General features: G+C 74.7%; 200 protein-coding genes, 1 other RNA gene and 1 pseudogene (1 of these 202 cut by a window edge). 116 read left to right on the top strand and 86 right to left on the bottom strand.

Translation table 11 applies throughout. The annotated features are described in order from the left end of the window. Together MF672_RS46110 and MF672_RS46105 are read right to left on the bottom strand one after the other, a co-directional pair. Positions 1-643: the start of a DUF1996 domain-containing protein gene (locus tag MF672_RS46110; RefSeq protein ID WP_242376838.1), read on the bottom strand. It extends 839 nt beyond the left edge of the window; only the first 643 of its 1,482 coding nucleotides appear in the window; it begins with the start codon at positions 641-643; its stop codon lies beyond the left edge, outside the window. Continuing rightward, a complete protein-coding gene (locus tag MF672_RS46105; protein ID WP_242376840.1) occupies positions 644-1,285 on the bottom strand; it encodes a DUF4142 domain-containing protein in 642 nt (213 codons plus the stop codon). A gap of 108 nt (positions 1,286-1,393) precedes the next feature. Here MF672_RS46105 and MF672_RS46100 point away from each other — a divergent pair, with 108 nt between their 5' ends. The 3 genes from MF672_RS46100 (at position 1,394) to MF672_RS46090 (ending at position 7,424) form a co-directional block, all read left to right on the top strand. After that, positions 1,394-1,948: a sigma-70 family RNA polymerase sigma factor gene (locus tag MF672_RS46100; protein ID WP_242376842.1), complete on the top strand. Its 555-nt coding sequence runs from the start codon at positions 1,394-1,396 to the stop codon at positions 1,946-1,948. After that, positions 1,948-2,145 carry a zf-HC2 domain-containing protein gene (locus tag MF672_RS46095; protein WP_242376844.1) on the top strand — a complete coding sequence of 66 codons (198 nt, stop codon included), beginning with the start codon at positions 1,948-1,950 and terminating at the stop codon, positions 2,143-2,145. The genes MF672_RS46100 and MF672_RS46095 overlap by 1 nt, the downstream gene beginning before the upstream one ends. Positions 2,146-2,549: 404 nt before the next feature. Beyond that, positions 2,550-7,424 carry an NAD-glutamate dehydrogenase gene (locus MF672_RS46090; protein ID WP_242376846.1) on the top strand — a complete coding sequence of 1,625 codons (4,875 nt, stop codon included), beginning with the start codon at positions 2,550-2,552 and terminating at the stop codon, positions 7,422-7,424. A 39-nt stretch (positions 7,425-7,463) separates the two neighbouring features. Here the strand turns inward: MF672_RS46090 and MF672_RS46085 are convergent, their stop codons facing one another. The 5 genes from MF672_RS46085 to MF672_RS46065 form a co-directional block, all read right to left on the bottom strand. Next, positions 7,464-8,300 (bottom strand): ABC transporter permease, encoded by an 837-nt coding sequence (locus MF672_RS46085; protein WP_242376848.1) that lies wholly within the window; start codon positions 8,298-8,300, stop codon positions 7,464-7,466. Further along, the gene (locus MF672_RS46080; RefSeq protein WP_308210669.1) at positions 8,297-8,935 is read right to left on the bottom strand and encodes an ATP-binding cassette domain-containing protein; all 639 of its coding nucleotides are present in this window, start codon (positions 8,933-8,935) and stop codon (positions 8,297-8,299) included. The genes MF672_RS46085 and MF672_RS46080 overlap by 4 nt, the downstream gene beginning before the upstream one ends. Positions 8,936-9,189: 254 nt before the next feature. Beyond that, complete coding sequence (locus MF672_RS46075; RefSeq protein WP_242376850.1) at positions 9,190-9,672, bottom strand: Clp protease N-terminal domain-containing protein; 483 nt, start codon at positions 9,670-9,672, stop codon at positions 9,190-9,192. Further along, the gene (locus tag MF672_RS46070; RefSeq protein WP_242376852.1) at positions 9,669-9,902 is read right to left on the bottom strand and encodes an RNA polymerase subunit sigma-70; all 234 of its coding nucleotides are present in this window, start codon (positions 9,900-9,902) and stop codon (positions 9,669-9,671) included. The genes MF672_RS46075 and MF672_RS46070 overlap by 4 nt, the downstream gene beginning before the upstream one ends. A 55-nt stretch (positions 9,903-9,957) precedes the next feature. Further along, entirely contained in the window at positions 9,958-10,977 is a 1,020-nt protein-coding gene (locus MF672_RS46065; RefSeq protein WP_242376854.1) for a DUF8094 domain-containing protein, read from the bottom strand. 47 nt (positions 10,978-11,024) lie between these two features. On the opposite strand from MF672_RS46065, the gene prfB reads away from it, so the two are divergent. Next, positions 11,025-12,143, top strand: a complete 1,119-nt coding sequence (gene prfB, locus MF672_RS46060) for a peptide chain release factor 2 (RefSeq protein WP_242376856.1) — start codon at positions 11,025-11,027, stop codon at positions 12,141-12,143. Between the two features lie 57 nt (positions 12,144-12,200). On the opposite strand, the gene MF672_RS46055 is transcribed toward prfB, so the two are convergent. Continuing rightward, a complete protein-coding gene (locus MF672_RS46055) occupies positions 12,201-12,392 on the bottom strand; it encodes a hypothetical protein (protein ID WP_242376859.1) in 192 nt (63 codons plus the stop codon). A gap of 202 nt (positions 12,393-12,594) precedes the next feature. Here MF672_RS46055 and ftsE point away from each other — a divergent pair, with 202 nt between their 5' ends. The 7 genes from ftsE (at position 12,595) to MF672_RS46020 (ending at position 18,149) form a co-directional block, all read left to right on the top strand. Next, entirely contained in the window at positions 12,595-13,284 is a 690-nt protein-coding gene (gene ftsE, locus MF672_RS46050) for a cell division ATP-binding protein FtsE (protein WP_091079803.1), read from the top strand. A gap of 20 nt (positions 13,285-13,304) precedes the next feature. Further along, positions 13,305-14,213 carry a permease-like cell division protein FtsX gene (gene ftsX / locus MF672_RS46045; protein ID WP_242376861.1) on the top strand — a complete coding sequence of 303 codons (909 nt, stop codon included), beginning with the start codon at positions 13,305-13,307 and terminating at the stop codon, positions 14,211-14,213. 23 nt (positions 14,214-14,236) lie between these two features. Next, the gene (gene smpB, locus MF672_RS46040) at positions 14,237-14,704 is read left to right on the top strand and encodes an SsrA-binding protein SmpB (RefSeq protein ID WP_242376864.1); all 468 of its coding nucleotides are present in this window, start codon (positions 14,237-14,239) and stop codon (positions 14,702-14,704) included. A 20-nt stretch (positions 14,705-14,724) separates the two neighbouring features. Further along, positions 14,725-16,596 (top strand): penicillin-binding transpeptidase domain-containing protein, encoded by a 1,872-nt coding sequence (locus tag MF672_RS46035; RefSeq protein ID WP_247815788.1) that lies wholly within the window; start codon positions 14,725-14,727, stop codon positions 16,594-16,596. Positions 16,597-16,923: 327 nt separating this feature from the next. Next, positions 16,924-17,307, top strand: a transfer-messenger RNA (tmRNA) gene (gene ssrA, locus MF672_RS46030). A 129-nt stretch (positions 17,308-17,436) separates the two neighbouring features. Next, positions 17,437-17,724 (top strand): hypothetical protein, encoded by a 288-nt coding sequence (locus MF672_RS46025; protein WP_242376868.1) that lies wholly within the window; start codon positions 17,437-17,439, stop codon positions 17,722-17,724. Beyond that, the gene (locus tag MF672_RS46020) at positions 17,721-18,149 is read left to right on the top strand and encodes a type II toxin-antitoxin system VapC family toxin (RefSeq protein ID WP_242376870.1); all 429 of its coding nucleotides are present in this window, start codon (positions 17,721-17,723) and stop codon (positions 18,147-18,149) included. Before MF672_RS46025 ends, MF672_RS46020 begins: the two co-directional genes overlap by 4 nt. 65 nt (positions 18,150-18,214) lie before the next feature. On the opposite strand, the gene MF672_RS46015 is transcribed toward MF672_RS46020, so the two are convergent. The 4 genes from MF672_RS46015 to MF672_RS46000 all read right to left on the bottom strand — a co-directional run bounded on the left by MF672_RS46015 (position 18,215) and on the right by MF672_RS46000 (position 22,279). Continuing rightward, the gene (locus tag MF672_RS46015) at positions 18,215-19,528 is read right to left on the bottom strand and encodes an acyltransferase family protein (protein WP_242376872.1); all 1,314 of its coding nucleotides are present in this window, start codon (positions 19,526-19,528) and stop codon (positions 18,215-18,217) included. Then, a complete protein-coding gene (locus MF672_RS46010) occupies positions 19,525-20,136 on the bottom strand; it encodes a dTDP-4-dehydrorhamnose 3,5-epimerase family protein (RefSeq protein WP_242376874.1) in 612 nt (203 codons plus the stop codon). Before MF672_RS46010 ends, MF672_RS46015 begins: the two co-directional genes overlap by 4 nt. 10 nt (positions 20,137-20,146) lie before the next feature. Continuing rightward, positions 20,147-21,013: a dTDP-4-dehydrorhamnose reductase gene (gene rfbD, locus MF672_RS46005; RefSeq protein WP_242376876.1), complete on the bottom strand. Its 867-nt coding sequence runs from the start codon at positions 21,011-21,013 to the stop codon at positions 20,147-20,149. A gap of 123 nt (positions 21,014-21,136) precedes the next feature. After that, complete coding sequence (locus MF672_RS46000) at positions 21,137-22,279, bottom strand: nucleotide disphospho-sugar-binding domain-containing protein (protein WP_242376878.1); 1,143 nt, start codon at positions 22,277-22,279, stop codon at positions 21,137-21,139. A gap of 133 nt (positions 22,280-22,412) precedes the next feature. On the opposite strand from MF672_RS46000, the gene MF672_RS45995 reads away from it, so the two are divergent. The 4 genes from MF672_RS45995 (at position 22,413) to MF672_RS45980 (ending at position 26,837) form a co-directional block, all read left to right on the top strand. Further along, entirely contained in the window at positions 22,413-23,639 is a 1,227-nt protein-coding gene (locus tag MF672_RS45995; protein WP_242376880.1) for a nucleotide disphospho-sugar-binding domain-containing protein, read from the top strand. A gap of 80 nt (positions 23,640-23,719) precedes the next feature. Beyond that, on the top strand, positions 23,720-24,952 hold the full coding sequence (locus tag MF672_RS45990; RefSeq protein WP_242376882.1) for an acyltransferase family protein: 1,233 nt from the start codon (positions 23,720-23,722) through the stop codon (positions 24,950-24,952). 5 nt (positions 24,953-24,957) lie between these two features. Then, positions 24,958-26,118: a nucleotide disphospho-sugar-binding domain-containing protein gene (locus MF672_RS45985; protein ID WP_242376884.1), complete on the top strand. Its 1,161-nt coding sequence runs from the start codon at positions 24,958-24,960 to the stop codon at positions 26,116-26,118. After that, the gene (locus MF672_RS45980; protein ID WP_242376886.1) at positions 26,115-26,837 is read left to right on the top strand and encodes a TetR/AcrR family transcriptional regulator C-terminal domain-containing protein; all 723 of its coding nucleotides are present in this window, start codon (positions 26,115-26,117) and stop codon (positions 26,835-26,837) included. The genes MF672_RS45985 and MF672_RS45980 overlap by 4 nt, the downstream gene beginning before the upstream one ends. 26 nt (positions 26,838-26,863) lie before the next feature. On the opposite strand, the gene MF672_RS45975 is transcribed toward MF672_RS45980, so the two are convergent. After that, positions 26,864-29,311 carry an excinuclease ABC subunit UvrA gene (locus tag MF672_RS45975; protein WP_242376889.1) on the bottom strand — a complete coding sequence of 816 codons (2,448 nt, stop codon included), beginning with the start codon at positions 29,309-29,311 and terminating at the stop codon, positions 26,864-26,866. 60 nt (positions 29,312-29,371) lie between these two features. On the opposite strand from MF672_RS45975, the gene MF672_RS45970 reads away from it, so the two are divergent. Genes MF672_RS45970 through MF672_RS45960 form a run of 3 tightly spaced genes read left to right on the top strand, consistent with a single transcriptional unit; the run spans position 29,372 to position 31,684 of the window. After that, the gene (locus MF672_RS45970; RefSeq protein WP_242376891.1) at positions 29,372-29,947 is read left to right on the top strand and encodes a PadR family transcriptional regulator; all 576 of its coding nucleotides are present in this window, start codon (positions 29,372-29,374) and stop codon (positions 29,945-29,947) included. Positions 29,948-29,957: 10 nt separating this feature from the next. Next, positions 29,958-30,914: an ATP-binding cassette domain-containing protein gene (locus MF672_RS45965; protein ID WP_242376894.1), complete on the top strand. Its 957-nt coding sequence runs from the start codon at positions 29,958-29,960 to the stop codon at positions 30,912-30,914. Between the two features lie 11 nt (positions 30,915-30,925). Beyond that, complete coding sequence (locus tag MF672_RS45960) at positions 30,926-31,684, top strand: ABC transporter permease (protein ID WP_242376896.1); 759 nt, start codon at positions 30,926-30,928, stop codon at positions 31,682-31,684. 40 nt (positions 31,685-31,724) lie between these two features. Here MF672_RS45960 and MF672_RS45955 read toward each other — a convergent pair whose 3' ends face one another. The 4 genes from MF672_RS45955 to MF672_RS45940 all read right to left on the bottom strand — a co-directional run bounded on the left by MF672_RS45955 (position 31,725) and on the right by MF672_RS45940 (position 37,498). Further along, the gene (locus tag MF672_RS45955; RefSeq protein WP_242376899.1) at positions 31,725-33,101 is read right to left on the bottom strand and encodes an acetyl-CoA carboxylase biotin carboxylase subunit; all 1,377 of its coding nucleotides are present in this window, start codon (positions 33,099-33,101) and stop codon (positions 31,725-31,727) included. Then, entirely contained in the window at positions 33,101-33,610 is a 510-nt protein-coding gene (locus tag MF672_RS45950) for an acetyl-CoA carboxylase biotin carboxyl carrier protein (protein ID WP_242376901.1), read from the bottom strand. The genes MF672_RS45955 and MF672_RS45950 overlap by 1 nt, the downstream gene beginning before the upstream one ends. A gap of 49 nt (positions 33,611-33,659) precedes the next feature. After that, positions 33,660-35,378: an acetyl-CoA carboxylase carboxyl transferase subunit alpha gene (accA, locus tag MF672_RS45945; RefSeq protein ID WP_247815787.1), complete on the bottom strand. Its 1,719-nt coding sequence runs from the start codon at positions 35,376-35,378 to the stop codon at positions 33,660-33,662. 206 nt (positions 35,379-35,584) lie between these two features. After that, positions 35,585-37,498 (bottom strand): AMP-binding protein, encoded by a 1,914-nt coding sequence (locus MF672_RS45940; protein WP_242380812.1) that lies wholly within the window; start codon positions 37,496-37,498, stop codon positions 35,585-35,587. A gap of 160 nt (positions 37,499-37,658) precedes the next feature. Between MF672_RS45940 and rfbB the strand changes: the two genes are divergently transcribed. From rfbB to MF672_RS45900, 8 genes are all read left to right on the top strand, one after another. Beyond that, positions 37,659-38,642, top strand: coding sequence for a dTDP-glucose 4,6-dehydratase (gene rfbB / locus MF672_RS45935; protein ID WP_242380811.1), 984 nt, complete (start codon positions 37,659-37,661; stop codon positions 38,640-38,642). A 55-nt stretch (positions 38,643-38,697) separates the two neighbouring features. Then, positions 38,698-39,597 carry an SRPBCC family protein gene (locus MF672_RS45930; RefSeq protein WP_242380810.1) on the top strand — a complete coding sequence of 300 codons (900 nt, stop codon included), beginning with the start codon at positions 38,698-38,700 and terminating at the stop codon, positions 39,595-39,597. 4 nt (positions 39,598-39,601) lie between these two features. Continuing rightward, the gene (locus tag MF672_RS45925; protein WP_242380809.1) at positions 39,602-40,798 is read left to right on the top strand and encodes an FAD-dependent monooxygenase; all 1,197 of its coding nucleotides are present in this window, start codon (positions 39,602-39,604) and stop codon (positions 40,796-40,798) included. A 10-nt stretch (positions 40,799-40,808) separates the two neighbouring features. Beyond that, the gene (locus tag MF672_RS45920; protein WP_242380808.1) at positions 40,809-41,252 is read left to right on the top strand and encodes a nuclear transport factor 2 family protein; all 444 of its coding nucleotides are present in this window, start codon (positions 40,809-40,811) and stop codon (positions 41,250-41,252) included. A 2-nt stretch (positions 41,253-41,254) separates the two neighbouring features. After that, positions 41,255-42,322 carry a glucose-1-phosphate thymidylyltransferase gene (locus MF672_RS45915; protein ID WP_242380807.1) on the top strand — a complete coding sequence of 356 codons (1,068 nt, stop codon included), beginning with the start codon at positions 41,255-41,257 and terminating at the stop codon, positions 42,320-42,322. Further along, positions 42,319-43,335 (top strand): NAD-dependent epimerase/dehydratase family protein, encoded by a 1,017-nt coding sequence (locus tag MF672_RS45910; protein ID WP_242380806.1) that lies wholly within the window; start codon positions 42,319-42,321, stop codon positions 43,333-43,335. Before MF672_RS45915 ends, MF672_RS45910 begins: the two co-directional genes overlap by 4 nt. A 5-nt stretch (positions 43,336-43,340) precedes the next feature. Beyond that, a complete protein-coding gene (locus MF672_RS45905; protein WP_242380805.1) occupies positions 43,341-44,108 on the top strand; it encodes an SDR family oxidoreductase in 768 nt (255 codons plus the stop codon). 83 nt (positions 44,109-44,191) lie between these two features. After that, complete coding sequence (locus tag MF672_RS45900) at positions 44,192-44,962, top strand: cyclase family protein (RefSeq protein ID WP_242380804.1); 771 nt, start codon at positions 44,192-44,194, stop codon at positions 44,960-44,962. A gap of 708 nt (positions 44,963-45,670) precedes the next feature. On the opposite strand, the pseudogene MF672_RS45895 reads toward MF672_RS45900, so the two are convergent. Next, positions 45,671-46,663: pseudogene (locus MF672_RS45895) on the bottom strand (FAD-dependent monooxygenase); the annotation flags it as partial. Between the two features lie 238 nt (positions 46,664-46,901). Here MF672_RS45895 and MF672_RS45890 point away from each other — a divergent pair. The 4 genes from MF672_RS45890 to asnB are packed head-to-tail and all read left to right on the top strand — an operon-like array spanning position 46,902 to position 51,516. Beyond that, entirely contained in the window at positions 46,902-48,182 is a 1,281-nt protein-coding gene (locus MF672_RS45890; RefSeq protein WP_242380802.1) for a beta-ketoacyl-[acyl-carrier-protein] synthase family protein, read from the top strand. Then, complete coding sequence (locus MF672_RS45885) at positions 48,179-49,411, top strand: ketosynthase chain-length factor (protein ID WP_242380801.1); 1,233 nt, start codon at positions 48,179-48,181, stop codon at positions 49,409-49,411. Before MF672_RS45890 ends, MF672_RS45885 begins: the two co-directional genes overlap by 4 nt. Beyond that, entirely contained in the window at positions 49,408-49,653 is a 246-nt protein-coding gene (locus MF672_RS45880) for a phosphopantetheine-binding protein (protein ID WP_242380800.1), read from the top strand. Before MF672_RS45885 ends, MF672_RS45880 begins: the two co-directional genes overlap by 4 nt. Before the next feature lie 12 nt (positions 49,654-49,665). Then, on the top strand, positions 49,666-51,516 hold the full coding sequence (asnB, locus tag MF672_RS45875) for an asparagine synthase (glutamine-hydrolyzing) (RefSeq protein ID WP_242380799.1): 1,851 nt from the start codon (positions 49,666-49,668) through the stop codon (positions 51,514-51,516). Between the two features lie 9 nt (positions 51,517-51,525). On the opposite strand, the gene MF672_RS45870 is transcribed toward asnB, so the two are convergent. Beyond that, positions 51,526-52,281 (bottom strand): SDR family NAD(P)-dependent oxidoreductase, encoded by a 756-nt coding sequence (locus MF672_RS45870; protein WP_242380798.1) that lies wholly within the window; start codon positions 52,279-52,281, stop codon positions 51,526-51,528. Between the two features lie 594 nt (positions 52,282-52,875). On the opposite strand from MF672_RS45870, the gene MF672_RS45865 reads away from it, so the two are divergent. The 5 genes from MF672_RS45865 to MF672_RS45845 are packed head-to-tail and all read left to right on the top strand — an operon-like array spanning position 52,876 to position 57,623. Next, positions 52,876-53,637, top strand: a complete 762-nt coding sequence (locus MF672_RS45865) for an AfsR/SARP family transcriptional regulator (protein ID WP_242380797.1) — start codon at positions 52,876-52,878, stop codon at positions 53,635-53,637. Continuing rightward, the gene (locus MF672_RS45860) at positions 53,634-55,076 is read left to right on the top strand and encodes an NDP-hexose 2,3-dehydratase family protein (protein WP_242380796.1); all 1,443 of its coding nucleotides are present in this window, start codon (positions 53,634-53,636) and stop codon (positions 55,074-55,076) included. The genes MF672_RS45865 and MF672_RS45860 overlap by 4 nt, the downstream gene beginning before the upstream one ends. Then, positions 55,073-56,053, top strand: a complete 981-nt coding sequence (locus MF672_RS45855; RefSeq protein ID WP_242380795.1) for a Gfo/Idh/MocA family protein — start codon at positions 55,073-55,075, stop codon at positions 56,051-56,053. Before MF672_RS45860 ends, MF672_RS45855 begins: the two co-directional genes overlap by 4 nt. Beyond that, on the top strand, positions 56,050-56,838 hold the full coding sequence (locus tag MF672_RS45850; RefSeq protein WP_242380794.1) for an NAD-dependent epimerase/dehydratase family protein: 789 nt from the start codon (positions 56,050-56,052) through the stop codon (positions 56,836-56,838). The genes MF672_RS45855 and MF672_RS45850 overlap by 4 nt, the downstream gene beginning before the upstream one ends. Before the next feature lie 11 nt (positions 56,839-56,849). Continuing rightward, positions 56,850-57,623 (top strand): TylF/MycF family methyltransferase, encoded by a 774-nt coding sequence (locus tag MF672_RS45845; protein ID WP_242380793.1) that lies wholly within the window; start codon positions 56,850-56,852, stop codon positions 57,621-57,623. Here the strand turns inward: MF672_RS45845 and MF672_RS45840 are convergent. The 4 genes from MF672_RS45840 to MF672_RS45825 all read right to left on the bottom strand — a co-directional run bounded on the left by MF672_RS45840 (position 57,604) and on the right by MF672_RS45825 (position 61,064). Then, positions 57,604-58,419 (bottom strand): M56 family metallopeptidase, encoded by an 816-nt coding sequence (locus MF672_RS45840; RefSeq protein ID WP_242380792.1) that lies wholly within the window; start codon positions 58,417-58,419, stop codon positions 57,604-57,606. The genes MF672_RS45845 and MF672_RS45840 overlap by 20 nt on opposite strands. A 1-nt stretch (position 58,420) precedes the next feature. Further along, a complete protein-coding gene (locus MF672_RS45835) occupies positions 58,421-58,753 on the bottom strand; it encodes a BlaI/MecI/CopY family transcriptional regulator (RefSeq protein ID WP_242380791.1) in 333 nt (110 codons plus the stop codon). Positions 58,754-58,815: 62 nt separating this feature from the next. Then, positions 58,816-60,360, bottom strand: coding sequence for an FAD-dependent monooxygenase (locus MF672_RS45830; protein ID WP_242380790.1), 1,545 nt, complete (start codon positions 60,358-60,360; stop codon positions 58,816-58,818). A gap of 44 nt (positions 60,361-60,404) precedes the next feature. Further along, positions 60,405-61,064 (bottom strand): class I SAM-dependent methyltransferase, encoded by a 660-nt coding sequence (locus tag MF672_RS45825; protein ID WP_242380789.1) that lies wholly within the window; start codon positions 61,062-61,064, stop codon positions 60,405-60,407. 161 nt (positions 61,065-61,225) lie between these two features. Here MF672_RS45825 and MF672_RS45820 point away from each other — a divergent pair, with 161 nt between their 5' ends. Genes MF672_RS45820 through MF672_RS45810 form a run of 3 tightly spaced genes read left to right on the top strand, consistent with a single transcriptional unit; the run spans position 61,226 to position 64,469 of the window. Further along, positions 61,226-62,248 carry a methyltransferase gene (locus MF672_RS45820; protein WP_242380788.1) on the top strand — a complete coding sequence of 341 codons (1,023 nt, stop codon included), beginning with the start codon at positions 61,226-61,228 and terminating at the stop codon, positions 62,246-62,248. A gap of 14 nt (positions 62,249-62,262) precedes the next feature. After that, positions 62,263-63,435 (top strand): nucleotide disphospho-sugar-binding domain-containing protein, encoded by a 1,173-nt coding sequence (locus MF672_RS45815; RefSeq protein ID WP_242380787.1) that lies wholly within the window; start codon positions 62,263-62,265, stop codon positions 63,433-63,435. Next, complete coding sequence (locus MF672_RS45810) at positions 63,432-64,469, top strand: class I SAM-dependent methyltransferase (protein WP_242380786.1); 1,038 nt, start codon at positions 63,432-63,434, stop codon at positions 64,467-64,469. Before MF672_RS45815 ends, MF672_RS45810 begins: the two co-directional genes overlap by 4 nt. A gap of 77 nt (positions 64,470-64,546) precedes the next feature. Here the strand turns inward: MF672_RS45810 and MF672_RS45805 are convergent, their stop codons facing one another. The 3 genes from MF672_RS45805 to MF672_RS45795 all read right to left on the bottom strand — a co-directional run bounded on the left by MF672_RS45805 (position 64,547) and on the right by MF672_RS45795 (position 66,674). After that, positions 64,547-65,719 (bottom strand): serine hydrolase domain-containing protein, encoded by a 1,173-nt coding sequence (locus MF672_RS45805; protein WP_242380785.1) that lies wholly within the window; start codon positions 65,717-65,719, stop codon positions 64,547-64,549. A gap of 57 nt (positions 65,720-65,776) precedes the next feature. Further along, the gene (locus MF672_RS45800; RefSeq protein WP_242380784.1) at positions 65,777-66,151 is read right to left on the bottom strand and encodes a hypothetical protein; all 375 of its coding nucleotides are present in this window, start codon (positions 66,149-66,151) and stop codon (positions 65,777-65,779) included. Between the two features lie 79 nt (positions 66,152-66,230). Beyond that, positions 66,231-66,674, bottom strand: a complete 444-nt coding sequence (locus MF672_RS45795; protein WP_242380783.1) for a hypothetical protein — start codon at positions 66,672-66,674, stop codon at positions 66,231-66,233. 84 nt (positions 66,675-66,758) lie between these two features. Here MF672_RS45795 and MF672_RS45790 point away from each other — a divergent pair, with 84 nt between their 5' ends. Further along, positions 66,759-67,031 carry a hypothetical protein gene (locus tag MF672_RS45790; protein WP_247815786.1) on the top strand — a complete coding sequence of 91 codons (273 nt, stop codon included), beginning with the start codon at positions 66,759-66,761 and terminating at the stop codon, positions 67,029-67,031. Beyond that, complete coding sequence (locus tag MF672_RS45785) at positions 66,998-68,254, top strand: pentapeptide repeat-containing protein (protein WP_247815785.1); 1,257 nt, start codon at positions 66,998-67,000, stop codon at positions 68,252-68,254. Before MF672_RS45790 ends, MF672_RS45785 begins: the two co-directional genes overlap by 34 nt. Before the next feature lie 2 nt (positions 68,255-68,256). On the opposite strand, the gene MF672_RS45780 is transcribed toward MF672_RS45785, so the two are convergent. After that, positions 68,257-69,057 (bottom strand): trypsin-like serine protease, encoded by an 801-nt coding sequence (locus MF672_RS45780; RefSeq protein WP_242383951.1) that lies wholly within the window; start codon positions 69,055-69,057, stop codon positions 68,257-68,259. Positions 69,058-69,188: 131 nt separating this feature from the next. On the opposite strand from MF672_RS45780, the gene MF672_RS45775 reads away from it, so the two are divergent. After that, positions 69,189-70,067 carry a hypothetical protein gene (locus tag MF672_RS45775; RefSeq protein WP_242383950.1) on the top strand — a complete coding sequence of 293 codons (879 nt, stop codon included), beginning with the start codon at positions 69,189-69,191 and terminating at the stop codon, positions 70,065-70,067. After that, positions 70,064-70,690 (top strand): hypothetical protein, encoded by a 627-nt coding sequence (locus MF672_RS45770; protein WP_242383949.1) that lies wholly within the window; start codon positions 70,064-70,066, stop codon positions 70,688-70,690. Before MF672_RS45775 ends, MF672_RS45770 begins: the two co-directional genes overlap by 4 nt. Here the strand turns inward: MF672_RS45770 and MF672_RS45765 are convergent. After that, positions 70,687-71,691, bottom strand: a complete 1,005-nt coding sequence (locus MF672_RS45765) for a hypothetical protein (RefSeq protein WP_247815784.1) — start codon at positions 71,689-71,691, stop codon at positions 70,687-70,689. The genes MF672_RS45770 and MF672_RS45765 overlap by 4 nt on opposite strands. Before the next feature lie 10 nt (positions 71,692-71,701). Between MF672_RS45765 and MF672_RS45760 the strand changes: the two genes are divergently transcribed. Both MF672_RS45760 and MF672_RS45755 read left to right on the top strand, forming a co-directional pair. Beyond that, positions 71,702-72,232, top strand: coding sequence for a hypothetical protein (locus MF672_RS45760; RefSeq protein ID WP_247815783.1), 531 nt, complete (start codon positions 71,702-71,704; stop codon positions 72,230-72,232). Further along, positions 72,229-73,392 (top strand): ARPP-2 domain-containing protein, encoded by a 1,164-nt coding sequence (locus tag MF672_RS45755; protein WP_242383764.1) that lies wholly within the window; start codon positions 72,229-72,231, stop codon positions 73,390-73,392. The genes MF672_RS45760 and MF672_RS45755 overlap by 4 nt, the downstream gene beginning before the upstream one ends. Here MF672_RS45755 and MF672_RS45750 read toward each other — a convergent pair. Further along, positions 73,337-73,744: a hypothetical protein gene (locus MF672_RS45750; protein WP_242383765.1), complete on the bottom strand. Its 408-nt coding sequence runs from the start codon at positions 73,742-73,744 to the stop codon at positions 73,337-73,339. The two genes, MF672_RS45755 and MF672_RS45750, sit on opposite strands and share 56 nt — an antisense overlap. Positions 73,745-73,843: 99 nt before the next feature. On the opposite strand from MF672_RS45750, the gene MF672_RS45745 reads away from it, so the two are divergent. The 5 genes from MF672_RS45745 (at position 73,844) to MF672_RS45720 (ending at position 80,665) form a co-directional block, all read left to right on the top strand. Then, positions 73,844-74,812 (top strand): GlxA family transcriptional regulator, encoded by a 969-nt coding sequence (locus MF672_RS45745; RefSeq protein ID WP_242383766.1) that lies wholly within the window; start codon positions 73,844-73,846, stop codon positions 74,810-74,812. Between the two features lie 20 nt (positions 74,813-74,832). Next, complete coding sequence (locus MF672_RS45740) at positions 74,833-76,521, top strand: serine/threonine-protein kinase (protein ID WP_242383767.1); 1,689 nt, start codon at positions 74,833-74,835, stop codon at positions 76,519-76,521. Beyond that, positions 76,518-79,421 (top strand): AfsR/SARP family transcriptional regulator, encoded by a 2,904-nt coding sequence (locus MF672_RS51675; RefSeq protein ID WP_302893404.1) that lies wholly within the window; start codon positions 76,518-76,520, stop codon positions 79,419-79,421. The genes MF672_RS45740 and MF672_RS51675 overlap by 4 nt, the downstream gene beginning before the upstream one ends. Positions 79,422-79,506: 85 nt before the next feature. Further along, positions 79,507-80,133 (top strand): hypothetical protein, encoded by a 627-nt coding sequence (locus tag MF672_RS45725; protein ID WP_242374698.1) that lies wholly within the window; start codon positions 79,507-79,509, stop codon positions 80,131-80,133. Further along, positions 80,117-80,665 (top strand): OmpA family protein, encoded by a 549-nt coding sequence (locus MF672_RS45720; protein ID WP_242374697.1) that lies wholly within the window; start codon positions 80,117-80,119, stop codon positions 80,663-80,665. Before MF672_RS45725 ends, MF672_RS45720 begins: the two co-directional genes overlap by 17 nt. Before the next feature lie 6 nt (positions 80,666-80,671). Here MF672_RS45720 and MF672_RS45715 read toward each other — a convergent pair whose 3' ends face one another. Both MF672_RS45715 and MF672_RS45710 read right to left on the bottom strand, forming a co-directional pair. Next, entirely contained in the window at positions 80,672-81,769 is a 1,098-nt protein-coding gene (locus MF672_RS45715; protein ID WP_242374696.1) for a S1C family serine protease, read from the bottom strand. A 45-nt stretch (positions 81,770-81,814) separates the two neighbouring features. Beyond that, positions 81,815-83,245, bottom strand: a complete 1,431-nt coding sequence (locus MF672_RS45710; RefSeq protein ID WP_242374695.1) for an AMP-binding protein — start codon at positions 83,243-83,245, stop codon at positions 81,815-81,817. 80 nt (positions 83,246-83,325) lie between these two features. Between MF672_RS45710 and MF672_RS45705 the strand changes: the two genes are divergently transcribed. Beyond that, the gene (locus MF672_RS45705; protein ID WP_242374694.1) at positions 83,326-84,393 is read left to right on the top strand and encodes a hypothetical protein; all 1,068 of its coding nucleotides are present in this window, start codon (positions 83,326-83,328) and stop codon (positions 84,391-84,393) included. A gap of 69 nt (positions 84,394-84,462) precedes the next feature. Next, positions 84,463-86,640 carry an acyl-CoA dehydrogenase family protein gene (locus MF672_RS45700; protein WP_242374693.1) on the top strand — a complete coding sequence of 726 codons (2,178 nt, stop codon included), beginning with the start codon at positions 84,463-84,465 and terminating at the stop codon, positions 86,638-86,640. 4 nt (positions 86,641-86,644) lie between these two features. On the opposite strand, the gene MF672_RS45695 is transcribed toward MF672_RS45700, so the two are convergent. Further along, positions 86,645-88,480: a hypothetical protein gene (locus MF672_RS45695; RefSeq protein WP_242374692.1), complete on the bottom strand. Its 1,836-nt coding sequence runs from the start codon at positions 88,478-88,480 to the stop codon at positions 86,645-86,647. 71 nt (positions 88,481-88,551) lie between these two features. Between MF672_RS45695 and MF672_RS45690 the strand changes: the two genes are divergently transcribed. The 5 genes from MF672_RS45690 (at position 88,552) to MF672_RS45675 (ending at position 96,420) form a co-directional block, all read left to right on the top strand. Beyond that, positions 88,552-90,093 (top strand): MmpA family trehalose lipid delivery protein, encoded by a 1,542-nt coding sequence (locus MF672_RS45690; RefSeq protein ID WP_242374691.1) that lies wholly within the window; start codon positions 88,552-88,554, stop codon positions 90,091-90,093. 104 nt (positions 90,094-90,197) lie between these two features. Beyond that, positions 90,198-90,332, top strand: a complete 135-nt coding sequence (locus tag MF672_RS51670; RefSeq protein WP_302893403.1) for a hypothetical protein — start codon at positions 90,198-90,200, stop codon at positions 90,330-90,332. 12 nt (positions 90,333-90,344) lie between these two features. Next, the gene (locus MF672_RS45685) at positions 90,345-91,154 is read left to right on the top strand and encodes a glycosyltransferase (protein ID WP_242374690.1); all 810 of its coding nucleotides are present in this window, start codon (positions 90,345-90,347) and stop codon (positions 91,152-91,154) included. Beyond that, entirely contained in the window at positions 91,151-92,287 is a 1,137-nt protein-coding gene (locus MF672_RS45680; RefSeq protein ID WP_302893402.1) for a glycosyltransferase family 4 protein, read from the top strand. Before MF672_RS45685 ends, MF672_RS45680 begins: the two co-directional genes overlap by 4 nt. Further along, complete coding sequence (locus MF672_RS45675; protein ID WP_242374689.1) at positions 92,284-96,420, top strand: alpha-(1->3)-arabinofuranosyltransferase domain-containing protein; 4,137 nt, start codon at positions 92,284-92,286, stop codon at positions 96,418-96,420. The genes MF672_RS45680 and MF672_RS45675 overlap by 4 nt, the downstream gene beginning before the upstream one ends. On the opposite strand, the gene MF672_RS45670 is transcribed toward MF672_RS45675, so the two are convergent. Next, positions 96,341-97,489: an acyltransferase family protein gene (locus MF672_RS45670; RefSeq protein WP_242374688.1), complete on the bottom strand. Its 1,149-nt coding sequence runs from the start codon at positions 97,487-97,489 to the stop codon at positions 96,341-96,343. The two genes, MF672_RS45675 and MF672_RS45670, sit on opposite strands and share 80 nt — an antisense overlap. Before the next feature lie 167 nt (positions 97,490-97,656). Here MF672_RS45670 and pgfA point away from each other — a divergent pair, with 167 nt between their 5' ends. Together pgfA and MF672_RS45660 are read left to right on the top strand one after the other, a co-directional pair. Then, entirely contained in the window at positions 97,657-98,577 is a 921-nt protein-coding gene (pgfA, locus tag MF672_RS45665) for a cell envelope lipid trafficking protein PgfA (RefSeq protein ID WP_242374687.1), read from the top strand. A 163-nt stretch (positions 98,578-98,740) separates the two neighbouring features. After that, entirely contained in the window at positions 98,741-99,847 is a 1,107-nt protein-coding gene (locus MF672_RS45660) for an NAD(P)H-dependent flavin oxidoreductase (protein ID WP_242374686.1), read from the top strand. 6 nt (positions 99,848-99,853) lie between these two features. Here MF672_RS45660 and MF672_RS45655 read toward each other — a convergent pair whose 3' ends face one another. The 4 genes from MF672_RS45655 to MF672_RS45640 form a co-directional block, all read right to left on the bottom strand. After that, entirely contained in the window at positions 99,854-100,081 is a 228-nt protein-coding gene (locus MF672_RS45655; RefSeq protein WP_242374685.1) for a PIN domain-containing protein, read from the bottom strand. After that, on the bottom strand, positions 100,074-100,346 hold the full coding sequence (locus tag MF672_RS45650) for a type II toxin-antitoxin system Phd/YefM family antitoxin (protein ID WP_242374684.1): 273 nt from the start codon (positions 100,344-100,346) through the stop codon (positions 100,074-100,076). The genes MF672_RS45655 and MF672_RS45650 overlap by 8 nt, the downstream gene beginning before the upstream one ends. A gap of 70 nt (positions 100,347-100,416) precedes the next feature. After that, positions 100,417-100,623, bottom strand: coding sequence for a tautomerase family protein (locus MF672_RS45645; RefSeq protein WP_242374683.1), 207 nt, complete (start codon positions 100,621-100,623; stop codon positions 100,417-100,419). A gap of 24 nt (positions 100,624-100,647) precedes the next feature. Next, entirely contained in the window at positions 100,648-101,406 is a 759-nt protein-coding gene (locus MF672_RS45640) for an SDR family oxidoreductase (protein WP_242374682.1), read from the bottom strand. Between the two features lie 103 nt (positions 101,407-101,509). Here MF672_RS45640 and MF672_RS45635 point away from each other — a divergent pair, with 103 nt between their 5' ends. After that, positions 101,510-102,361, top strand: coding sequence for a helix-turn-helix transcriptional regulator (locus tag MF672_RS45635; protein WP_242374681.1), 852 nt, complete (start codon positions 101,510-101,512; stop codon positions 102,359-102,361). On the opposite strand, the gene MF672_RS45630 is transcribed toward MF672_RS45635, so the two are convergent. Further along, positions 102,339-103,184: a GntR family transcriptional regulator gene (locus MF672_RS45630; protein WP_242374680.1), complete on the bottom strand. Its 846-nt coding sequence runs from the start codon at positions 103,182-103,184 to the stop codon at positions 102,339-102,341. The two genes, MF672_RS45635 and MF672_RS45630, sit on opposite strands and share 23 nt — an antisense overlap. A gap of 37 nt (positions 103,185-103,221) precedes the next feature. Between MF672_RS45630 and MF672_RS45625 the strand changes: the two genes are divergently transcribed. Next, a complete protein-coding gene (locus tag MF672_RS45625) occupies positions 103,222-103,776 on the top strand; it encodes a hypothetical protein (RefSeq protein WP_242374679.1) in 555 nt (184 codons plus the stop codon). Continuing rightward, on the top strand, positions 103,773-103,943 hold the full coding sequence (locus tag MF672_RS45620) for a hypothetical protein (RefSeq protein ID WP_242374678.1): 171 nt from the start codon (positions 103,773-103,775) through the stop codon (positions 103,941-103,943). Before MF672_RS45625 ends, MF672_RS45620 begins: the two co-directional genes overlap by 4 nt. 3 nt (positions 103,944-103,946) lie before the next feature. Here MF672_RS45620 and MF672_RS45615 read toward each other — a convergent pair whose 3' ends face one another. Continuing rightward, positions 103,947-104,756 (bottom strand): crotonase/enoyl-CoA hydratase family protein, encoded by an 810-nt coding sequence (locus tag MF672_RS45615; RefSeq protein WP_242374677.1) that lies wholly within the window; start codon positions 104,754-104,756, stop codon positions 103,947-103,949. Between the two features lie 113 nt (positions 104,757-104,869). On the opposite strand from MF672_RS45615, the gene MF672_RS45610 reads away from it, so the two are divergent. The 5 genes from MF672_RS45610 to MF672_RS45590 are packed head-to-tail and all read left to right on the top strand — an operon-like array spanning position 104,870 to position 111,040. Then, positions 104,870-106,420 carry an acyl-CoA synthetase gene (locus tag MF672_RS45610; protein ID WP_242374676.1) on the top strand — a complete coding sequence of 517 codons (1,551 nt, stop codon included), beginning with the start codon at positions 104,870-104,872 and terminating at the stop codon, positions 106,418-106,420. Next, on the top strand, positions 106,410-107,309 hold the full coding sequence (locus MF672_RS45605) for a Zn-ribbon domain-containing OB-fold protein (RefSeq protein ID WP_242374675.1): 900 nt from the start codon (positions 106,410-106,412) through the stop codon (positions 107,307-107,309). The genes MF672_RS45610 and MF672_RS45605 overlap by 11 nt, the downstream gene beginning before the upstream one ends. Continuing rightward, entirely contained in the window at positions 107,306-108,304 is a 999-nt protein-coding gene (locus tag MF672_RS45600; protein WP_242374674.1) for a thiolase family protein, read from the top strand. The genes MF672_RS45605 and MF672_RS45600 overlap by 4 nt, the downstream gene beginning before the upstream one ends. A 1-nt stretch (position 108,305) precedes the next feature. Continuing rightward, positions 108,306-109,454, top strand: a complete 1,149-nt coding sequence (locus MF672_RS45595; RefSeq protein WP_242374673.1) for a thiolase family protein — start codon at positions 108,306-108,308, stop codon at positions 109,452-109,454. Continuing rightward, complete coding sequence (locus MF672_RS45590; protein WP_242374672.1) at positions 109,454-111,040, top strand: acyl-CoA synthetase; 1,587 nt, start codon at positions 109,454-109,456, stop codon at positions 111,038-111,040. The genes MF672_RS45595 and MF672_RS45590 overlap by 1 nt, the downstream gene beginning before the upstream one ends. Here the strand turns inward: MF672_RS45590 and MF672_RS45585 are convergent. Beyond that, on the bottom strand, positions 111,037-115,509 hold the full coding sequence (locus MF672_RS45585; RefSeq protein WP_247815782.1) for a tetratricopeptide repeat protein: 4,473 nt from the start codon (positions 115,507-115,509) through the stop codon (positions 111,037-111,039). The two genes, MF672_RS45590 and MF672_RS45585, sit on opposite strands and share 4 nt — an antisense overlap. 1,892 nt (positions 115,510-117,401) lie before the next feature. On the opposite strand from MF672_RS45585, the gene MF672_RS45580 reads away from it, so the two are divergent. Then, the gene (locus MF672_RS45580) at positions 117,402-117,635 is read left to right on the top strand and encodes a hypothetical protein (RefSeq protein WP_247815781.1); all 234 of its coding nucleotides are present in this window, start codon (positions 117,402-117,404) and stop codon (positions 117,633-117,635) included. Positions 117,636-117,783: 148 nt separating this feature from the next. Here the strand turns inward: MF672_RS45580 and MF672_RS45575 are convergent, their stop codons facing one another. Both MF672_RS45575 and MF672_RS45570 read right to left on the bottom strand, forming a co-directional pair. Then, complete coding sequence (locus tag MF672_RS45575; protein WP_242374670.1) at positions 117,784-118,413, bottom strand: LysE family translocator; 630 nt, start codon at positions 118,411-118,413, stop codon at positions 117,784-117,786. Between the two features lie 21 nt (positions 118,414-118,434). Continuing rightward, the gene (locus tag MF672_RS45570) at positions 118,435-119,298 is read right to left on the bottom strand and encodes a LysR family transcriptional regulator (RefSeq protein ID WP_242374669.1); all 864 of its coding nucleotides are present in this window, start codon (positions 119,296-119,298) and stop codon (positions 118,435-118,437) included. Positions 119,299-119,409: 111 nt separating this feature from the next. Here MF672_RS45570 and MF672_RS45565 point away from each other — a divergent pair, with 111 nt between their 5' ends. From MF672_RS45565 to MF672_RS45555, 3 genes are all read left to right on the top strand, one after another. Further along, positions 119,410-119,940: a cysteine dioxygenase family protein gene (locus MF672_RS45565; protein ID WP_242374668.1), complete on the top strand. Its 531-nt coding sequence runs from the start codon at positions 119,410-119,412 to the stop codon at positions 119,938-119,940. A gap of 124 nt (positions 119,941-120,064) precedes the next feature. Continuing rightward, positions 120,065-120,652, top strand: coding sequence for an ArsR/SmtB family transcription factor (locus MF672_RS45560; RefSeq protein WP_242374667.1), 588 nt, complete (start codon positions 120,065-120,067; stop codon positions 120,650-120,652). A gap of 44 nt (positions 120,653-120,696) precedes the next feature. Then, entirely contained in the window at positions 120,697-120,897 is a 201-nt protein-coding gene (locus MF672_RS45555) for a hypothetical protein (protein ID WP_242374666.1), read from the top strand. A gap of 4 nt (positions 120,898-120,901) precedes the next feature. Here the strand turns inward: MF672_RS45555 and MF672_RS45550 are convergent, their stop codons facing one another. Next, positions 120,902-121,309 (bottom strand): ester cyclase, encoded by a 408-nt coding sequence (locus tag MF672_RS45550; RefSeq protein ID WP_242374665.1) that lies wholly within the window; start codon positions 121,307-121,309, stop codon positions 120,902-120,904. Positions 121,310-121,371: 62 nt separating this feature from the next. Here MF672_RS45550 and MF672_RS45545 point away from each other — a divergent pair, with 62 nt between their 5' ends. After that, the gene (locus MF672_RS45545) at positions 121,372-121,914 is read left to right on the top strand and encodes a TetR/AcrR family transcriptional regulator (protein ID WP_242374664.1); all 543 of its coding nucleotides are present in this window, start codon (positions 121,372-121,374) and stop codon (positions 121,912-121,914) included. Positions 121,915-121,929: 15 nt separating this feature from the next. Here the strand turns inward: MF672_RS45545 and MF672_RS45540 are convergent, their stop codons facing one another. Continuing rightward, positions 121,930-122,568 (bottom strand): class I SAM-dependent methyltransferase family protein, encoded by a 639-nt coding sequence (locus MF672_RS45540; protein WP_242374663.1) that lies wholly within the window; start codon positions 122,566-122,568, stop codon positions 121,930-121,932. Between the two features lie 54 nt (positions 122,569-122,622). On the opposite strand from MF672_RS45540, the gene MF672_RS51665 reads away from it, so the two are divergent. Next, entirely contained in the window at positions 122,623-123,087 is a 465-nt protein-coding gene (locus MF672_RS51665) for an NUDIX domain-containing protein (RefSeq protein WP_302893401.1), read from the top strand. A gap of 7 nt (positions 123,088-123,094) precedes the next feature. Here MF672_RS51665 and MF672_RS45530 read toward each other — a convergent pair whose 3' ends face one another. Next, entirely contained in the window at positions 123,095-124,441 is a 1,347-nt protein-coding gene (locus MF672_RS45530; RefSeq protein WP_242374662.1) for a M20/M25/M40 family metallo-hydrolase, read from the bottom strand. Between the two features lie 267 nt (positions 124,442-124,708). Here MF672_RS45530 and MF672_RS45525 point away from each other — a divergent pair, with 267 nt between their 5' ends. Together MF672_RS45525 and ald are read left to right on the top strand one after the other, a co-directional pair. After that, a complete protein-coding gene (locus tag MF672_RS45525; RefSeq protein ID WP_242374661.1) occupies positions 124,709-126,091 on the top strand; it encodes an aspartate aminotransferase family protein in 1,383 nt (460 codons plus the stop codon). Between the two features lie 62 nt (positions 126,092-126,153). Next, a complete protein-coding gene (gene ald, locus MF672_RS45520) occupies positions 126,154-127,263 on the top strand; it encodes an alanine dehydrogenase (RefSeq protein WP_242374660.1) in 1,110 nt (369 codons plus the stop codon). A gap of 1 nt (position 127,264) precedes the next feature. Here ald and MF672_RS45515 read toward each other — a convergent pair whose 3' ends face one another. The 9 genes from MF672_RS45515 to MF672_RS45475 form a co-directional block, all read right to left on the bottom strand. Beyond that, a complete protein-coding gene (locus MF672_RS45515) occupies positions 127,265-128,650 on the bottom strand; it encodes a tetratricopeptide repeat protein (RefSeq protein WP_242374659.1) in 1,386 nt (461 codons plus the stop codon). A gap of 65 nt (positions 128,651-128,715) precedes the next feature. Next, on the bottom strand, positions 128,716-129,558 hold the full coding sequence (locus MF672_RS45510) for a sulfite exporter TauE/SafE family protein (RefSeq protein WP_242374658.1): 843 nt from the start codon (positions 129,556-129,558) through the stop codon (positions 128,716-128,718). A 125-nt stretch (positions 129,559-129,683) separates the two neighbouring features. Continuing rightward, positions 129,684-129,956, bottom strand: a complete 273-nt coding sequence (locus MF672_RS45505; RefSeq protein WP_242374657.1) for an SHOCT domain-containing protein — start codon at positions 129,954-129,956, stop codon at positions 129,684-129,686. A 135-nt stretch (positions 129,957-130,091) separates the two neighbouring features. Next, positions 130,092-130,463 (bottom strand): VOC family protein, encoded by a 372-nt coding sequence (locus tag MF672_RS45500; protein ID WP_242374656.1) that lies wholly within the window; start codon positions 130,461-130,463, stop codon positions 130,092-130,094. Then, entirely contained in the window at positions 130,447-131,211 is a 765-nt protein-coding gene (locus tag MF672_RS45495) for a class I SAM-dependent methyltransferase (RefSeq protein ID WP_242374655.1), read from the bottom strand. Before MF672_RS45495 ends, MF672_RS45500 begins: the two co-directional genes overlap by 17 nt. 46 nt (positions 131,212-131,257) lie before the next feature. Then, positions 131,258-131,713 carry a Clp protease N-terminal domain-containing protein gene (locus MF672_RS45490; protein WP_242374654.1) on the bottom strand — a complete coding sequence of 152 codons (456 nt, stop codon included), beginning with the start codon at positions 131,711-131,713 and terminating at the stop codon, positions 131,258-131,260. A 10-nt stretch (positions 131,714-131,723) separates the two neighbouring features. After that, positions 131,724-131,963, bottom strand: a complete 240-nt coding sequence (locus tag MF672_RS45485; protein ID WP_242374653.1) for a helix-turn-helix domain-containing protein — start codon at positions 131,961-131,963, stop codon at positions 131,724-131,726. Between the two features lie 32 nt (positions 131,964-131,995). Continuing rightward, positions 131,996-132,643, bottom strand: coding sequence for a response regulator (locus MF672_RS45480; protein ID WP_242374652.1), 648 nt, complete (start codon positions 132,641-132,643; stop codon positions 131,996-131,998). Next, complete coding sequence (locus MF672_RS45475; protein WP_242374651.1) at positions 132,640-133,755, bottom strand: sensor histidine kinase; 1,116 nt, start codon at positions 133,753-133,755, stop codon at positions 132,640-132,642. The genes MF672_RS45480 and MF672_RS45475 overlap by 4 nt, the downstream gene beginning before the upstream one ends. Positions 133,756-133,849: 94 nt before the next feature. Here MF672_RS45475 and MF672_RS45470 point away from each other — a divergent pair, with 94 nt between their 5' ends. Next, entirely contained in the window at positions 133,850-135,580 is a 1,731-nt protein-coding gene (locus MF672_RS45470) for a gamma-glutamyltransferase family protein (RefSeq protein WP_242374650.1), read from the top strand. Here MF672_RS45470 and MF672_RS45465 read toward each other — a convergent pair. Further along, positions 135,570-137,027 (bottom strand): flavin-containing monooxygenase, encoded by a 1,458-nt coding sequence (locus MF672_RS45465; protein ID WP_242374649.1) that lies wholly within the window; start codon positions 137,025-137,027, stop codon positions 135,570-135,572. The genes MF672_RS45470 and MF672_RS45465 overlap by 11 nt on opposite strands. Before the next feature lie 111 nt (positions 137,028-137,138). Then, a complete protein-coding gene (locus MF672_RS45460; RefSeq protein ID WP_242374648.1) occupies positions 137,139-137,318 on the bottom strand; it encodes a hypothetical protein in 180 nt (59 codons plus the stop codon). A gap of 105 nt (positions 137,319-137,423) precedes the next feature. Between MF672_RS45460 and MF672_RS45455 the strand changes: the two genes are divergently transcribed. Continuing rightward, entirely contained in the window at positions 137,424-138,206 is a 783-nt protein-coding gene (locus tag MF672_RS45455) for an SURF1 family protein (RefSeq protein ID WP_242374647.1), read from the top strand. 3 nt (positions 138,207-138,209) lie between these two features. After that, complete coding sequence (locus MF672_RS45450) at positions 138,210-138,521, top strand: DUF3817 domain-containing protein (RefSeq protein ID WP_242374646.1); 312 nt, start codon at positions 138,210-138,212, stop codon at positions 138,519-138,521. A 33-nt stretch (positions 138,522-138,554) separates the two neighbouring features. Here the strand turns inward: MF672_RS45450 and MF672_RS45445 are convergent, their stop codons facing one another. The 3 genes from MF672_RS45445 to MF672_RS45435 all read right to left on the bottom strand — a co-directional run bounded on the left by MF672_RS45445 (position 138,555) and on the right by MF672_RS45435 (position 140,836). Continuing rightward, positions 138,555-138,749 (bottom strand): tail-anchor membrane protein, encoded by a 195-nt coding sequence (locus tag MF672_RS45445; protein ID WP_242374645.1) that lies wholly within the window; start codon positions 138,747-138,749, stop codon positions 138,555-138,557. A 119-nt stretch (positions 138,750-138,868) separates the two neighbouring features. Further along, positions 138,869-139,951, bottom strand: coding sequence for a protein kinase (locus MF672_RS45440; RefSeq protein ID WP_242374644.1), 1,083 nt, complete (start codon positions 139,949-139,951; stop codon positions 138,869-138,871). Between the two features lie 30 nt (positions 139,952-139,981). Then, the gene (locus MF672_RS45435) at positions 139,982-140,836 is read right to left on the bottom strand and encodes an arylamine N-acetyltransferase family protein (RefSeq protein ID WP_242374643.1); all 855 of its coding nucleotides are present in this window, start codon (positions 140,834-140,836) and stop codon (positions 139,982-139,984) included. Positions 140,837-140,908: 72 nt separating this feature from the next. Here MF672_RS45435 and MF672_RS45430 point away from each other — a divergent pair, with 72 nt between their 5' ends. The 6 genes from MF672_RS45430 to MF672_RS45405 all read left to right on the top strand — a co-directional run bounded on the left by MF672_RS45430 (position 140,909) and on the right by MF672_RS45405 (position 149,392). Then, on the top strand, positions 140,909-141,592 hold the full coding sequence (locus MF672_RS45430) for a response regulator (RefSeq protein ID WP_302893400.1): 684 nt from the start codon (positions 140,909-140,911) through the stop codon (positions 141,590-141,592). Beyond that, positions 141,589-145,089: a DUF4153 domain-containing protein gene (locus MF672_RS45425; RefSeq protein WP_242374642.1), complete on the top strand. Its 3,501-nt coding sequence runs from the start codon at positions 141,589-141,591 to the stop codon at positions 145,087-145,089. Before MF672_RS45430 ends, MF672_RS45425 begins: the two co-directional genes overlap by 4 nt. An 8-nt stretch (positions 145,090-145,097) precedes the next feature. Further along, on the top strand, positions 145,098-146,648 hold the full coding sequence (locus tag MF672_RS45420; protein WP_242374641.1) for an N-acyl-D-amino-acid deacylase family protein: 1,551 nt from the start codon (positions 145,098-145,100) through the stop codon (positions 146,646-146,648). Positions 146,649-146,731: 83 nt separating this feature from the next. After that, positions 146,732-147,796, top strand: coding sequence for an alanine racemase (locus MF672_RS45415; protein ID WP_242374640.1), 1,065 nt, complete (start codon positions 146,732-146,734; stop codon positions 147,794-147,796). Between the two features lie 9 nt (positions 147,797-147,805). Continuing rightward, on the top strand, positions 147,806-148,186 hold the full coding sequence (locus tag MF672_RS45410; protein ID WP_242374639.1) for a RidA family protein: 381 nt from the start codon (positions 147,806-147,808) through the stop codon (positions 148,184-148,186). A 9-nt stretch (positions 148,187-148,195) separates the two neighbouring features. Then, positions 148,196-149,392 carry a hypothetical protein gene (locus MF672_RS45405; protein WP_242374638.1) on the top strand — a complete coding sequence of 399 codons (1,197 nt, stop codon included), beginning with the start codon at positions 148,196-148,198 and terminating at the stop codon, positions 149,390-149,392. An 8-nt stretch (positions 149,393-149,400) separates the two neighbouring features. On the opposite strand, the gene MF672_RS45400 is transcribed toward MF672_RS45405, so the two are convergent. Both MF672_RS45400 and MF672_RS45395 read right to left on the bottom strand, forming a co-directional pair. Further along, positions 149,401-149,940, bottom strand: a complete 540-nt coding sequence (locus MF672_RS45400; protein ID WP_242374637.1) for a TetR/AcrR family transcriptional regulator — start codon at positions 149,938-149,940, stop codon at positions 149,401-149,403. A gap of 5 nt (positions 149,941-149,945) precedes the next feature. Continuing rightward, entirely contained in the window at positions 149,946-150,563 is a 618-nt protein-coding gene (locus tag MF672_RS45395) for a LysE family translocator (RefSeq protein WP_242374636.1), read from the bottom strand. A 102-nt stretch (positions 150,564-150,665) separates the two neighbouring features. Between MF672_RS45395 and MF672_RS51660 the strand changes: the two genes are divergently transcribed. Further along, entirely contained in the window at positions 150,666-153,428 is a 2,763-nt protein-coding gene (locus MF672_RS51660) for a helix-turn-helix transcriptional regulator (RefSeq protein WP_302893399.1), read from the top strand. A 144-nt stretch (positions 153,429-153,572) separates the two neighbouring features. On the opposite strand, the gene otnK is transcribed toward MF672_RS51660, so the two are convergent. Together otnK and MF672_RS45375 are read right to left on the bottom strand one after the other, a co-directional pair. Next, on the bottom strand, positions 153,573-154,949 hold the full coding sequence (otnK, locus tag MF672_RS45380) for a 3-oxo-tetronate kinase (protein WP_242374635.1): 1,377 nt from the start codon (positions 154,947-154,949) through the stop codon (positions 153,573-153,575). 10 nt (positions 154,950-154,959) lie between these two features. Continuing rightward, the gene (locus MF672_RS45375) at positions 154,960-156,741 is read right to left on the bottom strand and encodes a zinc-binding dehydrogenase (protein WP_242374634.1); all 1,782 of its coding nucleotides are present in this window, start codon (positions 156,739-156,741) and stop codon (positions 154,960-154,962) included. A gap of 97 nt (positions 156,742-156,838) precedes the next feature. On the opposite strand from MF672_RS45375, the gene MF672_RS45370 reads away from it, so the two are divergent. Beyond that, on the top strand, positions 156,839-157,981 hold the full coding sequence (locus MF672_RS45370; RefSeq protein WP_247815780.1) for an AraC family transcriptional regulator: 1,143 nt from the start codon (positions 156,839-156,841) through the stop codon (positions 157,979-157,981). Here MF672_RS45370 and MF672_RS45365 read toward each other — a convergent pair. Then, positions 157,971-158,978, bottom strand: a complete 1,008-nt coding sequence (locus tag MF672_RS45365; RefSeq protein WP_242382084.1) for a hypothetical protein — start codon at positions 158,976-158,978, stop codon at positions 157,971-157,973. The genes MF672_RS45370 and MF672_RS45365 overlap by 11 nt on opposite strands. Before the next feature lie 908 nt (positions 158,979-159,886). Then, positions 159,887-160,852 carry an AraC family transcriptional regulator gene (locus MF672_RS45360; protein WP_242382065.1) on the bottom strand — a complete coding sequence of 322 codons (966 nt, stop codon included), beginning with the start codon at positions 160,850-160,852 and terminating at the stop codon, positions 159,887-159,889. A gap of 127 nt (positions 160,853-160,979) precedes the next feature. On the opposite strand from MF672_RS45360, the gene MF672_RS45355 reads away from it, so the two are divergent. Beyond that, positions 160,980-161,780 (top strand): MerR family transcriptional regulator, encoded by an 801-nt coding sequence (locus MF672_RS45355; protein WP_242382066.1) that lies wholly within the window; start codon positions 160,980-160,982, stop codon positions 161,778-161,780. Continuing rightward, positions 161,777-162,292, top strand: a complete 516-nt coding sequence (locus tag MF672_RS45350) for a hypothetical protein (RefSeq protein WP_242382067.1) — start codon at positions 161,777-161,779, stop codon at positions 162,290-162,292. Before MF672_RS45355 ends, MF672_RS45350 begins: the two co-directional genes overlap by 4 nt. Positions 162,293-162,316: 24 nt before the next feature. Here MF672_RS45350 and MF672_RS45345 read toward each other — a convergent pair whose 3' ends face one another. Continuing rightward, on the bottom strand, positions 162,317-163,258 hold the full coding sequence (locus MF672_RS45345; protein ID WP_242382068.1) for a DUF4097 family beta strand repeat-containing protein: 942 nt from the start codon (positions 163,256-163,258) through the stop codon (positions 162,317-162,319). A gap of 37 nt (positions 163,259-163,295) precedes the next feature. Beyond that, a complete protein-coding gene (locus tag MF672_RS45340; RefSeq protein ID WP_242382069.1) occupies positions 163,296-163,826 on the bottom strand; it encodes a toxin-antitoxin system HicB family antitoxin in 531 nt (176 codons plus the stop codon). A gap of 138 nt (positions 163,827-163,964) precedes the next feature. On the opposite strand from MF672_RS45340, the gene MF672_RS45335 reads away from it, so the two are divergent. The 3 genes from MF672_RS45335 (at position 163,965) to MF672_RS45325 (ending at position 167,722) form a co-directional block, all read left to right on the top strand. Further along, complete coding sequence (locus tag MF672_RS45335; RefSeq protein ID WP_242382070.1) at positions 163,965-164,468, top strand: MarR family winged helix-turn-helix transcriptional regulator; 504 nt, start codon at positions 163,965-163,967, stop codon at positions 164,466-164,468. Positions 164,469-164,584: 116 nt separating this feature from the next. Further along, positions 164,585-165,484: an LLM class flavin-dependent oxidoreductase gene (locus MF672_RS45330; protein WP_242382071.1), complete on the top strand. Its 900-nt coding sequence runs from the start codon at positions 164,585-164,587 to the stop codon at positions 165,482-165,484. Positions 165,485-165,487: 3 nt separating this feature from the next. After that, complete coding sequence (locus MF672_RS45325; protein ID WP_242382072.1) at positions 165,488-167,722, top strand: LLM class flavin-dependent oxidoreductase; 2,235 nt, start codon at positions 165,488-165,490, stop codon at positions 167,720-167,722. Positions 167,723-167,739: 17 nt separating this feature from the next. Here the strand turns inward: MF672_RS45325 and MF672_RS45320 are convergent, their stop codons facing one another. The 4 genes from MF672_RS45320 to MF672_RS45305 all read right to left on the bottom strand — a co-directional run bounded on the left by MF672_RS45320 (position 167,740) and on the right by MF672_RS45305 (position 170,727). After that, complete coding sequence (locus MF672_RS45320; protein WP_242382073.1) at positions 167,740-168,003, bottom strand: SHOCT domain-containing protein; 264 nt, start codon at positions 168,001-168,003, stop codon at positions 167,740-167,742. Between the two features lie 105 nt (positions 168,004-168,108). After that, positions 168,109-169,077, bottom strand: a complete 969-nt coding sequence (locus MF672_RS45315; protein ID WP_242382074.1) for a threo-3-hydroxy-L-aspartate ammonia-lyase — start codon at positions 169,075-169,077, stop codon at positions 168,109-168,111. Then, positions 169,074-169,751, bottom strand: a complete 678-nt coding sequence (locus MF672_RS45310) for a helix-turn-helix transcriptional regulator (protein ID WP_242382075.1) — start codon at positions 169,749-169,751, stop codon at positions 169,074-169,076. The genes MF672_RS45315 and MF672_RS45310 overlap by 4 nt, the downstream gene beginning before the upstream one ends. A 40-nt stretch (positions 169,752-169,791) precedes the next feature. Next, positions 169,792-170,727 (bottom strand): hypothetical protein, encoded by a 936-nt coding sequence (locus MF672_RS45305; RefSeq protein ID WP_247815779.1) that lies wholly within the window; start codon positions 170,725-170,727, stop codon positions 169,792-169,794. Between the two features lie 243 nt (positions 170,728-170,970). Between MF672_RS45305 and MF672_RS45300 the strand changes: the two genes are divergently transcribed. After that, positions 170,971-171,690 (top strand): hotdog fold domain-containing protein, encoded by a 720-nt coding sequence (locus MF672_RS45300; protein ID WP_242382077.1) that lies wholly within the window; start codon positions 170,971-170,973, stop codon positions 171,688-171,690. On the opposite strand, the gene MF672_RS45295 is transcribed toward MF672_RS45300, so the two are convergent. Then, positions 171,671-171,856: a hypothetical protein gene (locus MF672_RS45295; RefSeq protein WP_242382078.1), complete on the bottom strand. Its 186-nt coding sequence runs from the start codon at positions 171,854-171,856 to the stop codon at positions 171,671-171,673. The genes MF672_RS45300 and MF672_RS45295 overlap by 20 nt on opposite strands. Before the next feature lie 196 nt (positions 171,857-172,052). Next, positions 172,053-172,679, bottom strand: a complete 627-nt coding sequence (locus MF672_RS45290) for a GNAT family N-acetyltransferase (RefSeq protein WP_242382079.1) — start codon at positions 172,677-172,679, stop codon at positions 172,053-172,055. Between the two features lie 59 nt (positions 172,680-172,738). On the opposite strand from MF672_RS45290, the gene MF672_RS45285 reads away from it, so the two are divergent. The 6 genes from MF672_RS45285 (at position 172,739) to MF672_RS45250 (ending at position 179,391) form a co-directional block, all read left to right on the top strand. Continuing rightward, positions 172,739-173,719, top strand: coding sequence for a helix-turn-helix transcriptional regulator (locus MF672_RS45285; RefSeq protein WP_242382080.1), 981 nt, complete (start codon positions 172,739-172,741; stop codon positions 173,717-173,719). A 153-nt stretch (positions 173,720-173,872) separates the two neighbouring features. Further along, positions 173,873-174,139: a Sec-independent protein translocase subunit TatA gene (gene tatA / locus MF672_RS45280; RefSeq protein WP_242382081.1), complete on the top strand. Its 267-nt coding sequence runs from the start codon at positions 173,873-173,875 to the stop codon at positions 174,137-174,139. Between the two features lie 70 nt (positions 174,140-174,209). Continuing rightward, positions 174,210-174,560 carry an ArsR/SmtB family transcription factor gene (locus MF672_RS45275; RefSeq protein ID WP_242382082.1) on the top strand — a complete coding sequence of 117 codons (351 nt, stop codon included), beginning with the start codon at positions 174,210-174,212 and terminating at the stop codon, positions 174,558-174,560. Beyond that, a complete protein-coding gene (locus tag MF672_RS51155; protein ID WP_254723828.1) occupies positions 174,544-177,288 on the top strand; it encodes an HAD-IC family P-type ATPase in 2,745 nt (914 codons plus the stop codon). Before MF672_RS45275 ends, MF672_RS51155 begins: the two co-directional genes overlap by 17 nt. 73 nt (positions 177,289-177,361) lie before the next feature. Beyond that, positions 177,362-178,672: an MFS transporter gene (locus MF672_RS45255; RefSeq protein WP_242383674.1), complete on the top strand. Its 1,311-nt coding sequence runs from the start codon at positions 177,362-177,364 to the stop codon at positions 178,670-178,672. Between the two features lie 101 nt (positions 178,673-178,773). Continuing rightward, the gene (locus tag MF672_RS45250; RefSeq protein WP_242383673.1) at positions 178,774-179,391 is read left to right on the top strand and encodes a rhomboid family intramembrane serine protease; all 618 of its coding nucleotides are present in this window, start codon (positions 178,774-178,776) and stop codon (positions 179,389-179,391) included. A gap of 2 nt (positions 179,392-179,393) precedes the next feature. On the opposite strand, the gene MF672_RS45245 is transcribed toward MF672_RS45250, so the two are convergent. Next, positions 179,394-180,416 carry a hypothetical protein gene (locus MF672_RS45245; protein ID WP_242383672.1) on the bottom strand — a complete coding sequence of 341 codons (1,023 nt, stop codon included), beginning with the start codon at positions 180,414-180,416 and terminating at the stop codon, positions 179,394-179,396. A gap of 157 nt (positions 180,417-180,573) precedes the next feature. Here MF672_RS45245 and MF672_RS45240 point away from each other — a divergent pair, with 157 nt between their 5' ends. Beyond that, entirely contained in the window at positions 180,574-181,074 is a 501-nt protein-coding gene (locus MF672_RS45240) for an ATP-binding protein (RefSeq protein WP_242383671.1), read from the top strand. 16 nt (positions 181,075-181,090) lie between these two features. Here MF672_RS45240 and MF672_RS45235 read toward each other — a convergent pair whose 3' ends face one another. Further along, complete coding sequence (locus MF672_RS45235; protein WP_242383670.1) at positions 181,091-181,444, bottom strand: STAS domain-containing protein; 354 nt, start codon at positions 181,442-181,444, stop codon at positions 181,091-181,093. A gap of 280 nt (positions 181,445-181,724) precedes the next feature. Here MF672_RS45235 and MF672_RS45230 point away from each other — a divergent pair, with 280 nt between their 5' ends. From MF672_RS45230 to MF672_RS45205, 6 genes are all read left to right on the top strand, one after another. Next, positions 181,725-182,201, top strand: a complete 477-nt coding sequence (locus tag MF672_RS45230) for a DoxX family protein (RefSeq protein WP_242383669.1) — start codon at positions 181,725-181,727, stop codon at positions 182,199-182,201. 73 nt (positions 182,202-182,274) lie between these two features. Next, positions 182,275-184,605 (top strand): helix-turn-helix domain-containing protein, encoded by a 2,331-nt coding sequence (locus MF672_RS45225; RefSeq protein WP_247815778.1) that lies wholly within the window; start codon positions 182,275-182,277, stop codon positions 184,603-184,605. A 136-nt stretch (positions 184,606-184,741) separates the two neighbouring features. Further along, complete coding sequence (locus MF672_RS45220) at positions 184,742-186,106, top strand: type III PLP-dependent enzyme domain-containing protein (RefSeq protein WP_242381694.1); 1,365 nt, start codon at positions 184,742-184,744, stop codon at positions 186,104-186,106. Continuing rightward, positions 186,103-187,521 carry a Na+/H+ antiporter NhaC family protein gene (locus tag MF672_RS45215; protein ID WP_242381693.1) on the top strand — a complete coding sequence of 473 codons (1,419 nt, stop codon included), beginning with the start codon at positions 186,103-186,105 and terminating at the stop codon, positions 187,519-187,521. The genes MF672_RS45220 and MF672_RS45215 overlap by 4 nt, the downstream gene beginning before the upstream one ends. Before the next feature lie 32 nt (positions 187,522-187,553). Further along, positions 187,554-189,122: an N-acyl-D-amino-acid deacylase family protein gene (locus MF672_RS45210; RefSeq protein ID WP_242381692.1), complete on the top strand. Its 1,569-nt coding sequence runs from the start codon at positions 187,554-187,556 to the stop codon at positions 189,120-189,122. A gap of 5 nt (positions 189,123-189,127) precedes the next feature. Then, complete coding sequence (locus tag MF672_RS45205; RefSeq protein ID WP_242381691.1) at positions 189,128-189,742, top strand: GNAT family N-acetyltransferase; 615 nt, start codon at positions 189,128-189,130, stop codon at positions 189,740-189,742. A 14-nt stretch (positions 189,743-189,756) separates the two neighbouring features. On the opposite strand, the gene MF672_RS45200 is transcribed toward MF672_RS45205, so the two are convergent. Further along, positions 189,757-190,533 carry an SDR family oxidoreductase gene (locus MF672_RS45200; RefSeq protein ID WP_242381690.1) on the bottom strand — a complete coding sequence of 259 codons (777 nt, stop codon included), beginning with the start codon at positions 190,531-190,533 and terminating at the stop codon, positions 189,757-189,759. A gap of 184 nt (positions 190,534-190,717) precedes the next feature. Between MF672_RS45200 and MF672_RS45195 the strand changes: the two genes are divergently transcribed. After that, positions 190,718-191,587 (top strand): helix-turn-helix transcriptional regulator, encoded by an 870-nt coding sequence (locus MF672_RS45195; RefSeq protein WP_242381689.1) that lies wholly within the window; start codon positions 190,718-190,720, stop codon positions 191,585-191,587. Positions 191,588-191,818: 231 nt separating this feature from the next. Here MF672_RS45195 and MF672_RS45190 read toward each other — a convergent pair whose 3' ends face one another. Together MF672_RS45190 and MF672_RS45185 are read right to left on the bottom strand one after the other, a co-directional pair. Further along, entirely contained in the window at positions 191,819-193,573 is a 1,755-nt protein-coding gene (locus MF672_RS45190; protein WP_242381688.1) for a membrane dipeptidase, read from the bottom strand. A 227-nt stretch (positions 193,574-193,800) separates the two neighbouring features. Then, on the bottom strand, positions 193,801-194,733 hold the full coding sequence (locus tag MF672_RS45185; RefSeq protein WP_242381687.1) for an NADP-dependent oxidoreductase: 933 nt from the start codon (positions 194,731-194,733) through the stop codon (positions 193,801-193,803). 133 nt (positions 194,734-194,866) lie between these two features. Between MF672_RS45185 and MF672_RS45180 the strand changes: the two genes are divergently transcribed. Continuing rightward, a complete protein-coding gene (locus MF672_RS45180; protein ID WP_242381686.1) occupies positions 194,867-195,397 on the top strand; it encodes a MarR family winged helix-turn-helix transcriptional regulator in 531 nt (176 codons plus the stop codon). A 328-nt stretch (positions 195,398-195,725) separates the two neighbouring features. Here the strand turns inward: MF672_RS45180 and MF672_RS45175 are convergent, their stop codons facing one another. Together MF672_RS45175 and MF672_RS45170 are read right to left on the bottom strand one after the other, a co-directional pair. Beyond that, positions 195,726-197,666: an ABC transporter ATP-binding protein gene (locus MF672_RS45175; RefSeq protein WP_242381685.1), complete on the bottom strand. Its 1,941-nt coding sequence runs from the start codon at positions 197,664-197,666 to the stop codon at positions 195,726-195,728. Beyond that, complete coding sequence (locus MF672_RS45170) at positions 197,663-199,324, bottom strand: ABC transporter ATP-binding protein (protein ID WP_242381684.1); 1,662 nt, start codon at positions 199,322-199,324, stop codon at positions 197,663-197,665. Before MF672_RS45170 ends, MF672_RS45175 begins: the two co-directional genes overlap by 4 nt. 170 nt (positions 199,325-199,494) lie before the next feature. On the opposite strand from MF672_RS45170, the gene MF672_RS45165 reads away from it, so the two are divergent. The 6 genes from MF672_RS45165 to MF672_RS45140 are packed head-to-tail and all read left to right on the top strand — an operon-like array spanning position 199,495 to position 216,235. Next, on the top strand, positions 199,495-200,073 hold the full coding sequence (locus MF672_RS45165; RefSeq protein ID WP_242381683.1) for a GNAT family N-acetyltransferase: 579 nt from the start codon (positions 199,495-199,497) through the stop codon (positions 200,071-200,073). After that, positions 200,067-201,338, top strand: coding sequence for a lysine N(6)-hydroxylase/L-ornithine N(5)-oxygenase family protein (locus MF672_RS45160; protein ID WP_242381682.1), 1,272 nt, complete (start codon positions 200,067-200,069; stop codon positions 201,336-201,338). Before MF672_RS45165 ends, MF672_RS45160 begins: the two co-directional genes overlap by 7 nt. Beyond that, positions 201,335-204,454 carry a non-ribosomal peptide synthetase gene (locus tag MF672_RS45155; RefSeq protein ID WP_242381681.1) on the top strand — a complete coding sequence of 1,040 codons (3,120 nt, stop codon included), beginning with the start codon at positions 201,335-201,337 and terminating at the stop codon, positions 204,452-204,454. The genes MF672_RS45160 and MF672_RS45155 overlap by 4 nt, the downstream gene beginning before the upstream one ends. Then, the gene (locus MF672_RS45150; RefSeq protein ID WP_247815777.1) at positions 204,451-212,295 is read left to right on the top strand and encodes a non-ribosomal peptide synthetase; all 7,845 of its coding nucleotides are present in this window, start codon (positions 204,451-204,453) and stop codon (positions 212,293-212,295) included. Before MF672_RS45155 ends, MF672_RS45150 begins: the two co-directional genes overlap by 4 nt. Further along, positions 212,181-216,026, top strand: coding sequence for a condensation domain-containing protein (locus MF672_RS45145; protein ID WP_247815828.1), 3,846 nt, complete (start codon positions 212,181-212,183; stop codon positions 216,024-216,026). The genes MF672_RS45150 and MF672_RS45145 overlap by 115 nt, the downstream gene beginning before the upstream one ends. Then, on the top strand, positions 216,023-216,235 hold the full coding sequence (locus MF672_RS45140; protein WP_242380149.1) for an MbtH family protein: 213 nt from the start codon (positions 216,023-216,025) through the stop codon (positions 216,233-216,235). The genes MF672_RS45145 and MF672_RS45140 overlap by 4 nt, the downstream gene beginning before the upstream one ends. Before the next feature lie 22 nt (positions 216,236-216,257). On the opposite strand, the gene MF672_RS45135 is transcribed toward MF672_RS45140, so the two are convergent. Then, positions 216,258-216,749, bottom strand: coding sequence for an Lrp/AsnC family transcriptional regulator (locus MF672_RS45135; RefSeq protein ID WP_242380146.1), 492 nt, complete (start codon positions 216,747-216,749; stop codon positions 216,258-216,260). A gap of 61 nt (positions 216,750-216,810) precedes the next feature. On the opposite strand from MF672_RS45135, the gene MF672_RS45130 reads away from it, so the two are divergent. After that, positions 216,811-217,356: an RBBP9/YdeN family alpha/beta hydrolase gene (locus MF672_RS45130; protein WP_242380144.1), complete on the top strand. Its 546-nt coding sequence runs from the start codon at positions 216,811-216,813 to the stop codon at positions 217,354-217,356. On the opposite strand, the gene MF672_RS45125 is transcribed toward MF672_RS45130, so the two are convergent. Continuing rightward, positions 217,346-217,951, bottom strand: coding sequence for a TetR/AcrR family transcriptional regulator (locus MF672_RS45125; protein WP_242380142.1), 606 nt, complete (start codon positions 217,949-217,951; stop codon positions 217,346-217,348). The genes MF672_RS45130 and MF672_RS45125 overlap by 11 nt on opposite strands. Positions 217,952-218,054: 103 nt before the next feature. On the opposite strand from MF672_RS45125, the gene MF672_RS45120 reads away from it, so the two are divergent. From MF672_RS45120 to MF672_RS45110, 3 genes are all read left to right on the top strand, one after another. After that, positions 218,055-219,491, top strand: coding sequence for an MFS transporter (locus MF672_RS45120; RefSeq protein WP_242380139.1), 1,437 nt, complete (start codon positions 218,055-218,057; stop codon positions 219,489-219,491). Between the two features lie 85 nt (positions 219,492-219,576). Next, positions 219,577-220,407 (top strand): GNAT family N-acetyltransferase, encoded by an 831-nt coding sequence (locus tag MF672_RS45115; protein WP_242380137.1) that lies wholly within the window; start codon positions 219,577-219,579, stop codon positions 220,405-220,407. 106 nt (positions 220,408-220,513) lie between these two features. Further along, positions 220,514-221,215, top strand: a complete 702-nt coding sequence (locus MF672_RS45110) for a hemerythrin domain-containing protein (RefSeq protein WP_242380134.1) — start codon at positions 220,514-220,516, stop codon at positions 221,213-221,215. On the opposite strand, the gene MF672_RS45105 is transcribed toward MF672_RS45110, so the two are convergent. The 4 genes from MF672_RS45105 to MF672_RS45090 form a co-directional block, all read right to left on the bottom strand. Then, positions 221,182-224,472, bottom strand: a complete 3,291-nt coding sequence (locus tag MF672_RS45105; RefSeq protein ID WP_242380132.1) for an ATP-binding protein — start codon at positions 224,470-224,472, stop codon at positions 221,182-221,184. The two genes, MF672_RS45110 and MF672_RS45105, sit on opposite strands and share 34 nt — an antisense overlap. Before the next feature lie 60 nt (positions 224,473-224,532). After that, positions 224,533-225,606, bottom strand: a complete 1,074-nt coding sequence (locus tag MF672_RS45100) for an ABC transporter substrate-binding protein (RefSeq protein WP_242380130.1) — start codon at positions 225,604-225,606, stop codon at positions 224,533-224,535. Further along, positions 225,603-226,136 carry a SigE family RNA polymerase sigma factor gene (locus tag MF672_RS45095; RefSeq protein ID WP_242380128.1) on the bottom strand — a complete coding sequence of 178 codons (534 nt, stop codon included), beginning with the start codon at positions 226,134-226,136 and terminating at the stop codon, positions 225,603-225,605. The genes MF672_RS45100 and MF672_RS45095 overlap by 4 nt, the downstream gene beginning before the upstream one ends. 144 nt (positions 226,137-226,280) lie before the next feature. Next, positions 226,281-227,063, bottom strand: coding sequence for an IclR family transcriptional regulator (locus tag MF672_RS45090; protein ID WP_242380125.1), 783 nt, complete (start codon positions 227,061-227,063; stop codon positions 226,281-226,283). Between the last annotated feature and the right edge of the window lie 47 nt (positions 227,064-227,110).

Raw genomic sequence — 227,110 nt, 5'->3', positions numbered from 1 at the left:
AGTCCTCGACGAACGGGCCGAGGTCGGCGCACTCGGCCTCGTCGGGGTCGTTCGTCGCCGAGCCGGTCGGGGAGGCGGTGGGCGACGCGGTGCCGTTGCCGCCGTTGTTGTTGCCGCCGTTGTTGCCGCCGTTGCCGCGGGTGTTCGTCGGGACCGGGGTGGCCGTCCTGGTGGGGTTGTTGCGGCGGCGCGAGAAGGTCGAGGCGGTCTGCTCGTCCGCGGGGGTGTCCTCAGGGGCGGCCTCGGGGGAGGCGGCCGGGTCGAGCAGCTTGGCGCCGCCCTGGGCGGCCTGCTGGTCGTCGGCCTGCTGCTGGTCCTGGCCCTGCTGCTGGTCGCCGGCCTGCTGGTCGTTCTGGCCGCCGTTCTGCTGCTGGTCGCCGTTCTGCTGCTGGTCTTGACCCTGCTGGTCCTGGCCCTGCTGGTCGTTCTGCTGCTGGTCGCCGGTCTGCTGGTCGTCCTGGCCCTGCTGGTCCGCGTTCCGCTGCCGCTGGTTGTTCTGCTGCTGGCCCTGGGAGGGCTGCTCGGCGGGGTCGCAGTGATCGGCCCGCGCGGGACCGACGCCGATGACGGCCGCGGACACCAGCCCGCTAGCCACCACGGCCAAGGCGGACATGGCCGCGGCCATGCGTCTGGAACTCGTCATTTAGTGTCTCCTCGTGTCGACCGCCAGAGCGACGGGTGGTGCTGGGGAGGGCGTGGGGGCCTCGGGGAGCTGCCCGAAATCGACCAGGCCGGTGGACTCCAGGAGCGTCATGTGGCGCATGACGAAGTTGATGCCTTCCTGGGCGAACTTCCTGATCTCCGCATTCCGGGTCCCGGCCCGTACGCCCGCCACGACGGTGAAGACCTTGCCGTGCGCGGCGCGCAACAGGTTCGCGAAGTCCTTGTCGAAGGCGGGGCCGCTCTCGGCGGCGAGCTGGGCCAGCCAGCGCTGCTGGTCGGCGTTGGGCTCGTCGGGGATGGCGACGCCCAGCTTCTTGGCGGTCTGGACGGTCATGGCGTCCAGCTTCTTGTGGTCCTCCATGATCAACCGGCCGACCTCCTTGACCCGCTGCGCCTCGGCGCGGGTCTGGGCCATGTCGCCCGCGGGCATCTCCCACAGCCCGGCCTGCCGCACCTTGATGAGCAGGTCTCGGTCGGCGGCGGTCAGCGGCCCCGCGGACGTCTGCGTGAACTGGGCGGCCGCCGGGTCGATCGACGGGGGCATGACCAGCACGATCGTCACGGCGGCGGCCAGGATGAAGCCGCCGAGCATGAACAGCTCGCCTCGCAAAAGCCTGTGCATGGTCGGAGGTACGCGGCGCCGGCGGGCCAGGTTCAGCTATGGCCGGGAATAGTTAGAAATGACTGGAGTTATCGGAGTGGCTACCGGACGGATAACAAAGGTGTAAAGATGTGCCCCGTGCTAGGTCACCTCGACGGCAGGTTCGAGAGTGCTGAAGCCGAGGCGGAGCATCGCATCGCGGTGCTTTACCAGGAGTTCGGCGGCCCTCTGCTGCGCCACGTGCGCAAAAGTACAGGTAACGACCTCCAGTGGGCCGAGGACGTCGTACAGGAGACGCTCGTCCGGGCCTGGCGTAACTCGGCAAGACTGCAATGGGAACCAAGCCTCTTATGGGCGTGGCTACTCACGGTAGCCCGCCGGATCGTCATCGACGGACGTCGACGCAAGAGCGTCCGGCCTCACGAGGTCGAGCCGCCGGAAGTCGACATGATGGCGGTGCCGGACGGCTCTGAGCGAGCCCTGTCGGCGATCGTCGTCGCCGACGCGCTGCGCAGTCTGTCCGAAGAACACCGCGAAGTCATTGAGCAGACCTACCTTCGAGACCGTACGATAAGTGAAGCGGCGGAGATTCTGGGGATACCGCCGGGCACGGTGAAGTCCCGGCTCTACTACGGGATCCGGGCTCTCCGCGAACTGCTGCGGGACAAGGGGGTAGCCGGCTGATGCACGACGGGGTGGCCGCCTACGTCCTCGGCGTCCTCGATGACGAGGAGAACGAGGCGTTCGAACGCCACCTCGACACGTGTGAGCAGTGCCAGCGCGAGCTCGTCGAGCTCGTCGAGCTGCCTGACGAGCTCGACGTGCTGAAGAACACCCCCTCCGCGTCCGACGACGACCCCCCGATGTCGATGTCGCGTTGACGTCCATCCCCATTTCGGGTGGTATCGGAAGCGGTAAGGCGGTTCAGGGGGAGGTGTTCGGTGGGCATCGACGGTGATGCGCCCCATCTCCCGCATCGGCCGGCGCCGATGGAGCAGGCCCATGTCCTGGGGACGACGACGCCCCAGGACCGTCCTGCGTTGTGGGATGCTTGCCCTGCCGCCCTCTCCCGGCGAGGTCTTCCGGTCATCGACGACGAGACCGTGAGCCCCGCTGCCGGCCGTGTCCGAAGACCGCCGGTCCCACGACGACCTGTGGCGGACCCGTCATGGGCGCCTTCTGCCTGCGCGGATGCCCGCGCCCGCACTACTTCCCGCCGCGGTGGGAACCAGAAGCCTGGCCGCGACCGGCCACGGCGAACCCTCACAAAGGAGTGAGACCTGACATGCCCCTCGACGAGGCCAAGGACGAGCTGCTCCAGCGAGCGGCCGAGAGCTGCGTGGCGAGCAGCGAGCACGTGACCGCCGAGGAGGCGCTGTCCTTCCTGCGGCTCTACTACCGTCACGTGGCCCCCGAGGACCTGCTCGACCGCGACCCCGTGGACGTGTACGGGCCCGCCATGTCGCAGCGGCAGCTCGCCGAGCAGCGCCCCCAGGGCCGCGCCGTGGTCCGCGCCTTCACCCCCACGCTGGAGGAGAACGGGTGGGACCCGGGGCACTCCGTGGTCGAGGTGGTCACCGACGACATGCCGTTCCTGGTCGACTCGGTGACGATGGAGCTGGACCGGCACGACCTCGGCACCCACCTGGTGGTCCACCCGCAGATGCGGGTGCGCAGGGACATGACCGGCCGCATGCTGGGCCGCGGCCAGGAGGACGTCACCGGCCAGATGCTGGTGGAGTCCTGGATCCACATCGAGATCGACCGGCAGGCCGACCCGGCGGCGCTGCAGGCGCTGGAGACCGACCTGCAGCGGGTGCTCACCGACGTGCGCCACGCGGTCGAGGACTTCAGGAAGATGCGGGCGCTGGCCGTCCAGACGGCCGAGGACCTCAGCATGAACCCGCCGCCGCTGGAGCCGGCCGAGGTCGAGGACAGCATCGACCTGCTGCGCTGGCTCGCCGACGGGCACTTCACCTTCCTCGGCTACCGCGAGTACCGCCTGGAGGACACCGACCAGGGCGCGGCGCTGCTGGCCCAGCCGGGCGCGGCGCTGGGCATCCTGCGCGACGACAAGATCGGCTCGGAGAGCTTCTCCGCGCTGCCCGCCGAGGTGCGGGCCAGGGCGCGGGACAAGCAGCTCATGATCATCACCAAGGCCAACTCGCGGGCCACCGTCCACCGGGCGACCTACCTCGACTACATCGGGGTCAAGCTGTTCTCGCCGGACGGCGAGGTGGTCGGCGAGCGGCGCTTCCTCGGCCTGTTCACGCACGTGGCCTACAACGAGTCGATCTCCCGCATCCCGGTGCTGCGGCGCAAGCTGGCCGACGTCCTCGACCGGGCCGGCCTCGCCCCCGACAGCCACGACGGCAAGGACCTCATCGAGATCCTGGAGTCCTTCCCGCGCGACGAGCTGTTCCAGACCTCGATCGAGCAGCTCCTGCCGATCGCGCTCGGCGTGCTGCGGCTGCGCGAGCGCAAGCAGGTCAAGCTGTTCCTGCGCCGCGACGACTACGGCCGCTACATCTCCTGCCTCATCTACCTGCCGCGCGACCGCTACACCACCAAGGTGCGGCTGAAGATGCAGGAGGTGCTGCTCAAGGCGCTCGGCGGCCGTTCGCTCGACTACAGCGCGATGATCGGCGAGTCGGTGCTGGCCCGCCTGCACGTGGTGGTGCGGGGCGAGCGCGGCCGGCAGCTCCCGCAGCCCGGCGTGGACGTGGAGGAGCTGGAGGCCCGCCTGGCCGCGATCACCCGCTCCTGGGAGGACGACCTGGCCGCCGCGCTCGGCGAGATGACCTCCGAGGAGGAGGCGCCGGCGCTCACCCGCCGCTACTCGGCCGCCTTCCCCGAGGGCTACAAGGCCGACTTCCCGCCCAAGGTGGCCGTGGTCGACCTGCGCCGCCTGGAGGGGCTGGTCGCCGCGGGCGACGACGACGAGGTCGGCATCAACCTCTACGAGCCGTACGACGCGGCCGAGGGGGAGCGGCGGCTCAAGATCTACAAGATCGGCTCGCCCATCTCGCTCTCCCACGCGCTGCCCCTCATCCAGCGGCTCGGCGTCGAGGTGGTGGACGAGCGGCCGTACGAAGTCGACCGCGACAACGACCCGGCCACCAAGAACGCCTGGATCTACGACTTCGGGCTGCGCTACACGCCCTCGGCCGAGGTGGACAGGAACGACTTCAAGCGCCTGTTCCAGGACGGCCTGCGGGCCCTGTGGAAGGGACGGGTGCAGGCCGACGACCTCAACGCGCTCATCCTGCGGGGCGGGCTGACCTGGGAGCAGGTCGAGGTCCTGCGGGTGTACGCCAAGTACCTGCGGCAGGCCGGGGGCACGTTCTCGCAGCCGTACATGGAGAAGGTGCTCACCGGCAACGTGCGGCTGGCGCGGCTGCTGGTCAAGCTGTTCGAGGCCAGGCTCGACCCGCGGCGCGACGAGGACCTGCGCGCCGACCTGGTGGACGCCCTGCGCGAGGAGATCCTGGGGGCGCTGGACGAGGTGGCCTCGCTGGACGAGGACCGCATCCTGCGGGCGTACCTGGAGATGATCCAGGCGACATTGCGCACCAATTACTTCCAAAAGGTGGATGGGCACCGCAAATCGTACATATCTCTCAAATTCGACCCGCAGGCGATCAGCGTGCTGCCGTTGCCGCGGCCGAAGTTCGAGATATTCGTGTACTCGCCGCGGGTGGAGGGCGTGCATCTGCGGTTCGGGAAGGTGGCGCGCGGCGGGCTGCGGTGGTCGGACCGGATGGAGGACTTCCGGACGGAGATCCTGGGCCTGGTGAAGGCGCAAATGGTGAAAAACACCGTTATTGTGCCGACTGGGTCTAAAGGTGGATTTGTCGTTAAGCGTCCCCCGGTGGGCGGCAGCCGCGAGGAGCTGCTGGCCGAGGGCGTGGCCTGCTACCGCACGTTCATCTCCGGCCTGCTCGACGTCACCGACAACCTCGTGGACGGCAAGGTCGTGCCGCCGCCCGACGTGGTCCGCCACGACGGCGACGACCCCTACCTCGTCGTCGCCGCCGACAAGGGCACCGCGACCTTCTCCGACATCGCCAACGCCGTCGCCAAGGACTACGGCTTCTGGCTGGGCGACGCCTTCGCCTCCGGCGGCTCCATCGGCTACGACCACAAGGCCATGGGCATCACCGCCCGCGGCGCCTGGGAGTCGGTCAAGTACCACTTCCGCACGATGGGCGTCGACACCCAGACCACCGACTTCACCGTGGCCGGCATCGGCGACATGTCGGGCGACGTGTTCGGCAACGGCATGCTGCTGTCCCGGCACATCCGCCTCGTGGCCGCCTTCGACCACCGGCACATCTTCGTCGACCCCTCCCCGGACGCCGCCCGCTCCTTCGCCGAGCGGCAGCGCCTGTTCGAGCTGCCGCGCAGCTCCTGGGAGGACTACGACGCCAAGCTGATCTCGCCCGGCGGCGGGGTGTTCGCCCGCTCCGCGAAGTCCATCCAGATCACGCCGCAGATGCGCGAGGCGCTCGGCATCCCGTCCGGCGTCACCTCGCTCGCCCCCCACGACCTGATCAGCGCCATCCTCAAGGCCCCGGTCGACCTGCTGTGGAACGGCGGCATCGGCACCTACGTCAAGGCCACGGCCGAGTCGCACGCCGACGTCGGCGACAAGGCCAACGACGCGCTCCGCGTCAACGCCGCCGACCTGCGCTGCAAGGTCATCGGCGAGGGCGGCAACCTCGGCCTGACCCAGCTCGCCCGCATCGAGTTCGCGCGCGGCGGCGGGCTGGTCAACACCGACTTCATCGACAACTCGGCCGGCGTCGACACCTCCGACCACGAGGTCAACATCAAGATCCTGCTCGACCAGGTCGTGCGCGACGGCGAGCTGACCGACAAGCAGCGCAACCAGGTCTTCACGTCCATGACCGACGAGGTCGCCGACCTCGTGCTGCGCGACAACCACGCCCAGAACGTCGTCCTCGACGCGGCCCGCACCCAGGCCGTCGAGATGCTGCACATCCACTCCCGCTACCTGCGGCGGCTGGAGCGCGAGGGGCTGGTCAACCGGGAGCTGGAGTTCCTGCCCTCGGACAAGACGCTGGCCGAGCGCCGCCAGGCCCGGCTCGGGCTCACCGCGCCCGAGTTCTCGGTCCTGCTGGCCTACACCAAGCTGGTCGTGGACGCCGAGCTGCTGAGCTCCGAGCTGCCCGACGAGCCCTACCTGGAGTCGTGGCTGGTCTCGTACTTCCCGTCGGCCCTCCGGGAGCGGTTCCGCACCTACATGGACGCGCACCCGCTGCGCCGCGAGATCATCACCACCTGCGTGGTGAACGAGCTGGTCAACAGCATGGGCACCACGTTCATGCACCGCTTCGGCGAGGAGACCGGCGCCTCGGCCCCCGACATCGTGCGGGCCTGGCTGGTGGCGCGGGAGGTCTTCGACCTGCCCGGCTTCTACCGGGCCGTGGAGGCCCTGGACAACCAGGTCGACACCGCCACCCAGATCGCGATGCTGCTGGAGGCGCGCAAGCTGGTCGAGCGCGGCACCCGCTGGCTGCTGGCCAACCGCCGGCCGCCGCTCGACCTCGCCGGGTCGGCGAGCTTCTTCGTCAAGGGCGTCAACGGGCTCATGGCCCACGTGCCCAAGCTGCTCACCGGGCCCGACCAGGCCGCCTACGAGGAGCGCCGCGACTCGTTCCTGGCCCGGGGCGTGCCGCAGGAGCTGGCCGAGCGGGTGGCCGCCATGGTGCCCGCGTACTCGACGCTCGACCTGGTAGAGATCGCCTCGCTCACCGAGCGGCCGGTCAGCGAGGTGGCCGAGGTCTACTTCGACCTGGCCGACCGGCTCCAGCTCGCCCGCCTGCGCGAGCGCGTGATCGCGCTGCCCCGCGACAACCGGTGGAACTCCATGGCCCGCTCGGCGCTGCGCGACGACCTCTACGCCGCGCACGCCTCCCTGACCAGGGACGTGCTGGCCCACAGCAAGCCGGGCCTGCCGCCGGAGGAGCGGCTGGCCCGCTGGTCGGAGGCCAACTCGGCGGCCGTCTCGCGGGCCAGGCAGACGTTGTCGGAGATCTGGGAGAGCGACAACTTCGACCTGGCCACGCTGTCGGTCGCGCTGCGGGCCATCCGCACGCTGGTGGCCGCCAGCAACCTGCCGCACACGGAGGCATAGAGCGCGGCGCGCGGGTGCTTCGCGGGTGCTGTGGTGGGGTCAGCCGATCCGCCGCAGCGCCCGCTCGCGGCGGGCCGCGACGCTCGCGCCCGACTCACCGCGCGCCATCCGCCGCAGCACGGCGGGCGCGAGCAGCAGGCCCGCCACCGCCCACGCGGCCAGCACGGCGGCCGTCTCCACCGGCCGCCACGACCCGCCGATCTCGACCGCGGCCGCCGCGTCCGGCAGCAACGCCGCGCGCATCTCGAGCCCCATCCAGTAGACCGGGAACACCTGCGCGACCGCCTGCAGCCAGACCGGCAGCACCACGATCGGGTAGAAGACGCCGGAGATCCCGATCACCGCGAGGAACGGAAGCTGGACCAGCCCCTGCGCCCGCGCGCTGGTGAACGCCGCCCCCAGCACCGCCCCGGCCGGCAGCGTGGCGGCCAGCCCGAGCACCAGCACCCACGCCAGCGCCGGCCAGGACCCCGGCCGCACCGCCAGGCCGTCCCCGACCACCAGCACGGCCGGCACCAGGAAGATCAGCAGGTCGGCGAGCAGCCCGCCGGCGACCGCGATCACCTTGCCCAGCAGGTAGGCGGGCATCCCGTGCGGGGTCGCCTTGGCCCGCAGCAGCGTGCCGTCCTCGCGGTCCGCCGTGAGCTGCTGGGACATGCCGATCATGCCGGTCGCGGCGTTCATGCCGAGGATGCCGGGTAACGCCAGCACGCCCAGCGGCACGCCGCCGAACGACAGGTCGCGCAGGAAGAACAAGGTGGCCACCATCAGCGCCGGCCACAGGACGTGCGAGAACAGCTCGGCCCCGTTCGTGAACAACTGCCGCAGCTCGATCAGGCCGCGGGACCAGCCCGCACGCAACACCGCCGCGTTCACCGGCCCGCCCCTTCCGCTTCCCGCACCAGCGCCAGGTACGACTGCTCCAGCGAGGCCCGCCGGACCTCCAGCTCCTGGACCTCCTCGCCGTGCCGGGCGAACAGCTCCCGCGCCAGCCGGGTCGAGTCCTGGGTCCGCCGCGCGTGCCGCCGGCCGCCGTGCAGCCAGCGCACCTCGTCCTCGCTCGCGATGCTCCGCGCCAGCTCGGCGGCGGTGCCGTCGGCGACGATCCGGCCGCCGGTCAGCACGAGGATGCGGTCGGCCAGCTTCTCGGCCTCGTCCAGGTCGTGCGTGGTGAGCAGGACCGTCGTCGCGCCGTCGGCCACCAGGCCGCGGACCAGCTCGTGGAACTCGTGCCTGGCCCGCGGGTCGAACCCGGCCGTCGGCTCGTCCAGGAACAGCGCCTCGGGACGTCCCACCAGCCCGATCGCCACGTCCAGGCGGCGCCGCTGGCCACCCGACAGCGTCTTGACCTTCTTGCCCGCGTGCCCGGTCAGGCCGACGGCCGCGATCAGCTCGTCGGCGTCCCACGGGCGCGGGATCTCCGGGGTGGCCCAGGCGGCGTAGTAGCCGCCGAGGTGGGCCAGCAGCTCCCGCACCCGCCATTTGCCGTGGTCGCGCCACGACTGCAGCACGATCCCGAGCCGCGCCCGCCACCGCTCGTCCCGCCGCGGCGCGCCTGGAAGGTCACGTCATGCAGGACGTCGGTGTCGCCGTAACGCATGCGCAGGCCGTCCACGTCGAGCACGAGCTTGTCGTCCTGGGTCATAGGGGGCCTCTCGTCGGAGGAGGGAGCTGGGGTCGCCCGCGGCTTCCGGGCGCGCGGGCACGGCGGCGTCGCCCGGCGTCCGGGCGCGTCGCGAGGGAGGGGCTGTGCGGGGCCGGGGGGCTACCAGGCTTCGCGGGCGAGGGTGTCGCGGGTGCGGGCCCGCAGGTCGGTGCGGTCGATGCCGGCCAGGGCGAGGGCGCGCGGGACGGTGCCGACCTCGGCTTCCAGGATGCCGAGCAGCAGGTGGGCGGGGCGCAGGTCGCGCTTGCCGGTGGCGAGGGCGAAGCCGCGTTCGATGGCGAGCCGGCCGGAGGCGCCGAGCTTCGGCTTTCGTTCCGGGTCGGGGGAGGGCCGGGGCAGGCCGTAGGCGGCGGGCTGGACGCCGACGGCGGCCAGGCTGTGCTCGAACTCGCGGTCCAGCGCCCGCCTGACGTCCGCCCGGCCGAGACCGGCGGCGGTCAGGACGCGGTGGGCGGCCGTGCCGTCCGTGGCGGCGATCCCGAGCAGCAGGTGGTGGGCCTCGACGGCGGTGGAGCCGTCCTCGCGTGCCTCGGTGATGCCCCGCTTGATGATCGCGTCGATGTAGTGGTCGATCCGGCTCACTGTCGTCTCCTCAGCGCGACGCCCGCGGCGATCAGCCGCGGGGCGTGCTTCTTGTGGACCGCCTGGCGGGTCACGCCGAGTGCCTCGGCGACCTCCGGCCAGCTCCAGCCCGCGCGCATGGCCTGCTCGACGGCGGCGTCCTCCAGCCGGTCGGCGAGCCGTCGCAGGGCGACGACCGCGGCCAGCGCGTCGGCGGGGTCCTGGGGAACGGTGGGGTCTTCTGCCGGCATACAAGCAACCGTAGTTGACTAAGCGCCGCTTAGTCAACCTGAGTTGCTCAAAGGGTCAGGTGCCCGAGGCGCGCGTCAACCCTCCGTCGTGCGCGATGACGGCCGCCGCGCCGGCCTTGGCGATCGGCGGCACCGCGGTGGCGAACTGATGGGTCTCGACCAGACGCAGCGAGCGGCGCACGGGCGGGTCGACGGCCCAGCGGGCGGTGTCGGGCACCGGGATGCCCCAGTCGTCCTCGGCGGTCTTGGTGGTGGTGGTCGTGGTCCGCGACAGCGAGTACTGGATCAGCGCCCCGCCGTCGGCCGTGCGCAGGGCGTACACGGGGAAGTTGTCGGCGCTGAAGATGGAGTCGTAGCTGTAGCCGTCGGCCTTCGCCTTCTCGCGCAGCTCCGCGATCTGCTCGGCGATCTCCGTGGTGTACGGCCCCGCCGCCACCAGCCCCGCCGTCACCCCCGACTTGCCGGTCTCGGCCACGCTGGCGTGCACCGGCTGCATGAACTGCGGGCTGATCGTGACCGTCCTGTCGTCGGCGGCCAGCGCCGTCGCGTAGCCCTCGGCGTCCAGCGCGATGTCCGGGACCCGCTGCCCCGGCAGCAGCTCGGCCGCCGAGCTGAGCCGCCAGTCGTCGGAACGGGCGAAGGTCAGCAACGCGGGCCGCCCGTCGCGGGTCACCAGCGCGCTGAACCAGGGCGCGGTCTCGCCGGGGGCGAACCTGGGCACGTAGAGCGTGGGCGCGCCCCACCGGTGGCGGGGCGGCGCGTAGCCGGTGGACAGGTACGCGGCCACGCTGAGCGGCGTCTGCCCGCCGGTGGTCAGGTCGGCCGCGAGGCCGAGCCGGCCTTCGAGCGGGCTCTTCACGCGCAGCCGGTCGTCGGTGAGGATGATCCGCCGGAACACCTCGCCCGCCTCGGCCCTGGTGATCGCCACCAGGCTCGGCGAGGGCGTGGGCGTGGCCGACACGGCGGCCGCCGACCTGGTGGGAGGGGGCGGCGCGGCCGCGCCCGAGCAGGCGGTCGCCCCGGCCAGCATGCCGCAGGCGAGCGCCAGGAGCCACCGCCGCCCGTATGCACGCACCTCGCCATGTTATTCGGGCACGCGAGGGTCGCGTACCCTTGGGAGACGTGGCAGGCATCGATCCGGCAGAAGAGATCAACGAGCTCGCGGGCACGCTCCGCAGCATCCAGGACGTGCTCGACCTCGACGCGATGCGCAAGCAGATCGAGGAGCTGGAGCAGCAGGTCGCCGCGCCCGACCTCTGGGACGACCCCGAGCAGGCCCAGAAGGTCACCAGCAAGCTGTCCCACCTCCAGGGCGAGCTCAACCGGGTCGAGGGCGTCGCGCGCCGCCTCGACGACCTCGGCGTGCTCTACGAGCTGGCGGCCGAGGAGGGCGACGCCGACACGCGGGCCGAGGCCGACAAGGAACTGGACTCGCTGAGGTCCGACATCGGCGCGCTCGAGGTCCGCACCCTGCTGTCGGGCGAGTACGACGCCCGCGAGGCCCTGGTCACCATCAACGCGCAGGCCGGCGGCGTCGACGCGGCCGACTGGGCCGAGATGCTGCTGCGCATGTACCTGCGCTGGGCCGAGCGGAAGAACTACGCCACCGAGGTCTACGACACCTCCTACGCGGAGGAGGCCGGCATCAAGTCGGCCACCTTCACCATCAAGGCGCCCTACGCCTACGGCACGCTGCGCGGCGAGCACGGCACGCACCGCCTGGTCCGCATCAGCCCGTTCGACAACCAGGGGCGGCGGCAGACCTCCTTCGCCGGCGTCGACGTCGTGCCGGTCGTGGAGCAGACCGACCACATCGACATCAACGAGGACGAGATCCGCGTCGACGTCTACCGCTCCAGCGGCCCCGGCGGCCAGGGCGTCAACACCACCGACTCCGCCGTGCGCATCACCCACCTGCCGACCAACATCGTGGTCTCCTGCCAGAACGAGCGCTCGCAGCTCCAGAACCGCGCCACCGCCATGGCGGTGCTCCAGGCCAAGCTGCTGGAGCGCAAGCGGCAGGAGGAGGCGGAGAAGATGTCGGAGCTGCGCGGGGCCACCACCACGTCGTGGGGCACCCAGATCCGCAACTACGTGCTGCACCCGTACCAGATCGTGAAGGACCTGCGCACGGGCACCGAGGCGGGCAACCCGTCGGCGGTGCTCGACGGCGACCTCGACGGGTTCATCGAGTCGGAGATCCGCTGGATGCGCCGGCAGGAGTCGGGCGCGGCGGAGTAGCCGACCGGCCGGAATGGGCCGCCCGGTCGCTCCGGCCGGCGGCTCGCGGCCCGGCGGCTACAGGCCGCTCAGGTGCTTGACCGCCAGCGTCGCGAAGAGCAGCACGACGAGGAGCAGGGCGATCAGGGCGGGCGACAGCCCGGCGAAGCCGTGCTGGTGCATCCGCTCGCGAGCGGCGCGGCAGAGCGGGCAGCGGCCCTCGATGACGGGGTGGGCGCACTGCGCGCATACGAGGTGTTCGCAACTCATGTCAGCCCCAAGTCTAGCCGCACAATCGTTTTGTTTCCGTTATGGACGTTCCATGCCAGTCTTCCCCCTAGACTGTCGTCTGGCCAATCGGAACGTCGATCATCGGTAAAGGCGACGGCCGCCGAGTGGCCGGTGGCGGGAAGGGGCATGTGCCACCCTCGCTTCCGTCCTGACCCCTAGACTGGCATGCCGTGATGCTCTCGTGATCCATTTCGATAATGTCACCAAGGTCTACGCGAACCAGAACCGGCCCGCCCTCGACCACGTATCCGTAGACGTGGACAAGGGCGAGTTCGTGTTCCTCGTCGGCCCTTCGGGGTCAGGCAAGTCCACGTTCCTGCGTCTGATCCTCAAGGAGGAGCGGCCCAACTCCGGCGCGATCCACGTCGCCGGCAAGGACCTCGCCCGCCTCTCCAACTTCAAGGTGCCGCACCTGCGCCGCCGCATCGGCTGCGTGTTCCAGGACTTCCGGCTGCTGCCCAACAAGAACGTCTACGAGAACGTGGCGTTCGCGCTCGAGGTCATCGGCAAGCCCCGGCGGTTCATCCGCAAGGTGGTCCCCGAGGTCATCGAGCTGGTCGGCCTGGAGGGCAAGGCGCACCGCATGCCCGACGAGCTGTCCGGTGGCGAGCAGCAGCGCGTCGCCATGGCCCGCGCGTTCGTGAACCGGCCGATGATCCTGCTGGCCGACGAGCCCACGGGCAACATCGACCCCGCGACGAGCATCGGCATCATGAAGGTGCTCGACCGCATCAACAGGACTGGCACCACGGTCGTCATGGCCACGCACGACGCGGCCATCGTCGACTCCATGCGCAAGCGTGTGGTGGAGCTGGAGGACGGCAAGATCGTCCGTGACCAGTCGCGTGGCGTTTACGGCCAGGCGTACTGACAGGGAGCTGTAGACAGAACATGCGGGCGAACTTCATCTTCTCCGAGGTCTGGATCGGCCTCCGTCGCAACCTGACCATGACGATCGCGGTGGTCATCACCGTTGCGGTCGGTATGGCGATGCTGGGCGTCGGCTTGATGATCAACGCCCAGGTCGGCCTGATCCGCGGGTATTGGGACGACAAAGTGGAGATCTCGGTCTTCCTGTGCACCAAGGGGTCGGCCGTCGAGGCGTGCAACGGCAAGGCCATCACCCAGGCCCAGACCAAGACCCTCCAGCAGCACCTCCAGGGCACCCCGGGCGTCAAGGAGGTCTTCTACGAGGACCAGTCCACGGCCTACCAGAACTTCCAGGAGGCCTTCGCCTCCAACAAGGCCCTGCTGAGCGCCACCAAGGTCGAGGACATGCCGACCTCGTTCCGGATCAAGGTGGCCGACCCCAACAACTACCAGTCGGTCATCCAGGCCATCCAGGGCCAGCCGGGCGTGTCCCAGGTGACCGACCAGAAGCAGCTCGTCGGGCCGTTCTTCCAGATGCTCGACAAGCTCGCCTACTACGCGCTCGCGGTCGCGATCATCCTGGTGCTGGCGGCGGCGTTGCTCATCGGCAACACCGTCCGGCTGTCGGCGTTCAACCGGCGGCGGGAGACCGGCATCATGCGCCTGGTCGGCGCCTCCAACCTCTACATCCAGCTGCCCTTCATCATGGAGGGCGTGATCGCGGGCCTCATCGGCGGCGTGTTCGCGGCGGTCATCCTGATCGTCACGAAGGTGATGCTGTTCGAGGAGCTGGGCTCGTTCGTCGGCGGCCCGACCGCCCAGCTCGGCTGGGACGCGGTGGCGCAGACGATCACGTTCACGATGATCATCGGAGTGGTGATCTGTGTGCTCGCGTCCTTCGTCACCCTCCGCCGCTACCTCAGAGTGTGACGGAACGCCGGTAAAGTCGAAGCATGCCACGTGAGACCGGGCGGAAGGTCATCGCCCAGAACAAACGCGCTCGGCACGATTACCACATCGAGGACACCTTCGAGGCGGGGCTCGTGCTGCAGGGCACCGAGGTGAAGTCGCTCCGCGAGGGCCGCGCCTCGCTCGTCGACGGCTACGCCAGCATCGACGGCGACGAGGCGTGGCTGCTCAACGTGCACATCCCCGAGTACGCGCAGGGCACGTGGACCAACCACTCGGCCCGCCGCAAGCGCAAGCTGCTGCTGCACCGCAAGGAGATCGACAAGCTCGCCGTCAAGACGAAGGAGGGCGGGCTGACGATCGTCCCGCTGTCGCTGTACTTCAAGGACGGCCGGGCCAAGGTCGAGATCGGCCTCGCGCGCGGCAAGAAGGACTGGGACAAGCGGCAGTCGCTGGCGGAGCAGCAGGCCAAGCGGGAGATGGCCCGCGCCCTGCGCTACCGCAGCAGATGAGAGACGCGGCACCGCCCACGATGAGACGCGCCCGCCGCACGCTGTCCGCGACCGTCACCCTGGCGGTCGCGTGCACCACCCTGACCGGCTGCTTCGAGGAGCCGTCGCCGCACGACGCGGTGCGCGACTTCCTCGTGGGCTGGCAGACCGAGGACTACGAGCTGGCCGCCGGCCGCACCGACGGCGACCAGGCGACGGTGCGCAAGGCCCTGTCGGACGCCAAGCTGGAGCTCGACGCGGCCTCGTTCCGCTTCAAGATCAAGAGCGTCACGGTGGACGGCGACGCGTCCAAGGCCGACTTCCGCGCCGAGGTCGACCTGGGCGAGAACAACCCGCTCTGGGAGTACGACGGCGTGCTGCCGCTGCACCTGGTCGACGGGTCGTGGAAGGTGCGCTGGTCGCCGTCGGTGCTGCACCCGCAGCTCAAGGACGGCGAGCGCTTCGCGGTCGACATCACGCCCAACCCGCGTCAGCCGGTCGTCGACCGCAGCGGCGAGCCGCTGCAGACCGACACCGTGCTCTACGTCGCCGGCGTCTACCCCGCGCAGCTCGGCGACCGGGCCGAGGAGGTCGTCGCCCGGCTGTCGGAGCTCACCGACTACGCCCAGGACCGGCTGCTGAGCCGCATCAGGTCGTCCCCGCCGGACAAGTTCGTGCCGCTGGTGACCTTCTGGCGGACGCGCTACCAGGCGTTGCAGTCCAAGCTCGGCGCCATCCCCGGCATCAAGGTCGTGCCGCAGGACCAGCCGGTCAACCCCGACGCGCCCCGGCAGATCGTCGGCAGCGTCAGCGCGCTCACCCCCGAGACCGAGCAGAAGCTCGGCGGCCCGCAGCGGGCCGGTGACTCCGTCGGCAAGAGCGGCCTGCAGCAGGCGTACCAGAACTACCTGACCGGCTCCACCGAGACCAAGGTCATCACGCTCGACCTCAAGACCGGCGAGGAGGCCGCGCAGCTCAAGGAGTGGCCCGGCCGGCAGAACGTCTCGGTCAAGACCACCCTCGACCGCGGCATGCAGACGGCGGCCGAGCAGGCCGTGGCCGACTCCGACACCAGCTCGCTGGTCGTCGTCGACAAGAACACCGGCGAGATCCGCGCGGTCGCCACCAAGGGCATGCACCAGGAGAAGGACGCCCTGGCCGGCAAGTTCCCGGCGGGCACGGCGTTCTCCGTCGTGGCGGCCGACGCGCTGCTCAAGGCCGGGGTGAGCCCCAAGCAGCGGCTCGACTGCCCGGCCGAGCGCACGGTCGGCGGGGCCAAGTTCGCGCACGCCGGGCAGACGACGACGGGCACCGGAGGCGTCGGGGGCGCCGCGGGCACCTTCCAGGAGAACTTCGCCAAGGGCTGCGTCACCGCGCTGGCCTCCCTGGCCCGCCGCGTCAAGGCCGACGACCTGAAGAAGAGCGCCGAGGCGTTCGGGGTGGGGCGGCAGTGGCGGCTGCCGCTGAAGTCGTTCAGCGGCTCGTTCCCGTCGCTGGACGGCGACGCCGACAAGGCCAAGGCCATCGCGGGGCAGACCGTGCAGGTCAGCCCGCTCGGCATGGCGCTGGTGGGGGCGGCGGTGGCGTCCGGCACCTGGCGGCCGCCCGTGCTCGTCACCGAGCCCACCTCGCCCGACCCGGCCGCCGAGACCGTGCCGCGGGCCCAGCCCGACCCGGTGCCGATGGACCCGAAGGTCCGCGCCGCCCTGACCAAGATGATGCGGGCCGGCGCCCTCGGCACGCCCGCCCAGGCGGGCCGCGCCCCGGTGTACGGGGTGACGGCCACGGCGGGCAACCAGCTCACCTGGTTCGTCGGCTGGCAGGGCGATCTGGCCGTCGCGGTGCTGTCGAAGAACTACAACGCGGGGGCCGTCGCGGGCGGCTTCTTCTCGGCCCTTCGCACCTCTTCGTGAAATTGTCGTCACGGCGAGCAACCATCGGGAGCCCGCCAGGCGTCTTACATGATGACTGGGCCCGCTCGGGGGGTTGCGGTCCCAGTCGCCGTGATGAGATCAGGGCTTCATCTCGGGGGAAGCCCTGCCGTCCGGACCGGCTCGACCCTGCCGGTCGGCCCCCGGGGGCGCGTGCGTTCACGCCGCGCTCCCGGGGGTTTCGGCATGCCCGCGACCGGGCGCGCCACGGGGAATTAAGTTGGCGTTGGGGGCGTTGTCCCGTGTACATTCATGTTGCTCACCTCGTCCGCCCCATCAGCAGGGCGGGGTGGTGTTGACAACTGCACAGGGGGTGACTGGCTTCGACTTCGACTTTGCAAGCCAGGTGAAGCGGGCCGAGGACTGCGGACATAACCTCGTTAATCCTGTGACCGCAAACAACAAGTGCCAATTCTAAGCGCACTGTGGTCGGCCAGGACTCCCTGGCCCTCGCTGCCTAAGTAGCGAAACCACTGTCAGCCCGGGACTGCCTTCGGCCCGGTGTCTGGCATCGTCAGAAGGCTCAACCGATCGACCCGGCCACGGGGGAGATCGGGAAAACAAACAGTGGCTGAGCCCGTCGGCGACTCGCCTGCGTGATCGCCGGGGCTGAGAAAAACACAGCAGGCTGCGCCCGGAGAAGCCCTGACTTGGGGTTGAAGGACGCGGGTTCGATTCCCGCCACCTCCACTGTTCCGCCTGGACCGCCTCTGACCTGCCGAAATGTCGGCAGGCGGGGGCGGTTTTCGCGTTCTCGGGCAACCCGGGAGCAGGGCAGATTCCCCCGTACCACACCGTGGTACGAGGGGGTACAGTCGGACTATGGACGCTCCGAAGGCTCGTCCGACCGAGGTGAGTGTGCGCCAGTTCGTCAACGACTCCGGCAGCGTCACGCGAGGTCTGCGCGAGGGAAAGCGGTACATACTCACGATCAACGGTGAGCCGCTCGCCGAAGTGAAGCCGATCAAGCGCCGCCGCTTCGTTCCTACGGCTGAGGCGCAGGCCGTCTTCGCCACCTCCCCGGCCATCGACTGGAACGAGGTGCGAGGTGATCTGGATGCGATGATCGATGACGAGCTACGCGATCCGCTCGACGGGACCGGTCTGTGATCCGGCATGAGCGAGGCGTCCTCGACACGAACATCGTGGCCGCCTTCAAGCTCTTCGACGCCGCCGAACTGCCCGCGGAGTCAGCGATCACCGCGATCACGCTCGGCGAACTGTCGCGCGGCCCGTACGCCACCGATGACGCGGTCAAGCGCGCGGGCACAATTGCGGCGCTTCAGCACGCCGAGGCGGCATTCGGTGACCCCCTGCCGTACGACGCCGAGGCGGCCCGCATGTTCGGGCAGATCTGTGCCGTCGTGTACGCACAGGGCCGACAGCCACGAAGCCGGACGGCCGATCTGATGATCGCCGCGACGGCGGCCAGTAACGAGTTGCCGTTGTTCACCGCGAACCCCAAGGACTTCGACGGTCTGGGGCAGCTCGTGAACGTAGTCGCCGTGACACGACCTTTCGGCGCGACGGGTTGAGGCCCGTGTGGTCGGAAGCGCCGCTTCCGCCGCACGGGCCTTCGTCTTGTCCGGGGTGCGACCGGTCAGCCGGTTCCCGCCGGGACCTCGGCGGCGGTGGCCGGCGCGGACGGGGTGCGCGGCCTGGGGCGCAGCAACCGCTGCAGCGGCAGCTCGACCACGCGGTGCAGCAGCCAGGCGACCAGCAGCGCCACCGCCAGTTCGAGCAGCATGAACGGCAGCGCCTGGTACCACTGCCAGGTCACCGTGTTGTCGGGCACCCACCCCCGCCCGTACATCCAGATGCCGATCCGGATCGAGAGCTGTTCCTGCGCCAGCAGGTGGCAGGCGTAGAAGGAGAACGACACCTCGCCCAGCCACACCATGGTCCGCGACCGCAGCGGTGACCAGCGGCCCTCCAGGTCGGCCCGCACCAGGGCCGCGATCAGGAACATCCAGGGGATCACCATGCCCGCCTGGAAGTGCAGGTAGCCGGGCAGGTTGTAGTTGAGCGCCCAGCCCGCGACGCACAGCAGCAGGCTGACCGCGACGTTCGGGCCGCGCCACGAGCCGCGCTTGAGCAGCAGCGCGATCACGACGCCGAGCACGAACTCGGGCAGCCGGGCGGGCGGGAACAGGTAGGCGAACCAGAACACGAACGGCCCCCCGCCGCCGGCCGTCGGCACCATCTCGAACGAGTCGGGGCGGGCGAGGGCGAAAGTGCCGCCGACCAGGGCGGGCAGCCCGAAGATCGACAGCAGGCAGACGCCCAGCACCGCGTACAGGCCCCGGGCGCGGATCCGCGGCAGCAGGGCGAGCAGCAGCGGGAAGCACAGGTAGAAGAACGCCTCGCAGGACAGGGACCAGGACACGACGTTCAGCCCGAAGTAGGCGAACTGGCTGGGGATCCAGGCGTGCAGCATCAGGGCGTGCGAGGCCAGGATCGTCCAGGCCGGCCAGCCGAACGCCGCCACCACGGCCACCAGCGCCGCCACCGTCGTCACCAGGTGGACGGGGTAGATCTTGGCGACGCGCCGCCGGTAGAAGTCGCGCGCCCGGTCGGCGGGCTTGGCGATCCAGGTCAGGACGAACCCGCTGAGCACGAAGAACCCCGACACGGCGACGCTGGGGTAGGAGAACAGGACCTCGAGGGCCCGCTGCAGGAAGGACCTCGCCTCGGTTCCGTGCGGGGCGGTCAGGCCGAGGGCGGTGAAGTGCCCGCCGAACACGACGAACGCCAGCACCGCGCGAAGGCCGGTCAGCGACGGCAGGTAATTCCTCGCCGCCAGGGTTCCCGCGCCGGCCGCGGCCGGCGCGGCCCTGCCGTCGAGGGGAGCGGCCGGCGCGGCCCCGCCGGCGGTGGGGGAGGCGGGGGCCGGGTCCCGGCGGTCGGTGGTCATCGGGTCCGCACCTCCGCCCCGGGCAGCCGGGCGCCCGGCAGCGCGCAGTCGGCGTAGTTCGGCAGGAGCCCGGCCTCCATGGCCTCCCGCAGCGTGGGGGCGGTGACGTCCTTGGGGGAGACGATCCAGTCCAGGTCGGTGGGCCAGGGCAGCGCCGGGTCGGAGCCGAGCGCGTTGATCGTGCGCTCCCGGCTGGCCACGTACGGCTCGGAGCACAGGTAGGCCATGATGGCCTCGTCCGTCAGGGCCATGAACGCGTGGCCGAGCCCCGCTGACAGGTAGACCGCCTTCCACTCGCCGCCGCCCAGCCGTACCGCGTCGAACTGGCCGAACGTGGGGGAGCCGACCCGGACGTCCACCACCATGTCGAGGATCTCGCCGGCCAGGCAGCACACCCACTTGGCCTGCCCGGGCGGCACGTCCACGAAGTGCACGCCCCGGATCACGCCGCGCCGCGACACCGACACGTTCGCCTGAGCCAGGGGCGGCGGCTGGCCGGTGGCCTGCTCGAACGGTTCCTGCTTGAACCATTCGACGAAGGTCCCGCGCTCGTCGAAGTGCGGACGCAGGCTCACCTGCCAGGCGTCGTGGACCCGTAGAGGGCGCATGTGGTCTCCTTCACCGAAGATCGGGCACTGCTGTGCCGGTGGCCAGTTCCGGGTGGGCCGCGGCGAGCGCGGCCCGCCAGTGCGGCAGCGGCGTCAGGCCCAGCCGTTCGCCGTGGTCGTGCAGGACCGAGTACGCGGGGCGCGGCGCGGGCCGCGGCACCGCGGCCGCGCTCACCGGGCGGACCAGGGCCGGGTCGGCGCCCGACTCCTCGTAGATGGCGCGGGCGAACTCGTACCAGGTCGCCTCGCCCGAGGAGACCGCGTGGTAGACCCCCGGGGGCGCGCTCCGGTCGATCAGCTCCACGATCCGGGCCGCCACGTGCCGGGCCCAGGTCGGCTGGCCGCGTACGTCGGCCACGACGTCGCTGGGCCGGCCGTCCCTGGCCCGCCCGAGCATCGTGGGCACGAAACCCGTGGTACGGGCGCCGTACAGCCAGGCGGTGCGGACGATCCACGACCTCTGGGGCGCGGCCGACCGCACCGCCCACTCGCCGGCGGCCTTGGTGCGGCCGTAGGCCGACAGCGGGGCCATCCGGTCCGCGGTCCCGTACGGGACGCGCGCGGTCCCGGCGAAGACGTAGTCCGTCGAGACGTGCACCAGCGCCGCCCCCCGCGCCCCGCACGCCTCGGCCAGGCGCAGCGGGCCCAGCGCGTTGACGGCGAACGCCCCTCGCTCGTCGCGCTCGGCGCCGTCGACGTCGGTCCAGGCCGCGCAGTTGACCACCACGTCGTGCCCGCGTACGGCCCGCTCGGCCACGTCGGCGTCGGTGATGTCCAGCTCGTCGTGTCCGAGGGCGGTCGCGGCGCGGGCGGACAGGGCGGCGGCCATCTCCCGCCCGAGCATCCCGCCCGCACCCGTCACCAGCCATCTGGTCATCGCTGCACGTCCTTTCGCCGGGAGAGGTGCGATCAGCAGCTTGCGCGGCCTCCCTTGAGGGCCACTACAGAACCGCCGGGGCGGCCTCGGGCGGCCGGTCGGGGCCGGGGCGGGCGGGCGTCGTCACCGGGCGGCGCCGGCGAGGGCCGTCAGGGTGGGGACCAGCTCGGACGGGGCGGGCATGGCCGACATCTCGGCGGCCACGGCCGCGGCTGCCCGCCGTGGCGAGTCGTCCCGGAGCAGCGCGCGGCAGGAGGCGGCGAACGCGTCGCACTCCAGGTCGTCCGGCGTGCAGCTCAGCCCGGCGCCGCGCTCGCGCACCAGCCGGGCGTAGGCCGGGGTGTCCGACGCGCCCGGCACGATGAGCTGCGGGAGCCGCGCCGCGAACGAGGCGAGCGTCGAGCCCGGCCCGCCGTGGTGCACGCTCAGGTCGCAGCCGGGCAGCACCGCCGACAGCGGCAGCCAGCCCGCCGACCTGACCGATCGCGGCAGCTCGCCCAGCTCCCGCACGACCTCCGGCGCCGCCGCCAGCAGGATCTCCGCCCCCAGCCGGTCGAGCGCGGTCACCGCCCGCGCGAGAAGCCGGGCCGCGAACGCCGGCATCACGCTGCCGAACGTCACGCTCACCCGGGGCCGGTCCCGTGGCTCGTGCACCCACGCGGGGAGCACGGCGCTGCCGTTGTAGGGGACGTGCCGCATGAGCCGCCGCGGCGGCACCCCCTCGGCCTGCAGGGACGGCGGGAACACGTCGAGCACGAGGTCCGGCGTGGGCAACCCGGGCAGGCCGAGCAGGTCCAGCTCGGGCGCCAGCTCCTCGGCGGCGGCCCGCCGGTAGCCGGGGTCGAGGGCGAGGCCCCACCACTGCTCCACCCACGGCAGCCGGGCCGCGGCCGCCGCGAGCGGCCCGGCGTACTCGGTCGGCTCGCAGACCAGCAGGTCGGGACGCCACGACCGGACCAGCGCGCGCAGGCCGGGCAGGGTGCGGGCGGCCAGGCGGGCGAACCCCCGCCCGCTCCTGGCGATCTTGGCGGCGGGGTCGGCCGGCCACGGGACCGGCACGCCGTCCCGGTCGCGGCCGATCATCTGTTCCATCGACACGGCCGGCGAGACCACGGCCGCCGGCAGGCCCGCCGCGGCCACGGCCGGGTCGAACCCCGCGGGCGCGGCCACCAGGACCTCGTGCCCGGCCGCGCGCAGCGCCCAGGCGGTGGGGACGAGTTGCATCAGATGCCCGTGCATGGGCGCGGTCGTCAGGAGGAAGCGCATGGTTCCGGACGGTAGGCGATCAACCGGGCGGACGGGGGCGGCCTCCGTTCCCCCTCAAGCGACCTTCCGCCGGGCTTCCGGAAAGGGGCGGGAGAAAGGGTGACCGGACCGCCTACCGACCCGGGAGCCGATCATGCGGGTGCTGTTCACGACCTTCCCGTCCCCCTCGCACTTCAACCCGCTGGTGCCGCTGGCCTGGGCGTTCCGTACGGCGGGCCACGAGGTGACGGTGGCCAGCACGCCCGGGCTGTCCGCGGCGATCCTGGCCGCCGGGCTGCCCGCCGTCGCGGTGGGCACGGACCGCAGCGAGGAGGAGACCTGGCGCGACCCCGGGCTGTCCCATTGGCACAACCAGGGCCGCTGGCCCGACGGCTGGCCGCAGTACCCGGAACGGCTCGGCCCCGAGCAGCGCGAGCTGCTGGCCGGCCTCGGGCGGCGGCAGTGCGCCAACGCGGAGGCGATGGCGGGCGATTTGGTGGCCTTCGCCCGGCGCTGGCGGGCGGAGCTGGTGGTGCACGACGCGGTCAGCTACGCGGGGCCGGTCGCCGCCGCCGCGCTCGGGCTGCCCAGCGTCAGCAACCTGTGGGGGGCGCCGGGGCTGCAGCGCCTGGAGATGTCCGACCTGCTGGAACGCCCGCAGCCCGCCTACCGGCGGCTGTTCGACCCGTACGGCGCGCCGGTGCGGATCTGGCCCACCAGGTGGGTGGATCCGTGCCCGCCCAGCATGAACCACCCCTCGCCCGTCGAGCCGCTGCCCGTCCGCTACGTCCCCTACAACGGCGCCCCGCCCCAGGCCCCGCCCGAGTGGGTGAGCACGCCGCCGCGCGGCCGTCCCCGCGTCTGCGTCACGTGGGGCGCCACCACCGGCAAGTTCCTCGGCGAGGCCGCGGCGGAACCGCTGCGCCAGGCCGTGCTGGCCGCCGCCGGGCTGGCGGCCGAGGTGGTCGTGGCCACCCCGGAGGACCAGCGCGAGCTGCTGCTGGACCTGGCCGGGCCGCGGGTGCGGCTGGCCGGGCGCGTCCCCCTGGACCGGTTGCTGCCGACCTGCGCCGCCGTGGTCCACCACGGCGGCTCGGGGACCACGATGACGGCCGCCGCGGCCGGGGTGCCCCAGATCACCGTCACGGGACGGCCCGAGCCCACGCTCAACGGCAGCCGGGTCGCCGACGCCGGCGCCGGGTTCAACCACACGCTGGACGAACTGCCCGCCGGCCAGGACGGGGTGCGGCTGCTGCGCGAGGAACTGGGCCTGCTGCTGGAGGACGGCGAGCACGCCAAGTCGGCGGCCCGGCTGCGGGCGGAGATCCAGGCCATGCCGCCGCCCAGCGAGCTCGTCCCCGTCCTCGCCGCCCTGGTCTAGGGAACCGTCCTCGTGGCCCGGCGGACCCCTCCGCGCCGTCGCGGCGTCCAGCAGGCTCTTCACCCATGGGAGGCCCCATCATGATCGACGCGTCCCCGGCGCGGCCGCCCGGCCCCGCCAACTACATCCTGTCGCTCACCGGCCTGCGCGGCGTGCTCGCCATCGTGGTGTTCGGCAACCACTTCCTCGGCCTGAACCTGACCTTCGACGAGAAGGCCACGCGGCAGTCGGCCGGGCACGGCCTCCTGGAGGCGCTGTTCGCCAACGCGACCGTCGCGGTCAGCGCGTTCTTCATCCTGAGCGGGTTCGTGCTGACGTGGATCGCCGGGCCGGACGACACCGTGCGCCGCTTCTACCGGCGGCGCTTCGCCAAGGTGTACCCCATCCACCTGATCACCACGCTGGTGGCGCTGGCGCTGCTCGTGGCGGCCTTCGGCTGGCCGGCCTGGACCGTCGTCGCCCAGCACCTGCTGCTGCTGCACGCCTGGGTGCCCAGCGAGTTCTCCTACTTCGGGCTCAACGGGGTGACCTGGTCCCTGTCCTGCGAGGCGTTCTTCTACCTGTGCTTCCCGGCGTTGCTGGCGGTGCTGAACCGGGCCAGGACCGGCGCCTTGTACGCCACGGTCGCCGGCTGCGTGGCGAGCGTCTTCGTCGTGCCGTACCTGGTGTCGGGGGTGTTCGTCGTGACGCGGCCCGACCCGTTCGAGATGGTGCCGACCTCGGTGACCGGCGGGCCCTTCCTGTACTGGTTCGTCCATGTCTTCCCGCTCATGCGGCTGCCGGAGTTCGTCGTCGGGATCGCCCTGGCGCTGCTGGTCAAGCAGGGGCGCTGGCGCGGCCCGAACCTGCCGGCCAGCCTGGTGATCTGCGTGGCCGGCTGGGAGCTGAACAACCTGCTGCCCGGCTACCTGCACGTCATCGCCGGGATGCTCATCCCCTGGACGCTGCTCGTCCCGGCGCTGGCCACGGCGGACCTGTCGGCCGCGCGCTCGCCGCTGAGGTGGGGGCCGCTGGTGTGGCTGGGCGAGCTCTCCTTCTCCTTCTACGCCTCGCACCTGATCGTGCAGGAGCAGATCGTGGGACGGATCGGCGAGTGGCTGCACGGCCTGGGCTGGGTGCCGGCCGCCGGGCCCTGGCACTGGTACCAGTGGGTGCCGTTCATGCTGCTGGACTTCGCGATCGCGCTGCCGGTCGCCTGGATGTTGTTCAGGCTCGTCGAGCTTCCCGCGCAGCGGCTGTTGCGCCCGCGCGGCGCCCGCCCGGTCGCCGTGCCCGCGCCGGCCGTCGCACCGTCACTCTCCCAAGGAATGTAGGAGTCATGCGCGTACTGTTCACCTCCTCCGCCTGGCCCACGCACTTCTTCGCCGTGGTGCCGCTGGCCTGGGCGCTGCGCTCGGCCGGGCACGAGATCCGCGTCGCCTGCCAGCCGTCCATGGTGCCGACCGTCACCCAGGCGGGTCTCGTGGCGTTCCCGGTCGGCGCCGACGTGGACTACCTGGCCATCCGGCGGCGCACCCTGGAGGTCGAGATGCGGGGACGGCCGGGCCCGGGCGAGCCGGAGGACCCGGAGATCGGCAAGGTCTTCGACGGCTGGCGCGAGGCCACGCTGGGCAACGTGGACGAGCTGATCGAGCTGGCCCGCCACTGGCGTCCCGACCTGATCGTCGCCGACACCATGTCGCCGGGCGGCCTGGTCGCCGCGCACGCGACCGGCGTGCCCGGCTTCCGGCACCTGTGGGCGCCGGACATCCTCGGCTCCGTCGTCGGCCGCCAGGTGCTGGCCGACCTGCCGGGCTTCTACGAGCCGTACGAGAAGCACGGCCTGGAGGTGACGGGCGACCCGGCGACCGCCACCATCGACCCCTGCCCGCCGAGCATGCAGCCGCCGCCCGCCGAACGCTGGCAGCTTCGGTGGGTGCCCTACAACGGCCCCGGCGTCGCCCCCGCCTGGCTCGGCAAACCCGCCGAACGCCCCCGGGTGTGCGTCACCTGGGGCACCTCGACCGCGGGCACCGCCGGGCAGCAGGCGTCGCTGGTGCCCGAGGTGGTCCGCGCGCTGACCGGCTTCGACGTCGAGGTGATCGCCGCGGTGAACGTCGGCGAGCGCGACTCCGTGCCCCGCTCCGACCGGGTGCGCGTGGTGGAGCGGCTGCCGCTGCACCTGCTCATGCCCTCGTGCCGGGCCATCGTCCACCAGGGCGGCTCGACCACGCAGCTGACCGCCGGCTTCTACGGCGTGCCGCAGCTGGCGCTGACGTACCTGCCGGAGCAGGTCAAGGACGGCACCGCCATGGCGGGCACCGGCGCCGGGCTGCACCTGCCGGTCCAGGAGGTCACGCCCGAGACGTTGCGGGACCGGATCGGCACCCTGCTCGACGGCGGCTGCGACGACGGCGCGAAGGCGCTGCGCGAGGAGATCCACGCCCAGCCCGCCCCGTCCGAGGTGGTCACCCGGTTGCAGGAAGTGGTGGGCCGGTGAGGATCAGCTTCATCTGGGACCGTCCCGAGGCGGCGCCCGACCCGTCCTGCCCAGTGACCCGCGCCGACCTCGCCGGGATCGCCATGTCCCTGGCCGACGAGGGCGGCCCGGCGGCCGTCACCCCGGAACGGGTGGCCGCGGTCCTGGGCCCCCGCGCCCCCGGCATGGACCGCCAGCTCGAACTCCCCGTCGACCTGCTCGACCTGGCGCTCGACGGCGCGCTCGGGCAGGTCGAGCTGCCGCCGAGGCCGGCCGGCGACTGGCGGGACGACCTGCGGACCCTGGCCGTGGCCACCCGCCGCACGCTGCTGCGCCACCCGTGGCTGGCGGCCCTGGTGCAGACCCGGCCGCTGCTGGGGCCGAACGCGCTGCGGCACATCGAGTTCGCCTTCGCCTCGCTCGACGGGCTCGGCCTCGACCCGGTCACCGTCGACTGCTACGCCGGGCTCGTGACCGGCATGGTGTTCGGTGACGGCGCCCTGGCCTGGATGGAGCTGGAGGCGCAGCGCGAGTGGATCGGCGACTACACCGAGCACGACTTCCACGACCTGCTGGCCTCGTGCTTCGACCAGGCCGTCCGGTGCGGCCGCTACCCGGTGTACGCGCGCTTCCTCACCGCGGGCGCGCCGCACCCCGACCCCGGGACGCGGTTCGAGACCGGGCTGGAGTGCCTGCTCGACGGCCTCGCCGCGCGCATCGCGGCGAAGGTCGCCGGCTGAGAGCCGCCCCCCTGCCCGGTCCGCGTTCAGCTCTTGAGGTCGCGCAGGTAGCGGGCGGTCAGGGTGTCGGCCGCCGCGACCTCCTCGGGGGTGCCGGCGGCCAGGACGCGCCCGCCGGCGGGCCCGGCGCCCGGCCCCATGTCGATGAGCCAGTCGCTGACCGCGGCGGCGTGCAGGTCGTGCTCGGCGATGACCACCGTGGTGCCCTGGTCCAGGAGCGCGTCCAGGCCGTCGAAGATCCGCTGCACGTCGGCGGGGTGCAGCCCCGCCAGCGGCTCGTCGATGATGACCAGGCCGTTCCCGCGCTCCTGGGCGCCCTGGAGCAGCGCGGCGGCGAGCTTGATCCGCTGGGCCTCGCCGCCCGACAGCTCCATGGCGCTCTGGCCCAGCGCGAGGTAGCCCAGCCCGACGCGGGTCAGGGCGTCCATGACCCGGGCGACCGCGGGCGTGCCGGCGAAGACCCGGGCGGCCTCCTCCACGGTCAGCTCCAGCACCTGGTCGATGGCCAGCCCCTGGTAGGCGACCTCCAGCACGGGCGGGGTGAAGCGGCGTCCGTCGCAGGTCTCGCACGTCACCCACATGCCGGGCAGGAACGACAGGTCGATCAGCCGGCGGCCGTAGCCCGTGCAGTCCTCGCAGCGGCCGCCGGGGGAGTTGAAGGAGAACGACGAGGCCGTCAGCCCGCGAGCGCGCGCCTGCGGCGTGGCGGCGAACAGCTTGCGGATGTGGTCGAACGCCTTGGTGTAGGTGGCCGGGTTGGACCGCGGGGTGCGGCCGATCGGCTGCTGGTCCACGGTGCGCACCCAGGTGAGGCGGTCGGCGCCGTCGAGGCGGCCGACGGTGCCCGGGTCGTCGCCGCCGTTCAGCGCGGCCGCGAGGGACCGGCCGAGCGCGTCGTGCAACAGGCTGCTCTTGCCGCTGCCGCTGACACCGGTGACGCAGGTCAGCACGCCGAGCGGGAGCGCCACCTCGGCCAGGTGGACGTTGTGCACGTCCACCTCCCGCAGGACGAGGTGGCGGCCGGTGGGCGGGCGCCGCCGGCGGCGGATGCGCGGGGCGTCGCTCGCCAGGTAGCGGCCGGTGACCGACTCCGGGACGGCGGCGACGTGCTCCGGCGTCCCCGCGGCCACCAGCCGGCCGCCGTGCCGGCCCGCTCCCGGCCCGATGTCCACCACCCAGTCGGCGGCGGCGACCAGGTCGGGGTCGTGCTCCACGAGCAGCACGGTGTTCCCCGCGTCACGCAGCTCCCTGACGATGTGCTCCAGCGGCTCCTTGTCGGCGGGGTGCAGCCCGGCGCTGGGCTCGTCCAGCACGAAGATCACGCCGGTGAGGGCGGTGCTGAGCTGGGCGGCGGTGCGGGTGCGCTGCAGCTCGCCGCCCGACAGGGACGGTGCGGTGCGGTTGACCTGGAGGTGGCCGATGCCCAGCCGGGACAGCAGCGACAGCCGGGTGCCGAGGTCGGCCAGCACGGTGTCGGCGACCTCCCGCTGCCCGTGGTTGAGGCCCGTGGGCAGGAGGGCGGCCCAGGCCGCCAGGTCGTCCACGGTGCCCTCGACGAGCTCGGGGTAGGTGTGCCCGGCCAGGGCGACGGAGCGCGCGCTCTCCCCGAACCCGCTGCCGCCGCACCGCGGGCACGTCGCCGTCGACATGTAGGCCTCGTAGCGCGCTCTGGCGCTGTCGGTGCCGGAGGCGCGGTACAGGCGGTCCACCTCGGCCAGCAGCCCGGGCAACGGCTCGCCGTGCTCGATGGTGACCTCGTTGCCGGTCCGCTTGTGCCGGATGACGCTCGTGTACCGCACGCCCTCCTCGCCGGTGCCGTGCAGCACCCGCTCGCGGAAGCGGGCGGGCAGGTCGCGCCAGGGCAGGGCGAGGTCCACCCCGTCGAGCCGGGCCAGCGCGGCCATGGCCTCGGCGTCGGCGCCGGGCCGGTCGAACCAGGTGGTCGCGCCGGCCAGCAGCGGCAGGCCGGGCCGCTCGATCAGCCGGTGGGGGTCGGGCGAGGAGGTGCCGCCCAGGCCGAGGCAGGCCGGGCAGCGGCCCTCGGGGCTGAAGCGGTCGAAGTGGGCCGTGGTCAGCGCCCGCGTCGCCGCGCCGGCGCCGGTGGCCAGGCCGGGCAGCCGGGCGAACAGCAGCCGCAGGTAGTCGTCGAGCCCGGTCAGGGAGGCGACGGTGGACATGTGGCTGCGGTTGGCGTTGCGCTGGTCGACCGCGAGCGTGACCCCGAGGCCGGTGATCCGGTCGACCTTCGGCCGGTCCTTGGGCGTGATGAACTGTCGCACGAACGGCGACAGCCCCTCCAGGTAACGCAGTTGCGCCTCGGCGTGGACGGTGTCGATCGCCAGCGAGGTCTTGCCGCTGCCGCTGACCCCGGTGAACGCGACGATCCTGCCGTGGGGCAGCCGTACGTCGATCCCTCGCAGGTTGTGGGTCCGCGCGCCGGTCACCTCGACGGCGCCGCCGGTGCTGTCGGTCACTGTGTCTCCCGTCGGCCGGTCCAATTGACAACACGATACTACTCTCACGATACTAATCTCGTGAACCTTAATCGTCTGATGGCACTCGGCCTGCTGGCCAGGAGCGGCCCGCGGCACGGCCACCAGCTCCGGCTGGAGGCCGAGGCGGCCAACGCGAGCAACTGGGGTGGCGTGAGCATCGGCGCGCTCTATCGCGAGCTGCGCGCCATGGTGGAGGAGGGCCTGCTGGAGACGGTCCGCACCGAGCAGGTCGGCCGCCGTCCGGCCCGCACCGTCTACCGCATCACCGAGGCCGGGCAGGAGGTCCTGCGGGCCATGCGCCGCGAGGCCATCTGCGACCTGCACATCGGTCCCGACGTGTTCGGCGTCGCGCTGCTGTTCGGCCGCGACGCCGAACGCGAGGAGCTGATCGCCCTGCTCGACAAGCGGCGTTCCATGCTCGCCGCCACCCGCGACGCGCTGGCCGCCGAGTGCGCCCGCCTCGAACAGGCCGGCCACATCGGTCCCATCGACGTGGCCATGTTCCGCCGCCGCCAGCTCCAGCTCGACGCCGAGCTGCGCTGGCTGGAGGAGTTCGCGCCGGTGCTCACCGGCGCGGCGCCGGCCACGCCATCCGACTCCGGCAACGACCAGTGAGGAGCCCCACATGCAACTCATCGAGGCCAAGGGACTAGCGCGTACGTTCACCACCAAGCACGGCGAGGTCCACGCGGTGCGCGGCGTGGACTTCACCGTGGCCGACGGCGAGATCGTCGGCTTCCTCGGCCCGAACGGCGCGGGCAAGACCACCACCATGCGCATGCTGACCACGCTGCTCGCGCCGACCAGCGGCAGCGCCACCGTGACCGGCTTCGACCTGCGCGCCCGCGCCGCCGAGATCCGCGCCAGGATCGGCTTCGTGTCGCAGAACGGCGGCGCCAACCCGGGTTACGACGTCACCACCGAGCTGGTCCTGCAGGCCCGCCTGTACGGCCTGAGCCCGGCCGCGGCCGCCGGCGCCGCCGACGAGGTCTGCGACTTCCTCCAGCTCGGCGACCTGCGCGACCGGATCATCGGCACGCTGTCGGGCGGCCAGCGCCGCCGCCTGGACATCGCGCTCGGCCTGGTGCACAAGCCCCGGCTCATCTTCCTGGACGAGCCCAGCGCCGGGCTCGACCCGGCCGGCCGCAACCATCTGTGGTCCTACATCCGCCGCCTGCGCGACGACCTGGGCACCACGGTCTTCCTCAGCACCCACTACCTGGACGAGGCCGACGCCCTGTGCGACCGGGTGCTCATCCTCGACCAAGGCAAGATCATCGCCGAGGACAGCCCGGAGGCGCTCAAGCGGCGCGTGTCGGGCGACGCCGTCACCGTCGAGATCGACGGCGACCTCGGCCCGGCGCTCGAACGGCTCAAGGCGCAGCCGTTCGTCCGCGACCTGGTGGAGGAGGAGCGACGGCTCCGCTTCCGCACCGACGTGGGCGAGCGCGCCATCATGGCCACGGTGCGCGCCCTGGACCAGTCCGGCGCCGACGTGACCGCCATCCACGTCGACCGGCCCACCCTCGACGACGTCTTCCTCACCCTCACCGGCGCCGGCGACGGCGCCGTCAACGCCTGAGCGAGGTGACCATGCGCATCATCAGAGAGACGCTCATGCTCTACCGCGTCCACCTGGCCTACACGTTCAAGACCAAGATCGGGATCATCATGGGGATGATCCAGCCGATCCTGTACCTGGTGCTCTTCGGGCCGCTGCTCATCAAGATCACTCCCGGTACGGGCGGCGGCTCCAACTCCTGGACCGTCTTCGTGCCCGGCGTGCTCGTGTACCTGGCCCTGTTCGGGCCTGGCTTCGCCGGGTTCAGCATCATCTCCGACCTGCGCGCCGGCGTGATCGAGCGCATGCGCGTGACTCCGGTCAGCCGGCTGGCCATGCTGATGGGCCGGGTGCTCAACAACCTGACCATCATGATCGTGCAGGCGGTCCTGGTCACCGCGGCCGGGTTCGCGCTCGGCATGCGCGCCCAGCTGCTCGGGATCTTCCTCGGGCTGGTCATCCTGTCGTTCCTGGCCGCCGGGCTGGCCGCGCTGTCGCTGGCGCTGGGCGTCGGGCTGAAGTCCGAGGACCAGTTCGCGCCCGTCGTCACGTTCGCCGCCCTGCCGATCATGCTGCTGTCGGGCATCCTGCTGCCGATGAGCCTCGCGCCGCCATGGCTCGACGTGCTGTCCCGGCTCAACCCGCTGCGCTACATCGTGGACGGCGTCCGCGACCTGTTCTCCGGCCACTACAGCGGGAGCACCGTCCTGTGGGGGTTCGTGGCGGCCGTCGGCATGTGCGTGGCCTGCGTCGCGGCCGGCACGCGCATGTTCAACAAGGAGAACGCGTGAGGCGGGACGGGCGCTCGCGGAGCGCCTGAGGCGGCGGCGGTCACGGCGCGCCGTCCGGCCGGCCGAGCAGCCGGTCGGCCAGGTCGGTGCCGTGGCCGCCGCGCACGAACTCCGGGTCGTCCAGCACCCGCCGCAGGAACGGGATCGTGGTCGCCACGCCCGCGACCTGGAACTCGGCCAGCGCCCGCCGCATCCGGGCGACGGCCTGCTCCCGGTCCGGAGCCCAGACGACCACCTTGGCCAGCAGCGAGTCGTAGGCGGCCGGCACCCGGTAGCCGGGGAAGGCGTGCGTGTCCACCCGGATGAAGGGCCCCAGCGGCGGCGCGAACCCGGCCAGCCTGCCGGGCGCGGGCGCGAAGTCACGGTCGGGGTCCTCGGCGTTGACCCGGCACTCGATGACCGCGCCACGCGGCCGCACGTCCTGCTGCGACAGGCTGAGCGGCAGCCCCGCCGCGATCCTGATCTGCTCCCTCACCAGGTCGATGCCGGTGGCCATCTCGGTCACCGGGTGCTCCACCTGGATCCGGCAGTTGGTCTCCATGAAGAAGAAGCGGCCCGCCGGGTCCACCAGGAACTCGAACGTCCCGGCCCCGGAGTAGCCGGCGGCCCGCGCCCCGGCGATCGCCGCCGCGCACATCCGCTCCAGCGTGCCCGCGGGCACGCCGGGGGCGGGGGTCTCCTCGATGAGCTTCTGCCGGCGGCGCTGCACCGAGCAGTCGCGCTCGCCCAGGTGCAACGCCCCGCCGTACGCGTCGCACAGGATCTGGATCTCCACGTGCCGGGCGTGCGGAAGGAAACGTTCGAGGTAGACGCGGCCGTCGCCGAAGAGGGTCTGCGCGGCGGCCCTGGTCGTCCGGTAGGCGTGGGCGAGGTCGGCCGCCCGCCGCACCACCCGCATCCCGCGGCCGCCGCCGCCCGCCACCGCCTTGATGATCAGCGGGTAGCCGATCCCGGCGGCCGCCGACTCGGCCTCGGCGAGCGAGCCGGTCGGCTCCAGCGTGCCCGGCAGCAGCGGGAGCCCCGCCTGCGCCATGAGCCGCCTGGCCGCGGACTTGTCGCCGAGCCGCCGCATGGCCGCCGGGGACGGGCCGATGAACGTCAGCCCGCTGGCCAGGCACGCCTCGGCGAAGTCGGGGTTCTCCGACAGGAAGCCGTAGCCGGGGTGCACGGCGTCGGCGCCGCTGCCGAGCGCCGCCTGCAGGATCGCCGCCATGTTCAGATAGCTGCGCCGCGCCGGCGCCGGGCCGATCTGGACGGCCGCGTCGGCGTAACGCACCACCGGCGAGTCGCGGTCGTCGGTCGAGTGCACGGCCACCGTCCTGATGCCCATGTCGCGGCAGGTGCGGGCGACGCGCAGCGCGATCTCCCCGCGGTTGGCGATCAGCACCGTGCGGAAGGGCCGTTCCGCGCCGCCCATCACGCCCCCGCCGCCGCGATCTCGAACAGCGGCTGGTCGAACTCCACCGCGCTCCCGTCCTCCACCAGGGCCCTCACGATGCGGCACGCGCGCGTGGCGGTGACCGGGATCATCAGCTTCATCGCCTCCACGATCGCCACCTGCTGGCCGGCCGCCACCACCGACCCTTCCCTGACGAACGGCTCCGCGCCCGGCTCCGGCGCCCGGTAGAACACGCCGACCGACACCGCGCCGATGTGGTCCGCGGCGCCCGCGGCGGGCGCCGCGGGCGAGGCGGGCCCGGGCGGGGCGCCCTGGGGGGCGGCGTTCACCGGCCAGTCCAGCTCCAGCGTCACGGCCCCCACCTGGATCCGCAGGGCGGAGGGCGGGTGCGGCAGCGCGCCGAGCACCTGGAGGGCGGTCTCGCGGACCGCGCCCAGCGTGTCGCCGTCCCCGCGCTCGTGCGCGCTGTCGTGCCGGGGGCCGGCCAGGGCCGGCGGGCCGTCTCCGTTGCCGTGCGGTGCGCTCATGGCGTTCCTCCCGTTGCTGCGGTGAGGTCGGGGCCGGGGGAGACCGGGGTCATCGCGTGCCCTCGCCGGCGGCGCGCAGCCGGGCCGCGCGCTCGCTCAGCAGCCGGTCGGGCGGCAGCTGCGCGAGCCTCGCCAGCCGGACGGACAGCGCCTGCCGCAGCGTCTCCGCCGCGGCCGACGGGTCGGCGCCCGTCCCGCCCGCGGGCTCGGGCAGCACCCCGTCCACCGCGCCCAGCGCGAGCAGCCGGCGCGGGTCCACGCCCAGGGCCACCGCGGCGTCCGGCGCGGCCTTCGGGTCCTTCCAGAGGATCGCCGCGCAGCCCTCGGGCGAGATCACCGAGTACACGGCGTTGGCGAACATCAGCACCTCGTCGGCGACGGCCAGGGCCAGCGCCCCTCCGCTGCCGCCCTCCCCGACGACCACCGCCACCACGGGAACGGGCAGCAGCGACAGCAGCCGCAGGTTCTCGGCGATGGCCACGGCCTGCCCGTTCTCCTCGGCCTCGACACCCGGGTGCGCGCCCGGCGTGTCGATCAGCGTGACCACGGGGACGCCGAGCTTGGCCGCCAGCCGCAGCACCCGGGCCGCCTTGCGGTACCCGGCGGGCGAGGCCATGCCGTAGTTGCGCGCGGCCAGCTCGGCGGCCGTGTGGCCCTTCTGGTGGCCGATCACCGCGACGGGCCGGCCGTCCATCCGCCCGAGCCCCGCGACGATCGCGGGGCAGTCGCCCGACAGCCGGTCGCCGTGCAGCTCGGTGAAGTCGTCGAGCAGCAGGCGCACGTAGTCCAGGGTGGTGGGCCGCTCGATGTCCCTGGCCAGGCGCACCACGTCCCAGGGGGAACGGTCGGGCAGCAGGTTCGGGTCCGTGACCGCCGGGTCGGCTCCCCGCGCCGGGGCCGGTCGCCCGCCTCCGGCCGCCGCCAGCAGCCCGGACAGCGTCTCCCGCAGCCCGGCACGCGGCCGGACGACGTCCACGAACCCCTTGCCGAGCAGGAACTCCGCCGTCTGGAAGCCCGGCGGCAGCGAGGCGCCGATCGTCTGCTGGACGACGCGGGGGCCGGCGAAACCGAGACGCGCGCCCGGCTCGGCCACGATCACGTCGCACAACGTCGCGAACGAGGCGGCCACCCCGCCGAAGGTCGGGTCGGTGACCAGGGACACGGTGAGCACCCCCGCCCGGTCGAGCTCGGCCAGCGCCCGGCTGGTCTTGGCCATCTGCAGCAGGGAGATGACGCCCTCCTGCATGCGGGCGCCGCCCGAGGCGCTCACGATGACGAACGGGGCGCGGTCCCGCAGCGCCGCCTCGGCCGCGAGCGTGATCAGCTCGCCCACCGCCCCGCCCAGGCTGCCGCCGAGGAACCGGAAGTCCATGACGGCCGCCACCACCGGGCGGCCGTCCACCGCGCCCCGCGCGCACACCACCGCCTCCTCCAGGCCGGTCAGCTTCCGCGCCTCGCGCAGCCGGTCGGCGTACGGGCGGGTGTCGGTGAAGCGCAGCGGGTCCTCGGCGCGCGGCGGCGCCTCCAGCGGGACGATCGAGCCGGGGTCGAGCAGCGTCCGCAGCCGTTCCGGCGCGGTCAGGCGGGCGTGCCGGCCGCATTCGGGGCACACCCGCTGCGCGCGGGCCAGGGCGGGGCCGTAGACGATCGCCCGGCACCGCTCGCACAGCACCCACGGCTCGACCGTCACCTCCTCCGACCGGACGCCGGGGTCCGGCGCTCCGCCGGACGCCGTCCGGCCGAGCTCGTCGTCGATCAGCCGATGCACGTACGCACACCTCCAGTGCCGTCAGGGTCGGGCGGGAGTGACCGTGGCGTGCCGCGCCCGCGGATCACGCGGGGCGGCACGCCACGACTGGCCCCCTGCGCCGCGCCGGCCGGCCGTGGATGGCGCGGCCGGCGGCGCGGAGCGCGGCCGGCGCCTGGTCCGGGTGATGACACAGGCCGCCGGCGGGGCCGGGTGAGGAAGATCCGTCAGGCCCGCTCGGCGCGGACCACGCGGTACTTGCCGAGATCGAGCTCCGCCACCGCGCGCAGCGCCCGCGCGCGCTCCACGAAGCCGGGCGAGCGGACGGCGGCGGCGTGCGCCTCCTGGCTGTCCCACTCGGCGAGCTCGACGAACACGTTCGGCTCGTCCAGGGAGCCGAGCAGGCGGAACCCGCGCGCTCCCGGCTGGGCGCGCATGAAGGCGGCGATCTCGTCGTGCGCGCGCTCGAACTCCGCCATGTCACCTGTCACCGTGACCTTGTTCATCAGGACGATCATCGTTGGCGCTCCTCGATCTCGGCGGGACGGTTCGCCGGCGATCACCCGTTCCCGCAGGGCGCGGCGGTTGACCTTGCCGGTGGCCGCCCCGGGGATGGAGTAGATCGCCGACACGCGGCGGATGCGCTGGTGCGGGGCCAGGCGCTCGTTGGCCGCCGCGACGGCCGCCGCGAGCTGCGCGTCGCTCGCCCGGTCCTCCGGGACGACCAGCGCGTACGGCACCTGCCCCAGCACCTCGTCGGGGTAGCCGACCACCACGCACTCCTGGACCACCGGCTGGGCCAGGAGCACCTGCTCGACCTCGGTCGGCGACACGAGCTCGTTGCCGACCTTAAACAGGTCGCCGATCCGGTCCACCAGCACCAGCCGGCCGCCGTCGAGGTAACCGACGTCACCCGTGCTCAGCCAGCCGTCGGCGTCGACGGGCGCGTCGTCGCGGCCGAGGTAGCCGAGCGCCACCTGGGGGCCGCGGACCCGCACCTCGCCGCGCCGGCCCGCCGGCAGCGGCCGTCCCGTGTCCGGGTCGGCGATCACGCATTCGGTGTGCGGCACCGGAAGGCCGACCGTGCCGGGGCCGGGTGCGGCGCGCAGGTCCGAGTGCGTCAGGCTGCTGGTCTCCACCAGCCCGTACCCCTGCACCACCGGCACGCCGAAGTGCTCCGACAGGGTGCGGGCCGTGGCCGCCGGCAGGTGCGTCCCGCCGGTGCGGATCACCTCGACGGTGGTCAGGCGCAGCCGGTCGAGCCGTTCGTCGGCGGCCAGCCGGACGAGCTGGCCCGGCTGGGCGTAGAAGCAGCGGGCGCCGTGCTCGTTGGCCAGCCGGATCGCCGACTCCACGTCGGGGTCCAGGCACAGCACCTGTGTCGCGCCCGCCCAGATCGGGCCGTTGACGTGCATGCAGTGCAGGATCGGCAGGTGGTTGAGCACCACGTCGTACCGGTCGAGCTCGTGCGCCCAGGCGGTCTGCGCGGCGTTGGCCACCAGGTTGCGGTGGGACAGCAGCACGCCCTTCGGCGTGCCGGTCGTGCCGTGGGTGAAGTGCACCAGCGCGGGCGACTCCGGGTCCGTCCGGGGCCCGCCCGGCCCCGGCAGGTCCGCGCCCGCCAGCACCTGCGCGTACGTCGTCCAGCCGGCCGGCCAGCCCGCCGCGGGCTCGTCCCGGTCGGTCACCACCACGCGGTCCAGCGCGGCCGGGTCCGCCCGCGCCGCCAGCGCCTCGGTGAGGAAGGCCACCCGGGCTCCGGTGGACCTCAGCACGCGGGCCAGGTCGTCCGCGCTCAGCATCGGCTTCACCGTGACGGCCACGTGACCGGCGCGGACGATGCCGTGCAGGGCGGCCGCGTACGGGAGGCCGGGCGCCGGGGCCAGCGCGACCATGGCGCCGGACGCCGCGCCGGCCGGGCCGGCCAGGCCGGACAGGGCTCCGGCGACCCGGGAGGCCTGCGCGTCGAGCTCGGCGAACGTCACCGTCCTGGTCTCCGCCGCCGTGGCCGTGCGCACCGCGTCCCGTCCTGGGGCGGCGGCCGCCGCGCGGCTCAGCACCCCGTCGAGCGTCAGGTCGGGCGGAAGGTCCGTGAGCGGGCCGGGAACGGGCCTGGCCGGGCTGATGGTCGGTTCGGGCACCGGGTCTCCCCCTAACTGGGACGTGGCGGTCCTCCGCGCTGCGACTGTGCACCGCGGCGGTCAAGACACGCTTGAGGCCCGGCTGACGCGGCGGCGGGCTTCGCGGTCCTTCGACCTGTTCTCAACCGGCCGGCCCGACCATCGGACGCCGGAGGTGGAGATGAGGATTCTCGTCACCGGCGGTGCCGGCTTCATCGGTTCCCATTACGTGCGCCAGGTCCTGGAGGGCGGGTACGGCCCGCCCGGGTCGCGGGTCACCGTCCTGGACAAGCTGACCTACGCCGGCCGCAGGGAGAACCTGCCGGCGGAGCATCCGGGGCTGACGTTCGTCCGCGGCGACGTGTGCGACCTGCCGCTGCTGCTCGACGTGCTGCCCGGGCACGACGCCGTGGTCCATTTCGCCGCCGAGTCGCACGTGGACCGCTCGGTGGCCGACGGTGCCGCGTTCGCCGTCACCAACGTGTGCGGCACCCAGACCCTGCTGGAGGCGTGCCGCAGGACCGGGATCGCGCGCGTCGTGCACGTCTCCACGGACGAGGTGTACGGCTCGGTCGCGTCCGGTTCGTGCGCCGAGGACGCCCCGCTGGCCCCGAACTCGCCCTACGCCGCGTCCAAGGCGGGCGGCGACCTGATCGCCCGATCGTACTGGCGCACCCACGGCCTGGACCTGAGCATCACCCGCTGCTCCAACAACTACGGCCCCTACCAGTACCCGGAGAAGCTGATCCCGCTCTTCGTCACGAACCTGCTGCGCGGCGTCCCGGTCCCGCTGTACGGGGACGGCGGCAACCGCCGCGAGTGGCTGCACGTGGACGACCACTGCCGGGCCGTGGACCTGGTGCTGCGCCGCGGCCGGGCCGGCGAGGTCTACAACGTCGGCGGCGGCGCCGAGCTCACCAACCGCGAGGTGACCGGCCTGCTGCTCGGCCACCTGGGCGCGGGCGCCGACATGGTGCGGCACGTGACCGACCGCAAGGCCCACGACTACCGCTACAGCGTCGACGACAGCAAGATCCGCCGCGAGCTGGGGTACGCGCCCCGGATCGACTTCGCCACGGGGCTGGCGGACACCGTGACCTGGTACCGGGACCACCCCGAATGGTGGAAACCGCTGATTTTGCGCTCCGCCTCAAGCGGACATTGAGGTGCCTCCCCGACGCTCGGACCCTGCCCCTGCAGCAAGCACGGAAGGACGCGCCATGACCCAGGCCACCGCTCACCGGGCCGAGTACCGCATCACCGTCCAGGCCCCGCCCGAGACCGTGTTCGACCGCGTCGCCGACGTGCGGTTCTGGCCGCAGTGGTTCGGCCCCGTGGTGCACGCCGACCGCGCCGCCCGCTCGGCGGACCGCGACGAGATCCAGGTCTGGGAGCTCGGCGCCGGCGAGACCGTCACCACGTGGCGGGCCGCGCGCACCCTCGACGCCGCCGCGCTGCGGATCACCGCCGGCGCGGAGGAGTGGGTGTTCGGCGCCCGCCCGGACGGCGGCACGGACGTGTCGCTCCACGTGACCGGCCCCGCCGCCGACGGCCCCGCCGACGGCCCCGCCGGGCGGGAGGCGCGCCTGCGCGACCGGCTGGCCGAGCTGAAGGCCGCCGCGGAACTGCCGGACGAGCTGACCATCGACTTCCGCGACCCCGTCTTCGCCGGCGGGGACGTGCGCGACGCCTGGAAGGTGCTCTACGAGGCCGACAAGTGGCCGGAGAAGCTGGAGCACGTCATCAGCCTCGACATGACGGAGAACGTGCCGAACATCCAGTTCTTCGACATGGTCACCCCGGTCAAGGGCGGCGGGTCGGTCACCACCCGGTCGGTGCGGGTCTGCCTGCCCCACGAGCTGATCGTCTACAAGCAGATCACGCCGCCGCCGCTGATGTCGGCCCACACCGGGCACTGGCGGTTCACCCCCACGCCGGAGGGGGTGGTGCTGGAGTCCCGGCACACCTGCACGATCCGCCCCGACCGGCTCGACGTGCTCGGCCCCGGCACCACCGTGGCCGACGCCCGCCGCTTCCTGCGCCGCCACCTCAGCGCCAACAGCACCACCAACCTGCGACTGGCCAAGCAGTACGCCGAGGAACAGGCGGGGGTGAGCTGAGCCCGTGGACGAGATCACGACGGACGTCTGCGTGGTCGGCGGCGGGCCGGCCGGTCTGACCCTGAGCCTGCTGCTGCTGCGCTCCGGTCTGGGCGTGACGCTGGTGGAACGGTCGGCGACGCTGGAGCGCCACTACCGGGGCGAGATCCTGCAGCCCGGCGGCGCGCGGGTGCTCGACCGGCTCGGGGCGCTGGAGGGGGCGCGCGCGCGAGGCGCCTGCCCGCTGAGCGGGTTCCGGTTCACCGCGGGAGGCGTCACCCGGCTGGAGATCGACTACACCCGGCTGCCCGGGCCGTACAACTACCTGCTGAGCGTGCCGCAGCGGCACGTGCTGGCCGAGCTGACCGAGCGGTGCGAACGCCTGCCGGGCTTCGTGCGGCTGGCCGGCGCCGGGATCGGCGGCCTGCTCACCGAGGAGGGCCGCGTCACCGGCGTCGTCACCTCCGGCGGGAGGACCGCGCGCGTCCGGGCGCGCTGCGTGGTGGGCGCGGACGGCCGCTACTCCAAGACGCGGCGGCTGGCCGGCATCGGGCAGGAGCGGCTGGACGCGTTCGAGCACGACCTGCTGTGGTTCCGCCTGGAGCTGCCGCCCGCGGAGCGGCCGGGGCTGGTCCGCATCGACCGCGGCCCCGGCGGCGCGGTGCTGCTGCACGACTCCTACCCCGACCGGGTCCAGATCGCCTGGGTCGTGCCGCACGGCGGCTACGCCGCGCTCGCCGCCGAGGGCGTCGGCCCCATCAAGGACGAGCTGCGGGCCGCCCTGCCCCGGTACGCCGCCGCCATCGACGAGCAGATCACCCGGCTCGCCGACCTGACCCTGCTGGACGTCTTCTCCGGCTGCGCCACCGCGTGGGCCGCGGACGGTCTCGTGCTGATCGGCGACGCCGCCCACACGCACGGCCCGCTCGGCGCGCAGGGGATCAACCTCGCCGTGCAGGACGCCGCGCTGCTGCACCCGCTGCTGGTGGAGGCCCTGGCCGACGGCGCGCCGGACGCCGGGGCGCTGGCCGCCTTCGAGATCGCCCGCCGGCCCGACGTCGAGAAGGTGCTGGCCGTGCAGCTCGCCCAGGCCGAGAGCATGTTCGGCGACGGCGGCCCGCGGCGCAGCCCCCCGGCCGACGACGCGATCACCTCCTGGATCGCCTTCGGCAACCCCGGCATCACCGTCCGCACGGACCTGTTCACCGTCGCGGACCAGTGAGGAGAGCACGATGACCACGACCGGCATCATCACCCCGGCCGAGCTGCGCGCCGAGGTCGAGCAGTTCTACGCCGCCCACTTCCACCTCCTCGACGAGGGACGCGCCGAGGAATGGGCGCTGACCTTCACCGACGACGGCGTCTTCCATCCCCCCGGCGGCCGCGAGCCGGTACGCGGGCGCGCCGCGCTGGCCGGCGGCGTGGGCGCGGGCTACCGGCGGCTGCTGGAGGCCGACGAGGTCCACCGGCACTGGCACGGCATGATCGAGATCACCCCGCGGGCGGCCGACGGCGCCGTCCTGGTCCGCTGCTACGCCCTGATCCTGGCCACGCCCAGCGGCGGGCCGACCCGTACGCACCTGAGCTGCGTGTGCGAGGACGTCCTCGTCCGGGTCGAGGGGCGGCTGCTCGTCCGCGAGCGCCGGGTGCACCGCGACGACCAGCGAGGTACCTGACCATGAAGGCCCTCGTGCTCGCGGGCGGCACCGGAACCCGGTTGCGGCCGCTCAGCTACTCGATGCCCAAGCAGCTCGTGCCGATCGCCAACAAGCCGGTGCTGCTGCACTGCCTGGAGGACATCGCCGAGATCGGCGTGCGCGACGTCGGCGTCATCGTCGGCGGCCACGCCCAGGAGATCAGGGAGGAGTTCGGCGACGGGTCGGCGCTCGGCCTGCGCATCACGTACCTGCGGCAGGACGAGGCGCTCGGGCTGGCCCACTGCGTGCTGGTCGCGCGCGACTTCCTCGGCGCCGACGACTTCGTCATGTACCTGGGCGATAACCTGCTGACCGGCGGCATCGGCGCGGCGGCGCGGGAGTTCCGGGCGCGGCGGCCCGCGGCCCAGATCCTGGTCCGGCCGGTGCCCGACCCCAGCGCCTTCGGGGTGGCGGTGACCGACCCCTCCGGGCGCGTCACCGCCCTGGTGGAGAAGCCGCGCCGGCCCGTCGGCAACCTGGCGGTGCTCGGCGTGTACTTCTTCACCCCGGCGGTGCACGAGGCCGTCGCGGCGATCGAGCCGAGCGGCCGGGGCGAGCTGGAGATCACCGACGCGCTGCAGTGGCTGGTCGCGGCCGGGCACGAGGTGCGGGCCCGCCGCTTCGACGGCTTCTGGCAGGACACCGGCCGGATCGAGGACGTGCTCCGGTGCAACCGCGTCCTGCTGGAGGACATCACCGGCCGGATCGACGGCGAGATCGACGCCGACAGCGAGCTGTCCGGCCAGGTGATCATCGAGGCGGGCGCCAAGATCGTCCGCTCGCGCATCCAGGGCCCGGCGATCATCGGCGCCGACACGCTGGTCGAGGACAGCTCCGTCGGCCCCTACGCCTCGCTCGGCCGCGGCTGCGTGATCAGGGACTCCGGGGTGGCCTCCTCCATCCTGCTGGCCGAGGTCGCGGTCAGCCATGTCCGGCACATCTGCGACTCGCTGATCGGCCGGGCCGCGCAGGTGCGCACGGCCGCCGCGCACGTGCCGCACCACCGGCTCGTGATCGGCGACACCTCGACCGTGGAGGTGCAGGGGTGAACAGCCCCGGCCGCGTCCTCGTGCTGGGCGGCACCGGGTTCATCGGCGGTCACCTCTGCACGGCCTTCGCCCAGGCCGGCGACGACGTGCTGGCGGTCGCCTCGGGCCCGGTCACCGCGCCGCCCGTGCCGCTGCTCGCGCTCGACCTCCTGGAGCTGGCCGTGCCCGACCTGACCGCGCTGCTCATCACCGAGCGGGCCACCGCCGTGGTCAACGCCACGGGCGCGGTCTGGGGCGCCACGGACGAGGACATGACCGCGGTCCACGCCGTCCTGGTCGAGCGGCTGGTGGCCGCGGCGGCGGACGTGCCGTGGCGGCCCCGCCTGATCCAGCTCGGCTCGATGTACGAGTACGGCCCCGTCCCGCAGGGCCGCCCGGTGGACGAGGCCACCGACACCCGGCCGGTGAGCTGGTACGGCTCGACCAAGCTGCGCGGGTCGCGCGCCGTGCTGGCCGCCTCCCGTCAGGGCCGCGTCAACGGCCTCGTGCTCCGGGTCTCCAACACCATCGGGCCCGGGGTGCCCCGCGACAGCCTGCTCGGGCGCACCTGCGAGCAACTGCTGGCCGCCGGCGGGGACGGCCCGGCCGTGCTGCACTTCACCCCGCTACAGGACGAACGCGACTTCGTGGACATCAGCGATGTGGTGCGGGCGGTCAGGGCGGCGGTGGCGGCCCCGGTCAGCGGCCAGGTGCTCAACATCGGCGGCGGCCGGGTCGTCGGCGTCCGCCGCCTGGTCGAGATGCTCATCGCGGTGAGCGGCATCGCCGCGCACGTCGTGGAGACCGCGCCGCCGGACGAGGAGAGCCGCGCGGTCAGAAGCGTCGGCCTGGGCTGGGTCCAGGCCGACATCAGCGCCGCCCGCCGGCTGCTGGGCTGGGCGCCGCAACGCCCGCTGGAGGAGTCCCTCCACGCCATCTGGCACGCCGCGGCCATCGGCGCGGCACGGCGCGCGAGCACGCGCCCCTCCACCCCCGCCCCCGGCACGGTGGCGGCCATGAACGACGGAAGGTGACGACAGTGAGCCTGGGACTGGACGGCAGGATCGCGCTGGTGACCGGCGGCACCCGCGGAGTGGGGCTGGCCGTGGCCGGCAAACTGGCCGCCGAGGGCTGCGACGTGCTGCTCGCCTACGCGGGCGACGACCGCGACGCCGTCCTGGCCGTCTCCGAGCTGCGCGGCGACCCCCGCGTACGCGGGAACGTGGCCGCCTTCAAGGGCGACCTGCGCCGCCCCACCGTGGTGCGGGACCTGCTGGAACAGCTCGAACGCGAGCACGGCGCGCTGGACGTCCTCGTCCACTGCGCCGCCTCGCTCCGCCCGGCCTCGGCGCACTCGCTCCACCCGGACGAGCTGCGCGCCGACCTCGACCTGGCGCTGACCCCGCTGCTGGCCGACACCAAGCGGCTGACCGCGCTGATGACGGCGCGCGGGCGGGGCCGGATCATCGCGGTGACCAGCATCGGCGCCCGCCGCGTGATCCCCGCCTACGCCGGGCTGGGCGTGGCCAAGGCCGCGATGGAGAGCCTGGTCCGCTACCTGGCCGCCGAACTGGCAGGGGAGGGCGTGTGCGTCAACGCCGTGTCCACCGGGAAACTCGACAAGGGCCCGTCCAACCGCGAGGAGGACCGGCCGGTCATCGGGCTCCTGGCCGGCCGCACCCCCGCCGGACGGCTGACCACGCCGGCCGACGTCGCGGACGCCGTGGCGCTGCTCTGCGCCGACGAGGCCGCCTGGATCCACGGTCAGGTGATCACCGTGGACGGCGGGCTGAGCCTGATGGCCTGAAACCCGCCGTGCCCGCCCGGCCGCCCGCCCGTCCGCCCGCCCGTCCGGCCGCCCGTCCGCCCGTACGACACCTGGAGCAGCAGATGCGGATCATCGACCTGTCCTCGCCCATCGACGCCCGGGGCTGGGAGCCCGACCCGGTCGTGCACGAGCGCATGACCCCGGCCGAGGGGGCCCGCCACATGTCCGAGGGGATGCGCGAACGCTACGGGCTGGAGCTGGACCCCGCCGACCTGCCCGACGGCGAGTTCCTCGACCTGGACTTCGTGCGGGCCACCACCCACACGGGCACCCACGTCGACGCGCCCGCCCACTACGGCAGCAAACCCGTGTACGGCCCGCCCCGCACCATCGACCAGGTGCCGCTGGACTGGTTCCACCGGCCGGGCTTCGTCCTCGACCTGACCGGCGCGGGGACGGGCGCGGCCGGTGCGGCCGAGGTCCGCGCCGCGATCGAGCGCACCGGGTACGCCCCCCGCCCCATGGACATCGCGCTGCTCCACACGGGCGCGGACGCGCGGCAGGGCACCCCCGCCTACTTCGCCGAGTTCACCGGGCTCGACGGGGAGGCCACGGAGTACCTGCTCGGCCTGGGCGTCCGGGTCATCGGCACGGACGCCTTCAGCCTGGACGCGCCGTTCCCGCACATCATCGAGCGGTACCGCCGGACCCGCGACCGGCGGGTGCTGTGGCCCGCGCACCTGGCCGGGCGGCGGCACGAGTACTGCCAGATCGAGCGCCTGGCCAACCTGGCGGCGCTGCCGCCGCACGGGTTCACCGTCTGCTGCTTCCCCGTGAAGATCGCCGGGGCGGGGGCGGGCTGGGCCCGCGCCGTGGCGCTGCTGGACGACTGACGTGCCGCGGCCCTGCCACCCGCGACGGGTGACAGGGCCGCGGCACGAAGACCGGCCCGCACAGGGCCTCACACGGGGCCTCACACGGGGCCCCGCACAGGGCCTCACACGGGGATCGCGTAGCGGGCGAACGTCGCGGCCAGCCGCCCGGTGTCGGCGGCCAGCCGCCCGCCCCGCCCGGCGAGGTACCCGTCCGGGCGGATCAGCAGCCATCCCTCGCCGCCCAGCCCCAGCGCGGCCGACAGCCGCCCGCCCGGGTCCGCCAGCCCGTGGGGCCGCGCCGTCCACCACCCGCGCCGACAGCCAGTCCGCGCGCCCCTCCGCCGCCGCGAGCGCCGCCGGCCCGGCGCCGGGCCCGGCCAGCAGGGTCCACCGCGGGTCGCGCAGCTCCTCCACCAGCGCCTGCCAGCCCGGGGCCGCCGCGTCCTCGGCCATCACCTGTGCCACCCGCTCGCCGGCGCGCGGCCGCACCGCCGCCGTTCCGCCGTCCTTGCCGCCGCCCTTTCCGCCGTACGGGTCGCCGTCCGGGAGGCCGTCGCGGTAGGCGACGTTGAGCGCGGAGATCTTGCCGAGGATCTGCCGCTCGATCTTCGTCCGCAGCGGGGGCAGCGCCCGTACCAGGGAGAAGAACGCCGGCTGCAGCGCCCCGGCGACCGCGCTGCGGAGAGCCACCAGCCTGGTGGCGTTCTTCGTGGAGGCCAGCAGGGCCCGCCCGATCGGCAGCCGCTCGGCGCCGTAGGTGTCGAGCAGCGCGGGACCGGCCTGCCCGTTGACCACCATGGCAAGCTTCCAGCCCAGGTTGAACGCCTCCTGGATCCCGGTGTTCAGCCCCTGGCCCGAGGCCGCGCTGTGGACGTGCGCGGCGTCGCCGGCGACCAGGCAGCGGCCCACGCGCATGCGGTCGATCATCCGCTGCTGCGCGGTGAACACCGAGATCCACGACGGCTCGCCGATCTCCACCCGGCGGCCCAGCCCCCGGGACAGGCGCGCGGTGAGCCGGGCGCGCACGGCGTCGGCGCCGGTGCCGGACTCGGCCGGGTCCGCGGTGTCGATCATGCGCCAGCGCCGCTCGCCGGGCAACGGCACCATCAGCACGTTGCGGCCGCGGGCGCGTACCAGGTGCAGGCTGTCGCGGGGGAGCGGGACCGTCACGTCGGCGTCGGCGAGCATCCAGGTCTCGCTGGTCTCGCCGGTCAGCCGCAGCCCCAGCTCCTTGCGCACGGTGCTGTGGCCGCCGTCGCAGCCCACCAGCCAGCCGGTCCGCGCCACCTCCTCCGTGCCGTCGGCGTGCCGCAGCGTGGCCCTGACCTCCTCGCCGTCCTGCTCCAGCCCCACCAGCCGGACGCCCCACTCGACGGGCGGGCCCTGCTTCTCGGCCGCGGCGCGCAGCACCTCCTCGGTGCTCACCTGGTCCAGGCCCAGCGTGAACGGGAAACGCGTCGGGTTGGGGGTGAAGTCGTTGCCCAGGCGCACCAGCCGGCGCCCGTCCTGGTGCAGCGTGAACGCCCGCAGCCGCAGGCCGCGCGCCAGCAGCTCGTCGGCGATGCCCATCTGGTCGAAGGTCTCCAGGGTACGCGGGTGCAGGGAGGTCGCCCGGCTGGTGGCGGCGGGCCCGTCGGCCGCGTCGACCAGTCGCGTGCGCACTCCGCGCCGCCGCAGTTCGCAGGCCACGGTCAGGCCGACCGGCCCGGCCCCGACCACCAGTGCGTCGTTCACCTCATGCCACCTCGCAGTGCTCGGATGCGTCGGGCCCGAGCGTGGGCCCGCCACCTTGAGGACCGTCGGAGATCCGGCTGTGCCCCGTGGCCTGCGGCGAGCGTCATGCGGATTTCAGCGGCTCCTTGAGCGGGCCGGGACATGCTCGCCTGACCCGGCCCAAGAAATCGGCCCGGGAGATCGGCCCGGGTGCACGGGCAACCTGCGGACAGGGGAGACAACGGTGGCTGTACCAGACGGCGCGCGCCGCGCCGTGATCACCGGGATCGGCGTGGTCGCGCCCGGGGAGCCGGGGACCAAGCAGTTCTGGGACCTGCTCACCTCCGGACGCACCACGACCAGGACCATCACCTCCTTCGACGCGTCGGCCTTCCGCTCCCGGATGGCCGCGGAGTGCGACTTCGACCCGGTGGCGGCCGGCCTGACCCAGCGGCAGATCCGGCGCTGGGACCGCACCACCCAGTTCGCGGTGGTGGCGGCGCGCGAGGCGCTGGAGGACAGCGGGATCGCCGGGGAGTGCGACCCGGAGCGCACCGGCACCATGATCGGCACGGCCTGCGGGATGACCATCAGCCTCGACCGCGAGTACGCGATCGTCAGCGACGAGGGAGCGGCCTGGCTCGTGGAGGAGGCGCACGGCAGCCCCTACCTCTACGACTACTTCGTCCCGTCGTCCATGGCGGCCGAGGTCGCCTGGCTGGCCGGCGCGGAAGGGCCGGTCGGCATCGTCTCGGCCGGCTGCACCTCCGGCATCGACGTCGTCGGCCACGCCTCCGACCTGATCCGCGACGGCGAGGCCGACGTGATGGTGGCGGGGGCGTCGGACGCGGCGATCTCCCCCATCACCGTCGCCTGCTTCGACGCGATCAAGGCCACCTCGCCCCGCAACGACGAGCCGGAGAGCGCCTCCCGCCCGTTCGACCGCACCAGGGACGGTTTCGCCCTGGGCGAGGGCGCGGCGGTGTTCGTCCTGGAGGAACGCGGCCACGCCCTGCGTCGCGGCGCCCACGTGTACGCCGAGGTGGCCGGGCACGCCGCCCGCTGCAACGCCTTCAGCATGACGGGGCTGCGTCCCGACGGCGCCGAGATGGCCGAGGCGATCCGGCACGCCCTCGCCCGCGCCCGCCTGGACCCCACGGACGTGGACTACGTCAACGCCCACGGCTCGGCCACCAGGCAGAACGACCTGCACGAGACCAACGCGTTCAAGGCCGCCCTGGGCGCGCACGCCTACCGCACCCCGGTCAGCTCCATCAAGTCGATGATCGGTCACTCGCTGGGCGCCATCTGCGCGCTGGAGGTCGCCGCCTGCGCGCTCACGATCGAGCACGGCGTCATCCCGCCGACCGCGAACCTGCGCCATCCCGACCCGGAGTGCGACCTGGACTACGTGCCGCTCGTGGCGAGGGAGCAGCGGGTGTCCGCGGCGCTCAGCGTGGCCAGCGGGTTCGGCGGGTTCCAGAGCGCGATCGTGCTGACCGCCCCGCATCGGGGCCGGGCGTGACCGGCGCGGCCCCGGTCGTCACCGGGCTGGGGGTGGTGGCGCCCAACGGGCTGGGGACCGAGGCGTACTGGGCGGCGACCCTGCGCGGGGAGAGCGGCATCCGGCGGATCGGCCGGTTCGACCCGTCGGGGTACTCGGCCACGCTCGCGGCGGAGATCCCGTTCGACCCGGCCGGGCGGGTGCCCGGCCGGCTGGTGCCGCAGACCGACCACATGACGCGCCTGGCGCTGGTCGCGGCCGAGGAGGCGCTGGCCGACGCGGGCGCCGATCCGGCGCGCCTGCCGCGGTACGCGGCCGGCGTGGTGACCGCCGCCTCGGCGGGCGGCTTCGAGTTCGGCCAGCGCGAGCTGCAGGCCCTGTGGAGCAAGGGCGGCCGGTACGTCAGCGCCTACCAGTCCTTCGCCTGGTTCTACCCGGTCAACACCGGCCAGATCTCCATCAGGCACGGCATGCGCGGACCCGGCGGCGCCCTGGTGGCCGAGCAGGCCGGCGGGCTGGACGCCGTCGCCAAGGCCGCCAGGCACCTGCGGGAGGACACCGAGCTGATGCTGGCCGGCGGCGTGGACGGCTCGCTGTGCCCGTGGTCGTGGATCTGCCTGATCCGGTCGGGGAGATTGAGCACCAGCGCCGATCCCGCGCGGGCGTACCTGCCCTTCGACGAGGCGGCGGCCGGCCAGGTGCCGGGCGAGGGCGGGGCGCTGCTGGTCCTGGAGGAACGCGAGGCCGCGCGGCGCAGGGGAGCCCCCCGCGTGTGGGGCGAGGTGGCCGGGCACGCGGCCACGTTCGACCCGGCGCCCGGCTCCGGCCGCCCGCCCGGCCTGCGGCGGGCCGTGGAGCTCGCCCTGCGGCGGGCCGGGACGGCCCCCGGGGACGTGGACGTGGTCTTCGCCGACGCGGGCGGGCTGCCCGAGGACGACCGGCTGGAGGCCGAGACGCTGGCCGCGGTGTTCGGCCCGAGAGGGGTTCCGGTGACCGCGCCCAAGACCATGACGGGCCGGCTGCTGGCCGGCGGCGGCCCGCTGGACCTGGCCACCGCGCTGCTGGCGATGCGCGACGGACTCGTCCCGCCCACCGCCAACGTGGCCAGGCCGGCCCACGGCGACCTGATCGACCTGGTGCTCGGCGAGCCCCGGCCGGCGCGGCTGCGCACCGCCCTGGTCGTCGCCCGCGGGCACGGCGGCTTCAACGCGGCCATGGTGCTGCGCACATCGACAAGGAGGACACCATGAGCGAGTTCACGATCGGCGACCTGGTCCAGGCGCTGCGCACGTTCGCGGGCCTGGACGAGGACGTGGACCTGACCGGCGACATCATGGACACGCCGTTCGAGTCCCTGGGCTACGACTCGCTGGCCCTGTTCAACACCATCAACAGCATCGAGCGGGACCACGACATCGCGCTGGGCGACGACCTCACGGTCCTGGACACCCCGCGCACCCTGATCAAGGCGGTCAACGACCGGCTCGGATGAAAGGCGGGGAGCATGTGCGGGATCGTCGGCTGGGTGGACTTCGCGCGGGACCTGTCGCGCGAGCGTCCCACCCTGCGGGCCATGACGGACACGATGGCCTGCCGCGGGCCGGACGCCGAGGGACACTGGCACGACCGGCACGTCCTGTTCGGCCACCGTCGGCTGGCGGTCATCGACCTGGAGCACGGCCATCAGCCGATGACCGCCGAGATCGACGGCCGCACGGCGGCGGTCGTCACCTTCTGCGGCGAGATCTACAACTTCCGCGAGCTGCGCGCCGAGCTGAGCGCCCACGGGCACCGCTTCCGCACCCGCTCCGACACCGAGGTGGTGCTCCGCGCCTACCTGCAGTGGGGCGAGGACCTGGCCGGCCACCTCAACGGCATGTTCGCCCTGGGCGTGTGGGACACCAGGTCCGAGGAGCTGCTGCTGGTCCGCGACCGGATGGGGATCAAGCCGCTCTACTACTACCCGACGCCCGCCGGGGTGCTGTTCGGCTCCGAGCCGAAGGCCGTCCTGGCCAACCCCGCGGTCCCGCGCCGGGTCGACGCCGACGGCCTGCGCGAGATCCTGGACATGGTCAAGACCCCCGAGGCCGCGGTCTTCACCGGCATGCGCGAGGTCCGGCCCGGCCAGGTGGTCCGGGTGGGACGCGGCGGCCTCACCAAGCGCCGCTACTGGAGCCTGACGGCCCGGGAGCACACCGACGACCTGCCCACCACGGTCGCCACCGTGCGCGAGCTGCTGGCCGACACCGTCGACCGGCAGCTCGTCGCCGACGTGCCGCTGGCGGTGCTGCTGTCGGGCGGGCTCGACTCCTCGGCGGTCACCGCGCTGGCCGCCCGCGGCCTGGCGGCGCAGGGGCGGGGCCGGCTGCGCACGTTCTCGGTGGACTTCGTCGGCGCCGCCGAGGGCTTCCTGGCCGACGCGGTACGCGGCGCCAGCGACGCCCCGTACGTGCGGGAGATGTCCGCGCACGCCGGCACCGACCACACCGAGGTGCTGCTGCAGGCCGACGCGCTGGCCGCTCCGCACGTCAGGGACGCGGTCCTGGCCGCCACCGACCTGCCCCCCGCCTACTGGGGCGACATGTGGCCCTCGCTCTACCTGCTGTTCGCCGACATCAGGCGGGCGTGCACGGTGGCGTTGTCCGGCGAGGCGGCCGACGAGCTGTTCGGCGGCTACCTGTGGTTCCGTAACCCGGCGGTGCGGCAGGCGGCCACCTTCCCCTGGCTGACCTCGGGCTCGGCCCGTTATTTCGGCGGTCTGGCGCTGCTGGACGAGGGCGTCAAGGAGAAGCTGGACATCCCCGGCTACCGGGCCGACCGCTACCGGGACGCGCTGGCCGAGGTGCCGGTGCTGGCCGGCGAGCCGGCCGGCGAGCGGCGGATGCGGGAGATCACGTACCTCAACCTGACCCGTTTCGTGCAGACCCTGCTGGACCGCAAGGACCGCATGAGCATGGCGGTGGGGCTGGAGGTGCGCGTGCCCTACTGCGACCACCGGCTGGTGGAGTACGTCTTCAACGTGCCCTGGCCGATGAAGTCGTTCGACGGCCGGGAGAAGAGCCTGCTGCGGGCGGCGGCGGCCGACCTGCTGCCGGCCTCGGTCCTGGAGCGGGCCAAGACGCCCTACCCGGCCACCCAGGACGCCGGCTACGAGCGGGCGCTGCGCGCCCGCATGGCCGGGCTGCTGGCCGACCGGCACGCCCCGGTCCTGCCGCTGCTGGACCGCGAGCGGGCGCGCCGGGCCCTGTCCCGCCCGCTCGGCGCGGTCAGCCGCTCCTACGACCGGGGCAGCATGGAGCTGATGCTCTGGCTCAACCAGTGGCTTGCGGCGTACGACGTCACGGTGGACCTGTGACGGGGCGGCTCACCGGCCGCCCGCGACGGTGACGCTCTCCCCGGTGATGCCCTCGTTGGCCGCCGAGCACAGGAACACCACGGCGGCGGCCACCTGGGCGGGCGTGCTGAGCCGCCCCGTCGGCGTCCGGGCGATCTCCCGCTCCCTGACCGGGGCGGGCAGGTCGCGCAGCACGCCGTCGGTGGCGGTCAGGCCGGGGCAGACCACGTTGACGAGGACGCCGTCGCGGCCGGTGTCCCAGGCGAGGCTGCGGGCCAGGCCGTGCAGCCCCGCCTTGGCCGCGCCGTAGAACTCCTGGCCGGGGGCGCCGTCGCGGACGTTGTGCGAGGAGATCAGGGCGATGCGGCCCCAGCCGCGCCGCCGCATGCCCGGCAGCACCAGTTGCGCGGTGCGGATGACCGGCGCCAGGTTCGCGGTCACGACCGGCTCCCACTCCCGCGGCGGGACGTCCTCGAACGGCGTCCCCGGCGGGCGCCGCCGGCCGCGGCGCACCGCGTTGGCGACGAGGACGTCCACCGGGCCGAGCCCGGCCTCGACGGCGGCGACGGCGGCGGCAGGGGAGCCCGCCTCGTCCAGCGCGTAACGCACCGCCAGCGCCCCGCCGCCCGGCAGCTCGGCGGCCAGCTTCTCGGCGGCCTCCCGGCCGGTCCGGTAGGCGAGCCCCACCTTGGCGCCCTCGGCGGCGAAGGCCCGCGCCAGGGCCTGCCCGATGCCTCCGGTGGCCCCGGTGACCAGGACCGTGCGGCCCCTCAGCCCGAGTTCCATGTGCGCTGCTCCTCACTCCGGCGGATTCGACGGGCTCGAGTGTCGCGCGCGCGTGCTGAGGTTCCCTCAAGGACGGCCAGCGGTCATTGTCAGCACGGGTAAATGGGCCCGTCAGGGCCGAATTTCTATTTCAGTAGTAGTCCGCGGGCCGTCTCACGCGTTTCTTGACTGCGCCTCAAGCCACTTGTATTTATGCTCGCGGGTACGTAAATTGCCCTTCGGGCCGGCCGTAGCGGCCGAGGTGGTAGTCAAGTGGACACGGAAGGCGACGGACGCGCATGGGGCACTTATCTGAAAATAGAAAAGCGGAATGAGTTCACCGGGGATCGACTTTTCGCCCATGCGTACCGTGGTCGACGGCTGACAATGGCCTGATCAGGCCGGCCACCGGACAATTCCCGCACGACCTGCGCCGATCACGCTTTCATGGTGTCCCCATGGATACTTGATCGGAGGTTGCCCGTCGCACTTCCCGACAGTTCTTCAGGAAGCACAAGACGCATGAGAGTCGGTGAGACCACTCCAATGGACATCGCGCTACTGGGCCCGCTGACGGTGCGATCCGGTAATACAAGAATCAACATCTCGGCGCCGATGCCGAGAAAAGTGCTGGCCCTCCTCCTGGTCCACGCCAACCACGTCGTGCCGGTCAGCGCGTTGATCTCGGAGTTGTGGGACGACCAGCCTCCGCCCAGCGCACCCACCACCCTGCAGACCTACATCGTCCAGATACGCCGCGTCCTGCGCTGCACGCTCGGGCTCAGCGCCGCCGAGGTCAGCAACGACATCCTGTGCACCTGGTCCGGCGCCTACCAGTTCAAGGCCGACCACGTCGACCTGTACGAGTTCACCCGCCTGTCCGCGCGGGGGCAGCAGCAGCTCGGCGAGGGCGACGTCGCCGGCGGCATGCAGACCCTCCAGTCGGCGCTCGCGCTCTGGCGGGGGCCCGCCCTGGTGGACGTCCGGGCCGGCCGCCTGCTCCAGGCCGAGGTGTCGCGGCTGCACGAGAGCAGGCTCACCGTGTGCCAGAAGCACATCGAGGCCGCCCTCCAGCTCGGACTGCACCAGGAGGTCCTGGGCGAGCTGCTGTGGCTGGCCGCCCAGCACCCGCTGCACGAGAACCTGCACGCCCAGTACATGATCGCCCTCTACCGCTGCGGGCGGCGCAACGACGCCCTGCACGCCTACCAGCGACTGCGCGCCAGCCTGGTGCGGGAGCTGGGGCTGGAGCCGTCGCTGCGGCTCAGGCGGCTGCACCAGGCCATGCTGTCGGGCGACCCGGTGCTGGACACCTGGCCCGCCGGCGACGCGGTGCTGCCCGAGGGGCAGCCCACGCGGGTGGTGAGGGCCGGATGAGCGGGCGCGCCGGGCTCCTCGACCCGGCCGCGCTCGGCGAGGACCTGGCCCGCTCCGCCCGCGCCCGCTCGGTCCTGGGCGCCGCGGGCGCCGCCCAGTGGCTGCGCGAACGCGCCGCCGCCAACGCCTTCCACGTCGAGCGCATCCCGTTCAGCAAGCTGGAGGGCTGGTCGTTCGACTCCGTCACCGGGAACCTGGGGCACCGCAGCGGCCGGTTCTTCACCGTGGAGGGCGTGTCGGTGACGACCGACCACGGACCGGTCCGCCAGTGGTCGCAGCCCATACTCCTCCAGCCGGAGATCGGCGTGCTCGGCGTGCTGATGCGCCGCTTCGACGGGGTCCTGCACTGCCTGGTGCAGGCCAAGAGCGAGCCGGGCGACCCCGTCGCCGTGCAGCTGTCGCCGACCGTGCAGGCCACCCGCAGCAACTTCACCAAGGTCCACGGCGGCAGCGGCATCCCGTACCTGGAGTTCTTCCTCGGCTCGGAGGGCGGCACCCGCACGGTGGTGGACGTGCTGCAGTCCGAGCAGGGCGCGTGGTTCTACCGCAAGCAGAACCGCAACATGGTGACCCTGACCGACCGGGACGTGCCCGTGGAGCCCGGTTTCCGGTGGATGAGCCTGGGCGAGATCCAGCGCCTGATGACCGTCGACCACCTGGTCAACATGGACCTGCGCTCGGTGCTGGCGTGCCTGCCGTACACGGCGGGCGAGTCGCCGCCGGAGGGCGGCTTCGCCCGCGCGCTGGACGCCTCGATGCGGCCGGACGCGCCCGCGGCGCGGTCCCTGCCGGAGGTCCTGAGCTGGCTCACCGACCGGCGCGCCCGCATCGACATCGTCACCAGGACGATCCCGCTGGCGCAGGTGCGCGGCTGGACCAGGACCGACGAGGTGATCCAGCGGGACGACGGCCGGCACTTCCGCATCATCGCGGCCTCGGTGTCGGCCACCAACCGCGAGGTGCGCCGCTGGAGCCAGCCGCTGCTGCAGCCCACGGGCCGCGGGCTGGTGGCGTTGTTCGTCCGGCGTCGCCGCGGCGTGCTGCACCTGCTGCTGCAGGCCCGCGCGGAGGCGGGCACCACCGCCGTCGCCGAGCTCGCGCCGACCGTGCAGTGCGACGAGCACTCCTACAGCGCGCTCGGGACGGCCCCGGCGTTCCTGCGCGAGGTCAGGGAGCTCACTCCCGGCCAGATCCGCTACGACACACTGCAGTCGGAGGAGGGCGGCAGGTTCAGCGACGCCACCAACCGGTACGTGATCGCCGAGATGCCGCCCGGCTGGCAGGAGGAGCCGCCCGCCGGCTTCTGCTGGGTCACCGTCCACCAGGCGGCGGCCCTGCTGCGGCACGGCCACTACCTCAACGTGCAGGCCCGCACGCTCATCGGCGGCCTGTACGCGCTGTGGGCGGGCGGGTTCTCCCCGGTCGCGGTGGCCTCATGAGCGGGCTGCGCGTCGGCGTGCTGGGCTGCTCCAGCTTCGCCCTGCGGCGCATGCTGCCCGCCATGCGCGCCGCCACCGGGATCGAGCCCGTCGCGGTGGCCAGCCGCACGGCCGCCAAGGCGGAGCGGGCCGCGGCCGGCGCCGGCGTCCGCGCGGTGACCGGCTACCAGGCGCTGCTCGACCTGCCCGGCCTGGACGCCGTCTACGTGCCGCTGCCCGCCGGCCTGCACGCGGAATGGGTCGAACGGGCCCTGCTGGCCGGCAAGCACGTGCTGGCGGAGAAGCCGCTCACCACCTCCTACCGCGACACGGCCCGGCTGATGCGGCTGGCCGGGGAGCGGGGCCTGGTCCTGGCCGAGAACTTCATGTTCAGGCACCACCCCCAGCACCGGCGGATCCGCGACTGGATCAAGGACGGGGAGCTGGGCCCGGTCCACGCCTTCCACGGCGTCTTCGGCATCCCGCCGCGGCCGGCCGGCGACGTGCGGCTCGACCCGGCGCTCGGCGGCGGCGCGCTGCTCGACGTGGGCGTCTACCCGCTGCGCGCGGCCCGGCTGCTGCTCGGCGAGCCGCTGACGGTGGTGGGCGCGAGCCTGCGCCGCGACGCCGGCCACGGCGTGGACGTCCACGGCAGCGCCCTGCTGCGCACGCCCAGCGGGATCACCGTCACCGTGACGTTCGGCCTGGGCCACGCCTACCAGGCCAGCTACGACGTCTGGGGCGGCGGCGGGCGGACCCGGGCGGAGCGCGCCTACACCCCGCCCCCGGAGCACGTCGCGCGGCTGCGGCTCGACCGGCAGGACCTGCCCCCTGTGGAGACCGAGGTGCCCCCCGCGGACCAGGCCGTCGCCGCGCTGGAGTCCTTCGCGGCCGCGATCGCGGCCGGCGGGCTGGACCCGGCCGAACGGCGCGACACGGTGGCCCACGCCGCCCTGGTGGACGAGGTCATGGCCGCGGCCGGGGAGGCGCGCCCATGAGGATCGTCGGCTCCGGGTTCCTGGCCGGCCACCTGAGCCTGATCGCGCACCGGCACCACGACGTCGTCGTGTTCGCCGCGGGCGTCTCGCGCAGCGGCAGCGTCAGCCACGACGGCTTCGACCGCGAGGCCGAGGCCGTCCGCCGGACGCTCGACCGGTGCCGCGCCGCCGGCGACCGGCTGGTGTACTTCTCGACCGCGTCCTCGGCCGTCTACGGCCCCCGCCTGCGGCTCGGCACCGAGGACGGCGGCGTGGCGCCCACCTCCGCCTACGGCCGGCACAAGCTGGCGATGGAGGCGCTGATCTCCCGGCACGGGGCGGCCCACCTCATCCTGCGCCTGGCCTACCCGGCCGGACCGGGGCAGCGCTCCCACCAGTTCCTGCCCGCCATGGTCCGGCAGGTCGCCGGCGGCTCGGTCCGGGTCAGCCGCGGCGCCAGACGAGACCTCATAGACGTCCGCGACGTCGTCACCATCGTGGACGCGCTGCTCACCGCGGGCGTGTCGGACGAGGTCGTCAACGTCGCCAGCGGGTTCGCCGCGCCCGTAGAGGACATCGTGCGGCACCTCGAGCACCGGCTCGGCCGGGTGTGCGACAAGCAGTACGCCGACGTGCCGCCCGACCCGCCCGTCTCCATAGCCAAGCTGCGGGCCCTCGCGCCCGCCGTCGACGGCCTCGGCTTCCACGACGCCTACTACCGGGCCGTCGTCGACCGCTACCTCTCGGCGACCGCCGCTCCGGCGGACGTCGAGACGCTCCACGGCACCACCCGTCGCGCGACCTGAGGGAGAGGCCCATGACCACCCGTGATGGCACCCTGTACCTGGACCTGCTGAAGAAGGTCCTCACCAACGTGATCTACGAGGACGCCCCCGTCCCCTGGTGGGGCGACCCCGACTACGACTCGGTCAACAGGCGGATGGGGCTCGACTGCCCGACCGCCGCCCACACCATGGTGGGGATGGAACGGCTCGACAACGTCCAGTTCTGCGTCGAGCGCGTGCTGGCCGACGGCGTTCCCGGCGACCTCATCGAGACCGGCGTCTGGCGCGGCGGCGTCTGCATCCTGATGCGCGCGATCCTGCGCGCGCACGGCGTGCACGACCGCAAGGTCTGGGTCGCGGACTCCTTCCAGGGCGTCCCCGTGACCGACGCCGACAGCCACCCGCTGGACCAGGAGATGGCCCTGCACAAGATCAACAGCGTGCTGTCCATCCCCGCCGAGGAGGTGCGCGCCAACTTCAAACGCTACGAACTGCTCGACGAGCAGGTGGAGTTCCTGGAGGGGTGGTTCCGCGACACCCTGCCCGGCGCGCCCATCGACACGCTCGCCGTCATGCGCCTGGACGGCGACCTGTACGAGTCCACCGTGGACGCCCTGACCAGCCTGTACCCGAAGCTGTCCCCGGGCGGCTTCGTCATCATCGACGACTACAACATCGCGCCCTGCCGCAAGGCGGTCCACGAGTACCGCCGCGAGCACGGCATCGACGACAAGATCGTCCCGATCGACCTGAGCGGCGTCTACTGGCGCAAGGAGAGCCCCGCGGTCACCCCAGAACGGCCGTGATCGACTGGAGCGCGTCCTTGGTGGCGCACGCGTTGGCCACCAGGCTGGCGTAGACCGGCGTGGTGATCAGCGGGCGGGCCGCGGGCGGGCCGGCCATCAGGGCGCGCACCCGGTAGGGCACCGGCGAGCGGCACCGGTCGGCCCGCACGGGACGCGCCCGGCCGGCCGTCGCCAGGGCCGCGTGCGCGATGGCCTGCGCGGCCAGGGCCCGTTCGCCGACCTCGGCCGCCGCCTCCTCGTCCGCCCACCGTTCCGTGGTCTGCGCGACCGCCCGCGACAGGGGCCGCAGCAGCGGGTTGAGGCAGGCGGCCAGCTCGGCCGCGGCCCGGTAGAGGTGGTGGCGGCAGCGCAGGTGGGCCCGCTCGTGGGCGAGCAGCACCCGCCGCTGGGCGGCGTCCAGCGACCGCAGCATGCCGGTGGTCACCACGATCCGCCCGGCCAGCGGCACGACGCACGCGTCCGGGCGCGCGTCGTCGACGATCACCAGGCCGCCCGTGGTGGCGGGCAGGCGGCGCAGGCGGCGCGCGCGGACGTACTCGCGCAGCAGGCGCGCGCACAGCCGCAGGGTCAGCGCCGCGCTCAGGGCCAGGGAGACCGTCGCCGAGACCGCCACCAGGCGGCCGGCGGAGCCGACCGCCAGCGCCGCCAGCGTCGCCGTGAAGGCCACCGCGCACGCGCCGCCCATCACCACCATCAGCCGCACGGCGCCGGGCGGCGGCAGCTGCCCGGCCGCCCGCGGGAGCGCCATGGCCAGCGCCGTGGCGATCAGCAGCGGGACGTACGCGGCCGGGGTCACCTCAGGAGCCCCATCCCAGGAAGCGTCTCAGCATCTTCTCGTCGTCAGGGGAAAGGGCGCAGACGAACCTGGCCAGCACGCCCGCCCGGTCGCTGCGGCGGTGCAGCAGATCCGTCATCGCCGCCGCCGTGTACTCGGCCTCGCTGATCACCGGCCGGTACACGTAGCCCCGGCCGGCCCGCTCACGCGAGACGAGGCCCTTGTCGTGCAGGCGGGCCAGCGTGGTCATCACCGTGGTGTAGGCCAGCGAGTCCGGCAGCTCCGCCTGCACCTCGCCCGGGCTCATCGGGTGGCCGGCGGCCCACAGGGCGGCCAGCACCTCGTCCTCGAGCATTCCGGGTAACCGTCGGTGGTGCTTCATCAGGGCGCTCCCTCACGAATTGCCTCCGGGTCACGTCATATTAAGTGCTTGGCCGGTCTTCCCCGTCCCTGGTGGAGGACACGTGTGATGCACGCTTCAACCAGTTCGGCGGGGTCGCCGGCGGGACGGCCGGGGGAGCGCCAGGCCAGGAAACCGTCCGGCCGCACGAGTGCCGCCCCGCCGGTGGACACGCCGTAGGCCCTGCTCCAGGCCGCGCTGTCGGCGCCGGCGCACCAGAAGCCGACCGGCAGGCCGAGACGGTCGCCGGCCCGGCGGGCGGCCTCGGCCCACGCGCGGCCGCCGTCGCCGTCCGCGCCGGCCAGGAGCGTGAAGCCGGGGCCGAGCACGTCGAGCACCGAGCGGCGGTCCCCGGTCAGCTCCAGGTGCGGCGCCCGCCCGGCCGGGCGGTCCACGAGCGCCTCGGACCGGTAGGAGTAGCCGAGGTCAACCTCCAGCGGATCGAGCAGGACGCCGCCCGTGCCGTCCGTGCCGGCGCGGGCCTCGTGGCGCAGCGCCGCCTGCTCGCAGGTGAGCAGCGCCACCGGGCGGCGTTCGTGCTCGTAGCTGGCCAGCAGCTCCGTGCCGGCCCGGCCGCGCAGCACCAGGGCGAGCTTCCAGGCCAGGTTGTGCGCGTCGTGGATGCCGGTGTTCGCGCCGAACCCCCCGGCCGGCGGCATCACGTGCGCGGCGTCCCCGGCCAGGAAGACCGGGCCCGCGCCGTACCGCTCGGCCACCCGGACCGACATCTCCCAGGTGTGCACCGGCGCCGGGTCCCCGGGGACGGCCGGCAGGACGCGGGCCGCCAGGTCGTCCAGGCCGACGGCCGCGCGCACCATCCGCAGGCAGCGCTCCTCCGTGAAGGAGGCGGCGCCCTCGCCCCGGCCGGGGTCGTAGGGCACCATCAGCACCCACCGGTCACGCCGGTCCAGCAGCGCCAGCAGCGTCCCGGGAGCGGGCGAGCCCAGGTAGCACAGGGCCAGCCGCCGCCCGCGCAGCGCCCGGCCCAGGTCGGCCTCGAACGCGATCGTCGCCAGGTGGCGCAGCGTGCGGCCGGGAAACGCGATGCCGAGCCGCTCGCGCACCGGCGAACGGTGGCCGTCGGCCGCGACCAGGAAACGCGCCCGCACCGACGTGCCGTCGGACAGCTCGGCCGTCACCCCGCCGGGGCCGGCCGTGAACGACCGCATGGCCGTGCCGAAGCGGACCCGCGCGCCCGCCGCCTCGGCCGCCGCCCGCACGATGGGCTCCAGCGTGCTCTGGTCGATCAGCACCGGCTCGCACGGGCTGACCCCGCGGCTGCTGTCCGGCGGCCGGCGCGCCCCGCGCAGCGTCTCGGGCCCCGCCAGCGTCTCGGCCCTCGCCAGCTCGGGGAAGTCGCGGAAGACCGAGGCCGGGGCGCGGCGGATGTCCTCCTCCAGCCCATGGGCCCGGTACAGCTCCATCGCCCGGGAGTGCAGGATCCGGCCGCGCGGCAGCAGCGAGGCGCCCTCGTGCCGCTCCACCAGCAGCACCCGCACACCGTGCCGGCGCAGGAACAGCGCCGCCGACAACCCCACGATGCCGCCCCCGGCGACGAGCACGTCAACGGTCCCGCCCGTGTCCCGGGCCCCGCGGGCGCCCATGGTCATACGCGCTCGGCCCGCAGGAGCCAGAAGGCCCGCTCACGCCGGCCCACCGCGGGCACGTCCACGGTCATCGTCTCCGTGGACAGCTCGGCCGCCCGCCAGCCGTCGGAGAAGGCCGCCAGCAGCCGGTCCCGGCCGACGCCCTCCCTGCCGCAGCTCGGCTTCCACGGCACGTCGCCCCAGTTGCGCCGGTCGTCGCTCATGCACAGCAGGTGCAGCACCGCTCCAGGGCGGCAGACCAGGTGGAGCTGGGCGACATAGCGGTCCTGGTCGGGTTCGTACAGGTTGTGGAACAGGCCGCTGTCCAGCACGGTGTCGAAGCGGCCGGCGTACGCGCCCAGGTCGCAGGCGTCGCCGCGGGCCAGCTCCAGCGTCAGGCCGCGCTCGGCCGCCTTGGCGCGGGCCCGGTCCAGCGCGGTCGCGGAGATGTCCAGGCCGGTGACCGCGTGCCCGCGGGCCGCCAGGAACAGCGCGTTCTCGCCGGTGCCGCACCCGGCGTCCAGCACCGCGCCCCGGAAACCGCCCGCGGCCTCCAGCGCGACGACGAACGGCGTCGGCCCCGGCAGATCCCACGGCAGGGGGACGCCGCTGCGGTAGGCGTTCTCGTAACGCTCCTCGTAGCCGCCGGCGGGCGCCGGCTCGTGCCAGGTGGTGTTCATCGCGTCTCCCGTCTCGAACCCGGGGGCCGATTCTGGCGGGCGCGGCCGGAGGGGCGCTTGAAGCACGGCGGAGATCACCGGCGTCCGCCGAGCCTCAAGCGAAGATATAGACGCGGCTGCGAGCGTCGGCGCGACGACGTAACGCCACGAGGTGGGATGCGATGACCACGAATCTAGCGGCCGCCAGGATGATCGCCAGGCTGAACACGGCCTACGCCGGCGCCAGGATCCTGCACACCGCGGTCGAGCTGGACCTGTTCTCCCCTCTTGAGCACGCGCCCGCCACGCTGGAGCAGATCTGTGAGATGCACGGACTGCACCCGCGCCTGGCCGCCGACTTCCTGGGCGCGCTGACCGGCCTGGGCCTGCTCGTCCGCGAGGGTGACGGCTACCGCTGCGCCGAGGGCGCGCGCCGCTACCTCATCTGCGGCCGCCCCGGCTACCTCGGCGGCAGCGTGCTCCAGCACGGCAGGGTCCACTACCGGCTGTGGGAGGACCTGACCCGGGCGCTGCGTGACGGCCGCGCCGCCTCCGGCCCGGACACCCCGGCCGGGGCGGCGGCCGGGCAGCGGCCCGATCTCGACCGGGCCCGCAGATTCCTGGCGCACATGGACGCGCTCAACGCCTTCGTGGCCCCCCACCTGGCCCGCGTCCTGGACTGGAGCCGCCACACCGGCTTCCTGGACGTCGGCGGCGCCCGCGGCAACGTCGCCGCCGAGCTCGTCCGGGCCCATCCGCACCTACGCGGCGCCGTCTTCGACGTGCCCGGCGTCGAGCCGCTGTTCGACGAGCACATGGAGGCGCTGGGCACGACCGGCCGGGTGACCTTCCACGGCGGCGACTTCCACACCGACGACCTGCCGCCGGCGGACGTGCTCATCCTCGGCCACGTCCTGCACGACTGGCCGCCCGAGACCCGGCAGGCGCTCATCGAGCGCGCCTACCCCGCGGTCAGCCCGGGCGGCGCCCTGCTCATCTACGACGCCATGATCGACGACGCCGCCCACGAGGCGGACGCCCACATCCGGAGCCTGATCTGCGCCATGATCCGGGACGGCGGCTCCGAGTACACGGTCGCCGACTGCCGGTCCTGGGTGGAGAAGGCGGGCTTCCGCTTCGACCGGGTGGTCCCCATCGACACCGTCGCGTCCGACCGCGTGCTCGTCGCGGTGAAGAACGGCTGAGCGGGGGAACGAGCGTGCGCATCCTGTTCGTGACGGCCGCCCTCCCCTCGCACTACCTGGGCATGGTGCCGCTCGCCTGGGCCTGCCACGCGGCCGGCCACGAGGTGCGGGTGTGCGCCCAGCCGGCGGTCGCGCCGGTCGTCCTGGCCTCGGGCCTGCCCGCGGTCACCGCCGGGGACGACCTCGACTTCGTGTCGATGCACCAGGGGAAGGTCGCCGGCCGCCCGGACCCCGGCCGCCAGTACCGGGCCAGGACGGCCGTCATCGACATGTTCCACGACGTCGCCGAGCTCATGGTGGACGACGTCGTGGCCTTCGCGCGGGCCTGGCGGCCGCACCTGGTCGTCCGCGACCAGGTCGCGTTCGCCGCCTCGGTGGCGGCCCAGGCCGTCGGCGCGCCGCTGGTGCGGCACACCTGGGGGCCCGACGTGTACGGCACCGACAAGGGCGTCTGGCTGGCCCACGAGATGCTGGGCCGGCTCGAACCGGTGTACCGCCGCCACGGCGCGCCCGTCCCCGACCGGTTCGAGTCGGTGGTCGTCGACCTCTCGCCGCCGAGCCTGCGCCTGCCCTCGCGGGAACGCACGATCCCCGTCCGCTACGTGCCGTACAACGGGCCCGGCGCGGTGCCCTCCTGGGCGCTGACGCCGGGGGAGCGGCCCAGGGTGTGCGTGACCTGGGGCACGTGGACGTCGGACGCGACCGACGACGACAGCATGGCGCACCTGCCCGCCGTCGTCGGGTCGCTGTGTGACCAGGGCATGGAGGTGGTCGCCGTGGTGACCGCCGCGGACCGGGCGCGGCTGGCCGGCAGCGGGCCCGGGGTGCGGGTGGCCGAGTCGCTGCCGCTGCACGCGGTGCTGCCCGGCTGTGCCGCCGTCGTCCACCACGGCGGCGCGGGCACCATGCTCACGGCCCTGTGCCACGGCGTCCCCCAGGTCGTGCTGCCACAGATGTTCGACCAGCAGCTCAACGCCCGGCTGCTGGCCGGGGCGGGAGCCGCCCACACGCTCGCCAACGACGCGGCGCACCGTGCCGGTGAGGCCGTGGCCGGGCTGCTGGCCGACGCCTCCTGCCTGGCCAGGACCGAGCAGATCCGCCGCGAGATCGCCGAGCAGCCCGCCCCGGCCCAGATCGTGACCGCCTTGACCGGCCTCGCCGCCGCCACCTCCAGGGAGAGCACATGAGCAGGGAGCCCGTGACCCGCCAGCGACTGCTGGACATGATGGTGACCGTACGCAAGACCTTCATCCTGAAGGCCGCGGTGGAGCTGGGCGTCTTCGACGCGCTCACGCCGGGGCCGGCGGGCGCGGCGGCCGTCGCCGGGCGGATCGGCGCGGACCCGCGCGCCACCAGGATCCTGCTGAACGGGCTGGCCGCCACGGGCCTGGTGGACGTGGGCGAGGACGGCCGGTACGCCCCCGCCGAGGGCGCCGACCGGCTCCTGGTCACCACCAGCCCCGACTACTACGGCGACGCCCTGCGCCTGGCCGCCAGCGACTACGAGTGGGACGCCCTGCGCCGCCTGGCCGACGCCGTCCGCAAGGGCGGCACCGTCATGGAGGAGAACGCCGAGAGCCCCGACTTCGCGTTCTGGCTGGACTTCGCCGAGCTGAGCACCCGCAACACCCAGCCCATCGCCGACGCCATCGCCGAGCGCACCGTGGCCTGGGCCGGCTCCCGTGACTCGCTGCGGGTCCTCGACGTGGCCTGCGGCCACGGCATGTACGGCTTCACCATCGCCCGCCACGACCCCCGCGCGCACGTCTCGTGCCTGGACTGGCCGCACGTCCTGCCCGTGACGTTGCGCAACGCCGAGCGGCTGGGCGTGGCCGGCCGGGTCGCGCGCATCCCCGGCGACATGTTCGAGGCCCCGCTGGACGGGCCCTACGACCTGATCATGGTCAACAACGTCCTGCACCACCTGTCCCACGAGCGCACCGTCGAACTGCTGCGCCGCATGGCCGGCGCGCTCGCCCCGGACGGCCGCCTGGTGACGGTGGCCATCACCTGCGGGGACAAGCCGCCCGCCGACGACCCCAACCCCCACCTGTTCTCGGTCCTGATGCTGGCCTGGACGCACGGGGGCGAGGTGCCGGACGCCGCCGCCATGTCCGCGGCCATCGGCGAGGCGGGCTTCGCCGTCGCCGAGGAGTTCCAGCTCCCGCACAACCCGCTGCGGGTCTTCATCGCCGGGCGGGCGCCCGCCACGGGCGGCTGACGCCGTCCCGGCCGCCCGGCTGCCGAGCGGGTTCGTGGAGGCGTTCATGGAGGTCACCGCGCACCGAGCGCGGGGTCTCAGGAGAGCGCGGCGCGGACGGCGGCCACCAGGGACGCGGCCCGGCGGTCCTGGGGGCCGTCCTCCAGGCGGTTCGGTACGTAGCCGAACGCGAGGCCGCTCGCCGGGTCGGCGAAGCCGATCGAGCCGCCGTGGCCGGGGAAGCCGAAGGCCGTCGGGGAGTACCAGAAGGCGTCCGGCGTGGGCAGGCCGAAGCCGGTGCCGAGACGTACCGGCACCCGCAGCACCAGGTCGGGCCCGCTCGCCTGCTCCTCGGTGGCGGCGGCCAGGGTGGCCGGGCTGAGCAGGCGGCGGCCGTCCACCTCGCCGATGAGGGCGGCGTAGAAGCGGGCCAGGGCGCGGGCGGTGCAGACGCCGTTCGTGGCGGGCATCTCGGCGCGCTGCTCGGCCGGGTCGTCGTGGTTCAGCGGGGGGTCGACGAGCATCATCGCGCGCCTGGTCAGCGAGGTGGGGTCGGCGTAGGCGGCCATGACGTCGCGCATCGGCTCGGGGAGGGCGGCCAGGTCGAGGGCGGCCAGGGCGGCGAAGTCGATCGGCGTCGTGACCAGCCGGCTCACCCGGTGCGACTCCGCCTCGGGCAGCCCGATCCACAGGTCCAGGCCGAGCGGCCCGGCGATCTCCTCCGCCAGGTACGTGCCGAGGCTCCGGCCGCTCACCCGGCGCACCACCTCGCCGACGAGCCAGCCGTAGGTGTGCGCGTGGTAGCCGTGGGCCGTCCCCGGCTCCCAGAACGGGCGCTGCGCGGCCAGCGCGCGCACCACGGGCGCGCCGGCGATCGCCTCGGCCTTGGTGACGGGGTGGTCGAGGGCGGGCAGCCCGGCCTGGTGGGTGAGCAGCCAGCGCACCGGCAGGCGGTCCTTGCCGTGCGCCCCGAACTCCGGCCAGTAGCGGGCCACGGGCGCGTCGAGGTCCAGCTCGCCCCGCTGGGCCAGCAGGTGGGCGCAGGCGGCCGTCACCGCCTTGGTGGTGGAGAAGATCACGGCGAGGCTGTCGCGCTCCCAGGGCCGGCCGGTCGCGGGGTCGGCGACGCCGCCCCACAGGTCCACCACCTGGCGGCCGTGCACGTACACGCTGACCGCCGCCCCCACCTCCAGCCCGGCGGCCAGGCCGGCCTCGAACGCCTCGCGTACCGCTTCGAATCCCGGCGCGGTCATCCCGCTGATTCCGGACATGCGTCATCGCCTTCCGTGACGTCGTTCATGGGAACGGAGCTCATGGGAGCGGAGGGGTCAGCGCCACTTCCCGACGATCCAGGCGCACAGCTCCTGCTCCGTCATCTCGGGAAACTCCGCGGCGAACGTAGCGAGCGCGCGCAGCGCCTCGTCGCGGTCGAAGCCGCGGGCCGCCGCCTCCTTGAGGTACTCCTGGAGCGCCAGCGTCGGCCGGCCGCCGCCCGCGCCCCGGCCCGGCAGCCCGTCGCGCCAGCGCACGACGTCGGCCACCCGGCCGGGGAGCCAGCCCGGCGCGCCGTCGACCTCCACGTCCGGCTCGGGGAAGGGGTGGTCGGAGCCGGACGGGTGGCGAGTGCGCCATTTGTGCACCGCGTGCCTGCTCACTCCCAGGGCCTCGGCCAGGCCGACGACGCCGAGGTAGTGCTCGGGCATGGGGGCACCTGCTTGTCGATAGAGATCTCCGGCAACCGTCCGCCAACATCGTCTCGTATGGAGACGAGGTTTTCAAGGCTCAGGGGAAGGGGTCGTCGAGGATGACGACCTCGCCCTCCTGCCTGACATGGTCGGCGAAGGCGAACTCGCTCATCCGGGCGCGGACCCGGCCGCCCGCCGCGTAGCACAGGCTGTCGTGCCGGTTGAAGGTCCAGACCGTGCACCACACCCGGGCCCCGGCGCTGAGCTTGGCCAGGAGCTCGTCGGGGACGGTGCTGCCGGTGAAGTCGAGGAACCCCCAGGCGCCGTCGCCCTCGACGACGAAGACGAGGGCGCCGTCCTCGTTCGCGCTCGCCTCGACCGGGTGCGGCACGACGCGCCGCTCGGGGTCGCGGCCGCCGTTGAGGCGCCACAGGAGGTCGTCGCGGGTCAGCTCCTCGTCGAGAGGCTGGACGACGATCCAGCGCAGGCCGTGCTCCAGCCAGCCGTAGCGCCGCATCAGGTCGCGGTAGTAGTCGATCATGAGGTCATCCTGCACCGGTCGGGGCGTGCCGTCATCGGCCTGGGATTTCACCCGTCTGCAAGGACATGGGGGCTCAATGGCCGCATGAGAGGCGGACGGGGCGGGCTGCGGCGGGCGGCGCTGGTGACGGCGGCGCTCGCCGCGGCCGCGGCCGGAGGGGCGGCGCTGTCCGCCGGGGCCGTCGCGGCCAGGCGGGAGGGCGTGGCGCCGTCCGCCGGGGCCGTCGCCGCCGGGCGGGAGGGGGCGGCGCCGTCCTCAGGACGGCCGGGCCCGCCGGAGGCCCGGCGCGAGCGGGGCGGCGGTGGTGGATGCGGGGGCGGTGGGTGCGGGGGCGGTGGGTGCGGGGGCTCGGGCTGATGGCGGCGCTCGGGGTCGTCGCCGCCGCCGCGCGGGCCGCGGCCGTCCCGGGACCGCCGGTCTGGACGCGCTGGGCCCTCGGCGGCCTGGCGCTGGCCGTCACCGCGTCCCTGCTGGTCGCGCTGCTGATCGGCCCGCTCGCGCGGCGGCTGTCCGGCGAGCGCCGCCCGCTCACCGCCGCCGAACGCGGCCAGATGACGGCCACCGAGCGCATGGACGCGCTGAACTCGGCCCGCCACACCCTGATCCAGGCCGCCACCGGCCTCGTCGTCATCGGCGGCGCCGTCTTCACCGCGCTCGGCCTCTGGTACACCGCCCGCACCCTCGACTACACCGCCCAGACCGTGCGGACCGCCCAGGAAGGGCAGGTCACCGAGCGGTACACGCAGGCGATCGAGGAGCTGGGCTCGGCCCAGCAGGACGTGCGGCTGGGCGGCATCTTCGCCCTTCAGCGCGTGGCGAAGGACTCTCCGCGCGACCGGGCGACGGTGCGGGACGTGCTGGCCGCCTACGTCCGCGGCCACGACTTCTGCATGCCGGGCCGGGCGGCCCTGACGAAGGCGTGCCGGGTCACGAAGTCGGGCGAGCTGTTGTTCGTGCCGTTCGCGCGCCCGCCGGCGGACGTGCGGGCGGCTCTCGCCGTGGCCGTGGCGCTGTCCGGCGACGGGCTGCCCCCCGCCGACCTCGTGCAGGTGCGCCTGCCCCGGGCGGACCTGCGGGACGCGGCCCTGAAGGGCGTCGACCTGGAGGACGCGGACCTCCACGGCGCGTACCTGTACCGCGCCGACCTGCGGGGAGCGCGCCTGTTCGACGCGAACCTGAAGGACGCCCAGCTGCTCAAGGCGGATCTTCGCGGCGCGGAGCTGGGCGTCGCCGACCTGCGGGCCTCAGGGCTGAGCGAGGCGCGCCTGGACGGCGCCAAGCTGTACAGCTCGCTGCTGCGCCACGCGACGCTGAACTGGGCGCACCTGAGCCTGGCCGACCTGACCTCGGCCGATCTGGGCAGGGCCCAGCTGTGCTTCGCCGACCTCCGCAGCGCGCGGCTGACCGGCGCGAGGCTCGTCCACGCGGATCTGTGCAACGCGGACCTGCGCGGCGCGGACCTGGCGGGCGCGGAGCTGGCGGGCGCGGATCTCACGGGTGCCGACCTGCGGAACGTCACCGGTCTCAGCGAGCGGCGGATCCGGGCGGTGGCGAAGGTGGACGCCGCCACCAGGTTCTGAGGTCAGGCCCGGTCGTCGGTGGTGGCCTTGACGCTGGGCAGGGTCACGTACCGGCCGAGGAACTTGCGGGCCGACGGGCTGTCGAGGCGGTAGTCGTAGTTGGTGCCCTTGCAGGCGTCGTCGGCTCCGCTGATGGACGTGGCGACCAGCAGGTGCGAGTCCGGGCCGCCGAGGAAGTTGGGGCCGCCGGAGTCGCCGAAGCAGGTGCTGCCGTCGCTCTTCGAGGCCAGGGAGAGGTCCAGCCAGCGCGGGGACATGCCCTTGTAGGAGATCGTCGCCTGCCGCCGGGTGTCGGTGTACTCGTAGACCTCCTCGTGCGCCTTCTTGCGGGGCGCGAGGGAGCCGTAGCCGACCGGGGTGAAGCGGGCCAGCTCGCCCTCGGCCTTGAGGCGGTCGAGCAGGCCGGGCGCCGGGAGCTGGGCCGGGCGGATGCCGGTGACGGGCTTGTCGAAGACCACGACGGCCATGTCGTGCAGGTCCGACTCGTCCTTGAAGCGCGGGTCGGGGATGTAGCGGCCGTCGTGCAGGACGCCGCCCGGCCGGTACTGGGAGTCGAAGGTGACCCGGGCGGTCTTCTGGCCCTTCTCGCCGCAGTGGGCGGCGGTGAGGAAGACCGTCGGGGAGACGAGGGTGCCGGTGCAGTACGTCCAGGTGCCGTCGGAGTGCGGCCGGTCGGCGACGAGGGCGCCCACTTCGGGGTGCGCGTTACCGTCAGCCGAGCCGTTCGTGATGGCGGCCGCGGGCAGGGCAGGGGCGCCCGCCAGCAAACCGGCAGCAACCAGGACAAAAGGGACATAACGCATCCACAAAGGGTAGCCGGTGTTGGGCTCAAAGTGGTAACGAGACGAAATGGCCACGCAAATCACACCGCTGATTGCGCTACGTGTGCTTAGGTGTTCCTTTGACAACTCATGTGGCTAGATGGGGTTAAAGGGTGTCAAGGTACGACTGGCGGCACTCGGCGGTGGCGCCCGTGGCCGGGATCGTGGTCTCCGGGGCGCTGCTCGCGTCCGGGGCGGTGGCGGCGCTGCTGAAGTCCGTGGGGGCCACCACGGCGCCCGCGGGCGCGGAGCTGGTGGTCACGCTGATCTTCGCGGTGTTCCTGACCGCGGTGCTCAGGATCGTCCGGGCCGTTCCCGGCCTGCGGCGCGAGACGGCGGCCACCGCCCGCGCCCGCATCGGCCTGCACACCGTGGACCCGGGCGGGGACACGCTGGTCGCGCGCCGGCTCCGGCTGTTCAGGGACGCGGCCGAGGCGGGCGCCGACGGCGAGGCCGTGCTGAGCGCCCGCTCCGCCCTCGACGACGGCGAGATGGCCAACAAGCACCACCTCGACCACGCGCTCATCTGGGCGCTGCCGGTCTTCGGGTTCATCGGCACCGCGCTCACCATGGCCGGGATGGTCACCTCCTTCTCCGCCGCGCTCGACCGCCAGGGCGACCCCGGCGTGCTGATCAGCGCGCTCAAGCAGCACGTGCTGCCCGAGCTGGCCTCCGCGTTCGGCGTCACGCTCATCGCGTTGTTCCTGAGCGTGCTCGCCTTCGGCACGATGGCCGCCGTCGAGCGGGCCGAGCGGGAGGCGGTGGCGGCGGCCGACGAGGTGTTCCTCGCCCGCCTCGCCCGCCTGCCGGGCGGCAAGGACGCGCCCGCGGTCAACGCCTCCGCCGTGAGCGGGCTGGCCCACGAGCTGGCGATGTCCAGGGGGCGGACGGAGGAGCTGGTCAAGGGCCTCGACGCGCTCCGCACCGCGGTCGAGCGGCTGGCCGCCGCCGAGAGCGCGCCCCAGCGGTACACGCTGGTGAGGGAGCCGTGAGGAGACGGGCCGCCAGGCCGTTCGCGCCGCCGCTCGACCTGCGCTTCATCGACCTGTTCATGGCCATCGTGCTGGCGCTGTCGTTCGTGGCCATCATGCTGACCGTGGTCGCGCGGATGTTGCCGGCCGAGCCCGCGGCCCCGCCGCCCACCCGGCAGCAGAAGACCGTGGCGCAGCTCCAGCGCCAGCTCGACGCCGCCGTGCAGGCCAGGCGGCAGGCCGAGACCGAGCTGCGCGTCCTGCGGACGAGCGTCGCCGACCGGGCGGCGTTCGCGCTGCCGTGGTGGCTGATCGGGTTCTGCGCGCTGCTGGGGGTGCTGGCGGTGTTCGTGAACTGGCGGATCCGGCTGTGGCGGGAGGGGACGCTGCCGCGGCTGCGGAGCTGGCTGCTGGTGACGGCGGTCGTGGCGGCGGTGACGATGGTGATCCGGTCGCTCAGCGACGGGGACGGCGACCTGCTGCTCGCCGAGATCCCCTGGTGGGCGGCCGACGCCCTGTGCCTGGGGCTGCTGGTGGTGGCGTACGCGCTGGTCGCCGACCTGCGGAGGGGCCGGGCCCGGCTGGCGGAGATCAGGGCGCGGGGCGTCCCCGGGCATCAGGACGAACGGCGCGTGCCCGCCTAAATCCGGTGCGACGCCCGGACCGCCCCGGGTAAGGTGCGGAAACAGACCGGCCGCGGGACTCCGGTGCGACTTCCGGAACCCGCCTGTAAAGCGTTGCTTCGCAGCTCGCGCCCCCATTCCCCGGCCGGTCCCCGGACATCGCGGGAGCGCCCATGGAGACCTACGCCGACCTCATCGGCTGCGAGGACCTGCTGCTGTTCGCCAACGCGGCGATCACCGCCACCGGGCAGCGCGAGTTCCACAGCGCGGCCGGCGAGCAGCGGCTCTCCCTCGGCTTCCTGCACCGCTACATCCACGGCAACTACCCCGACCTGTACGCGGCGGCGCTCGCGCTCGACGTCAACGACCACAACGCCGCCGAGATCATCGCCACCCTGCTGGCCACGGGCGGCGGCGACGGGCGGCTGATCGCGGCCCGGCTGGCGCGCATGAGCCCGCCCCGCGCCTACCGCCTGTTCGGCCGGCTGCGCCGCGACGGCGTCAACAACCGGCGCACCAGGGCGGTCGTCCGCGACTGGCTGGCCGCCCGTCCCGACCTGGCCTTCGACGCGGTCAAGTACCGGGCGGCGGTCAAGTCGGCGGTGCGGCACGCCCACCTGCGGCCGCCCGGCGAGCTGGCCGGCTTCCTGTTCGCGCCGTTCGGCCGGGCCCGGTACGAGACGCCGCTGCTGGAGGCGTGGCGGCGCGCCCACTACGACAAGGGCGCGCTGTACGAGCTGCCGTACACGGTCGCCGAGGGCTTCGCCGCCCGGCACGGCATCGCGCGCAAGGCGTTCCTGGAGCGCATCGCGCCCCGGCTCACCCGGCTCGAACGGCTGCGCCTGGCCGGGGCCGCCGGGCAGGACGGCCTCGACACCGGGGCGGACCTGGCCGCGATGCCGCTGGTCCGGCTGGCGTCGTACGTGCTGGCGCTGCCCGCCGAGGCCCGCGAGCGGCGCCGCGCCGAGCTGGCCGGCGCTGCGCTCGGCCGCCGCCCGCGCGGCGGGGCCGCGGGCCGGCACGTGGGGCGACGTGGCCGCCGTGCTGGACGACAGCTTCTCCTCCTTCGGCTCGCCGGTGAAGCGCCGCCGCCCGCTGGCGGTCGCGCTGGCCTGCCACTACCTGCTGGAGGCGCTGGCCGGGCGGTACCGGCCGCTGTGGCTGTCCGGGCTCGCCGACCCGCTGCGGGCGCGGCCGTCCGGGCCCACGCCGCTGGGCCGCCGCGTCCTGGACGCGCTGGAGCACCGGCCCGGCCTGCTCGTCATCGTCTCCGACGGCTGGGACAACGCCCCTCCCGGGCTGGCGGGCGAGGTGCTGCGGGTCTGGCGGCGCAAGCTGGACCCGGCCGGCGAGGTCGGCATCGTACACGTCAACCCGGTGTACGACGCGGGGCGCTTCGACGTGCGGCGGCTGTCGCCCATGGTGCCGACCGCCGGCGTGCGCGACGCCGAGGACCTGCCCGCGCTGGTCGAGCTGGCCCGGTTCGCGGAGGGGCGGACGGGGCTCGCCGAGCTGCGGGCGTACCTGGAGGAGCGGGCGGAGCGGCTGGTGGCGGCCTCATGATCGATTTCACCGGGCTCGCCGCCCGGCCCGCGCAGACGTGGGGCGCGCTGCGGCTGGTGCCGCTGGTGCGCCACGAGCCGATCGAGGACCTGCGGCTGCACGCCAAGGTGTACGGCGACGAGCCCAACGTGGTGCTCCTGCCGGACAGGACGGTCTACACCGCGTACGTGCCGCACGCGTTCGTCGCGACCTGGAGCGCGGACGGCGGCCCGGCGGCGGCGTACGGCACCCAGCTCGGGCAGCCGCTGCGGCACATGCCCGTCCGGGTCCGCCGCCGCCTGGCCCGGCGCGCGGACCGCGACCGGCTGCGCTTCCTGCCGCTGCACCTCGCCCTGGAGGGCTACCTCGCGCTGCACTTCGGCGGCCCGGTGATCGCGTGGGAGGAGTGGTCGCGCCGGGCGGTCGCGCATGGCCTGTCGCCGCGCGCCGAGGACGCCTGGACCGGCGCCGAGGTGCGCGGGCTCGACGACGCGCTCAAGGTCTTCGAGATCCACCCGGGGCAGTGCGGGCTGCTGCTGTACGCCGCCGACGCCCTGGCCGCCGCGTTCGTCGTGCCGCACCCCGAGGACTACCGGGCGCTGCACCCCACGCTCATCAGGGACCTGTACGGCGAGCTCGTGCACGACTACGCCCTCTTCCACCCGGCACGGGACTTTCCCGCCGTCATCGACGACGCGGCCGTCACCTCCTTCGCCGGCCTGCGGGCCGAGGCGGCGCGGCACGAGCGCGCGTGGGCGGCCTTCCACGACGAGGTCATGGCGGCCGGCCTCCGCCGCGCGCCCGCCGGCACGGAGACCGTCTACCGGATGGGCCGGTTCACGCTGAGCCGGTTCCTGCCCGCGTTCGAGCGCAAGGGCGAGAACCACATCGGCGAGACGATCACCGGCGACGACGGGCGGCTGGCGTACCTGAAGACGTTCCGGCTGTCGGAGGCGCAGAGCCGACGCGGCCACCTGCTGAGCACGCTCGCCGCGCACGACTGGAGCCTGCCCGCCGCCGCCGCGGCCCTGGGCTGCGACGTGCCCGCCCTCGGCATGCGGCTGGAGCGGGCCGGGTTCGGTCACCTGCTGCGGCAGGACGTCCTGGACGGCTACCGCAGAGCGGTCAGTGGGCGCAGCCCGCGTACTCGTCGAGGCGGCGCAGCATCGCCGCCAGCATGAGCGGGAACATGGCCACGTGCGCCAGCATCATCATCGTGCCCGCGTCGATCCAGCCCAGCCACATCGCCGGGAACAGCGGCACGACCGGCACGAACATCGCCGCGCACATCTCCAGCGTGGAGGCCCAGCCGTGGCCCCTGACCCGCATCCAGGCCGCCATGCCGATCGACATGTTCACGGCCATCACCAGGTAGCCCAGCTCGGGCTGCCGCGTGTGTGAGACGCCGAGGCCGAGCACGTCGAGCAGCGCGCCGAGGGCGAACATGCCGGCGAACATCGCGATGATCATCTCGACGTAGTGGAGGGCGAACCTGCCCCAGCGGCGGCCGGTTCTCATCGTGGTTGTCGTCATGTCCACGACTGTCCAGGGACGGGCGGGGCGGGCCAAGGCAGGCCGCCGGACAAGTCCGGAAACTTGGGTTCTTGGTCCTTCGGTCCTACAGTCGGGGACATGGAGGCCCGGCGGATCATCGTGGTGGCGTACGAGGCGGCCTCGCTGCTCGACCTCGCCTGCGTCACCTCCACCCTGGAGGAGGCCAACTGGCACGGCGCAGCGCCCTGCTACGAGGTGCGCGTCGCCACCCCCGGCGGACGCCCGATCACCTGCGGCACCGGGCTCACCGTCCAGGCGCAGCTCGCGCTGGAGCGCGTCACCGGGCCGCTCGACACGCTCGTCGTCTCCGGCGGCGTCGGCCACGACGACGCGGCGGCCAGCCCGTTCATCGTGGCCCACGTGCGGCGGCTGGCCCGCGAGAGCCGGCGCGTCGCCTCCGTCTGCACGGGAGCGTTCGTGCTGGCCGCCGCCGGGCTGCTGGACGGGCGGCGCGCCACCACCCACTGGCAGCTCGCCCGCGAGCTGGCCCACCGCCACCCCGAGGTGGCCGTCGACCCCGACCCCATCTTCCTGCGGGACGGCCCCGTCGCCACCTCGGCGGGCGTCACCGCCGCCCTCGACCTCACGCTCGCCTTCGTCGAGGAGGACCACGGCCCCGAACTGGCCCGCACCGTGGCTCGCAACCTCGTCACCTACCTTCAGCGGCCCGGCAACCAGGCGCAGATGAGCATGTTCGTCGCCCCGCCCTCGCCCGCGAACTCCCTGGTCAAACGGACCGTCGACCACATCGGCGGGCACCTCGCCGACGACCTGTCCGCCGCCGCGCTCGCCGCCCGGGCCGGGGTCAGCGAGCGGCACCTCACCCGGCTCTTCCTGCGCCACCTGGGGCAGACGCCCGGCCGGTACGTCCGCCAGGCCCGCGTCGAGGCCGCCGCCCACCTGCTGGCCTCGACGTCCCTGCCGATGGCCGCGATCGCCACGCGCTGCGGGTTCGGCACGGCCGAGACGCTGCGGCAGGCGTTCCTCGACCGGTACGGGGTCTCGCCGTCCCGCTACCGCCTGACGCAGAGCTCGGCCCTCGGCTGAGCCTGGCTACCCTGGGGCCGATGAACGGTGATCGGGTCATAGGCGGGTACGCGCTGCGGCGCCTGCTCGGCCGGGGCGGCATGGGCGAGGTGCACCTCGCGGTCACGCCCACCGGCGGCCTGGCCGCCGTCAAGCTCATCGCGCCCGCGCTGGCCCGCGACCCCGCCTTCCGGCGGCGCTTCGAGCGGGAGGTGGCGGCGGCGCGGCGGGTCGCCCGCTTCTGCACGGCGGCCGTGCTCGACGCCGGGATCGACGGGGACGTCGCCTACCTGGTCACCGAGTACGTGAAAGGCCCGGACCTGGCGCAGGCCGTACGCGACCAGGGGCCCTTCTCCGGCGGGAACCTGGAGGCGCTGGCGGTCGGGATCGCCACCGCGCTCAGCGCCATCCACGGGGCGGGGGTCGTGCACCGCGACCTCAAGCCGTCCAACGTGCTGCTGTCGCCCCTCGGGCCCCGGGTCATCGACTTCGGGATCGCGCAGCTCGTGGACCAGCAGAGCCTGGTCAGCCAGGGCGTGCTCGGGACGCCCGCGTACATGGCGCCCGAGCAGGTGCGCGGCGAGGTGGTCACGGGCGCGGCGGACGTGTTCGCGTGGGGCGGGGTGATCGCCTTCGCGGGGACGGGGCGGGCGCCGTTCGGCGGCGGGGCGCCGGGGGAGGTGCTGTACCGGATCACGATGGAGGAGCCGCGGCTGGACGGGCTGGACGACGGGATCCGCGGGATCGTCGCCCGCGCCCTCGCCAAGGACGCCCGGCTGCGGCCGAGCGCGCAGGAGCTGCTGGGGGAGCTGGTCGGCGGCACCCGGCTGGCGGCGGCCACGGAGGTGGTCGAACGCACCTGGACCGGCGCCACCCCACCGGCTCCCCTCCCGACCCCGCCCCCGGCGGGCCACCCGGCCACGGGACCGGGCCGTGGTGACGCGCCCGTGACCTCGGGGGCCGCCCGAGGCGACGCGCTGGGGGCTTCGGAGGTCTCGCGTGGCGGCGGGCACGTGCCTTCAGGAGCAGGTCGTGGCGACGGGCCGCCGGGCGCCGGGGCGGCCGGGGGCAGGCGGCGGCGGTGGCCGTGGACGGCGGGGGCCGTCGCGGCGGCGGCCATGGCCACGGCCGTGGCCCTGGTCGTCGTGCCCGGGCTCACCGCGCCCGCCTGGCCGTACGAGGCGGGCTTCGGCGACGGCTGGGCCACCGGCACGTCGGCGGGCGGCACCGCGCGCCCGTCCGGCGCCGGCTACGAGCTGACCGTCAACCCCGGCTGGCGCCTGTGGAAGACGGCCCCCCGCCGCGAGCCGGACGACGCCGCGACCGTCATCACCGCGACCGCCGCCCTGATCGAGGGCTCCGGCGCGTACGGCGTCTGGTGCCACGGCTCCTCGTCCTCAGGCGACCGCTACGACCTGGTGGTGGACGGCTCGGGCGCGGCCTCGATCGTCAAGCGCCGCGCGGGCACGGACGGCACCACCCTGTACGGCCCCAGGAAGACCGCCGCCCCGGCCGCCGGCGCGAACCGGCTCGTGGCCGAGTGCGCGGGAGGCGGCGGCGGGACCGCGAAGGTGACGTTACGCCTGTGGTTCAACGACCGCCTGGTCGCCGAGGCGTCCGACGCCGACGCCCCGTACGGTCCCGCCGAGGCGGGCACGGTCGCCGCCGCGGACGCCGGCGCCCGGAGCCGCGTCCGGTTCGACACCTTCGTCCTGCGGCCGAAGACGTGACCCGCTTCGGACTGCTGGGCCCGCTGCGCGTCGAGGGCGGCCGCCCGCCGGGACCGGCCAAGCACCGCGCGCTGCTGGCCGCCCTCCTGCTGAACGCCCCCGAACCCGCCACCGCCGACCGGCTCATGTCCGCCGTCTGGGACGAGCGGCCCCCGGCCTCGGCGGAGTCCGTCCTCCGGGTGTACGTGAGCGCGCTGCGCAAGCTGGTGGACGGCATCCGTACCGTGCCGGGCGGCGGCTACCTCATCGAGGCCGGGCCGGACGACGTGGACTGCCACCGCTTCGAACGCCTGGTCGCCGCGGCGCGGCGGGAGCGGGCGGCGGGCCGGGACGCGGCGGCGGCCGACGGGTTCCGGGCGGCGCTGGGGTTGTGGCGGGGGCAGGCGCTGGACGGCGTCGAGTCCTCCGTGCTGCGCCGCGCGTACGGGGTGCCGCTGGAGGAGCTGCGGCTCACGGCGCTGGAGGAACGCGTCGAGCTGGACCTGCGCCTCGGCCGGGGCGCTGAGGTGATCGGCGAGCTGCGCGCCCTGGTCACCGCGCACCCGCTGCGCGAGCGCGCCTGGGTGCGTCTCATCGACGCCCTCCACCAGGCCGGACGCCGGTCCGAGGCGCTGGGGGCCTACCAGGACGCGCGCCGGACGCTGGTGGAGGAGCTGGGCCTGGAGCCGGGCGCCGACCTGAAGGCGGCCCAGCGCCGCGTCCTGTCCACACCCACAGCCCCGGCCTCGGCCCTCGCCCCCGCCCAGGCCCCCGCCTCCGTCCTCGCCAGGGCTGCCGTTCCGCTGGACGAGCTGCCGCCGGACATCTCCGACTTCTGCGGACGCCGCGACGTCCTCGACTGGATCCGGCGCTCGGTGCGCGAGGGCGGCGGGCCGGCGCCGGTGCACCTGGTCCTGCACGGCCCGCCCGGCTGCGGAAAGTCGGCCGTGGCCGTGCACGCCGCCACCGGGATCGCCCTCCCCGACGGCCGGCTGCACGCCTCGCTCGGCGCCCGCCCGCCCGGCGCCGTCCTGGAGGACCTGCTGCGCTCCCTGGGCTGCCCCGACGGCGCGGTCCCGCCCGCCCTGGACGACCGGGTCCGGCTCTACCGCAGCCTGACCGCCCGCCGCCGGCTCCTCGTGGTGCTGGACGACGCCGCCGGCGAGGCCCAGGTCCGTCCGCTGCTGCCGACCGGGGCGGGGAGCGTCACGCTGGTCACCAGCCGATCGTCGCTGCCGGGGCTGGAGGCGGCGCGGGCGTACGAGCTGGGGCTGCTGTCCGAGGACGAGGCCATGGCGCTGCTCGGCGGCGTCGCCGGGCACGACCGGGTGCGGGCCGAGCCGGCGGCCGCCCGCCGCATCGTCCGGCTCTGCGGCCACCTGCCGCTGGCCCTGCGCATCGCCGGGTCGCGCCTGGCGAGAAGGCCGGGCTGGACCCTCGACCACCTGGCGGGCCGGCTGGGCGACGAGCGGCGCAGGCTCGACGAGCTGAGCGCGGGCGACCTGGCCGTCCGGGGCAGCCTGGCGCTCGGCTACCGCGGCCTGCCCGACCACGAACGGCGCCTCCTTCGCGAGCTGGGCGCCTTCTCCGCGCCCGACTTCGCCCCGTGGGCGCTGGACGCGGACCTGGAGCCGCTGGTCGAGGCCGGGCTGCTGCAGTCGCGCGGGCTGGACGAGGCCGGCCAGGAGCGGTACGGGTGGCACGACCTCACCCGCCTCTACGCCGCCGAACGCCTCGCCGAGGAGGACGGCGGCCCGGCGGGCGTGCCGGCGGTCCGGGCGGAGGCGATCCTGGAACGGGTGCGCCGGGCCCGATCGGCCCTCCTGCCCGCCGAGCCCGGCACCGGCCGCACCCGCATCCACCCGCCCGCCCCGGAGCCGGCGGCCGGGGATCCGGCGTTGGAGACCGGGTGGTTGCGGGGGGAGGCCCGGTGGCTGGCGGCCGAGCGGCGCTTCCTGGTGGCGGCGGTCGGCGACTTCCACCGCGCCGGCCTGTACGAGGCCGCCTGGCGGCTGGCGTTCTACCTGACGCCGCTGTTCGAGCTGAACGGCCACCACGACGACTGGCACGCCACCACCGCCACCGGCCTGGACGCGGCCCGCGCCGCCCGTCACCCGCGCGGCGAGGCGCTGCTGCTGCGCGGCCTGGCCGACCTGCACCGCGCGGAGGGCCGCCTGGCGGCCGCCGAAGCGGCGGTGCGCGCGGCCCTGCCCCTGGCCGAGGGGCTGGAGCTGGCCCGGGTCACGCTCCGCCTCGGCCTGGTCCAGGCCCGGCGGGCGGAGACCCGGCCGGCCCTCCGGCAGCAGGCCGAGCAGGCGCTCGCCCGGGCGCTGCGGGCGTTCGAGGAGGCGGGGGACCGGCGCGGGCGGGCCGAGGCGCTGCGCGGGCTCGGCGTGGCGCGCGCGGACGTGCGGCCGCTGGAGCAGAGCCTGGCCGCCTACCGGGAGCTGGGGGACCGGCGAGGGGCGGCCGAGGCCGCGCTCGACCTGGCCCGCCTGCACCTGGCCGCCGGGCGGCACGCCGAGGCCGGCCGGTGCCTGGAACGGCGGCTGGAGATCAACCGGCGGCTCGGCGACCGGCTGCCCGAGGCCGCCGCGCTGCTCGTCCAGGCGGAGCTGGAGAGCGCGCTCGGCCGCCACGAGGCCGCGGCGGCGGCCGCGCGCGCCGCCCGCGAGACCTTCGTTCGCTACGGCGACCGCGGGAACGCCGCGCGGGCCCTGCTGGCGCTCGGCCGGGCGGAGCTGGGGAGCGGTGAGGCCGCTGAGGCGGTTGATGTGCTTGTGCGTGCTCTGGAAGAGTTTGACGGTCTCGCCGGGCGGGAGCCGGAAGGCGAGGGCCAGGGCGACCGGGCGAGCCGGGCCGAGGCCGCGCGGCTCGCGCAGGAGGCCCGGCGACGGCACGGCCGGCCCGCGAGCGCGTAGCCCGCACAGCACGCTGTGCGGATGCTGAACACCGCCTCCCTAAGGTGAGGGCCACATCCCCGGAACGACGAAGGTGATCACGACGATGCGAAAGACGATCGCGCTGGCCGCCGCCGCAGCCGCGCTCGCCGGCTGCGGCATGATGCCCGGCGCCCCGCAGAGCGGCGGCGGCGAGGAGCGGCAGTCGCAGCCGGTCCCGGCGAGCACGACGGCCGCCGCCCCCACCCAGAAGGCCAGCGAGCAGCCCAGCCAGCAGCCCGCCGAGCAGCCCGCCCAGCAGTCGGCCCCTCCGCAGCAGGGCGGGGTGATCGCGACCCGCGAGGCCAAGGTCGGCGGCGGCGACGTCTACGGCGAGGCTCGGGTGGACGTCACCGGCCTGAAGCGGCAGGGCAGGACCGCCACCCTGACCTGGACGATCACCGCCCTCGACGGCCGGGTCAACGTGCACAACGGCTTCGGCTCGGGGCCGCTGGACTTCACGGTCTCGGCCGTCGCGCTGATCGACCCGGTCAACGCCAAGCGCTACCGCGTCGCCCGCAACGGCACCGAGCAGGGCGCCGCGTGCGTCTGCTCCGGCACGCAGGGCCAGTTCCTGGAGAAGGGCGAGGCGTCCTCGTTGTACGCGGTCTTCGCCGCCCCGCCGGCCGACGTCACGAAGATCAACGTCGAGATGCCGATGATCGGCGTGCTCACCGATGTTCCGATCTCTTAGCGCGGCGCTGCTGATCGCGCTGTCCCCGGCCCCCACCCCGGTCCCGCCCGTGCCGTCCGGCGCGACCGGCGCGGTGCAGGACCTGGTCCTGCCGGTCGAGGACATCGTCGGCGCGGTCGAGTCCCTGGACGGCACCGAGAGCGAGACCAAGCAGGGCCGCCAGGTCACCGTCGCGTTGACCAGCGACGTGCTGTTCGCCCTGGACAAGTGGCAGCTCACGGCGGCGGCCAGGCGGCGGCTGGCGCAGGTGGCGGAGAAGGTCGACGCGGAGAGCGCGGGCGGCGTCATCAAGATCGAGGGCCACACCGACGACCAGGGCGGCGACGCCTACAACCGCACGCTCTCGCGGCGCCGCGCGCAGGCCGTGGAGCAGGCCGTGCGCGGTCTCGTCACCGTCGCCGGCGTCACCTTCCAGGCCACCGGCCACGGCGAGAGCCGCCCCCGGGTGCCGAACGTGGTGGCGGGCAAGCCGGTGGAGAAGAACCGGGCGAGGAACCGCCGGGTCGAGATCGTCTTCACGGCCAAGCAGTGAGGCCGCTCACTCGCCGGGGAGCTGGCCGAGCGTCACCTCGACGGTCGCGTCGGACCCGTCGGCGCGGAGCAGCCCCACCTTGACCTTGGCGCCCGGTCGCAGCGCGGCGATCGTCTCGGTGAGGGTGGCGATGGTGGGCGTCTGCTTGCCGTTGACGGAGACGATGACGTCGCCGCTCCTGATGCCGGCCTTGGCCGCGCCGCCGCCCGGCTCCACCCTGGCGACCCCGACGCCGCTGGGCTCGCCGTCGTTGCCGACGACCGTGCTGCCCCGGATGCCGAGCGCGGCCCGGTGGCTGTTGGTGACCTTGCCGTCCTTGATGATCTGGTTGGCGATGTCCACGGCGGTGTTGCTGGGGATGGCGAAGCCGATGCCGGGGGCCGCGCCGCCGCCGAGGTCGGGGTTGGTGGCCGCGAGCGTCGGGATGCCGATCACCTCGTTGGACAGGTTCACCAGCGCGCCGCCGCTGTTGCCGGGGTTGATCGCGGCCGAGGTCTGGATGGCGTTGGCGATGGTGGCGCCGGGGGAGCCGGACTCCTGGGGCTCGCTGACCGTCCGCCCGACCGCCGAGACGATGCCCTCGGTGACGCTGCCCGACAGGCCGAGCGGGTTGCCCATGGCCAGCACCATCTGCCCGACCCGCACCTTGGACGAGTCGCCGAACCTGGCGGGCTGCAGCCCCTTGGGGTCGTCCACCTTGATCACGGCCAGGTCGCCGGCGGGGAAGGCGCTCACCAGCCGCGCGGAGCGCTCCGCGCCGCCGGTGGCGATCGCGACGGTCATCTGGGTGGCCTCGCCGACCACGTGCGCGTTGGTGACGATGTGCCCGGCGTCGTCGATGACGACGCCGGAGCCGAGGCCCACCTTCGTGGTGATCTGCACGATGGACGGCAGCACGGTCGTGATGACCTGCTCGTAGGCGGACTCCAGGCCGGTCGCGGACCCGCCGCCGGGCGCCGCCGAGCCGCCGGGCGGCGTCGAGGCGGCCGGCGGCGCCGGCGTCCCGGCCGGCGCGGCGGTCGGGGACTGCGCGCCCACGGAGGAGAAGGGGCCGCAGCCGGTCAGCAGCACGGCGGCCGCGAGCCCCGCGACGATCTTCCTCATGGGCGTCTCCCTCATGGGCTGCCTCATGGCAGTTGCATGCCCGCCTCAAGGCGAAAGATACGCCTCCCGGACATTTCGTCTGCTGAGCTTGCCGGTGGGCGTGCGGGGCAACGACTCCCGGTACTCGATGACGCGGGGGTGCTTCATCCGGGCCAGCCGGGGCGCGCAGTGCCGCAGCAGCTCGGCGGTCAGCTCCTCGCCGCCCGTCACCCCGGGCGCGGGCTGGACGAGCGCCACCACCTTGTGCCCCCACTCCGGGTCGGGAACGCCGATCACGGCCACGTCCGCGACCGCCGGGTGCTCCAGCAGCGCCGCCTCGACCTCGGCCGGGTAGATGTTGACGCCGCCCGAGATGATGAGGTCGGTGCGGCGGTCGAGCAGGAACAGGTAGCCGTCCTCGTCGAGGTAGCCGATGTCGCCGGGCGTGTAGTCGCGCCCGCGCATGGCGGCGGCCGTCTTGTCCGGGTCGCCGTGGTACTCGAAGCGGTTGATGCCGCCGATGTAGACCAGGCCGGGCTCGCCGGGCGGCAGCTCCTCGCCGTGCTCGCCGACGATGGTGAACGTCATGCCGTCCAGCGCCCGGCCGACCGTCCCCGGCCGCTCCAGCCACTCCTGGGACGACACCATGGTCGCCACCGCCGCCTCGGTGGAGCCGTAGTACTCCCACAACACCGGGCCGAGCCAGTCGATCATGGCCTGCTTGGTGGCGGGCGGGCAGAAGGCGGCCCCGTGGTAGAGGTGGGTGAGGGACGACAGGTCGTAGGACTCCCGGTCCGGCACCGCGAGCAGCCGGTGGAACATCGTGGGCACCATGAACGCGTTCGTCACCCGGTGCCGCTCGACGAGCCGCAGCGTCTCGGCCGCGTCGAACCGCTCGGGGGCCACGATCGCGTGCCCGAACTGCAGCGCCATCATCGCCTGCCCGTACGGGGCGGAGTGGTAGAGCTGCGAGCACACCAGGTGCACCCCGCCCATTGGCAGCCCGAAGTGCCGCCAGCTCTTGCGCATGAGGATCGGGTACAGCTCCTCGGGCGTCAGCTCCAGCAGCCGCCGTCGCACGCCCTTCGGCCGGCCGGTGGTGCCGGAGGTGTAGAGCATCATCGAGCCGGCCCAGCGCTCGGCGGGCGCGGTGTCCGGCTGCCCGGCGGCGAGCTCGGCGACCGTGAGGGCGTCAGGCGAGATCACGACCTTGGCCCCGCAGTCGGCGATGATGTAGTCGATCTCCTCGGTGGTGAAGTGCCAGTTGACGGGGACCAGGTAGGCGCCGATCTGGTAGGTGGCCAGCATCATGGTGAGCGCGTCCGGGCCGTTCTTCAGCACGGTCACCACGCAGTCGCCCCGGCGTACTCCGCGCGAGGTCAGGCCGTTGGACGCCCGGTTCACCCGGGACAGCAGCGCGCCGTAGGTGACGCCCTCCTCGCCGAGGAGGGCGGGGCGTTCCGGGTCGTCAGCGGCGATCTCGTAGAAACCCCTCATGTCGCCAGACCTTACAGAATTAGATTCTGCTGGGGCTATAGCGGAAATAACCCGCTCTGTCGTGACGTAACCTCAAGGCCATGGCGGACGTCGGCGACCAGAGACCTACCACGGATTCACCCACCACTCCGTTCCGCAAGATCGTGCTGCCGCCGCCGGCCGAGGAGACCGCCCAGATCCAGCGTCCTCCGGCGCCCGGCCGCCCGGCCCCGCAGGCGCCCCCGCAACGCCCCCGGCCCCAGCCCCCGTCGGGCCCGCAGCCCCCGCAGCAGGAGCGCAAGCGCCCGCCCGTGACCCCGCACCCGGCCCCCGGCCCGGTGCCGCCGGAGCAGGGCGCGGTGCCCACGTCGTTGCCGCCGCTGCCGCCCACGCCGCCGCGCCGCGGCCTCGGCGACATCCCCATCAAGGTCGTCTACCTGGCCGGCGCGATCATCGCCACGGTGGCGGCCGTCCTGCTGGTGTTCCTGCTGTTCTCCGGCGACGTCCCCGAGAACAGGCCGCAGCGCGACGGCGAGGACGTGGCCGGCGTCGAGCCCGCCCCGACCGGCACGGCCGCGCCGGGCGCGGGGGCCTCCGCCTCGGCCGGCCCGTCGGCGAGCCCGGTCGCGCTGCCGCCGGTGCCGGCGAGCAAGGCGTTCAGGACGTTGTCCGGCACGGCCTCGGCGGTCGTCGGCACCATCACCGACAAGGCCACCGGCATCAGCTACCCGCGCCTGGCCGCGCCATGGAAGGCCAGGTCGTACCCGCCGTACACGGTCGCCCAGCGCATCGGCAAGGTCGAGATGCCGTACACGCTGATCGCGTCGGCGATGTACCCGGGCGAGTCCCCGTCGAAGAAGCCCTCGTCGAGCGCCGACTACCGGGCGCTGGCCGCCGAGGCGGTGCGCTGGACGATCCGCACCCAGTACCCCGAGGGCGCCACGGTCGAGTGGACCGCGTCGCAGAAGCTCGCGGCCGGCAAGGGCTGGACGCTCGGCTACAAGGTGACCTACACCCGGGGCGGCGCGCGGGAGGTTGCGCAGGCGCTGGTGGCGCTGGTGGAGGTCGGCAAGGCCAAGCCCGGCATGCTCATGGCCTCGATCCCCGAGCCGGACAAGGCGCGCTGGCGGGATCTGAACACCCTCGCCCAGCAGGTTCGTCCGTTGTAAGGCGTTGGCCAGAAGCATCCTCTAGAATATGGTTCTGGCATTGCACGCGGACCTGCTGGAGGATGAGCGATGGCTATCGGATTGAGCGAGGAGCACGAGGCGCTCCGGGAGTCGGTGAGCCGCTGGGCCGAGCGGAACGTCCCCAGCGAGCTGCTGCGCGCCGGCACGGAGGGACGCCCCCCGTTCTGGTCCGGGCTGGCCGAGCAGGGGCTGCTCGGGCTGCACCTGCCCGAGGAGTCGGGCGGCTCCGGCTACGGCCTGCTGGAGGCGGCCGTCGCCATCGAGGCGCTGGCCGAGCGCATGGCCCCGGGCCCGTACGTGCCGACCGTGCTGGCCGGCGCGGTCATCCACGCCTCCAAGCGCCACGACCTGCTGGAGGGGCTGGCCGACGGCACCCTGACCGGCGCCGTCGCCCTGACCGGCACGCTGACCGGCGGCCGCGCCGCGGACGGCTCGCTGACCGTCTCCGGCTCCGTCGAGCCGGTGCTCGGCGGCGCCGCCGCCGACGTGCTGGTGCTGCCCGTGAGCACGCCCGACGGCGAGCTGTGGGTCGCGCTGGACGCCTCCGCCGCGACCGTCACCGAGCTGAAGTCGCTGGACCTGACCCGCGCGGTCGCCAAGGTCGAGCTGAGCGACGCCGCCGTGCCCGCCGAGCGGGTGCTGGAGGGCGTCGGCGACGCCGACGTGCGCCGCCTCGCGGCCGTCCTGCTCGGCGCCGAGGCCACCGGCCTCGCCTCCTGGTGCGTCACCGCCGCCGCCGACTACGCCAAGGTACGCGTGCAGTTCGGCCGCCCGATCGGCCAGTTCCAGGGCATCAAGCACAAGCTGTCGCGCATGCTCGTCGCGCTGGAGCAGGCCCGCGCCACGGTCTGGGACGCCACCCGCGCCGACGGCAACGAGCTCGCCTACGCCGCCGCCATCGCCGGCGTGATGGCCCCCGACGCCGCCGTGCAGTGCGCCAAGGACGCCATCCAGACCTTCGGCGGCATCGGCTACACCTTCGAGCACGACGTCCACTACTACTACCGCCGCGCGCTCACCCTGCGCGCCCTGCTCGGCTCCTCCGCCGAGTGGGCCGCCGAGGTCACCGCGCTCGCGCTGCGGGGCGTCAGCAGGGAGATGGAGCTGGACCTGCCCGAGGACGCCGAGGAGCTGCGCGAGTCGATCCGCGCCGAGATCGCCGAGATCGCCCGGCTGGAGGGCAAGGAGCAGAAGCGGGCGCTGGCCGAGCGCGGCTTCGTCATGCCGCACCTGCCCCGCCCCTGGGGCCGCGCCGCCAAGCCGCTGGAGCAGGTGCTCATCGCGCAGGAGCTCAAGGCCGCCAAGGTCCGCCTGCCCGCCCTCATCATCGGCGCGTGGGTGGTGCCGTCCATCGCCGTGTACGGCACGGAGGAGCAGCAGCAGCGCTTCCTGCCCAAGACGCTGAGCGGCGAGATGATCTGGTGCCAGCTCTTCTCCGAGCCCGGCGCCGGCTCCGACCTCGCCGGCCTGCAGATGAAGGCGGAGAAGGTCGAGGGCGGCTGGAAGCTCAACGGCCAGAAGATCTGGACGTCGGTCGCGCACGTCGCGGAATGGGGCATCTGCATCGCCCGCAACTCCAGCGAGGGCTCCAAGCACGAGGGCATCACGTACTTCCTGGTGGACATGAAGGCCCCCGGCGTCACCGTCCGCCCGCTCACCGAGATGACCGGCGAGAACCTGTTCAACGAGGTCTTCCTCGACGACGTGTTCGTCCCGGACGACCTCGTCGTGGGCGAGGTCGGCGACGGCTGGAAGGTGGCGCGCAACACGCTGTCCAACGAGCGTGTGTCGCTGTCGTCCGGCTCGGGCGGCACCGGCGCGTCGGTGCCGGACCTGCTCGGCCTCATCGGCCGGCTCGGCCGGGAGCTGACCCCCGCCGAGGTCCAGACGGTGGCCGGGGTCATCTGCGAGGGCCACTCCATCAACGCGCTGTCGCTGCGGGTCACGCTCAAGCAGCTCGCCGGCACCGAGCCGGGCGCGGACGCCTCCGTCCGCAAGCTGCTGTCCACCTCGCACGCCCAGCACGTCTCGGAGACCGCCGTCGAGCTGCTCGGCCCGGCCGCGACCACGGCGGCCGACATGAAGCTGGGCGACGCCGGCTACTGGAACCGGGCGGTGCTCGCCACCCGGGCCATGACGATCTACGGCGGCACCACCGAGGTGCAGCTCAACATCATCGGCGAGCGCATGCTCGGCCTGCCCAGGGACCCCGAGCCCGGCAAGTGACCGGTCAGCGTTCCACGGGTTGCGGCGGGACGGCGGCGGCCGTCCCGTCCGCGACCGGGACGCCGATCCTGATCTCGCCCACGCAGGTCCTGCCGCTGCCCACCGTGCGCAGGTACAGCTCGCTGCCGCCGCCGTACAGGGTGGCGTAGGTGACGCCCAGGTGCGCCCCGGCGGGAACCTTGGTCTGGGTGAGGCCGAGCCGCACGGACAGCTCGCTGGGCGCGCCGTTCAGGTACGAGATCTGGACGGTGTACTCGGCGTTCTTGAGCTGGTCGGGCAGCATGAACATGACGTCGTCCTGGCCGATCGAGCCGCAGTCGTCGCCCGTCGGGAGCGTGATGCCGTCGAGGCGCACCGGGCGCAGCCGGCCCTGCCCGTCGAAGATCAGCGGGGTGGTCATCGGCCCGTTGAGCCGCCGCGTCCATGTGACGCCGCTGGAGCCGTCCGGGTCCACGACCTTGGAGTGGCGCGCGTAGTCGTAGAAGAACAGCGGGAAGGCCACCTTGTCCGGCACGAACGTGTCCAGCACCACCGTGCCCTTCGGCACCCGGGCCAGCGCGGTCTCGGCGGTCTCGACGTAGCTCCTGACCTCGCGGCCGAGCGGCCGGTCGGCGTACGCGGCCACGGACCAGACCGAACTCGCCACGACCGCGCCGGCCAGCGGCGCCCACACCCAGCGCCCCCGGATCGCGGGCCGCCGCCAGGGCCGCTGCTCGCCCAGGACGGGGATGAACGCCAGCCCGAGCACGAGCGCGACGACCACGGCCGTGGAGGAGACGTAGCGCAGCTCGTAGCCGCTCAGGTCGGGGCCCAGCAGCTCGATGCGGCCCAGCATGATCGGCGCGACGTCCGCCAGCAGGAAGTAGCCGAGCAGCGCCGTCCACGCCAGCCAGGCCCGCCGCCGCCACAGCACCGACACCGTCACCGCGGCGGCGGCCACCGCGAGGCTCGCCCAGGCGAGCGGGGCGGGGGTGGCGGCCAGCGCGTAGTCCTGGCCGATCGGCTGCCAGCGCCACGGCCCGCCGAGCGAGGTGGGCACCAGCGAGCCGGTGAGCAGCGTCCAGACCGACTTGGCGGCCACCTCGGCGCTCGGCAGCGAGATGGGCGAGGTCTGCTTGGTGAGCTGCACGGACGTGAGGAGCTGGTGCAGGAAGAGCACCGCGTACGGCACGAGCACGGCCAGGTAGAGCGCCCACACCCGGCGCGTCCTCGGCCGGCCCAGCCAGCCCAGGGTGAGCACGAGGGCCAGCACCGGGATGAACGGCGCCTTGACGAAGAAGAGCATCCCGAACACCGTCCAGGCCGCCGCGGCCACCGCGTGCCGGAACCGCCCGGTCCGCACGTGCAGCACGTGCGAGGCGAGCGCCATCGGCAGCGCGACCTGGTACGGCAGCGTCTCGGCGACCACCGCCCACCACGACAGCCCGGGGATCGTCATCGGCGTGACCAGCGCGAACCCGAGCGGCACCAGGACGGCGGGCCGCGGCCCGAACAGCACCCACAGCAGCCGCAGCAGCGCGAGCCCGGCCGCCGCCTGCAGGCCGATCGTGAGCGCGTGCGCCAGGGCGTCGTTGTGCCCGCCGAGCCTCCCCATCGCCCAGTGCACGGCGAACGCTCCCGGCGTGAGGTGGCCGAAGTCCACCCGCATCAGGTAGTCCCAGGTGAAGCCGTTCTCCAGGCCGCGCGCGAGGAACATGAAGTCGTCCTGGCGGAAGTACGTCCGCCGGACGAGGTCGAACTTCCACACGAGCTGCGCCGCGATCATCACGAGCGCGGCGGCCAGCACGGCGTCGCCGCCGCGCAGCCATCCCCGGCCCCCGGCCGTCGCCCCGGTCTCCATCGCCCCGTCCTCCCGCCGCAACCTAACCATGAACGGACATAGCGGTGGAAGCGCTGTGATGTCATTACGGAATGCCGCGCACACCCCGAGCCGGGCTCGTCGCCGCCCTCCTCGGGCTGGTCCTCGGCTGCCTGGCCCTCGGCCCCGGCCTGGGGCCGGGGTTCGTGCTGCTGCACGACATGGTGTTCGTGCCGGACCCGGAGTTCTCGGCCTGGACGTTCGGGCTGGCCGGGGGAGCGGCCCGGGTGGTGCCGAGCGACGCCCTGGTGACCGCGCTGGCCCAGGTGCTGCCCGCCGAGCTGGTGCAGAAGGCGATCCTGCTCGGGATCTTCGTGCTGGGCTGCTCGGGGGCGGCCGCGCTGGCGCCGGCGGAAACGCTCGGGCTCGGGCCGCGGCTGGTGGCGGGGGCGTTCTACGTGTGGAACCCGTACGTGGCCGAGCGGCTGCTCATCGGGCAGTGGGCGCTGCTGCTCGGGTACGCGGGGCTGCCCTGGGCGGTGCGGGCGGTGTGGCGGGGACGGCGCCGGGCGCTCGCCGTGCTGCCGGCGGCGGCGGGCGGGTTCGCCGCGATGACGGTCACCGCGCTCACGGCGCTGCCGGTGGCGCTGACGCGCGGCCGGCGGGCGGCGGCGGTGACCGCCGGGGTGCTGGTGGCGCTCAGCCTGCCGTGGCTGGTGGTGACCGCGCTCCGGCCGGAGGGGCTCGCCGCGGACCCGGTCGGGGTGGAGGCGTTCGCGGCGCGGGCCGACACCCCGTTCGGCGCGGTGGGGAGCCTGCTGTCGCTGGGCGGCATCTGGAACGCCAACGCGGTGCCGCCCGGCTACGGGACGTGGGCCGGCGCGCTCGCCCGGATCCTGCTGGTGGTGGTCGGGTGGACGGCGTTCCTGCGCTCGGAGCCGCCGTTCCGGCGGGGGCTGGCCGCGGCGGCGGTCGCGGGGGTGCTGGTGGCGTGCGTGGGGGTGAGCGAGCCGGGGCGGGAGGCGTACCGGCAGGTGGTGGGCTGGTGGGGCGGGTTCGCGGTGTTCCGGGACGCGCAGCAGTTCGTCGCGCCGCTGGCGCTGGCGGCGGCGCTCGGCCTCGGGGCGCTCACGCAGCGGGTGGCGGGAGGCCGGGCGTGGGTGGCGGCGATGGCCGTGGTGCCCGTGGCCGTGCTGCCCACGATGGCGTGGGGCGCGCTCGGGACCCTGGAGGCGGTGCCGTACCCGCGGAGCTGGAGCGCCGCGCGCGCCGTGATCGAGGCGGACCCGGCGCCCGGCGACGTCCTGGTGCTGCCCTTCGAGGCCTACCGGCGCTTCCCCTGGAACGCGGGCCGGCCGGTGCTGGACCCGGCGCAGCGCTTCTTCGCCGTGCCGGGGCGGCGGGTGGTGTCGAACGACGCCGTGCGGGTGGGGGACCTGGTCGTGGAGAACGAGGACCCACGGGCGGCTGAACTAGAACGCGTACTAGAAGGATCTTCGCCCGACCTGGCGGGAGCCGGAATCCGCTACGTGATAGTCGACGCGGGGACAGTTGAAGAGCGCGCACGCTTCGACGTATGGCTACGCAGAGCACACGTTCTAGTGCAGGACCGTGACCTGCGGTTGTACCGGCTCGACGAACCGACAGGCCGCTGATCAGGGGATTTATTAAGATTTCGTAGAGCTACTTCCGAGTAGCAAGAATTGGTTCTAAGTTGGGTGCGGCCCGCTCATATTGCCCGCTCCGAGGAGGAACCCCCGTGATCAAGGCCCTCTTAGCAGCGATCATCGGCGTCGCCGTAGCGGCCCTCGTGGCGACGGTCACCACGGTCTCCTTCACCGGTGCCACCGCGACGCCGGTCAACCAGCCGCTCTACAACTACGGCGACCGGTAGGCCCGGAACATCATGCCGCCCTCTCCGCAAGGGGACGGCGGGTCGAGCCGACCACCACTGCTTGAGATCGTCGTTCCCGCCTACAACGAGGAACGGCGGCTTCCCGGGGGGCTCCTGCAGCTGTGCGCGAAGCTTGCCCGCATGCCGTTCCCGGCCGCCGTCATCGTCGTCGACAACGCCAGCACCGACCGCACGGCCGAGGTCGTCCTGAACTGGCCGGCCGGGCCCGTCCCGGTCCGGCTGGTCGGCTGCCCGGTGCCCGGCAAGGGCGCCGCCGTCCGGGCCGGGCTGCTGGGGACGAGCGCCCCGTTCGTCGGGTTCTGCGACGCCGACATGGCCACCGACCTCGACGCCATCGACGCGGCGCTCGGCCTGCTGCTGTCCGGTGAGCGCGTGGTCGTCGGCTCCCGCGGGCACCGCGGCTCGGTCGTCGAGAACCGCCACAGCAGGGTCCGCGAGCTCGGCGCCGCCGGGTTCCGGGCGCTGGCCGGCGCGCTCGTGCCCGGGGTGAGCGACACCCAGTGCGGCTTCAAGTTCTTCGACGGCGTGCTCGCCCGCGAGGTCGCCGCGCTGCTGCGCACCCCCGGTTTCGCCTTCGACGTCGAGCTGCTGGCGCGCTGCGCGGCCGGCGGCTCGCAGGTCCAGGAGATCCCCGTGCGCTGGCAGGACGTGCCCGGCTCCCGGTTCTCGCCGGCCCGGCACACCTTCGGCATCGTGCTGGAGCTGGGACGCATCTGGCTGCGCCTGCGGGCCAGGCCGCGTGCCGCCACCGGCGCCGCCTGGGAGCCGCCGGCCGCCCCCGACCCCGTCGGCTATCCGTGAGGATCGCCTTCGTCAACTGGCGCGACCCCTGGCACCCCCAGGCGGGCGGCGCCGAGACGTTCGCCTGGGAGCTGGCCCGCCGCCTCGCCGCGGCGGGCCACCAGGTGTCCTTCGTCACCGCGCGGGCGCCGGGGCAGCGCGGCGGCGAGGTCGTCGAGGGGGTGCGCTTCGCCCGCATGGGCTCGACGTTCACCGTCTACCCGCTGGTGCTGGCCTGGCTGCTGGTGCGGCGGGGGCGCTTCGACGCCGTGCTCGACTGCCAGAACGGCATCCCGTTCTTCACCCCCTGGGTGCTGCGGCGGCGGACCAGGGTGGTCTGCGTCGTGCACCACGTCCACGACCGGCAGTTCGGCGTGCACCTGCCGGGGTGGCTGGCCGCCGTGGGGCGCTTCCTGGAGGGGCCCGTGTCGCGGTGGAGCTACCGGCGGCACCCGAGCGTGGCGGTGTCGCCGTCCACGGCGCTCGCCATGCGCGAGCGGCTGCGCTGGACGGGGCCTATCCACGTCATCCCGAACGGCGTGAGCGTCACCGACCCCGGCGAGGTCGCGCGCAGCCCGGTGCCGCGGCTGGTCTGCCTCGGCCGGCTGGTCGCGCACAAGCGGGTGCACCTGCTCCTCGACGCCGTCGCCGAGCTGCGCGAACGCCTGCCGGACCTTCAGGTGGACGTCATCGGCAGGGGCCCGGAGGAGGAGCGGCTGCGGGCGCGGCTGCCCGAGGGCGTCACCCTGCACGGCTACCTGCCCGAGCGGGACAAGAGCCGGCTCGTGGCGCGGGCGTGGCTGCACGTCAGCGCCTCCCAGGGCGAGGGGTGGGGGCTGAGCGTGCTGGAGGCGGCGGCGCTCGGCGTGCCCACCGTGGCCTTCGACGTGGACGGGCTCCGCGACGCGATCCGCCCCGGCGAGACGGGCTGGCTGCTGCCGGAGGACGGTGGCGGGGCGGGTGACGGGACGGGTGATGGGGCGGGTGATGGGGCCGGGTCCGGGCTGGCCAAGGGCCTTGCCGCCGCACTCGACGAAGTCGACGACACTTATACCGTGAAATGTCGGGAATGGGCTGACCGATTCTCCTGGGACCGCAGCGCCGAGCGCCTGCTCGCGCTCCTGGAGGGCCGCCCCGTGGAGGAGCAGTGGTGAGCCGCCCGCCGGTCACCGACAAGCTGGTCTGGGGCCGCCCCGGCACCGGCCGCCCCCGCACCGCGCCGCGCGGCACGCCGCTCAGCGAGCAGACGGGGCGGCGCTGGTGGCTGCTGCTGTGCTGCCTCGGCTTCGGCCTGCTGGCCTTCACCACCAAGCCGGGCCACCTCATCTCCGACACCAAGATGGACCTCGCGCTCAACCCGGTCGGCTGGCTCCAGCGCGCCGCCCACCTGTGGGACCTGCAGCACTTCGGCCAACTCCAGAACCAGGTGGCGGGCTACGTCTTCCCCATGGGCCCGTTCTTCGCCCTCGGCGACCTCGCCGGGGTGGACCCGTGGATCACCCAGCGGCTCTGGCTGACGCTGCTCATGTGCGTGGCCTTCCTCGGCGTCGAACGGCTGACCGGCCGGCTCGGCATCGGCACGCCGGGCACCAGGATCGCCGCGGCGCTGACGTACGCGCTGGCCCCGCGCACGCTGTCCATCCTCGGCGAGATCTCGATCGAGTGGCTGCCCGCCGCGATGCTGCCGTGGATCCTGCTGCCGCTGCTCACCGCCTCGGAGACCGGGCAGCGGGCGCGCGGCGCGATCAGGTCGGCGCTCGCCGTGGCGCTGTGCGGCGGCGTCAACGCCGTCGCGGTGCTGGCCGTGCTGGTCGCGCCCGTCCTGTACGTCCTGACCCGGCCGCGCCCGGTGCCGCGCTGGCGGCTGCTCGGCTGGTGGAGCGCCGCCGTCGCGGTCGCCACCCTGTTCTGGTGGCTGCCGCTGCTGCTGGTCGGCCGGTACGCGTTCTCGTTCCTGCCGTACACCGAGACCGCCTCCACCACGACCTCGGTCACCTCGCTCACCAACGTGCTGCGCGGCGCCTCCGACTGGGTGCGCTACCTGCCGCTGAACGGCGTCTTCGAGCAGCCCGCGAGCTTCGCGATCGCCACCTCGGCCGCCATGGTCGTGGTCACCGGCGTGCTGGCCGCGCTCGGCCTGGCCGGGCTGGCCCGCCGCGACCTGCCCGCCAAGGGGTTCGTGCTGGCGTTGTTCGTGGTGGGCGTGGCCGCGCTGGTGGCCGGGCACATCAGCGCGCTGGAGCCGGTCACCGCCGAGCCGGTGCGCTGGCTGCTGGACGGGCCGCTCGCGCCGCTGCGCAACCTGCGCAAGTTCGACCCGCTGGTCCGCCTCGCGCTCGCCTTCGGGGTGGCCCACCTGCTGGTGCGGGCCCGGCTGCCGCTCCGCGCGCTGGCCGCCGTGGCCGCCGCCGCGCTCGTGCTGCCCGTCTTCAACCAGGGCCTGGCCGCGCCCGGCGACTTCGAGAAGGTGCCGCCGTACTGGCGGGAGGCGGCGACCTGGCTGAACGAGAACGCCGGCGACGACGGCGTGCTGCTCGTGCCGGGCGCCAAGTTCGCCGAGTACGTCTGGGGCCGTCCCATGGACGAGCCGCTGCAGGCGCTCACCACCGCCCGCTGGACCACCCGGCAGATCACGCCGCCCGGCTCGGTCGGCCTGACCCGGCTGCTCGACGTCATCGACCAGCGCCTGGCCGCCGGGCACGGCTCGGCGGGCGTGACGGCCGTGCTGCGCCGCCTCGGCGTGCGCTACCTGCTCGTCCGCAACGACCTCATCCGGCAGAACCTCCAGGGCGCCTGGCCGTCGCGCGTCTACGAGGCGCTGCGCGAGACGCCCGGCGTCAAGCTCGTGCGCACCTTCGGCGAGCCGGTCGGCGACCGCCAGACCGACGACGCCCAGCACTCCCTGGACCCGGCCTTCCCCGCCCTCGACCTGTACGAGGTGTCCGGCGCGGCCGACCTGGTCTCGGTGCAGCCGGCGGCCGACGCCGTGGCCGTGCGCGGCGGGCCCGACTCGCTGCTGACGATGGGCGACCTCGGCCTGCTCGGCGACGGCCCGGTGCTGGTGGACGGCGACGCGGGCCGCCGCGAGCTGCCCACCGTGGTCAGCGACGCGCTGCGGCTGCGCGAGCGCTCGTTCGGCGAGATCCGCGCCAACCAGTCGCCCACGCTCACCGCCGACCGCAAGGCCGACTTCGGCGGCGTCCGGGAGCTGGACCTGCTGGAGGACGGCTGGCTGGACGACACCGCGACCGCCGAGTACCACGGCGTCTCCGGCCTCACGGCCTCCTTCTCGAACGCCGGCCCCGACGCCATCGCGGGCAGCGGCGACCCCGGCCGCGGCCCCTGGTCGGCCATGGACGGCAACGTCGCCACCGCCTGGGAGAGCAGCGGCGCCACCCGCCCCGAGGGCCAGTGGCTGCGGGTGGACCTGCCCGCGCCGCGGCGGCTCACCGGCCTGCAGGTGATGCTCGCCCCCGACCTCGCGCTCGGCCAGTCCATCGCCAGGGTGGCGGTCGAGACCGACTCGGGCAGCCTGGTCCAGGACGTGCGGGACACCACGGACCCGCAGGCGCTGCGGGTGCCCGACGGCCCGGCGAGCTGGGTGCGGATCAAGGTCGTCAAGGCCCGCTCCGCGCAGTGGAGCTACGGGCAGCGGGTCGGCATCGTCGAGCTGTCGATCCCCGGCGTCGTGGCCGAGCGCACGATCCGGCTGCCGGGCGCGGGCGGCGACGCCTACGTCATGGACCGGGGCCTCGACGAGCGGCCGGCCTGCGTGCGCAACCCGCAGCGGTGGGTGTGCAACGCGCCGGTGCTGGCCCGGCAGGGCGAGGAGACCGGGTTCGACCGCACGTTCACCGCGTCGGCCCCCGCGAGCGTGACCGTGCGCGGCACCGCCGTGCTCAAGGACCCCGCGCTGGCCGACCGCTTCACCCGGGTCAGCGGCTCGCTGACCCAGGTGACCGGCTCGTCCCAGCTCAGCAAGGATCCGCAGGTCGCGCCGCGCTCGGCGTTCGACGGCGACGCCAGCACCACCTGGCTGCCCGCCGCCGAGGACGCCCAGCCGACGCTCACGCTCGCCTGGAAGGGCGACCGGACGATCTCCAGGATCAAGCTGGGCCGCCCGTCCAGCGACCGGCTGCAGCCGCTCGACGTGGTCGTCACCGGCGACGGCGGCATCGTCCGCGCCGGGCGGGTGGACGAGCAGGGCAACCTCGTCTTCCGCCCGCTGCGCACGACCCGGCTGAAGCTGACCTTCACCCCCTACAGCAAGCGGCTGCAGCTCACCGAGCTGGTCGTGCCCGGCCTGAGCCCGGTGACCAGGCCCGCCGACATCCCGCTGCGGCTGCCCTGCGGCCTCGGCCCGAACATCGAGGTCAACGGCGCCCTCGTCGCCACCAAGGTCGCCGGCACGCACGCCGACCTGCTGGAGGGGCGGCCGGTGGAGATCCAGGGCTGCGCGCGGGCGAAGCTGGCGGCCGGCGACAACCGGGTGCGGGTGGCCGGCTGGGAGTCGTTCGCGATCGACGACCTGGTGGTCGGCCGGCTGCCGGACGAGCCGCGCGGCGTCGAGGGCTCGGCCGTGCAGGGCGCGTGGACGGCGGCCGAGCGCGAGGTCAAGGTCAGCGCCCCCAAGGACTCCTTCCTCGTCGTCAACGAGAACTTCAACGCCGGCTGGCGGGCCGTCGTCGGCGGGCGGGCGCTGCGGCCGGCCAGGATCGACGGCTGGAAGCAGGCGTGGGAGCTGCCCGCGGGGACGTCCGGGACGGTGCGGCTGGAGTACGTGCCGGACCGGGCCTACTGGAACGCGCTGGCGTACGGGCTGGCGGGCATCGCGCTGCTCGCGCTGGCCGCCCTGGTGCTGCGCGGGCCGCGTCCCGAGCACGTGCGCGAGACGGCCTCCGCCGCGGCGGCGCGGCTGTCGCGGCTGCGGGCGCCGTACGCGGTCGTGCTGGGGCTGGCCTTCGGCGGCTGGGTGGCGAGCTGGCAGGGCGCGCTGGCGGTGCTGGCGGCGATGCTGGTGACGTTCGCGCTGCGGGCGCGGCGGCTGCCCGCCCACTGGTGGTCAGCGGGGCTCTTCGGCGCGGCGACGTTGTCGCTGGCGGCGTACCTGGTGCTGCGCGAGCGCGGCGTCGACCTGGTGGTGCTGACCGACCACGTGCCGCAGCTGCTGTCGTCGGCGGCCGTGGGCGCGCTGTTCGGCGCGCACGTCACCCGGCCGGCGCGGCCGGCGCCGCCTCCCGAGCTGCCGGCAGGGGAGCAGGTGCTCGCCGGCGCCCGCTCAGCCTGAGGGCGGTGAGTTCGACGAGATGGTAGCTGCCCACGCTGAGCAGCAGCGTCACGATCAACGACACCACGGCCACGCTCGGGAAGTCGCCCTGGAACGGCTGCGCGCCGGTCAGCTTGAGCTGGAGCGTGATCACCGGCGCGTGCCAGAGGAAGAAGCTGTAGGAGATGCGGCCCAGGTAGGCGGTGACCGGGTTGCCGAGCAGCCGGTGCCGGAGGGTGCCCTCGCGCGGCGCCAGCGCGAACGGCGCGACGACCAGCACCGCGACCGCCGTCTCCAGGCTCAGCCGGAACAACGACTGGCCGAGGGTGGGCAGCGTCAGCTCGCGCGGCCCGGCCAGGCCGGTGCTGAGCAGCGCGTACAGCAGGAACGCCAGCACCAGGAGCTGCGGCGCGAGCGCGTCGACCACCCGGCTCTCCCTGAGCCACACCGACAGCACCGCCATCGCCATGCCGCAGGCGAAGAAGACCAGGTGGTACGGCAGCCAGAGCCCGACCTCGGGCCGGTCGCCGAGCCGGGCCACCATCACGCTGGCCACCGAGACCAGCGGCAGCGGCGCGATGCCGGCCAGCAGCCGCACCGGCCGGTTGCCGCCGCGCCGCGCCCAGCGGTCGAGCAGCCAGGCGAGCAGCGGCAGCGTCACGTAGAAGGCCATCTCGATGGGCAGCGTCCACATCTGGTAGAGGCCGTCGGGCGTGGGGTCGCCGGGGAAGTAGTTCTGCAGCAGGAGCAGCCACTTGAGCCGGCCGGCCCAGTCGAGGCCGCTCCACGCCCACAGCGCCAGCGCGGTCACCAGCCAGTAGACGGGCATGACGCGCAGCACCCGGCGCCACAGGTACGGCAGGGGCCGGGGGCGTGCCGTATTCTCGATCACCGCGCGCGCCCACGGGCGGTAGAGCAGCAGGCCCGACAGGAGGAAGAAGATGGGGACGGCGATGCCGAGTCGCGCCATCAGCCAGGCGTACATGCCGTCGCGGTACATCACGCCCGTGTTGCTCCCGACGTGCAGCAGCCACACCCCGAGCGCGGCGAGCGCGCGGACGCCGTCGAGGGCCGCGTCCCTGCTCTTCATCCCTGCTCCCACCTTCGCCGACGGACCGGCGAAACCACGATAGAACTTGTTTCTATCGATTTGGTTGCGGAGGTGGGCCCGGCGGTGACGCCGATCACCCCCTGTCATACTTTGTTGCTCGACGATCGCACCTGATGACAACACGTTCTACTAATGCGGAGGCCTCGATGGGTCGTATCTCCACGCTCGTCCTCATCGGGTTCGGCGCTTTCTTCATCGCCCTGGCACCGTTGCTGAGATTCTGGGCGGCCGAGAAGATCATCTCCGCGCCGGCGAACCAGTTCGGCATCTCCCGCCTGGAGGCCAAGGAGGCGCAGTACTTCTCCCTCCAGGACCTCAAGGTGCTCACCGGCGACCTCGACATCATCGTCACCACGCGCGGCGACGTGAAGGAGGCCACCTCCGACCGGGTGGTCTGGGACGAGGCCACCGTCGTCAACGACGTCACCAACAGCCGCCCGCAGATCGAGCTGTCCGAGCGGCGCAGCGCCTTCAACCGCTACACCGGCGCCGGCGTCAACTGCTGCGGCTCCAACGTGGACAAGGCCCCGGTCCAGCTCGACGGGCAGATCTACAAGTTCCCGTTCGATGTCGAGAAGAAGACCTACAAGGTGTTCAACGCGCAGGCGCAGAAGGCGTTCGACGCCCAGTTCGTGCGCGAGGACAATGTCAACGGGCTGCCGGTCTACGTCTTCGAGCAGCAGGTCCCGCCGACCAAGACCGAGACCCGCACCGCCCCCGCCAACGTCCTCGGCATCACCGGCACCACCGGCGACGTGCAGGTGGACCGCTGGTACGACGGCAGGACCACCTTCTGGATCGAGCCGGTCACCGGCTCGCCGGTCAAGCAGGAGGTGCAGCGCCACGAGGTGCTGAAGACGCAGGACGGCGTGGAGCGCGCGGCGGCCTTCGTCGGCACCGCCAAGATGACCGACAAGACCGTGGCGGACCTGGTGAACAACGCCAAGGAGGGCAAGAGCCAGATCAACCTGCTGCGCGTGGTGATCCCGCTGGTGCTGCTGATCGTGGGCGTGGTGCTCGTCCTCGCCGGCGTGCTCATGGCCCGCCGCCGCCCGGCCGCCGCCTGAAAATCCGCGCGTTTTCCGGCCCGCCTGAAAAGGCGGGCCTTTTTCTTTTCCCGATAACCCGGACTAGAACCGGTTATCGCTGGAGGTTACTCACCGGTACCGACGAAAGGTTCTAGTGTAGAACACGTTGCAGTTGGCGTTCTCCCAGACGTATTGTCAGGCCATGCGGACCCGTGTCACGGACATGTTCGGAATCGAGCTCCCGATCTTCGCGTTCAGCCACTGCAGGGACGTGGTCGCCGCCGTCAGCCGCGCGGGCGGCATGGGGGTGCTCGGAGCGCTCTACTTCACGCCAGAAGAGCTCGAGATGGAGCTCAAGTGGATCGACGACCACGTGGACGGCAAGCCGTACGGGGTGGACGTCGTCATGCCCGCCTCCTACGAGGGGGCCGACTTCCCGGCCGAGGAGCTGGTCGGCCGCCTCCAGTCGATGATCCCCGAGGGGCACCGCGCGTTCGTCGAGAACCTGCTGGGCCGGCACGGGGTGCCGCCGCTGTCCTCGGACGCCGACGCCGGCCGCGTCCTGCTCGGCTGGACCGACGCCACCGCCCGCCCGCAGGTCGAGGTCGCCCTCCGCCACCCCATCGCGCTGCTCGCCAACGCCCTCGGCCCGCCCCCGGCCGACGTCGTCGAGCTGGCCCACTCCCACGGCGTCAAGGTCGCCGCCCTCGCCTCCACGCCCCGGCACGCCCTCAAACAGGTCGAGGTCGGGGTGGACGTCGTCGTCGCGCAGGGCACCGAGGCCGGCGGCCACACCGGCGAGATCTCCACCATGGTGCTGATCCCGCAGGTCGTGGACGCGGTGGACGTCCCGGTGCTGGCCGCCGGCGGCATCGGCAACGGCCGCCAGATGGCCGCCGGCCTGGCCCTCGGCGCCGAAGGCGTCTGGACCGGCTCCCTCTGGCTCACCGTCGAGGAGGCCGACACCCCCGAGATGGCCAAGCGCCGCATCCTGGAGGCCACCTCCCGCGACACCGTCCGCTCCCGCAGCTGGACCGGCAAGCCGGCCCGCCTGCTGAAGAACGAGTGGACCGAGGCGTGGGAGTCCGCCGAGTCGCCGGGGACGCTGCCGATGCCCCTGCAGTTCATGCTCGTCTCGGACGCCCTGCGCCGCATCGGCCGCAGCGACGCCACGGAACTCGCCACCTTCCCGGCCGGCCAGATCATCGGCCTCATGAACCAGGTCCGCCCCGCCAAGGACGTGGTCTTCGGCCTGGTGGAGGAGTACGGCGAGGCCCTGGAACGCCTGGAACGCATCACAGAGGACTGACCGCCATCACACGGGCACGAGCGGCAGGCCCCGGCTCGAGGCGATCGCGGCGCCCAGCCTCTCCATCCGGGCAGCCCGGGTGGATGCGTCCTTGGCCAGGGCCACGCCTTGTTGAAGCTCGGCGAGAGTGATGGCGGTGAGCTCAGGAAAGGCGGGGAGATCGGCGAGTGGGATCTCGGCGAGGTCGATGTAGACACACGTGTCGATGACCCCGGAGTCGTCACGATCAGGCATGCCGATCCCAAGGGTCGTCATCGACGCGATCGTCGCCGAAGGCGTCGTCCGCCTCGTGGCGCAGCTCCGCGTAGTCGACGCGCGGCAGATGCCGATGCTTCGCGACAAGTTCCTCGGCGCTCAGGCGGCGCCTGCGCGCCAGCGGCCGCAGCTCGGCGATCTCGACTCCGTTGCGGGTGATGTGGAATACCTCGCCCGCCTCGACCTCATTCATGACGGCGGCTGCGTTGTTCCGGAACTCACGCTGAGTAATGACCTTCAACACGCACCTACCGTAGCCTCGTGTAGCTTGCCGTGCTCCCGATTCTAGATCGTGCCCACATCTCGAGCCGGAGCTAGCTGCGGCCGAGGAGTTCCTCGGTGAGGATGGTGCCGCCGAGGCTCCAGCCGCCGTCGGCGACCTCTTCGAGGATCACGAGCGTCGTGGGGCGGGCTCGTTCGCCGTACACGTCGGCGAAGGCGTCGGTGACGGCGTCCTGGAGCTTCTTCCTCGACTCGGGCGTGAGGGTGCCGGCGGGCACTTTGAGGTTGGCGAACGGCATGATGTTCCTTCCTTCGGGAGAGGTTCAGCGGGCGTGCGGGTCGGCGGCGTTGAGCGTGGCCACCACCTGGTCGTAGTCGCCGCGCGCCGCCCCGAACCGCAGGAACTTCACGCGCTCGACCAGGATCTCGGCGGCGTCGGGCTGCGCCTTGAGCAGGCTCATGACCTCGTCGGCGAACTCGTCGAGCGGCATCGCGAAGTCCGAGGTCTCCTGGCCCGGCAGGAGCGCGGTCCGCACCGACGGCGGCACCAGCTCGATCACCTGGACGCCCGCGGGCGCGAGCTGCAGCCGCAGCGTCTCGCTGAGCATGTGGATCGCGGCCTTGGTCGCGTTGTAGGTGGGGGTGACCCGCAGCGGCGCGTGGGCCAGGCCGGAGGAGACCGTGACGATCGTCGCGCCGGGCCGCCCCTGGAGGTGCTCGGTGAGCGCGGCGATGAGCCGGATCGGGCCGAGCAGGTTCGTGGTGACCGTCGCCTCGGCGTCGGCGAGGAAGCCGGGCGTGGTCCAGTCCTCGACGCGCATGATGCCGGCCATCGCCACCAGGACGTTCAGGTCGGGGTAGCGGGCGACGACGTCGGCCGTCGCCTCCGTGATGGACGCCGGGTCGGCGGTGTCGATGCGGACGGTGCCGAAGCCGTGCTCGGCGGCCAGGCGCTCCAGCAGGTCGGTACGCCGCCCGCCGATGACGACGGTGTTGCCCGCCGCCCGCAGCCGGACGGCGAGGGCGAGACCTATCCCGGACGTCGCGCCGGGGATGAAGACGGTGTTTCCCGCGATGTTCATGCCTCCACCCTGGCGGCCCGGGGCCGGGCGCGGAAGGGCACCGCGGATCGGGGGATCGGCGGTCCCTGGCTGGCACCTGCCGTGACGTCCCACAATGGGAGGCATGAACCGCGCCGCCCTCGCCGACTTCCTGCGCCGCCGCCGTGAGGCGCTGCGCCCGTCCGACGTCGGCCTGATGCCCGGCCCGCGCCGTCGCACGCCCGGGCTGCGGCGCGAGGAGGTCGCGGCGCTGACCGGCATGTCGGCCGACTACTACGTGCGGCTGGAGCAGCAGCGCGGCCCGCAGCCGTCCGAGCAGATGCTCGCCGCGCTGGCCCGGGCGCTGCGCCTGACCGCCGACGAGCGCGACCACCTCTACCGCCTGGCCGGGCACAACGTGCCGCGCCGCACGCCCGCCGACACGCACGTCGCGCCCGCTCTGCTGCGCGTCCTCGACCGGCTGGAGGACAGCCCGGCGCTCATCCTGTCCTCGCTCGGCGAGGTGCTGGTGGCCAACCGGCTGGCCGTCGCGATCTTCGGCGACCCGGCCACGCGCACCGGCTGGGCGCGCAGCGACGTGTACCGGTGGTTCACCGACCCGGCCGCCCGCCGCGTCTACCCGCCGGAGGACCACGAGCGCCAGGCGCGCAGCCTGGTCGCGTCCCTGCGCGCCGCGTACGGCGCGGCGGGGCCGCGGTCGCGGGCGGCGGAGCTGGTGGGGGTGCTGCTCGCGGAGTCCGCCGAGTTCCGCGCCCTGTGGGAGCGGCACGAGGTCGCCCGCCGCTTCGCCGACCACAAGACGCTCGTGCACCCCGAGGTGGGCCGGATCGAGGTCGACTGCCAGGCGCTGTTCACCGAGGACCAGGCGCAGGCGCTCCTGGTGCTCACGCCCGCGCCGGGCAGCGCGGCGGAGGACCAGATCCGGCTGCTGGCGGTGCTGGGCCACGAGCACTTCACGGCGCCCGCCGACCAGTAGGCGGGTGCCCGTCGCCGCCCGGCGAGGGCATCTTGCCGCCGTAGACCAGGAGGAACCGCTCGGCGGGCAGCACGATGTCGGACGTCTCGACGGGGCGGTCCTGCGCGTAGTGGGTGCGGCCGATCGTCAGCACGTACGAGCCCGGTGGCCGCCGCAACGCCGCGCACTCCTCGGCCGTCCCGATGCGGACGCCGACCTCCTCCTGCCAGTCGTCGATCACCACCCCGATGGACACCATGCGTGCGGCCACGCCGCGCCCCGCCAGCAGGCCGTCCTGGGGCAGGACGATCGGGGTGCCGCGCGTCAGGGACAGCGGCTCGTAGGACGTCGACAGCTCGACCGGTTCGCCGTTCGCCTTCCTGACGTAGTCGGTGCGGACGGCGTCCTCCTCGTCGCCGTGCGGCTCGGGCATCAGCAGGCGCCGGCGGACGTCGGCGGGAGCCTGCACGGTCCGTGAACGGTACTCCCACGTGAGCTCACGCTTCTCGGGATCCACGGTCGGGTCGAAAGGCGCAGACCGGTGCCATGCCCGGACCATCTTCTGCGGGTCGCGGTGTTCCCGCACGTAGGTGCCGGACCCGGAGTGAGCCTCGGCCAGCCCCTCCTGGATGAGCACCCGGGCGACCTGCTTGGCCACGGCGTCCGACACCGCGTACGCGCGCATGATCTCCGGACGGGACGGCAGCCGCGCGCCCGGCGCGAGCTCGCCCGTGGCGATCTTCTCGCGTAGCTCGGCGACGATCCGCTGCCAGAGCGGGCGGTCCTGATCCACGGCGAACAGCTTGACAGGCGGTGCCACCAGCTCACAAGCTGGGTCCAGCATGAAAGCAGTGTCACCAGCTACACAACCTGGGAGCACCATGCATGAACAACGCTTTCCCGCTGCAATCGGCTCGATCGGCGCTGCCGGTAGCTGGATTCGCGCCGTCGCGGACGTCTGCTGTCCGCGGCTCGCCGACCAGGCCGAAACCCTCGTCAGGCAGCTCATGATCGGTGCGCTTCGTCGCGCGTGCGCGAAAGAGCCGATCACGATGAGCGCCGCTCCGTCGAGCGCGGTGCTGCGCGTCGAGGCGCGTTTTCGGCATCTCCGTCCGGGTGGCCGGGAGTGGGCCGCGATCTCGGCGTTGACGACGAGGTTCGGGGCGGAGGGGGATGACCGTTCGCGTCGGGTCTGGGCTGAGCTGCCCGCTGAGCCGCCGCTGATCCCCCGACTGCCGCTGTACGACACGTGGCGGGACGAACAGGGCTACCATGCCCGCCTCCGCGAGGCTCTGCCGCCGTCCGCCCTCGGTCACGGATGCGCGCAGGAGGTGCGGGCCGGGACGCCGGAGGGCCTCATCCGGGCGGCCGTCCGGAACCAGGCGGCGGTCTGGAGGTGGCAGTGCTCGTGGAGCGATGCCGGGCGGCGCGGGTGAGCGTCATCCTGGTGTGGACGGACGGCCGGGGGCGGGTGTGGCTGGACACCGGCGAGACGGACCCGGCGCGCGGAGAGCCCGTCATCGAGCTGCTGAACGGCGGGACCAGGGGCCCTCTCCGCTGGGTCGCCGAGCACTTCGCGCCGCTGCGACGCCTGAGCCCGTGAGCGTCAGTGGCCCTGGTAGTGGGCCGGGCGCTTCTCGCGGAAGGCGCGGGTGCCCTCCTTGGCGTCCTCGGAGCCGATGACCGGCCACCCCAGGTCGTCGGAGACCTTCAGGGCCTCGGGTTCGGCGAGGCCGAGGGTGTCGCGGTAGGTGCGGAGGATGGCCTGGACGGCGAGCGGGCCGGAGGCGGCGACGTCGTCGGCGAGCTCGCGGGCCACGGCCAGCGCCTGGCCGTCGGGGACGACGCGGTTGACCAGGCCCATCGCCAGGGCCTCGGCCGCCGTGACGGCGCGGCCGGTCAGCAGGAGGTCCATGGCGTGGCAGTACGGGATCTGCCGGGGGAGGCGGACGGCGCTGCCGCCCATCGGGAACAGGGCGCGCTTGGCCTCGAAGAGGCCGAGGGTGGCGGACTCGGCGACGACCCGGAGGTCGGTGCCGACCAGCAGCTCGGTGCCGCCGGCGACCGCGTGGCCCTCGACGGCGCAGATGATCGGCTTGGTGGGCAGGTCCTCGCGGAGCAGGCCCTTCCAGTGGAAATTCGGGATCGTGGCGGCCCTGGCCTGGACGTCGGGGTCGGTGGAGGGCTGCCCCATGGCCTTGAGGTCGGCGCCGGCGCAGAACGTGCCCTCGGCGCCGGTCAGGATCGCGACCCGGACGCCGGGCTCCGCCGACGCGTACGCCCAGGCCGAGGCGAGGCCGATCAGCATGTCGGAGGAGAGCGCGTTGCGGGCCTCGGGCCGGTTCATGGTGACGATGAGGACGTGGCCGTCGCGTTCGATCCGGCAGTGGGGGGTGCTGATCGGCAGGAGCTCCACGGGTGCCTCCATCAGGTCGAATCAAGCGCTTGCTACGCAGTGCGCCCAAGGATACGCTCCGGACAGCAAACGAGAACAGGTTCCTGTTTTTTCGTAGGCCGTGAGGAGCGCATATGGGCACGCTCGGTTTCTGGAGGCTCGCTCAGGCCGATCCCGGGTGGATCGCGGCCGTGGACCCCGACGGTACGGAGCACCGGGCCGGCGACCTCCTGGCCCGGGCGAACCGGCTCGTCCACGGACTGCGCGACGAGCTAGGGCTCCAGCCGGGCGACGGCGTCTGCGGCCTGGCCCCGAACGGGGCGGACGGCCTGGTGCTCTACCTGGCCGCGCTTCAGGCCGGTTGGTACTACACGCCGGTCAACTGGCACCTCACCGGGCCCGAGATCGCCTACATCGTCTCCGACAGCGAGGCCAAGGCGTTCTTCGTCCACCCGCGTTTCCTGGCGGAGGGCGGCAGGGCGGCCGAGGCCATCGCCCCCGAGCGCCGTTTCGTGCTGGGGGAGAGCGCCGACGGGTTCCGGCCGGTGCGGGAGCTGACCGACGGCCGCCCGGACACCGCGCCCCCCGGCCGCACCGCCGGCCTGACCATGCACTACACCTCCGGCACCACCGGCAAGCCCAAGGGCGTGCGCCGCCCGCTCAGCGGCCTCGACCCGGACGACGCGGCCGAGCTGATGACGTTCCTGCTGGGCCTGTTCGGCGTCACCCCGGGCCGCCCCAACGCGCACCTGGTCACCTCGCCGAGCTACCACACCGCCGTCACCCAGTTCGGCGGCACCGCCCTGCACATGGGCCACACGCTCGTCTACATGGACCGCTTCGACGCCGAGGAGCTGCTGCGCCTGTGCGAGCGGCACGGCGTCACCAGCTCGCACATGGTCCCGACGCACTTCAAGCGGCTGCTCGCGCTGCCGGAGGAGACGCGGAACAAGTACGACCTGTCCTCGCTGAAGTGGATGATCCACGCCGCCGCCCCCTGTCCCGTCCCGGTGAAATGGGCGATGTTGGAGTGGTGGGGCGACTGCGTGTACGAGTACTACGCGGCCACCGAGGGCGGCGGCACCCTCGCCACGCCCGAGGCGTGGAAGGCGCACCCCGGCACGGTCGGCAACGCCTGGCCGATCAGCGAGCTGCTGATCGTGGACGAGCACGGCGAGCCGGTGCCGACCCGCACTCCCGGCACCATCTACATGAAGATGCTGGGCGCCTCGTTCGAGTACAAGGGCGACCCGGAGAAGACCGCCGCCAACCGCCTCAAGGACTTCTTCACCGTCGGCGACGTCGGCTACCTCGACGAGGACGGCTTCCTCTACCTCTGCGACCGCAAGGCCGACATGATCATCTCGGGCGGCGCGAACATCTACCCCGCCGAGATCGAGAACGAGCTGATGATCCACCCGAAGGTGGCGGACGTGGCCGTGTTCGGCATCCCGGACGAGGAGTGGGGCGAGCAGATCAAGGCCGTCGTCGAGCCCGCCCCCGGCTGCGAGCCGGGCCCCGAGCTGGCCGCCGAGCTGCTGGCCTCCCTGGAGGGCAGGCTGGCCAGGATGAAGTGGCCGAGGACCGTCGACTTCATCGCCGAGATGCCCCGCGAGCCGAACGGCAAGCTGCTCAAACGCAAGCTCCGCGACCCGTACTGGGAGGGACGAGACCGTGCCATCTGATCCGCTGGTCGCTCAGCACGTCCTGGAGTTCCCCGGCGGCTATACCCGTACGACCGGGCCGGTGGTCGGCCGCTTCCTCAGCGAGCTGCGAGCCCGCCGCCTGGTGGGCGTGCGCACCGCCGAGGGGCGCGTGCTGGTGCCGCCCCTGGAGTACGACCCCGCCACCGGCGAGCCCGTCACCGGCGAGTACGTCGAGGTCGGCCCGGCCGGCACGGTCACCGCCTGGACGTGGGTGGCCGAGCCGCTGGCGGCCCACCCGCTGGACGGCCCCTTCGCCTGGGCGCTGATCGAGCTGGACGGCGCGGACACGGCCCTGGTGCACGCGGTGGCCGCCGAGAACGTCAAGGCGATGGAGACCGGCATGCGGGTGTGGCCGGTCTGGCGCGACCGGCCCACCGGCCACATCACCGACATCGAGCACTTCGCCCCCGAGGTCACCAAGATCGTCTCGCCGGTGCGCGCGGAGTACCGGCTCCAGGCCGGCGGCTCGCTGCGGGTCTTCCTGGAGGGCGTGGCGCGCGGCGTGCTGCTCGGCGGGCGCTGCGAGCGCTGCGCGAAGGTGTACGTGCCGTACCGGGCGTCCTGCCCCGAGTGCGGAGGAATCATCGCGGACACCCGCGAACTTCCCGACACCGGGACGATCACCACGTTCGCCATCAACAACCTGCCCGACCCGCGCGCCCCCGAAGTGCCCTTCGTGTCGGCGTACATCCTGCTCGACGGGGCCGACATCCCGATGATCGCGCTGGTCGCGGACGTGCCCGCGCACGAGGTGCGGCAGGGCATGCGCGTCAAGGCCGTGTGGGTGCCCGAGAGCGAGCGCACGGCGTCCATGGCGAACATCCGCTGGTTCGCCCCCACCGGCGAGCCCGACGTGGAGCTGTCATGAGAGAGGTAGCGATCGTCGCGTTCGCGCAGACGCGGCACACCGGCCACGACACCGGGCTCAGCGAGCCCGAGCTGATCCTGCCCGTCATCAACGAGGTCAAGGAGCGCACCGGGCTCCGCCGCTTCGGCTTCACCTGCTCAGGGAGCTGCGACTACCTGGCCGGCGCGCCGTTCTCGTTTGTCTCGGCGCTGGACGCCCTCGGCGCTTGGCCGCCGATCTCCGAGAGCCACGTCGAGATGGACGCCGCCTGGGCCCTGTACGAGGCATGGGTGCGCCTCCAGCACGGCGACCTGGACTCGGCCCTGGTGTACGGGTTCGGCAAGTCGTCCCTCGGCGACCTGCGCACCATCATGACGCTCCAGCTCGACCCGTACTACCTGGCCCCGCTCGGCCTCGACCAGCTCTCCTACGCGGGCCTGCAGGCGTCCGCGCTCGGCGCGGAGCGCGAGGAGCTGGCCGAGATCGTCCGCCGCAGCCGGGCCGACGGGCGGGCGAACCCGTACGCGCTGGACCTGCCCGACCCCGAAGGCGACGACGGCCTGGTCGCGCCGCCCGTCACCGACGGCGCCGCCGCGGTCGTGCTGGCCGCCGGCGACCTCGCCACCCGCCTCACCTCCAGCCCCGCCTGGATCAGCGGCCTCGCGCACCGCATAGAACCCCACTACCTGGGTATGCGAGACCTCGCCCGGTCGGCCTCCGCGGCCGATGCCGCACGAGCCGCGGGGGTCGGCAAGGGCCCCGTCGAGGTGGCCGAGCTGCACGCCCAGTTCGCGCACGAGGAGATCATCCTGCGCGAGGCGCTGGAGCTGACCGGCGACACCGTGATCAACCCCTCCGGCGGCCCGCTCGCCGCCAACCCCGTCATGGCCACCGGCCTCATCCGCATCGGCGAGGCCGCCCAGCGCATCCTCGACGGCCGCAACCACCGGACCGTCGCGCACGCCGCCGGCGGCCCCTGCCTGCAGCACAACCTCGTCACCGTCCTGGAGGGCTGAGATGGGCAACCGCTGTGCGGTCATCGGCGTCGGGCAGACGCACTACACCACCCGCCGCCGGGACGTCTCGATCGCCGGGCTGGTGCGCGAGGCGGCGGTGCGGGCGCTGGAGGACGCCGGGCTGACGTTCAAGGACATCGACGCCGTCGTCATCGGCAAGGCCCCCGACCTGTTCGAGGGCGTGATGATGCCGGAGGCGTACCTGGCCGACGCGCTCGGCGCGGCCGGCAAGCCGATGATGCGCGTCCACACGGCGGGCAGCGTCGGCGGCTCCACCGCGCTGGTCGGCGCCTCGCTCGTGCAGGGCGGGGTGCACGACCGGGTGCTGGTCGTGGCGTTCGAGAAGCAGTCGGAGTCCAACGCGACATGGGCGCTGTCCACGCACCTGCCGTTCAACGCCTCGCTCGTGGTGGGGGCGGGCGGCTACTTCGCGCCGCACATCCGCGAGTACATGCGCAGGACCGGCGCGCCCGGCCACATCGGCACCCTCGTCGCCGTCAAGGACCGGCTGAACGCGCTGAAGAACCCGTACGCGCACCTCAGGATCCCCGGCATCGACCAGAAGATGGTGGAGTCCACGCCGATGCTCTGGGAGCCGATCCGCTACCTCGAGACCTGCCCGTCCAGCGACGGCGCGTGCGCGATGGTGCTCGCCTCCGAGCCGGCCGTCACCGGCACGCCCGCCTGGGTGCACGGCACCGCCATGCGCTCCGAGCCGATCTTCCGCGCCGGCCGCGACACCGTCAGCCCGCAGGCCGGCAAGGACTGCGCCGCCGACGTCTACCGGCAGGCCGGCATCACCGACCCGCGCCGGCAGATCGACGTGGCCGAGGTCTACGTCCCCTTCTCCTGGTACGAGCCCATGTGGCTGGAGAACCTGGGCTTCTGCGCCGAGGGCGAGGGCTGGAAGCTGACCGAGTCCGGCGCGACCGCCCTCGACGGCGACACCCCCTGGAACGCCTCCGGCGGCGTGCTGTCCAGCAACCCGATCGGCGCCTCCGGCCTCATCAGGTTCGCCGAGGCCGCGCTCCAGGTGCGCGGCATGGCCGGCGAGCACCAGGTGGACGGCGCCCGCACCGCGCTCGGCCACGCCTACGGCGGCGGCGCCCAGTTCTTCGCCATGTGGATCGTCGGACGGGAGAAACTCTGATGGAGTTCAACCACGCGGACCTGTTCGAAGGCGTGGCCGACGCGATCCCCGACCGGGTCGCGGCGATCTGCGGCGACGACCGCCGCACGTACGCCGAGCTGGACGCCGAGGCCAACCGGCTCGCCCACTACCTCACCGGCCTCGGCGTGCGCGCCGGCGAGCACGTCGGGCTGCAGCTCTACAACGGCGTGCCGTACCTCGCCGGGATGATGGCCGCGCTGAAGATCCGGGCCGTGCCGATCAACGTCAACTACCGCTACGTCGAGTCCGAGCTGCTCTACCTCTACCGCGACGCCGACCTGCGGGCGCTGGTCTACGACGTCGAGTTCGAGCCGCGCGTGGCCGCCGTGGTCGCCGACGCGCCGCTGCTGGAGCACCTGGTCGCGGTGGGCGGGCCCCCGTCGATCGGCTCCGCCGTGCCGTACGGGACCGCGCTGGAGCGCGGCAAGCCGGAACGGGGCTTCCCGCCGCGCTCCGGCCAGGACGTGTACATCATCTACACCGGCGGCACCACCGGCATGCCCAAGGGCGCGATGTGGCGGGTGGAGGACCTGTTCTTCGGCTTCGGCGGCGGCAACCCGGGCGGCGAGCCGCGCGCCACGCCGCAGGAGGTCGTGGAGGCGGCGGAGCAGTCCGGCCCCATGACGATGATGGCCGTGCCGCCCCTCATGCACGGGGCCGCGCAGATGGCCACGTTCATCACCTGGTGCCTGGGCGGGACCATGGTGTACGTGCGCAAGTTCGACCCCGACGAGGTCTGGCGCACGGTTGAGCGCGAGCGCGTGTTCACCATGAACATCACCGGCGACGCCATGGCGCGCCCGCTGGCCGAGGCGTTCGCCGCCGGCTCCTACGACGTCTCGTCGTTGTTCATCGTCAGCTCGACCGGCGCCATCCTGTCGGGCGCGGTGCGCGACCGCCTCCAGGAGCTGCTGCCGAACATCATGATCCTGGACAACTTCGGCTCCACCGAGTCCGGCTTCACCGCCTCCGGCGTCGCCGGGTCCTCCCCGGAGAAGGGCCTGCGCTACCAGCCGAACTCCGTGGTCCGGCTGGCCGTCCTGGACGAGGCCGGCCGGCCGGTCGAGCCCGGCTCCGGGCAGCTCGGCACCGTCGCCCGGTCCGGACGGGTGGCGTTCGGCTACTACAACGACCCGGACAAGACCGCCCGCACGTTCGTCACCGACGAGCAGGGCACCCGCTGGCTGCTCACCGGCGACCTCGCCACCGTCGACCCGGACGGGACGGTCAACGTGTTCGGGCGCGGCTCGCAGTGCATCAACACCGGCGGGGAGAAGGTGTTCCCCGAGGAGGTCGAGGCGGTGCTCAAGGGCCATCCCGGCGTGTTCGACGCGGTGGTGACCGGGGTGCCGGACGAGCGGTGGGGCAACCGGGTGGCGGCGGTCGTCGAGCCGCGGCCCGGGGTCGAGCTCACCGCGGCGGAGCTGGACGCGCACTGCCGGGCGGCGTTGTCGGGGTACAAGGTGCCGCGGTCGTACGCGTTCGTCGCGGAGATGGTCCGCTCCCCGGCCGGTAAGGCGGACTACCGGTGGGCCCGCGAGACCGTCCAGGCCCAGGAGCCCTAACGGGCGGGGCGGGTGAGCGCGCGCAGGTCGGCCTCGACCTGGCGCGCCTCGCCCCGCCTGCCGCCCGCCCGCTCCAGCAGCCGCAGCCGGCCGCGCAGCACCTCGCGCAGCAGCTCCACCAGGCCCTCGTCCCGCCGCTCCGCCGGACCCTCGTCCCGACCCCTCGCCGGGCCCTCGGGGCGCGTCTGCGGAGCCAGCAGCTCGGCCAGCAGGCCGGCGGCGACCCGCAGCGCCGCGTCGGCGGCGTCGTCCCTGCCCAGCTCCTGCTGGCAGAACCCGAGCCGGGCGTGCGCCACCGCCCGGCTCGGCACGTCCCGCGTCACCTGCGTGGCGCGGTGGAAGACCAGGCCCGCCTCCAGCGGCCGCTCCGCCTCCATCAGCGCGTCGCCCAGCATGAGCATCGCCCGCGCCAGCAGCCCGGACAGCGGCGGGTCGCCCGGCGCGAACCGTTCGAGCGCGCCGACCGCCTCCCGCAGCGGCCGCACCGCCTCCGCCGCCTGCCCGCGCAGGCGCAGCGCGGCCGCCAGCGCCAGGCACGCGCCCGCCCGGCTGGTGTGCAGCGCCCCGGCGTCCATGCCGGACGTCAGCAGCTCGTCGTAGGTCGCGACGGCCTCGCGGGCCCGCGCCTCGGCCTCGCCGCCGCCGTCCAGCCGCAGCAGCGGCAGCAGCTCCGCGCTCTGCGCCAGCGAGTCGGCCAGGACCGCCCGGTACGTCAGATCGCCGGGCGACCGCCTGGCCAGCGGGATCAGCCGCTCCACCAGCGCGTTCGCCTCCGCCAGCTCGCCCAGCATCAGGTGGCACCTGGCCAGCCGCTGAAGGGCCAGCGCGCCCTTGACCGTGTCCTCCCGCTGCCCCGCGGCGGCGATCGCGGCGTACTCGGCGGCCTCCCGCGCCCGCCCGGCCGCCAGCAGGTCGTCGGCGACCGTCGCGGCCGCCTCGGCGGCGGCCGGCCTGGACAGCCGGGTGTAAAGCCGCACGGCCTCCACCAGGTGGGTCAGCGCCTCCTGCGTCCTGCCCTGGGCCCGCAGCGCCCGCCCCCGCACGTGCAGGGCCTGGGCCCGGACATGCGGCAGCTCCTGGCCCCGCTCCCTGGCCCGGTCCACCTCGGCGAGCGACCAGGTGATCGCCTCCAGCGCCGCCTGCGGCCGGTCCAGGGCCGCGAGCGCCGCGCCGAGCTGCCCGTACGCGGCAGCGGCGACGGCCGGGTCGTCCAGCTCGTCGCACAGGTCGGCGGCGTGCTCGCAGTGCGCCAGCGACTCCACCGCCCGGCCGCGCTCCAGCAGCTCGGCGGCGTAGAGCGTGAGCACGGCGGCCGACTCCCTGCCGTTGCGCCCGTCGCCGTCCAAGGCGATGACCGCCTGCTCGGCGGCGGCGAGGTCGGCGCGGTCCAGCCGGGCGAGCGCGGCCAGCGCCAGGCCGAGCCGGTCGCGCCGGGCCGGCGACCCGGCCGCCAGGCCCCGCTGGACGCGGACCGCCAGCCGCGCCGCCCGCACCGCCGCCTCGCCGCTCCCCCCGGCCTGGGCGGCGATCGCGGACAGGCGGGACAGGCAGCGGGCGTACTCGTCGTACAGCTCGGGCTCGCCGGTCAGCGGGACCTGGCGTTCGAGGTCGCCGGTGAACGCCTCCAGCGGCGCCACCAGCGCCGCCGGGTCGGCGCCGTCCGCCAGGTCGCCGACGTAGCGCGCCAGGTCCTCGACCAGGCTGCGCAGGACGTCACCCTGGGGGAGCGGGCGCGTCTCCAGGATCCGCGCGTACAACACGCAGCCGGCCGCCGCGCCCTCCTCACGGGCCCGCAGCCGAGCCAGCCGCACGAGCGCCAGCAGGTGCGTGCCCGCCAGGCCGGCGGGCGGCTGACCGTGCCCGGCCATGGGCCCGGCCATGAGCCCGGCCATGAGCCCGGCCATGAGCGCGGTGCCCTCGGCCAGCCTCGCCCGGGCGGCGTCGTCCTCGTGCAGCTCGGCCAGGCACAGCCCGGCCAGCTCCAGGCACGCCCCCCTGACCATGGGCGCGCCGCCGCCGCCTGCCGTGTCCAGGACGTCCACGGCCCGGTTCGCCGAGGTGAGCGCCCCCTCCGCGTCGCCCCTGCCGAACCGGATGCCGCCCTGCAGCCGCAACGCCCCGGCCAGGACGGCCGGCGGCTGGATGCCCTCCGACACCAGCGCCGCCTGGAGCCGGACCAGCCGGTCGGCCGCCGCCTCCGCGTCCGACGGGCAGGCCGAGTGCGACAACGCGACCGTCTCCAGCACCAGCAGCTCGGCCAGCTCCTTCCCCGACGCCGGGCTCGCCCCCGCCTGCCCGTGCGCCTCGATCGCCGTCAGCAGGTGCGGGACGGCCTCCTTGTGCCGGCCCAGCCCGACCAGCGCGCGCCCGAGCGCCGCCGCCACCTGCCCGACCACCACCGCCTGCGGGCGGTCCGGTACGGCGTGCCGTTGCAGCAGCTCGGCGGCCTGCATGGCGAGCGCGAGCCCGTCCGCGGCCCGCCCGGCGTCCGTCCAGGCGCGGGCCAGCAGCGCCTGGGCCGAGAGGTAGGCGTGCACCACCTCCGGGCCTGGCGCGCCGTCGCCGCGCTCGACCGCCGTCCGGCACTCGGCCAGCACCTGCTCGGCCTTGCGCACCGCCTCCCCGGCCGCGCCCTCCCCGGCCGCGCCCTCGCGGGCGGACGAGGGCGGGTCGGCCAGGGCGAGCAGCCAGTGCCGCGCGCCGCCCCGCGCCGGCGGCGGCTGCCCGCGCCCGAGCCTGGCCCGCACCTCCTGAAGGTCCCGCCGGTGGTGGGGGTCCTCCGCGCCCAGCACGTCGTACAGCTCGGCCGCCAGCTCCAGGTGCGCCCGCGCGTCGGCCGCCCGTCCCAGCTCGTCCAGGCAGAGGCCGAGCAGCCGCCGGCCCCTCGCCTGCGCCTCGCGGCCGTCCGCCACCGCCATGGCCTCCTGCAACGGGCCCAGCGCCTCCTCCGGGCGGTCGTCGAGGAGCAGCAGCTCGCCGAGGTCGAGGAGCTGCCGCACCAGGGCGGGGCGGTGCTCGGCGGGTTCGAGCGCGGTCAGGGCCCGCAGGTCGCGCACCGCCTCGGCGGCCGAACGGGCGGCGGCGTCCAGGTCGTCGCCGGCCGCGTGCAGCCGCGCCAGCAGCCCGGACGCCTCGGCCAGCGACAACCTGAGCCCCGGCTCCTCACCCGCCAGGCCGCGCAGCCGCGCCACCGCCTCGGCCGCCGGCGCGACGGCCTCCCGCGTCCGGCCGAGGTGGTGCAGGCGGGCGGCGAGCAGGTGGAGGCGTTCGGCGAGGTCGCGGTCCACGGGGGAGACGTCCTTGACGGCGGCGGTCGCCGCCACCGCCAGCCATCCGCCCAGCTCCGGCACCGCCCCGGGCCCCAGCCCCTCGAACGGCCCCAGCGCCCGCGGCCCACCCGCCGCCCCAGCCGCCCCGCCGCCGCGCGGCGCGGTCGGCCCGCCCTCCGGCGTCCCTGGCCCGCCTTCCGGTGTCCGTGGCTCGCCCTGCGCCGTCCGTGGCCCGCCCTCCGGTGTCCGTGGCCCGCCCTCCGGTGTCCCTGGCCCGCCCCTCGGCGGCGTGATTCCGCTGCCCGGAGCCTCTGGGCCGCCCCTCAGGGCCCTCGTCCCGCTGCCCGGAGCTTCCGGTGCTGTGGGCACGGCCGCCGCTTCCGGCCGCCGCACAGGGGAGCCGGGGGCCACCGCCGGTGGGCCGGTCGCGTCGGGTCGGTCGGCCGGAGCCTCCGCGTCCCCCGGGACGGGGGCCGCCAACGGCATCGCGGCGTGCCGGGCCGAGCGCCCGGGACGCGACGCCCCTTGCCGCTCGCCGGAGCGCCGTGCGACCTGCGGTTCGTCGGGAGGCCGCGCGACTTGCGGTTCGTCGGGAGGCCGCGCGACTTGCGGTTCGTCGGGAGGCCGCGCGACTTGCGGTTCGTCGGGAGGCCGCGCGACCTGCGGTTCGCCGGGGCGCGCCGCTCCGGGCGGCCCGCTGGAGCGGGCGGGCTCTGGCGGGTGCGGCAGGGGCATGGCCCGCAGGACGTCGCTCAGCTCCTCGCCGGCTCCCTCCCCGCCGTCGCCGCCTCCCTTCCCGTCGCCGCTCCCCTTCCCGTCACCGATTCCCTTCCCGTCACCGATTCCCTTCCCGTCGCCGGACGCCGCGACCGTGTACGCCTCGATCGCCTCCTTCACCCGACCGGCCCCCGCCAGCGCGCACGCCAGGTTGTAGTGCGCCGCCGCGACCAGCTCCGCCCCAGGCCCGCCGGGGTCGTCCTCGGCGAGGAGCCGGAACCGGGCCGCCGCCTCCTGCGCGGGCTTGACCGCCTCGCCCGGCTCGCCCGCCAGCAGCAGGCAGGAGCCCAGGTGGTACAGGGCCTCCGCCCGCGCGGCCGCCGCCTCGTACGGGGGAGCGGCGGCGAAGATCTCCACCGCCTCCGCGGCGGCCGCGACCGCCTCGCCCACCCGCCCGACCGCCGCCAGCCGCCCCGCCAGCACCGACAACGCCTCCGCCAGCCCACCCGGGCCCGCCGCCGAGGCCGCCGCACCGGCCCGCCGCCGAGGCCGCCGACCCGGAACGGGCCGCGGCGGTGCGGGCGCGCGCCGCCGAGGCCGCCGCGCCCGGACGCGCCGCCTCGGCGCGCAGCCGCCGCACGGCCAGCTCGCCCAGCGTCACCGGAGCGCCCGCGCCCCAGCGCGGCCGCACCGCGCCGGAGCGGCAGCCGGGCCGCCGCCTCGGCCACCTGCGCGTCCTCCGCGAGCAGCGCCAGCGCGGCGTTCACCGCGTCACCCAGCCGGGTCGCGGGCGTCGCGGCCGCCTCCGCGACCAGCCGGCCGAGCCGTTCCGTCAGCAGCGCCCGCAGCGCCCCCCGGGCCCTGGCCGAGCCCGTCGCCGCCGTGGCGAGGACGTCCAGCATGCGGATCAGGTGCCGCGTCGTCCGCGTCTCGTGGTCGTGCAGGGCCAGCACCAGCCCGGTCAGCCCCTCGGTCCCGGCCAGCAGCCGTTCGGCCAGGACGTCCGGGCCGAGCGGGGCCATCCGCTCGCCCCCGGGGAAGACCCGGCCGAGCCAGCGCGCCACGTGCACGGCCTGCCCGGCGAGCCCGCCGGCGCGCAGGCCGGGCACGGCCGCCAGCAGGCCGGGCAGCTCGCCGAGCGCCGGCGCGGTGAGCGTGAGCACCGCCACCGCCTGCCACGCCGTCACGTCCTCCAAGGGCGCGTCCGGGACGGGCCAGGCCCGCGCCCACTGCTGGAACTCGCGCTCCAGGAACCGCTCCACCAGCCCGGCCCCGGCCTCGCCCGTCCCGGCCCCGCCGTCGCGCAGCCGCATCAGCGCCGCCAGGTGCACGTGCAGCGGCAGCCCGAACTCGGGGTCGTCGAGCGGCGGCGGCGGGGGCAGGGCGGCCCGGCTCGGCCCGTACGCCTTCATCGCCGCGCCCGCGTGCTCGCGGCGTTCGTCCAGCGTGAGGGGACGGGCGTTGAGCTGCACGAGCGCCGGGTCGAGCCGCCGCGGCCAGCCGCCCGCCGCCGTGTCCAGCCGCCGCCACCAGCCGGCGTCCCCCGGCTCCCGCACCACCAGCAGGAGCCGCACCGGCGGGTTGTGCCCGTGCCTGGCCAGCCGCCGCACCAGCTCGCCCACGAGCGGCGCGGACGGCTCCGGCCGCTCCACCACGGCGAGCGTCGGCCGCAGCGCCTCCAGCCGCACCCGCCCGGCGTCCGGGTGCGCGCACAGCACCTCGCAGACGGCGTCCAGCGGCAGGAACCCGGCGTCCCACCCGGCCCGCCCCAGCTCGCCGCAGAGCTGCCCGGCCAGCCGGCCGCGTCCGGTGCCGTCGCGCCCGCTCACCACCGCGATCGACAGCGCGGCGGGCCCGGCGGCCCACTCCCGCAGCCGGGCCAGCTCCTCCTGGCGGCCGAGGAACGGCACTACCGCGTGCCGCGGCGCGAGCAGCCGCCAGTCCGGGGGGTCGGGCGGCAGCTCCGCCCGCCACGGGTCCAGCAGCTCCGGCAGCACCACGGCGGGGTCGTTCTCCGCGACGGTCTCCAGCCGTCCCGGGGCCACCCCGGCCACCTCGCGGAAGCGTTCGTCGCCCAGCAGCGCCGTGGCGGGGACGACGTCGAGCCGCCGCCGCGCGTAGCCGTCGCGCCCGGCGACGACCACCCCGAGGATCTGCCCGGCGGGCTCGGCGAGCAGCGCGGCCCCGGCCAGGCCCTCCCACAGCGCGATCGGCGGCGCGGCCGTCACGGTGACGGGCAGCGCCTTGGCCACCGCCCCGGCGGGTCCGCCCGCCGGCGGGTCCACCGTCCCGGCGACCGTCCTGGGGTCGCGGGCCCCGGCGAACGCGGTGGCCGCGCAGCGCAGCCGGCCGCCGCCCGGGCGGGCCCAGCGCACGTGATCGATGCCGGGGACGTCCCGCCAGGGGCGCCGGGCACCCGCAGCAGCGCCGCGGCGGTCGCGCCGCGTCCCCGCCACACCTCCTCGGCCGGCTCCCAGCGCTCCGACGACGCGGCCCGCACCCGGCAGGGCGCTCCGGCCGCCACCACGTCGGCGCCGGTCAGCACGAGGCCGGCGCCGATCGCCCAGCCCGAGCCGGTCACGCCGACGAGGTCGTCGCGACCCGAGTGAACCTCGGCGGCCCGCTCGGGCCCGAGGCGGTGCGGTGGCGTGTCCATGGGAGCCGCCTTGGAACCTGTGAGGGACGCCCGAGGATGCCGTCCCCCCGATCAGCGCTTGTTTTCACTATCGCATCACGGGACAGAAATTTCCTGGCTTGTCATGCCTTCTCGGTCGTGAGCCAGGCGGCCAGCCCGAGGTACACGAGCCCGCTGCCCACGTCCAGCCGCCGCCGGACCCGCGAGGAGCCCCGCACCCGCCCCGCCAGGGCGGAGGAGAGCATCGCGTACGTGCCGTCGGAGGCCATGCCGAGCACCATCCACAGCAGCCCGAGCAGCAGGATCTGCGGGCCGACGGGCCCGGCGGCCGGGTCGGTGAACTGCGGCAGGAACGCCAGGAAGAAGATCGCGGTCTTGGGGTTGAGCACGTTCACCACGAAGCCCTGCCAGAACAGCCGCCGCTTCGACTGCGCCTGCGGCTCCAGCGGCTCCGCGCCGCCGTCGTCGCGCCGCATCAGCTTGCGCACGCCGAGCCAGACGAGGTAGGCGACGCCGACGTACTTGACGACGGTGAACGCCGTGGCGGAGGCGGCCAGCAGCGCGCTGATGCCGAGCGCCGCGGCGGCCACGTGCACGATGGAGCCGGTGTGCACGCCGAGCACGGAGATCAGGCCGGCGCCGCGGCCCTGGGTGACGCTGCGGGTGACGATGTAGACGACGGCCGGCCCGGGGACGACGAGCAGACCGAGCGTGGCCACGCAGAAGAGGGCGAGTGTCGAAATATCCGGCATGAGGGCATCGTAGGCAGGCCGTCAAAGGTTTTTGCGCAGCGCGGCCAGCAGCGCGGCGGTGGCCGGCGGGTGGGGCGGGTCGCCGTACACGGCCGCGTACACGTGCCGCGTGGAGGCCGGGATCTCGGTGACCTCGACGTCCGGGTGGCGGTGGGCGCGCAGGGCGAGGCCGGGCAGCATGGTGAGGCCGAGCCCGGCCGCCACCAGCGCCTGCACCGCCACGATGTCGTCGCTGGTGAACGAGATGCGCGGGGCGAAGCCCGCCTTGTCGCACACGTCGAGGAGGTGGCTGCGGCAGCGGTCGCAGCCGGCGATCCAGGACGCGTCGGCGTGCCGGGCCAGGTCGCCGGCGACGGGCCGGTCGGACACCAGGTAGGACGGGTCGTCCAGCAGGGGGATCATGGTGATGCCGCGGTCCTCGGGTGCGGTGTCGTCGTAGCGGAAGACGACCGCGACGTCCACCCGGCCCGCGCGCAGCAGCCGCAGCGCCTCCGGCGGCTCGGTCTCGGTGAGGTGCAGGCGCAGCCCGGGGTGCTCGGCCCTGAGGTGGAGCGCGGCCTTCGGGACGAACGTGCCGAGCGCGGACGGGAAGGCCGCCAGGCGCACCCGCCCCGAGCGCAGGCCCACGTGCGCGGCCAGCTCCTCGGCGGTGTCGTCGAGGCGGCCGATGATCTCGGCGGCGCGTTCGGCCAGCAGCCGGCCCGCCTCGGTGAGCCGGATGCCCCGGCCCGCCCGCTGGATCAGCCGCGCCCCGGTCTCGGCCTCCAGCCTGGCCAGGTGGTGGCTCACGGACGGCTGCGAGTAGTGCAGCTCCTTGGCGGCGGCGGTGAGCGAGCCCTTGCGGGCGACGGCGAGGAGCACGCGCAGGCGGACGACGTCCAGCATCCATCAATCGTATCTATGGATGGGACAGAAGACTTCTGTTGGACCTATGGGTGCAGCTCAAGGCACTGTGGAGGGGGAAGGATGATTAACGGCTTTCCCTAGGGGGTTCACATGAATACGGTCGTCACCGCCGCCGCCCGGCCGGGCCTCGACCCGCTCGTCGCCGAGGTCTCCGCCGTCGTCGCCCGGCGGCTCGGGTCCAGGCGGACCGCGTACGCCGTCGCCGACGTGCTCCGCGCCCACCCGCCCGGCCTCGACCTGCTCACGCCCGCCGAACGCGCCGGCGCGCCCGACCGGTACGCCTCCCACCTGCTGCACGCCGAGCCGGACTTCTCCGTCGTCGCCGTGGTCTGGCGGCCCGGCCAGGGCACCGTCATCCACGACCACGTCTCGTGGTGCGCCTTCGCCGTCCTCAGCGGCATCGAGCACGAGACCCTGTACCGCGACATGGGCGACCACCTGCGCGAGCTCGGCCGCGCCGACAACCGGCCCGGCGAGGTCAGCGGGTTCGCCCCGCCCGGCGACATCCACAAGGTCACCAACATCAGCGACGAGGTCGGCGTCTCCGTGCACGTCTACGGGGCGGACGTGAGCCGGCTCGGCAGCAGCGTCCGCCGCGTCTACGACCTGCCGGTCGGCTGAGAGGCCTCGGCCGCCGCCGTAGAAGGAGGCGCCCTGCCGGCCCCGCGAGCGCCTGCGCCGCAGGTGCGCGGCCAACTGCGCAAAAATATTTGCGCAACTTCCCTTTCGCGTCTATGGTGGAGTCATGGCCGCCGAGAAGATCCGCCGCGTCAAGGACCTCGACACGCTCAAGGCCCTGGGGCACCCGCTGCGCATGAAGCTCTACCGGGCGCTCTACCTCGCGGGCACGGCCACCGCCTCGCACCTCGCCGAGCAGGTGGACGAGGCCGTCAGCCTGGTCAGCTACCACCTGCGCAAGCTGGCCGCGCACGGCCTCATCGAGGAGGCGCCGGGATCCGGCGGCGACGCCCGCGAGCGCTGGTGGCGCCCGGTCGCCGACAGCATCTCCACGAGGGACGAGGACTTCCGCGACAGCCCCGAGGCGGTCGCCGCCCACACCGCGCTGAGCCGCGCGCACGCCCGGCAGCAGCACGACCTGTACGAGGGCTACCTCGACGCCCAGATGGCCTGGGACCACGTGTGGCGCGACGCCGCCTTCTCCTCGGAATACCTGATGTGGCTCACCCCCGACGAGCTGGGCCGCCTCGCCGAGGAGCTGCGGGAGGTCGCCTCCCGCTGGCGGGCGCACGGCAAGGCGGCCCAGGCGGCGGGCGAGACGGAGGGGCGCGAGAGCGTCGCCGTCCACATGTACGGCTTCCCCTTCCGCTCGTGAGACCCGCACCACACCCCCGACCACGGACCAGGAGGACTGACCCGATGGATCCGGACCTGTACCTGTACGCCGAGAAGGCCCGAGCCCGCGAGCTGCACGCCGCGGCCGCCCGCCACCGCGCCGCCGCCCAGGCCGCCCGCGAGAGCGGGTCGTCCCCCTGGCGGGCGCGCCTCGGCTGGGCCCTGGTGGAGGCGGGCCTGCGTCTCGTCCACACCAACACCCGCCACCACGCCACCGACCACTGACGCTTCAGCCGTCCAGGCCGAGCTGGTGCCGCATCGCGACCGCGTCCCGCACCGCCCAGTGCTCCACGATCCGCCCGTCCCGCACCCGCACCATGTCCAGCCCGCGCACCTCGTACCGCCGGCCGGTCGCGGTGTGCGTGCCGCGGCTCAGGTAGACGTTGGCCGACAGGTCGTCGGTGGCGACGTTCCGCTCGATGACGACCGACACGTCGTGGAAGCCGCCGCCCCCGCCGGTGACCATCCGCTCCCACTTCTCCCGCCAGGCCCCGATCCCGTGGTGGTCGCCCTCGGTGCCGCCCCGGTGGTCCACCACGTCCGGGTCGATGTACCCCAGGGCCTCCTCCATGCCTCGCCCGGCCAGCACCTCCGGGTACAGCTCCACGACCCGCCGGTGCACCTCTCCTGCCCGCATGCCGCCTCCCGGCGCTAAGTGGGGAACTCCCCGTTTTTTCGGTGCGGCTACACTAACCGGGGATGTCCCCGATTAGCAACGCCCGCCCGCGCCGCGCCGACGCGCAGCGCAACCACGACCTGCTCCTCGCCGCCGCCGCCCGCGTGTTCGCCGAGAAGGGCACCGGCGCGCCCCTCGACGAGGTGGCCCGCCGCGCCGGCGTGGGCAACGCCACCATGTACCGGCATTTCCCGACCCGTTCCGACCTGCTGGTGGCGGTCTACGCCGACGAGGTCACCCAGCTCTGCGCCCGCGGCGAGGCCCTGCTCGCCGAAGGGCGGCCCGCCGAGGCCCTGCGCGCGTGGCTGCGGCTGTTCATGACGCACGTCTCGGCCAAGCGCGACCTGGCCCAGGCCGTCACGGACGACGAGCGCTCGCACCGGCTCGCCGAGTGGCACGCGGTCATGCTCGCCACCGCCTCGGCCCTGCTGGACGCCGCCAAGGACGCCGGCGCGGCCCGCCCGGGCCTCGACGTCCGCGACCTGCTGACCCTCGTCAAGGGCATCGCCCTGGCCGCCGCCGACGAGGCCCAGGCCGGCCGCCTCCTCGACCTCGTCGACCTGTGACCGGCGCGCGCCCGCTCAGCGCAGCCGGTCGTACCCGACGAACCGGAACATCCGCTCCGTGCCCTCCAGCGGCAGGGGCGTCCCGGTGAACCGGTGGACGCCGACCCCATACCCGGCGCCGGGCTCCGACACCCACTCCAGCTCGAAGCCGTCCTCCTCGAACCACCCGCACATGCGCGGTACCAGGTCGGGCTCCTCGCGGTGCCGGGTCCAGATCACCCTGCCCCCGCTCGCGCACAGGCGCGGGAAGAAGCCGATGGTCCGCCGCACGTCCTCGTCGGTGACGTTGCCGAAGATCCCGCAGGCCAGGACGAGCCCCGCCGGCGCCAGGCCCGCGTACCCGCCCGTCAGCGCGGCGTCGCCCGCCACCACCTCGACCTGGTCGAGCCCGTGCGCCGCGGCGGCCGCCCTGGCCACCTCGCAGTTGCGGGGGTCGAGCTCCACCAGCCGCGCCCGCACGTCCGCCCGCCGCGGATGCCCGGCCAGCACGGGGATGACGTCCCGGCCCTGCCCCGCGCACATGCTGATCACCCGCACCGGCCCGCCGGGCGCCGCGTCCAGCGCCGCCCTGACGCGCTCCTGTACCACTGCCAGCCGCCGCGCCAGCCGCGAGCCGGGGCGGTCGTACTCGTCGTGCCAACCGTTCCAGTCCATGACGAGAAACTATGGCGCGGGAACGTACCGATGATCGAGTCGCTAAGGAGCGCGGTGACACGGCTACTCGTCCGGGTGTGGCGGCTGCTGGGCGGCCGGCTGCGGTGGCGGCTGGTGTGGCTCACGCACGCCACGTTCATGGTCGGCGTCACGGGCCTGGTGCGCGACGGCGAAGGACGGCTGCTCGTGCTCCGGCACCGGCTGTGGCCGGAGAGGCGCCCCTGGGGCTTCCCCACGGGCTACGCGCGGCGGGGGGAGACGTTCGAGGAGACCGTCCGGCGCGAGGTCCGCGAGGAGACCGGCCTGGACGTGCGCGTCGGCCGCCTCCTGCGGGTCCGCAGCGGCTACGCGCTGCGCGCCGAGATCGCTTACGCGGCCGTCCTGACGGGCGGCACGCTCCGGCTCGACCCCCTGGAGATCCTCGAAGCCCGCTGGTGCCTCCCCGACGACCTCCCGGAGGGCCTCCAGCCCGCCCACCGCGAGCTGCTGGAGGACGCGCCCCCCGGGGCGGCCGGCTGAGGTCGGGTCAGGAGGCGGGGGAGCCGAGTTCGAGGAGGAACAGGGCCTCGGTGGTGGCGACCTTGCGCAGCTCCTCCAGGTCGACCCGCTCGTTCGGGGCGTGGCAGCCGGCGTCCTCGTCCTCGGCGCCGAACAGCAGGATCTCGGCCGCGGGGAACTGCCGCAGCAGCGTGTTGACCAGCGGGATCGAGCCGCCGGCGCCGACGTCGCGCGGCGGGCGGCCGAAGGCGCGCTCCATGGCGCGGTTGAGCGCGGCGCGGGCGGTGCCGCCGGAGTCGGCCTGGAAGCCGGAGCCGACGGTGAAGTCGCCGAAGCCGACCTGCACGCCCCACGGGGCCACCTGGCGCAGGAAGTCCACGACGGCGTTGACGGTCGTCTTCGGGTCGCCGGCCGGCGGGACGCGGACCGTCACGCGGGCCCTGGCCACCGGCTGCACCGCGTTGACGGCCTGCGCGACCGAGGGGACGTCCAGGCCGGTGACGGTGATGGCGAAGGACGACCAGAGGCGGTCGGCCAGCGAGCCCGAGCCCACCAGCGAAACCCCGTCGAGGACGCCCGCCGTCTTCCTGAACTCCTCCTCCGACGGCCCCTGCCCGAGGAAGGCGCCGCGCGGCAGGCCCGGGACGCGGACGTCGCCGTTGTCGTCGTGCAGCGAGGTCAGCATGCGCATGAGGGCGGCCAGCGCGTCGGGCGCGGCGCCGCCGGCCGAGCCGCTGTGGACCGGCTCGCGCAGCGTGCGGACCTCGATGGTGAAGGCGGCCATGCCGCGCAGCGACGTGGTGACGGCCGGGTCGCCCACGCGCGGGTTGCCGGTGTCGGCGACCACGACGGCGTCGGCGCGCAGCAGGTCGGGGTTGCGCTCGACGAACGCCTCCAGTCGCTCGCCGGCGTACTCCTCCTGGCCCTCCACGATGACCTTGATCCCGACCGGGAACCGGCCGCGGAAGGCGCGCAGGGCGGCGACGTGGGACATGACGCCGGACTTGTCGTCGGCGGTGCCCCGGCCGTACAGGCGGCCGTCGATGAGGGTCGGCTCGAACGGCGGCGTGCGCCAGGCGGCCGGGTCGCCGGCGGGCTGCACGTCGTAGTGCGCGTACAGCAGCACGGTGGGCGCGCCGGGCGGGGCGGGGGCCTCGGCGTAGACCGCGGGGAAGCTGCCCTCGACGGCCACCTGCTGGACGTGCGGCAGGCCGGCGGAGCGCAGCAGCTCCTCGGTCAGCGCGGCGGCGGCGAAGACCGGCTCCTCGGGGTGCCCAGGGAAGGCCACGGAAGGGATGGCGGCCAGCCGCTTCAGGTCCTCGACGGTCTGGGGCATCGAGGCGGCGACGGCGCTCTCTATCTGGTCAGGAGTCACGGGACGTTCCCCCGGGGGTTGTTCTCGTCGAAGCTGGACAGTTTGCGTCTCATTGGATCACACCCGCTCGCCGACCTGGGACGCAAACCGGTAAACGGGATGAAACGGACAGGGTGACAGGGCCAAATCTACAATGCGGATTTCGTTGCTGTTACAGAGCGCTTCTGCGGATCTCGATTTTCTTGCACAGTGCTGCGACCGATTCGCTTGGCAAACCCTGCGTGAACAGGCAAACTTGGGTCAGTTCAGAGACGAGGGAAGATAGCCATGACGCAGCCGGAACACGACGTCCTGAAGGCCGCGCAAGACAACCTGTGGTTGCACTTCACGCGACACAGCGCCTACCAGCAGTCCGAGATCCCCACCATCGTGCGCGGTGAGGGGTCCTACGTCTACGACATCCACGGCAGGCGCTACCTCGACGGCCTGGCCGGGCTCTTCGTCGTCCAGGTCGGCCACGGCCGCCAGGAGCTCGCCGAGGCGGCCGCCAAGCAGGCCCAGGAGCTGGCCTTCTTCCCTCTGTGGTCCTACGCCCACCCCAAGGCCGCCGAGCTGGCCCAGCGCCTGGCCGCGCACACCCCGGGCGAGCTCAACCGCGTCTTCTTCACCACCGGCGGCGGCGAGGCCGTCGAGACCGCCTGGAAGCTCGCCAAGCAGTACTACAAGCTCGTCGGCAAGCCGCTCAAGCACAAGGTCATCAGCCGCCAGATCGCCTACCACGGCACCCCGCAGGGCGCCCTGTCGATCACCGGCATCCCGGCGTTCAAGCAGATGTTCGAGCCGCTGGTGCCCGGCTCCGTCCGCGTCCCGAACACCAACCACTACCGCGCCGACGAGATCACCGGCGTCCCCGGCATGACCCCCGAGCAGTACGGCATCTGGGCGGCCGACCGCGTGGCCCGCGCCATCGAGATGGAGGGTCCCGACACGGTGGCCGCCGTCTTCGCCGAGCCCGTGCAGAACGCCGGCGGCTGCTTCCCGCCGCCCCCCGGCTACTTCCAGCGGCTGCGCGAGATCTGCGACGAGTACGACGTCCTGCTCGTCTCCGACGAGGTGATCTGCGCCTTCGGCCGGCTCGGCACCATGTTCGGCGGCCAGAAGTTCGACTACGTGCCCGACATCATCACCTGCGCCAAGGGCATGACCAGCGGCTACTCGCCCATCGGCGCGATGATCGCGCACGAGCGGCTGTTCGAGCCGTTCAAGGACGGCGACACCATGTTCGCCCACGGCTACACCTTCGGCGGGCACCCCGTCTCGGCCGCCGTCGCCCTCGCCAACCTCGACATCTTCGAGCGCGAGGACCTCCTCGGCCACGTCACCAGGAACGAGCCGCTGTTCCAGAAGACCCTGGACGAGCTGCGCGACCTGCCCATCGTCGGCGACGTGCGCGGCTCCGGCTACTTCTGGGGCATCGAGCTGGTCAAGGACAAGGCGACCAAGCAGACCTTCGACGCCGACGAGTCCGAGCGGCTGCTGCGCGGCTTCCTGTCCAAGGCGCTGTTCGACGCCGGGCTCTACTGCCGGGCCGACGACCGCGGCGACCCCGTCATCCAGCTCGCGCCTCCGCTGATCGCGGGCCCGCGGGAGTTCGAGGAGATCGGCTCCATCCTGCGCGGCGTGCTCACCGAGGCGTGGACGCGCATCTGAGCTCCTCCAGCACCCCTCAGCCCGGCACGACGGCGTGCCGGCTCCCGAAAGGATCCACCGCCATGAAGATCGGCGTCCCTGCCGAGGTCAAGAACCACGAGTACCGCGTGGCCGCCACACCCGCAGGCGTCCACGAACTGGTGCGCAACGGCCACGACGTCATGGTCCAGCGCGGCGCGGGCCTCGGCTCGCACATCACGGACGAGGAGTACCTCTCCGCCGGCGCCAAGATCCTCGACACCGCCGACGCCGTCTGGGGCGAGGCGGAGATGGTGCTCAAGGTCAAGGAGCCCATCGCCGAGGAGTACCACCGGCTGCGCGAGGGCCTGGTGCTGTTCACGTACCTGCACCTGGCCGCCTCCCGGGCCTGCACCGACGCCCTGCTGGGCGCCAGGACCACCGGCATCGCGTACGAGACCGTCCAGGTCGGCCACAGCCTGCCGCTGCTCGCCCCCATGTCCGAGGTCGCGGGGCGGCTCGCCCCCCAGGTCGGCGCCTACAACCTCATGCGCTTCAACGGCGGGCGCGGCGTCCTGCCCGGCGGCGTGCCCGGCGTGGCGCCGGCCAAGGTCGTCGTCATCGGCGGCGGCGTGTCCGGGCTGAACGCGGCCCAGATCGCGGTCGGCATGGGCGCGGACGTCACCGTCCTCGACACCAACGTCGACCGGCTCCGCCACATCGACGCCATCTACCAGGGCCGGCTGAAGACCCTCGTCTCCACCCGGTACGCCATCGAGCAGGAGGTGCTGCAGGCCGACCTGGTGATCGGCGCGGTGCTGATCCCCGGCGCCAAGGCCCCGACGCTGGTCAGCAACGACCTGGTCAGCCGGATGCGGCCGGGCTCGGTGCTGGTCGACATCGCCATCGACCAGGGCGGCTGCTTCGAGGACTCGCGTCCGACCACGCACGCCGAGCCGACGTACAAGGTGCACGAGTCGATCTTCTACTGCGTGGCCAACATGCCGGGCTCGGTGGCCAACACCTCCACCTACGCCCTGACCAACGCCACCCTCCCGTACGCGGTCAAGCTGGCCAACCTGGGCTGGCGGGAGGCCCTGCGGGCCGACGCGGCCCTCGCCGCCGGCCTCAACACGCACGACGGCCGGCTGACGAACCAGCCCGTCGCCGAGGCCCTCGGCCTGCCGTTCACCCCGGTGGCCGAGGTGCTGTAGGTCACTCCAGGCCGAGCCGCCCGCGCAGGTCGCGGGCGGTGGCCAGGACGTGCTGCACCTCCGCCGGGCTCGGCCACGGCGCGGTGCCGGGGCGCAGCAGCGTGCCGCGCACCGACGCCAGGTGCTCGACCGCGCTGGTGTGCGCCCCGCTGCGCCGCACCAGCCAGCCCACCACGTCGGAGTGGTCGTGCAGCGGCCTGGTCATCAGGTCCCAGGTGGCCAGGATCTCGGTGAGCCCGGCCGCGTCCAGCGCCTCGCCGCCCCGCCGCCCGGTGGCGGCGGCGGCGAGCTCGGCCCGCGCGGCCAGCTCGGGCTCGGCCGGCCGGGCCCAGACGGGCGGCGGCGGGTCGGACAGCCACCGGTGGGCCTCGCCCAGCTCGCCGGAGGCCGTCAGCAGCCCGCCCAGCTCGACCGCGGCCCCGTGGTGGCCGGCCCGCGCCGCCTGCCCGAACCAGTGCCGCCCCCCGGCCAGGTCGCCGAACTCGGCGATGAGCAGCAGCCCGTAGGTGAAGGCGGCCTCGGCGTCGCCGCCGGCCGCGGCCCGGCCGAACCAGTGGCCGGCCGTCCCGCAGTCGCCCAGCTCGACGCAGACGAACCCGGCCATGCGCTGGTCGTCGACGCGGCCGGCGTTGGCGGCGCGCTCGTACCAGGCCCGCGCGGTGCGGAGGTCGCCCCTGGACAGCGCGATGCCGCCGAGCCAGGAGGCCGCGCCCGGGTGCTCGCTCCTGGCGGCCAGCCGGTAGTACGCCTCGGCGCCCTCCGGGTCGCGGCAGGCGTCCAGGTAGAGGCCCATGCAGTAGGCGGACTCGACGTGGCCGCCCCGGGCGGCGAACTCCCACCACCGCACGGTCTCCTCGTCCTCGCCGGCGGCGTAGGCGAGGAAGCCGAGGTCGTGGGCGGAGGCGGTGTCGCCCTCGCCGGCCGCGCGGCGGTGCCACTCGCGCGCCGCGGCCTGCTCGCCGGCGTCCTCGCAGACCAGCGCCAGCCGGCGGGCGGCGACCCGGGAGCCGGCCCGGGCGGCCAGCTCGTACCAGCGGCGGGCGCCCGCCACGTCGCCGCGCTGCTCCAGCAGGAGCGTGGCGAGGTTGGCGGCGGCCTCGGCGTCGCCGGTGACGGCGGCGCTCTCGTACCAGGTGACGGCCTCCTCCAGGCTGCCGTGCTTCTCGTGCCAGATGCCGAGGTTGAAGGCGCTGTCGACGTTGCCGGCGGCGGCGGCCAGCTCCCACCACTGCCGGGCGGACGCGCGGTCGCCGTGCTGGGCGTAGAGCCTGCCGAGCCGGTGCGCGGCCTCCGGGTCACCCGTGAGGGCGGCGGTCAGCAGCTCGGGCTCCTCGCCCGTTCGCGGCGCCGGCACGGCGGGCGCCGCCACCTCTCCTTGCCACACCATAGGGCACAGACTGGCACGTGATCATCCGATCGCGAACGGTAATCGCCGACAACGCGCGGCTGGGGTCACCGGAAGTCGACGAACCCGGTGTACATGCCCATGCCGCAGACGTAGCGCAGCGTGCCGGGCGGCCGCGGCGGCAGGCGCACGGTGGCCGGGAGCGCGACGTCGCGCCCGGCGATGCTGACGGTGCTGGTGCAGCCCCGGTCGGCCACCTTGAAGACGATCTCGACCGGCGTGTTCGCGGGGACGGTCACCAGGGCCGGGCGGTAGCCGGTGCGCGTGGCCCACACGGTGACCACAGGGGAGACCGGTCCGGCGGCGTCGGGGGCGGCGGCGGGCAGCCAGCCGGCCAGGTTGAGCCCGGCGCCGGCGGTCCAGAGGCCGGCGGCGATCGCGACCACGGCGGCCGCCCTGGCCAGGCGGGTGCGGGAGATGCGCCGCAGCACGTACCCGAGCAGCGCGAACGCGGGAGCGGTGCCGGCCACGAACCCCGCCATGGCCGCCGCCCCCTCCAGCGGCGAGCCGCTGGAGACGGCGATCATCTCCATGCCGATCGTCATGCCGCACGGCACCAGGACGGTGGCCGCGCCGAGCAGCGGCGCCCTGAGCCGGGAGACCTCCCGCCCGGGCCGCGCCGCGCAGTGCCCGCGCCGCAACATCCGCACCGCGAACACGATCACCACCACGCCGGCCGCGACGAGCAGCACGGCGCGGGCCGCGGGCGGCAGGCTGACGGCCGAGCCGAGCAGCCCCAGCAGCGCCCCGGCCAGCGTGTACGACGCCAGCCGCCCCGCCAGGAACCACCCCACCGCCGCCGGGTCGCCGCCCCGGCCGACCAGCCCCATCAGCAGGCCGCCCTGGGTGGCGGCGCACGTCGCGGTGCCCGCCACCAGCCCCGCGGCCACCCCGCCGGCGAGCAGGGCGGCGGCTTCGGCGCTCAGGGGACGCGCTCCGTGCCGGATCGCATACCTGTACGGTAGTGCGCTCCGGCGGATGCGGCCAGTGACAGATCTCGCACGGTTGGTGACGTTTACGCGGAGGCGTTCCGGAGCACGGACATCTTCTCGAAGTACTCGTCGTCGCTCATCTCGCCCCGCGCGTACCGTTCGGCGAGGATCTGCTCCGCGCCCGCCGTCGGCGCCGCTGGAGCCGCCGCCTGCGGGCGGCGCGGCCCCCACCAGCCGCGGCGCCGGGCCGTGACGGCCAGGGCGACGACGGCGATCCAGAACAGCCCCCACAGGGCCGGGAAGACCGGCCAGAAGCCGCCGCCCCAGTGGGGCGTCAGCAGCGCGATCGTGTGCATGTTCTCCTCCTTTGTCGTGGTACCTCCAGGGTCCGCGGAAGGAGGCCGCGGCGAATCGTCCGCCGGTCGCCGCTCGCGCTGCGCCCGGCGGAGTGCGCGGCGGCGCGCCCCGTACGCCCGCCGGGGTAGCCGCCGTCAGAACACGCAGAACTCGTTGCCCTCGGGGTCGGTCATCGTCACCCACGAGTCGTGGACGGCCTGCACGGCGGCGCCCAGGGCGGTCAGCCTGGCCACCTCGGCGGCCTGGTCGGCGGCCTGGAGGTCGAGGTGGAGCCGGTTCTTGACGACCTTCCGCTCGGGCACCCGCTGGAACCACAGGCGCGGCGGCCCGCCCTCCAGCAGCACCGTCGGGTCGTCCTCGGGGTCGTCGACGCCCTCGGCGCGCAGCCGGGCCAGCTCGGCCTCGTCGTACGGCGCCACCGCGTAGCCGTCGAGCGCCGCCGCCCAGAACCGGGCCAGCGAGGCGGGGTGCCGGCAGTCGACAACGAGGTCACGCAGCCGGGCCACCGGGCCTCCTCGCCTCGATGAGGAAACGGCTGGAGTGAGCGACGAACGGGCCCTCGGCCTCGATGCGCTCGTGCAGCGCGCGCAGCCGGCCGGCGTACCGCTCGACGGAGAAGCCCGGCACGATCCAGATGACCTTGCGCAGGAAGTAGACCACCGCGCCGATGTCGCCGAACTCCATCCGCAGCCGCTCGAAGCGCAGGTCGACCACGCGCAGCCCGGCGGCCTCGGCGGCCGCCCTGGCCGCGCCGACGTCGCGGGCCGAGCCGTCGAGCGGGCCGAGGAACCACTCGGCCAGCTCGAAGACGGTGCGCGGCCCGACCTGCTGGGACAGGTAGGAGCCGCCGGGGGCGAGCACCCGGGCGATCTCCGGCCAGTGGGTGCGCACCGGGTGCCGGGCGGTGACCAGGTCGAAGACGCCGCCCGCGAACGGCAGCCGCTCCGACCCGTCGTCGGCCACCACCCGGGCGCCGCGCGGGCGCAACCGGGAGGCGGCCAGCTCGAGGTTGGGCGGCCAGGACTCGGTGGCCACGGTCACCGGCGGCAGCACCGGCACCCCGGCCAGGATCTCGCCGCCGCCGGTCTGCAGGTCGAGCGCGGCCCGCGCGGCCGCCATGCGCCCGGCGAGCAGCCGGGAGTAGCCCCAGGAGGGGCGTTCCTCGGTGGCCCGGCCGTTCAGCCAGGAGAAGTCCCAGCCGTCCACGGAGACCGTGGCGGCCTCGTGGACCAGGTCGTCGTACGTGCGCCGCATCCTCCGACCATGACCCGCCCGCGGCGGCCGGATCAACCGAATATCGTCAGGCGAGGCGGGCGCGGACGGCGGCGCGGTCGATGCCGAGCCGGTCCACGAGCTGCGCGACCGGGTCGGGGCGGCCCTGGGCGAGCAGCGCGAGGGCGATCTCCCGCGGCGCGGCGGCCGAGCGCGTCCTCGCGGTGGTCTGCTTGATCGCCCGGTTGATGACGGCCCGCGCGCTGGAGGTGAGCGCGGTGCCGGGCACCGGGGGGTGCTTGCGCGGGGTGCGCGGCACGTCGCCGACGTCCAGGCCGAGCATGCCCAGCGCCTCCCTGTCGAGGTCGTCGAGCGCGGCCCGCGCCCCCTCCACCCCGACGCCGAGCGCCCGCGCCGACTCCGGGTGGTGCAGCAGGCCCAGCAGCAGGTGCTCGGTGCCGAGCCGGCGGTCGCCGCGCTGCCTCGCCTCCTCCAGGGCGGACTTCACGACCACCGCGAACGGGCTCTTCTCCCTGCCGAACATCGTGATCCCCTCACTTCCCGTACTTGGCGTGCACGGACTGGCGGGACATGCCGAGGGCGTCGCCGATCTGCTCCCACGTCCAGCCCTGCTCCCGGGCCTGCGCGACCGACAGGGCCTCGACCTGCTCGGCCAGGCGGTGCAGCGCGCCGACGGCGCGGAGGCCGAGGGCGGGGTCGTGGGCCCTGATGCGCCCGGCCAGCTCGGTCAGGTCCGTGCTCGTGTCCCCGCTCGTTGCCCTGCTCTCCACCATGCTGTCAGTCTAGACTGACAGCAGGATCGGCGTCAAAGCCAGCCGGGCCGCACCAGCCCCGACTCGTAGGCGATGACGACGAGCTGCGCCCGGTCGCGCGCGTGCAGCTTCATCATGGTCCGGCTGACGTGGGTCTTCGCCGTGGCCGGCGACATGAAGAGCTTGGCGGCGATCTCGTCGTTGGTCATGCCGGTGCCGACCAGGGACAACACCTCCCGCTCGCGCTCGGTGAGCGTGTCGAGGCCGTCGGCGGCGACCGGCTCCTTGGCGCGGGAGGCGTACTCGGCGATCAGGCGGCGGGTCACGCTCGGCGACAGCAGCGCCTCCCCGGCCGCCACCACCCGGACGGCCTGGATCAGCTCGGCGGGCTCGGTGTCCTTGACCAGGAAGCCGCTCGCGCCGCTGCGCAGCGCCTCGAAGACGTACTCGTCCAGCTCGAACGTGGTCAGGATGATGATCCGCGGCCCCGCCGGCATCCGCCGGGTGGCGGTCAGGCCGTCGGTGCCGGGCATGCGGATGTCCATCAGCACCACGTCGGGCCCGTGCTCCCCGGCCAGCCGCACCGCCTCCGCCCCGTCGGAGGCCTCGGCCACCACGGTCATGTCCGGCTGGGCGTCCAGCAGCGCCTTGAAGCCCGCGCGGACCAGCGCCTGGTCGTCGGCCAGCAGCACCTTGATCATGAGGTCGTCTCCTCGGGTAGGGGCAGCCGGGCCTCCACCTGGAAGCCCGTGCCTGAGGGGCCCGCGACGAGCGTGCCGCCGAGCGCGGCGGCACGCTCGCGCATGCCGGGGATGCCGTTGCCGCCGCCCGACCCGGCCAGGACGGCCGGCCGGGTCGCGCCCGTGTCGCTCACCCGCACCACCAGCTCGCGCGGGCCGTACTCCAGCCGCACCGCGACCGGCGAGCCCGGGGCGTAGCGCCCGGCGTTGGTCAGCGACTCCTGCACGATCCGGTACGCGGCCCGCTCGACCGCCGGCGGCAGCGGGCGCGAGCCCTCGCGCGTCAGCTCCACCTCCAGGCCGGAGCGCTCGACCAGCTCCGCCAGCCGGTCGAGCCCGGCCGTGGGGGAGCGCGGCGCGCCGTCGCGCAGCACGTTGAGCACCGAGCGCATCTCGCCCAGCACCTCTTTGGAGGCCGTCTTGATGGTCGCGAGGGCCGTCCTGGCCTGCTCCGGATGATCGTCCATGAGGTGCAGCGCGGTCGAGGCCTGCACGTGGATCAGCGAGATGTTGTGCGCGAGCACGTCGTGCAACTCCCGCGCCATCGTCAGCCGCTCCTCGCTGGCCTGGCGGCGGCTCTCCTCCTCGGCCGCGCGCTGCTGCTGGGCGCGGCGCTCGCCGGCGATCCTGGCCAGCTCGGCCGCGACCATGGTGAGCAGGATGAACGAGGACACCGCGAGGTCGTGGAAGAGGCCGCGCTGCGGCTGGTGGGTGCTCCAGGCGTAGACGATGAACAGCGCCAGCGACACCCCGGCGAGGATCCACGCGGTCGGCCGGTGCCGCCGCGACACCAGCCAGAACAACATGACGATCGGCGAGATGAAGATGCCGCCATAGGGGTAGCCGCCCCAGATGAACAGGTACACGGCCGCGAAGGCCACCAGAGCCGTGGGGATCGGGTACTTGCGGTGCACCACGATCATCAGCGGCCCGGCCAGCAGCAACGCGTACGCCCACGGGTCGAGCGGCTGCCTGAAGGCACGCTGCCCCCACTCCGCGCCCTGCGACAGCACGATCTGGAAGACGGCCGTGATGAGGGCGAGATACGGGGCGAAGCCGGACTTCGAGCGCACGGGTCAACGCTAGATGAACGCCCTGACCAGCGCATCATCCCCAGGTCGCAGGGGGCCCTACCGCGCCGGGCGTAGCTGGTGTTTCGTGGGAGGCATGCGCCGAGTGATCGTTCCCGCAGCAGCAGTCCTCATCGCGCTCGTGCCGGCCGGTCCCGTCCTGGCCGCCGAGCCCCAGCAGAAGGTCCCGGTCGCCGAGGGGTACGGCGGCGCCGCCGCCACCGTCGACCTCGACGCCACCAAGGCCGCCGTCGCCGTGCTGAGGCGGGGCGGCAACGCCGTGGACGCCGCGGTGGCCGCCGGAGCCGTCCTGGGCGTCACCGAGCCGTACTCGGCCGGGCTGGCCGGCGGCGGCTTCCTGGTCTACTACGACGCCGCGCGGCGCAGGGTCCACACCATCGACGGCCGCGAGACGGCCCCGAAGGCGATGACGGCCACCACGTTCGAGGGCATCCCGTTCGACGAGGGCGTCACCAGCGGCCTGTCGGCCGGCGTGCCCGGCACGCTCGCCACCTGGGACCTGGCCCTGCGCCGGTTCGGCACGCTCTCGCTCCGGCAGGCGCTCCAGCCCGCGATCGAGGTCGCCTCCAAGGGCTTCGTCGTGGACCAGACCTTCTACGACCAGACCGCCGCCAACGCCGCCCGCTTCAAGGACTTCACCTCCACCGCCAAGCTCTACCTGCCGAACGGCGCGCCGCCGCCCGTCGGCTCGGTCTTCAGGAACCCGGAGCTCGCCGACACCTACCGCGAGCTGGCCAGGCGCGGCCCCGGCTGGTTGTACGGCGGCCGGCTCGGCCAGGAGATCGTGGCCACCGTCAAGCGGCCGCCGGTCACCCCGGGCAGCACCCGCAACGTCCGCCCCGGCCTCATGGAGCTGTCGGACCTGACGGCCTACCGCGCCCTGCTCCGCGAGCCCACCAAGGTCACCTTCAAGGGCCTCGACGTGTACGGCATGGCGCCCCCGTCCTCGGGCGGCTCCACGGTCGGCGAGGCGCTCAACATCCTGGAGGCGCTGCCGCAGGTGGGCGTGCACGAGTACCTGGAGGCCTCGCGGCTGGCCTTCGCCGACCGCAACGCCTACGTCGGCGACCTGCCCGGCGTCCCGCTGAAGGAGTTGCTGTCCGACGGCTTCGCCAAGGAGCGGGCCTGCCTGATCGGCGAGCGGGCGCTCACCAGCCCGGTCGCGCCCGGCAGCCCCGACGGCTCGTACGGGCCGTGCGCGCAGCCGACCGGCACCGCCACGCCGACCGCGGCCGAGGGCCCGGAGACCACGCACCTGGTCGTCGCCGACCGCTGGGGCAACGTCGTCGCCTACAACCTCACCATCGAGTCCACCGGCGGCAACGGCATCGTCGTGCCCGGCCGCGGCGTGCTGCTCAACAACGAGCTGACCGACTTCACCTTCGGCCCGGCCCCCGGCGACCCCAACCTGCCCGGCCCCGGCAAGCGGCCCCGCTCGTCGATGGCGCCCACGCTGGTGTTCGAGGGCGAGCGGCCGGTGCTGGCCGTCGGCTCGCCCGGCGGCTCGACGATCATCACGACCGTGCTGCAGATCCTGGTCAACCGGTACGAGTTCGGCATGAGCCTGCCGGACGCGCTCGCCGCGCCGCGCGCCACCCAGCGCAACACCGCGCAGACGCAGGCCGAGCAGGCGTTCCTGGACCGCTACCGGAGCGAGCTGGAGGCCCGCGGGCACAGCCTCGTGCTCAACCCGGAGATCGGCGCGGCCACGGGGCTGGAGCTCCTCGGCCGGGGCCGGGTCCAGGCCGTGGCCGAGCCGGCGCGGCGCGGCGGCGGCAGCGCGATGGTGGTCAGCCCTAGTAGATGAGCTCGTAGGCGCCGGGCTTCACCCGTCTCGTACGCGCCCAGTACTCGAAGGAGAAGCCCGGCCAGATCGTCCGGTTCACGCCGTGCTCGTCCAGGTACCAGGAGTGGCAGCCGCCCGCGTTCCACACCATCGGGTCGAGCCGGGCGCGCAGGCGGCGGTTGAAGGCCGCCTGCGCCTCCTGGCGCACGTCCAGGGCCCTGGCCTGGGTCCTGGACAGCAGGCGCAGGCACTCGACGACGTAGCGGGCCTGTGACTCGATCATGAACACGACCGAGTTGTGCCCGAGGCCGGTGTTGGGGCCGAGCAGGAAGAACAGGTTGGGGAAGCCGCTGGTCGCGATCCCGTAGTACGCCTCGACGCCCTTGCTCCAGGCGTCCTGGATCCGGCGCCCGCCGCGCCCGGTGATGTGCCGGCCGGCGAGGGCGTCCACGACCTTGAAGCCGGTGCCGTACACGATCACGTCGGCGGGGTGCTCGCGGCCGGCGGCGTCCAGCAGCGAGCGCTCGCGGATCTCGGTGACCGCGTCGGTGACGAGGGAGACGTCGTCCCGCATCAGGGCGGGGTAGTAGTCGCTGGAGATGAGGATGCGCTTGCAGCCGATCCGGTAGCCGGGAGTGAGGGCGCGGCGCAGGCCGGGGTCGGGCACCTGCCGTTCCAGGTGGCGCAGGGCCAGGCGCTCGTGGGCGGCCATCAGGCTCGGGTGCACGGCGAAGCCGAGCGCCCGGGTCTCCAGCGCCCAGTAGATGCCGTCGCGCAGGGCCCGGGCCGCGCCGGGCAGGCGCAGCAGGCGGCGGGCGGCGGGGGAGAAGGCGAAGTCGGGCTTGGGGTGCAGCCACGGGGGCGTGCGCTGGAAGACCGTCACGTGGGCGGCCTCGGGGGCGATCCGGGGGACGATCTGGACGGCCGAGGCGCCGGTGCCGATGACGGCGACGCGTTTGCCGGTCAGGTCCGCCGAGTGGTCCCAGGCGGCGGAGTGGAAGGCGGGGCCGGCGAACGCCTCCCGCCCCGGGATATCCGGAAATTTCGGGATGTGGAGGGCGCCGATCGCGCTGACCACGGCGTTGGCCCGCATGGTCGCGCCGCCCTCGGTGGTCACCGTCCACGAGCGGCGCCCGTCGTCGTACTCCAGGCCCGTCACGGCCGAGCCGTGCCTGATGTGCGGGGTGACGCCGTACTTGTCCGCGCACGAGCGCAGATAGCGCTGGATCTCCTCCTGCGGGGCGAACATCCGCGACCAGCCGGGATTCAGCTCGAACGAGTAGGAGTACATATGCGACGGCACGTCGCAGGCGCATCCGGGGTAGGTGTTGTCGCGCCAGGTCCCGCCCGGCTCGCCGGCCTTCTCCAGGACGACGAAGTCGTGGTACCCGGCTTCCTTCAGCTTCACGGCCATGCAGATCCCGGCGAAGCCGGCACCCACGATCACGATCCCTGGCTGTTCACGCACGCGTGGACCTCCTATTGGACGGTATGTCCAATGTAGGTCATATGAGCGGGATGAGGGAATGGCGAAAAACCGCCACGGCGCCGCGGCGGGTCGTCCCGACGGGACCCGGGGTCAGCGCAGGAGCAGGAAGGCGACCACGCCGATGATCGCGATGCCCAGGACGACCGCGATGATGGGCAGCAGGGGCGACTTCTTGGGCTTGGCCGCCGCGGCCGCCTCCTCCTCGCGCGCCTGAGCGAAGGCGCGGAAGGCCTGGGTGTTGCCCGCGGGGTCGATATGCTGGTCAGACATGGGCGCAAGCCTAGCGGCATCGGCTGTGACGTTTGTGCCTTTTGGCGGCATTCCTCGGGGCAGCCTGATGACGGGACCACCCTGCCCGGCGGATAGCTTGGAAGCATGCTCAGGACCCTCCTCTCGCCGCGCCTGATCGGGCTGCACCTGCTCACGATCGGGGTCCTGGTCGCGTTCATCCTCCTCGGCCGCTGGCAGCTCGGCGTCTTCGAGGACTCCGGCAGGCCGAGGGCCGCCGCCGACCCCGCGCCGGTGCCCGCCGCCACGCTCGCCCCGCTGTCCGCCCAGCTCACCGGCGAGGTCGTGGGCCGCAGGGTGACCGCGGAGGGCGAGTACGACGCCACCCGCCAACTCCTCGTCGCCGACCGGCGGCCCGACGTGGACGCGCCCGGCGGCAACGTCTCCCGCGACGACGGCTACTGGGTGCTCACCCCGCTCCGGCTCGACGACGGCACGCTGATGCCGGTGGTGCGGGGCTGGACGCGCACGAGCGACGACCCGGCCGTGGCCGACGTGCCGCGCGGGCGGGTCACGGTGGCCGGGCGGCTGCGTCCCCAGCAGGGCACCGACAGCGTGCAGCGGCGCAACGAGGGGCTGCCCGCCGGCCAGGTGCAGACGGTCTCCACGGGCGAGCTGGTCAACCTGTGGACGGGTCAGAAGGTGCGCACCGGGTTCGTGGTCGCGCAGCCGCCGTCCGGCGCGCTGGCGCAGGTCAAGGTCGCGCCGCCGGCGACCGAGGGGACCCTGACCTGGCGTAACCTGGCATACGCCGCCAACTGGTGGATCTTTGCAGGATTCGCCGTGTTCATGTGGTTCCACTTCGTACGCGACGCCGTACGGACGGATCGGGATCGTGGCACATCCCCTGAGATGGCTCTGGAAGGTTAAAACGTGGAATCGGCTCTCAAGCCCTTCCGGGTGCTCGCCTACGTCGTCGGCTGCATGCTGCTCATCCTGTGCGCCGCCATGGTGCTGCGCTACGGCTTCGGCGAACCGGCCCTGTCGAAGATCACCGCCCCGATCCACGGCGGGTTCTACATGATCTACCTGGTCACCGTCATGAACCTGGGCATGAAGGCGCGCTGGTCGTGGCCGTACATGCTGGGCGTGATGCTCGGCGGCACCGTGCCGTTCCTGTCGTTCCTCATCGAGCGCAGGGTGACGCGGCGCGTGCAGTCGGCGCTCGCCGCGGCGGAGGCCTGAGGCCCGGTCGGGAGGGCCCCCGCCGCCCGGCGCTCAGCGGCCGAGTCCGCGCCGGCGGGCCCTCTTCAGCCGCTCGCGCTGCGAGGGGTCGAGCATCAGGTAGCCGACCACCGGGGCGCCGATCGCGGCGAGGATCACCAGCAGGGTGATCCAGCCCGGCAGGGGCAGGATCCACGTGACCACGACGGCGATGGCCGCGCCGATGACGTACTTCTGGATGGGCGACATCCTCTTCCTCCGAACGCGGAGCGCGCGCCCCGCCTCTCCCACATTCTGCGTCGTCGATCCAACGAGCGGGACCCTCCGCGGGTTCCCACTCGCGATGTATCGCAAATTCACCGGCTCGTTCAGCCGCGCCGCCGCTCGAACCGGCGCAGCTCGCCCGCCAGCTCCTCCGGCGACGGCCGCTGCCCGGGGTCGCCCGACAGCAGCCGGACCAGCAGCGGCGCCAGCGCGCCCGCGCGGGCCAGCGGCGCCCCCGGCGCGGGCGGGCGGCCCTCCACGGCCGCGTACAGGGTGGCCCCGAGCGACCACAGGTCGGCCGCCGGGCCGCTCCCGCCCTCCGGGGCCGTGAACGCCGGCGGCGTGCCCGACCGCACCGACGGCAGCAGCGTCGCCCGCCCCTCGCCGTCCACCAGAACGTTCCCGGGATGCACCCCGCCGTGCGGCCCCTGCCCGCGCAGCAGCCGGTCCACGACCGCGAGGCCGATCGCCGCCACCTCGGCGGGCGGCAGCGGCCCGAGCGCCTCGATGAGCCGGTCCAGCGGCTGGTCCACGGCCAGCCGGTCCAGCGTCTCGCGGACCACCTCGACCGGCGGCGGCCCCGACGGGCTGAGCAGCGCCCTGATGAGCGACCGCAGCGGCTCCGGACCGGCCGCCGGAGCCTGGCGGGGCGGCCGGCCCTCGACCGCGAAGTGCAGCGTCGCGCCCAGCGACCACAGGTCCGCCGACGGCCACGTGCCGCGGCTCGGCAGGCCGAACCCGGTCAGCGCCGCCCGTCCCCGCGCGGTCAGCAGCACGGTGCCGGGCTCGACGTTGCCGTGCACGTACCCCGCCGCGTGCGCGGCCGTCAGCGCGGCCAGCACCCCCACGCCCGCCCGGGCCGCCTGCATCACCGGCAGCGGGCGGCGCGAGCCCACCGCCGCCTCCAGCGTCGTCCCCTGGACGGCCGCCATGACCAGCCACGGCACGCCGTCCTCGGCCACCACCACGTCCAGCACCGGCACGATCGACGGGTGCCGCAGCGCCACCGCCGCCCGCGCCCGGTGCAGCGCCGCCTCGCGCAGCTCGGGCGGCAGGCGTAACTCCCTGACCGCCACCTCGCGGCGGCCGGACTCGTCGAAGGCCGGCCGCACCGGCCCCCCGGACGAGGGCTCGAGCAGCCGGTAACGCCCGGCCAGCCTGCTGGTCCCGCCCATGTCGAGGTGCACGACGACCTCCGCTACCCTCGCCGGTCACCGTCACGTCGCCTGGCTCGCCAGCCAGGCGACGTGCGCGCTGTGCACCTTGCGCCACAGCTTGTCCTTCTCCGCCGCGCCGACGTCGTCCAGCGGCAGGCGGAAGACGTCGGCGAGGGCCGCGAAATAGTCGCGGGCGGTGTCCAGGGTGACCGAGTCCGCGCCCGCGCCGATCCGCGACAGCGTGAGCCCGCGCATCAGGTCCACGCCCGAGCCGTCGCGCCGCGCCACCGACGCCACCCGCACGAACCCCGACTCCGGTGACGTCGTCAGATGCCGGTGCATCTCCGCGAACGCCGACATCTCCGCCGGCGCCGGGTCGAAGTCCATGCCCTGGAACGAGCCGGCCGGGTCGTGCTCCAGCCGCCAGCCCCCCGGCGCGACCTCCGACGGGCGCAGCGCGTAGGTGAACGGCCCCTGCCGGTACGTGCCCGCCACCAGCGGCAGCGGCTCGTGCAGCGCGTCGCCGAGCCCGAGGTCCACCAGCCACTCGCCGCCCGGGTTGTCCGGCGAGGGCAGGCCGCGGGCGGTCAGCACCAGATGGTTGGCCGTGACGCCCGGCTCGCCGCCGCGCGGCTGCACGCCGCCGACGTGCCGGGTCACGTCGTAGCCGAGCGCCGTCGCGAGCGCCCAGAACGCGCCGTTCAGGTGGAAGCAGTAGCCGCCCCGGCCGCGCAGGATGCGCTCGGCGGACTCGGCCGGGTCCACCGTCGTCGGGCGCTCCAGCCAGATCTCCAGAGCTTCGTAGGCGACCCTCTCGACGTGGGCCGTGTGCAGCAGGCGCAGGCCCTCGGCGGTGGCGGGGGCGCCGAGCAGGTGCGGCAGGCCGATGCGGCGCAGGTATGCGGCGGTGTTCACCAGCCAAGTCTGCACCGTATGTGCACGCTTCAGGAGGTGTGGTCTGCACAGCGCGCTTCTAGGCTTTCCTCCGTGGCAGAGCAGCGACGCATCCTCGTGGTCGAGGACGACCAGACGATCGCCCTGGCCGTGCGGAACCGCCTGGCCGCCGAGGGGTTCGACGTCCGGGTCGCGGGCGACGGGCAGGACGCCCTCGTCCAGTACGCCAGGGCCGAACCCGACCTGGTGATCCTCGACCGGCTGCTGCCCGGCCTGGACGGGCTGGAGGTGTGCCGGCGCATGCAGGCCGCCCGGCCGGTGCCGGTGCTCATGCTGACCGCGCTCGGCGACGAGACCGACGTCCTGGTCGGGCTCGGCGTCGGGGCCGACGACTACCTGGCCAAGCCGTTCAGCATGCGCGAGCTCGTGGCGCGCATCCACGCGCTGCTGCGCCGGGTCGAGCGGGCCGCTCAGCTCGCCGCCGAGGACACCGTCATCAGGGTCGGCGAGGTCGAGATCGACACCGCCGCCCGGCGGGTGTTCGTGCGCGGCGCCGAGGCGCAGCTCACCCGCACCGAGTTCGACCTGCTGCGGCGGCTCGCCGAGCGGCCCGGGCAGGTCTTCGAGCGCGACCGGCTGCTGCAGGACGTGTGGGGCTTCTCCGAGGCCGCCGCCACCAGGACGGTGGACAGCCACGTCCGGGCGCTGCGCCGCAAACTCGGCCCCGACGTCGTGCGCACCGTGCACGGCGTCGGGTACGCCCTGGTGCGGCGATGAGACCGCTCGACTTCCTGGGCCGGATCAAGGTCAAGCTCGGCATCGTCATCGTGCTGGCCGTCGGGACGGCCTTCGTCGTCAACGAGGTCGGCCTCAACTCCGGCCTGTCGCGCGAGGTGCGCATCGCGGTCGCCGTCGTCCTGGCGCTGATCATGGTGCAGCTCCTCGCCATGGGGATGACCAAGCCGCTGCGCCAGATGGCCCGCGCCGCCCAGACCATCGCCAAGGGCCACTACAAGCTGCGCGTCAGCGCCACCTCGCGCGACGAGGTCGGCGAGCTGGCGCGGGCGTTCAACGCCATGGCGGCCGACCTCGCCGAGGTGGACCGGCAGCGGCGCGAGCTGGTCGCCAACGTCAGCCACGAGCTCCGCACCCCCATCACCGGGCTGCGGGCCGTCCTGGAGAACGTCGTGGACGGCGTCTCCGCGCCCGACCCCGTCACCATGGCCACCGCGCTCGCCCAGACCGAACGGCTCGGCCGGCTCGTGGCGCAGCTCCTCGACCTGTCGCGGCTGGACAGCGGCGCCCGGCTCATCGAGGCCGAGGCCGTCGCGCTCGCGCCGCTCTTCGAGCAGGCCGTCCGGGAGGCGGGCCTGGCCAGGGAGGACGTCACGATCCGGGCCGAGGCGCCGCCCGACCTGGTGGTGCGGGCCGACCCCGACCTGCTCGCCCAGGTCCTCGCCAACCTGCTCGACAACGCCGTCCGGCACAGCCCGGCGGGCGGGGCCGTCACCGTGCGCGGGGCGGCGCGCGGGGCCGGCGTGCTGATCGCGGTCGCCGACCACGGGCCGGGCATCCCGGAGGCGGCGCGGGGGCGGGTGTTCGAACGCTTCTCGCGGCTCGACTCGGGGCGGGCGGCCGACTCCGGGGGAGCCGGGCTGGGGCTGGCGATCGTGAAGGAGATCGTGGAGCTGCACGGGGGATCGGTGCGGATCGACGACGGCCCAGGGTGCCGGATGGTCGTCGAATTACCAGGGAGGACGATGATGACCGACGGGCCGGAAGGGGCCGGGCCGGAGAGGGTCGGGGCGGACGGGGGCGCCGTTTCCCGGGAGACGGCGCCTGGGACGGCTGGTCCCGCGGCGCTCGCCCCCGCGGGGGCCGTGGCCGCTGAGGGCGGCTCCGGGCAGGCCGGTCCCGCGCCCGCCGTCGCGCCTGAGAGCGTTCCGGGCGGCGTGGAGGGGGCCTGGGCCGCTCCGGCGCGCGCCGCCGGGCCAGGGACAGGGACGGGCGGAGGGCCGGTCGCCGACGGTGCCGGGGCTCCCAAGCCGGCTCCCGTGGCTCCCAGGGCGGCTGCCGGGGCTCCGGGGGCGGCGGCCGGGGTGGGGGTGCGGATGCCGTCGCCCGGGTCGGGGCTCGCCCGGATGATCGGCGGGGGCGTCGTCGGGGTGATGGTCGGCTTCCTGGCCGGGATGTTCGCCGCCGTGTTCGTCAGCGTGACCATCGGGGACGGGCTGGCGCTCGTCACGCTCGTCCTGTGCACGGCCGGGGCGGGGTCGGTGGGCGCGGCCATGGGGGCGGCTTCGGCCCGGCGGGCGGCGGCCCTGGCGTACCAGGTGGCCCACGCCTCGCGCCCGGCCGGGCACTTCGCCGCCGCCCTCTGGCCGCTCGCTCCGGTGCCGCACGGGACCCCGGGCGCGCAGACGACGCAGGCGGGCGGCCTCGAACCGGCCGCGCAAACCATGAACCGGCCACCGGACGGGGCCGGCGGACGAGGGGACGGAGCCGCGGTGCACACGGAACAACCGGGAGGAACGGCGGACCGCCCGGCGGCGGCCGCCGCGGGACAGGCGACGGCGGGCGCCCCCGGGCAGCCCCAGGCCGCGGGGACGGCCGGGCAACCGCAGCCTGCGGGGACGGCCTGGCAGCTCCAGGCCGGGCCGCCGCAGTCTGTGGGGATGGCCGGGCCGGCGCAGCCCGTGGGCGTGGGCGGGCCGCCGCAGCCCGTGGGCGGCGGGCCGCAGGTGGCGTCCTCGGCGCGGCCGGTGGAGCAGGTGTATCGCGGTCAGGGAGGGCCGCCGGCGTACGTGCCGCCCCCGCTGTTCCCGCGCCCCGAGCTGCCGGAGACCCCGCGCTGGCTGCTCCCTGCGGCCGGCGGGGCGGGGGTGTTCGCCGCGGTGGCGTTGCCGGAGGCGCAGGCCGGGCTGGGGTTCGTGCTCGTGGCGATGGTGCTCGGCGCGGCGGCGCTGCCGGCCGTGGTGCGGCGGATGACGCCGTGGACGGTGGCCTTCGGCCTGACCGCGTACTGGCTGATCTCGATGGCGGCGGTGCGCGACGCCGACTGGCTGGTGACCGTCCTGCTCATGGCGGGGGCCGGGCTGGGCGCGCTGGCCGTGTCGGGGGCGGGGGCGGGCTGGCTCGGGGTGCTCAGGGGCGGCCTGTCGGTGCTGCTGGCGCTGGGCCCGGTGCCCTGGTTCCTGGCCGTGCCGCTGAAGAGGCTGACGGCCCGGCGGCGGGTCATGCCGATGGTGGCGGCGCTCGGCCTCACGGTGGTGCTGCTGCTGGTGTTCGGGCTGCTGTTCGCCTCGGCGGACGCGGTGTTCGCCTCGTACGCCGAGCGCCTGATGAGCGCCCCCGACTGGGCGGAGTCGCTGCCGGGGCGGATCGTGCTGTTCGTGGTGTTCGCCGTGCTGCTGGCGGCCGTCGTGCTGGTCGCGCTGCGGCCGGTGGCCGACCCGGTGGGGCCGGCGCACAGGTTCGCGGTCAGCAGGGCGGTGTGGCTGGTGCCGCTGACGGCGGTGAACGTGCTGTTCGCCCTGTTCGTGGCGGTGCAGATCACGGCGTTGTTCGGCGGCAACCGGCTGGTGCTGCGCACGGCGGGCCTGACCTACGCCGAGTACGCCAGGCAGGGCTTCTTCCAGCTCGTCGTGGTGAGCGTCTTCGTGCTCGGCATCGTGGCGGCGGCGGCCGGGCTGCTGCGCACCGGGCGGCGCGAGCGCTGGGTCCTCGCCGTCCTGCTCGGCGTGCTCTGCGGGCTGACCATGGTGGTGCTGGCCTCGGCCCTGCACCGGATGAACCTCTACACCGACGCCTACGGCCTGTCCCGGCTGCGGCTGTCGGTGCAGGCCACGGTCTGGTGGCTGGGCGCGGTGTTCGCGCTGGTGCTGCTGGCCGGCGCGGTACGGCTGGCCGGGCGCGGCTCGGGCTGGCTGCCGCGCGTGATCGTCCTGGTGACCGGGCTCGGCGTGGGCGCGTTCGCGCTGGTGAACCCCGACCTCCAGGTCGCCGCCACGCAGGTGGAGGTGCGCGGCGTCACCAAGCTCGACTCCGACTACCTGGGCGACCTCGGCGCGGAGGCGGTGCCGGCGCTGGACCGGCTGCCCGAGCCGCAGCGGAGCTGCGTGCTGGCCGACGTGATCAGGGCGAACGAGCTGGACCGGCCGGATCCGTGGAACGGCTGGAACCTGGCCCGCGCGAAGGCCCGCGACCTGCTGGCCGCGCATCCCCTCCACAGCACGGCGTCGTGCGAGGGGCGGGCCTCCGGGCGCTCTGATTGAATCTCGGGGTGAGCTTCGACGTAGTGATCAGCGGCGGACGGGTGCTCGACGGCACGGGCGCCCCGCCGTACCGGGCGGACGTGGCGGTGTCCGGCGACCGGATCGCCGCCGTGGGCCGGCTGAGCTCCGCCGAGGCGGCGGCCGTGATCGACGCGACCGGCCGGTTCGTCGCGCCGGGCTTCGTCGACTGCCACGCCCACGGCGAGGCGGCGGTCTTCGACCCGGCGGTGCAGCGGGCGGCGCTGCGGCAGGGGGTGACGACGTTCGTGCTCGGCCAGGACGGGCTGTCGTTCGCGCCCGGCTCGGCCGGCACCGTCGCGTACGCCTCCCGCTACTTCGCGGCCGTCAACGGCCCGCTGCCGCCGCGCGAGGGCGGTGCTCCGCCGGAGGGGCCGCTGAGCGTCGGGGAGCTGCTGGCCTCCTACGACCGCGCGGTCGCGCTCAACACCGCCTACCTGCTGCCGCACGGCACGATCCGCTACGACGTGATGGGCCCCGCCGCCGGCCCGGCCTCCTCCGGCGACCTGGCGGCCATGCTGCGGCACGTCGAGCGCGGCCTGGCCGAGGGCGCGGCCGGGCTGTCCAGCGGCCTCGAATACCTGCCCGGCCGCTACGCGGACGCGGCGGAGCTGGCCGCGTTGTGCCGCCCGCTCGGCGGGCTGCCGTACGTCACCCACATGCGCGCCTACGGCGCCGGGGCCGGGGTCGGCATGGCCGAGGTCGTCGACATCGCGGCCCGCTCGGGCGCCGCCGTGCACGTCTCCCACCTGCACGGCCCGGCCGACGTGCTGCTGCCGCTGGTCGGCGACGCCCTCGCCCGCGACGTGGACCTGAGCTTCGACACCTACCCCTACCTGCGCGGCAACACGATCCTGGCGATGGTCGTGCTGCCGCCGTCGGTGCCGGCCGCCGACACCGGCCGGGCGCTGGAGCTGATCGCCGCCGCCGACCTCGACGAGTGGTGGGGCGCGCTCGGTGACACCTGGCCGCGGCTCACCGTCTCGCACGCGCCCGGCATGGAGTGGACCGAGGGGATGACGGTGCCGGCGGCGGCCGGGCGGGCGGGGGTGACGCCGGCCGAGCTGTGCCGCCGCCTGCTCGTGGAGACGCGGCTGGAGGCGGGCGTCGTGTCCGCCCGGCCCGACGAGGGGCCGGCGGGGGAGGAGTCGGTGCGCCGCATGTTGCGCCACCCCTCGCACACGGGCGGCTCCGACGGCATCTACGTAGGCGGGCATCCGCATCCGCGCGGGTTCGGGGCGTTCGCCCGGTTCCTCGGCCGGCATGTCAGAGAGCTGGGCGACTGGACGTGGGAGCAGGCCGTCGTGCACCTGGCCTCGCATCCGGCCCGCCGGTTCGGGTTCGGCGACCGGGGGCTGGTGCGGGCGGGCTGCGCCGCCGACCTGGTGGTGATCGACCCGGCCACGGTCGGCGACCGGGCCACGTACGCCGAGCCGCGCGCCCTGGCCACCGGCGTCGACGACGTGCTGGTGTCCGGCGTGCCGGTGCTGGCCGGCGGCGAGCTGACCAAGGCCACCCCGGGCCGCGCCCTCCGCCCCTGACAGCACGCCCCTGACGGCCCGCCCCTGCCCGCCGGCACTCTTGATCGTTGTAATAGGGTCGGACGCGGATAAAAGGGGGTCCCGTGCCAGCATCGATCTTCGACGGCGGCTTCGATTTCCCGCAGATGGTCGTGCACCGGGACGCGCTGGAGCACAACATCGCGACCATGGCGGCCTTCGCCCGCGACCACGGCATGGACCTGGCGCCGCACGTCAAGACGCACATGTCCGGCGAGATCGCGGAGCTGCAGCTCGCGGCCGGGGCGTGGGGCCTGACCGTGGCCGGCACCCGGCAGGCGCGCACGGTGCGGGGCTTCGGCGCGCGCCGGATCGTGGTCGCCAACCAGGTCGTCGACCCGGCGGGCCTGGCCTGGGCGGCGGAGGAGCTGGCGGCCGACCCGGGCTTCGAGTTCCTGACGTTCGCCGACTCCGTCGAAGGCGTCGACCTCCTGGCCCGGCACGCCGGGGAGCGGCCGTTCCGGGTGCTGGTGGAGCGGGGGCACGCGGGCGGCCGGGCCGGTTGCCGCACGTTGGAGGAGTTCCTGCGGGTGGCGGCGCACGCGGCCGGGACGCCCGGGGTGGAGCCGGTCGGGGTGGCGGGGTACGAGGGCGGCCTGCCCGGCGCCGACGAGGTCCGGAAATATATGGACACGCTCACCGAGGCTCTGGAACACCTCCGCGTCCGCGACCCGATCCTGTCGGTCGGCGGCAGCCAGTGGTTCGACGTGATCGGCCGCGAGCTGGCCGCCGTCCAGGCCCGCGTCCTGCTGCGTGCCGGGGCGTACGTCAGCCACGACGACGGCTACTACCGCGAGCGCACCCCCTTCAACCGGGTGGACGGCGAGCTGCGCCCGGCGCTGGAGGTGTGGGCGCACGTGCTGTCGGTGCCGGAGCCCGGCCTGGCGATCGTCGGCATGGGCAAGCGGGACGCCCCCTACGACGAGGGCCTGCCGATCCCGCGCCGCGCCGGCGTCACCGTACTGAGGATGCAGGACCAGCACACGGTGGTGCGCGCCGACGGGCTCAAGCCCGGCGACCTGCTGTCCTTCGGCATCTCCCACCCCTGCACGGCCTTCGACAAGTGGCGCGTGCTGCCCGTGGTGGACCAGGACTACCGTGTCGTTGGCACGATCAGGACCAACTTCTGAGGAGATTTCGTGAAAAAGGAGCTTCGCACCAGCGAGGGCGCGGCCCCGATCGGCGCGTACTCGCAGGGCCTCGTGGTGGGCGACTTCGTCTTCACCTCCGGCATGGGGCCGCTCGACCCGAAGACCGGCGAGATCGTCGGCGACGACGTGGCCACCCAGACTCACCAGGTGATGCGCAACCTCGGCGCCATCCTGGCCGCCCACGGCCTGGGCTTCGACGACGTGGTCAAGTCCACGGTCCACCTGCAGCACCTGGAGCGCGACTTCGCCGCCTACAACGAGGTGTACAAGTCGTACTTCAACCCGCCCTTCCCGGTACGCACCACGGTGGGCTCCCAGCTGCTGAACATCCTGGTGGAGATCGACTTCGTCGCGCACAAGAGCGCGTAAGGTCGGCTCGTGGACAGTTCGGTTTACGTCTTCGCCGAGGACCTGCGCGGTGAGGGCGTCGAGCGGGTGCTCGACAGGATCAGCGGGTACGGCGTGGCCGGCGTCACCGTCGGGGCCGTGCACCACGCCGCCCGCGACGTCACCCCGCACGGGCTGTCCCGGCTGACCGTCCGGCACGACGGGGCGCACTTCGCCCCGCCGGCCGACCTGTTCGACGGGCTGCGGCTGACGCCGGTGCCCGGCCACGCCGCCGTCTTCGACGGCCTGCGCGAGGCGTGCGCGAAGCGGTCCATGAAGCTGCACGGCTGGACGGTCTTCCTCAGCAACGCCACGCTCGGGGCCGAGCACCCCGACGTCACCGTACGCGACTGCTTCGGCGACCGCGGCTCACCCGGCGACCTGTGCCCCGCGCACCCCGACGTGCGCGAGTACGCCGTCGCGCTGGCCAGGGCGGTCGCCAGGCTCGGCGTCGACAGCGTCGTCGCCGAGTCGCTGCACTTCCTGCCGCTGAAGGCGCAGCGGTCGTTCGTGCCGCTCGGCCCGATGGACACCTACCTGTTCGGGCTCTGCTTCTGCGACTACTGCCTGCGCCGCGCCGCCGACCTCGGCGTGGACGCGGAGACGGCGCGCGAGGAGTGCGCGAGGATCGTCGGCAGGGTCCTCGACGGCGACCCGCCCGCGCAGGGCGAGGTGACCAGGGCGGCGCTCACCGCCTACGCCGGCCCCGACGTGGTCGCCTACGCCCGCGCCCGCTCCGAGACCGTCACGACGCTGGTCTCCGAGGTGGCCTCGGCGGTCGCCGAGGAGGGCTCCAGGCTGGTGTTCATCGACTCCACCGGCGCGGTCAAGGGCTACGCCGACGGCCTGCCCACCCCCGGCCTGGCCGCCCACGACGCCTGGCAGCTCGGCGTCGACCTGGTGGCGCTGGGCGACCTGGTGCCCGCGTTCGGGGCGCTGGCCTACGCCCGCGACGCGGCGCGGGTGGCCGACGACGTCGGGGCCTACCTGCGTTCGGTCGGCAAGGACCGCGAGGTGCGGGCGGTGCTGCGGCCCGGCCACCCCGACAGCGACTCGCTCGACCGGCTCGTGGCCAAGGCGCGGGCGGCCAAGGCGGCCGGGGCGCTGGCGGTCGACTTCTACGCGTACGGGCTGGCGCCCCACCCGGTGCTCGACCGCATCCCCGCCGCGCTCGCCGAAGCGCTCTAGCCTCTCCTTCAGACGCCGTCGAGCAGCGCCGACACCGCCGCGTCGGCGAAGCCGTCCGGGGCGGGCAGGCCGCGGAAGACCACCCGCAGCCACACGGCCCCCGCCAGCAGGTCCACGACCAGCATCGGATCGGCCGAGGCGGCCAGCTCGCCGCGCGCCACCGCGCGGTCGAAGATCTCCCGTTCGCGGGCGAAGCGGTCGGCGAAGAAGCGGCGGGCGTCCAGCTCGGGATGGCGGACGGCGGCGCCGAGCGCGGCCACCGCGATGTCGGCGGACGGCTCCTCGGTGAGCAGCCGGATCATGCCCTCCACGAGCGCCACCAGGTCGCCGCGCAGGCTCCCGGTGTCGGGGGGATCGAAGCCGAGCACGTCGGCCTCCACCAGCGCCGCCCCCAGCAGCGCCGCCTTCGACGGCCACCACCGGTAGATCGTCGTCTTGTTGACCCCCGACCGCTCGGCGACGCCCTCGACGGTCAGCCCGTCGTAGCCCTTCTCGGCGACCAGCCGCAACGTCGCGTCGAAGATCTCCTGCTGCTTCCTCGGGGCCATGCCCCTCATTTTCTCCCGGCGAACGCGGTGACCACGCCGAGGCCCAGGTAGACGAAGCCGCTGAGGCGCCGCAACGTCCTCGCCCGGCTGCGCAGCCGGCCGCCGAGCGCGCCGGCCGCGTACGCGTACACGACGTCCGACACCAGGCCGAGCAGCAGCAGCGTCACGCCGAACACCACGATCTGCGCGGCGGGCGAGCCCGCCCCCGGGTCCACGAACTGCGGCAGGAACGCCAGGAAGAACAGCGCCACCTTGGGGTTGAGCACGTTGACCAGCATCCCCTCCAGGAACACCTTCGGCAGCGGCTGCGGGGCCGGCACGCCGTCCTCCTCCTGCCCGCCGCCGGTGAACGCGCGGTAGGCCAGCCAGCCGAGATAGGCCACGCCCGCCCACTTCACCACCGCGAACAGCGCCGCCGAGCGCGAGATCAGGTACGACAGCCCCGCCGCCGCGGCGGCGATGTGCACCAGCGTGCCGGCCTCCACGCCGAACGCGCTGGCCAGGCCGGCCGCCCGGCCCTGGGCCAGCCCGCGGGCGGTGATGTAGAGGTGGTTGGGGCCCGGCACCAGCACGAGGGCCAGCGAGGCGGTGACGAAGAGCGCGTACGTCGCGGGGGAGATCATGTGCCGGCAGCCTAGGCGCCCTTCGGCCCTGAGGTCAGGGCCAATGCGGTGCCCGATCACCGGGCCAATGACCTGTCGGCCGGGCGTGGCATAGTTGCTGGCGTGAACGGACTTCTCGTGGGGCGCGCGGCCGAGCTGAGCAGGCTCGTCCGGGTGCTGCGGTCCGCCACCGAGGGCACGGCCGGCGTCGCCCTCGTCGGCGGCGACGCGGGCATCGGCAAGACCCGGCTGATCTCCGAGCTGGTCGAGCAGGCGCGCGAGCGCGGCTTCCACGTGCTCGTCGGGCAGTGCGCCGAGCTGGGCGACGCGCTGCCGTACCTGCCGCTGGCCGACGCGCTGCGCGGCGCCGAGCCGCGCGTGCGGGAGGCCGCCGCCGCCCACCCCCTGCTGGGCCAGCTGCTGCCCGGCACCGAGAGCGCGCCCTCCACCGGGCTCACCCAGCAGCGGCTGTTCGGCTCGCTGCTCGGGCTGCTGGCCGACGTGCAGCCCGTGCTGTTCGTCATCGAAGACCTCCACTGGGCCGACCGCTCCACCCGCGACCTGCTGGTCTTCCTCAGCCGCATGGTGCAGGCCGAGCAGGTGTGCGTGGTCGGCACCTACCGCACCGACGACCTCCACCGGCGGCACCCGCTGCGGTCCGTGCTGGCCGAGCTCAAGCGGCTGCCCACGGTGACCGGCGTCGAGCTGGGGCCGCTCAGCCGCGGCGAGCTGTCCGACTACGTCACCACGCTCGGCCAGGTCGACGCCCACGAGCTGGGCGAGATCGTCGCGCGGGCCGACGGCAACCCGTTCTACGCCGAGGAGCTGTTCGCCGCGCTGGCGGAGGGCGACAGCCTGCCCGACGGGCTGGCCAGCCTGCTGATGTCGCGGGTCGAGGTGCTGTCCGAGCCGAGCCAGCGGGTGCTGCGGGCCGCGGCGGTGGCCGGCCGCCGGGTGGAGGACGAGCTGCTGCGCGAGGTGTCGGGGCTGCCGCTGGCCGAGTTCGAGGAGGCGGTCAGGGAGATCGTCTCGCGCGGGCTGCTGCGCGTCGACGGCTTCGGCTACACCTTCCGCCACGCGCTGCTCCAGGAGGCCGTCTACACCGACCTGCTGCCGGGCGAGCGCACCCGGCTGCACGCCGCCTTCGCCCGGCTGCTCACCGAGCCGGCCGAGCTGGCCCACCACTACCTCGCCGGTCACGACCTCGAAGGGGCGCTGAAGGCGTCCGTCGAGGCGGGCCGGCTGGCCGAGCGGCTCGGCGCGCCCGCCGAGGCCCACAGCCACTACGACCGGGCGCTCGGCCTCTGGGACCGCGTCGGCGACGCCCCCGAGCTGGCCGGCGAGGGCCGGGCCGAGCTGGCCTTCCGCAGCGCCGTGATGGCCGCCGACAGCGGCGACAACCACCGCGCCGTCGTCCAGCTCCGCGCGCTGCCGCCCACGTCCGAGGTCAGCGAACGCCTGGCCTACTACCTGTACGAGACCGACGACCAGCAGGGCGCCATCGCCGCCGCCGAACGCGCCGTCGAGACCGCCGCGGACGAGCGTGCCCTCGCCCGCGCCCTCGCCACCCAGGCCCGCACCCTGCTGTGGAGCCCCCGCCACCGCGACGTCGAAGCCCTCGCCACCCGCGCCCTCGAGACCGCCCGCGCCGCCGGGGCACGCGACGCCGAGGTCGGCGCGCTGCTCACGCTCGCCACCCACGTCGAGTACCGCGGCGACGTGGCCCGCGCCCACGAGCTGGTCGAGACCGCCTCCGCGCACAGCACCGGCGACCTGGCGATGGACCTGCGGGCCCGCTTCCACCACGCCCGCATCCACTACGAGCAGGGCAAGCTCGCGCAGGCCGCCGAGGTCGCCGACAACGGCATCCGGCTGGCCCTCGACACCGGGCTCCGGTGGAGCACCTACGGCACCGACCTGCGCTTCCTGCGCTTCCTCATCCACTACGTGGCCGGCGAATGGGACCAGGCCGAGGCGGTCGCCGCCACCTTCCCGGTGCGGGTCGGCACGCAGCCGGAGGCCACGCTGTCGTCGTTCTCGCTGTTCGTCGAGGTGGGGCGGGGGCTGCCCGGGGTCGAGACCCGGCTGAGCTGGCTGCGGCCGTTCTGGTCCGACGACCTGGTGTCGTACATGTCGCGCGGGCTCGCCGCCGAGCACGCGCTCTGGCAGGGCGACCCCGCCACGGCGCTGGAGCACGTACGGGCCGCGCTCGCGCCGCTCATGCCGGGCGAGGCGGGCGTGCTGCGGCTGTGCGCCGTGGGGCTGGCGGCGATGGCCGCGCTCGGCACCACCGACGGCGCCGACGATCTCCTCGAACGGGTCCGCGTCGTGGTCGACCACGGCCCCGTCGGCGAGGGCGGCGCCCTCGGTCCCGAGGGCCTGGCCTGGGCGCTGCGCACCGAGGCCGAATGGCACCGCGTGCACGGGCGGCACGACGTGGAGCTGTGGCGGCGCGTCGTCGCGGCCTTCGACTTCGGCTTCGTGTACGAGGTGGCGCGCGCCCGCTGGCGGCTGGCCGAGGCGCTGCTCGCGCACGGCGACCGGGAGGCGGCGCAGGCCGAATGGGAGCTGGCCAGGGAGACGGCGGGCAAGCTGCGGGCGGCGCCGCTGGAGAACGCGCTGCTGGAGTTCGGCCGCCGGGCCCGCTTCGGCAACGGGTCCGGGCCCGCCGGGTCTGGGTCCGGTGGCGAGGGCATGCTGACGGCGCGGGAGGTGGAGGTGCTGCGGCTCGTCGCCGAAGGGCTCACCAACCGGGAGATCGCGGAGCGGCTGTTCATCGCGCAGAAGACGGTGAGTGTGCACGTGTCGAACATCCTGGCCAAGCTGGAGGTCTCCACCCGCACCCAGGCAGCGGCCGCCGCCCGCCGCCAGGGCCTCCTCACCTGAGACCGCTCAGCCACGGCCGGCCGCTGCTGGGGTGCGGCCGTCCCTAGCGGGTTGCCGCCCCTCGGCGGCCGTTCCCCCAGAGGAGCCGCCCCTCGTGCGCCCGCCTCTCCTACGGGCGCGCCCTGGCGGCCTTTTCCCGCTCTCTCATGGGCCTGTTCTTCGCGCGGGGCCGGGCTGGTGGGAGGCGGTCAGGAGGAGGTCGCGGTCGCCGAAGTTGCCGGACTTGAGCAGCAGGCTCAGCCCCGACGCCGTACGGATCCACGGCACCCCGCGCGCCGCCTCCGCCCCGATCAGGCCGCCCGGCACCCCCAGCGCGGCCACGACCGCCCCCGACGTCTCGCCCCCGGCCGAGACCAGCCGGGTGACCCCGCGCTCGACCAGCCCCCGCGCGATGCGGCCGAGGGCCGACTCCAGGACGGCGGCCGACCGGTCCCCGCCCAGCGCCTCCTGGACCCGCCGCAGCGCCTCCGGCTCCAGCGAGGAGTACACCAGCGGCGCACCGGCCCCGGGCGCGCGGCCGCCGAGGGAGTCGTACCAGGCCAGGGCGTCGGCGGCGAGCACCGCCGGGTCCTGCTCGGTCAGGGCGTCCAGCCGGTACGCCGGCCGTCCCGCCGCGATCATGGCCTCGACCTGCTCCAGCGTACGGGCGGAGCAGCTGCCCGCGAGCACCGCGGCGGCCCCGCCGGGCACGGGTTCGTCCAGGTCGGGTTCGTCCAGGTCGGGCTCGTCCAGGTCGGGCGCGGCCCGGCCGAGAGCCGCGGCCCGGCCGAGAGCCGCGGACCGGCCGAGGGCCGCGGCGAGGCCGCCCGCCAGCCCCGCCGCGCCCGCCACCAGCGGCGCGCCCGCCAGCTCCCGCCCCGCCACGGCGAGGTCGGCGTCCTCCAGCGCGTCCACGAACGCGTACCGCACGCCCTGCCCCGCCAGCTCGGCCAGCCGCCGCCCGAGCCCGCCGCCGCGCACCTGCGCGAGCGGCACCACGCCCGCCCGGTGCGCGCTCTGGCTCTCCAGCACCCTGGGCAGGTAGGAGTCGGTCATCGGGGTCAGCGGGTGGTGGCGCATGGCGGACTCGGCCAGCAGCACGTCCCCGACGAAGAGGTAGCCGTGGTACTGCGTGCGGCCGTGTTCGGGGGAGCTCGGCGTCATGGCGACCAGCGGCGCCGCGAGGGCGTCGGCCAGCGCGTCCAGCACGGGGCCGATGTTGCCCTCGGCCGTCGAGTCGAACGTCGAGCAGTACTTGAAGTAGATCTGCCGCGCCCCGTGCGCGCGCAGCCACTCCAGCGCCTCCAGCGACCGGGCGACGGCGTCGGCGCGGGGGACGGTCCGCGTCTTCAGCGCGATCACCAGGGCGTCGCAGCCGGGCGGCGGCTCGGTGCCCGGTCCGGGGGTCCCGAAGAACAGCGCGGTACGGAGGCCGCGCCTGCGCAGCGCGACCGCGACGTCGGTGGCGCCGGTGACGTCGTCCGCGATCGTGCCGATCGGCGTGGCGGCGGCGGGGGAGGGGGACGGAGGGGAGCCGGGCATGGCACCGACGCTATCGGGTGTCCTCGGGAAGGTCGCGGCCCACGGACAGAATGATCTTGCCCCGGGTCCGGCCGGACTCGGCGGCCCGGTGCACGTCGGCCAGCTCCTCCAGAGGACGCCGCGCGGCGACGTCCACCACGAGGTCGCCCGCGTCGGCGAGCGCGGCGATCATGGCGAGCTGGGCGGGGTCGTTGCGGGTCACGAACCGGGTCGCGGTGACCCCCGAGCCCGCGGGCGCCGCCACCGGGACGGTCACCGACACCAGGACGCCGCCGGGGCGCACCAGCCGGGCCAGGTCCGCGGCGGCGCCGGGCGCGAGCGGGACCAGGTTGAGCAGGACGTCGAGCCCGCCGGGCAGCTCGTCCGCCGGGTAGCGGACGATCTCGTCGGCGCCGCGGGCACGGGAGGCCGCCGCGCTGCGCTCGTCGCCCGCCGTGGCGATCACGTGCGCCCCGGCGAGCCTGGCGAACTGCACGGCGAACATCCCCACCCCGCCGCCCGCGCCGTTGACCAGCACCCGCTGCCCCCGCCTGACGTGGGCGTGCTCGTGAACGGCCTGCCACGCGGTCAGGCCGGAGACGGGGATCGCGGCGGCGTCGGCGAGCGGCACGGACCCCGGCGCGCGGGCCAGCGACCGGGCCGGCGCGAGGGCGTACTCGGCCGCGGCCCCGCCGTCCAGCAGGCCGATGACCCGGTCGCCCGGGCGCGGCCAGGTCACACCCGGGCCGGACTCGACGACCGTGCCGGAGACGTCCCAGCCGAGGGTGTGCGGCAGCGGCAGGTCGGCGAGCTCCGGCGCCGTCGTGCGCAGCAGCCCGGAGCGCAGGCCCAGCTCGGACGGCCCGAACGCGGTGCCCGCCACCTTGATCAGCACCATGCCCGGCCCTGGGACGGGGATCGGGACCTCGTCGTGCCGGATCACTGACGGGTCGCCGTACTCGTGGATGCGGGCGGCCCGCATGGTGGCGCGGAAACGGTGGGCGTGCTCGGCGGCCCACACGCGGAACGGGCGCGCGCCGGGACGCGGGCTGACCGGCCACGGCTCGGCCACCAGCCGGGCGCGGGCCTGGAGGACGTCGTCCGCGACCGTGGGCGGCAGGCCGCCGGCGACCAGGCGCCGCCGGCCCTCCTGCGGCGGGACCTCCTCCCAGCGCACCGGGCGGCCGATCGCCTCGCCGACCAGCCGCGCCTGCTCGGCCTGGGTCAGCGTCTCCGGCCCGGTCAGCTCGTGGACGACCGCGGCCGGCCCGCGGCCGGTGAGGGCGTCCGCGGCGATCTCGGCGAGGTCCCGCTCGTGGACGGGCGGCAGGGCGGCCTGCCCGTACGGCTCGGCGACCACGCCCTCGGCGCGGAACCGCGGCTCGTCCGCCCAGCGGAGCGCGGCGGCGGCGAACTGGTGCGGCCGCAGGAACACCCACTCCCTGCCGGAACGCCGGATCAGCCGTTCCACCTCGCGCTCGGCCGGGCGGAGCGCGGCCGAGGACAGGTACACCAGGCGGCGCGCGTCCCGCGCGATCACGTCCAGGACGTCGGCGAACCCGCCGGCGTCGGCGAACGGCCAGAGCAGGAACGCGGCGGTCACCCCCTTGACGGCCGGGGCGAAGGAGGCGGGGTCGCTGAGGTCGCCCCAGACGAGCTCGACGTCCGCCGGGAGGGCGGCGGTGGCGGGGTCTCGGACCAGGGCGAGGACTTCCGGGGCGGTCTCGCCGGCCATCCGTCCGGTCATCAGTTCGGTCACCAGGGCACGCCCGACGGTGCCCGTGGCGCCGGTGACGAGGATCTTCTGTGTCATGGACGTCACCGTAGGAGCGACGGACAAGACGGCCAATGTGCTGAAATCCGGGATTCATACGCGTTCGTCTCCCGCGGGGGTCGCTAGGGTGACCCGCATGGACGTGCTCAGCGACGTGATCTCCATCATGCGGACCGGGCGGCCGAACGCGGCCCGCGTCGAGTGGCACGGCACGTGGGGGCGGCGCTTCCCGGCCGCGCCCGGGGCGGCCGGGTTCCAGGTGATCCTGCGGGGCTCGTGCTGGCTCATCCCGCCGGAGGGCGACCCGGGGCCGCCCGTCGCGCTGTCCGCCGGTGACGTGGTCTTCTTCCCGCACGGTGATCCGTACGGGCTGGCGGACTCGCCCCGCACGCCCCTCGACGTCGTGGCGTGCGATCCGTTCGCCGACGATCTGGAGCTCTTCACGACGGACGCGGTGGGGCGGGGGCCGGTCGCGGTGGCGGGGACCGTGACGTTGTGCGGTGGCTACCGGCTCGACCCGCAGCGCGCCCACCCCATCCTGCGGGACCTGCCCGCCCTCATCCACCTGCCCGCACAACAACCCACCGCCGCGGGTGGTGGCGGCGGCTCGGGCGGCGGCCCCGGCGGGGGTGCCGGGGACGGCAGCGGTTCGGGCGGCGGCTCCGGCAGCGGCTCGGGCGGCGGCGGTGGGGACGGTGGCTCGGGCGGCTCGGGCGGCTCGGGCGGCTCGGGCGGCTCGGGTGGTGACGTCGGGGACGGCGGCGTGGGGCTGCGCGAGGCCGTCGCGCTCCTGCGCCGCGAGATCGAGAGCCCCCGGGCCGGCGTGGACGTCGTCGTCCCCGCCCTGCTCGACACGCTCCTGCTGTTCATCCTGCGGGCCTGGCTGGACGAGCGGTGCGCGGCGGGCGAGGTCACCGGGTGGGCCGCGGCGCTGGCCGATCCCGCGATCAGCGCCGCCCTGCACGTCCTCCACCGCGACCCCGCGCGGCCCTGGACGGTCGAGTCGCTGGGACGGGCGGCCGGGCTGTCCCGGGCCGCCTTCGCCGCCCGGTTCACCGCGCTGGTCGGGCGGCCGCCGCTGGCGTACCTGACCTGGTGGCGCATGACCACGGCGGCGCGGCTGCTGCGCGAGTCCGACGCCGGCCTGGCCGAGATCGCCGCGCGCGTCGGCTACGCCTCCGAGTACGCCTTCGGCGCCGCCTTCAAGAAGGCGTACGGCACCGCGCCCGGCCGCTTCCGCCGCCGCGCGGAGGGCGCGGTGCGGGGCGTCAGCTCGTGAGGGCGTGGCCGCGGTCGAGGAAGTACTGGGCGTGGTCGGTCTGCAGGTACGCCTGGAACTTCGTGGCCTTGGACTTGGCCGAGTTGTCCGCGGTGACGATCGTGACCAGCACGTACTTCAGGACCGAGCCCGACAGGATCTTGCCGTACGCGTAGCTCTTGTGGGTCTTGTCCGTCCGCCACTTCACGGCGTCCGAGGTGAGCTTCTGGAGGCGGTTGGCGGCGTTCTTGGCCTCGGAGTTGCTCGGGAAGGCCATGATGAGCTGCACCGCCTTGAGGTGGCCGCTGTAGGAGGAGTAGGCGAGCTGGACCGCGTTCTTGCAGTGGTACTTGGCCAGCACGCCCTCGCCGTCCACGGCGTCGCAGTCGTCGTACGTCCAGCCCGCGACCTTGTCGGCGGAGAACTTGACGCTGCCCAGGCTGAAGTTCCAGTCGTTGAACTCGTCGTGCCGCAGCGGGGCGTCGGCCGAGGACGGCGCGGAAGCGGTGGAGGAGGGCGTCGGGTCCGGGTCGGTGGTCGCGGACTGCGACGGCTCCGCCGACGGCGCCGCCGACTGGGACTGGGACTGCGAGGGGAGCGTGGTCGGGGTGGGGCTGGAGAGGGCGGCCGTGGTGGTGCCGCTCTTGTCCGAGTTGTTGACGTAGACGATCGTGCCGATGGTGCCGCCGCCGAGGAGGAGCACGCCCAGGGCGATGCAGAGGCCGATGATCAGGCCGTTGTTGCGCTGCTTGGGCGGCTGGCCGTACGGGGGCGGTCCGGCCTGGTTGTAGGGGTTCGGGGTGTACGGGGGTGCGCCGCCTGGGGCGTAGGGATTGGGGGTGCTTTGTCCGTACGGGTGGGCGGGGTTCTGGCCGTACGGGTTCGCGGTGGTCTGCCCGTACGGGGCGGGGGTGCCTTGTGCGTACGGGTCGGGCACAGCTTGCGGCCCGGGCCCGGCCTGCTGCCCAGGCACGCCTTGTGCCCCGGGGACGCCCTGCGCCCCGGGCCCGCCTGGCATCCCCGGCGCGCCTTGGGTCCCTGGCATGCCTTGCACTCCGGGCTGCCCGTAACCCACGGAGGCGGCTGGTCCTGCGGGTGCGCCCTGCCCGACGGTGCCGGGGAAGCCCTGTCCTGCGGGAAAGCCGTGTGCGGGAGTCCCGCCCGGTGCCAGAGCGCCGCCGTGCGCGGGAGCGCCGCCAGGTGTGGGAGCCCCGCCCATTCCGAAGGCATTGCCTCCTGCGGGGGTGCTGCCCTGTCCCGGAGCCCCGCCTGGTGTGGGAACCCCGCCCTGTCCGGGGGCGTTGCCCTGGGCGGCGGGGGTGCCGCCCGGCACCGGTGCGGCGCCCTGTCCCAAGGCGGTTCCCTGTGCGTAGGCGGGGGTCGGCGCGGGGAAGGGGCTCTGTGCGGGAGTGCCCTGACCGGGCGGTGTGCCGTATCCCGGCTGGCCTCCCGACCCCGGCCCCGGCCCCGGGTGGCCTCCTGGCGCGCCCGCGTACCCCTGCTGAGCCGGCGCGCCCGCGTACGCCTGCTGCCCCTGCGGCACCCCGTACCCCTGGCCCGGTCCCGGGCCGCCGGGTGTCCCGTGTGCCGCCGACGCCGCCCCGTACCCGTAGCCCTGGGCGGACGGTGCGTAAGCCTCAGCCGTGGGCACATACCCCTGCTGGGCCTGCGGCGGCTGACCGCCGTACCCAGGGCGCTGCGGGCCGGTCGCGGAGTCGGGTGCCGGCTCCTGGCCCTGCGGGGACGGCTGGCCGGGCCCCTGTGCCTGCGGGCCCCACTGTCCCGGCTGGTGGGGCTGCGAAGGCTGAGGAGGGTATGCCATTCCCCCATTGTGGGGCAGTCCATCACCTTGTGCCCCAACTACCCCACGAAAACCTTTCGGTGGAAAGCGGTCTCAACCGTCAGGACTCAGGCGACGACCACGCCTCACGCGCCGAGCCGTACGCCCGTCTGCTCCGCCTTGACCTCTTCGCACGCCTGCCGCTGGTACCTTCCGGGCGCGATGCCGAACTCCCGCTTGAAGGCGGTCCCGAACGCGAACTCCGACCCGTACCCCACCTGCGCCGCCACCGCCGACACCGGCGCGTCCGACTCCCGCAGCAGCCGCGCCGCCGTGGCCAGCCGCCACCAGGTCAGGTACGCCAGCGGCGGCTGCCCCACCAGCTCGGCGAAGCGGCGGGCGAACGCGGCCCGCGACAGCCCCGCGACCCCGGCCAGCTCCGCGACCGTCCACCGGTGCGCCGGGTCGCGGTGCGCGGCGTCGAGCGCCCGGCTGATCGCCGGGTCGGACAGCGCCACCGCCCACCCCGTGTGCTCGCACTTGCCGGGCGTCGTCTCGAACCAGGCGCGCAGGATGTAGAGCTGCAGCATGTCGAGCAGGGACGTGACGACGGTGTCGGCGCCCGGCCGGCGCTGTGCGATCTCGTTGCCGAGCAGCTCGACGGCGGCCCGCAGTTCGGGATGGCGGCCGAGCGTCGTCGGCAGGTGGATGACCTCGGGCAGCGTGCCGAGAAGAGGATGCGCCCGGCCCGGCGCCTTGCGGTAGGAGCCGTGGACGGTGACGGTCTCGGCGCCCGTGCCGCCGCTCGTCGTCGAGGAGAACAGCGCGCCCCCTTCGCTGGGCTCGCACGGCCCGGCCGCGAGGGGCGTGCCGGGGCTGTCGGCCAGCCCGTACCCGTGACCGTGCGGCAGGAACACCACGTCGCCGACGCTGAGCGGCACGGGCTCCCCGCTCGGCGGGATGAGCCAGCACGATCCGCGCAACACGACCTGGAACGCCGCCGACCCCGGCTCCGCCGGAACCGCCACCCCCCAGGGGGCCCGCCACGTGACGAGCGCGGAGACCGGCTGCCCGGTACGCATGAGGGCGACGACATCGCTCAACAGATCCACGCGCCACAGCCTAACCGGTGAGACGATGACGCAAATAAAACGTCCTCCTGATCGTCGCTCGTCTTCCCGCGTCCGCGGCAGTGCGGCGGTTGGACTCTCCCCCCGTAGGAGAGCCCATGCTGGACGCGTGGACGGAGATCTGCTGCCGATCGGGCAGTTCGCCAGGTTGAGCCGGTTGAGCGTGAAACAGTTGCGGCACTACGACGAGCTGGGGCTGCTGCGCCCCGCGTACGTGGACGCCGCCTCCGGCTACCGCTACTACCGGCGCGAGCAGGCCCGGCAGGCGTTGTCCATCGGGCTGCTGCGCTCGCTGGACGTCCCGCTGCCGGTCATCGCCGAAGTGCTCGGCGGCACGCCCGACGCCCTGGGCGGGGTGCGCGAGGCGCTGGAGGCGGAGCTGGCCCGGCGGCGGCGGACCCTGGCGACGCTGGAGCGCGTCATGGCCGACGGGCTGCCCGCGACGCCGGTGCGGGTCGTCACCGAACCGGCCCGGCTGGTGGTGATGGAACGCGAGAGCGCGGCCGGGCCCGCCGACGTGGCCCGCGCCACCTCGGCCGCGGTCGGCCGCGTGCTGCGGGCGCTGCCTCCCGCCCGCCCGCCGGAGCTCATCGGGCTGTTCCCGATCGAGCTGGGCGACGCCTTCACGGTACGCGTCGCGCTCGCCGTGGACCGCGACGACCCGGCGCGGCCCTGGGAGCGGGCGGGCCTCGCCCTGGAGGCGCTGCCCGGCGGGACGTTCGCGTCGGCGACCCACGTCGGCCCGTACGACCAGATCTCGCTCACCGCGCACGCCGTGCTGGCCTGGTGCGCCGAGCGGGGACATCCGCTGCACGGACCGCTCCGCGAGGTGTACGTCTCGGACCCCGCCACCACCGAGCCCGACCGGCTCGTCACCCACCTGATGATCCCCTTGGAGGACCGGACATGACCCCCACGATCACCACCTGCGGCCCCGTCACCTGCCTGAACGTCACCGGCATGGGCGAACCGGGCGGCACCGAGCACCTCGCGGCCGTCCGCGCCCTCTTCACCGTGGCCGGCGCGATGGGCGTCGGGACCGGCCCGCTGGAGGGGCAGTGGTGGGTGGAGGACGAGCGGCATGGGCTGGAGGTGCCGCGCGAGCAGTGGCGGTGGCACCTGCTGCTGCCCCTGCCGGGCGGCCCGGGCGAGCCGGGGGCGGTGGAGCGGGCCCGCGAGCTGAGCCGCGCCTCGGGCGCGTCCGTCGATCGGGTGCGGCTGGTGACGGTGACCGAAGGCGAGTGCGTGGAGCTGCTGCACGAAGGGCCGTTCAGCGAGGAGCACCTGTCGTTGAAGGTGATGGAGGAGTTCATGGCCGAGCGCGGGCTCGTCCCGAACGGGCCGCACCACGAGATCTACCTGACGCCGCTGGACGACCCGGCCCCGCGCACCGTCCTCCGCCAGCCGGTCCGGCCCGCCTGACCCCCTGCTCGGCTGAGGGCGGGGTCACGCCCGGGTGACGGTGATGTCGCCGTCCTGGGTGCGGGCGTGGATCCGCACCTGCTCGCCGAAGGAGTCGGGGGTCTCCTGGGACCGCAGGGAGTTGTGCAGGGTGCCCGTCCCGGTGGCGGCGTCGAGCCAGGCGGCGGTGCCTTCGCGGACGCCGATCTCCAGGTCGCCGGAGACGCTGGTCAGGGTGACGGAGCCGCGGGTCACCTCCAGGACGTGCACGGCGCCGTGCACGTTCTGGGCCTCGACGCCGGCGTGCGCGCGCGTCACGTACATGTCGCCGTTGACGCCGGACAGCCGCAGGTCGCCGGTGACCTCGCCGACGTAGGTCTCGCCGTCGTCGTTGCGGATCGTCGCCGGGCCGTCGAGGGTGCCGGCGCGGACCTCACCGCTGCTGGTGGTGATCGTGGCCGGGCCGGTGGCCCGGTCGAGGAGGATCTCGCCGCTGTCGGTGGCGAGGTCGACGGCGGCGGCGGTGCCGAGGGTGAGGTCGCCGTGGTCGGTGCGCAGGCGGCAGTCGCCCAGGCGGCCCGAGCAGTGGACCTCGCCCGCCGTCGCCTCGCCCCGCACGTGGGAGCCGGACGGCAGCTCGATGCGGACGCGGGCCGTCGCGCAGGCGTCGCCGAACAGGCGGGACAGCCCGGGCACGCCCCACGACGCCACCCCCAGCGACCTGCCCCAGGACTGCGGCTGGAGCGCGGCGACCGGGTCGAAACCGAGGTGACGCGACAGGCCGGACCCGGCCGGCTGCGGCGGGCCGGCGGCGGTGACGGTCAGCTCGCCGTCCGCGTAGCCGACCTGGAGCGAAACCGCCTCCTCGTCGTCGCCCGGGTGCACGTCGACCACCGTGTCCGTACGGTCGCTCGCGACGATCGTCACCTCGCCGCCGGGCACGTCGAGGTGGACGGTGATGGGGCCTGGGGTGTCGAATCTCGGCATGGGTGCCTCCTCGTTGAGTGGCCGGTGGGCGGCGCGGTCAGCCGACCCAGCCGGTGTAGCGGCTGCCGGCGCTGCCGGGCGTGGTGGCGCGGCCCCCGGAGGGACGCCGGCCGGCGTCGAGGGTGGCGGCCAGGGCCCGGACGAGCCAGGTGTTGACGGACAGGCCCTCCTGGCGGGCGGCCTCCTCGACCTGGGACTTCAGGTGCTCGGGGAGGCGGAGGTTGATCCGGGCGGTGCCGCCCGCCTCGCCCGTGGCGGGGGCGGCCACACCGGTGGGCGCGGCGGTGGTGGCGGGGCCGAGGGGCTCGGCGTCGGCCAGGGCGGACGGGGGCGGGGTCAGGACGAAGTCGGGGTCGCCGCGCCGCAGGCGCACCTCGACCGAGCCCGGGGCGAGCTCGCGGGTGATCTCGTCCGCCGCCGCCGACAGCACCTCCAGCAGGACGAGCCGGAGTGAGGCTTCGAGCGGTGAGGTGAGACGCTCGGCCAGGGCGCGGGCGTCGTCACCACCGGCCTCGGCGGCGATCGCGAGATCGCGCCGGAGGCGGTCGACGTACGGCTTGAGATCCATGGTGCCACTATGATGCCAGAATGGCGCCAGCGCAAGTCGGCGCGGTGCGGGAGGGGGAAGAGGCGAGAAAGGTGGTCGGGCAGAAGGTCGGGCAGGTAGATCGGCGGTGGGGCCGCGGGTCGTCGGTATATTGCCGGTATGAGCAGCGTCGAGGAGGAGAAGGGCGGCGAGCGCGACTTCGGCTGGTCGCTCGGCGTGTTGCTGCGCGCCTTCCACGGCTCGCTGTCCCGGGTCCTGGACGACCTGCCGCACGGGCCGCGCGGTTACCAGACGCTGTCCACCGTCGTGCACGGCGACCAGCCGAGTCAGCTCGCCCTCGCCGCGCATCTCGGCATCGACCGGACGGTGATGACGTACCTCATCGACGACCTGGTCGAGGCGGGGCTCGTGGAGCGGCGGCTCAACCCGGCGGACCGGCGGCAGCGCAAGATCGTCGCCACTGAGCGCGGCGTCGCCGTGCTGGCCGACCTGGAGCGGCGGGTGCGGGAGGTCGAGGACCACGTGCTGCGCCCGCTCACGCCGGACGAGCGCGAGGCGTTCCGGGGGATGTTGCGGCGGGTGGCGTGCGGGGTGGCCGACGTGCACGCGGACACCGATCCGTGCGAGGTCGTGGACGAGGTGCTGGGGGACGGCAGGCGGTAGCGGCGGCTGGGCGCGGCCGGCGGCGGGAATATCGCCGGAAGATGTGTGGTTTGGCAACACATCTCCGCTACATACGGTTTGCGGAGCCGCACATCTCCCAAGGGGACCCTGCCGACATGTCCGACTACGGCCACGACCTCCGCTTCGGGTCGTTCATCACGCCCACCAACGCCGCGCCCGAGCAGGTGCTGGAACTCGTCCGGGTGTCCGAGGACGCGGGGCTCGACCTCGTCACCTTCCAGGACCACCCGTACCAGCCGGCCTTCCTCGACACCTGGACGCTGCTCACGTACGCCGCCGCGCGCACCGAACGCGTCCACCTCTCGGCCAACGTCATGAACCTGCCGCTGCGCCCGCCGGCCGTGCTCGCCCGCGCCGCCGCCAGTCTCGACCTGCTCAGCGGCGGGCGGTTCGAGCTGGGCCTGGGCGCGGGGGCGTTCTGGGACGCGATCGAGGCCATGGGCGGACGCCGGCTCACCCCGGCCCAGGCCGTGGACGCGCTCGGCGAGGCGATCGAGGTGATCCGCGGCGTCTGGGACGCGGGCAACAAGGAGCGGCTCCGGGTGGACGGCACGTACTACCAGGTGAACGGGGCCAAGCGCGGGCCCGCCCCGGCGCACGACGTCGGCATCTGGCTGGGGGCGTACAAGCCGCGCATGCTCCGCCTGGTCGGCGCCAAGGCGGACGGCTGGCTGCCGTCCCTGTCGTACCTCCAGAGCCTCGACCAGCTCGCCGAGGGCAACGCGGCGATCGACGAGGCGGCGCGGGCGGCGGGACGGGAGCCGTCGGCGGTGCGCCGGATGCTCAACGTCGGCGGCCGGTTCGGCCCGCCGAGCGACCGGCTGCTGTCCGGGACGCCGGAGCAGTGGGCCGAACAGCTCGCCGCCGTCTCCCTGCGGTACGGCGTCAGCACGTACATCGTCATGGGCGACGACCCGGCGACGTTGCGGACGTTCGGTCAGGAGGTCGCGCCCGCGGTGCGCGAGCTCGTCGCCGCCGAGCGCGCGGGCAGGTGAGCGATGGACCACGGGCAGCCGTTGCGGTTCGGGGTGCGCGTCGCGGCGGGCACGGCCGGGGAGGAGGCCGTGGCGCGGGCGGCGCTGGCCGAGGAGCTGGGGCTCGACGTCGTCCTGGTCGCCGAGGAACCCTCAGGGGACGCCGGTGAGGACGCGGACGCTCCCGGGAGGGACGGCGGTGCGGGGCTGGACGCCTGGACGGTGCTGAGCTGGGTCGCGGCGCGGACCTCCCGGATCGGGATCGCCGCCGGGCCGCTCGACGCCGCCGCGCGGCCGCCCGCCGTGCTCGCGCGGGCGGCCGCGAGCCTCGACCTGCTCACCGGCGGGCGGCTGGAGCTGGGGCTGCGCGCCGCCGGGCGGTGGGATCCCCGGGAGGGCGCGAGGGGGCTGCCGCCCGGGGAGGCCGCGGCGGCGCTGGGCGAGGCCGTCGCGGTCGTCCGCGGGATGTGGGCGGCGGGTGAGCGGTCGCCGTTGCGGTTCGCGGGCGAGCACCACCAGGTGCCCGCGGCCGAGCGGGGCCCGGCGCCCGCCCACAACGTCCCCGTCTGGGTCGCCGGCGCGGACCCCGGCGTCCTGCGCCTGGCCGGGGCCACGGCGGACGGGTGGCTGACCGGCCTCGACGAGGCGCCGTCCCTGGAGCACGCGCAGGCCCTCGTCGACGAGGCGGCCACGTCCGCCGGCCGCGATCCGCGCGAGATCCGGCGGATCGTGCTCCTGCCCGCGCGCTCAGCGCGGCCGGTGCGCCTGCTGGCGGGGCTGGCGCTGGAGCGGGGCATCGACACGTTCGTCCTGGACGCCCCGTCCGACGCCGCCCTGCGCGAGTTCGCCGAGCGGACCGTCCCCGCCCTCCGCGAGGCGGTGGCGAGGGAACGCGCCGCGCGCGGCACCGCGGCGGCCCCCGTGGTGAGCCGGCAGGTCAGGGCGGCCCGGCACCGGGGCATCGACTACGACGCCGTCCCCGCCCACCTGGAGCGCGTCGAGCCGGGCGACGCCGGTTACGCCCGCGTCCGGTCCACGTACATGCGCGGCGGCTCCCCGGGCCTGGTGCTGCGCCCCGGCACGCCCGCCGAGGTCGCCGACGCGCTGGCCTTCGCCCGCACGCAGCCGGTCAAGCTGGGCATCCGCAGCGGCGGCCACGGCATCAGCGGCCGGTCCACCAACCACGGCGGCATCGTGCTGGACGTCTCCCGCCTCAACGGCATCGAGGTGCTCGACAAGGCCACCCGCCGGGTCCGCCTGGGCCCGGGCGCCCGGTGGAGCGACGTGGCGGCGGCGCTGGCCCCGTACGGCTGGGCGCTCAGCTCCGGCGACCACGGCGGCGTCGGCGTCGGCGGCCTGGCCACGGCGGGGGGCATCGGCTGGCTGGTGCGCGAGCACGGCCTGACCATCGACCACCTGCGCGCCGCCGAGCTGGTTCTCGCCGACGGCAGCCGAGTCAGGGCCGACGAGCACGAGAACGCCGACCTGTTCTGGGGCGTGCGCGGCGCCGGGGCGAACTTCGGCGTCGTCACCAGCTTCGAGTTCGAGGTGGACGAGGTGGGAGACGTCGGCTTCGCCCAGTTCGTCATGGACGCGAGCGACCCGGCGGCGCTGCTGCACGCGTGGGGCGCCGCGGTCGAGGCCGCGCCCCGCGACGTCACCAGCGCGCTCATCCTCGGCGGCGCCCGCCCAGGGCAACCGCTGATGGCCCAGGTCATGACCGTGGTGGACGCCGGCGACGCCGAGACGGTGCTGGCCCGCCTGCGCCCGATCGCCGAGGTCGCGCCGCTGCTCGACCACCGCATCCAGATCCTGCCGTACGCGGCGCTCATGGACGTGCCGCCGCACCCGCACGACGGCCAGGGCGAGCCGGTCGGCCGCTCGGCGCTCGCCGACCACCTCACGCCGGAGCTGGCCGAGGCCGCCGCCCGCCTGGTCAGGAGCGGCGCGACGTACTTCTTCCACATCCGGTCGGCGGGCGGCGCGGTCGCGGACGTGCCCAGGGACGCCACCGCGTACGCGGGCCGCTCGGCGAACTTCTCGCTCGCGGCCTTCGGCTCCGCCCGCGCCCGCCTCGACCCGCTCTGGGACGCGATGCGCCCCCACTTCTCCGGCCTCTACCTCAACTTCGAGACCGACACCCGCCCGGAACGCCTCCTCGACGCCTTCCCCGAGCCCACGCTGAGCCGGCTGCGCGCGCTCAAACGCCGCTACGACCCGGGGAACGTCTTCCGCGACAACTTCCCCCTCACGCCTTGACGACTCGGGGCCGCCTCCTAGTAGGCGTCGTGACCTTGCCGCCCGTGCAGCGTCTCCAGGCGGGACCGGTACTCCTCGGCGTCGATCTCGCCGCGCGCGAACCGCTGCGCCAGCACGTCCTCCGGGCTCTGCTGCGGAGGGGCGCCGGCGCGGGCGTTCCTGGAGACGTAGCGGGCGGCCATCACGATGGCCGTGATCACCAGGCCCCAGAACAGGACGGTGCTCAGGCCCATGATCAGGTAGCCCCAGCCGCTCATGTGGTCGTAACCCCACCACATCATCGCGATCACCTCGGATCTGGTCGTCTCCTCCCAGCCTGGGGTGGCCGCCGGGCCGCCGAGTAGGGACCTTCGTCCCGGCCGCCAGGGCAATTCGTACGTCGCGCGTCAGGCGAGCAGCTCCGCGAAGCGGCGGACGTCCACGTTGCCGCCCGAGACGATGACGCCGACGCGGCGCGGCGGCCGGGGCGCCAGGCGGCCCGCCAGCAGCGCCGCCAGCGGCGTCGCGCCGCTCGGCTCGACGACCATCTTCATCCGCTCGAACGCCACCCGCATCGCCTGCCTGATCTCGTCGTCGGAGACCAGGACGACCTCGTCCACCAGGTGCCTGTTGATGGAGAACGTCAGCTCGCCCGGGATCTCGGCGGCCTGCCCGTCGGCGATCGTGCGCGGCACCGGGATCGTCACCCGCTCGCCGGCGGCCAGCGAGCGCTTGGTGTCGTCGCCCGCCTCGGGCTCCACCCCGATCACCCGGACGCCGGGCAGCAGCCCCTTCGCCGCCGTCGCGCTGCCCGCGATCAGGCCGCCGCCCCCGACGGGCACGACCAGCGCGTCCAGCTCGCCGACCTCCTCGATCAGCTCCAGCGTCGCGGTGCCCTGGCCGGCGATGACGTGCGGGTGCTCGTACGGGGGGATCAGCGTCAGGCCGCGCTCGGCCGCCAGCGCCTCGCCGATGGCCACCCGGTCGCCGGCGTAGCGGTCGTAGGTGACGATCTCCGCGCCGTACCCGGCGGTGGCCTCGCGCTTGGAGCGCGGGCTGTCCTCCGGCATGACGATCACCGCGCTGCTGCCCAGCTCGCGCGCCGCCAGGGCGACGGCCTGGGCGTGGTTGCCCGACGAGTACGCCGCGATGCCCCGCGCGAGCTGCTCCGGCGTCAGCCGCGACACCGCGTTGTAGGCGCCGCGGAACTTGAACGCGCCGATCCGCTGGAAGTTCTCGCACTTGACGAAGACCTCGGCGCCGGCCATAGCGTCCAGCGTGCGGGACCGGAGGACCGGCGTGCGGTGCGCGACGCCCTTGATGCGGGCGGCGGCGTCGTGGACGTCGTCCAGGGTGACCGGAAGTGCGTGCGTCATGGCTGCTGCTCCTGCGGGTCGTCGTCGTCGGGTGCGGTGCGGGCCTGCGCCAGGTAGTTGTAGGCGGAGGCGCGGGAGATGCCGAGCCGGGCGGCGACCTGCGGCACCGCCCGGCGCACGGCGAACACGCCGCGCTCGTCCAGGCTCCTGAACAGCCCCAGGCGCTCGCGGCGGCTCAGCTCGGCCCAGGGCTTGTGCTGTTCGAGCTGGTGGGCGTCCACGACGGCGGCCACCACCGCGTCGATGTCGTCGCCGAACGTCGTCGTCGGTGCCGCCGGGGCCGGGACGGCGACCCCGGCCAGCTCGCCGAGGAGGGCGTGGGCCTGGGAGACGGCGGTGAGGTCGAGGTTGACGCACAGCGCGCCGAAGACGGCGCCCGAGCCGTCGCGCAGGACCATCGTGGAGGACTTGACGAGCTTGCCGTCGCGGGTGCGGGTGACGTAGTTGAGCTCGTCGGCGGCCTCGTCGCCGCGGGCCAGCAGGCCCATGCCGATCTCGCTCATCGACCCGCCGACGCCGCGCCCGGTCACGGTGCCCGCGATGGCCACCACGGAGTGCTCGGGACGGCGGAAGTCGTGCACCACGACCTCGCAGAACGACCCCAGGGTGGCCACGATCCCGTCCACGACGGGCGTCAGGGCGGCGAGGATCGCGTCCTGCTCGGCGGCGCTCATGGACATACTGTACAGCGCTTGGACTTTTCGTCCAAGGATGTCAGCCGGCCGGCTCGGCCAGGGTGCCGCAGCGGAAGCCGGGCTCGCGGTCCGGGTCGAGCCGGAGGTCGCCGAGGTTCGTGGTCTCCATCGGGCGGCGGAAGGTCTCCTGCTTGTCGCAGTCGTAGAAGACGTAGGTGCCGTCGCTCTCGCCGAGCAGCATCATCCAGCGGCCGTCGTAGAGGGGCTTGTCGTTCTCGGCGTCGCGCAGCACCGCCCACTGGTCCTGGAAGCCGACGTAGCCGAGCAGGTCGCTGGCCTGGCCGGTGTCGCGCACCTCGACGGCGCCCTCGATCAGGCTCAGGATCAGCACGAAGCCCAGCCCGAGCCCGGTCAGCGCGGCGACCAGCACCTTCATCCCGGCCCGCCCCACCCGCCGGCGGCGCAGCAGCCGGAACGGCACCAGGAACGCGAGCACGCCGAGCCCCACGGCGACGGCCACCATGATCCCGAGGGTGAGGTCGGCGACCAGGTTGAACAGGCCCCAGTAGGTCGCCCCCGACCACAGCGCGGCCAGCGCGGCGACCACCCACGGCCGCTCGCGCAGCCGTCCGACCAGCCGGCCCGCCCCGCCCCGCGTGGCCCGGTCGATCAGCCAGCCCAGGCCGACCAGCACGCAGAGGGCCGGGATGAGGCTCAGCAGGAGCAGGATGAGCGTGCCCAGCAGGCGGCCCAGCAGCACGGACTGGTCGATGCCGGCCTGCTGCGGGTTGATGCCGAACACCCAGTAGACCTGCTCCATGCCGAGGTACAGGACGGCGTACAGCGCGACGCCGACCGGCACCACGACGGAGCCGATGCGTTCGAGGATGCCGAGGATGCCGCCGCCGTCGTCGTCCTCCGGCGTCCTGGCCGGGGCGGGCGCGGGCAGGTCCTTCGCGTGCGGGTCCTTCGCGTGCGGGTCCTGGAGCTCGGTCGTCAGGGTGTGCTCGCTCACGCGGTCCTCACCGCGGGCATGACGAACGGGCTCGACAGGGGGGAGTGCATGGGATGTTCCTTCCGGATCGTACGGGCGTCCGCGACGCCGCGCCGATGTTACAGGTGGTCTGTTCCGTCCTGATGAACAATCGGCTGGTATGGGAGATCCGGTAGGAATCGCGGCTCAGATCCGTCGGGTGGCGGCCCTCGGATGGAACGGGATGGAACGCCCCTGATGGGACGCGTCATCCGGGGAGGGGCCATGGAGACACCGCCGGGGCCGCAGGCCGGCCGGACGCCCGCGCGCCCGCGCACGCTCAGCGTCGCGGAGCGGTTCTGCGGGCCGCCCGGCGTCGTGAACGGCGGTTACGTCTCCGGCCTGGCCGCCGGATACCTGCCCGGCGCGGGCTCGGTGGAGGTGACGCTGCGGGCGCCCACCCCGGTGGAGGCGGACGTGCTCGTCGAGCGCACGCCGGCCGGGGTGAGCTTCGTCCGCGGCGGACGGCTTCTGGTGGAGGCCGTGGCCGCGGCCGAGGACCCCGAGCCCGCGCCGTTCGTACCGCCGGAGGAGGCCGCCGCGGCGGGGGCGGCCTTCCCCGGGCTGGTGGACCACCCCTTTCCCGGCTGCTACGTGTGCGGCTTCCGCGAGGGGATGCGCATCCACCCAGGGCCGACCGGCGTCCCCGGCGTCTTCGCCGCCCTCTGGCGGGTGCCCGAGGGGACGGCGGAGCCGCTGCCGGCCTGCGAGGTGTGGGGCGCGCTGGACTGCGTGTCCGCCTGGGTGCACCTGCGCCCGGGCGACGTGGCGCTGCTGGGGAGGCTGACCGGGCGCGTCCACCGGTCGGCCTTCCCGGGGCGGGCGTACGTGGTGACCGCCCGCTACGAGGGCGTCGAGCGGCGCAAGCTGTTCGCCACGTCGGCGGTGCACGAGCCCGACGGCACGCTCGTCGCGGCCGGCCGCGCTACCTGGATCGCCCTGTGACGGCGGAGCCCGGCTGCCCGGGTCGCCCGGCGAGGGCCGGGCCTGGCTCGTCCTCGGCGTCCCGGTCCTCGCCGCGTTCCATCGCCAGCCTGGCCGCCCGGAAGCGGGCGCAGCGCGCCTCCAGTTCCCGCTCGTCCTGCAGAATCCACTGATCGATCATGGCCATCAGGTGAATCACATCCCGGGGCCGGGCGCGGGTCACTTGGCCGGGTCTTTGAAAAATCCCCCGGATGCTCATCGCCCGCTGGTGAGCATCCGGGGGACCGGCGCGGGCGGCTCGTGACAACCGCCGCGCCTCTTCCGGAGAGACCGACCGTGATCGCACATCACGTTCGACGCCGCCACTGCCCCTGATCCGCGCCCTAAACGGACGGGCCGAATTCGGCCCGCATGACCACCCGCCGCAAGGTCGGCCGGGTGACCTCGGCGAACCCCGCCTCCTCGAACGCCTGCCGCGCCCCCACGTGCAACTCGCCCCAGGTGATCACCTTGCCCGGCTCGGTGACCATCGGGTACGCCTCGACGGCCCGCGCGCCTCGCTCCCTGGCGTGCCCGAGAGCGGCCCTGGCCAGGTGGTAGGTGAGCCCCCGGCCGCGGAAGCCCCGGCGGACGACCAGGCAGGTCACCGCCCACACGCCGTCGTCGTCCTTGTCCTCGTCCCGGCCGAGCCACGGGACGCGGAGCGTGCGCAGCTTGGGGTAGGCGACGCGCGGCTCCACGGCGGCCCAGCCGGCGGGCTCGCCGTCCACGTACGCCACCAGCCCGCTCGTGACCTCGGCCGCCGGGTCGCCGCAGGCGGTCTGCGAACGCAGCCTGGCGGTGCGCTCCTCCAGGGTCGTCTCGCGCCACATCCACCCGGTGACCTTGAACCGCTGGCACCGGCACCGGGCGGCGTCGCCGCTGCCGAGCACGGCGGTGAGGTCGGCCCAGGAGGCCTCGTTGGCGGGCCGGACGGTCACCTGCTCGTCCCTGATGGCGGCATGCGTCATGGGGCGCATGCTAATTTCCTTTCCGGACGTTCTGCTTCCGGATAGGACACGGAGGTGCCATGGAGCCCGGCGCGAGCCCCACGGCCCGGGCCCTGCAGACCCTCGACCTGCTCCAGGGCCACCCCGGCATCACTGCCGAACGGCTGGCCGGCAAGCTGGGCGTCTCCGAGCGGGCCGCCCGCCGCTACGTCGGCATCCTGCGCGAGGCCGGCATCCCGGTCGAGGCGGTGCGCGGTCCGTACGGGGGCTACCGGCTCGGGCGCGGGCTGCGGCTGCCGCCGCTGACGTTCACCGCCGCCGAGGCGCTCGGCCTGGTCATGGCCGTGCTGGACGGCCACCACGACGCGGGCGACGCGCAGGACCCGGTGGGCAGCGCGCTCGGCAAGATCATGCGCGCGCTGCCTGAGCCGGTGGCCGCGCAGGCGGAGGCCGTCCGGCGCACCACGGCGCCGGCCCCCGACCGGGGCGCCGCGCGCCCGGACCCCGGCACCACGACGGCCCTGGTCCAGGCGTGCTCGGCGCGCCGCCGGGCGCGGCTCGGCTACCGGTCGGAGGCGGGCACTGAGCGGACGATCGAGGTGGACCCGTGGGCGGTGGTCGTCCGGCACGGGCGCTGGTACCTGCTGTGCTGGTCCCACACGTCCGGGGCGCGCCGCGCCTACCGGGTGGACCGGGTCCGCGAGGTGGACGTCCTCGACGCGCGCTTCGAGCCGCCGGCCGGGCTCGACCCGGTCGCCGTGCTGGAGGAGCACCTGGCCGTCGGCTGGGACCACGAGACGGAGGTCGTCATCGACGCGCCCGTCGACCGCGTCGGGCGATGCCTGTCCCGCGTGCTCGGCCGCCTCGAACCTCTCGGCGGCGGCGCCACGCGCCTGGTCGGCAGCACGAACAACCCCGTCTGGTACGCCGAGCAGCTCGCCACGCTCCCGGCCTCCTACCGGATCGTGAAATGTCAGGATCTGCAGCGGGCGGCGCGGGCCCTGGGGGAGCGGGCACTGGCCGCGAGCGCTCCGACGCCGGCCCCGCACGTCCCGACCTGATGGCCCGCGCCCGGCTGCGGCTGCCGCGCGCCTGGGTGACGGCCCTGTCCGCGCTGGCCATGCGCCACCTGCGGCGACCCCGAAGTAGCATACTTGCGCATCCGAGCAACTATGCTCCAGGGTGGAGACATCGCCGCTCGAAAAGGACAGGTCATGCCGGATCTCGGTTGGGGGGAAGTCCTCATCATCGCGCTGGTCTTCATGCTGCTCTTCGGCGCGAAGAAGCTGCCTGACACCGCCCGCGCGATCGGCCGTTCCATGCGGATCTTCAAAGCGGAGGCGTCCAAGCTGGACGACGACGACAGCGAGGCCCCAGGTCAGGGCCCGTCCGCCGCGCTCTCGCTGGAGGAACAGGCCCGGCGGTTGGAGGAGCAGGCCGCCCGGCTGCGCGCGAGCGCCGCCGGGACGGACGAGCACTGATCGGCCGCCCGCACCCCCTCAGCCCGCCCCCGCCCGCCTAGACTTGACGACGGTCGGGAGGAGAGGGTGGATGATGGCGGCCAGAGAGATCGTTGATCCGCCGGCCGACGTGCTGGACCAGGCCGCCGCCGTGTTCGGCCTGCTGTCCTCGCCGTCCCGGCTGCACATCGTGTGGGCGCTGGCGCAGGGGGAGTGCGACGTGTCGGGGCTGGCCGAACGGGTGGGCGGGGCGCTGCCCGCGGTCAGCCAGCACCTCGCCAAGCTCAAACTGGCGGGCCTGGTCCGCTCGCGCCGCGAGGGCCGCAGGGTCGTCTACCTCATCGACGACGAGGACATCGTGGCCACGGTCCAGGGCCTGGTGGGCCGGCTCGCCGAGCGGCTGGGCGGGCCAGGGGAGCACGCCCGTGGTCTGGGCGCCTGAGGCGGCCGACACTCCGCTCCGGGTCCTGCGGCGGCTGGAGACCGGCCCGCGCGGGCTCGTGGCCGCCGACGCCGAGGCCCGGCTGCTCGACCACGGCGAGAACGTCGTCCCGTCCCGGCGGCCGCCCACCTGGCCGCGCCGGCTGGCCCGCGCCCTCCGCGACCCGTTCACGCTGGTGCTGCTCGGGCTGGGCGTGGTCAGCGCGCTGATCGCGTCCTGGGGCACGGCGGGCGTCATCGTCACCCTCGTCGCGGTGAGCTGCCTGCTGCGCTCCAACGGCGAGTACCGCGCCGACCGCTCCACCGCGGCGCTGCGGCGCATGGTGGCCACCACGACCACCGTCCGGCGGCGCGCGACGAAGGACGCCGAGCCGGAGGAGCGCGAGATCCCGGCCGACCAGCTCGTGCCCGGCGACGTGATCAAGCTGGGCCCCGGCGACCTGGTGCCCGCCGACGCGCGGCTGCTGCGGGCCAACGGCCTGACCGTGCACCAGGCGCAGCTCACCGGCGAGTCCGCGCCGGTGACCAAGCGGGCGCTCGACCTGCCGCAGGGTGACGAGCACCTGCTGTGGCAGGGCAGCAGCGTGGCCTCGGGCAGCGCGCTCGCCGTGGTGACGGCCACGGGCGCGGCCACCCGCTTCGCCGGCGCCTACGCTGCCGCGCCGGAGGCGTCCCGCCCGCCGGCGTCCCGTCCGTCCTGGGCGTCCCGTCCGTCTGAGGCGTCCCGCCGGCGCCGGCTGGCGCGGGCGGCGTCCGGGCGGCGGCGGGGCGGGGCGGCGCCGTCCGCCTTCGACCGGTCGGTCAACGGGCTGTCCTGGGTGCTGGTCCGGGTCATGCTGATCATCCCGCCGATCGCCCTGGTGGCCAACGCCGTGCTGCGCGGCAAGGGGCTGGAGGCGATGCCGTTCGCGGTGGCCGTGGCGGTCGGCCTGACCCCGGAGATGTTGCCCGTCGTCGTCACGACCGTGCTGGCCAGGGGCGCGGCGCTGCTGGCGCGCCGCGGCGTGATCGTCAGGCGGCTGCCGGCGCTGCCCGACGTGGGCGCGATCGACGTCCTCTGCATGGACAAGACCGGCACCCTGACCCGTGACCGCCCGGTGCTCAGCGGCTCCGTCGGCCCGGACGGGCGGCCCGACCCCGAGCCGCTGCGCTGGGCGGCCGTCAACGGCCTGTGGACGCTGCACCTGGCCGACCCGCCCGCCCCCGACCCGCTCGACGAGGCGATCCTGGCCGGCGCTCCCGACCTGGGCGAGGTCGAGGGACTGGACGCGGTGCCGTTCGACCCGCTGACCCGCCTCTCGCGCGCGCTGGTCCGCGACGGCGAGGCCCAGGTGGTCGTGGTCAAGGGCGCGGTCGAGGCGGTGCTGGAGCGGTGCGCGGCGGGCGAGCGCGAGCGGCGGCGCGCCGCCGCGACCGCCGAGGCGCTGGCCCGCGCGGGCGCGCGAGTGCTGGCCGTGGCCCGCACCAGCGCCCGCCGCTCCGCCGCCGACGTCCACGACGAGCGGGGCCTGACGCTCGTCGGCTTCGTCACCCTGGCCGACGAGCCCTCGCCGGACGCCGCCGCCGCGCTCGCGGTGCTGGCCCGGCGCGGCGTCAAGGTCAAGGTGCTGACCGGCGACCACCCGGAGACCGCGGCCCGGGTCTGCCGCGAGCTGGGCCTGGAGGTGGGCCCGCAGGTGGGCCCGCACACGGGTCCAGAGGCGGGCGGGGGGCCGGGCACAGGGCCGGGCGCGGGGTTGGGCACAGGGCTGGGCGCGGGGTCGGGCGCGGGGTCGGGCGCGGGGTCGGGCGCGGGGTCGGGCGCGGGGTCGGGCGCGGGGTCGGGCGCGGGGTCGGGCGCGGTGGCCGACGCGGCGAGCCTGACCGCCGCCGGCGCGGAACGCGCGACGGTGATCGCCCGCTGCACCCCCGAGCACAAGGCCCGCGTCGTGCGCACGCTGCGCGCGGCCGGGCACACGGTCGGCTTCCTCGGCGACGGCGTCAACGACCTGCCCGCCATGCGGGCCGCCGACGTCGGCATCTGCCCGCGCGCCGCGGTGGACGTCACCCGGGAGGCCGCCGACATCGTGCTGGCCGGCAAGGACCTGTCGGCCATCGGGCAGGCAATCGTCGCGGGCCGGCGCAGCAGCGGCAACATCGCCACCTACCTCCGCATCGCCCTGTCCTCCAACCTGGGCAACGTGATCGCGATGCTGGTCGCCGGGCTGGCGCTGCCGTTCCTGCCGATGCTGCCGGTCCAGGTGCTGGCGCAGAACCTCTGCTTCGACGCGGCCCAGCTCGCCCTCGCCTTCGAACGCGCCGACCCGGCCGTGCTGCGCCGCCCGTTCCGGCTGCGCCCGTACCGGGTGCTGCGCTTCATCGCGGGCTTCGGCCTGCTCAACGCGGCCGTCGACCTGGTCACCTTCGCCGTGCTGACCCGCGTCTGCGACCCGGCCGACCAGGCGGCCTTCCACACCGGCTGGTTCGTCGAGAACCTGCTCACCCAGGCCGTCATCCTGGTGCTGCTGCGCCCGGTGGCGCGGGTGTCGCGGCCGCTGGGCCTGGCGACGGGCCTGCTCGCGGCGGCCGGCCTGCTGCTGCCGCTCTCGCCGCTCGCGTCCGTGCTGGGGCTGGTGGCGCTGCCCGCCACGAGCCTGCTGTGGCTGCTGCTGGTGCTCTTCCTGTACGCGGTGACGCTGCTGGTGCTGAAGCGCGCGCGGGGGCTGGTCAAGACCCGGTCACCGGAGTAAAGCATTCTGTATACACGATCTGTGCGCGGGCGCCGCGCACGGATCCCGGGCCGCACTCCCCGGAGGCACACAGGTGACCGAGCTGACGACATCCGAGCACAGGGCACAGGTCCGCAAGGCCGCCACGGCCAGCGTGGTGGGCACCGCCATCGAGTGGTACGACTTCTTCCTCTACAACACCGCCGCCGCGGTCGTCTTCGCCGAGGTCTTCTTCCCCAAGTCGACCCCGTACGCCGGCACCCTCGCGGCCTTCGCCACGAACTTCGTGGGCTTCGCCGCCCGCCCGGTCGGCGCGGCGATCTTCGGGCACTGGGGCGACCGGATCGGCCGCAAGGCCACGCTCATCGTCACGCTGCTGCTCATGGGCGTGGCCAGCGCGCTCATCGGCGTGCTGCCCGGCACCGACTCGATCGGCGTGGCCGCGCCCGTCATCCTCGTCGTGCTCCGCGTCGTGCAGGGCATCGCGGTCGGCGGCGAGTGGAGCGGGTCGGTGCTGCTGTCCATGGAGTGGGGCGACCAGCGGCGGCGCGGGCTCATGGCGAGCTGGCCGCAGGTCGGCGTGCCGATCGGCCTCATCCTCGGCACCGGCGCGATGTCGCTGCTGGCCGCCACCGCCGGCGACGCGTTCAAGGACTGGGGCTGGCGGGTGCCGTTCCTGGCCAGCCTGCTGCTGGTCGCGGTCGGGCTGTGGGTGCGGCTGAAGGTGCTGGAGACGCCGATGTTCGCCCGCGTGGTGGAGCGGGGCGACGTGGCGCGGCTGCCGGTGTTCGAGGTCCTGCGGCGCCACCCCAAGGAGGTCGTGCTCAGCGCGCTGCTGCGGGTGTCCGAGCAGATGCCGTTCTACCTGTTCACCACGTTCGCCATCACGTACGTGACCCAGCACCTCCACCTGTCGCGGACGATCGCGCTGACCGCCGTGACCTGCGCGGCCGTGGTGGAGCTGGCGGCGATCCCGTTCTTCGGGCACCTCAGCGACCGGGTGGGCCGGCGGCTGATCTACGCCACCGGGGCCGCGCTGCTGGCGGTGGTGGCGTTCCCGTACTTCCTGCTGCTCAACACCGGCATCGTGGCCGTCGTCTTCGCCACGATCATCATCACGCAGCTCCAGCACTCCATGGAGTACGGCCCGCAGGCGTCGCTGATCGCCGAGAGCTTCCCCACCAGCCTCAGGTACGGCGGCGCGGGTCTCGGCTACCAGCTCGCCTCGATCGTGGCCGGCGGCCCCGCGCCGCTGATCGCGACGTGGCTGCTGCACGACTACGGCTGGCAGGCCATCGCGATCTTCATGATCGTGGGGGCGGTGGTCGGGTTCGCCGCCACCCTGGCGCTGCCCGACCGGTCGAAGATCGACATCGCGGAGCACGCCGCGTACGGCCGGAAGTGATGCGTCCCGGCCGGAATCGACGCCGTCCGATGTCCCTGTCGTGATCTCCTGCCCCCATACTGTCGTGCGCCCGCGCGGACCAGCTCAGGGGGAGAAGCCCGGTGGAGACCAAAGGTCAGACGGCCGAGATCATGATCGCGGAGGCCCGCAAGGCGTTATGGGTGATGGTGGGGTTCCTGGCCGTCATCTGGATCCTGCAGATCCCCAACTGGGCGACCGGCTACGCGCTGAGCCGCGAGTACGGGGTCCAGGCCTGGAACCCCGACACCCTGCCGGGCATCGTGACCTCGGCGTTCCTGCACTGGAGCTGGGGGCACATCGAGGGCAACTCCGGGCCGCTGTTCGTCTTCGGCTTCCTCGCCGCCTACCGCGGGGTGGCCAGGTTCTTCGCCGTGACGGCGGTCATCGTCCTGGTCAGCGGGCTCGGGGAGTGGCTGACGGCGAGCCCGTCGGCCGTCGGGGCGGGCGCGAGCGGCGTCGTGTTCGGCTACTTCGGCTACGTGCTGGTCCGCGGCCTGTTCGACCGGCACCTGATCGACATCGTGCTCGGCGTCGTCATGGCGCTGTGCTTCGCCTACCAGTTCGCCGGGCTGCTGCCGCAGGAGGGCATCGGCTGGCAGGCCCACGTGTTCGGCTTCCTCGCCGGCGTGGCGGGCGGCTGGATCTTCCGCGACCGCCGTCCCGCCGCCCCGGCCCCGTCCGCGCTGGGCGGCCTCTGAGGTCAGCTCGTGATCGTCACGTCCCGCAGGAGGAAGTACCTGAGGGCGTCGGCCTGCAGGTAGAGGTGGAACTTCGACGCCTTGGCCCGCGCCGTCCGGTCGGCGGTGACGACCGTGACGATGAGGTACTTCTTGATCGCGTTGGTGCGGACCCGGCCGTACGCGTACGCGGCCTGCACCATGTCCCTCCGGATGTTCACCCCGTCGGAGGTCAGCTTGAGCAGCCGCGTCTCGGCGGTCTTGGCGGCCTTGTCCGTCGGGAACGCCATCACCACCTGCACCGCCTTCAGGTGCCCCCGGTACGCCGAGTAGGCGACCTGCGTGGCGCGCTCGCAGTCGTTCTTCGCCAGGACGCCCTGCGCGTCCACCGGCTCGCACGTGTCGTACGTCCAGCCGCCCTTCCTGTCGGCCGCGAACCGGACGCGGCCGGCGGCGAACGCCCAGTCGCCGAACTCGGTGTTCGTGATCGGCGAGCCCGGCACGGCGTGAGTGGTGCCCCTGGGTTGTGGCGACGGCCGGCCCGACGGCTGGCCCGAGGGCTGGTCGTCCGGCTCGTCGCTCGGCTGGTCGTTCGGCTGGTCGCTCGGGGGGTCCGAGGCCCACGGCACCGTCGTCGGCGCGGCGGCCGGCCGGGACGCGGCGTTGCCCGGGAGGGACAGGGAGGGGCGGGCGCTCGCGGCGCGGATCGCGCCGTACGCGCCGCCGCCCAGCAGGAGCGCGCCCAGGCCGACCGACAGCCCGACGACCAGGGCGGTGTTGCGCCGGGGCGGCTCGTAGGGTGCCGGGGGCAGGCCGTACTGGGGGAGGCGCGCGGGCGGCGCGTCGTACGGGACCGTCGGGTCGTGGACCGGCGCGCCGTAGGAGGCCGTCGGGTCATGGGCCGGCGGGTTGTAGGAGGCCGGCCGGTCATAGCCGGTCGGGCCGTAGGAGGCCGGGGGGTCGTAGGGGCCGCGGCGCTCCGGTAAGCCGGGCGGGCCGCCCTGGCGTGGCTGCGGATAGGGCGGAGGTTGTGGAGGGTAGGTCATGCCCCCAGTGTGGGAGCGGCCGCCGCCCCCGTCCCCGGCGCAGCGCGAGACGGCATGGGAGTGAACGCGGGCGGCGCCGCGATGCGTACCAGACAAGCCGTAGTGTCCGTGCGGGTGGCCGGGCCGCCGCGCGCATGGGCATGCTGGGTGCGGGAAGATGGCCGCCGAGCCGCGCGAGGAGTGGCGAGCAGGGCAGGGGAGGACGGGCATGGCCGAGCAGGCGCCGCTGCGCTGGCCGATCACCCCGGAGCTGGGGAAGCTGCGCGAGCGGGTGCAGGCCTACGCCCTGGCGGCCGGCTTCACCGGCGCGCGGCTGCGCGACGTCGTGCTGGTGGTCAACGAGGCCGCCGACAACGTCCTGGAGCACGGCGGGGGCTCGGGCGTGGTGGTGGCCCACGCCGACGGCGACGGGCTCTGGATCGAGGTGTGCGACCCCGCCGGGACGCTGACCGACGAGCGCTTCCGCCGGCTCACCGCGGTGCCGCCGCCGCTCGCCCGGCACGGGTACGGGCTCTGGGTGATCGCCCGGTTATGCGATGAGGTGCACATCGACCATCCCGGCGGCGGCAGCCGGCTCCGCCTGCGCCTGAACCGCCGACACCCCACTCTGCACGGCAACGCCGTCCCCCGCGAGGACGAGCACCCCGGCGAGCCCTGACCACGGGCGGCGCCGGTCACCCGCGGCGCCGCGGCCACCGCGACGCCTGCGCCAGGCTCGTGTACGGCGGGAACACGTCGACGAGCTGCGTCACGACCAGCAGCTGGGCCAGCGTGCCCTGGACGCCGATGAGCCGCAGCCCGCCCCCGCGCTCCTCCGCCCGCTGCTGGCTGTCCACCAGCGCCGACAGCCCGTGCGAGTCGCAGAACAGCAGGGCGGCCGTGTCGACCACGATCCGGGGGGCGTGGCCGTCGAGCAGCGGGTCGACGAGCCGGTGGAGGCCGGGCCGGGTCTGCCGGTCCAGATCGCCCTCCAATGTCACCAGGTGGAAGCCGGGCCGGTGCCTGACATCGATCGCTAAGTGGGCCATGCCTTCTGTCGTGGTTCGGTCGGACGTGTGCCGTTCTCCACTACCCAGCGGCGGCGACGGTAAGGGGGTCTCCTACGCCCGCCGGAGTACGGGCCCGGGCGGGCCGACGTGCCGGGCCCCGTCCCCTAGGGCGCATCCCTGAGGACCGGGGGCGTACGCGGCGGCCCCCGCGTACGTGCGGCGGCGTACGCCGGGTGCCGCCCCCGGCCGGATGTCCGCCGCCGCCGGTTCCCGCAGTCTTGAGGACGTCGGACTTCGGACCTCGGCAGGGAGCGCAGACATGACCGCCACCATCGACAACCTGATCACCAAGCTGGCCGCGTGGCTGACCCGGCACAGCATCGACGTCCTGCGGGTCAGCCTCGGGCTGGTCTTCGTGGCCTTCGGGACGCTGAAGTTCTTCCCCGGCGTGAGCCCGGCGGAGGCGCTGTCGGTGGCCACGCTGGAGAAGCTGTCCATGGGGCTGCTGTCGGGCTACGCGGCGCAAGCAGTGATCGCCGGGATGGAGGTCTTCATCGGCCTCACGCTGGTGACGGGCCGGCTGCTGAAGACCGGCCTGGTCGTGATGGCCGGCGCGATGGTCGGGTTCTTCGCCCCGTACGCGCTGTTCTTCACCGACCTGTTCCCCGGCACGCCCACCCTTGAGGCCCAGTACATCTTCAAGGACATCGTCCTCGCCGCGGCGGCCATGGTGGTCGGCGCGCGCGCCCTCGGCGCCAGCCTGGTCCCGGCGCGCGAGCGGCGGCTCGCGGTGTGAGCCCGGTCCGTGCGGCCGGCCCTCCTGGACCCCGTGTCCGGAAAGGGCCGGCCGTTTACGTATGCTCCCCGGCATGGCCGAACGCACCACCCGGGACGCCGCGCTCACCCTTCGCGAGCTGCTCGCTTTCGACGAGGGCGGCATCCTGCGGCTGCTGCTCGCGCCGTCGGGGCAGGACGTGGCGGTCACCGGGATGATCATCGGGGACGAGGGGGCGGAGCGCTCGTACGCGGGGCGGATCGTGCTCGCGGCGGGGACGGTGCCGTCCGTCACCGGGTTCATCCGCGAGGCCGCCGCGCGCGGCGCCGCCGCCGTGGTCCTCCGCGAGCCCCCACCTCTGGACGCGCCCCCGGCCTTCGATGACGAGCCCCCGGCCACGGACGAGCCCTTCCCGGAGCCCGCCGCGGAACCCGCCCGGCACGCCGGGGGGAGCGGCGGGGACGGGGCCGGGCATGGCGCCGGGCATGGCGCCGGGCATGGTGCCGGGCATGGTGCCGGGGAGGGCGCCGGGGAGGGCGGCGCCAGGTCCGGAGGGCCGGCCGTCGCGGAGCGGGCCGTCGCGGAGCGGGCCGGGATCGCGCTGCTCGCGCGCGCCGAGTGGGCCGACTGGGACGACGTCGCCACCCTCGTACGCTCGGCCGCCGCCTACGCCGGGGCCGGGCGCGGGGACCGCATGGCCGACGCCACGGCCGGAGGCGGGCTGGCGGCGCTGGCGTCGGCCGTGGCCGAGTTCACCGGCGGGTCGATCACGATCGAGGACACCGGCTTCCGCGTGCTCGCCCACTCCGCCACCGGCCCCGGGGCCGACGAGCTGCGCCGCTCCACCATCCTCGGCGGGCGCGTGCCGGACTGGCGGGTGGAGGAGCTGCGGCGCAGCGGCCTGCTCCGGACGTTGTGGTCCTCGGACGAGGTGATCCACCGGCCCGCCGACGGTTCGAGCCCGGAGCGGCTGATCATCGCCATCCGCAGCGGGCGGGAGATGCTGGGCTCCATCTGGGCGGCCGCGGACGGCGGCAGCCCGCTCACCCCCGGCGCGGCGCGGGCGCTGCGGCGGGCGGCCGAGGTGGCGGTGCCGTACCTGGTGCAGCACCGGCTGCGGGAGAGCGGCGCGCGGCGGCGCGAGGAGCACGCGCTGCGCGAGCTGCTCGCGGGGCGGGGGGACTTGAGCACCCACGCCTGGACGCTCGGGCTCGCCCCGGACCTGCCCTGCGCGGTGGTGATCGCCGAACCCGCCCCGGCTTCGGGAACCGCGCGCCCCTTTGGTCCCGCGCCCGATCGCGCGCCCGCGCCCGATCGCGCGCTCGCGCCCGATCGCGCGGCCGATCGCGGGGCCAATCCTGGGGTCGATCGCGGGGCCAATCCTGGGGCCGATCGCGGGGCCGATCCTGGGGTTGTCGAGGGGTGGGCCGACGCGGGGGCGGTGCAGCGGCAGGCGGCCGTGGAGCGGACTTTGGGGCTGCTGGCGGTGCAGGCCGCGTCCTACCGGTCCGGCGTCCGGGTGCTGCGGGACGCCGGGCGGGTGACGGCGCTGATGCCGGTCCGGCGGGGCGACGAGCGGGACGTGCTCGCCCTGGCCAGGGAGCTGGACACCCTCGCCGCCTCCCTGCACACCGCCGGCCAGAGCACCGCGGGCCGGAGCAGCGCGGGCCGGAGCAGCGCGGGTCAGGGTGGGATGGGCCAGGGTGGGGTGGGCCAGGGTGGGGTGGGCCAGGGTGGGGTGGGCCAGGGTGGGGTGGGGCCGGTGTGGGTGGGGGCGGGGCCCGTCGTGCCGTCCCCGCTGCGCGCCGCCGACTCCCGCGAGGACGCCGAGCTCGTCATCCGCGTGCTGCGCGAACGCGCCGCCGACGACGACCTGCCCGGGCCGGCCGGCGGGCGGACTGGTGGCGGCCTGCCAGGGCGCGCCGGTGGGCGGGCCGGTGGCGGCCTGCCAGGGTCGGCGGGTGGGCGGGCCGGAGGCGGCCTGCCGGGGTCGGCGGGTGGGCGAGCCGGTGGCGGCCTGCCGGGGTCAGCGGGTGGGCGGGCCGGTGGCGGCCTGCCCGGGGTGGACGGCGCGCGGGCCGGCGGGGCGCCGCGCCGCCATGCGTCGGCCGCTGAGCTGGGTCCGGCCCTGGACGTGCAGCGCGTGCTGGACGCCGTCCGTCCCGTCTGGGAGCGGGGCACCGGCCCGGTGTACGACCTGGTCAGGGCCGACCTGGCGGCCGGCGGCGAGCTGGTCCGCTCGATCGCCGCCTACCTGGACGCCGCCGGCGACGTCAGCCGCGCCGCCGGCCGCCTGGTCCTGCACCCCAACACCCTCCGCTACCGCCTCCGCCGGGCCCGCGAGCGGTACGGCGTGGACCTGGACGACCCCGACACCCGCCTGCTGATCACTCTCGCGGTGCGCCTGGTCGGCCGCGGCCGCTGACGGGGTTTTGGCCGGCAGGCCAAAACGAGGGACGTCCTTTGGCCTGCCGGATGAAGACCGGACGCCGCCGTATGCCCGAATCTCGTTTTGTCCCCACCCGAAAAGGCCCACGCCGCGTCGCCCCGGAGCCCCGTACGTGATCTCAGGCAGCCCCACGCTCTCTCCCAGCCGCACCCCCGCCGCCGCCCGCGTCACCGACGTGGTCCGGCACGCCGTGGCCGCCGGCGCGCTCGGCCCCGAGCACCCGGTCGCCGGGTTCGTGGACGTCGAGGGCGTCCGCGACTCGGTCGCCGCGCTCCACCGGGCGTTCGCCCCCGCGCCCCGGGTGCTGCACACCTTCGCCGCCAAGGCGGCGTCCCTGATCCCGGTCCTGCGGCTGCTCGCCGGGCAGGGCATGGGCTGCGAGGTGGCCAGCCCGGGCGAGTTGCGCCTGGCGCTGGAGGCCGGGTTCGCGGCCGGCGACATCGTCCTCGACTCGCCCGCGAAGACGCGCGCCGAGCTGGCGCACGCCCTCGCGCTCGGCGTCGCGGTCAACGCCGACAACCTGGACGAGCTGCGCCGCATCGACGCCCTGCGCTCCCCGGCGTCCGCGTCCGTGGTGGGGCTGCGGGTGAACCCGCAGGTGGGGACCGGCTCGATCGGCGCGATGAGCACCGCGACCGCCACCTCCAAGTTCGGGGTGGCGCTGCGCGACCCCGGCAACCGCGAGCGGGTGGTGCGCGCCTTCGCCGAGCGTCCCTGGCTGACCCGGCTGCACGCGCACGTCGGCTCGCAGGGCTGCCCGCTGGAGCTCATCGCGGCGGGGGTCGCCGAGACCTACCTGCTGGCGGAGGAGGTCAACGCCCTGGCCGGCCGCCGGCAGATCACCAGCCTGGACATCGGCGGCGGCCTGCCGGTGAACTTCGCCGGCGACGCCGACACCCCGACCTTCGCCGAGTACGTCGCCGCCCTGCGCGCCGCCGTCCCGGACCTCCTCGACGGCCGCTACGCGCTCGTCACCGAGTTCGGCCGTTCGCTGCTGGCCAAGAACGGCTTCATCGCGGCCCTGGTCGAGTACACCAAGGACGCGGGCGGCCGGCGGATCGCGATCACCCACGCGGGCGCGCAGGTCGCCACCCGCACCGTCCTCATGCCGGACGCCTGGCCGCTCCGCGTGGCCGCCTTCGACGCCGCCGGCCGGCCCAAGGACGGCCCCCTCCTGGCCCAGGACGTGGCCGGGCCGTGCTGCTTCGCCGGCGACGTGGTGGCGCACGCCAGGGAGCTGCCGGAGCTGGCGGAGGGCGACATCGTCGTGCTGCGCGACACCGGGGCCTACTACTTCTCGACGCCGTGGGCGTACAACAGCCTGCCCTACCCGGCCGTCCACGGCTTCACGGTCGCGGACGGCGGCGAGGTGCGGCTGGCCACCGTCCGGCCCGAGCAGACCCTCGACGAGATCGCGGCGGCCGGCGGGCTCGCCCACGCGGGCGCGCTCGCCGCCCTCCTGGAGCCGGCCCGGTGACCGCGCGGACCGGAACCGAGCGGCCGGGCACCGCCCGGAGCGGGACGGCGAGGTGGCGGCGGCATGCCGTTCCCGTCGCGCTGGCGCTGGCCGCCGCCCTGGCCGCCGGGCTCGCCACCGACGCCCCCACCGTCTGGGGCCTGCTGCCCATCGGCCTGTACGCCGTCCTGTCCTTGACCGGCCTGAACCTGGTCGTGGTCACCGCGGTCGCGCTCGCCGCCGCCGCGCTGGTCGCGCTGCCCGCGCCGGGCGAGGCGGCGCGCGTGCTCGGGGCGTCCGTGACGGACCCGGTCACGGTCATCGGCCTGATCATCGTGTTCGGCGCGGCGGTGGGCGAGGTGCTGCGCGTCACCGGCGTGGCCGACACCATGGTCCGCGGCATCCTGCGGGCCTTCGGGGGCCGCGGCCGGACCGCGCTCATGTACGGCATGATGCTCGCCTGCCTGGTGCTGGTCGTCAGCCTCGGCACGCTGGCCGGCGCCCTGGCGATCGCCGCGCCGCTGCTCATCCCGCTCGCCGCCCGCGCCGGCTTCACCCGGTCGGCGACGGCGGTCACCATGTTCCTCGGCGGGTGCGCGGGGCTCGCGCTGGCCCCGTTCGCCGGCTCGAACGTCGCCATCATGAAGGTCGCCGAGGTCGGCTACCCCACGTACGTGGCGGTCGGCGCGGGCCCGCTCGCGGTGTTGTCGCTGCTGCTGGCCGCCGTGATCGTGCCGTGGGTGCAGCGGCGCAGCGCGGCCCGCGGCGACCTCTACGACCCGGAGGAGGCCGCCGAGCCGGAGCAGGCGGCCCACCCGGGGGCGCGTGCCGCCGCCTGGGCGTTCGCCGGCACGCTGGTCGCGGCCGTCGGGTACGCCACGTGGAGCGGGGCGGGCACGACGTTCCCGCTGGTCGCCCTGCCGGTGATGGCGCTGGCGACGGCGGTCGCGGCCCGTCTGTCGCCCGGCCGGGCGCTGCGGGCGCTCGGCGCGGGGGCGCGCAGGATGGTGCCGATGTTGCTGCTGTTCTGGATGCTGGCCGCGCTGTTCGGCTTCATCGACCTGGTCAAGCCGTACGACGTGGTGCTGGAGACCTTCGGCCCGCGGCTCGGCGCGATGTCGGCGCTGCCGTTCGCGCTGGCGGTGGCGGCGCTCGGCTGGGTGGGCGTGCCCGGCGCGACGGCGGCGCAGGTGATCCTGGTGGGCGAGGTGTTCGGGCCGCTCGGCGACAGCCTCGGCGTGGGCCCGGCCGCCTGGGTGATCATCCTGCTGTGGGCGTCGAAGGCCGACACCTACGGCCCGCTGCCCAACGCCAACATGGTCGGCTGCATGGGCCTGGCGCGGGCGACGCGGCTGCCGTACCTGCTGGGCGCGGGGTGGGCGCTGCTCGTCCCGGCGTGCGTGCTGTACACGGCGCTGCTGGCCGTGCTGTTGTGACCGTCCGGAACCCTTCTCGAGGAGAGCATCGCGTGAGCGCCCCTTACGACGTCCTGATCACCGGCGGCACCCTGGTCGACGGCACCGGCGCCCCGCCGCGCCGGGCCGACGTCGGCATCAGGGACGGCCGCGTCACCGAGGTGAGCGAGGGTGCCGCGGACGCGGGGGCCCCGGCGGCGGACGTCCTCGACGCCACCGGGCTGGTCGTCACCCCCGGCTTCGTCGACCTGCACTCGCACGCCGACTTCACCGTCATCGACGCGCCCGAGGCCGAGGCGTGCCTGCGGCAGGGCGTCACCACCCTCGTCACCGGCAACTGCGGCATGTCGCCGTTCCCCGCGCACGAGGGCCCGTACCGCGAGTTCGGCCTGTTCGCCGACGCCGTGGACGCTGCCCGGCCGGCCGTCAACATCGCGCCGCTCGTCGGGCACGGCGCGCTGCGGGCCGCCGTGCTCGGCCAGGAACGCCGCCCGGCCGAGCCCGCCGAGCTGGCCCGCATGCGCGAGCTGCTGGCGGAGGCGGCCGGGCAGGGCGCGTTCGGGCTGTCCACCGGGCTGATCTACGCGCCGGGCTCGTTCGCCGGGGCCGAGGAGGTGGTCGCGCTCGCCACCGAGGCCGCCCGGCACGGCCTGCTCTACGCCACCCACATGCGCGACGAGGGCGACCGGCTGGTCGAGGCCGTGGAGGAGGCCGTCGCCGCCGCCCGCGCCTCCGGCGTGCGGCTGCAGATCTCGCACCTCAAGGCCATGGGCCCGGCGAACCACGGCAAGGTCGCCACGGCCCTGGCGATGATCGACCAGGCCGTCGCGGACGGCTTCGACGTGGCCTGCGACGTCTACCCCTACACCGCCTCCTCCACCACGCTCACCTCCCGCCTGCCGGGATGGGCGCTCGACGGCGGCGTGCCCGCCCTGCTGGAGCGCCTCGCCGACCCGGCCACCCGGGAACGGGTGCTCGCCGACCTGCGTCCGGCCGTCGGGCGCACGTTCCTGCCGGAGGGCGTGGTCATCGCCTCGCTGCCGCCCGGCCCGTACGAGAGCCGCGTCGGCGACAGCATCGCCGACATCGCCCGCGACACCGGCGTCGAGCCGGCCGCCGCCGTGCTGGACGTGCTGGCCGCGCACCGGGCCCAGGTCGAGATCGTCAACCACGCGATGGCGGAGCGGGACGTGGACGCCGTGCTCCGCCACCCCGCGAGCGCCGTGGCCAGCGACGGCTGGGTGCTGCGCGCCCCCGGGCCCGGTCATCCGCATCCGCGCAGCTTCGGCACCTTCGCTCGCGTTCTCGGCCGTTATGTCCGGGAGCGCGAGGTCGTCACCCTGGCCGAGGCGGTACGCAAGATGACCTCGCTGCCCGCCTCCCGCCTCGGCCTGGCCGATCGCGGCACGGTGGCGCCCGGCCAGGTGGCCGATCTCGCGGTCCTCGACCCGGGCGCGGTCGCCGACCTGGCCACGTTCGCCGACCCGTGGCAGTACGCGGAGGGCGTGCGGCACGTGCTGGTCGGCGGCGTGCCGGCGCTGCGCGACGGGCGCGTCACGGAGGAACGCCGCGGCCGCGCCCTCCGGAGGCTTGTTGGGAGCGCTCCCAGCCTGTCAGCCTGAGCCGCATGACCGTCACCATCAGGCCGTACCGGCACGCGACCGACAAGGAAGCCCTCTACGACATCTGCGTACGGACCGCCGACGCCGGCGAGGACTCGCGCGAGCTCTACCCCGACCTCGACCTCATGCCCAGCATCTTCGCCGCGCCCTACGTGCACCTCGAGCCCGGCTTCGCCTTCGTGGCCGACGACGGCGGGCAGGCGGTCGGCTACATCGTCGGCTGCGCCGACACGCCCGCCTTCGTCCGGGCCTACCGGGAGGAGTGGCTGCCCAAGCTCATCGACCGCTACCCGCCTCCGGAGCACCCGCCGGCCACGCCCTCGGAGGAGATGGTCGCCCTCATGCACGACCCGGAGCGGATGATCCTCCCCGAGGTCGCCGCCTACCCCGCCCACCTGCACATGAACCTGCTGCCCGGCTACCAGCGGGCCGGGCACGGGCGGGCCCTGATGACCACGCTCTGCCGGGCGCTCGCGGCCGGCGGCGTGCCCGCCCTGCACCTGTGCATGCTCACCGCGAACACCCGGGCCCGCGCCTTCTACGACCGGGTCGGCTTCCACGTGATCGACGTCCCCGACCCGGGCCCGGTCACCTACCTCGGACGTTCGACCGACATGTGAACGAGCCGGGCGGGTCAGCTCGCCTGCCCGGTCGGCATGAGGGTGACCTGCTGGAGGTTCGCGCGGGGCGGCAGCGACGCGACGAAGCCCACCGTCGCCGCGACGTCCTCCGGCGTCAGCCACTCCATCTCCTGCCGGGAGCCCTCCAGCCACGCGCGCGCCCCCTCGTCGGTGACGTGGCTCTGCAGCTCGGTGCCGACGATGCCCGGCTCGACCGCCGACACGCGCACGTTCTTCGCCCCCAGCTCGGCCCGCAGGTGCCGGGACAGGTGGGTGACGTACGCCTTGGAGGCGGAATAGACGGCGAAGTTCGGGAAGATGTTCTGGGCCGCGATCGACGAGGTGTTGATGAGGTCGGCCACGCCGTCCTTGCCGGCCGCCTCGACGAGCTGGGGGACGAACGCGGCGATGGCGTTCATCAGCCCCGTGATGTTGAGGTCGATCTGGTGCTGCCACTGGTCGGTGGCCAGCTCCTCGACCGGCGCGGGAAGCATGACGCCCGCGTTGTTGAAGAGCAGGCCGGCGACGCCCAGCTCGGCGGCCACCCGGCCGGCGGCCGAGCGCACCGCCGCCGCGTCGGTCACGTCGGCGGCGACGGCCAGGGCCTCGCCGCCGTCGCGCCGGATGCGGGCGACCAGGTCGTCCAGCCGGTCCGCGCGCCGGGCCAGCACCGCGACGCGCGCGCCGAGCGCGGCCAGGTGCTCGGCGGTGGCCTCGCCGATGCCGCTGGAGGCGCCGGTGACGACCGCCACGCGGCCGGCGAGGGGACGGGCAGGGGTCTGCGTGGTCATGAGCGTGTGCCTTTCGTCGTACGGAGGGTCGAGCCGTGGGAGGCCCGCCCCTCAAGCACACCAGCCCGCGACCCGGTCGGGGGCCGCCGAGCGGGCCCTGACCAGGCAGGTAACGGTGAGGCAGGTACTGGCAGGGCCACCTACGCCGGCGCTCGGCCGGCCCGGCGCGGCGACAATGGGAGGCATGGACCGTAGCCGCGAGCTCGCCGACTTCCTCCGCTCCCGCCGCGCCCGCATCACCCCCGAGAGCACCGGGCTGCCGGCCGACGGCCGTCCACGCCGCGTGCCCGGCCTGCGCCGCGACGAGGTCGCCCGCCTGGCCAGGGTCAGCACCGAGTACTACACCCGCCTCGAACAGGGCCGCGCCGGCAACCCGTCGCCCGAGGTCACCGCGGCCCTCGCGCAGGCGCTCCAGCTCGACGCCGTCGAACGCGAGCACCTGGCCGACCTGCTGACGCGGCCGGGCCGCCGGGCGCCGGCCCCGGTCAGCCCGCAGCGGGTGCGGCCGGGGCTGCACCTGATGTTGCAGACGCTCGACCACGTGCCCGCGTTCATCCTCGGCCGCCGCACCGACGTGCTGGCCGCCAACCGCCTGGCCCGCGAGGTCCTGACCGACTTCGAGGCCCTGCCGGTGCCGCGGCGCAACCTCGCCCGCTGGTACCTCCTCGACCCCGAGGCCCGCGAGCGCACCGGCGACTGGGCGCGCATCGCCGCCGAGACCGTCGCCGTCCTGCGGCTCGAAGCCGGCCGCTACCCGGAGGACCGCCGGCTCGCCGACCTGGTGGGCGAGCTCACGCTGCGCTCGCCCGAGTTCAGCACCTGGTGGACCGACCACCGGGTGCTGCGCCGCACCCACGGCTCCAAGACCTACCACCATCCGCTCGTCGGCGAGCTGCACTTCTCCTACGAGTCGCTGCAGCCGGCCGGCGACGCCGAGCAGACCCTGTGCGTCTACAACGTCGAGCCCGGCTCGGCCACCGCCGAGGCCCTTCAGCTCCTCGCCGGCTGGACGGCTCCGCAGGAGGGCATTTCCATGATCAATCAAGATCATTAGCCTCGGCGGCATGGAGACCTTCATCAGCGTCGCCCGGCCCGAGGACGTCCCCGCGCTCATCCGGTCGGCCGCCGCGCTCTTCCGCGAGGACGGCGGCCGGCGCGACCCCCACGCCCAGTTGCGTCGTCCCGACGAGCTGCGGCCGGGGGCGGTCGTGGCCGTGCTGGTCAGCATGCGGGTGGCCGAGGAGCTGCGCGGGCAGGGCGGGGGTTCGAGCCCACGAGGTCACGCTCACCCGGCCGATCTGACGGCCCCCTCCCACGTCCGCAGATACGACTCGGCCCCCGCCGCGAGGTCGCGGACCAGGTCGGGGCCGGCGATCAGGCGCATGTCCTCGATCCAGTCCGGATAGAGGCCGTAGTTGGCGACGCCGTCCACGTTGACGTCCCAGACGCGGTCGCCGGTGCGCAGCCGGTCGAGGCGCGCGCTGCCGTCGTAGGAGGTGAACGGGTACGTCACCGGGTTCGCGGCGTTGCCGGCGCGCGGGGCGGGCAGCCGGCCCATGCCGTTGACGTCCGAGCCGTAGCCGTAGCCGGCGACCTGGTACTGCTGCCGCAGCGGGACCGTGCGCCGCCACTCGGCGACGAAGTCGGCGGCGTCGTGACCGTACTGCGTGATCATCCCGCCGAGAGCGTAGATCCGGGCGAAGAAGCCCGGGTCGGCCCAGCTGTGGGAGGAGATCACGCCCGGGTAGCGGGCGGCCTCCAGCAGGTCGAGCGTGCGGGCGGCGGCCTTGACGCTCATGTGGTCGAGCTCCACCAGCATGCCGCGCCGGATCATGCCCTGCACCATGTACTCGCCGAGCGCGGTCAGGCCGCGGGTGTTGCAGTGCGGGGCGGGCGGGTACAGCGGCAGCGACACGCCCGGGGGCAGCAGTCGCGCGATCTGGTCGGGGAGCACGCCGGCCGGGTCGATCGTGTTGTCGTGCTGCGGGCCGGTGCAGGTGCGGGCCTGCCAGAAGGAGCCGGTGGCGAGCAGGTTGCCGACGTTCACGATCGCGCCCTGGGTGCCGGAGTCGAAGCGCACGCCGCACAGGGCGTTGTCGTACTTGTGGCAGACGAACATGCTGCGCACGCCGAGCGCGTACATCTCGTCGAGGCCGCGGTCGATCTGCGCCTTCGTGCACTGCGGGACGCCGAGGACCTGGCGGCAGCCGAACGGCTCGGACGTCTCGATCCCGAGGACGACGGCCAGCTTGCCCGCCGCGATCACCCGCCTGGCCTCGGCGGGGTCGTTCACGATGCGGAACCAGCCCTGCCCGGGGCCGCCCGCCTCCGCGTCGATGTGGTCCTGCAGCTCGCGGGCCCGCTGAGCCTGGAGGCGGATGGAGGCCATCTCGCCGCAGGAGTACTTCTTCAGCGGGTAGATCGCGCAGAGCTGCCGGTTGGCCACCAGGTCGTTGACCAGCACCCGCAGACCGGCCCGCCAGGCGCGCTCGACCCACGTGTAGTACGCCTGCTGGTGGGTCAGCGAGTCGTAGGCGGGCCAGTCGCGGAACGTCGGCCAGCCCACCGGGTCGTGGGTGCCGGTCGGGGAGCCGGTGCGGGTGAAGTTCTCGTACCAGGCCAGTTCGCCGTTGGGGTAGTGGTCGAGGCAGTCGGTCAGGGCGCGTGCGATGCCCCCGGGGTCGAACGGCTTGCCGCACATGAGCAGCCCGCCGAACGCCTCGTAGGAGAACAGGTGCGCGTGGGCGTCGACGAAGCCGCTCACCGGGGCGTCGGCGGCGGCCACGGCGCGCGCGGCCGCGACCCGCGCCCGTGCCGCGCCCTCGCCGGTCATGGCCGGGAGGCCGGCCAGGGCTGGGCTGCCGGCGCGGGTTGGGCTGCCGGCCAGGGCTGGGCTGCCGGCGCCGGTTGGGCTGCCGGCCAGGGCTGGGCTGTCGGTCAGGGCTGGGCTGCCGGCGAGAGCCGGGGCGGCGGGCGCGATCAGCGCGCCGGTCAGCAGGAGGACGGCGGCGGCCGTCCTGTGGGCGAGTCGGTGGAGCACGGGACCACCTCCCAGGTGCCGGTACCGGGGTTGCCGCAAGCATCCATCGCGGCCGGTGGTTGGGCAATACCGAACATGAGCCGGTCTCATCTGCGCTGGCGGACCAGGCTGGAGCGGCCGGACTTGTCCCGGGGGCGCGGGATCTCGCCGCGTCGCCGGGAATCCCCTGGCGGGGACGCGACGCCTGCCTCAGGACGAGGCGTCGCGGCCACCGCTGCCCCCAGAGGTCACGGGACGAGGACGGTCTTGCCCGCCAGCCGCCCCGAGGCCGCCTCGTCGTGCACGGCGGCCAGGTCGGCCAGCGGACGCCGGCCGGCCACGTGGATGCGCAGCTCACCGGCGTCCACCCGGGCGACCAGCTCGGCGAGCTGGGCGGCGTCGCTGCGGGCGAAGACCCGCACGGTCCGCACGCCGCGCCCCGCGTCCTCCGGCCCCGGCGTGGTGGTGCTGACGAACGCGCCGCCGTCCGCGACCAGGTCCACGAGCCGCGCGGTCTCCTCCGGGCTGGTGGGCGCCAGGTTGAGCACGACGTCGAACCGCTGCTCGGCCGCCGCCTCCGGCAACGCCACGGCGGTGCGGTCCAGGACGCGGTCGGCTCCGTAGGAACGGACGCGCTCGATGCTGCGCGGGCCGGCCGTCGCGGTCACGACGGCTCCGGCCCGCTTGGCGAGCTGGACGGCGTACCCGCCGACCGCGCCGCCCGCCCCGTGGATGAGCACGCTCTGGCCCGCCGTCAGCCCGCCGTGCTCGAACAGCGACTGCCACGCCGTCAGCCCGGTCGCGGGCAGCGCGGCGGCGTCGGCGAGGTCGCCGGTGCGGGGTGCGGCGGCCAGCGCGTCGGCCGGGGCGGCGACGTACTCGGCGGCGGCTCCGGGTGCGGCCATGGGGAGGAAGGCCACCACGGCGTCCCCGGGCCGCCAGCGGGTGACGCCCTCGCCGGCCTCGGTGACGACGCCCGCCACGTCGAAGTTCGGGATGTGCGGGAAGTCCACCGGGAACACCTGCGCCAGGTGCCCGGCGCGGATCGCGAGGTCCACCGGGTTGAACGAGGTGCCGGCCACCTTCACCACGACCTGGCCCGGCCCGGCCACCGGCCGCTCGGCGTCCTCGTGCACCAGGACCCGGCTGTCGCCGTACGAGTGGTAACGCACTGCCTTCATGACTGATCTCCTCACCGTTGTGCTTCGAACTCGAAGCACTTTGAGAGTAACTTGCTTCGATTTCGAAGCGATACCCTCGGAGGGAGTGACCTTCGTCACCTTGCTACGAATTCGAAGCAGATACGGTGGAGGAATGACCGACACGCACGCGGGCGCCGACCCGGACGCCGACGGCGTCGAACCGCTCGCGCCCCGGCAGCTGGGCGCCTACTTCGCGCTCATGGAAGCCGTCAGCCTGCTCCAGCACGGCGTCGAGCAGCAGTTGCGCGCCGAAGGGGACCTCAGCTACGTGCAGTTCCAGCTCCTCGCCCGCCTCACCGACGCCGGCGGGCCGCTCACCATGACGCAGCTCGCCGACGGGGTCGTCTACAGCCGGAGCGGGCTGACGTACCAGGCCGGGCTGCTGGAGAAGGCCGGCCTCATCAGCCGTGGCACCTTCCCCGAGGACGAGCGGGCCATCCTGGTCACCATCACCGACAAGGGCGCGGCCCTGGTCCGGCGCCTCCTGCCGGGGCACGTGGAGGTCGTCCGGCGCCTGCTGTTCGACGCGCTGGCCGATGACGACCTGCACCACCTCGGCGACATCATGTCCCGCGTGCGCGACCACATGCGCGCCCAGCCGCCCCGCTCCGCCGCGCCTCGGAAGCGCCGCCAGGCGAGGTGAGAGCCGGCGACGTCGCGGGGTCGTCCGGTGCCGGCGTCAGCGGCGACGCGCGATGTGCGCGGGCCGGGGCCCAGAGGAGCACGGCGACCACGGTGTACGCGAGCGCGACCGTCGCCACCACCCGCGCCCAGCGCCGCCCCGCCGGGAGCTCCCACGCGAGCAGGAGGTGGAGCGCGGCCATCAGGACGTGCACGACGAGTGAGCCGGCGACGCCTCCCCCGACGGCGGCCCGGGTCGGCGCGAAGGCGCGGCCGGTGAACGCCTCGACCGTCTCCTCCCGGTTGAGGATGACCAGGAGGGCGATGAGGAGCCGGAAGGCGGGCGGGGTTCAGGCGGGGGGTCGCGGGCGGTGGGTGGACCAGGCGGCCCAGTGGGTGGCGTAGGGGCCGTCGGCGGTGCGGAGGTCGTCGTGGGAGCCGCGTTCCACGATCCGGCCGTCCTCCAGGACGACCACGGTGTCGGCGGTGGCGGCCTGGGTGAGGCGGTGGGCGACGATGAGGGCGGTGCGGCCGTCCACGGCGCGTTCGACGGCGCGCTCCAGGACGCGGGCGCCCACGCTGCCGGCCTCGGCCGTCGCCTCGTCGAGGATCGCCACGGCCGGGTCGGCCAGGACCAGCCGGGCCAGGGCGAGCTGTTGCCGCTGCGCGCCGGTCAGGCGGTGGCCGCCCTCGCCGACGACGGTGGCGAGGCCGTCGGGCAGCGCCTCCACCCAGGTGAGGGCGTCCACCGTGGACAGGGCGGCGCGCAGGTCGTCGTCGGTGGCGTCCGGGCGGGCCAGGCGCAGGTCGTCGGCCAGGGGGCCGGCGAAGACGTGCACCTCCTGGGTCACCATGGCGACGCCGGGCGGCTTCTCGACGACGCCGGCGGTGGGCTCGTGCACGCCGGCGACCAGCTTGGCCAGCGTGGTCTTGCCCGCGCCGCTCGCGCCGACCAGGGCCACGCGTTCTCCCGGGCGGATGGCGAGGTCGATGCCGCGCAGGACCGGGCGGCCGGGCTCGTAGGCGTGGGTGAGGCCGCGCACGGTCACCCCCGCGTGGTTCCCGGTGGGTTCGGGGGGCGGGCCGGGCTCGTGGTCCGGCGCGGTGACGCCGACGATGCGGGCGAGGGCGGCTGTCGCCGACTGGGCGTCGTCGAGCAGGGCGAGCGCGGTGTTGATCGGGCCGAACAGGTTGTGGAAGTACAGGGCGGCGGCCGTGGCGGTGCCGATGGTGGCCGAGCCGTCGCGGACCAGCAGGACGCCGGCCGCGAGGACGGCGGCGAGGCCGACGTACTCGGCCACGTGCAGGCGGCTGTAGAAGCGCAGCATCAGGCCGACCCCGCGCATCGTCAGCTCCACCGCGGCGCGTGAGCGGCCCGTGACCCGCTCCAGGTGCTCGGCCTCGCTCCGGAAGGCCCGCACGGTGGACGCCCCCGCGATGGTGTCGAGCAGTTGTTGTTGCTGCTCGCCGACCGCCAGCCGCTCGGCGGCGTAGATCGGGACGGCGTGGCGGAGGTACCAGCGGGCGGTGTGCGCCTGCACGGGCACGGCCAGCAGCGCCGCCACCAGGAACCGCCAGTCGAGCAGGGCCAGGGCGGCCAGCGTCAGGACGATCGACAGCAGCGACCCGGCCAGCGCGGGCAGCGCCGTGCGCACGGCCTCGGCCACGCGCGCCACGTCGCCCGTCACCCGGGCGGTCAGGTCGCCGGAGCCCGCGCGCTCGGCGCGTTCCAGGGGCAGCGCGAGGGCGCGGGCGACGAAGCGTTCCCGCAGGTCGGCCAGGGCGGTCTCGCCCAGCTTGGCCACCAGCGTCAGACCCCACGCGGTGAGCGCGCCCTGGGCCAGGCCGACGAGGACCAGCAGCCCGGCGGGCGCGGCCAGCGCGGTGGCGGGCTCGTGGCCCGCCACCTGGTCGACGAGGTGGCCGAGCAGCGGCTGGATGAGCAGGCCCACGGAGGTGGCCGCGATGAGCAGGCCGAAACCGGCGAGGGCGGTGCGGCGGTGCGGGCGGACGAGGTCCCGGACGGCCGCGCGGGTGCGGGCCGGGGAGGCGGTGGGCAGCGGCTCCCGGGCGGAGGGATCGGGTGACGGCTCCCGGTCGTGGTGGGCGGGCGGCTTCTGCGGTTGGGGCGGGGCCGACTGGGGCGGGACCGACTGGGGCGGGGCCGAATGGGGCTGGGCCGGGGCCGGGTGGGGCTGAGGCTGGGCCGAATGGGGCTGGGGCTGAGGCTGGGCCGAATGGGGCTGGGGCTGGGGCGGGGCCGAGTGGGGCTGGGGCGGGGTGGGGGTCATGGGAGTACCGTCGCCTGGTAGCCGGGGTTGCGTTCGAGCAGGTCGGTGTGGGGGGCGGTGTCGGTGACGCGGCCGTCGTGCAGGAGCAGCACGCGGTCGGTCACGGCGAGCAGCGCGGGGCTGGTGGTCACGAGCACCGTGGTGCGGTTCCGGCGCAGACGCCGGATGCCGTCCGCGATGCGCGCCTCGGTGACGGCGTCCACGGCGGTGGTGGGGTCGTGCAGGACGAGGACCGGGCGTGCGGCGGCGAGGGCCCTGGCCAGGGCGACGCGCTGGCGCTGGCCGCCGGACAGGGAGCCGCCGCGTTCGCTGACGGGGGTGTCGGGCGGCAGGTCGGTCGCGCAGGCGGCGGCCAGCGCGTCCGCCGGCGGGGCGGTGGCGGCGGGCGGGCGGACGTTCGTGGTGATGGTGCCCTCGAAGAGCACGGCCTCGTGCTCGGCCACCAGCACCGCCTCCCGCAGCCGCCCCGGGTCCAGCTCGCGCAGCGGCACCCCGTCCAGCTCGACCGTCCCGGACTCGGGGTCGGCGTGGCGGCCGAGGCAGCGCACCAGGGACGCGGCCGCCGCCGGGTCGGTGGCGGCCACTCCGACCAGCTCGCCGGCCGCGATCTCCAGGTCCAGGTCCCGCAGCGGGCCGTGCGTCACCGAGCGCAGCCGCAGCGCGCCCCGCACCTCCGCCGGCAGCTCGCGCGGTCCGGCCGGTACGGCGGGCGGCGCGGACAGCAGCGCCGCGACCCGCGCCGCCGAGGCCCTGGCCTGCGCGAGCTCGGCGTTCACCCAGGCGAGGAGCTGGAGCGGCCCCTGCAGGAAGAGGGCGAGCCCGACCGCCGAGACGAGCTGTCCCAGGGTGATGGCCCCGCTGGTGGCGAAGACGCCGCCGGCCAGCGCGATCAGTGCGATGAAGGCGCCGGTGAGGGCGAGCACGACGCCGTTCTGCAGGGCTTCGGCGCGGGCGGCGCGCAGGGTGGCGCCGAGGGAGTCCCGGCTGGTACGCCGGTACCGGTCGAGCGCGGCCCGCTCGGCCCCGATGCCCTTGAGCACCCGGAGCCCGGCCACCAGGTCGGCGGCCATGCCGGAGGCGCGCGCGGCGTGCTCCTGCTCGACGGCGCTGCGGCGTTCCAGCGGCTTGCTGAGCAGGTGCCCCAGCCACAGCAGGGCGGGCGTGCCGGCCAGCACGATCAGGCCCAGCCCGACCGAGGTGCGGAGCAGCAGCACGCCGGCCACGACCAGGCCGGTCAGCGCGGCGACGCCGGCCAGCACGGCCATGAGCACCGCGCCGACCCGCCGGACGTCCTCGGTGGCGATGCCGGTCAGCGCCCCGGGCAGGCGGCCCTCGTCCGCGCCGCCGCCGGGGTGCAGCACCCGGGCGACCACGGCGACGCGCAGCTCGTGCGCGGCCTCCTCGGCGGCGCGCTCCCCGGCGCGGGCGCCGAAGCGGTAGCTGAACGACAGGCCGACGTAGACGGCGGCGAGGACGCCCAGCCACACCAGCAGCCGTCCCCAGTCGCCGCCGGCGACGGCCTCGTCGACGGCCAGGCCGATGAGCACGGGCACCAGGGCCTCGCCCGCCTGGTGGCCGGCGCCGAGCAGGGAGCCGGCGGCGAGCCCGCGCCACTTGCTCCTGACCGTGCGCAGCAGTACGTCCCGCCCGGTGTGCAAGCCGCGCTCCTCGCAAGAGATCGTTGTCGCTAAGGCGAGGCTAACCTAACATTCCCTACCCGTTGACTGAAGAGCGGCCCCCCGTCGCGGCTTGACGGCTTCACGCAATCGATGTTTTGTTGTGCGTGGCTCTCAGCTTAGGTAAGGCATACCTAACTTCAGGAGGACGAGTGGACGTGTACGTGGAGGAGGTCGGCGCGCCGCCGATCCCCTCGCTGAGGGACGGCTGGCGGGTCGCCCCCATCGAGCCGGGCGCCGAAGCCGTCGCCGTGGTGCACGACTGGATGAACCGGCCGCACGTGGCCGCCCCCTGGGACCAGGCCTGGCCGTACGAGCGGTGGGCGCGGGAGATCGCCCGCCAGGCGGAGGGCGAGCACTCCCGGCCGTGCCTGGCCCACCTGGACGGTGAACCGGTCGCCTACCTGGAGCTGTACCGGGTGCTGCGGGACCGGCTGGCGCCGCTGTACCCGTACCGGCCGCACGACCTCGGCGTGCACATCGCCATCGGCGACGAGCGCAACCTCGCCCGCGGCCTCGGCCGCACGCTGCTCCGCGCCGTCGCCGAGGGCCTGCTCGCGGCCGACGGACGCTGCACCCGCGTCGTGGCCGAGCCGGACGTCCGCAACGAGCCCTCCGTGCGGGCGTTCACCGCCGCCGGGTTCGTCCGGACGGGAGAGGTGACGATGCCGCACAAGACGGCGGCCCTGATGGTGTACCCGCGTACGCAGGAGGACCTTCCTCAGTGGTGACCCCGGCCTACGACCTCGTCGGAATCGGCTTCGGCCCGTCCAACCTCGCCCTCGCCGTCGCGCTGTCCGAGCCGCGCTCACCGGCGCTGTCGGCCCTGTTCCTGGAGCGGCAGCCGTCGTTCGGCTGGCACCGGGGCATGCTCATCGAGGGCGCGACCATGCAGGTGTCCTTCCTGAAGGACCTCGTCACCATGCGCAACCCGGCGAGCCCCCACAGCTTCGTCAGCTACCTGCACGCCAAGGGCCGGCTCGCCGACTTCATCAACCAGAAGACGATGTACCCCACGCGCCTGGAGTTCCACGACTACCTGGAGTGGGTGGCGGCCCGCTTCGAGCACCAGGTGTCCTACGGCGCCGAGGCGGTCACCATCCAGCCCGTCCACGACGGCGGCACCGTCGCCCACCTCGACATCGTCGCCCAGCGCGGCGAGCTGACCACCTACCGGGCGCGCAACGTCGTGCTGGCCGCCGGCCTCCGGCCCGTCCTGCCCCAGGGCGTGGTGGCGGGCGAGCGGGTGTGGCACAGCCAGGAGCTGATGCACCGGCTGGCGGACCTGCCGGTCGAGCGGCCGCGCAGGTTCGTGGTGGTCGGCGCCGGGCAGAGCGCCGCCGAGGTGGTCGAGCACCTGCACAGCAGCTTCCCCTCCGCCCAGGTCTGCGCCGTCTTCTCCCGGTACGGCTACAGCCCCGCCGACGACAGCCCCTTCGCCAACAGCGTCTTCGACCCGGCCGCCGTGGACCGTTTCTACGACGCCCCCCACGAGGTCAAGCGCATGATCATGGACTACCACGCCAACACCAACTACTCGGTCGTGGACCTCGACCTGCTCCAGGAGCTGTTCGGGCGGGCGTACCGGGAGAAGGTCGCCGGCGTCGAGCGGCTGCGGGTGCTCAACCTGTCGCGCGCCGTCGGCCTGGAGACCCGTCCCGACGAGGTGCGCGTGCACGTCCGGTCGCTGGTCAGCGGCGAGGTCGAGGAGCTGCGCGCGGACGTCGTCGTCTACGCGACCGGCTACCGCCCGGTGGACCCGCTGGACCTGCTCGGCGCGGCCGGCCGCTACTGCCTGCGCGACGAGCACGGCGCGCTGCTGGTGGACCGCGACCACCGGGTCCGCACCACGCCCGAGCTGACCTGCGGCATCTACCTCCAGGGCGCGACCGAGCACACACACGGGCTCACCGCGACGCTGCTGTCCACCACGGCCGTGCGCGCCGGGGAGATCGTCGACTCGCTCGCCTCCTCCGTGCTGGAGCCGGCGCAGTGACGCGGAACCCGGACCTGACACTGACCGGGCTGATGGAGGCCCAGGCGGCGGCCACCCCCGACCGGCCCGCGCTGCGCTTCCGTGCGCGCACCCTCACCTACGCCGAGCTGGACGGGGCCGCCTCGGAGCTGGCCGCCCGGCTGCGGGCGCGGGGCGCGGGGCCCGAACAGGTCGTCGCGGTGGCGCTGCCGCGCTCGATCGAGCTGGTCGTGGCGCTGGTCGCGGTGCTGAAGACCGGGGCCGCGTACCTGCCGGTGGACCCCGGCTACCCGGCTGAGCGGATCGCGTTCATGCTGGCCGACGCCGCGCCGGTGGTGACGCTGCGCGAGGTGGACGTCGACCCGCGCGGGCGGCCCGCGCCCGGCGTGCCGGTCGACCCCCGCCACCCGGCGTACGTGATCTACACCTCCGGCTCCACCGGCCGCCCCAAGGGCGTGGTCGTGCCGCACGAGGCCATCGTCAACCGGCTGCGCTGGATGCAGGCCGAATACCGCCTCACCGGCGAGGACCGGGTGCTGCAGAAGACGCCGTCCAGCTTCGACGTGTCGGTGTGGGAGTTCTTCTGGCCGCTGACCGCCGGGGCCACGCTGGTGGTCGCCGAGCCCGGCGGGCACCGCGACGCCGCCTACCTGGCCGGGCTGATCCGGCGCGAGCGGGTGACGACCGCGCACTTCGTGCCGTCCATGCTGCGGGCGTTCCTGGCCGACCCCGACGCGGCGCGCTGCGGCGGGCTGCGGCGGGTCGTCTGCAGCGGCGAGGCCCTGCCCGCCGGGCTGGCCGCCGAGTTCCACGCCGCGCTGCCCGGGTGCGAGCTGCACAACCTGTACGGGCCCACCGAGGCCGCGGTGGACGTGACGTTCTGGGCATGCCATCCCGGCGAGGACGAACCGGTGCCGATCGGGCGGCCGGTCTGGAACACCGGCATCCACGTGCTGGACCGGGACCTGCGCCCGGCGGCGTCGGGCGAGCTGTACATCAGCGGGGTGCAACTGGCGCGCGGCTACCTGGGACGGCCGGGGCTGACCGCCGAGCGCTTCGTGCCGGACCCGTTCGGGCCGCCGGGCAGCCGCATGTACCGCACCGGCGACCTGGCGCGCCGCCGGCCGGACGGGGTGATCGAGTACGCGGGGCGGGCCGACGACCAGATCAAGATCCGGGGGTTCCGGGTCGAGCCGGGCGAGATCGAGGCCGTGCTCGCGGGACATCCGGGGGTGCGGCAGGCGGTGGTCGCCGCGCAGGAGCACCGGCCCGGCGTCAACCGGCTGGTCGCGTACGTCGTGCCGGCGGGGCCGGAGGGCGTCGACCGGGACGGGCTGCGGGCGTACGTGGCGGCGCGGCTGCCCGCGCACCTGGTGCCGGCCGTGTTCGTCGAGCTGGGGACGGTCCCGCTGACCGCCAGCGGCAAACTCGACCGCCGCGCCCTGCCCGCCCCGCCGCCTACGGGCCGGGCGCCGGCCGAGGCCGCCGGGGTTCCCGCGGCGGCAACGGAGGGGGTGGTGGCGGCGCTCATCGCCGACGTGCTGCGCCTGCCCGCCGTCAGCCCGACCGACGACTTCTTCGCCCTCGGCGGGGACAGCATCCTCGCCCTCCACCTGGTCGGCCGGGCCCGCCGCGCCGGCCTGGCGATCACCGCCGGGCAGGTTCTGGAGCTCGGCACCGCCCGAGCCCTCGCCGCCGCGTCCACCCGAGGGACCGCCGAAGCCGCCGGAGCCTCGGGAGCCGCCGGAGCCTCGGGGGCAGTGGGAGTCGCGGGGGCAGCAGGAGTCGCGGAGGCGGTGGAGGCGGCGCTCGGGGACGTGCCCGCCACCCCGATCATGGGCTGGCTGCGCGAGCGCGGCGACGCCGCGAGCACCGCGCACTTCGCGCAGTCCATCACCCTCCGCCTGCCGCCCGACGTGGACCGCGCCCGCCTCACCGCCGCCCTCCACACCCTGCTGGACCATCATGACCTGCTCCGCGCCCGCCTCACCGACGGCGGCCTGCACGTGCCGCCGCCGGGCGCGCCGCCCGCCCCTGGCCTCCTGGCCGAGGTGCCCGACGGAGCGCGCCTGCCGGAGGCGCTGGCCGCCGCCCGCGCCGCGCTCGCCCCGCACGACGGCGTGATGCTGCGCGCGGTCCTGTCCAGCCACCCCGCCGGCGGGCGGCCGGACGCGGAACGGCGGCTGCACCTCGTCGCCCACCACCTGGTCGTGGACGGCGTCTCCTGGCGCGTGCTGGCCGAGGACCTGGCGCAGGCGTACGAAGGCGCGGCGCCCCTGGCCCGCTCCACCTCCTTCCGCACGTGGGCCCGCGCCCTGCCCGCCCTGGACCGGCGGGCCGAGCTGCCGTACTGGACCGGCGTCCTGACCGGCGCGGAGGACCCTTGGCGGCTCGACCCCGAGCGGGACACGGCCGCGAGCGCCGCCCGCCTCACCCTGAGCACCCCGCTGGGCGCATCGCCCGGCGTCACCCTCGACCGGGTGCTCACCGCGCTCGCCCTGGCCGTGACCGGGCAGCGGGCCGGGCGCGGCCTGCCGGGCGGCCGGGACGTGCTGTTCGACGTCGAGGGCCACGGCCGCGAGGACGTGGTGGACGGCGCGGACCTGTCGCGGACGGTGGGCTGGTTCACCAGCGTCTGGCCGGTCCGGCTGGATCCCGGCCCGGCCGGCGGCCCCGACGCGCTGGCGAGGGTCGCCGCGCGGCTCGCCGCCGTCCCCGCCAAGGGCATCGGGTACGGCCTGCTCCGCCACCTCGACGCCGAGGCCGGCGCGCGCCTGGCCCGGCTGCCGAGACCCGCCGTCTGCGTCAACTTCCTCGGCCGCTTCCCGGCCGAGCCCGGCGAGTGGGGTCTGGTCCTGGGGCCGGAGAGCTTCCTGGACCTGGCCGATCCCGGTCTGCCGCTGGCGCACGTCCTGACCGTGGACGCGTTCGTGGCCGAGGGGCCCGGGGGCGCCCGGCTGGAGAGCACCTGGACGTGGGCGTCCCGCGTGCTGGCCGAACCCCTGGTCCGCGAGCTGTCCGAGCTGTGGCTCGACGCACTCTGCGACACAGCGCGGTCCGGCGCGGCGCCGGACGGCGCCTTCCTGGTCGCCCTCGACCAGGCCGAGCTCGACGAATTCGAGGAGACCCTGGCGTGACCGGCCCCGAGGCCAAGAAGATCAAGGACGTCTGGCCGCTCACCCCCCTCCAGGAGGGCCTGTTCTTCCACGCCCTGCACGGCGAGGAAGACCCGTACACCGTGCACACGACCGTGCGCCTGCGCGGCCCCCTGGACGCGGCGGCCCTGCGCGCCGCCGCCGAGCGCCTGCTGGCCCGCCACGACCCGCTGCGCGCGGCCTTCCGCCGCCGCAGGAACGGCCAGCCGGTGCAGGTCATCGCGGCCCGCGCCGCCCTGCGGTGGGACGAGGCGGACCTGACCGGCGGCGACGCGGCGGAGGTGATCGAGCGGGACCGGCGGGCGGCGTTCGACCTGGCGGCGCCGCCGCTGGTGCGGTTCACGCTGGTGCGGCAGGCACCGGACCGGCACCTGCTGCTCGTCGCCAACCACCATCTGGTGCTCGACGGCTGGTCGCTGCACCTGCTGCTGCGGGAGCTGTTCGACCTGTACGGCGGAGCGGAGCCGCTGCCCGCGCCGCCGTTCAAGGACCACCTGGCCTGGCTGGCCGGACGGGACGCCGAGGCCGCGCGCGCCGCCTGGCGCGACCACCTGGCCGGCCTCGCCGAGCCGACCCTGGTGGCCGGCCCGGCGGCCGGGCCCGGCCCGGTCCGCGAGGTCGTCGCCGAGCTGCCCGCCGAGCTGACCGGACGCCTCGCCGCGCTGGCCCGCGCCTCGCGCGCCACCCTGAGCATGGTCGTGCAGACCGCCTGGGCGCTCGTGCTCGGGACGCTCACCGGCCGCGACGACGTGGTGCTCGGCACCACGGTCTCGGGCCGCCCGGCCGAGCTGCCGGGGGCCGAGCGCCTGGTCGGCCTGCTCATCAACACCCTCCCCGTACGGGTACGGCTGCGCCCGCACGAGCCGGTCACCGCGCACCTCGCCCGGCTCCGCGACGCCCACGCCCGCCTGGCCGACCACCAGCACCTCGGGCTGGCCGAGATCCAGGGCGCGGCGGGCCTGGGCGAGCTGTTCGACACGCTGGTGCTGTTCGAGAACCATCCGACGGGGCTGACCGGCACGGGCGGCCTGGTCGTCGAGGGCGTCGAGGAACGCGACGCCACCCACTACCCGATCACCGTCTGCGCCCGCCCGGGGGAGCGGCTGCGCCTGGAGGTGTCGTACCGGGAGGGACCGGTCACCGCGGCCGAGGCCGGGCGCGCCGCCCGCCGCCTGGCCGCCGCGCTGGAGCAGCTGGCCGCCGCCCCCGACCGGCCGATCGGACTGCTCGACCTGCTGGAGGAGGACGAGCGCGACCAGGTGCTCGGCGCGCGGGCGGGCACGCAAGGGCCCGCTCCCGCCCGCACCCTGGCCGGGGCCCTCGCCGAGCGCTGCGCCGCCACGCCGGACGCCACGGCCGTCGTGGACGCGCGGGGCGGCGCGCTCACCTACGCCGAGCTGTCCGCGCGGGCCGACCGGCTGGCCGGGGCGATCGGCGCCGGACCCGAGGACGTGGTGGCCCTGGCGCTGCCGCGCGGCCTGGACCTGGTGGCGGCCGTGCTCGCGGTGTGGCGCTCCGGCGCGGCGTACCTGCCGGTCGATCCCGGCTACCCGGCCGACCGGATCGCGCTCATGCTCGGTGACGCCCGCGTCGCCGCCGTCGTCACCGACGCCGCGACCGCCGCCGGCCTGCCGCCGGTGCCGGCCGGCCGGCTGCTCCTGCTGGACGACCTCCCGCGGCGGGAACCAGGGGCTCCGGCCGCCGTCCGTCCCGAGCACCCGGCGTACGTCATCTACACCTCCGGCTCCACCGGCCGCCCCAAGGGCGTCGTGGTGCCGCACGGCGCGGTCGCCAACCTGCTGGCCGCGCACGAGGCCGACGTCATCGCCGAGGCGGTCGCGGCCACCGGGCGGCGGCTGCGGGTGGCGCACAGCGCGTCGTTCTCGTTCGACGCCTCCGTGGACCCGCTGCTGTGGATGCTCGCCGGGCACGAGCTGCACGTCCTGGACGACGCCACGTACCAGGATCCCGAGCTGCTGGCGGCGTACCTGGCCGAGCACCGCGTCGACTACCTGGACGTGACGCCGTCGTACCTGGCGTCGCTGCTGCCCGCGCTGGAGGACGGCCCGTACCGGCCGGCCGTGATCGCGGTCGGCGGCGAGGCGGTGCCAGGACCGCTGTGGCGGCGCGTGTGCGCGCTGCCCGGCGTGGTCGCCCGCGACCTGTACGGCCCCACCGAGTGCACGGTGGACGCCTACGTGCGCAGGCAGGACGGCACGGCGGGGCCGGTCCCCGGCGTCCGCGCGCTGGTGCTGGACACGATGCTGCGCCCGGCGCCGCCCGGCGTGACGGGCGAGCTGTACCTCGCCGGGGCCGGGCTGGCGCGCGGCTACCTGGGGCGGCCGGGGCTGACCGCCGAGCGGTTCGTGCCCTGCCCGTACGGCCCGCCGGGCGCCCGCATGTACCGGACCGGGGACCTCGCGCGGTGGCGGGAGGGCCGGCTGGAGTTCGCCGGGCGGGCCGACGACCAGGTGAAGATCCGCGGGTTCCGGATCGAGCCCGGCGAGGTCGAGGCCGCGCTGGCCGCCTGCCCCGGGGTGGCCGAGGCCGCGGTCGCGGTGCGCGGGAGCGGCGCCGGCGGGCGGCGGCTCGTCGCCTACGTCCGGGGCCGGGCGGGCGAGCGCGACCTGCTGGCGTACCTGCGGGGGGTGCTGCCACGGCACCTGGTCCCGTCGGCGTTCGTGCTGATGGAGGAGCTGCCGCTGCTGCCCAACGGCAAGGTCGACCGGCGCGCCCTGCCCGACCCCGCCCTGTCCGACCCCGCCCTGTCCGGCCCCGCCCGGCCCGGCGCGGGACGGGAGCCGCGCGGGCCGCTGGAAGAGCGGCTGTGCGCGCTGTTCGCCGAGGTTCTGGGCGTGGCGCGGGTGGGCGTGGACGACGACTTCTTCGAGCTGGGCGGCCACTCGCTGCTCGCCGCGCGGCTGGTCAGCCGGCTGCGGGCGGACCTCGGGGCGGAGGCGGGCGTGCGCACGCTGTTCGACGCGCCGACCGTCGCCGAGCTGAGCGGCCGGCTCGGCGTCGCGGCCGGGCGGCCCCCGCTGACGCCGCGGCCGCGTCCTGACCGGGTGCCGCCGTCGCACGCGCAGCGCAGCCTGTGGCTCCAGGATCGGCTGGAGGGCGGCTCGGCCACCTACAACATGCCGTTCGTGCTGCGCCTGGCCGAGCCCGTGGACCGCGCGGTGCTGGCGCAGGCGCTGGGCGACGTGATGCGGCGGCACGAGGTGCTGCGGACCGTGTTCCGGGAGGAGGACGGCGAGCCGTACCAGGTGGTGCTGGACGAGGTGGACCCGCCGGTCGGGACCGGCCCCGCCGACCTCGGGCACGTCTTCGACCTGGCCGCCGAGCCGCCGCTGCGGGTGTGGCTGGACGGCGACCGGCTGACCGTGCTGCTGCACCACATCGCGGGGGACGAGCTGTCGCTGCGGCCCCTGGTGTCCGACCTGACCGCCGCCTGCCGGGCCCGGGCGGCGGGCCGCGACCCCGGCTTCGCGCCGCTGCCCGTCCAGTACGCCGACTACGCCCTGTGGCAGCGCGAGCTGCTGGGCGAACGCGACGACCCGGCCGGCCGCCTCACCAGGGAGCTGGCGTACTGGCGGCGCACGCTCGACGGCCTGCCCGCCGAGCTGCCCCTCCCCGTGGACCGGCCCTTCCCCGACGAGACCGGCCGGCACGGCGCGACGATCGCCTTCGCCCTGCCGCAGGACGCCGTGGACGAGCTGGCCCGGCGCGCCGGCTGCACCCCGTTCATGGTGCTGCACGCGGCGGTCGCGGCGCTGCTGACCCGGCTCGGCGCGGGCACCGACATCGTGGTCGGCACCCCCGTCGCCGGGCGGCCGGACGACGCGCTCGCCGAGCTGGTCGGCTACTTCGTCAACCCGGTCGTGCTGCGGGTCCACACCGGCGGCGACCCGGCGTTCAGCGAGCTGCTGGAGCGGGTGCGGGCCGCCGACCTGGCCGCCTTCGACCACGCCGACACCCCGTTCGACCTGCTGGTGGAGGAGCTGCGGCCGGTGCGCGTGCCCGGCCGGCACCCGCTGTTCCAGGTCATGGTGGCCGACGAGCGCGACTCCGGGCTGCCGGTGGAGGAGGTCGAGCTGCCCGTCGCCAAGTTCGACCTGACGTTCGCGTTCAGGCCGGGCGGCGGGCGGCTGGAGTTCCGCACGGACCTGTTCGACGCCGCCACCGCCGAAGGGCTCGCCGACCGGCTCGCGGAGATCGTCCGGCAGGCGGCGGCCCGGCCCGAGCGGCCGCTCGCGGACCTCGCGATCGCGCCCATGGGCCCGCCCGCCGTGCGCGGCCTCCCCGGCGCGCCCGCGCGCGGGGGCGAGCCGCGCGGCGAGGCGGAGCGCACGCTGTGCCGGCTGTTCGGCGAGGTGCTGGGCGCCGGCGAGGTGGGCGCGCACGACGACTTCTTCCTGCTCGGCGGGCACTCCCTGCTCGCCGTGCGGCTGGCCGCGAGGATCAGGTCCGTCCTGGGGGCGGAGGTGGCGCTCGGCGACGTGTTCGCCGCGCCGACCGCCGCCGGGCTGGCCGCCCGGCTCACCCCGGCCTCCCGGACCGGCCGGCCCGCCCTGGCACCCGCGCGGCGTCCCGGACGGGTGCCGCTGTCGGCCGCGCAGCGGCGGCTGTGGTTCCTGGACCGGCTGGACGGCCCGTCGGCCGCCTACACGATGCCGCTGATCCTGCGCCTGCGCGAGCGGCTGGACCCCGGCGTGCTGCGCCGGGCGGTCGCCGACCTGATGGAGCGGCACGAGGTGCTGCGGACCGTGTTCCGGGAGGAGGACGGCGAGCCGTACCAGGTGGTGCTGGACGAGGTGGACCCGCCCGTGGTGATCGGGCCCGCCGACCTCGGGCACGTCTTCGACCTGGCCGCCGAGCCGCCGCTGCGGGTGTGGCTGGACGGCGACCGGCTGACCGTGCTGCTGCACCACGTCGCGGGCGACGAGTGGTCGGTCGGCCCGCTGTGGCAGGACCTCGCCACCGCCTACCGGGCCCGGGCGGCCGGCCGGGCGCCCGCGTTCGCGCCGCTGCCCGTCCAGTACGCCGACTACGCCCTGTGGCAGCGCGACCTGCTCGCCGGCCTCGCCGACCGGCAGCTCGGGCACTGGACCGGCGTGCTCGCCGGCCTGCCGGAACGCCTGGAACTGCCGGCGTGGACCGGCGACCGCGTCACGGCCGCCGCCGCGTTCCCCGCCGCGCCGCTGCGGGAGCTGGCCCGGCGCACCGGCACGACCCCGTTCATGGTGGCGCACGCGGCCGTCGCGGCGCTGCTGACCCGGCTCGGCGCGGGCACCGACCTGCCCGTCGGCACGGCGGTCGCCGGGCGGCCGGACGACGCCCTCGCCGAGCTGGTCGGCTTCTTCGTCAACACGGTCGTGCCGCGCGTCGGCACCGGCGGGGATCCCGCGTTCGGCGAGCTGCTGGAGCGGGTGCGGGCCGCCGACCTGGCCGCCTTCGACCACGCCGACGTGCCCTTCGACCGGGTCGTCGAAGCCGTCAACCCCGAACGCGCGGCCGGCGGCAACCCGCTGTTCCAGGTGGCGGTCGCCTACCACCAGGAGAGCGGGGCGCCGGCCGGGTTCGACGCCGAGGAAGAGCCCGCGCCGCCCGGGCCGGCCAAGTTCGAGCTGTCCGTCACCTTCACCGAGCGCGGCGACGAGCTGGAGGTGCTGGTCGAGCACCGGGACGGCGCGGCCGGCCGCTACGCCGCGCACCTGCTCCGCCTCCTGGAGGCCGGCACCGCCGACCCCGGCGCGCGGCTCAGCGAGCTGCCCGTGCTCACGCCCGCCGAGCTGGACACCATCCTCACCGGCTGGAACGACACCGGCTCCGCCGAGCCGTTCCGGACCCTGCCCGAGCTGTTCGAGGCGCAGGTCAGGGCCACGCCGGACGCGGTGGCGGCGGTCTGCGAGGACGAGTCGGCGACGTACGCGGAGCTGGCGGCGCGGGCCGGCCGGCTGGCCGCCAGGCTGGCCGCGGCCGGCGCGGGGCCGGAGCGGATCGTGGCCGTCGCGCTGCCCCGCGACCTGCGGATGGTGGTCGGCGTGCTGGCCGTCGCCCAGGCCGGGGCCGCCTACCTGCCCATCGACCCGGCCCAGCCCGCCGAGCGGATCGCCGCGATGCTCGCCGACGCGCGGCCCGCGCTGCTGCTGGCCACCCGGGAGACGGCCGGGCGCGTCCCGATGACGCCGCTGCTGATGGACGACACGCCCGCCGACGCGCCTGAGCCCGCCGATGGGCCTGAGCCCGCCGACGCGCCCGGGCCGGGCGGCGCGCTGTCGCCGCGGCATCCGGTGTACGTCATCTACACCTCCGGCTCGACGGGCCGGCCCAAGGGCGTCGTCCTGGAGCACGCGGGGGTGCGCGCGCTGGTGGACACCGCCGTCCGCCGTTTCGGCGTCGGCCCGGGCAGCCGGGTGCTGCAGTTCGCCTCGATCTCGTTCGACGTGGCGTTCTGGGAGCTGACCATGGCGCTGTGCACCGGCGCGACGCTCGTCGTCGTGCCCGCCGAGCGGCGGGTCGCCGGCCCCGAGCTGACCGAGTACGCCACCCGCCACGCCGTCACCCACCTGGCGCTGCCGCCCGCGCTGCTGTCGGCCCTGCCCGGCGACCGCACGCTGCCCGAGGGCTCCACGCTGCTGGTCGGCACCGAGACCGTGACGCCCGAGCTGGTCAGGCGCTGGGCCAAGCGGCACCGCGTCATCGACGCGTACGGGCCGACCGAGGCCATGGTCAACTCCACCCTCTGGACCGCGCACGGCGACCTGGACGCCCTCGCCACCGTCCCCATCGGCCACCCCGACGTGGGCAAACGGGTCTACGTCCTGGACGGGGCGCTGCGGCCGGTGCCGCCCGGCGTCGTCGGCGAGCTGTACGTGGCGGGCGCCGGCCTGGCCCGCGGCTACCTCGACCGGCCCGCCCTGACCGCCGAGCGTTTCGTGCCCGACCCGTACGGGCCGCCGGGCGCCCGCATGTACCGGACCGGCGACCTGGCCCGGTGGCGCGACGACGGGGCGGTGGAGTTCGCCGGGCGCGCCGACGGCCAGATCAAGATCCGGGGCTTCCGGATCGAGCCGGGCGAGGTGGAGTCGGTGCTGGCCGGGTGCCCGGGCGCGCGCGAGGTCGCGGTGGTCGCCCGCGAGGACCGGCCGGGCGACCGGCGGCTCGTCGCGTACGTGACCGGGGCGGAGACCGACCCCGCCACCCTGCGGGCGCACGTCGCGGCCCGGCTGCCGGACTACATGGTGCCCGCCGCGTTCGTCCCGCTCGACGCGTTGCCGCTCATGGTCAACGGCAAGGTCGACAGGAAGGCCCTGCCCGCGCCCGGCCCCGGCGGCTCCGGCGGCCCCGGCGGTCCGGGCGGCCGGCGGGCGCGGGCGCCGCGCACCGCCGCCGAGCGGGCGCTGGCCGGGATCCTCGCCGAGGTGCTGGGCGTGGAGTCCGTCGGGGTGGACGACAACTTCTTCCACCTGGGCGGGCACTCGTTGCTGGCGGTCAAGGTGATCGCGCGGGTGCGGGCCGGGCTGGGGGCGGAGCTGTCGCTGCGCACCCTGTTCGACGCGCCCACCGTGGCCGGCCTCGCCCGCGCGCTGGCCGCCGCGTCGCAGGCCGCCCCGCGACGCCGACGCCCGCCGCGCAGGGGGTGGCGGCGGCCCTGGTGCCCGGGGTCCGGCCGGGGCGGGTGCCGTTGTCGTCGGCGCAGCTCCGGCTGTGGTTCCTGCAAGCCCTGGAAGGCCCGTCGGCCACCTACAACGTGCCCCTGGCGGTGCGGCTGCCCGAGCCGGTCGGCCCGGCCGCCCTCGCCGCCGCGCTGGGCGACGTGATCCGCCGCCACGAGGTCCTGCGCACGGTGTACCGCGCGGCCGACGGCGTCCCGTACCAGGTGGTCCTCGAACCGGAGGACCCGGTGGTCGAGGCCGGCCAGCCGGACCTCGGCCACGTCTTCGACCTGGCCGCCCGCCCGCCGCTGCGGGCATGGCTGGACGGCGACCGGCTCACGCTGCTGCTCCACCACATCGCGTGCGACGAGTGGTCGGTGGGGCCCCTGCTGTCCGACCTGGCCGAGGCGCTGCGGGCCCGGACGGCCGGTCGCGCGCCGGAGCTCGCGCCGCTGCCCGCGCAGGTGGCCGACCACGCGCTGTGGGAGCGCGACCGGCTCGGCGCCGAGCTGCCCGCGCACCTGGCGTACTGGCGGCAGGCCCTCGCCGGGCTGCCGGACCGGCTCGCGCTGCCGCCGTCCGGGCCGGGCGGCGCGGTCGTCCGCCAGGTGCCCGCCGGGGTGCGGGACGCGCTGGCCGCGCTGGCCGTCCGCACCGGCACCAGCGTGTTCATGGTGCTGCACGCGGCGGTGGCGGCGTTGCTGACCCGGCTCGGCGCGGGCACCGACATCGTGGTCGGCACGCCGGTCGCCGGGCGGCCGGACGACGCGCTCGCCGAGCTGGTGGGCTTCTTCGTCAACACCGTCGCCCTCCGCGTGGACACCGGCGGCGACCCCGCCTTCGCCGAGCTGCTGGAGCGGGTGCGCGAGGCGGACCTGGCCGCGTTCGAGCACGCCGGCGCGCCGTTCGAGCGCGTCGTGGAGGCGGTCAACCCCGACCGCTCGGCCGCCGGGAACCCGCTGTTCCAGGTCATGGTGACCTACCAGCGGGCCGCGCCCGCCGCGCTGGAGGTGCTGCCGGAGCCTGGACCGCCGGCCCCGAAGTTCGACCTGGCCTTCGCGTTCACCGACGCGGGCGGGCTGGAGGCGGCCGTCGAGCACCGGCTGGAGCCGGCGGCGGCCGAGCGGGTCGCCGACGGCCTGCTGCGGCTGCTGGAGCAGGTGGCGGCGGCGCCCACCGCGCCGATCGGCGAGCTGGACCTGCCCGCCGCCTTCGCCGCCGGCCGGCCCGCCCGCCGCCGCCGGGCCGTGGTGCGGCGGCGCGAGCCCGAGGGCCCGGCCGAGACGCGGCTGCTGGAGATCTTCGAGGAGGTGCTGGACCGGACCGGCGTCGGCGTCGGCGACGACTTCTTCCACCTCGGCGGGCACTCGCTGCTCGCCGTCCGGCTGATCAGCAGGATCAGGGCCGAGCTGGGCGCGACCGTCACCATCAGGGACGTCTTCGACGCCCCCACGGTCGCCGGGCTGGCCGCCGCGCTCACCCCGGACCGGCCCGGCGGCCCGCCCGCGCTGCGGCCGAGGCCGCGCGGGGAGCGGGTGCCGCTGTCGTCCGCGCAGCACCGGCTGTGGTTCCTGCACACCCTCGACGGGCCGTCGGCCGCCTACAACGTGCCGCTCGCCGTGCGGCTGCGCGGCCCCCTGTCCGCCGGCGCGCTGCGCGAGGCCGTCGCGGACGTCGTGACCAGGCACGAAGCGCTCCGCACGACGATCGGGGAGGACGAGCGGGGGCCGTACCAGCGCGTCCTGGACCCGGCCCGGGCACGGGAGCTGCTGGCGTTCGGGGAGGGGCCGGGCGACCCGGGACACCGCTTCCTGCTGGACGCCGAGCTGCCGATCCGGGTATGGCTGCACGCCGAGGGCCCGGCCGAGCACGTGCTGCTCGTCCTGCTCCACCACGTCGCGGCCGACGAGTGGTCGGTCGGCCCGCTGTGGGACGACCTGGCCGCCGCCTACCGCGCGCGGGCGGCCGGAAGGGTGCCCGGGTTCGCGCCGCTGCCCGTCCAGTACGCCGACTACGCCCTGTGGGAGCGGGAGAACCGGGACCCGGACGGGCTCGCGTACTGGCGGCGGGCGCTCGCCGGGCTGCCCGCGCGCCCGCCGCTCCCGCACGACCTGCCCCGCCCGGCGGCGGCGAGCGGCGCGGGCGGCGTCGTGGAGTTCCGGCTGCCGCCCGGCGCGGGCGAGGGCCTGGCCCGGCTGGCCGTCCGGACGGGCGCCAGCGGGTTCATGGTGGTCCACGCGGCGGTGGCGGCGTTGCTGACCGGGCTCGGCGCGGGCACCGACATCGTGGTCGGCACGCCGGTCGCCGGGCGGCCGGACGACGCGCTCGCCGAGCTGGTGGGCTTCTTCGTCAACACCGTCGCCCTGCGCGTGGACACCGGCGGCGACCCCGCCTTCGCCGAGCTGCTGGAGCGGGTGCGCGAGGTGGACCTGGCCGCGTTCGAGCATGCCGGCGTGCCGTTCGACCAGGTCGTGCGGGCCGTCGCGCCGGCCAGGTCGCCCGCCTGGCACCCGCTGTTCCAGGTCGCGGTGGCCTACCACCCGGCCGGGCGGCCGCTCGCCCCGCTGGGGGAGGCGGCGGCCGAGGCCGAGGCGGTCGCGACGGACACGGCCAAGTTCGACCTCGCGGTGGCGCTGTCGGAGGAGGGCGAGGGGACGGTCGAGTACCGGACGGACCTGTTCAGCAGGGGTGCGGCGGAGCGCGTCGCCGCGAGCCTGGCCGGGCTGCTGGCGACGGTGGCGCGCGAGCCGGGCACCCGCCTCAGCGAGCTGCGCGTCGAGCCCGTAGGACGCACGGACTGGGGGCCGGTCGAGCGGGCGGGTCACGAGCGGGCGGGTCACGAGCGGGCGGGTCACGAGCGGGCGGGTCACGAGCGGGCCGGTCACGGGGAAGGCGGGCGCGCGGGCGTCGCGGAGCGGGTGGCCGGGCTGTTCGCCGACGTCCTGGGCGTCCCCGTGCCCGGCCCCGGCGACGGCTTCTTCGAGCTGGGCGGGCACTCGCTGCTGGCCGGGACGCTGATGACCGCGATCGCGGCCGAGTTCGGCGTCCGGCTGCCGGTCAGGACGTTGTTCGAGGCCCCCACGCCCGCCGCGCTGGCCGACCGGCTGACCTCGCCGTACCGGCCCGGTCACGCCCTGGACGTCCTGCTGCCCATCAGGACCGGCGGCGACGGGCCGCCGCTGTTCTGCGTGCACCCGCTGTTCGGCCTCGCCTGGTGCTTCACCGGCCTCGCGGGGCTGCTGGAGTCGCCGGTGTACGGGCTCCAGGCGCACGGCCTGGCCCGGCCGGAGCCGCTGCCGCGCACCCTGGAGGAGATGGCGGCCCGCTACCTCGACGCCGTCCGCGCGGTGCGGCCGGAGGGGCCGTACCGGCTGCTCGGCTGGTCCTTCGGCGGCGTCGTCGCGCACGCCATGGCGGCCCGCCTGCGCCGCGACGGGCAGGAGGTGGAGCTGCTGGCCATGCTCGACTCCTACCCGCTGCTGCCCGGCGAGCGGCCCGAGACCGGCGACGACGAGCAGGACGCCCTGCGTTTCCTGCTCCGCCTGGCCGGGCACGACGCCCGGGGCCCGCTCGACCGGCACCGCGTCGTGCGCCACCTGCGGGCCGGCGGCGGGGCGCTGGGCGAGATCGAGGAGGACACGGTCGCGGCCATGATCGGCGTCGCGGTCAACGCCGAACGCCTGATCACCGCCGGGCCGCACCCGTACTTCGACGGTGACCTGCTGTTCTTCACCGCGAGCGCGGACCAGGGCGGCTCGGGCCTCGACCCCGCCCGCTGGCGTCCGTACGTCGGCGGGCGGATCGAGGAGCACGCCGTCGACTGCGCGCACTACCAACTGGCCGACCCGGGGCCGCTCGCCCGCGTGGCCCGCGTCCTGAAGGAGAGACTGCGATGACCAACCCGTTCGAGGACCCCGAGAACGACTACCTCGTGGTGGTCAACGACGAGGCCCAGCACGCCCTGTGGCCGGCGTGGATCCCGCTGCCCGCGGGCTGGCGCGACGTGTACGGGCCGGCCGCCCGCGACCTGTGCCTCCAGTACGTCGAGACGCACTGGACGGACCTGCGCCCGGCCTCCCTGGCCCGCGCGACGGACGGGCGCTGACGGCTCCCCAGGGCCGTCCGCGTCAGGGCCGCCGTCTCTCCGGGGACGGCGGCTCGACGGCCTTCGGCTCGTACGCCCGCAGCACCAGCGACGTGGTGACCGGCCCGAAGCGCGCGATGCCGTCCACGACGGCCTCCAGGCGGGCGGCGCCGGCCGTGTGCACGTCGAGCAGGAAGCAGTCCTCGCCGGTGAGCCGGTAGACGCCGACGACCTCGGGCAGGCCGGCGAAGTGCTCCAGGCAGGCCGGGATGCGGGCGTGCGTGGTGCGCAGCCGGATCACCGCGTGGATGGTGAGCCCGAGCCGGGCCGGGTCGACCACCGCCCGGTAGCCGGTGATGATGCCGGCCCGCTCCAGGCGTTTGATCCGGGCCGACACGGCGGGCTGCGACAGGTTGACGCGGCGGCCGAGCTCGGTGACGCCGAGCCGCCCCTCGTTCTGCAGCAGGCCCAGGAGCTCGCGATCGACCGCGTCCAGGGAGTACGGGTCCGATGGTTCCGACGTTCCGCCCGTCATCTGCCTTCCGTTCATCGGCGGCCGGCGACTTCATCCGCTCGCCCGACCCATACTGACGCCCATGCACTACCTGATCATTCCCGGCATCGACGGTTCGGGCGAGGACCACTGGCAGAGCCTCTGGCAGGCCCGATGGGGCGCGGCCGCCACCCGCATCGCCCCGGCCTCCTGGAGCGAGCCGGACCTGGAGGACTGGTGCCGCGCCATCGACCGGGCGGCGGAGGGCGCGGTCCTGCTCGTCGCGCACAGTCTCGGCTGCCTGGCCGCCGCGCACTGGGCGGCCCGGCGGCCGGGGGCGGCGGCCGGGTTGTTCCTCGTGGCCCCGCCCGACCCGGCCGGGCCGGCCTTCCCCGCCGCCGCGGCGCCCACGTTCGTCCCGTTCGTCCCGTCGCCGCCCGGCGTGCCCGGGCTGGTCGTGCACAGCGACGACGACCCCTACTGCACGCCCGAGGCCGCCCGGCGGCTGGCGGCCGGGTGGGAGCTGCCCGCGCTCAGCGTCGGCCCGGCCGGCCACGTCAACGCGGCGAGCGGCCTCGGCGCGTGGGAGGCCGGGCGGGCGCTGCTCACCGCGTTCGCGGCCGGCGTACGGACGCCCGTCAGGAGATGACCCCGGCGCGCGCCGCCGCGAAGGCGGTGGCGGCGGCGCGGTCGGCGGCCCGCTCGTCGAGGGGTTCGCCGGTGTTGAGCAGGGCGTAGTAGAGGGGGGCGGAGACGGCGGCGACGACCCGGTGGGGGTCGGTGCCCGGCGGCACCTCGCCGCGCTCGACGGCGTCGGTGACGCAGCCGGCCCACTCGGCGATGCGGACGGCGTAGAAGCGGTGCAGCGCCGCCGCGGCCTGCTCGTCGCAGAGGGCGGCGGCGATCAGCGCCTTGAACAGGCGTCCCTGGCGGGGGTCGGTGAGGGTCCTGACGACCAGGCGGGCGTTGTCGCGCAGGTCGCGTTCGAGGTCGCCGTTGCGGGAGCGGGGCAGGGAGGTCTCGGCCATCTGCTGGAGCAGGTCGGCGGCGAGGGCGCCGGGGGAGCCCCAGCGGCGGTAGAGGGTGGTCTTGCCGACGCCGGCCTGCCGGGCGATCTCGGCCAGGTCGAGGCCGTAGAAGCCGCGCTCGGCGAGGGTGTCGGCGGTGGCCTGGAGCACGGCCTCGCGGACGCGGGCGGTGCGTCCTCCTGGACGGACGGCGCCGGGTGGTGGCGAGGCTGCCATGAACACTCCTTATCGGGACGGGAGTTCCCTTAAGCCGGGACGGGGTGCTACTGTTCCCTCATCTTAACGGAACTTCTGACCCGTTTATGGAGGCGCTCGCGCCATGACCACCACCCGACCCCTGCCCGCGTCCCTCGGCGAGGCGCCGCCGCGCCACCTGACCGGCCGTCTCAAGGTCACCCTCGCGGTGCTCCTGGTCGCCCAGTTCATGCTGGCCGTCGACTTCTCCATCCTGAACGTCGCCCTGCCCGCCATCGGCGACGACCTCGGCTTCTCCCTGGGCGGCCTCCAGTGGATCGCCACCGCCTTCGCCCTGTGCGCGGCCGGGTTCACCCTCTTCTTCGGCCGCATCGGCGACCTGCTCGGCCGCAGGCGCATCTTCCTCGGCAGCCTCGCCCTGCTCGGCGCGGCCTCGCTCGCCGGCGGCCTGGCCCCCGGCCCGGAGATCCTCATCGTCGCCCGCGTCGCCCAGGGCCTCGCCACCGCCGCCGCCACCCCGGCCGGGCTCGCCCTGCTCACCACGTCCTTCCCCGAAGGGCCGCTGCGGCAGAAGGCCCTCGGCCTGAACGGCGCCCTCATGTCCGCCGGGTTCACCGCCGGGGCCGTGCTCGGCGGCGTCCTGACCGACCTGCTGTCCTGGCGCTGGGCGTTCCTCGTCAACGTGCCCGTCGCCCTCGCCGTGCTCCTCGCCGCCCCCGCCGTCATCGCCGAGTCCCGCCCCGCCGACCGCCCCAAGCTCGACCTGCCCGGCGCGCTCAGCGTGACCCTCGGCCTGCTCGGCGTCGTCTACGGCCTGACGCAGGCGGGCGAGCACGGCTGGACGCACCCGCTCGCCCTCACCGGCCTGCTGGCCGGCGCCGCCCTGCTCGTCGTCTTCCACCGCGTCGAACGCCGCGCCGCCCAGCCGCTCGTGCCGCTGCACGTGCTGCGCCGCCGCACCGTGGCCTGGGGCAACCTGCTCGGCCTGGTCGCCTTCGTCACCGAGACCTCGCTGGTCTACCTGCTCACCCTCTACCTGCAGAAGACCCTCGGCTTCTCCGCCCTCGCCGCCGGGCTGTCGTTCGGCGTGCTCGGGCTCGGCACCGTGGCCGGCGGCCTGCTCGCCCCGAAGGCCATCGCCCGCACCTCGACCGTGACCGTCCTGGCCGGCGGCGGCCTGCTGCAGGCCGTCAGCACCGCCGCCCTGCTGCTGCTCGGCGACACCCCGGCCGCCATGGGGCTGCTGCTGCCCGCCACCTTCCTCGGCGGCGTCGGCAACATGCTGGTCATCGTCGGCTTCATGGTCACCGCCACCACCGGACTGCCCGACCGCCAGCAGGGCCTGGCCACCGGGCTGGCCTCGATGTCGCAGCAGGTCGGCATCACCATGGGCACCCCGATCATGTCCGCGATCGTCACGGCGGCGACGGGCGGCGTCGTGACCGCGGGAGCCGTCCTGCACGGCGTCACCGTCGCGATCGCGGTCAACGCGGCCCTCGTCCTGCTCGGCGTCCTCGCCGCCGTGCTCTTCCTCCGGACGAGGCCGGCGCGGCGGGCCTGACCAGAAGGCTCCAAGCGCCGCCCGAGCCGCCCCCGCGACACTGCGGGACCATAGTCGCCCGACCAACCCCAGCGAGGAGCCGAACGTGAGCATCGAATGGGCGCCGCTGTCCGCCGCCGACCTGCCGGAGCTCGCCGGGCTCGTCCAGCGGTGCCTGGCCCGCGACGGCGGGCTCCCGGCGACCGCGTCCCCGTCCTTCCTGGAACGCAGGTACGTCACGGGCCGGGCGGTCGGCGCGTTCGCCGGCGGGCGGCTGGTCGCCTGCGGGGCCGTCCGTCCCGAGGGGACGGCGACCGGCCTGGTCGATCCCGACCACCGGGGCCGCGGCCTGGGGTCCGCCCTCCTGGACCGGCTGCCCGAGGGCCCGGTCCGGCTGGAGACCGAGTCGCTGACCCCGGAGGCCGACGCGCTCTTCCTGGCCCGCGGCTTCCGGCGGACGTTCGCCGAGGACGTCTGCCGCCGCGACCTGGCCCGTCCCCTCCCGGCCGCCCCTCTCCCGCCGGAGCTGACCGTGGCGGAGTGGTCCGCCGGCACGGAGGAGGCGTTCCACGCGGCCTACTCCGCGTCGTTCGCCGACCGTCCGGGCTTCCCCGGCTGGTCCCGCGAGCAGTGGGTGGACTGGCTGGTGGACGACGAGTTCCTGCCCGGCTGCTCCCTCGTGGCCCGCGAGGCGGACGGCACTCCGGCCGGCTTCGTGGCGTGCGCGGAGGGCTTCCTCATCCAGGTCGGCGCCGTCCCCGCCTGGCGGCGGCGCGGCCTGGCGCGGGCCCTCGCGGTCGCCGCGCTCGGCCGGATGCGCGCCGCCGGCGCGGCCGAGGCGCACCTGGACGTCAACGTGAACAACCCGGCCTCGGCCGCCCTGTTCCGCGGTCTCGGGTTCGAGGTCGTCGCCCGCCGGGCCCGCTACGAGCGCTGAGCGGGCGGCCTTGGGCCGCTCTTGAGGACGATCTTCCAGAGCGGCCCAAGACCCGTCGCGCACGATGGCGGCACCTCGTACGAAGACGGACAGAAGGAGCACCGCCGTGCCGACCACCGCGCACCCCGACGTGCCGCAGATCACGCTCCCCGGCCAGGCCGCCGCCGCGCCGGGACCGCTCGACATGACCAACATGTACCTGGCCCACTACGGCTTCCGCCGCGACCTCGGGCACCTGCTCACCTCGGCGGGCCGGGTCCGCCTCGACGACCGGCGGCGCATCGCCGCGCTGCGCGAGCACCACGCGTGGGTGCTGTTCGTGCTGCACCACCACCACACCGCCGAGGACGAGACGGTCTGGCCCAAGCTGCGCGAGCGCGCCCCGCACGCCGTCGGCGTCATCGACGCCCTGGAGGCCGAGCACGAGGCGTGCGACCACTGGATCGGCGAGAGCACCGACGCCTTCCGCGCCTTCGAGGCGGCGCCGTCCGAGCAGGGCCGCGAGCGGCTCATGACGGCCCTCCGCACGCTGGCCGACATCCTCGGCGCGCACCTGGCGCACGAGGAGAGCGACGGCATCCCGCTGATGATGGCGCACATCACGCCGGAGGAGGACGCGGCCATGCACCAGGGGATACTCAAGGAGTACGGCTTCCGCAAGCTCGTCCGGCTGGTCGGCTGGACCACCTTCGAGCTGCCCGCCGACGCCGAGGCCCACCTGCGCAGGAGCGCGCCCGGCCCGCTGCTGCTCGTCCACCGCCTGACGGGCGGGCGCTACCGGCGGCGCATGGCCGCGCTGTGGGGCTGAGCGGCTGTGGGCCGGGCCAGCTCCCGCTCCACCCGCTCGGCGTGCCGGGCGTGCCGCCGCGCCGCCTCGTCGTCGCCGAGGACCGCGGCGAGCCGCGCCAGCGGCCGGCTGACCGGCCACATGAGCATCCCCAGCCCGGAGATGCCCATCCTCCCGGCGTACGGCGCCGCCTCGGCGTACAGGTCGGCGCAGGCCCGCCGGTCGCCCAGCGCGGCCCACACCTCGCAGCGGATGAGCAGCCAGAACAGGTAGACGAACGTGCGGGGGAGCGGCGGCTGCCGCTCCCACGGCCCGAGCACCCGCCGCGCCTCCTCCGGCCGGCCGGTCACCACCAGGTAGTGGGCGTAGGCGTCCACGTTGAACCGGTCGAGCAACGCGCTGGAGATGTCCTCCGGCGGCGGGACCGCGTCCGCCTCCCCGCGGCGCAGCCGCATGAGCGTGACCTGGTACAACGCGCCGGCCGTGCTCGACTCCGCGCCCCACATCGAGGTGGCCCGGTGCTCGGCGGCCGCGGCCTGGAGCAGCGCCTCGGCGTCCGCCAGGTCGCCGCTGTGCAGCAGCAGGCCGAGCCGCAGCCAGCTCAGGATGATCCGCAGGTACGGCAGGTGCGTGCGCCCGGCCAGCCGCTCCGCCTCGGCCAGCAGCTCCTGGGCCGCCGGCACCCGGCACAGCTCCAGCAGCGTGCCGCCCTGGCAGGTCAGCCCGATCGCGCGCAGCTCGTCGTCGCCCGCCTCCAGCCCGGCGCGGGCCATCTCCTCACCCGCCGCCAGCCGCTGCTCCACCTGGTCGGGGTGCAGCAGCGCGTAGAAGCGGGCGAACAGCACCCGGCCCAGCAGCGTCGCGTCGTTCTCCTCGCGGGCCAGCCGGACCGCCTCGTCGGTCCACCGCTCCCGCTCCTCCGGGGTGCGCCCCGGCTCGTAGTACGTCTGCAGCGCCAGGCAGGCCAGCACCCGGGCCCTGGCCGGCCGCTCCAGCCCCGCGTCGGCGGCCAGCTCCAGCAGGTCGGCCACCAGGTCCGCGTCGTGCTCGCCGTAGACCTTCCACGGCTGCAGGATGCGGCCGCCGTAACCGGTCGCCGCCTCGATCCAGCGCCGCCGGTCGCCCGCCTGCCTGGCCAGGCTCCTGACGCGGGTCAGCTCGGCCTCCTGGCCCACCGCGTCGCCCGCCCCGAACCTGGCCTCGGCCAGCGCGAACAGCAGGTCCATCCGCTCGGCGGGGCCGAGCCCGGGGTCGTCGGCGGCCACCTGCCCGGCCCGCTCCAGCAGCTCCACCGCCACGTCGTACGCGCGCAGCCGCTTGGCCTCCTCGGCCGCCCGCCACGCCGCCCGCCAGGCCCGCGCCGGATGCCCCGCCGGGATCGCCGCGAACCAGTGGTGCGCGGCGGCGGCCAGCCGGTCCACGGCCGAGCCGCCGCTCCGCGCCTCGATCGCGGCGGCCACGGCGGCGTGCAGCCGGGCCCGGCGCAGCACCGGCACCACCTCCGTCAGCGCCTCCTGCACCAGCGCGTGCACGAACAGGAACCGGCCCGGCCGGCCCTCCGCGACCAGCCCGGCGGTCAGGGCCGGCTCCAGCCGGTCGAGCGTCGTGTCCAGGTCGAGCCCGGCGGCCTCGGCCACGATCGTCACGTCGAACTCCCGCCCGGCCACCGCCGCCACCCGCAGCAGCTCGCCGCACGGCTCGGGCAGCCGGTTGACCCTTCCGAGCACGACGTCGCGCACGCCGAGCGGCAGCGCGCCGGGGCCCGGCGCGCCCGGCTCCAGGTAACGCAGCAGCTCGGCCACGAAGAACGGGTTGCCGTTCGTGCGGTCGCGCAGCGCCAGGACGTCGGTGCCGGCCGGGGTCAGCTCCGCCAGGTCGGCCGCCGACAGCCCGGACAGCGGCAGCCGCACCGCCCGCCGGCGCGACAACGCCTCGAACGCCTCGGCCAGCGCGCCCTCCGGGGGCGGCCGGTCGCGGGCGGTGCCGACCACGGCGAGGGCGCCGTCCAGCACGTACTCGGCCAGGTAGCCGAGCAGCCGCAGCGAGGAGCGGTCGGCCCAGTGCAGGTCGTCCAGCACCACCAGCACCGGACGCCGGCCCGCCGTCAGCGCCCGCGCCGCCGCCTCGTAGGTGCGGAAGCGGGCGCCCTCCGGCTCGGCGCCGGTCGCCGAGCCGACGCCGGGCAGGTTCGCGCGCACGTCGGGCGGCAGCGGCGGCAGCGCGTCGGCCAGCCGTTCCAGCACCGTCACCCACGGCCAGAACGCCGGCGCGCCCTCCGTGGCCGCGCACCGCCCCACCGCGACCGTGAAGTCCCGCGCCCTGGCCCGGCCCACCAGCTCCTCGGCCAGCCGCGTCTTGCCGATGCCCGGCTCGCCGGTGATCAGGGCGAACCCCGGCCGGCCCGCCGCCGCCTCGTCCAGCAGCGCGTCCAGGGCGGCCAGCTCCTCGCGCCGGCCAGCGAGGCCCCGCTCGGTGGCGGCCGGCGGCGCCTCGCGCCCCGGTGGGGGCGGCCGGTGCGGCAGCAGCGCGGGCGACTGGCCGAGGATGTCGCGTTCCAGCGCGCGCAGCTCCTCGCCCGGGTCGATGCCCAGCTCCTCGGCCAGGATGCGGCGCGCGGTGCGCAGCGTCTCCAGCGCCTCGCCCTGCCGGCCGCACCGGTAGAGGGCCAGCGCCCGCAGCGCCCACAGGCGTTCGCGCAGCGGGTGCTCGTACGTCAGGGCCTCCAGCTCGCCCAGCAGCTCGCCGTGCCGGTCCTGCCGGATGACGGCGCCGACCCGCAGCTCGCGGGCCCGCTCCCGGGCCTCGCCGAGCCGCGCCCGGACGGCGGCCACCGACGTCTGGTCGTCCAGGTCCTGGTACGGCTCGCCCCGCCACAACGCCAGCGCCTCGTCCGCCAGCCGCTCGGCCTCCGCCGGGTCGCCGGCCGCCTGCTCGGCCTGCCCGACCAGGCGCAGGAACCGGGTGGTGTCCACCTGGCCGGGCTCGACCGCCAGCGCGTAGCCGAGCGGGCCGAACGTCAGCAGCCGGCTCTGCGCCCGCGCCGGACGGCCCGGCTCCAGCAGCCGGCGGAGGTTGGAGACGTAGGAGTGGAGCGACGCCTGCGCCTCGGCCGGCGGCTCCTCGCCCCACAGGCGGTCGATCAGGGCGGCAGGCGCCACCGGCCGGCCCTCCGCCAGCACCAGCGCGCTCACCAGCGCCCGCAGCTTCGGTGATCCGATGCGGCACGGCAGCCCGTCCGCGCCGACGATCTCCAGCGGGCCCAGCACCCGGATGTCCACAGCCTCTACCACTCCCGCGAAGTCGCCTGATCCTACGACAAGAGCGGGCGACGCGGGCCCTCAGCCGGGGGAAGCGATCACGGTCCGCACGTCGATCGGGCCGCGCAGGAACCGGTGCCGCCGCGCGAGGTCGGCCAGCCGTTGCAGCCCCCGCACGTCCAGCCCGACGGGATAGGAGCCGGCGTCGGCCCGCGCCGCCGCGCGCGGGTCGATCCTCAGGTACTTGGGCAGCGTCCTCGCCACCAGCGCGGGATCGGCCGCGATGCGCCGCTGCGCCTTGGCGATCGCGCGCTGGAAGGCCGCCAGGGTGCGGGGGTTGGCCCGCGCCCACTCGCCGGTGGCGGCCCACCCGGAGTCCGGCAGCCCGGCGAACTCCCCGCTCATCGCCTCCTCCAGCACCCGCACCTTCGACGCGCCCGCGGTGACGAACGGCTCGGCCAGCAGCGCCGCCGCGAACCGCCCCCTGTTCAGACCCTTGACCATGTCGGGGTAGCTCGTCTCGGCCAGCTTGACGTCCTGCCTCGCCAGCCCGTGCCGCTCCAGCAGGGCGGTCAGGGCCAGCGTGGGCAGCCCGCTCAGCCCCGGCACCGCGATCCACTTGTCCTTGAGCCCGGACACGTCCCTGATCCGGGAGCCCGCCGGGACGGTGAGCGCCAGGCTCCGGGGCCCGGCCCGGTGCATCCCGCCGACGATCTTGATGTCCTTGCCAAGGGCGTTCGTCGCGAGCGCCGTGCAGTAGTCGCTCTCGACGATCGCGAGGCGCTTCGTGAGGAGCAGGGGGACGCCGGCGGCGCCGGCCTGCACGCTGACCGGCCGCACGGTCAGCCCCTCCGCCGCGAAGTACCCCTCGGACTGCGCCACGAACAGCGGGAGCGCCGCGGCGGTCGGCACCCAGCCGACGTCGACCGTGCTCTGCTCGGGCGGGGCGGGCGGGGAGACCGCGTCCGCGGCGCGGCCGGGCAGCAGCCGGGTCGTGACGGTGCCGGCCAGCACGACCACGACGACCAGGGCGGCCGCCGTGAGCGCCACGAGGTTGCGCCGCCGGCGCCGGTGCAGCTCGTACGCCCGGACGGTCAGGTCCCGCTCGGGCATGTCGTCGGCGATACGGCCGAGCTCGTCGCCTAGCCACGTCATCGGCGGGCCTCCTCGGTACGGTCCGGGCTCTCCAGGGTGGCGAGGCGGGGCGCCAGCTCCGGCGCCAGCGCGCGCAGCCGGGCCAGCGCGTGATGCGTCTGGCTCTTCACCGTGCCGACGGAGCAGCCCATCAGGTCGGCCACGTCGCGCTCGGTGCGGTCCTCGTAGTAGCGCAGCACGAGCACCGTGCGCTGCTTCGGGGTGAGGCGCATGAGCGCCTGGCGCAGGACGATCCGCAGCACGGTCGAGTCCTCCGGCGAATGGGGGCGGTCCGGCAGGTCGCCGCTCGGCAGCTCGCCCGCGGCGCGCCGCCGCCGCCACGAGATGTACTGATTGACCATGGTCCTGCGGGCGTAGGCCTCCGGCCGGTCCATCCCGCGTAACCTCGGCCAGCGGCCGAGCATCCGGACCAGCACGCTCTGCAGCAGGTCCTCGGCCAGGTGGACATCGCCGGTGAGCAGGTACGCCAGGCGCAGCAGCGCGCGCTGATGGGTGTCGGCGAACGCCCGGAAACTGGCATCGCGATCCAACGTCTCTCCTCGGGTCGGTCCCCTTCAAACGCCGCGGGCGACCCGGAAGGTTGGCACCTCGCCTCGCCTTCGACGGCGATCAGGCCGGCGAGGCGGCCCCCGGGGCTCTGCGGCCGGTGGGGGCGAGGGAAGCGGTCATGGGCCTCATGGGCCCGCGCCACCGTCGCGGTGGCCGAGGCTCTGCGAGACGGCGGTCGCGGTGTCCCGCACCGCCGCCGACACGCCGGCCAGGCGACGCTCGTCCACCCGCCGGTCGAGCATGGTGACGCAGACGCAGTGCCGGACGCCGCCGTCGGCGTCCCGGACGGGAGCCGAGACGCCGACCGTGCCCGGCGTGATCTCGCCGTCGCTGACCCAGTAGCCCTGCGCGCGGATGCGGCCGAGCATGTCGCGGATGGCCCCGGGGTCGGTGGGGGTGCGGTCGGTGTAGCGGGGGAGGGGCGCGCCGAGCACCTCCTGGAGGAAGCGTTCGTCCTGGTAGGCGAGCAGGGTCTTGCCGGCGCCCGCGTTGAGGCCGATGGTGTCGCCGATCTCGACGGTGACGGCGGTCTCGGCGTTGATGTCGAGCCGTTCGACGCAGACGTAGCGGTGGCCGCGCAGCGTGTAGAACAGCACGACCTCGCCGGTCTGCTCGGCCAGCCGGATCAGGTGCCGGCGGGCGGTCGTGCGGGGCGCGCGCCGCCCGGCGGCCCGGCCGAGCGCGACGGCGGCCGGGCCCAGCGAGTACGACCCCCGCGCCTCGGCCTGCTCCAGGTAGTGGCGCGCCTCCAGCGACCGCACGATCCGGTGCGTCACCGCCTTGTGGATGCCGAGGTGCTTGGCCAGGTCGGAGACCCGCCACTCGGCCTGGCCGACGAACGCCTCCAGCACCGTCAGCACGCGGTCGACGCCCTGCAGCGACGCGGACCTGGCGGGCTCCTCCGTCACGTCGTCCTCCAAGCGCGCGCGTCAGTCCCGGGAATCACGGTGACCAT

This window comes from Actinomadura luzonensis, assembly GCF_022664455.2.
Lineage (GTDB): Bacteria > Actinomycetota > Actinomycetes > Streptosporangiales > Streptosporangiaceae > Nonomuraea > Nonomuraea luzonensis.
The sequence above is the reverse complement of the archived record's forward strand: the minus strand, read 5'-3'. Positions and strand labels throughout refer to the sequence as shown.

Excerpts from the sequence above, each read along its gene's own strand:
- MF672_RS45275 (WP_242382082.1), top strand. The coding sequence starts at position 174,210 with ATGATGGCGGCCAGAGAGATCGTTGATCCGCCGGCCGACGTGCTGGAC.
- MF672_RS45555 (WP_242374666.1), top strand. The coding sequence starts at position 120,697 with ATGGATCCGGACCTGTACCTGTACGCCGAGAAGGCCCGAGCCCGCGAG.
- MF672_RS46100 (WP_242376842.1), top strand. The coding sequence starts at position 1,394 with ATGTGCCCCGTGCTAGGTCACCTCGACGGCAGGTTCGAGAGTGCTGAA.
- MF672_RS45140 (WP_242380149.1), top strand. The coding sequence starts at position 216,023 with ATGACCAACCCGTTCGAGGACCCCGAGAACGACTACCTCGTGGTGGTC.
- MF672_RS45205 (WP_242381691.1), top strand. The coding sequence starts at position 189,128 with ATGACCGTCACCATCAGGCCGTACCGGCACGCGACCGACAAGGAAGCC.
- MF672_RS45120 (WP_242380139.1), top strand. The coding sequence starts at position 218,055 with ATGACCACCACCCGACCCCTGCCCGCGTCCCTCGGCGAGGCGCCGCCG.
- MF672_RS45400 (WP_242374637.1), bottom strand. The coding sequence starts at position 149,940 with ATGGCCCCGAGGAAGCAGCAGGAGATCTTCGACGCGACGTTGCGGCTG.
- MF672_RS45710 (WP_242374695.1), bottom strand. The coding sequence starts at position 83,245 with ATGAGGGGTTTCTACGAGATCGCCGCTGACGACCCGGAACGCCCCGCC.
- MF672_RS45655 (WP_242374685.1), bottom strand. The coding sequence starts at position 100,081 with ATGCCTGATCGTGACGACTCCGGGGTCATCGACACGTGTGTCTACATC.
- MF672_RS45670 (WP_242374688.1), bottom strand. The coding sequence starts at position 97,489 with ATGAAGAGCAGGGACGCGGCCCTCGACGGCGTCCGCGCGCTCGCCGCG.
- MF672_RS45335 (WP_242382070.1), top strand. The coding sequence starts at position 163,965 with ATGAGCAGCGTCGAGGAGGAGAAGGGCGGCGAGCGCGACTTCGGCTGG.
- MF672_RS45375 (WP_242374634.1), bottom strand. The coding sequence starts at position 156,741 with ATGACACAGAAGATCCTCGTCACCGGCGCCACGGGCACCGTCGGGCGT.
- MF672_RS45370 (WP_247815780.1), top strand. The coding sequence starts at position 156,839 with ATGGACGTGCTCAGCGACGTGATCTCCATCATGCGGACCGGGCGGCCG.
- MF672_RS46010 (WP_242376874.1), bottom strand. The coding sequence starts at position 20,136 with ATGCGCCCTCTACGGGTCCACGACGCCTGGCAGGTGAGCCTGCGTCCG.
- MF672_RS45590 (WP_242374672.1), top strand. The coding sequence starts at position 109,454 with ATGGAGTTCAACCACGCGGACCTGTTCGAAGGCGTGGCCGACGCGATC.
- MF672_RS45350 (WP_242382067.1), top strand. The coding sequence starts at position 161,777 with ATGACCCCCACGATCACCACCTGCGGCCCCGTCACCTGCCTGAACGTC.
- MF672_RS45845 (WP_242380793.1), top strand. The coding sequence starts at position 56,850 with ATGACCACCCGTGATGGCACCCTGTACCTGGACCTGCTGAAGAAGGTC.
- MF672_RS45235 (WP_242383670.1), bottom strand. The coding sequence starts at position 181,444 with ATGGCCCACTTAGCGATCGATGTCAGGCACCGGCCCGGCTTCCACCTG.
- MF672_RS45200 (WP_242381690.1), bottom strand. The coding sequence starts at position 190,533 with ATGACCACGCAGACCCCTGCCCGTCCCCTCGCCGGCCGCGTGGCGGTC.
- ald (WP_242374660.1), top strand. The coding sequence starts at position 126,154 with ATGAAGATCGGCGTCCCTGCCGAGGTCAAGAACCACGAGTACCGCGTG.
- MF672_RS45525 (WP_242374661.1), top strand. The coding sequence starts at position 124,709 with ATGACGCAGCCGGAACACGACGTCCTGAAGGCCGCGCAAGACAACCTG.
- MF672_RS45900 (WP_242380804.1), top strand. The coding sequence starts at position 44,192 with ATGCGGATCATCGACCTGTCCTCGCCCATCGACGCCCGGGGCTGGGAG.
- MF672_RS45685 (WP_242374690.1), top strand. The coding sequence starts at position 90,345 with ATGCCGCCCTCTCCGCAAGGGGACGGCGGGTCGAGCCGACCACCACTG.
- MF672_RS45195 (WP_242381689.1), top strand. The coding sequence starts at position 190,718 with ATGGACCGTAGCCGCGAGCTCGCCGACTTCCTCCGCTCCCGCCGCGCC.
- MF672_RS45545 (WP_242374664.1), top strand. The coding sequence starts at position 121,372 with ATGTCCCCGATTAGCAACGCCCGCCCGCGCCGCGCCGACGCGCAGCGC.
- MF672_RS45750 (WP_242383765.1), bottom strand. The coding sequence starts at position 73,744 with ATGACGACAACCACGATGAGAACCGGCCGCCGCTGGGGCAGGTTCGCC.
- smpB (WP_242376864.1), top strand. The coding sequence starts at position 14,237 with ATGCCACGTGAGACCGGGCGGAAGGTCATCGCCCAGAACAAACGCGCT.
- MF672_RS45540 (WP_242374663.1), bottom strand. The coding sequence starts at position 122,568 with ATGGACTGGAACGGTTGGCACGACGAGTACGACCGCCCCGGCTCGCGG.
- MF672_RS45125 (WP_242380142.1), bottom strand. The coding sequence starts at position 217,951 with ATGGCAGCCTCGCCACCACCCGGCGCCGTCCGTCCAGGAGGACGCACC.
- MF672_RS45130 (WP_242380144.1), top strand. The coding sequence starts at position 216,811 with ATGCACTACCTGATCATTCCCGGCATCGACGGTTCGGGCGAGGACCAC.
- MF672_RS45755 (WP_242383764.1), top strand. The coding sequence starts at position 72,229 with ATGATCGATTTCACCGGGCTCGCCGCCCGGCCCGCGCAGACGTGGGGC.
- MF672_RS45790 (WP_247815786.1), top strand. The coding sequence starts at position 66,759 with ATGAGAGGCGGACGGGGCGGGCTGCGGCGGGCGGCGCTGGTGACGGCG.
- MF672_RS46090 (WP_242376846.1), top strand. The coding sequence starts at position 2,550 with ATGCCCCTCGACGAGGCCAAGGACGAGCTGCTCCAGCGAGCGGCCGAG.
- MF672_RS45290 (WP_242382079.1), bottom strand. The coding sequence starts at position 172,679 with ATGACGCATGCCGCCATCAGGGACGAGCAGGTGACCGTCCGGCCCGCC.
- MF672_RS46015 (WP_242376872.1), bottom strand. The coding sequence starts at position 19,528 with ATGACCACCGACCGCCGGGACCCGGCCCCCGCCTCCCCCACCGCCGGC.
- MF672_RS45480 (WP_242374652.1), bottom strand. The coding sequence starts at position 132,643 with ATGATCAAGGTGCTGCTGGCCGACGACCAGGCGCTGGTCCGCGCGGGC.
- MF672_RS45795 (WP_242380783.1), bottom strand. The coding sequence starts at position 66,674 with ATGATCGACTACTACCGCGACCTGATGCGGCGCTACGGCTGGCTGGAG.
- MF672_RS45870 (WP_242380798.1), bottom strand. The coding sequence starts at position 52,281 with ATGGAACTCGGGCTGAGGGGCCGCACGGTCCTGGTCACCGGGGCCACC.
- MF672_RS45470 (WP_242374650.1), top strand. The coding sequence starts at position 133,850 with ATGCGCCGAGTGATCGTTCCCGCAGCAGCAGTCCTCATCGCGCTCGTG.
- rfbB (WP_242380811.1), top strand. The coding sequence starts at position 37,659 with ATGAGGATTCTCGTCACCGGCGGTGCCGGCTTCATCGGTTCCCATTAC.
- MF672_RS45565 (WP_242374668.1), top strand. The coding sequence starts at position 119,410 with ATGAATACGGTCGTCACCGCCGCCGCCCGGCCGGGCCTCGACCCGCTC.
- MF672_RS45645 (WP_242374683.1), bottom strand. The coding sequence starts at position 100,623 with ATGCCGTTCGCCAACCTCAAAGTGCCCGCCGGCACCCTCACGCCCGAG.
- MF672_RS46000 (WP_242376878.1), bottom strand. The coding sequence starts at position 22,279 with ATGCGCTTCCTCCTGACGACCGCGCCCATGCACGGGCATCTGATGCAA.
- MF672_RS45245 (WP_242383672.1), bottom strand. The coding sequence starts at position 180,416 with ATGACCTACCCTCCACAACCTCCGCCCTATCCGCAGCCACGCCAGGGC.
- MF672_RS45505 (WP_242374657.1), bottom strand. The coding sequence starts at position 129,956 with ATGCACACGATCGCGCTGCTGACGCCCCACTGGGGCGGCGGCTTCTGG.
- MF672_RS45560 (WP_242374667.1), top strand. The coding sequence starts at position 120,065 with ATGGCCGCCGAGAAGATCCGCCGCGTCAAGGACCTCGACACGCTCAAG.
- MF672_RS45960 (WP_242376896.1), top strand. The coding sequence starts at position 30,926 with ATGCGCATCATCAGAGAGACGCTCATGCTCTACCGCGTCCACCTGGCC.
- MF672_RS45425 (WP_242374642.1), top strand. The coding sequence starts at position 141,589 with ATGAGACCGCTCGACTTCCTGGGCCGGATCAAGGTCAAGCTCGGCATC.
- MF672_RS45865 (WP_242380797.1), top strand. The coding sequence starts at position 52,876 with ATGCCGAGAAAAGTGCTGGCCCTCCTCCTGGTCCACGCCAACCACGTC.
- MF672_RS45600 (WP_242374674.1), top strand. The coding sequence starts at position 107,306 with ATGAGAGAGGTAGCGATCGTCGCGTTCGCGCAGACGCGGCACACCGGC.
- MF672_RS45740 (WP_242383767.1), top strand. The coding sequence starts at position 74,833 with ATGAACGGTGATCGGGTCATAGGCGGGTACGCGCTGCGGCGCCTGCTC.
- MF672_RS45880 (WP_242380800.1), top strand. The coding sequence starts at position 49,408 with ATGAGCGAGTTCACGATCGGCGACCTGGTCCAGGCGCTGCGCACGTTC.
- MF672_RS45365 (WP_242382084.1), bottom strand. The coding sequence starts at position 158,978 with ATGCCAGGCGGGCCCGGGGCGCAGGGCGTCCCCGGGGCACAAGGCGTG.
- pgfA (WP_242374687.1), top strand. The coding sequence starts at position 97,657 with ATGGGTCGTATCTCCACGCTCGTCCTCATCGGGTTCGGCGCTTTCTTC.
- MF672_RS45715 (WP_242374696.1), bottom strand. The coding sequence starts at position 81,769 with ATGAGGAAGATCGTCGCGGGGCTCGCGGCCGCCGTGCTGCTGACCGGC.
- MF672_RS45780 (WP_242383951.1), bottom strand. The coding sequence starts at position 69,057 with ATGCGTTATGTCCCTTTTGTCCTGGTTGCTGCCGGTTTGCTGGCGGGC.
- MF672_RS45460 (WP_242374648.1), bottom strand. The coding sequence starts at position 137,318 with ATGTCTGACCAGCATATCGACCCCGCGGGCAACACCCAGGCCTTCCGC.
- MF672_RS45955 (WP_242376899.1), bottom strand. The coding sequence starts at position 33,101 with ATGGGCGGCGCGGAACGGCCCTTCCGCACGGTGCTGATCGCCAACCGC.
- MF672_RS45625 (WP_242374679.1), top strand. The coding sequence starts at position 103,222 with ATGCATGAACAACGCTTTCCCGCTGCAATCGGCTCGATCGGCGCTGCC.
- MF672_RS45820 (WP_242380788.1), top strand. The coding sequence starts at position 61,226 with ATGACCACGAATCTAGCGGCCGCCAGGATGATCGCCAGGCTGAACACG.
- MF672_RS45570 (WP_242374669.1), bottom strand. The coding sequence starts at position 119,298 with ATGCTGGACGTCGTCCGCCTGCGCGTGCTCCTCGCCGTCGCCCGCAAG.
- MF672_RS45990 (WP_242376882.1), top strand. The coding sequence starts at position 23,720 with ATGATCGACGCGTCCCCGGCGCGGCCGCCCGGCCCCGCCAACTACATC.
- MF672_RS45825 (WP_242380789.1), bottom strand. The coding sequence starts at position 61,064 with ATGAACACCACCTGGCACGAGCCGGCGCCCGCCGGCGGCTACGAGGAG.
- MF672_RS45310 (WP_242382075.1), bottom strand. The coding sequence starts at position 169,751 with ATGAGCGCCGCCGAGCAGGACGCGATCCTCGCCGCCCTGACGCCCGTC.
- MF672_RS45950 (WP_242376901.1), bottom strand. The coding sequence starts at position 33,610 with ATGAGCGCACCGCACGGCAACGGAGACGGCCCGCCGGCCCTGGCCGGC.
- MF672_RS45340 (WP_242382069.1), bottom strand. The coding sequence starts at position 163,826 with ATGGATCTCAAGCCGTACGTCGACCGCCTCCGGCGCGATCTCGCGATC.
- MF672_RS45920 (WP_242380808.1), top strand. The coding sequence starts at position 40,809 with ATGACCACGACCGGCATCATCACCCCGGCCGAGCTGCGCGCCGAGGTC.
- MF672_RS46070 (WP_242376852.1), bottom strand. The coding sequence starts at position 9,902 with ATGCCGGCAGAAGACCCCACCGTTCCCCAGGACCCCGCCGACGCGCTG.
- MF672_RS45175 (WP_242381685.1), bottom strand. The coding sequence starts at position 197,666 with ATGACCCCCACCCCGCCCCAGCCCCACTCGGCCCCGCCCCAGCCCCAG.
- MF672_RS45445 (WP_242374645.1), bottom strand. The coding sequence starts at position 138,749 with ATGTCGCCCATCCAGAAGTACGTCATCGGCGCGGCCATCGCCGTCGTG.
- MF672_RS45915 (WP_242380807.1), top strand. The coding sequence starts at position 41,255 with ATGAAGGCCCTCGTGCTCGCGGGCGGCACCGGAACCCGGTTGCGGCCG.
- MF672_RS45930 (WP_242380810.1), top strand. The coding sequence starts at position 38,698 with ATGACCCAGGCCACCGCTCACCGGGCCGAGTACCGCATCACCGTCCAG.
- MF672_RS45860 (WP_242380796.1), top strand. The coding sequence starts at position 53,634 with ATGAGCGGGCGCGCCGGGCTCCTCGACCCGGCCGCGCTCGGCGAGGAC.
- MF672_RS45705 (WP_242374694.1), top strand. The coding sequence starts at position 83,326 with ATGGCGGACGTCGGCGACCAGAGACCTACCACGGATTCACCCACCACT.
- MF672_RS45695 (WP_242374692.1), bottom strand. The coding sequence starts at position 88,480 with ATGGAGACCGGGGCGACGGCCGGGGGCCGGGGATGGCTGCGCGGCGGC.
- MF672_RS45725 (WP_242374698.1), top strand. The coding sequence starts at position 79,507 with ATGCGAAAGACGATCGCGCTGGCCGCCGCCGCAGCCGCGCTCGCCGGC.
- MF672_RS46105 (WP_242376840.1), bottom strand. The coding sequence starts at position 1,285 with ATGCACAGGCTTTTGCGAGGCGAGCTGTTCATGCTCGGCGGCTTCATC.
- MF672_RS45720 (WP_242374697.1), top strand. The coding sequence starts at position 80,117 with ATGTTCCGATCTCTTAGCGCGGCGCTGCTGATCGCGCTGTCCCCGGCC.
- MF672_RS46055 (WP_242376859.1), bottom strand. The coding sequence starts at position 12,392 with ATGAGTTGCGAACACCTCGTATGCGCGCAGTGCGCCCACCCCGTCATC.
- MF672_RS45495 (WP_242374655.1), bottom strand. The coding sequence starts at position 131,211 with ATGCGGCGCACGTACGACGACCTGGTCCACGAGGCCGCCACGGTCTCC.
- MF672_RS45330 (WP_242382071.1), top strand. The coding sequence starts at position 164,585 with ATGTCCGACTACGGCCACGACCTCCGCTTCGGGTCGTTCATCACGCCC.
- MF672_RS45700 (WP_242374693.1), top strand. The coding sequence starts at position 84,463 with ATGGCTATCGGATTGAGCGAGGAGCACGAGGCGCTCCGGGAGTCGGTG.
- MF672_RS45225 (WP_247815778.1), top strand. The coding sequence starts at position 182,275 with ATGGCCGAACGCACCACCCGGGACGCCGCGCTCACCCTTCGCGAGCTG.
- MF672_RS45100 (WP_242380130.1), bottom strand. The coding sequence starts at position 225,606 with ATGACGTGGCTAGGCGACGAGCTCGGCCGTATCGCCGACGACATGCCC.
- MF672_RS45395 (WP_242374636.1), bottom strand. The coding sequence starts at position 150,563 with ATGATCTCCCCCGCGACGTACGCGCTCTTCGTCACCGCCTCGCTGGCC.
- MF672_RS45295 (WP_242382078.1), bottom strand. The coding sequence starts at position 171,856 with ATGGCCATGATCGATCAGTGGATTCTGCAGGACGAGCGGGAACTGGAG.
- MF672_RS45180 (WP_242381686.1), top strand. The coding sequence starts at position 194,867 with ATGACCGACACGCACGCGGGCGCCGACCCGGACGCCGACGGCGTCGAA.
- MF672_RS45345 (WP_242382068.1), bottom strand. The coding sequence starts at position 163,258 with ATGCCGAGATTCGACACCCCAGGCCCCATCACCGTCCACCTCGACGTG.
- MF672_RS45745 (WP_242383766.1), top strand. The coding sequence starts at position 73,844 with ATGGAGGCCCGGCGGATCATCGTGGTGGCGTACGAGGCGGCCTCGCTG.
- MF672_RS45490 (WP_242374654.1), bottom strand. The coding sequence starts at position 131,713 with ATGTTCGGCAGGGAGAAGAGCCCGTTCGCGGTGGTCGTGAAGTCCGCC.
- MF672_RS45300 (WP_242382077.1), top strand. The coding sequence starts at position 170,971 with ATGGAGACACCGCCGGGGCCGCAGGCCGGCCGGACGCCCGCGCGCCCG.
- MF672_RS45595 (WP_242374673.1), top strand. The coding sequence starts at position 108,306 with ATGGGCAACCGCTGTGCGGTCATCGGCGTCGGGCAGACGCACTACACC.
- rfbD (WP_242376876.1), bottom strand. The coding sequence starts at position 21,013 with ATGACCAGATGGCTGGTGACGGGTGCGGGCGGGATGCTCGGGCGGGAG.
- MF672_RS45805 (WP_242380785.1), bottom strand. The coding sequence starts at position 65,719 with ATGTCCGGAATCAGCGGGATGACCGCGCCGGGATTCGAAGCGGTACGC.
- MF672_RS45635 (WP_242374681.1), top strand. The coding sequence starts at position 101,510 with ATGAACCGCGCCGCCCTCGCCGACTTCCTGCGCCGCCGCCGTGAGGCG.
- MF672_RS45810 (WP_242380786.1), top strand. The coding sequence starts at position 63,432 with ATGAGCAGGGAGCCCGTGACCCGCCAGCGACTGCTGGACATGATGGTG.
- MF672_RS45985 (WP_242376884.1), top strand. The coding sequence starts at position 24,958 with ATGCGCGTACTGTTCACCTCCTCCGCCTGGCCCACGCACTTCTTCGCC.
- MF672_RS45550 (WP_242374665.1), bottom strand. The coding sequence starts at position 121,309 with ATGCGGGCAGGAGAGGTGCACCGGCGGGTCGTGGAGCTGTACCCGGAG.
- MF672_RS45515 (WP_242374659.1), bottom strand. The coding sequence starts at position 128,650 with ATGGTGTGGCAAGGAGAGGTGGCGGCGCCCGCCGTGCCGGCGCCGCGA.
- tatA (WP_242382081.1), top strand. The coding sequence starts at position 173,873 with ATGCCGGATCTCGGTTGGGGGGAAGTCCTCATCATCGCGCTGGTCTTC.
- MF672_RS45855 (WP_242380795.1), top strand. The coding sequence starts at position 55,073 with ATGAGCGGGCTGCGCGTCGGCGTGCTGGGCTGCTCCAGCTTCGCCCTG.
- MF672_RS45325 (WP_242382072.1), top strand. The coding sequence starts at position 165,488 with ATGGACCACGGGCAGCCGTTGCGGTTCGGGGTGCGCGTCGCGGCGGGC.
- MF672_RS46025 (WP_242376868.1), top strand. The coding sequence starts at position 17,437 with ATGGACGCTCCGAAGGCTCGTCCGACCGAGGTGAGTGTGCGCCAGTTC.
- otnK (WP_242374635.1), bottom strand. The coding sequence starts at position 154,949 with ATGCCCGGCTCCCCTCCGTCCCCCTCCCCCGCCGCCGCCACGCCGATC.
- MF672_RS45285 (WP_242382080.1), top strand. The coding sequence starts at position 172,739 with ATGGAGCCCGGCGCGAGCCCCACGGCCCGGGCCCTGCAGACCCTCGAC.
- MF672_RS45230 (WP_242383669.1), top strand. The coding sequence starts at position 181,725 with ATGACCGCCACCATCGACAACCTGATCACCAAGCTGGCCGCGTGGCTG.
- MF672_RS46095 (WP_242376844.1), top strand. The coding sequence starts at position 1,948 with ATGCACGACGGGGTGGCCGCCTACGTCCTCGGCGTCCTCGATGACGAG.
- asnB (WP_242380799.1), top strand. The coding sequence starts at position 49,666 with ATGTGCGGGATCGTCGGCTGGGTGGACTTCGCGCGGGACCTGTCGCGC.
- MF672_RS45485 (WP_242374653.1), bottom strand. The coding sequence starts at position 131,963 with ATGGTGGAGAGCAGGGCAACGAGCGGGGACACGAGCACGGACCTGACC.
- MF672_RS46035 (WP_247815788.1), top strand. The coding sequence starts at position 14,725 with ATGAGACGCGCCCGCCGCACGCTGTCCGCGACCGTCACCCTGGCGGTC.
- ftsX (WP_242376861.1), top strand. The coding sequence starts at position 13,305 with ATGCGGGCGAACTTCATCTTCTCCGAGGTCTGGATCGGCCTCCGTCGC.
- MF672_RS45240 (WP_242383671.1), top strand. The coding sequence starts at position 180,574 with ATGGCCGCCGAGCCGCGCGAGGAGTGGCGAGCAGGGCAGGGGAGGACG.
- MF672_RS45800 (WP_242380784.1), bottom strand. The coding sequence starts at position 66,151 with ATGCCCGAGCACTACCTCGGCGTCGTCGGCCTGGCCGAGGCCCTGGGA.
- MF672_RS45610 (WP_242374676.1), top strand. The coding sequence starts at position 104,870 with ATGGGCACGCTCGGTTTCTGGAGGCTCGCTCAGGCCGATCCCGGGTGG.
- MF672_RS45640 (WP_242374682.1), bottom strand. The coding sequence starts at position 101,406 with ATGAACATCGCGGGAAACACCGTCTTCATCCCCGGCGCGACGTCCGGG.
- MF672_RS45835 (WP_242380791.1), bottom strand. The coding sequence starts at position 58,753 with ATGCTCGAGGACGAGGTGCTGGCCGCCCTGTGGGCCGCCGGCCACCCG.
- MF672_RS45995 (WP_242376880.1), top strand. The coding sequence starts at position 22,413 with ATGCGGGTGCTGTTCACGACCTTCCCGTCCCCCTCGCACTTCAACCCG.
- MF672_RS45320 (WP_242382073.1), bottom strand. The coding sequence starts at position 168,003 with ATGATGTGGTGGGGTTACGACCACATGAGCGGCTGGGGCTACCTGATC.
- MF672_RS45690 (WP_242374691.1), top strand. The coding sequence starts at position 88,552 with ATGCCGCGCACACCCCGAGCCGGGCTCGTCGCCGCCCTCCTCGGGCTG.
- MF672_RS45185 (WP_242381687.1), bottom strand. The coding sequence starts at position 194,733 with ATGAAGGCAGTGCGTTACCACTCGTACGGCGACAGCCGGGTCCTGGTG.
- MF672_RS45660 (WP_242374686.1), top strand. The coding sequence starts at position 98,741 with ATGCGGACCCGTGTCACGGACATGTTCGGAATCGAGCTCCCGATCTTC.
- MF672_RS45455 (WP_242374647.1), top strand. The coding sequence starts at position 137,424 with ATGCTCAGGACCCTCCTCTCGCCGCGCCTGATCGGGCTGCACCTGCTC.
- MF672_RS45965 (WP_242376894.1), top strand. The coding sequence starts at position 29,958 with ATGCAACTCATCGAGGCCAAGGGACTAGCGCGTACGTTCACCACCAAG.
- MF672_RS45135 (WP_242380146.1), bottom strand. The coding sequence starts at position 216,749 with ATGACGGGCGGAACGTCGGAACCATCGGACCCGTACTCCCTGGACGCG.
- MF672_RS45630 (WP_242374680.1), bottom strand. The coding sequence starts at position 103,184 with ATGCTGGACCCAGCTTGTGAGCTGGTGGCACCGCCTGTCAAGCTGTTC.
- MF672_RS45850 (WP_242380794.1), top strand. The coding sequence starts at position 56,050 with ATGAGGATCGTCGGCTCCGGGTTCCTGGCCGGCCACCTGAGCCTGATC.
- MF672_RS45315 (WP_242382074.1), bottom strand. The coding sequence starts at position 169,077 with ATGACGCACGCACTTCCGGTCACCCTGGACGACGTCCACGACGCCGCC.
- MF672_RS45575 (WP_242374670.1), bottom strand. The coding sequence starts at position 118,413 with ATGCCGGATATTTCGACACTCGCCCTCTTCTGCGTGGCCACGCTCGGT.